Consider the following 228739-nt stretch of genomic DNA (forward strand, 5'->3'; position numbering starts at 1 on the left):
CGGTAGTTGAGCGAGTGGTGGAAGGCGGAGCGGGCCAGTACCAGCCCGTCGACATGCGTCACGGTCAGGCACACGGCGAGTCCGTCGGAACTCCCGCCCGCCGTCCGCAGCGGCCGGGAGCCGGTTGAGCCGTGTACGTAGAGCCGCTCGCCGATCCGGCCGAACAGCGTAGGCAGGACGACGGGTGCGCCGTCGCGCACGAAGCCGAGATGACAGACGTAGGCCTCGTCGAGTATCGAGTGGATCTGCTCGCGGTCGTACGCGGCCCGTTCACGTGAGCGCGTCGGGACCGTGCGGCCGGTCGGTTCGTAGGCGGCTGCGGCGTCCGGGCCCGTGGTCTGCGGCGGTTGGGTGTCCGGCATTGCGTACTCCATTGCACTAGTGCATACTGTTGTTTGTGCTAGGAGAGTATCGGATCACCGGACGGCGTGCATCAGAAATTGCCGCCAGCGTGGAGCGGGCGGTCGGCTCGGGGGAGCTGGCCCCCGGTCAAGTGCTGCCACCCATGCGGGAGTTGGCGACACTGCTGGAGGTGAATCCCAATACGGTTGCGGCCGCCTACCGCACCCTGCGCGAGCGCGGGGTGATCGAGACGGCTGGGCGCAGGGGGAGCCGGGTCCGGCCGCGCCCAGCGAGCACTGCGCGCGGATCGCTGCGGATCGAGGCGCCGCCCGGCGCGCGGGATCTGGGTACGGGGGATCCGGATCCGGCGCTGCTGCCCGCCCTCGGCGAGGCGTTCGCGGCGGTCACCGAGGCGTATGCGCAGGCGCCCGGGATGTACGCGCAGGCGCCCGTGGACCCGGAGTTCGCCGCGCTCGCCCGGAGCGCGTTCGACGCGGACGGGGTTCCGGCCGGGCCGGTGATCGCCACCTCGGGCTCGCTCGACGCGATCGAGCGGGTGCTGAGTGCCCACCTCAGACCGGGTGACGCGGTCGCCGTCGAGGATCCGGGCTGGGGCAGCCTGCTGGATCTCGTGCCCGCGCTGGGGATGCGCCCCGTCCCCGTGGCGCTCGACGATGACGGCCCGCTGCCGGACGCTCTCGACGCGGCGCTGCGAGCGGGCGCCCGTGCGGTCGTCGTGACGGGCCGGGCGCAGAATCCGACCGGGGCCGCGATCGGTGCCGGACGCGCGGCCGAACTGCGCGCGGTGCTCGCCGGCCACCGGGGCGTCCTGCTGATCGAGGACGACCACGGGCACGCCATCGTGGACCTGCCGCTGCACACCCTGGCGGGCGCCACGGACCGCTGGGCGGTCGTGCGTTCGGTGGCCAAGGCGTACGGGCCGGACCTGCGGGTCGCCGTGCTGACGGGTGACGCCGTCACGGCCGACCGGGTGTCGGGGCGGCAGCGGCTGGGGCCCGGCTGGGTCAGCAAGCTGCTGCAGCGGGCGATGGTGCACCTGTGGACCACGGGCGCCGTCGATCCGCGCGAGGTGGCCCGGTCGTACGCGGTTCGCCGGGATGCGCTCGTGCGGGCGCTCGCGGCCCGGGGGGTCGAGGCGCACGGCCGGAGCGGGATGAACGTCTGGGTTCCGGTGAGCGACGAGACCGGGGCCGTGGCGCGGTTGCTGCACGCGGGGTGGGCGGTGGCGCCAGGCGCCCGGTTCCGGCTGTCCGCGCCCCAGGGCATCCGGATCACCGTCTCCCCGCTCGTCGACGCGGACATCGGGCCGCTGGCGGACGCGGTGGCGGCAGCGGCGGGCCCCGCCAGGCCGCTGAGCTACGGCTGACCGGCCGTCGAGCTACGGCTGAGCCTGTCCGTTCCTCGGTCGTGCGACAGGCGGTGGCGAGCTGACGGAGGCGGGCTGACGGACGCGGCGCGGGAGCGGGCGGAGCCCCGGAGTGGCCGGCAGGGGCGGGCATGACCGCGTTCCGGGGTGCCCGTGCCGGCTGTGGGCGGCGGTCCGGGGTGCGGATCGTCCGGCGGAGTCGTTCCGCCGATGAGTTCACCGTCGTCGAACGGTCTACCCATCGACACGACCGTTCTCGACAGGAGTGCCCATGTCCACCATCCAGCCAGTGATCATCACTGCCGACCCGGAGGGCCTGGCCGGCTTCTACAGGAAACTGTTCGGCGCCGAGCAGATCTTCCGGGTACCGGAGGAAGGCCCGGCCTTCTACCTCGGCCTGCGCATCGGCGACACCGACCTCGGGCTGGTGGCCGGGACGGACCCGGAGACCGGGGCGGCGCCGCGGATGCTGCTCAGCATCGGTGTCGACGACGTCGACGAGACGCTCGGCCGGGTGGCGGCGCTGGGCGGCTCGGTCGCCGGCAGTCCGAACGACATGCCGTGGGGACAGCGCGTCGCCCACATCCAGGACCCCGACGGCAACCCGGTGAACCTCACCAGGCCGATCCCGGCTCAGTGACGCCGCTCCGGGACGCTTGCGCCGGTCGCGGCGGGTGCGGCTCTGCGGGCCCGGGGCCGGCTCTGGGTCAGTGCGGCCCCCGCCAGGACCACGAGGGCGCCGACCGGGGTGTTCCAGTTCAGCTGTTCGCCCAGCACGGTGACCCCGGCGGCGGTGGCGATCACCGGAATGAAATAGGTGACCATCTGGGCGGTCGTCGGGCCGACCTCGGTGACCAGCCCGTACTGGAGGAGCACCGCGAGCCCTGTGCCCAGGGCTCCCAGGGCGGCCACGGCCAGGGTCGGCAGCAGCGGAAATGCTTTCGGAGCGGCGGTGAACAGCGGAGTGATCAGGGCCAGTTGCACGGTGCCCAGGAAGAGCTGGCCGCCCGTGAGCGCGAGGGCCGATGAGTCGCTGCCCGCCAGCGTCCGGCGGACGTAGATCCAGCCGACCGGGTAGCTGAGGGAGGCCAGCAGCGCCATCGCCGTACCGGTGAGGTCCAGGCCGGAGAAGCCCTGCCAGGCGCCCAGCACGGTCAGCACCCCGAGGAACCCGAGCCCCAGGCCCGCCACCCGGCGGCGGGTCGGCCGGTCCTCCGAGAGCGCGACCAGCGACAGTGCCATGCCCCACAGCGGTGAGGTCGCGTTGCAGATCCCGGCCAGCGTCGAGGGAATGGTCAGCTCGGCGTAGGCGAAGAGCGAGAACGGCAGCGCGTTGAGGAAGAAGGCGGCGACGGCCAGATGACCCCAGGTGCGGGCGGTCCGCGGCAGCCGCTCCCGCTTCACCGCCATGGCCACGGCCAGTACCGCCGTGCCCGACAGCAGTCGGCCCAGGGTCACCTGGAACGGCGCGTACCCGTCGGTGCCGACCTTGATCAGGAGAAAGCTGAAACCCCAGATGAGCGAGAGCGCCGCGAACCGCAGCCGCCAGTCCAGGGCCGGGCGGGGGACGGGCGCCCCTGCTGCGGGAGCCGTCGTGGACGGCGTCGCGGGAGGCGATTCGGGGGATACCGGCGGCGGTGCGGGCGGTGCGCTCATGGGCCAACGATGACGAAAGCGATCTCGTAGCACAAGTGAGAGTTTGTGCGGTGGTCCGCGTAGTATCCCTTACATGTTGAATCTGGAGCGCCTCCGTACCCTGGATGCCCTGGCCAGGCTCGGCTCGGTCAGTGCCGCCGCCGAGGGGCTGCATGTCACGACCTCGGCCGTCTCGCAGCAGATGGCCAAGCTGGAACGCGAGGTCGGGCAGCAGTTGCTCGCCAAGAACGGCCGCGGGGTCCGGCTCACGGACGCGGGTCAGCTGCTCGCCGATCACGCGGCCCGGATCCTGTCCCAGGTCGAGCTCGCCCAGTCCGACATCGAGGCGCAGCGGGGTGAGGTGGTGGGCGAGATCCGGCTGGGCGCGTTCCCCACCGCCGCGCGCGGCCTCTTCCCGGCCACGCTGCTCGCCCTGCGCGCGGATCACCCCGAACTGCGGGTGCGGACCAGTGAGCTGGAGCCCGAGGCCGGGATCCGCGCGGTGTTCCGGGGCGACATCGACCTCGCGGTGGTGCTGGACTGGAGCAACAAGCGGCTGCCCGTGCCCGGCGGTCTGGCGACGGCCCAACTGCTGGACGACGTACCGGACATCGCGATGCCGTCCGGGCATCCGCTCGCGGGCCGGGCGGAGGTGGACCTGGAGGACTTCGCGGACGACGACTGGGTCTCCTGGCCCGAGGGCGAGTTCTGCTACGAGTGGCTCATGTTCACCCTGCGCTCCAAGGGCATCGAGCCGCGTATCGCCCATCTCGCGGGCGAGCACCACACCCAACTCGCTCTGATCGCGGCAGGGATGGGGGTATGTGTGGCGCCCAGGCTCGGTCGCGGCCCGGTGCCGGACGGGGTGCGGCTGGTGCCCGTACGGCAGCGGATGCGGCGGCACGTCCATGCCGTCTGGCGGGCCGACGCGGACCGACGGCCCTCGATCAGGGCGGCGGTCGCCGCGCTGCGGGTGGCGGGCCGGGCCCTGGACGAGCCGCTGGAAGGGGCGCGGGGCCGGGCCCAGGGTGCGGCGCCGGAGGGCGGGTAGGGGCGGGGGCGGAAACGACCCCCTTCGATGTCAGGCACCGGGAAGAGTGGCGAGTTTGCCGAAGTCCCAGGAGGTGACGGCCTGCGGTGTGAGCCGCAGCCACGCGTGCCGGCCGTCGTGCGGCATCACTTCCATGCCGAAGTACTTCGCCGCGAACAGCTGCTCGGGGACGGCCAGTTCAGGGCAGGGCTCGCCGGTCCGCGGCGCCTCCCCGACGAACACGGCCTCGCCGGACAGCTCGATGCCGCGCAATTCCCCGTACTCCACGCCGTCGTCGACGACGACCGCGATCCTCGGGTCCCGGCCGAGCTGCGACCAGCGCAGGCTCCGGGTGATGGAGTACAGCCACAGCGAGGTGCCGTCCCAGCAGAACCAGAGGGCCCCGACGTGGGGGCGGCCGTCAGGGCCGATGGTGGCGACCCGGCAGGTGCGCTGCTCGGCGAGGTAGGTGTCGCGTTCCTCGTCCGTCATCATGATCCGACGGCCCCGTCGCTGAATGACGGCCATGGGGAGCCCCCTCCTGGTAGCTGACTGTGTGTCAGGAATCATGGAGCCTCTTCCCTCATCACGCAATGGCGGTTAGCCTCGCGCGCCCGTTCCTTCATCGAGAGGGGCAGCCCGTGCCGTCCAGGGAACAGCTCGCCGAGCAGATCGATCCGGCCTCCACCGTCCTGCTGACGGTGGAGTGCCAGCAGGGTGTGGTGGGACTCGACAGCGCACTGCCCGAACTCGCCAAGGAGGCCAGGTCGTCGGGGGCGCTGCACAACGTCGCCCGGCTGGTCGCCGCCGCGCACGAGGCCGGTGTCCAGGTGCTGCACGCCGTGGCCGAACGCCGCCCCGACGGGCGCGGCGCCAACCACAACGCCCGGCTCTTCCGCGCCGCCGGACGGCTGCCCGTGCAACAGCACTCCGGCACCACGGCGGTACGGATAGCCGAGCCGATCGAGGTGGCGGACGAGGACCTCGTCGTGCGCAGACTCCACGGGCTCTCACCCATCGCCGGTACCGACGTGGACGCGCTGCTGCGCAACCTCGGCTGCCGCACGCTCGTCGTCACCGGGGTGTCGGCCAACGTGGCCATCCCCAACGCGGTGTTCGACGCCGTGAACCTCGGCTACACGGCGGTGGTGGCGTCCGACGCCATCGCGGGGGTGCCCGCCGACTACACCCCCGCGATGATCCGCAACACCCTCGCCCTGGTCGCCACCGTCGCCACCACGGACGACGTGCTCGGCTGCTGGCTGGCCGGGCGCCCTAGGAAGCGAGGCTGATCGAGTCGCCCTGGACACTGATCGGGGCGGCCGGCAGCGGCTCGGTGGCGGGGCCGGCCTTCACGTCACCCGTCGCCACGTCGAACTTGCTTCCGTGACAGGGGCAGTTGATGGTGCCGTCCGCGACGCTCGACACCGCGCAGCCCATGTGCGTGCACTTCGACGAGAACGCCTTGAACTCACCGGCGGCGGGCTGCGTCACCACCACCCCCTGCTCCGTGAAGATCTTGCCGCCGCCCTCCGGAATGTCGGCGGTCTTCGCGAGGACGGAGCCGCCGCCGGCCCCGCCCTCACCGCCCTGCTTGACGGTCTCGGATCCGGCGGACGCCTCCGTGGACCCGCCGCACGCGGTGAGTACGGCGGCCACGGATACGGCGCCGGCCGCTGTGACGACGGCGCGGCGGCCGGGGCGGCCCTCGTGGTCCTGCGATGCGCTCATACTGGCTTTCCCTTCCACGGTGTACTTGGCTCCGGCGCTTCGTACCCGGGCACGCGCAGCAGGCGCCCCGTGTTCAAAGCCCCAGGGACTTCCTCAGGAAATCCCGCTCCAGCAGCAACAGACCGCTCGCTGCGCGCTCCTGGCTGACCAGATGGCCGGCGCCCGACAGCGGCAGCACCGTATGCGGCCGGCCGGCGGCCAGCAGCGCTGCGGAGAACCGCAGCGTGTGGGCCACGGCCACATTGTCATCGGCAAGACCGTGCACCAGCATGAGCGGGCGGACCAGGGCCCCGGCCTCCGCCAGGAGGGAACTACGGGTGTACCGGAGCGGAAACACCTCCGGGTGGCCCAGGAACCGTTCCTCCCAATGGGTGTCGTAGAGCCGCCGGTCGATCGACGCCGCACCGGCGATCGCGGCATGGAAGACCTCCGGACGACGCAGCACTGCGGCCGCCGCCAGATAGCCGCTGAACGACCAGCCACGCATCGCCACCCGGGTCAGGTCCAGGTCGGGGTGGAGCTCGGCCGCCGCGTGCAGGGCGTCGGTCTGGTCATCGAGGACCGCGGTGAGACGGTCGCCGTGCACCGCCTTCTCCCAGGCCTCGCCGCGCCCCGGCGTACCCCGGCCGTCGGTCACCAGGACCGCGAAACCCTGCTCCGCGAACCACTGGGCGACCGCGGTCCACCAGGTGCGCACCTTCAGGACGACCTGCATGCCGTGGCCCGCGTAGGGGCTGAGCAGCACCGGCAGCGGACCGTCGCCCGGCCGGTGCCAGGACGGCAGATACAGCCGGCTGCGCAGCTCCCGTTTCCCGAGGCTCAGCTCCAGCGGCCGGGGCGTGACGAGCGGTTCCTCCGCCAGTACGGCGATCCGGCCCACCGGCACGCCCGCTCGCAGCACCGTCACGGTATGGCCGTCCGGAGTCCTGCTGTCGAGCACCACCGTCGGCCCGCCGGCCGACGCCGTGTGCACACCCGGTGTGCCGCTGACGCGTACGAAACCCTCCTCGGGCGCGTCGGTCGCGTACGACCAGACGTGGGTCTCGGTCGGTTCCTCGCACGCGGTGAAGTACACCCTGGCGCCCGCCGCGCCGAGCACCTCACGGACCTGCAGCCCCGGCGGCGTCTCGACGCCGCCGATGTCCAGGCCCTGGGTGTCCCCGCCCGGCCGGGCGGAAACGGCCGGCGCGCCCGAGGGGAGACGCAGCGGAGTGCCGGGCCGCAGTGACACCCAGGCGGTGTCGTGGGACACGTGCACCGGACGGGTGGCGCCCGTCCGCTCGTCCACCTCCAGGACCTGGACGGACCGCTGGTCACGCGTCTGCACCGAGACCAGGGGCCCGACGCTGTCCCAGCCCGCCGTCACGACGTACTCGAAGGCCCGGTCCGTCCAGGCACCCTCGGGGTGACCGGCACCGGCGGCCGGGGGCAGCCGGACATCGGTCCCTTCCCCGGACACCCGGACCAGCCGCAGTGTCACCTCGGCGTTCGGTGTGCCGGCCGCCGGATACGGCACTGCTCGCGGCGGCCGCTCCGGGGCCGCCGGGTCACTGATGTACCGGCGCCGGACCCCGGCGGTGTCCACCCGGGCCACCAGCAGCCCATCGCCGCGCGGCGACCACCAGTAGCCGCGCGAGCGCCCGATCGACTCCTGCGACACGTAGTCCGACAGCCCGTACGTCACGTGCTCGCCCTCCGGGACGGCGAGCACACGGCCGGCCGCCCCGTCGGTCCGTACGGTGTGCAACGCGCCGCCCGACACGTACGCGATCAGCGAACCGTCGGGCGAGGGGCGCGGGTCCACCACCGGTCCCGCCGTGCTGATCCGGCGCGGCGCCCCGCCGTCGGTGCGCACCACCCAGAGGGCGCCCCGAAGCGCGAAGGCCACCAGGCGTGCGGCCGCGTCCGTGGCGTAGGAGACCACGCCGGACGAGGTCTCCCCGGCCCGTTCCCGCCGCGCCAGCTCCGCCGGCGGCACTTCGCCCGGCGCCTCGTCCGCGAAGTCCGGCCCGACGGGATCGGCGAGCATCCGCTCCGCGCCGTTCTCGTACAGCCAGAGCCGGCTCACCGGGTCGGTGCCCGAGGTGCCGCGTACGAACAGCACCCGCTCGCCGTCCGGAGAGACGGTGAACTGCCGGGGCACCCCGAGCGAGAAGCGCCGGGTGCGGGCGAACTGCTGGGGAAACCGCTCGGCGGCGGTGGCGCGGTCATCGGCCGGGGAGCCGGCGGGGGGAGTCATGGCGACACCATGACAGGCCGGAATCGGCCGGAGCCACCGGCCTCTCCTCAGCCGTGCAGCCGTACTGGCAGCCGCCGCACGCTGTTGCCCACGAAGGAAGCGTGCCGGGGCAGTTCGGACTCGGGCACGGCGAGATCGAGGTGGGGGAAGCGTGCGAAGAGCTGCTCCAGTGCCGCGACGCCCTCCATGCGGGCCAGCTGGGCGCCCATGCAGTAGTGCGCGCCATGTCCCAGGGACAGATGGCGGACCCCGCGGTCGCGGGTGAGGTCGAAGCGCCCGGCGTCGGGGCCGTGGGCCGACGGGTCGCGGCCGGCGGCCGAGTACCCGGCGAGCACCGGGGTCCCCCTGGGGATCACGGTGCCGCCGATGTCGAGGTCGCGGGTCGGGTAGCGGAACGGGAAGTAGCTGACCGGGCTGTCCCAGCGCAGCGTCTCCTCGACCACGTCGGCCCAGCTCGCGCCGCCCGACCGCACCAGGTCGAGCTGGTCGCGGTGGGCGCACAGCGCCCGCACGGCGTTGGTGATCAGATTGAGCGTCGTCTCGTGGCCGGCGATGATCGTGAGCATCAGGGTGCCGATCAGCTCGTGCGGGCCGAGCCGGTCGCCGCCCTCCTCGCGGGCCGCGATCAGAGCGCTGGTGAGGTCGTCCCCCGGATTCTGCGTCCGGGCGGCGGCCACCGCGCCCAGCATCTCCACCATCTCCCGGTTGGCCGCCTTCGCCTCCTGCGGGCCGATGTCCGTGGCGACGATCCGGTTGGACAGCTCGTGCAGCCGGTCGTGGAGCGCGGCATCCACGCCGAGCAGCTCGCAGATGACGCCCATCGGCAACGGCAGCGCGAAGTGCGCCCGCAGATCGACGATACCGCCACCCCTCCCGGCCGCCGTTTCGAGGCCGTCCAGCAGGGAGGCCGTCAACGCCTCCGTGCGCGGACGCAGTTCCTCGACCCGGCGCGCGGTGAACGCCTTGCTCATCAGCGAGCGCAGCCGCCGGTGATCGGCCCCGTCGGCGGTGGTCATCCCCTGCACCGTGGCGAACGTCCGCAGCGGCCAGCCGTCGTCGATCGCACCGGCCTGGAGCGCCGCGAAGTGCCGGGCGTCCTTGGCGACATCGGGGTGCGAGAGGAACTCCCTGAGCGCCTCGTGGCCCAGCACCGCCATGCCCTCCACCTCACCGGGCAGGATCACCGACGCGACGGGCCCCCTGCCCAGCAGCCGGGCGTTGGCCGCGTGCGGACAGCCGCCCGCCGGGTCCATGCGGTGCGGGCGAGCGGCTGCGGGTTCCATCGGCTCCGTGCTCAACAGGGCTCTCCAGTCCACCGGTTCAACAGGGCGCTCCAGTTCCCCCGTGGCAGGGGGGCGCCGGGCCGGGGTCTTTCGTTTGTACCAGGCCGGACCGGGCAGCGTGCCGGATCCGGCGAGCCCGGCCCGACCCGAACGAGTGGACCTGGGCCGACAGGTCTGAACCGGGGCCCGGACGGGGAAGTGTCCCGGCGGGAACGGGGGGAATGGGAAACGGGGGAGGGGCCCGGCCGGCACGGCGCAGGGCGCAGCCGTATCCGCCGGTCGCGACCGGACGGAATAGGGGCCGTCAACTCCGTCGAGCGGGGTCCGACGTCCTGGAGTCGGGTATGAACCACAGCATTCGTACGGCTGCCGCTGCTGCGGCTCCCGTCGCCGGAAAGGGATGGTTGTGAGCAACTGGTTGCGGTGTTTCCGCCCGGACCCCGATGCCGGGGCCCGGCTGCTGTGCTTCCCCCACGCGGGTGGTTCGGCCAGCGGCTACTATCCGCTGTCGGCCGAGGTCGCGGGGACGGCGGAGACACTGATCGTGCAGTACCCCGGGCGGCAGGACCGTCTCGCCGAACCGTTCGCCGAACGGCTCGGGGACGTCGTGGACGCGGTGCTGGCCGCGCTGCCCGCGAGCGGCGGCCGGCCACTCGTGATCTTCGGTCACAGCATGGGCGCACTCCTCGCGTTCGAGACCGCGCGCCGGCTGACGGCCGAAGGACGGCCGCCCTCGGCGCTCCTCGTCTCGGGATGCGAGGCCCCGTCACTGCCCCGGCCGGTCCGGACGGCCGGTCCGCCGGACGACGAGGACCTGATCCGGGACATGCGGATGCTGTCCGGCACGGACGAACAGTTGCTGGCCGACCCCGAGATCCTCCGGCTTGCCCTGCCGCCGTTGCGGGCCGACTACGCGATGCTCGCCGCCCGCACCCACGTTCCCGGGCCGCCGCTGCGCTGCCCGGTCGTCGCGCTGAGCGGTGACCGCGACCCCCGGGTCTCCGTCGAGGGTGCGCGGGCCTGGGAGCGGGAGACCGTGGGCGCCTTCGAACTGCGGGTGCTGTCCGGCGGCCACTTCTTCCTGGGTGACCACCTGGACCGTGTCGCGGAACTCGTCGCCGGGTACGCGTCCGGCCGGGCGGCGCGGACCGGCGGCTGAGGCGGTGGGGACCGGCTGAGAACCTGGAGACCGGCTGAGGCGGTGAACACCGCCGGACGCGGCTGAACCGTGGACACCGGTTCAGCCGCGACGGCGTTCCGCCGGCACTCCCAGGGCGGTGAAGAGCTTCTCGGCCTCGGCCCCGTACCGGACGGCGTCCGGCGTGTCACCGAGGGCGTCGGCCGTGCCCGCGAGGGAGGGAGGCCACTCAGCCGATCTCGATGAGCAGATCGCCCGCCTCGACCTGCTGGACCCGGCCGATCGCGAGACGGCGTACGACCCCGGCGGACTGGGCGGTGATCGACGCCTCCATCTTCATGGCCTCGATGGTGGCGACGGTCTGGCCCGCCGACACCGACGCGCCCTCCTCCGCCTGGAGGGTGACGACCCCGGCGAACGGCGCCGCGACATGGCCCTCGTTGGAGCGGTCCGCCTTCTCGGCGGCCTTGACCTCCGTCGCGACGGACCTGTCCCGCACCGACACCGGCCGCAACTGGCCGTTGAGGGTGGCCAGTACGCTGCGGAAGCCGCGCTCGTCGGCCTCGGAGATGGCCTCCAGCTCGATCAGCAGGGTGACACCCGGGTCGAGCGTGACCGTGTGCTCGGTCTCCGTCTCCAGCCCGTACAGGAAGTCCTGCGTCGGCAGGACCGAGGTGTCGCCGTACGCCTCGCGGTGGGCCTCGAACTCCTTGGTCGGGCCGGGGAAGAGCAGCCGGTTCAGGGTCGCGCGGGGCGACTTCTCCAGGCCCTCGCGGTCCTCGTCCGAGAGGTGCGGGGTCTTTGCCCTCGTGGGGCGGCCCTTCAGCGCGCGGGTACGGAACGGCTCGGGCCAGCCGCCGGGCGGGTCACCCAGCTCACCGCGGAGGAACCCGATCACGGAGTCCGGTACGTCGAACTTGCCGGGGTCGGACTCGAAGTCGGCCGCCTCGACGCCCGCACCCACCAGGTGCAGGGCCAGATCGCCCACCACCTTGGACGACGGAGTCACCTTCACCAGCCGCCCGAGCATCCGGTCGGCCGCGGCGTAGCAGTCCTCGATCAGCTCGAAGCGGTCGCCCAGGCCGAGGGCGATCGCCTGCTGGCGCAGGTTGGAGAGCTGCCCGCCGGGGATCTCGTGGTGGTAGATCCGGCCGGTGGGCGAGGCGAGACCGGACTCGAAGGGGGCGTAGACCTTGCGGGTCGCCTCCCAGTACGGCTCCAGGTCACCGACCGCCTGCAGCGAAAGACCGGTCGCACGCTCGGTGTGGTCGGTGGCGGCCACCAGGGCGGACAGCGGCGGCTGGCTGGTCGTGCCGGCCATCGAGGCGACCGCCGCGTCCACCGCGTCCACGCCCGCGTCGATGGCGGCGATCAGTGTGCCGAGCTGCCCGCCCGCCGTGTCGTGGGTGTGCAGGTGCACCGGCAGGTCGAACCGCTCGCGCAACGCGGTGACCAGGGTGCGGGCGGCCGGCGGGCGCAGCAGCCCGGCCATGTCCTTGATGGCGAGGACGTGGGCGCCCGCGTCCACGATCTGCTCCGCGAGGCGCAGGTAGTAGTCCAGCGTGTACAGGGTCTCGCCGGGGTCGGAGAGGTCCGCCGTGTAGCAGAGGGCCACCTCCGCGACCGAAGTGCCGGTGGCGCGCACGGCGTCGATCGCGGGGCGCATCTGGGACACGTCGTTGAGGGCGTCGAAGATCCGGAAGATGTCCATCCCGGCGGTGGCGGCCTCGGCGACGAACGCCTCGGTGACCTCGGTGGGGTAGGGCGTGTAGCCGACCGTGTTGCGGCCCCGCAGCAGCATCTGCGTACAGATGTTGGGCACGGCCTCCCGGATCTTCACCAGCCGTTCCCACGGGTCCTCGGCCAGGAAGCGCAGCGCCACGTCGTAGGTGGCCCCGCCCCAGCATTCGAGGCTCAGCAGCTGCGGTGCGGTCCTGGCCACGTGCGGGGCGACGGCCAGCAGGTCGCGGGTGCGCACCCGGGTGGCGAGCAGCGACTGGTGGGCGTCGCGGAACGTGGTGTCGGTGACGGCCACGGCCGACTGGGCGCGCAGCTCGGCGGCGAAGGCCTCCGGTCCGAGGGCCGCGAGGCGCTGCCGGGAACCGGCGGGCGGCGTCCCGGCCGGCAGGGCCGGCAGCTTGTCGACCGGGTCGATGACGGACGGGCGGGGCCCGTAGGGCCGGTTGACGGTGGTCTCGGCGAGGTAGCCGAGCATGCGGCTGCCCCGGTCGGCCGAGGGACGGGCCCGGATCAGCTCCGGGTGCTCCTCGATGAAGCTCGTCGTGATGCGCCCCGCCCGGAAGTCCGGCTGGTCCAGTACGGCGCCCAGGAACGGCAGGTTGGTCGCCACCCCGCGGATGCGGAACTCGGCGATCGCCCGGCGCGCCCGGCGGGCCGCGTTGGTGAAGTCGTGCCCGTGGCAGGTGAGCTTGACGAGCATGGAGTCGAAGTGGGCCGACACCTCCGCGCCGGTGTGGACGGTGCCGCCGTCCAGGCGCACGCCGGGTCCGCCGGGGGAACGGTAGGCGGAGATGGTGCCGGTGTCCGGCCGGAAGCCGTTGGCCGGGTCCTCGGTGGTGATGCGGCACTGCATCGCGGTGCCGTTCAGCGTGATGTCGTCCTGGGAGAGGTGCAGCTCGGGCAGAGTCATGCCGGCGGCGATGCGCAGCTGGGCGATCACCAGATCGCGGCCGGTGACCTGCTCGGTGACGGTGTGTTCGACCTGGATGCGCGGGTTCATCTCGATGAAGACGTGGTTGCCGCGCTCGTCGACGAGGAACTCGACCGTGCCCGCGTTCACGTACCCGATGTGGTGGGCGAAGGCGACGGCGTCGGCGCAGATCCGGGCCCGCAGCTCCGGGTCGAGGTTCGGGGCGGGCGCGATCTCGATGACCTTCTGGTGGCGGCGCTGCAACGAGCAGTCCCGCTCGTACAGGTGGACGACGTTGCCCTCGGCGTCGGCGAGGATCTGCACCTCGATGTGGCGGGGGTTGATCACCGCCTGCTCCAGGAAGACCGTCGCGTCGCCGAACGCGGAGCGCGCCTCGCGCATGGCCGCGTCGATCGACTCGCGCAGTTCGCCCGCCGAGGCGACCCGGCGCATGCCGCGTCCGCCGCCGCCCGCGACGGCCTTGACGAAGACGGGGAAGCCGATGTCGTCGGCCGCGGCGACGAGCGCGTCGACATCCTCGGAGGGCTCGGACGACTTCAGCACCGGTACGCCGGCCTCCCGGGCGGCGGCGACCGCGCGGGACTTGTTCCCCGTCAGGTTCAGCACCGAGGCGGGCGGTCCGACGAACGTGATGCCGGCCTCGGAGCACGCGGCGGCGAGGTCCGGGTTCTCCGACAGGAAGCCGTAGCCGGGGTAGACCGCGTCGGCGCCCGCCTTCCGGGCCGCCTTGACGACCTCGTCGACCGAGAGGTAGGCGCGCACGGGGTGTCCGGGCTCCCCGATCCGGTACGCCTCGTCGGCCTTCGCCCGGTGGAGTGAGTTGCGGTCCTCGTGGGGATACACCGCCACCGTGGAGATCCCGAGCTCGAACGCGGCGCGGAACGCGCGGATCGCGATCTCACCGCGGTTGGCGACCAATACCTTGTCGAACATCAAACTCCCCAGTCGTGTCACGAGCGCGTGGCGTCAGGACGGGCGATGTCGCACGGGTGCACCGTTCGGTGTCCCGTGGTCACTCGGCTGCGGCGAACCTCTCCGTGCCCTTTCGGGCCCGAAGCGTTCGACACCGTACCGGAGACCTACCCACAGTTGGCGGACACACGAGATGGCCTGCGTCACGTGCCGAGTGTCCCGTGATCTCCCGGTTCCTGGAGGTTCGCCGGGACCGGCCTGCCGGCCTCGAAGTGCCCGTGGGCCGGCCGGTCCCTGGGCCTCCGCTCGTGCTCACCCGGGTTCGCCGGCCGCCTTCGCGGCGAGGTAGCGGGCGGGGAACTCGCCGCCGCCGTGCACCGCCAGGTCCGCCCCGTTGACGTAGCCCGACAGTTCGCTCGCCAGGAAGAGGCAGGCGCGGGCGACGTCCTCGGGCACGGCCATCCGGCCCATCGGGACAAGGCCCGCCACCGAGGCCCCGCCGTCCGCGCCGTAGACCGAGGCCGCGCTTGGGGTGCGGACCAGCCCCGTGGTGATGTGGTTGACCCGTACCGAGGGCGCCCACTCCAGGGCCAGCGCCTTGGTGAGCGCCAGGAGACCGGCCTTGGCGGCGGTGTACGCGGCGGTGCCGGGCTGCGGGTCGTGGGCGGAGACGCTGCCGATGTTGATGATCGAACCGCCGCCGTCCCGGGCCCGCATGACGCGGTTGGCGGCCTGCGCCACGTAGAACGGTGCGAGGAGGTTGAGCGCGACGACCTTCTCGACGAAGCGCGGTGAGACGGTGGCCGCGTCGGCGTCCGGGGAGCCGCCCGCGTTGTTGACGAGTACGTCGAGCCGGCCGAAGCGCTCCACCGCGGTGTCCACCAGCGAGGCCGCCGCCGCCGGGTCGCGCACATCGGTGGCGACGAAGACGGCCTCCCGGTCCCCGGCCGACGGCAGGGAGTCCGGGGCGGTGCGGCCGCAGACCACCACGTCGGCCCCGGCCCCGAGGAACGCCCCGGCGATGGCGGCCCCGATGCCCTTGGTGCCGCCGGTGACCAGCACGACGCGCCCGGTGAAGGCCGGCGGGGTGTCGATGTGCATGACGTCGGTGCCTCTCTCTGTGAGTGTGCCGGTGTGCCGTGTTCAGTGCCCGGCGTACGCCGTCGGGCCGGCGCGGCGCGGTCAGCCGGCCAGCACCCGGGCCCGGCACGCGGCCGGGGTGCCCCAGGCGTCGCGCAGGGGCCGGGCCTTGCGGATCCACAGGGACAGGTCGAGTTCGTCCGTGTAGCCCACCGCCCCGTGCAGCTGGAGGGCGGCCCGCGCCGCCCGGTACGCGGCCTCGCCGGCCGTGACCTTGGCCGCGGCGATCTCCCGCCCCGCCCCGTCGTCACCGGCGGCGAGCGCCAGCGCGGCGCCGTGCACCAGCGGTTCGGTGAACTCCAGGGCCAGCAGGGTGTCCGCCAGCCGGTGCTTGACCGCCTGGAAGGAGCCGATCGCCACGCCGAACTGGGTGCGCCGGGTGACGTGGGCGACGGTACGGGCGAGCAGGGTGCGGCCGACCCCGAGAGCCTGGGCCGCCGTGGCGAGCGCGGCGACGTCGGCCGCGTACGTCGCCGCGGCGGTGACCGCCGGCCCCCGGGCGACGACCGCGCCGCCGGACGGCCTTGAGAGCCGCCGCGCCGGATCGGCCGACGGCTGCACGGGGCCGGGCCCGGCGGCGACGCGCAGGGTGTCGCCGTCCACCACGAACACCGCGTCGGCCACGTCGCCGTCCAGGGCGTACGGGCCGAAGGAGGTCATACAGAGCGAGGCGAGGGACTTGCCCGAGGCGATGGCGGGCAGCCGGGCGGCGGCCGTTTCCGCGTCCCCGAGCCGGTCCAGCAGCGCGGCCGCGGCCACCGTCTCGACCAGCGGACCGGGAACCGCGTGGCGCCCCAGCACCTCGAAGGCGACGGCGAGTTCGACGGGCAGCGGGCCGAAGCCCTCGTGCTCCCGGGGGACCGCGAGCGCGAACACCCCGGCCTCGGCCAGCCGGGTCCAGAGGGCCCGCCCCGGGCCGTGGTCGCCCTCGGCCCAGGAGCGGACCGCGGCCGGGGTGCCGCCGGAGGTGAGCAGTGCGTCGAGGGAGCGGGCGAACTCCCGCTGCTCGGCGTCGGGGAAGAAGCGCATCACCGGCGTCCCTTCGGCAGTCCGAGCAGCCGCTCGGCGATGATGTCGCGCTGGATCTCGTTGGTGCCCGCGTACACGGGACCGGCCAGGGAGAAGGTGTACCCCTCGGCCCAGGCCCCGTCCTCGGGCGACTCGCCCGCGTGGTCGGCGAGTTCGCCGTACGGGCCGAGCAGGTCGAGCGCCGTCTCGTGCAGAGCGATGTCCAGTTCGGACCAGTAGATCTTGTTGAGGCTGGAGGCGGCCGCGGCCGGCCCGCCCTCGTCGTGCAGTACGTGGGAGGCGCCCCGGTAGGAGAACAGCCGGTAGGCGCGTGCGCCGATCACGGCATCGGCCACCCGGTCGCGCAGTGCCGTGTCGGCCGGGTCGCCGTGTTCGCGCCACAGGGCGGTGAGCCGGTCCGCAGCCGCGGTGAACCGGCCCGGACTGCGCAGGGTGAGTCCGCGTTCGTTCCCGGTGGTGCTCATCGCGACCCGCCAGCCCTGTCCGGGCTCACCGATGACGTCCTCGTCCGGGACGAACACCTCGTCCAGGAAGAGTTCGGCGAAGGCGGGCTTCCCGTCGAGCCGCCCGATGGGCCGCACGGTGACCCCGTCGGCCCCCAGCGGGAACATCAGATACGTCAGTCCCCGGTGCGGCCGGTCCGCGTCCGGGTCGCTGCGGAACAGGCCGAAGGCGCGGTCCGCGAAGGCGGCCCGGGACGACCAGGTCTTCTGGCCGCTGAGCAGCCAGCCGCCCTCGGTGCGTACGGCCTTCGAACGCAGCGAGGCCAGGTCCGATCCGGCCTCCGGCTCCGACCAGGCCTGCGCCCAGATGACCTCGCCGCGTGCCATCGCCGGCAGGATCCGGTCCCGCTGCCCGGCGGTGCCGTTCTCGAAGAGGGTGGGGGCCAGCAGGCTGATGCCGTTCTGGCTGACCCGGCCGGGCGCGCCGGCGGCGTAGTACTCCTCCTCGAAGACCAGCCAGCGCAGCAGCGAGCCGCCGCGCCCGCCGAACTCCTCGGGCCAGGACACCACCGACCAGCGGTCGGCGGCCAAGGTCGCCTCCCACTCCCGGTGGGCGGCGAATCCGGCGGCGGTCTCCAGGGACGGCAGGGGAGCGGCCGGTACGTGGGCGGCGAGCCAGTCGCGCACCTCGGTCCTGAACTCCTCGTCGCCCGCGTCGAGATCGAGGTCCATCAGGCACCCGCCTCCTTCATCGCCCGGATGTCCATGCCGCCGAGCGCGTCGGGCGCGGTCGCGGCGTTGTGGGCGTGTGCCAGGTGGTGCAGGCCGAAGACCGAGTCCATCCCGGCGTGCATGCCCTGCAGATCCTCGGCCTGGTTGACGGCGCGCTTGGTCAGGGCGAGGCCCAGACGCGGCATCTCGGAGATCCGCAGCGCCAGTTCGCGGGTGCGCTCGGGCAACTCGGCCCTGGGCACCACCCGGTTGACCATTCCGATCTCGTAGGCGCGCCGCGCGCTCATCCGGTCGCCTGTGTAGAGGAACTCCTTGGCGATCCGGGGCGGCATCACCCAGGGGTGCGCGAAGTACTCGACACCCGGAATGCCCATGCGGACCACCGGATCGGCGAAGAACGCGTCCTGCGCCGCCACGATCAGATCGCACACCCAGGCCAGCATCAGGCCGCCCGCCACACACGCGCCCTGGACGGACGCGATGACCGGCTTCGGCAGCTCCCGCCACCGCCGGCACATCCCCAGATACACCTCGGACTCGCGGGCGAAGCGGCTCTCCGCGCCCGCCTTGTCCGAGTGGTCCCACCAGAGTCCCGCCCGGCGTTCGAAGGGGAGATGGGCGTCCCGCTCCGGGGTACCGATGTCGTGCCCGGCGGAGAAGTGCTCGCCCGCTCCGGCCAGTACGACGGTCTTCACCTCGCTGTCGTCGGCCGCGCGGTAGAACGCCCGGTCCAGTGCGTAGGTCATCGCGGAGTTCTGCGCGTTGCGGTAGTCGGGCCGGTTCATGGTCACCGTGGCGACGGGGCCCTGCTTCTCGTAGCGCACCGGTTCGTCGTGGGCAGCGGGCATCGGCTCCTCCTTCCCTAACAAGTGTTTGGTAGATTAACGTACCCCCATGAGCAGCGTCGAGGAGTTCCGCGCCGGGATCCGTGGCCGGCCGCAGACCTCACCGCCGGAGCCGCGGAGATCCCACGACACCTGGTTCGACACCATCGCCGAGCGCGTCCTCGGCCTGCCCGAGGGGATCCGCCCGTGACCACCCAGCCGTCCTACGTAGCAGGGCACTCCCTCCTGACCGGACGCACCGCCGTGATCACCGCCGCCGCCGGCGCCGGGATCGGCGGGGCGACGGCCCGCAGGTTCCTGGAGGAGGGCGCCCGGATCGTCATCGGTGACGCCCACGCCCGCCGGCTGGGGGAGAGCGCCACCGCCCTGGCCGAGGAGTTCGGCGACAGAAACGTCGCCGCACTGCCCTGCGACGTCACCGACCAGGAACAGGTCGACGCCCTCTTCGCGTTCGCCGCCGAGCGCCACGGCGGCCTCGACATCGTCGTCAACAACGCGGGACTCGGCGGCACCGCCGACCTCGTCGACATGGGCGACGAGCAGTGGTCGAAGGTCCTCGACGTCACCCTGAACGGCACCTTCCGCTGCACCCGCGCCGCCCTGCGCCACTTCAAGGACCGGGCGGGCGGCGGCACCGTCGTCAACAACGCCTCCGTCGTCGGCTGGCGCGCCCAGCGCGGCCAGGCCCACTACGCCGCCGCGAAGGCCGGCGTGATGGCCCTGACCCGGTGCGCGGCCCTGGAGGCCGCCGACTACGGCGTACGCGTCAACGCCGTCGCCCCGAGCCTGGCCATGCACCCGCACCTGGTGAAGGTCACCACCCCCGGACTGCTGGCCGAACTCACCGAACGCGAGGCCTTCGGCCGGTACGCCGAACCCTGGGAGGTCGCCAACGTCATCGTCTTCCTGGCCAGCGGCTACTCCTCGTACATGACGGGGGAGACCGTCTCCGTCAGCAGCCAGAGGGCGTGAGCGCCATCGCCGGGAACGCGAACGCCGAACGGCGCGCCGAACTCCTGGCGACCGCCGCCGAGGTGTTCGCCGCCCTGGGGTACAGCGCCACCACCGTCCGCCGCATCGCGGACGAGGCGGGGCTGCTCGCGGGCAGCCTCTACTACCACTTCGACTCCAAGGAGTCGATGCTGGACGAGATCCTCTCCGCCTTCCTGGACGAGCTGTGGGCGGGTTACGGCAGCGTCCTCGACGCCGGACTCGGGCCCGGGGCGACCATCGAGGCGCTCGTCACCCAGTCCTTCCGGCAGATCGACCGGCACCGCCCGGCGGTCGCCATCTACCAGAAGGAGTCCGGACAGCTCTCCGCCCAGCCGCGCTTCGCCTACCTCACCGGCTCCCGGGCGAAGTTCGAGGACGCCTGGCTGCGGACCCTGGAACGCGGCGTGGCCGAGCACGCCTTCCGAAGCGACCTGGACGTCAGGCTCGTCTACCGCTTCGTCCGCGACACCGTCTGGGTCGCCGCCTCCTGGTACCGGCCCGGCGGCACCCACAGCCCGGAGGAGATCGCCCGCCAGTACCTGTCCATGGTCCTGGACGGCATCACACCCCGTACCTGACAACCCACCGCCCTCCCGAACGAAGGAGCAGTCATGGCCGAGGCCTACATCGTCGACGCGGTACGCACCCCGGTCGGCCGGCGCGGGGGCGGACTGTCCGCCGTCCACCCCGCCGACCTCGGGGCGCACGTCATCAAGGCACTGATCGAGCGCAGCGGAGTCGACCCGGCGGCCGTGGAGGACGTCGTCTTCGGCTGCCTGGACACCGTCGGCCCGCAGGCCGGGGACATCGCCCGGACCGCGTGGCTCGCCGCAGGTCTTCCCGAGGAGGTGCCCGGCACCACCGTCGACCGGCAGTGCGGCTCCTCGCAGCAGGCCGTCCACTTCGCCGCCCAGGGCGTGCTTTCCGGCACCCAGGACCTCGTCGTCGCGGGCGGCACCCAGAACATGTCGATGATCCCCATCGCCTACGCCGGCCGCCGGGCCGCCGAACCCCTGGGGCTCACCGACGGCCCGTACGCGGGCTCCGTGGGCTGGCGCGCCCGCTACGGCGACGCGCCCGTCAACCAGTTCCACGGCGCCGAACTCATCGCCGGGAAATGGGGGATCAGCCGCCTGGACATGGAGGAGTTCGCCCTGCGCTCGCACCGGCGGGCCCTGCACGCCATCGACGAGGGCCGTTTCGACCGCGAGACCGTCGCCTACGGGGACGTCCGGGTCGACGAGGGGCCGCGCCGTGACACCTCGCTGGAGAAGATGGCCGGTCTCAAGCCGGTCGTCGAGGGCGGCAGGCTGACCGCCGGGGTCTCCTCACAGGTCTCCGACGGCGCCTCGGCACTGCTCATCGCCTCGGAGCGGGCCGTCGCCGAGCACGGCCTGACCCCCCGCGCCCGCGTGCACCACCTCTCGGTACGCGGCGAGGACCCCATCCGGATGCTCTCGGCGCCGATCCCGGCGACGGCCTACGCCCTGAAGAAGGCCGGCATGTCCATCGGCGACATGGACCTGATCGAGATCAACGAGGCGTTCGCCCCGGTCGTCCTGGCCTGGCTGAAGGAGACCGGCGCCGACCCGGACAAGGTCAACGTCAACGGCGGCGCCATCGCGCTCGGCCACCCGCTCGGCGCCACCGGCACAAAACTGATGACGACCCTGCTGCACGAACTGGAGCGCACCGGCGGCCGATACGGTCTGCAGACCATGTGCGAGGGCGGCGGCCAGGCCAACGTGACCATCATCGAACGCCTCTGACGGACCTGACGAACCGGTGGCACGGGCTGCCGCTGTCGCTCCACCGGTGCGTCCCGGCCGGGCCCGGTGCCTCAGCGAGCCGTCCGGTCCGGGATCGTCGGCAGGACCTTCTCCGCGATGTCGAGGAGGGCGCCGTCGTCGGGGAAGGCCCCGGACTGGCTCCATACGGTGATGTCGTAGTAGCCGCCCTTGTCCTTCCGGTCGAGAGCCACGGACAGCGTCCTGGCGACGGGACCTTCCTCGGCGGGCGCGGTGGAACCCTTGCTGCCCAGGCTGAACTCGAACTGCATGGTGCGCTCGGAGGAGAAGACCGCGGGTCTGCCGAGAATCGTGTCCGTCCTGATGTTCTCGCCGCCCGTCCTCATCATCTTCACGTACTGGGCGATCGACAGGTGGTTGTACGTGGCCGAGAGGTTCACGGTGTACGTGTCGAACTGGACCCGGGCTTCGGGCTCGGCGACCTTCCCGGCGGTCAGGGCCGCGGTACCGCTGGAACCGGAGGCCGAGGTCGCCGTCTCGTCGGGCGTTCCGACGAGCTGCGCCAGGTCGGGACGGTTGAGTGCCTTGCACAGTTCGTCACCGGTCACGGCCTTCGGTGTCCTGGCGTACGCCTTCGGCAGCTTCTCGTCCTCGCCCGGACAGGAGACGGGCGCGGGGGTGTTGTCGCCGCCCTCTGTCATATGGGGGACCACCCACACCGCTGCCGCGAGTGCCCCGAGCAGACCCACGGCGGCGAAGGCCTGCCCCCAGGCGTTGGGCTCCTTCGCCGGCGTCGCGGGCACGGTTGCGGGCTGCGGCTGCGGCTGCGGCTGTTGTGCCTGCGTCTGAGCCGGCATCAGTACCTGCGCCTGCGACTGCGGCACAGTGCCGTCCGCACCCGCGGCCTCCCCGGCCGCGGGCAGCGGCTGGTTCAGGGTCCGGCGTGCGCGCAGTACGCGGACCACCTCGTGGATGCGGACCGCGGTGACCAGGAGAACGGCTACGCCCAGACCGGCCGGGATCCACTCCTGATCGCGGATGGCGGCATATATGAGGCCTACGCCGAAGACCGATCCGAACAGGATGAATATGGGCTCGCGGATCCAGAAGGGCAGGACGCGAAGGATTAGACCGAGCATTCGGTGATCTCACCAGAGCAGGTCGGCTACCGCTGTGATGGAAGCCACAATTCCGGGCAGGTGCAGGCCTTTGCTGTGAACTGTTATCCAAGGTCAGGCCCGCAACACGCCAGTTCGCCCCGCCAGGGGCCGTGAGTCCCGCACCGCCCCCTGCGCCCGTCCGTACATCAGGGGCCCGGGTCCGCCCCCGGCAGCGACTTCAGCGTCGTCCGCGCCTCATCCATGATCCGCTCGACCAGCTCCGCACAGGACGGCAGATCGTCGATCAGACCTGCCACCTGCCCCGAGGCCATCACCCCGATGTCGGTGCGGCCCTCGACCATCGAAGCCTTGAGCAGCATCGGTGTGTTGGCGGCCAGCAGCACCTGGCTCCAGGTCAGTTCCCTGCCGTGTCTCATCGCCAGCCCGTCGCGGACCAGTGCGCGCCGGCTCGCTCCGGTCTCCTTCCGGAACGCCGAGGCGTGCCGGACCGCCGCCAGCAGGGAGGCCGCCCGTCCGGACCGCTCCAGCGTGTCGACCATCTCGGTGCGCAGCATCCGGTGCGGCAGGCCGTCGACCCGGTCGGTGACCGTGACGTCCTTGACGGTGGCGGCCAGGTACTTGGCCTTCACCGCCGCCGGGACGGTGCTGTCGGAGGTCAGCAGGAAGCGCGTCCCCATCCCGATGCCGGCCGCCCCGTAGGCGAGCGCGGCGACCAGTCCCCGGCCGTCGTGGAAGCCGCCCGCCGCGACGACCGGGATGTCCACCGCGTCCACGACCTGGGGGAGCAGCACGGTGGTGGCCACATCGCCCGTGTGGCCGCCGCCCTCGCCGCCCTGCACCATCACCGCGTCGGCGCCCCACGCGGCGACCTTCTCCGCGTGCCGCCGGGCGCCCACGGACGGGATGACGACGACGCCCGCGTCCTTGAGCCGCGCGATCAGCTCCTTCGACGGGGCGAGCGCGAACGACGCAACCCGCACCCCCTCCTCGATCATGATCCGTACCCGCTCGGCCGCGTCGCCCGCGTCCGCCCGCAGATTGACGCCGAACGGCGCGTCCGTGCGGGACTTGACCTCGCGCACCGCCGCACGCAGCTGCCCGGCGGTCATCGTCGCGGAGGCCAGGATGCCCAGCGCGCCCGCGTTCGCGGAGGCGGACACCAGCCGGGGACCGGCCACCCACCCCATGCCGGTCTGCACGATCGGATACCGCACCCCGGTCAGTTCGGTGAGCGCGGTCGGCAGCGGCGCGGGCCCCGTCATGCCGGGACCTCGCGCTCGCGCAGCCCCTTGGGGTCGATGACCTCGCGGATCAGCCGGAGTTCCGCCTCCGAGGGGTCCCGGGTGAGCGGCACCTCGTCGGGGATCGTGAGGGCGAAGCCGGTGGCCCCGGTGACCTCCTCGACGCCCACCCCGGGGTGCAGGGAGCGCAGCCGCATGGTGCGGTCGGGGGTCTCGAAGTCGAAGACGCCCAGATTGCTGATGACTTCGGGGATGCGGTGGTAGCGGGTCGCGGAGGGCCCGGCCGCCGCCGCCCGCTCGTAACCGACCCCGCTGACCATGTCGACGTGCTCGACGAACACCCGGGAGGAGTGCTTGGGCACCCAGTAACTCGTCGGGTTGTTCAGGGTGTTGACCGGGGCGCCGCGCACTCCGAGCAGCTGCCGCGCCGGTTTGGACCAGGGGCCGATGCAGGAGATGTTCTGGTTGCCGTGCCGGTCGATCTGGCTGGCGCCCATCATCACGTGCCGGCGGCCGGTCGCGGTGAGCGTCAGGTGCTGACGGAACGGCAGCCAGCCCTCGATGCTCGCCGCCCGCGCCCCCAGCGCGGGGGTGTCGCCGGTCAGCAGCGCCTCCCCGTCGGTCAGCAGGAGATCGGGCGAGAAGGTGAGCCTGGCCAGCCGCGCCCCGATGGCCGGGACGGTGCCCATCGGGCTGGCGAGGATCTCGCCGGCGTCCCGCCACGCCTCGGCGCAGGCCACCACGCAGTACTCCGCGCGGCTCGCCGCCGCGTTCCCGGTGGCCTCGGTGCCGCTCATGCTTCCTCCTGGTGGAACGCGGTGACGGCGGCCTGGTAGGCGGCCTCGTCGCCGGACAGGAACCGTTCGGCGAAGGCGGGCCACGCCTCGGGGTCGCGGGCGGCTCGGACGTAGGCGCGCTGGAAGCTCTCGTCCCGGTCGTGGTCGGGCACGCAGGAGGTGAAGTGCGCGCCGTTCGGTGTCTCGACGACCCCGTCCACGAACAGCCGCTTGACCAGTAGCGTCTGCGGCCCGTGCTCCTTGAGCAGATCCGCCGTCTGGACGATCCGCTCGCAGGAGAGGTAGCTGTGGTCGGCGGCCTCGCAGAACAGGTCGTCGAAGTACGGGTCCGGGCCCAGGTACTGGCCGTTGCCCTGAACGTCCGCGCGGTTCAGATGGACCAGGGCGGCGTCCAGGCGCAGCGCCGGTGCCGCGACCAGCGTCTCCCCGTCGTCGTACGGCGAAGTGACCGTGCGCAGAGCGGGGTTGACCGTCATCAGGTCCGAGCCGAGGCCGGCCCGCACCGGCATGAACGGCAGTCGCTGTGCGCCCGCCGTCAGCCCCCACATCATCATCGCCTCGTCGAGCTCGGCCATCTCGAACGCGCCGCGCTGCCGGGCGGCGGTGAAGTGGGGCTCCAGCGGTATGGAGTCGAGCGTCCCGAACGCCGCGACCAGCTTGCGGATCCTTCCCGCGGCGGCGAGCAGTCCGACATCGGGCCCGCCGTACGACACCACGGTCAGATCGGTGACGTCCGAACGCAGCAGCGCCCGCACCAGGGCCATCGGCTTGCGGCGCGATCCCCAGCCGCCGATGCCGAGTGTCATCCCGCTCTCCAGCCGGCCGACGACGTCATCGGCCGTCATCGTCTTGTCGTGTGTCACGTCTGCTGCTCCTTGTCCGTGCCGAAGGTGTCGCGCACGCGGTCGGCGACGCCACTGAGGTTGGCCTCGAAGGTGAAGCCCTGCTCGAAGCGGTAGCTGCGGCGTACGTCGACCGGGTCGATGCCGTTGATGGCCGCCTTGGCCAGCCGGATCAGGTATCCGTCCTTGGCGGCGATCTCCCCGGCCAGCTCCAGGGCGGCTCGGGACAGCTCGTCACGCGGGACGACGCGCCACACCGAGCCGTGCCCGTGCAGCTCCTGGGCCGTGACGGTGCGCGAGGTGTAGTACAGGGCCCGCATCAGATGCTGCGGAACCAGCCGGGCCAGATGTGTGGCCGCGCCGAGCGCACCCCGGTCCAGCTCCGGCAGGCCGAACGAGGCGTCGTCACTGGCCACGATCGCGTCCGCGTTGCCCACCAGGCCGATGCCGCCGCCGAGGCAGAAGCCCTGTACGGCGGCGACCACCGGCACCTCGCACTCGTAGACCGCCGCGAACGCCTCGAAGCAGCCCCGGTTGGCGCCGATCAGTGCCTCCGGCCCTTCCGTGCGCTGCATCTCCTTGATGTCCACGCCCGCGTTGAAGCCTCGGCCCTCGGCGGTGAGCACCACGCAGCGGACCTCCGGGTCGGCCCCGGCGGCGCGCAGGGCGGCGGCGAGGTCGTACCAGCCCTGCACGGGCAGGGCGTTGACCGGGGGGAAGTCCACGGTGACGACGGCGACGCCCTCTTGCGGGGCGGAGGTGGAGACACCCATGAGCAGATCAGCTACCTTTCCACCAAACGTTTGTTAGATTCAACGTAGCAGCGATACGGGCGCCGTGGGAGAGCGCCGGTCCCACCCGCCGGCCCCCGCGCCCCGCCCTCCACCCCTCGCCCTCTCGCTCCGCGCTCCGCCTCTCTTCCTTGTCGTCCCTCGTCCCTCGAAAGGACACTCGTCATGACCTCATCGACAGCCCTGTGCGCCGGTCGCGTCGCCGTCGTCACCGGTGCGGGCCGCGGACTCGGCCGCGCCCACGCCCTGGCCTTCGCCGCCGAGGGCGCGAAAGTCGTCGTCAACGACCTCGGCGTGGGCCCCGACGGTTCCGGTACGACTGCCGGCCCCGCCCAGCAGGTCGTCGAGGAGATCCGCGCGGCCGGAGGCGAGGCCGTCGCGCACGGCGGGGACATAGCCACCGCCGACGGCGCGGCCTCCCTCGTCGCGACCGCCCTCGACTCCTTCGGCCGCCTCGACACCCTCGTCAACAACGCCGGATTCCTCCGGGACCGGATGCTGGTGAACCTGGACGAGGACGACTGGGACGCGGTGACCCGCGTCCACCTCAGGGGCCACTTCCTGCCGCTCAAGCACGCGGCGGCGCACTGGCGCGCCGAGGCGAAAGCGGGCCGGGCACCTGCGGCGAGGGTCGTCAACACCGGTTCCGGGGCAGGGCTGCTGGGCAGCGTCGGCCAGGGCAGCTACTCCGCCGCCAAGGCCGGGATCATCGCCCTGACCCTGGTGGCCGCCGCCGAGATGGGCCGCTACGGCGTCCAGGTCAACGCCATCGCCCCGGCCGCCCGGACCAGGATGACCGAGGACACGTTCGCCGAGACCATGGCGGCGCCCGCCGGGGGAGGGTTCGACGCGATGGCCCCGGAGAACGTCTCGCCGCTCGTCGTCTGGCTCGGGTCCGACGCGTGCGCCGGGGTCAGCGGCCGGGTCTTCGAGGCCGAGGCCGGCCGCATCACCGTGATGGAGGGCTGGCGGCCCGGCCCCACCGCGGACAAGGGCGCCCGCTGGAGTCCGGCCGAGGCGGGGGCGGCCGCGTCCGGACTGCTCGCGGCCGCCGAGGCACCGCAGCCGGTGTACGGGGCGCGCTAAAGGCGCCCCGGCGGTGGGCGTGCGATGACGCCTCGTCATGGGGCATGACGCACAGGGGTGTTCAAGCCTCGACGGACCTCCCTCGCACCCCTCGGACCGCCCGCGGGGGCGCCCCGTTCAGGCGGAGTGGACGAGCGCGCCCCCGACATAGGTCCGCAGGACCCGTGCCCCGGCGATCTCCTCCGGCGGCGCGGTGAGGATGTCGCGGTCCAGGACCACCAGATCGGCCAGGTTGCCGGGGAGCAGACTGCCCGCGTCGTCCACCCCGTTCACATGGGCGCTGCCCGCGGTGTACGCGGCGACGGCCGTCGTCGGGTCCAGGCGCTGCTCGGGCAGGAAGACCCGGCTGTCGGTGGCCCCGGGCTCCCTCCGGTTGACCGCGACATGGATGCCCTGGACCGGGTCCGGGCTGCTGACCGGCCAGTCGCTGCCCGCGGCGAGGGTGGCGCCCGCGCGCAGCAGATCCCCGAACGGGTACTGCCAGGCGGCGCGTTCGGGTCCGAGGAACGGGATGGTGAGCTCGTCCATCTGTGGTTCGTGGGCGGCCCACAGCGGCTGGATGTTGGCGATGGCGCCGAGCCGGGCGAAGCGCCCGATGTCGTCGGGGTGCACGACCTGGAGATGGGCCAGGTGGTGGCGGTTCCCCCGGTGCCCGTTGGCCTCGACTGCGGCCTCGACCGCGTCCAGCGCTTCCCGGACGGCCCGGTCGCCGAGCGCGTGGAAGTGCACCTGGAATCCGAGGGCGTCGAGCCGGGTGACATGGCCGCGCAGGGCTTCCGGGTCGACGAAGCTCAGACCGCTGTTGGCAGTGGCACAGCCGCAGCCGTCGAGGTACGGGGAGGTCATCGCGGCGGTGAAGTTCTCCGCGATGCCGTCCAGCATGATCTTCACCGAGCCGGCCCGGAACCGTCCGTGGCTCAGCTCCTCGCGCCGCGCGGCCAGTTCGTCGATCTGCTCGGCACCGCGCCCGCGGTCCCACCACATCGCGCCGGTGACCCGGGCGGTGAGCGAGCCGTCGCGGGCGGCGGTCACATAGGCGTCCGAGGGATCGGCGTTGCCGCTGAACACGCCGAGCAGGGCGTCCTGCCAGCCGGTGACACCGAGGGAGTGCAGCAGCTCCTGCGAGCGCAGCAGCCCCGCCAGCCGGTCCGCCGGGGTGGTCGATGGCACCAGCCGGGCGACCAGCGCCTGCGCACCCTCCTGGAGGACCCCGCCGGGCCCGCCCCCCGGCTCCCGCTCGATGCGGCCGTCGGCGGGGTCGGGGGTGGCGGCGGTGATGCCGGCCAGTTCGAGGGCCCGGGTGTTGGCCCAGGCGCCGTGGTGGTCGCGGTTCGACAGCAGAACCGGGCGGTCGGGGACCACGGAATCGAGCAACTGCCGGGTGGGCAGCCCGCCGTCGAAGCTCTCCAGCGACCACCCGCCGCCGGTGATCCACGCACGCTCCGGATGGGCGTCCGCGTAGGCCCTGATCAGGGTCAGGTACTCCGCCGCGCCGACCGTGCCGGTCAGATCGCACTCGGCCAGCTCGACGCCGGCCGACACCGGGTGGATGTGGGCGTCCTGGAAGCCGGGGAGCAGCAGCTTCCCGGCGAGGTCGACGACTTCGGTGCCGGGGCCGATGAGTTCACGGACCTCGTCGTGTCCGACGGCGGTGATGCGGTCACCGGTGACGGCGAGTGAGGTGGCCCGGGTGCGAGCCGGATCGGCGGTGAAGACGGGGCCGCGGGTGAAGACCAGATCGGCCGTGGTCATAAGTGCTCCAGACGTGAGGAGGAGAGAGCAGAGAGGGGAGAGGGGAGAGGGCTGGGCCGTCAGGTGTACGACCCGGGCCGGCGGTTCAGAGGGCGGGGACGCTGTTCCCGGGGAGGGCCGCCTCGATCGTCTCGAATGGCTTCGGCCGCGCGAGGACCGCGGTCATCAGCCCGAGCGGTGACAGGCTGCGGTCGCGGAAGCGGCGCAGGGCCTCGGTGGCCGGCAGGTGGGCGAGTTCGGTGAGGTCGCTCATGCGCCGGTCCTCCGTGAGGTCTCGGGGGCGTCCGGGAGGTCGGGGGTGCCGGGGGTGGCCTGGGTGCGGGCACGGGTGAAATAGGGCGACCGGCGGTGCCAGCGGGCCCACGCGGCGGCCAGCAGGCCGGAGCCGATCATCAGTACCGGGACGAGCAGCGCGAACCAGCCGTTGTCCGCGGAGACCTCGAAATGATCGGTGGAGGTGTAGAAGGTCCAGGTGAGGTAGGCGCCGGTGGCGAGCAGCACCAGGGCGCCCAGCGCCGGCCCGACGACCGCGCGCAGCGACTCCAGGGGCGAGGTGCGCAGCAGGTGGCGGAAGCGCACCGCGGCGGCCGTGGCGGTGAGGGCGTAGTAGAGGGCGACGACGATGCCGATCGCGTTGACGGCGGCGAAGATCAGGTCATTGACGGTGGGGATGACCAGTGACATCGCGGCGAGGAGCAGCGCGATCGCGGTGATCAGCAGGGTCCCGGCGGCGGGGGTCCCGTGCCTGGGGTGCAGGCGCGTCCAGACGGGGCCGAGGACGCCGTCGCGGCCCATCGCGTACATCCCGCGTGCGGTGGGGATGACCGAGGCCTGGAGCGAGGCCACCGCGGAGAACATGAGAGCGATGAGCGGCAGCGCGGCAAGTGGCTGCTCGGCGAGCTTCGTGCCGAAGTAGGCGAGCCCCTGCGCGCCGTTGTCGGCCAGTTCGCCCAGCGGCAGGACCCGCTGGAAGGCGGTGCCGGCCAGCAGGAAGAGCAGCAGCATGACGACCAGGGCGATGAACCCGCCGCGGGAGGCGTCGCGCGGGTCGCCGACCTCCTCGCCGACGCTGAAGACCGACTCGAAGCCCCAGTAGCAGAAGACCGCGAGCATCATGCCCTGGGCGAGGGCCTCGGCCGAGGGGAGGTCGAACGGGTTGTACCAGGAGAGCGAGAAGGGCTGGTCCCCGGCGAACAGACCGTAGACGCAGAAGGCGATCAGCACGCCGTACTCGAAGACCAGCAGGTACTTCTGGAGACGCGCGGCGACGTCGAGACCGCGCACCGCCACCAGCGAGGCGGCGAGCAGTACGACCATCCCGAGGAGCGTGGACTGCAGGGTCGAGTCCGGGTCGAGCGAGAGGCCCGCCACGCTGTGGACGGTGGCCTGGCGCAGGAGCTGGATGACCGCCGAACCGGTCACCGTCGTCGTGTACGCCATGAACACGACGGTGCCGACGACGTTGACCCATCCGGTCAGGAACCCCAGCCAGGGGCTGAAGATCCCGCCGACCCACTTGTAGCTGCTGCCGGCGTTGGGGTCGACGCGGTTGAGCCGCCCGTACCCGCCGGCTATGCCGAGTACGGGCAGGAAGGCCAGCAGCATGATCGCCGGCAGGTGCAGGCCGACGATGCCCGCCATCAGACCGAGTCCGATGCCGATACTGCTGGTCGCCGCCGTGCTCGAAGCGGCGAGGACGACGCCGTCCACGACGCCTATGGACTTCCGCATCGCGGTCCGGGGCGCATTGGCGCCACCGCCCGGCCCGGGGTTCGCTCTGTTCACTGCTGCTGCCAACGGATCGTCGCCTTGCCTGGGGAAGGGAGCTGGAGAGCCTGGATGGCGAGTCATGAAACCCGCCGTCTCCTTCACAGGTCAATGGTGTTGTCATAAGCTCGGGCCATGGTTGAACGGGTGGTTCCCGAGCCGCAGCGGCGGCGCAGACGGCCGACGAAGCAGGGCACCGTGCTGTCCGAACAGGTCATCGTGGAGACGGCGCTGCGTCTGGTCGGGCAGCACGGCGCGGACGCGCTGACGGTCCGCCGGCTGGGCGGGGCGCTGGGCGCCGACCCCAGCGCGCTCTACCGGTACTTCCGTGACACCGACGACCTGTTGCTGGCGGTCGCCGACGAGCTCATCGGCCGGTCGCAGCTCGGCTGGAGTCCCACCGGTGAGTGGCGCTTCGACCTGTGCGAACTCGGTCTGCGCATCCACGCCTCGTACCAGGCGCATCCGCAGGCAGCGCTGCTGGCCGCGCACCGGACGACCGGGCGGGACAACGAGCTGCGGGCCGTGGAGAGGATCCTCGGCGTGCTGCGCTCGGCGGGCTTCGGCGACCGGGAGGCGGTCCGGATCTACCACGCATTCGTGGACCAGGCGCTCGCCTTCGCGGCCCTGGACGCGGCCGCGCTCGCACTGCCGGCGCCCGCGCAGGCGGCCGACCTCCAGGTGTGGCAGGAGCGCTACGGCCGAGTCGACGCGGCCTCGTACCCGCACATCGCCGCCACCGTGCGCCTGCTGGCCCACGAGATGAGGTTCAGCGGCTATCCGTTCGCTCTGGAGCTGCTGCTCGACGCGGTCGAGGCCAGGCTGCCCGCGGCCGGCGGGAAGACCGGCTGAGCCCGGATCGGACGCCCCCGAGGACCCAACCGCCGCCCCGCCCGAGCGGGGCTGCCGTCACCGCCCGCGGTCCCTATCCCTTGTCCTGCCGCCCGACGGGGGAGTCCTCGCCGACGGCGTCACGGAGTCGCTCGATGGCGTGCCTGAGCTCGTCGAAGGCCCGCTGTTCCTCCCGGGGCGTGACCCGGGAGGCCGGCAGGATGCTGTCGCGCGTCCCGTGGGCGCGGGCATAGGCGTCGAAGCAGGCGAGCACCTGCTCGATCGCTGACTCCTGCGGTATGGAAGGGGGCGGCGCGGAGGGGCGTTGCGGGGACATCTCTGAACTCTCATCCGGTCGGAAGCCGCCGGGCGGACCGAAGAGGGCGCCCGGAGGGCGCCGAGAACCCGGCTCGAACGGCACGCGGGGCGTGGCTCTGTCGACGACGAGTCGCACGCCGGACCGGCGGACCCGACGGGCAAGAAGCACGGCAGGCCTTTCCGGGCGCACGACTGTTACGCCGCCGACCAGGCTTCCCGGCACACCACCCGCTCCTCAGCAATGAGAATGAGACGAGATGCGGCCATGCTATCCGCCTCGGTGCCCCGACCGACCACGCGAGTCCCGTGGTGCGCACACTCCTCGCCGGCCGTCCCCGGTCACGGTGCGCACTTCTCACACCGGGGGCCGGCATGGACAGCACGGCTGAGGACTCGGCCCGGGGCTTCGCGAACCCGGGCCACCGTCGGCGTATCCGGCCCGCACAGTGGCGACCGGAGTCAGTCGACCACTGCGGAATCGTCCTCGGTCCGTGCTCCCGGCAGCCGGTAGCGAGCGGCTATCAACGCCGCGTCCACGTCCTGTGTCCCCGTCGACAGGCAGAGCGAGTAGGCCAGGTCGTCCATGCGCTGACGTGCTGCCGCGCCGCCCTCCTCGCCCTGCAGCACCTTGAGTGCCTCGTACTCCTTGACCAGGCCCGACAACACAACAGGGTGAGCCAGCAGCACGACGGTTCTCCTCGCCTCGCACGACACGTTTCTACGTGCAACGGCTGCCCGCAGATCAGTCCGGCATGCACGAGCCGGCCGGCGAGGACCGCCCTCCCGCAATCCCGGCCCGTGGACACAACGCGTTTGCTCCTGCATCGAGGGGGAACGGGCCTCAGTGAGAGAGCGCATCGCGGCTTACGCCGGTGCCGCTGTGACACCGACAAGGGAGGAAACACATGCTGAAGGCGATCGCGGATGTCTTCCGGTCCATCGGCGGGGCTGTCGCCACCGTTGTGACCTTGCCCTTCCGTGCCGTCGCACGACTGTTCGGTGGAGCCTCCGACACTGCTCACGGTCACCACTGAACAGCCCCCCCACACCCAGCCCCGGCCGACTCGTCGAGAGCGGCCGGGGCTTCCTGTATGCAACAGCCCACTGCTGTGCCCCCTCGACGAGGCCGGTCCTCACGCATGGGGGAGTCACCGCCGGGCCGCGCCGCTCGCTGCGTGGCGCGCGCATCGGCCGGCACGTCATTGACGGTCTCTTGACCAGGCGGGGCGGCATGGAGGCGGGCTGCCGGGTTAGCAGCTGTGAGTGACACGTATCGGATCGGTTCTCCTCATCCTGGCCGCGGGGCTCGCCTCGGCCGCCGCCGCGGCGCTGGTTTCGCCGTGGTGGTGGTGCGCCGCTGTTCCGCTCGTCCTGCTGGGCCTGCTGGGCGCATGGGATCTGCTGCAGCGCCGGCACACGGTGCTGCGCAACTATCCCGTGGTCGGGCACGCGCGCTTCCTTCTGGAGAAGATCCGCCCCGAGCTCCAGCAGTACTTCGTCGAGCGGAACTTCGATGGCCGCCCCTTCGACCGGGACGTCCGCAGCATCGTGTACGAGCGGGCGAAGGGCACCGACGCCGAGCAGCCGTTCGGCACGGAACGGGATGTCTATCTGCCCGGATACGAGTTCCTGATCCCGTCCATGGCACCCGCCCGGGTGCCGCACGAGCCGCCTCGGGTGCGGATCGGCGGGCCGGACTGCGCCCGCCCGTACGACATGGCTCTGCTGAACGTGTCGGCCATGAGCTTCGGCGCCCTGTCCTCCAACGCGCTCCTCGCCCTCAACGGGGGCGCCGCCGCCGGGGGCTTCGCCCAGGACACCGGTGAGGGCGGCCTGTCGGAGTACCACCTGCGCCCCGGCGGCGACCTCGTCTGGGAGATCGGCACCGGGTACTTCGGCTGCCGTACGCAGGACGGCGGCTTCGACCCCCGGCAGTTCGCCGACAAGGCCGCGCACGAGAACGTGAAGTGCGTGTCGCTCAAGCTCTCCCAGGGCGCCAAGCCCGGCATCGGCGGTGTCCTGCCCGGCCCGAAGGTCAATGCGGAGATCGCGCGGGTACGCGGCGTGCCGGAAGGGCGGACGGTGATCTCACCCCCGTACCACCGGGTGTTCTCCACCCCTCGCGAGCTGGTCCGCTTCCTCGCCACGATGCGCGAGCTGTCCGGAGGGAAGCCGACCGGCTTCAAGATCTGCCCGGGTTCGCGCCGTCAGTTCCTCGCCGTGTGCAAGGCGATGCTGGAGGAGGGCACGACTCCGGACTTCATCGTCGTGGACGGTGCCGAGGGCGGTACGGGCGCCGCGCCGCTGGAGTTCGCCGACCACGTCGGCACCCCCCTCACCGAAGGACTGCTCACCGTGCACAACGCCCTCGTCGGCGCCGGGCTGCGTGAGCGGATCAGGATCGGGGCGAGCGGCAAGATCGCCACCGGTACCGATCTGGTCAAACGCCTGCTGCAGGGCGCCGACTACGGCAACGCGGCCCGGTCGATGATGTTCGCGGTGGGCTGTATCCAGGCGCAGCGATGTCACACCAACACCTGCCCCACCGGTGTCACCACCCAGGACCCCCGGCGTGCCCGCGCCCTCCACGTCGGCGACAAGACCCTGCGCGTACAGCGCTTCCAAAAGGCGACCGTGTCCAGCGCTCTGCAGATCATGGCGTCCATGGGCGTCACCGACCCCGCACAGCTGCGCCCCCACATGCTCCACCGGCGCATCGACCCGTACACCGAACGCTCCTACGAGGAGCTCTACGAATGGCTTGAGCCCGAGCAGCTGCTCGCCGGGCCGCCCGCGTCCTGGGCGGCCGACTGGAGGGCGGCCGATCCCGACCGCTTCACCGTGTGATCTGGAGGATTCCATGGCACGAACCGTTTCCCGCACCATCGTCGATGCCCTGAGCGAGCTGGGCGTACGCCAGGTCTTCGGCGTCGTCGGCGACGCACTCAACCCGCTGACCGACGCCATCCGCACCACCGAGGACATCGAGTGGGTGGGCTGCCGGCACGAGGAGGCCGCAGCGTTCGCGGCGAGCGCCCAGTCGCAGCTCGGCGACACCCTCGGGGTGTGCATGGGCACCGTCGGCCCAGGCTCCGTGCACCTGCTCAACGGGCTGTACGACGCCGCCAAGAGCCGCACCCCGGTTCTGGCGATCATGGGCCAGGTGCCGCTCGCCGATCTCGGCAGCGACACCTTCCAGGAAATCGACAACGACGCCCTCTTCAGCGACGTAGCGGTCTTCCACGCCACCATCACCTCCCCGGACCAGCTGCCGCAGCTGCTGGAGACGGCCGTGCGCAACGCGCTGGGCCGCAAGGGCGTCGCCGTCCTCAGCGTGCCGGGCGATCTCGGCGACCAGGAGCTCGGCACGGACCGGCCGGCCCGCTTCTCGCTGAGCACACCCGTGAGCCGTCCGGAGGAGTCGGCCGTGCGCCGCGCCGCGGAGCTGCTCGACGGCGCGGAACGGATCACGCTGCTCGTCGGACGGGGCGCCCGCGCCGCGCGCGAGGACGTGCTGGCCCTCGCCGAACGCCTGGCCGCGCCCATGGTGCTCACCCTCAAGGCCAAGGAGGGCTTCGAGGGCGAGGGCAACGCCTTCCAGGTGGGCCAGACCGGGCTGATCGGCAACCCCGCCGCGGCCTCGGCGCTGCACGACGCGGACACCCTCCTGATGCTGGGCACCGACTTTCCCTACCGGGACTGGTATCCCGAGGGCCGGACGGTGATCCAGGTGGACACCGAGGCCGCGCACATCGGACGCCGGGTCCCGGTCGAGGTCGGGCTCGTCGGCGATACCGGTGCCACGGTCCGCGACCTGCTCACCCATCTCGGCGCCGCACCGCCCGGTGCCGGGGGTGCCCGCGACCGCTCGCACCTGGAGGAAGCGCGCAAGAGCTTCGAGCAGTGGCGTACCGGGCAGGCCCGGCTCGCGGACCCGGCACACGACAAGGGCCTGGTCGGGCGGCTCCGCTCGGCGCTGGACAACCGCTCGCACGACATCCGCCCGGAGGCGCTGGCCGCGGTGGTGGACCGGCTCGCCGCCGACGACGCCGTGTTCACCTCCGACACGGGGATGGCGACGGTCTGGCTCTCGCGGTTCGTCGAGATGCGCGGTGACCGGCGGCTGATCGGCTCGTTCAACCTCGGCTCGATGGCCAACGCCATGCCCCACGCCCTCGGCGCGCAGTGCCTGGACCGGGACCGTCAGGTCGTGGCCTTCTGCGGCGACGGCGGGCTGAGCATGCTCCTCGGCGACCTCATGACGCTGAAGACCAGCCGGCTCCCCGTCAAGCTGGTCGTCTTCGACAACCGCCGCCTGGGCATGGTGAAACTGGAGCAGGAACAGGCCGGGCTGCCGGAGTTCGGCACGGTCCTCGACAATCCGGACTTCGCCGCCGTCGCCACGGCCCTCGGCCTCACCGGCATTCGCGTGACGGATCCGGCCGACCTGGAGGAGTCCGTACGGCGCGCGTTCAGCACCCCGGGCCCGGTCCTGCTCGACGTGCTCACCAACCCGGACGAGATCGCTGTCCCGGCCAAGCCGACCGTCGAGCAGGGCTGGGGCTTCGCGGTGGCCAAGATGAAGGAGGTCATCCGCAGCCAGGGCGACCGGGACGGACGGTGACCCCGCGTCCGCGCCGCGAGCTCCTCGGCCCGCTGCCGGCCGCCCGACGGCGCCTCCTGGCCGTTCCGGCGCCTGCGCACCGCGGCGGTCGCACCGGCAGCAGCGGAGCTACGCGTTCCCACAGGTCATCAGGCACAAGGCCGGCAGACACCCGCCAAATCCTGCCGACACAACACCCAACTGCCCAGCCCCCACACCGATCCCATGCTGAAACGATCAGTGGCGTTCCTGAAGGAGATGGGCGAGGAAGGGAGCCACGGTCCGGGAACTGGCGGCTGACTACTTCGCGCGCGGGGTGTGTGCGATGCCGTTGACGAGGGACTGAAGGATCCAGGTGCGCCGCGCGGCCGGTGGGCCTGAGATCAGCTCCGCACGGAGCGCGGCGACATGCGGGTGCCGGGTGGGTGAGGCTTGGCGCAGGGATTCGTGCACGGTGTTCCAGTCGTCCTCGGCCCCGGCGGACTGTGCGCGGGCGGAGTGCTCGGCTGCGGTGGCGGTGGCGGCCTGCAGCAGTGCGTCGACTCCCCAGGCAGCCTGGCCGTCCGGCACGCCGCCTTCGGCCAGCAGCGCGAGCAACGCCTCTACCAGGTCAAAGTAGTGGGGGCCGGCCGGGCGGGCGATCAGGGCCGACTGGGCCAGGCTGGGGTTCGCGTAGAGCACCTTGATGTACGAGGTGAGCACAGCATCGATGCGTTCACGCCAGTCACAGGTGGCCGCGACCGGGCTCAGATCGACCTCGCCGAGGAGCTCTTCGAGGATCGCCGCGTGCAGTTCGGCGGTGTTGGCCACGTACACATACAGCGATGCCGGTCCGGTGTCGAGCTCCTGGGCCAGACGGCGCATGGTGACCCGCTGCAGGCCCTCGGCCTCCATGAGTCGCACTGCGGTGGTGATGATGCCGTGGCGGGTGAGTGCCGGCTTGGCGGGGCGCTCCCGGCGGCTGCGCGGCTGTGGGTTGGTCGTCATGGCCCCAGCGTAGTGAACGTGTTCGTTGCGAACGAGTTCGCGCGTGCGCGGGTCAGGACGGCTGCGGCGCCTGGCTGATGCCTTCGATCAGCGCATCGACCTTCCAGCGGAAGCGGGCGGGGCCGTCGCCACTGAAGAGCTGCTCCTTGAGCCCATGGATGTGCGGGAAGTCGTGGGCAGGTGCTTGTGCGTAAGCCTCGGCGACCTCGTCCATTTCGTGACCGTGCTCGATGCGATAGCTCAGCTCGGAGGCGATCGCCGTGAACTGCAGGAGCAGCAGATCCACACCCCAGGCTGCGGACGCCGGCGCCACACCGGCGGCCATCAGGCCGTCGAGCAGGGCCTCGGTCAGACGCATCGCGCCCTGGCCGTGCGGCACGGTAGTGGCTGCGAGCTTCGCCAGCCCAGGACGGTCGAGCAGCGTGCGCACGTAGGAATGCAGGATCGACCGCAGCCGCTCGCGCGGGTCGCTCGCCGAGCCGCCGGACAGGTCGACCTCGCCGAGCGTGCGGTCGAGGAGCAGGGAGTGCAGCTCCTGCATGTTGCGGACGTAGGCATAGAGCGAGGCCGGCCCGGTATCCAACTGCACGGCGATTCTGCGCAGGCTCACGGCCGACAGCCCGTCCTGGTCCAGCAACCGCTGGGCGGCGGCCAGGATGGCGTCCCGGCTCAGCGGGGACTTTGCGGGGCGGGCGCGACGGCTGACCGGCACGGGTCGTGAGGGAGCGGACATAGCGGTCACGTTAGTCCGCACCGGCGGAAGCTGTATCCGCACCAAGCGCCCTCGTCCCGAATTGCCGCAAAAGTTCACATTACCTACGCTGACGATCGTCGATCGTCGCGATTGGCGATCGTTACGAACTTGTTCGCGACGAACATGTTCGTTACGGTGGAGGAGTCTTCCCATTCGAAAGGAGTGATCCGCCATGTCCGCGTCCATCGAACCCCCGGTCGACGACGTTCCCGTCGTCCCGAAGAACATCCGCTGGGTCATGCTCGGCATCCTGCTGGCAATGCTGCTGTCCATGCTCGACGGTCTGATCGTCGGCACCGCGATGCCCACCATCGTCAAGGACATCGGCGGCCTCGACCACATCTCCTGGGTCGTCACCTCCTACACCCTCACCACCGCCTGCTCGACCCCGGTCTGGGGCAAGCTCGGCGATCTCTTCAACCGCAAGCACATGTTCCTGGGCTCCATCGTGATCTTCATGATCGGCTCGGTACTCTCCGGGCAGGCGTCCTCGATGGGCGAGCTGATCGCCTTCCGCGCCCTGCAGGGCATCGGGGCCGGCGGTCTGATGGCGGGGGCATTCGCACTCATCGGCGTCCTGCTGCCGCCGCGCGAGCGCGGCAAGTACCAGGGCATGGTCGCCATCGTCCAGGCTGTCGGCAGCATCGGCGGGCCCCTGGTCGGCGGCTTCATCACCAGCAACCTGGGCTGGCGCTGGGCGTTCTACGTCAACATCCCGCTCGGCCTGATCTGTCTCGTCTGGTGTGGACTGCTGCTGAAGCTGCCCGCCGCCCGCCGCACCGGCAAGGTCGTCATCGACTGGCTGGGCATCACCCTCATGACCTCGATGATCAGCATCGTCGTACTGGCGGCTACGTGGGCAGGCAGCACGTACGCCTGGGGGTCCTGGCAGATCCTGACCCTCGCCGCGGCGGCCGTGATCCTGCTCGCCGCGTTCATCGCCTCTCAGCGGCGTGCCGCCGATCCGCTGCTGCCGCCGCGGATCTTCACCGGGCACCGCAACTTCCCGATCGCCGGTGTACTGCTCACCGTCTCAGGCATCGCCATGTTCGGCGGCACCCTGTATCTGCCGCTGTATCAGCAGACCGTGCAGGGTGCTTCAGCCTCCAACTCGGGCCTGCTGCTGGCGCCGATGATGGCGGGTACCGTCGTCGCGTCCATGATCGCGGGCAAGACGATGGCGAAGACCGGAAAGTACAAGATCTTCCCCGTGGCGGGGGCCGCCCTGCTCGCCATTGGCATGGGACTGCTGTCCACGATGGGCGTCGATACCTCCCGCTTCATCACCAGTGCGTACATGGTTCTGGTCGGCCTGGGCATTGGATTCACCATCCAGATGGCCAACACCATCGCCCAGAACAGCGTTGAGCTGCGGGACATGGGCGCGGCGTCGGCATCCACCAGCCTCTTCCGCACCCTCGGCGGCTCCGTCGGTGTAGCGGTGTTCGGCTCCCTGTTCACCCGCGCCGTCCAGGGGCACGGCGGCAGCACGCAGGCCGCCAAGGACACCTATCTGCACGCAGCCGCCCACGGCACCCAGCAGATCTTCCTCGTCGGCGCCGTCTGTGCGGCGGTCGCCTTCGTCGTGGCGCTCTTCATCCAGGAGGTCGCCCTGCGCTCCGGCCCCGGCAAGAAGCCCGCGCCAACGACTGAGAAGCCGGCCGGAGCCGCCACCTCATAACTCCACGCCCCGGTCCGGCAGGGGACAACCCCCGGAACCGCGTGCCATTCCAGCAAGGAGCAACGACCATGACCACCCCCACGCACCACTCCGTAGCCGTCATCGGCGCCGGCCTCGGCGGCCTCACCCTCGCCCGCGCACTGCACGTGCACGGCATCGAGGCGGCCGTCTTCGACCTGGAAGCCTCGCGTCACGCCCGTACCCAGGGCGGCATGCTCGACATCCACGAGGAGAGCGGCCAGATCGCTCTGCGGGCGGCCGGGCTGTACGACGGTTTCCGCGACCTCGTCCACGCCGGCGGCGAGGCCTGCCGCGTCCTGGACAAGCACGCCACCGTCCACTGGGAGAAGCTCGACAACGGCAACGGCGATCGTCCCGAGGTCGACCGCGGGCAGCTGCGCGATCTGCTGCTCGACTCCGTTCCCGAAGGCACCGTCCGCTGGGGCCGCCAGGCCGGCGGCGCCCGCCGGCTCGGCGACGGTCGGCACGAGGTCACCTTCACCGATGGCGAGAGCATCACCTGTGACCTGTTGGTGGGCGCTGACGGCGCGTGGTCCCGTATCCGCCCGCTGGTCTCCGATGCCTGGCCCACCTATACGGGTCTCTCGTTCGTCGAGGGTGACCTGCTGGACGCCGACGCCCGGCACCCGGGCAGCGCTGCCGTCGTCGGCGGCGGCCAGCTCTTCGCGCTCACCGACCGCAAGGGCATGATGGCCCACCGCCAGACCGACGGCAGCCTGCACATCTACACCTCGCTCCAGATCGCCGAGGACTGGCTCGACGGCATCGACTTCACCGACACCGAGGAGGCGAAGACGGCGGTGCTGCGGCAGTTCGAGGGCTGGGACGACAGCATCAAGGCGCTGGTCGCCGACGCGGACACCCCGCTGATCCCCCGCAAGATCAACGCCCTGCCCATCGGTCACAGGTGGGACCGCGTCCCGGGCGTGACACTCCTCGGCGACGCCGCACACGTCATGTCACCGTTCGCCGGCGAAGGCGCCAACCTCGCCATGCTCGACGGCGCCGAACTCGGACAGGCCATCGCCGCCCACCCCACCGATCCCGAAAAGGCCCTCATCACCTACGAGGAAGCCCTCTTTCCCCGCAGCGCTGAAAAGGCCCGGGAATCCGCCGACGCCATCGACCTCTGCTTCGGCCCGAACGCTGTCGACGACCTCGTGGCCATGTTCAGCGCCACCCCGGAGGAGGCATGAGCACCTGACGCCACACGGCACAGCACAAGATCGGTTCGGGAGGTGGCTCAGAGCACGGCGGGCGGCACACCGCGCGCCATTGACCTCACGGGCCGGTCACAGTCCCGATGCGCACAACCCAGCGGGTCACGAGTCATCGCCATGGCCTCAACCCCACAAGCGTACGAATGTACGGCGTGGAACGGGCTCTGTACGCCGATCCCGCACAGGACATCCGTCAGCGCACCCATGCCATCGATGAGAGGACAGAATCGTGGAGAGCATCACCAAGAACCGCCAGTCACCCGCTGTGCTGCGCGCCATGATCGAGCGTGCGTATGGTGCCGGCAGAGTCCCTTCGGGGGACGGGTGGGCCACGGAGCTGGGACACGGCTGGTTCAACGTCGCCTACCGGATTCGCCTGGGCGACGGCGCCGAGGTCGTGCTGAAGATCGCGCCGCCCCCACAGGTGGAGGTGATGACGTACGAGCGCGGTGCCATGGCGATCGAACTGTGGACGCTGGACATCCTGCGTACTCAGACGTCCGTACCCGTTCCGGTCGTGGACTTCGCCGACCGGAGCCACGAGCTGTGCGACGCCGACTACTTCTTCATGCAGTACATCGATGCCGACAACCTCGGCATCATCACCGGAGCGCTCCCCGATGCGGAGCGCGAGTCCTGCATGGAACAACTCGGCGCGGCGAACCGGGAAATCAACTCGGTGCGCGGCGATCGGTTCGGTCCACTGGCAGAGCCCGGCGACACGAGTTGGAGGAGGGTGTTCACCGGCATGATCGAGGACGTTCTGTCCGACGGCGAGCACCGGAGCGTCGAGATCGGCTGGGGCTACGATGCCGTCCGCGCGACAGTGGCCCAGCATGCCGGCAGTCTGGACGAGGTCACCGAGCCCCGCCTGGTCGAGTGGGACTTGTGGGACAGCAACGTGATGGTCCGCGACGGCAGGATCGTCTGCATCATCGACCACGAACGGGCTTTCTACGGTGATCCGTTGATCGAGGCCGGGTTCACTGGAACGCAGATATCCGCGTTCGGTGACGCGTCGGCCTTCATGCGCGGATACGGGCATGCCGAGCTCACCGAGACCCAGCGGACACGCCGCAGTCTGTACTGCCTGTACCTCTTGCTGATCATGGTCATTGAGTCGGTGTACCGCGGGCACACCGACACCAAGCAGTACGACTGGGCCCGCCCCCTCCTCGACGAGGCCATGGCGCTGCTCGGCCGCAGCGGCCGGTGACAGGCTCACCCGACACCGCGGCGACCGACCACACCGCCCGGCTCGGCACCGAGCCGGTCGGCCGGCTGCTGTGGCACGCATGCACCCAGACCACCGGAGCCGTCGGCGTCTACGGCATCTACGCCCTGACCAACGCCTGGTTCGTCGGCCACGGTGTCGGTGACACCGCGATGGCGGCGGTCAATCTGGTCGCCCCTTTGCTGCTGTTGCTCGGCGCGGTGTCAACCACCGTCGGCGCGGGCGGCGCTTCCCTGGTCTCCCGCGCCCTGGGTGCGGGAGACCGGCAGGCCGCCGCCCGCGCTGCCGGTAACTCCTTCACCCTCTTCTGGCTGTGCGCGGTCGTCACCACCACGGTGGGACTCGCTCTGCTCGATCCACTGCTCACACTCCTCGGAGCAGAGGGCGAACTGCGCGACAGTGCGCGCCCGTACGCGGTGATACTGCTGTGCGGCGCCCTCGTCTCGACGGGCTTCTCCAGTCTGGTGCGCGCCGAGGGGCGGATGGGGTTCTCCACGCTGTTGTGGCTCGTGCCCGTTGCAGTGCAGATCACCCTGGACCCCTTGCTGATCTTCGGATTCGGCATGGGCGTGGAGGGCGCCGCGCTCGGCACCGTCGGGGGCCAGGCCGTGTCCGCCGCACTGAGTCTTTGGTTCTTCTTCGCGCAGCGCGGCCGCCCCTACCGCATCGATCCGAGCAGCCTGGTGCCCCACGGTCCGACGCTGCGGGCGCTGCTGGGCATTGGACTGCCCTCGTTCCTGGCCGGATCGGGCTCACCCTGCTGGCCGTCCTCGTCAACTCCACCCTCGCTGCGACCGGGTCTGCCGCGGCTCTGGCCGCCTACGCCGTCTGCGTGCGCCTGCAGACCTTCGTGCTGATGCCGCACACCGGTATCAGCCAAGGTCTGCAGCCGATCGTGGGCTACAACGCCGGCCGCGGCCTGATGGGCCGGGCCCTGCGGGCTCGTAATCTCGCTCTGGGCAGCTCGCTGGTCTACGGTGCCGTCACCGCCGCGGCCCTGGCTGTACTGGCGCACCCTGTGAGCGGTCTCTTCCTGAATGATCCGGCCGCAGTCGACAACGCTGCCCGAGCCCTGCGTGTCCTTGCCCTGGGCATGACCGTCGCGGGACTCGCACCGCTTGTGGCCGCCTACTCCCAGTCGATGGGCCGCCCCGCTCCCGCCTACCTCCTCACCCTCGGCACCCTCCTCCTGATCAAGATCCCGCTGGTCGCGACGCTGGGCCGACTGGGGGCCGAGGGGCTCTGGGCGGCACTCGCCGCAGGCGAAGCAGCCGGCGCGATCGTGGCCCTCTGGCTGATGCGGCGGCTGCGGGACGCAACGCCGCAGGCATCGTGAGGAGGTCCTGCAAGGTGCTATGGCGTCGCCCAGGAATGTCAAAGTGCCTGTCGGGGCCGCGGAGTGACGACACCCCGACGGGCACACCAAGGACGACGGCGGCAGTGTCCCGGTCGCCCTGGAAGCCCGCCTCGGCTCAGACCGGCGTCATCCCGCCGCGTGCCGAGGGGGCGAAAGCCTGGCAGTGGGCAGCAGCCTCGGGCACTCCTCGCCCGCGATCACCCTCGGTTACTATGCTCACTTCTTGCCGGAGGCCGGCAGCAAGGGGCGGGGCACCATCGACGGACTGCCTGGGGAGCGGGGAGAGCGGCACGCCGGTCGAAACTCCCCAGATGCTCCCCAGCGTCGTTGACCGCCGGTTGTCGCCCTCGCGTCTCGGAGAGATCGTCCGTGGATTGCAAGGCTGAAGAGATGGGTGGCCTGGGAAAGTGTTGGAAGAGGTGGTAGCGACCCGCTATGTCACGCCTTTGCGTGAAGGTGGCTCGCTCCCCGGGATCGTCGAAGCCGATGACCTGGGTACGTACGTCATGAAGTTCACCGGTGCCGGTCAGGGGCGCAAGACGCTGGTCGCCGAAGTGATCTGCGGGCAGCTCGGCCGCCGGCTCGGGCTGCGCGTTCCCGAGCTCGTGCGGATGCAGCTCGACCCGGTCATCGGTCTCGCCGAGCCCGACCAGGAGGTGCAGGAACTCCTGAAGGCCAGTGGCGGCCTCAACCTCGGGATGGACTTCCTCCCCGGTTCGCTCGGCTTCGACGCGCTCGCCTACCAGGTGGATCCGCGCGAGGCCGGGCGTGTCGTCTGGTTCGACGCCCTGATCAACAACGTCGACCGGTCCTGGCGCAATCCGAACATGCTGATCTGGCACGGCGACCTCTGGCTCATCGACCACGGCGCCACCATGATCTGGCACCACAACTGGCCCGGCGCCCAGGCCTCCGCCGCCAAGCCCTACAACGCCTCGGACCACGCGCTGGCCCCCTTCGCCCCCGATGTCGCCGCGGCCGCCGCCGAACTCGCGCCGCTGGTGACCGAGGAACTGCTCACCGAGGTCGCCGCCGACGTGCCCGACGAGTGGCTGGTGGACGAGCCCGGCTTCGACTCGACCGATCAGCTCCGGCGTGCCTACGTGGAGGCGCTGCTGCCGCGGGCGGCCACCATCCACGAGCGGATCGTCCTGGACACGCCCACCGCCGACAAGCCGTCCCAGGCCCCGGGCTGGCTCACCGAACGCCTCGCCCCGAGGCGTGGCACCAAGAACAGCGACGAGAGCGGCCGGCCGTGAGCGAACGTGTTGTCTTCGAGTACGCCCTGCTGCGCGTGGTGCCGCGCGTGCAGCGCGGTGAGTTCTTCAACGCCGGTGTGGTCGTCTACTGCCGCGCGAAGGGGTTCGTCGCCGCCCGCACCGAACTCGACGAGGGGAAGCTCAGGGCGCTGGACCCCGGCGCCGACGTCACCGGCGTGCGGGCCGCCCTGTACGGCGTCGAGGGGATCTGCCGGGGCGGCGTGGACGCCGGCCAGGCGGCGGGCGACGACGCCGGGCGGCGCTTCCGCTGGCTGATCGCCCCGCGCTCGACCGTCATCCAGCCGAGCCCCGTGCACAGCGGTCTCACCACGGACCCGGCCGCCGAGGTGGAACGGCTGCTCGACCTTCTGGTGCGCTGATCCGCGCCCGGTTGCCGCTGCCTCGGGGTGTGACATGCGACGCTGCGTCCGCGGGCCGTTGACACCGGGTGCCAGGCCTTCTAGCGTCTCGACTGCTGAAGGTACTAAGCGGTTGCTCAGTTATCGGGAACCATCTCGCGGGGAAGAAGCATTCCGCGGCGAGTGGGCCTGACGTCCGCTGAGCCGCGATCCAAGGGCGAGGAGAACCAAGCATGTCCACCACCGAGCAGCGCGTAGCCATCGTGACGGGAGCGGCACGGGGCATCGGTGCCGCCACCGCGGTACGCCTGGCGGCCGAGGGCCGCGCCGTCGCCGTACTCGACCTGGACGAGGCGGCCTGCAAGGACACCGTCGAGAAGATCACCGCTGCCGGGGGCCGGGCCCTCGCCGTCGGCTGTGACGTCTCGGACAGCGCCCAGGTGGAAGCCGCCGTCGCGCGGGTCGCCGCCGAGCTCGGCGCCCCGACGATCCTCGTCAACAACGCGGGTGTGCTCCGTGACAACCTGCTCTTCAAGATGAGCGAGTCCGACTGGGACACCGTGATGAACGTGCACCTCAAGGGCGCGTTCCTGATGGCCAAGGCCGTTCAGAAGCACATGGTGGACCAGAAGTTCGGCAGGATCGTCTCGCTGTCCTCCTCCTCCGCCCTGGGCAACCGCGGCCAGGCCAACTACGCCGCGGTCAAGGCGGGGCTGCAGGGCTTCACCAAGACGCTCGCCAAGGAGCTCGGCAAGTTCGGCATCACCGCCAACGCCGTCGCGCCCGGCTTCATCGTCACCGAGATGACCGCGCAGACCGCGGAGCGCGTCGGCATGGGCTTCGAGGAGTTCCAGGCCGCGGCCGCCACCCAGATCCCGGTGCAGCGCGTCGGCTTCCCCGAGGACATCGCCAACGCCATCGCCTTCTTCGCGGGCGACGAGGCGGGCTTCGTCTCCGGCCAGGTCATGTACGTCGCCGGCGGACCGCTCAACTGACCCGAAGGGCTGCGGACATCATGACTGTGCAGGACAGTGGCAAGGTCGCGCTGATCACCGGCGCGAGCCGGGGTATCGGCTACGGCATCGCCGAGGCGCTCGTCGCCCGGGGCGACCGGGTGTGCATCACCGGACGCGGCGAGGACGCGCTGAAGGAGGCCGTCGAGACGCTCGGCTCCGACCGTGTCATCGGTGTGGCGGGCAAGGCGCACGACGAGGCCCACCAGGCGGTGGCCGTCGCGCGCACCATGGAGGCCTTCGGCAGGGTCGACTTCCTGGTCAACAACGCCGGTACGAACCCGGTCTTCGGCCCGATGGCCGAACTCGATCTCAACGTCGCCCGCAAGGTCTTCGAGACGAACGTGATCTCGGCGCTCGGCTTCGCGCAGCAGACCTGGAAGGCGTGGCAGAAGGACAACGGCGGGGCGATCGTCAACATCTCCTCCGTCGCGGGCGTCTCCGCCTCGCCCTTCATCGGCGCGTACGGCATGAGCAAGGCGGCGATGATCAACCTGACCCTTCAGCTGGCACACGAGTTCGCGCCGGTCGTGCGGGTCAACTCGATCGCCCCCGCGGTCGTGAAGACCAGGTTCGCCCAGTCGCTGTACGAGGGGCGCGAGGAGGAGGCTGCCGCGGCCTACCCGATGGGACGGCTCGGTGTCCCCGAGGACATCGGCGGCGCCGCGGCCTTCCTCACCTCGGACCAGTCCGACTGGATCACCGGACAGACCCTGGTGGTCGACGGCGGTATTTTCCTGAACTCGGGCGTGGGCTGAGAACAGCCTGAGCGGGTTTGGCCCTGATTGACTCAAGTGCCCCGTCGGGCCAGCGGATTGACCCGACGGGGCGCTGCGGTATGGTCTGCCGACCCATGGCTGATCGAGGAGCGTGCGCGTGTTCTACCGGGCCAGTCTGCAGGCCGCTGCAGCCCTTGCTTCCCTGTCTCTGCTGGCCGGCTGCGGTCTGTTGTCCGACAGCGGTTCGGACGTGGAGCAGAAGCTAGCCGTCGGGACGACCAGCCAACCCTCCACCCTCGACCCGGCGGCGGCGTGGGACGGTTCCTGGGAACTGATGCGCAACGTGTTCCAGACGCTGGTCAGCTTCCCCACCGGAAGTACGAGCCCCGAACCGGACGCGGCGGACCACTGCAAGTTCACCGACACCACCAGTACCGCCTACCGGTGCACGCTCCGCGAGGGGCTGAAGTTCTCCAACGGCGAGAAGCTCGACGCCGAGGCCGTGAAGTACTCCATCGACCGGATCAGGACGATCGCGGTCAAGGGCGGCCCCGTCGGCATGCTCGGCTCGCTGGACCAGGTGGAGACCAAGGGCGACTCCGAGGTCATCTTCCACCTGACCAAGCCGGACGCCACCTTCCCGTTCATCCTGGCCACGCCCGCCATGTCGCTGGTCGCGCCGAGCGAGTACTCGGCACACAAGATCCGTGACGACGGCAAGGTCACCGGGTCCGGGCCGTACCTGCTGGACGCGTACAAGCAGGGTGAGCGCTCCGAGCTGGTGAAGAACCCCGACTACAAGGGTTTCGCGGACCGCAAGAACGACGCCGTGACCATCCGGTACTTCAAGGGGTCCGGCGCCATGGTCGCGGCGCTCAAGAAGGGCGAGATCGACGCCACCTACCGAGGTCTCACCGCCGAGGAGGTGGTGAGCCTGGAGGACAACGAGGACAAGAAGAGCAACCTCCAGCTCGTCGAGTCGGTCGGCGCCGACATCCGCTTCCTGGTCTTCAACCCCAAGGACCCGGCCGCCGGCAAGCCGGCCGTGCGGCGCGCGATCGCCCAGCTGGTGGACCGGGACGCGCTGGTGGCCAAGGTCTACCAGGGCACCGCCGAACCGCTCTACTCGATGGTGCCCAAGGGCATCGCGGGGCACACGACCAGTTTCTTCGACACCTTCGGCGACCCGGACGCCAAGAAGGCCAAGAAGATCCTCAGGGACGCCGGTATCGACGAGCCGGTCGCGATGACCTTCTGGTACACCACCGACCGGTACGGATCCTCGACGGCTCCGGAGTTCGACGAGCTCAAGCGCCAGCTGGAGGCCTCCGGTCTCTTCAGGATCACGCTGAAGAGCCGGCCCTGGAACACGTTCCAGGCAGGTTTCACCAAGGGGGAGTACCCCGTCTTCGGCCGTGGCTGGTTCCCGGACTTCCCCGACCCGGACAACTTCATCGCCCCCTTCGTGGGCAAGGACAGCATCACGGGCATGCCGTACGCGAAGGACGAGATCACGAAGCAGGTGCTGCCCCAGACCCGCAAGGAGAGCGACCGGGGCGCGGTCAGCCAGCAGTTCGAGGTGGCCCAGAAGGCACTCGTCGACGACGTCCGGCTGCTGCCGCTGTGGCAGGGCAAGCTGTACGTGGCGGCCGGCGAGGACATCGGCGGCGGCGAGCGGGCCCTGGACCCGCAGACGGTCATGCAGATGTGGGAGCTGTACCGCAAGGCCAGCTGGTAGCCCGCCGGCCGGTTCGCGGCCCCGCCCCGGAGCGGGCGGGAGGCTCCCGGCTCCGTTGTCAGTGCTCGCCGGTAGGTTCTGAGATCAAGAACTGATTGCTTACCGGAGGTTGTTGACGTGACCGACACCGACCAGCTGCCCGAGTCCTGGCGCGGCGTCCTCGGCGAAGAGCTGCAGAAGCCGTACTTCAAGGAGCTCACCGAGTTCGTCGAGGAGGAGCGGGCCGCAGGACCGGTCTACCCGCCCCGGGGGCAGGTGTTCGCCGCGCTCGACGCGACCCCGTACGACAAGGTGAAGGTCCTGGTCCTGGGCCAGGACCCGTACCACGGCGAGGGGCAGGGGCACGGGCTGTGCTTCTCCGTGCGGCCGGGTGTGAAGACCCCGCCGTCCCTGCGCAACATCTACAAGGAGATGAAGGAGGAGCTCGGCCTGCCGGTCCCGGACAACGGATATCTGATGCCGTGGGCCGAACAGGGCGTGCTGCTCCTCAACGCGGTGCTGACCGTGCGCGCGGGCGAGGCCAACTCGCACAAGGGCAAGGGCTGGGAGAAGGTCACCGACGCGGTGATTCGCGCGGTCGCGTCCCGGCCCGACCCGGCGGTCTTCGTGCTCTGGGGCAACTACGCGCAGAAGAAGCTCCCGCTGATCGACGAGGAGCGCCATGTGGTGGTGAAGGGAGCGCACCCCTCGCCGCTCTCGGCCAAGAAGTTCTTCGGGTCCCGTCCCTTCACCCAGATCAACGAGGCCGTCGCGGCGCAGGGGCACCAGCCCATCGACTGGCGCATCCCCGACCTGGGCTGATGGCGCGCCGGAGCCTGGGTGCGGGCGCGCGCCACTGCGGTTAGCGTCGAACCGGCCGGAACCATCCGGAACCGTAAGGAACCGCATGGATCCGGTCGGACGCAGGCGGACGGGTACGAGGGAGACCGCAGTGACGGAGCAGCAGGAGGCGTCGCGAGACGTCGTCATGACCAGAATCGGCCAGGCGATCATGCTGCTGCACGGGGGTGACCGCGAGGAGGCCCGCAACCGCTTCGGCCTCCTCTGGGCGGAGATCGGTGCGGACGGTGACGCCCTGCACCGGTGCACCCTCGCGCACTACATGGCGGACACCCAGGACGATCCCGGTGACGAGCTGGTCTGGGACCTGCGGGCGCTGGCCGCCGCCCGGACGCTGACCGACGAGCGCGTCGCGGAACACCACGACGCCCTCGCGGTACGGGCCTTCTACCCGTCGCTCTACCTCAACCTGGCGGCGGACTACGTGAAACTCCGGCGCCCGGCGGCGGCCCGGATCCATCTGGACCGGGCCAGGGACGCCTCCGGAGCACTGGCACAGGACGGGGGCGACGACGGCTACGGGGACGGGGTGAGGGCCGCCATCGGGCGCCTGGAGCGGCGCCTGCGGGAACTCTGAGGGGCTGGGGCGGGCGGCGCCCGGCGTGCCGCCCGGCCGGGGCTGTGTCGTCGGTGTTCTCGGTGTGCGGTCAGCCGTCAGTGGCCGTAGGTGTGGTCGCAGATCCGCGACTGCGGACTGCCCGCCGGCCAGTGCCCGTATCCCCGTCCCAGTGCGCAGACATCCGCCCCGGTGACCGGCGGCGGCAGTGCCGGTACGGGCGCGGCGGGCGCGGCCCGGCGCGGCGGGCGGGGGAGCGCGGGGCCGGGGACGCGCCGTGGCCGCGGGGCGCGGGGTGCGGCGCGGGGCTCGCTGCGACGAGCGGCGGGCGGGGCGGCCGGCTCCCGGGCGGCGCGGGTGGCGGCGGACCGCTTCGGGCCGGGGATGGCTTCCAGGACGTCGCGGACCGGGGGGCGGCCGATCTGCGGGGCCAGGTCCTGGGCGGTGGGGCCGGGCGATGGTGGCGGCGGGGCACTCGGCCGGGGCTGGACGGAGACGCACCCGGACAGGGCCGTGACCGCCACGGCGACCAGGAGCTTCACGGTGGTACTGGTTCGATGCACCTGATCAACTCTGCTGTGCGGACCCGCCGTCGAGTGGGCCGGAATCCCCGGATTGATCCGCACGAGTGACCCCGGTCAGCGCCGCGCCCCGCGTGCCGTCCGCGCCTCAGGGTCCGAGCATCCCGCGCAACAGCTCGCCGAAGCCGGTGCGCAGCTCCGCCTCGGAGGGCACGGAGCTGCTGTAGGAGCCGGCCGCGCACGAGAACATCATCCCCTCGCACCAGGCCACCAGGGACAGGGCGTGGCGCTCGGGCTCGGGCGACCCGGCCGCCGTCATCAGCGCGACCAGCGGCTCGCGGAACTGCCGGCCCGCCGCGTCGAAGAAGGCCCGCAGCTCGGGGCGGCGGGTGGCCTCCAGGGCGAGTTCGTACCGGCAGACGAGCAGTTCGGGGTGGCGGGTCAGATAGCGGTGCAGGGCCGTCGCCAGACCCGCGATCAGTGCGTCCGGCCCGGGGGGTACGGCCCCGCCCGCCGCCGGTCCGGGTGGCGCGAGTTCGCCCGGCGCCAGGACCCGGGCCTCCCGCTCCGCCAGCCGGCGCACCGTCGCCTCCAGCAGGGACTGCCGGGTGCGGGCGTAGTTGGACGTCGAGCCCTGGGGGAGTCCGGCCCGTTCGTCCACCGCCCGGTGCGTCAGCCCCCGCATGCCGCGTTCGGCCAGCAGCCCGAGCGCGGCGTCGGTGATCAGATCGGCCCGTGCGGAGCCGGTGGTGCGTGTGGCCATGGGATCAACCTACCGCTGGAACTACAGGTGTAGTACGTTGGAGTTGTTACTACAGGTGTAGTTTCCCGGTTCCGGGATCGAGGAGGAGTCATGCACGCACCCCGCGCGGTTGTCATCGGCAGCGGAATCGGTGGGCTCACGACGGCGGTGGCCCTGCACCGCTCGGGCTGGCAGGTCACCGTGCTGGAACGGGCCGGGACGCTGGAGCCCGTCGGTGCCGGAATCAGCCTCGCCCCCAACGCCCAGCGCGCCCTGGACGTCATCGGGCTCGGCGACGGGATCAGGTCCCTGGCCGCCTGGCAGGGCGAGGGCGGCATGCGCTCACCGGGCGGCCGCTGGCTCGCCAGGACCGACAGCGCCGCGGCGGCCGAGCGGTTCGGCGGCCCACTCGTCCTGCTGCACCGGGCCACCCTGGTCGGCCACATAGCCGCCGCGCTCCCCGCCTCCGCCATCCGCACCGGGTGCCCGGCCCGCCTCGTGGACCCGGGCACCGCAGGCGGCCGGCCCGCCGTGGTCGGCACTCCGGACGGGACCGTCGAGGCCGAACTCGTGATCGGCGCCGACGGCATCCACTCGGCCGTACGGGAGGCGCTCTTCCCGGACCACCCCGGCCCCTCGTACGCGGGCTTCACCACCTGGCGCGTCCTCGTGCCCGCGCCCGCCGAGTCCTTCGCCCCGCACGAGACCTGGGGCCGAGGCGCGCTCTGGGGCACCCAGCCGCTCAAGGACGGCCGGATCTACGCGTACGCGGCGGCGGTCGCCCCGGCGGGTGCGCGGGCCGCCGACGACGAGCGGGCGGAACTGCTGCGCCGGTTCGGCGACTGGCACCGGCCGGTCCCCGCGATCATCGACGCCGCCGAACCCGGAGCCGTCCTGCGCAACGACGTCCACCAGATGACCGACCCGCTGCCCGCCTTCCACCGCGGCCGTACGGTGCTCGTCGGGGACGCCGCCCACGCCATGGCTCCCACCCTGGGCCAGGGCGGCAACCAGGCCATCGAGGACGCCGTCGTGCTCGCCCACCACATGGCACCGGGGGCCGACCCGGGCGCCGGCCTCGCCGCGTACACCGCCGACCGGCTGCCCCGGACGACCGCCGTCGTCCGCAAGGCGGCACAGGTCTCGCGGCTGATGCGCCTGTCCGGTCCCGTCTCCGTCGCGCTGCGCGACTTCGCGATGTCCACGGCCTCCCGCCTCGGGCCCGGTCTCGTCCTGCGCACCTTCGACGGCATCGCCGACTGGCGTCCGCCGCAGCACACGTATGCTGCCGGGACGAACGACGCGCCGGTAGTACGACCGAGGTGGACCACCACGGACGAGAACCGCGACGCACGGCGCTGAACAGCAAAGAGGGAGACCCAGTGAAGGTCGGCTGCATCGGGCTCGGAGACATCGCGCAGAAGGCATACCTGCCGGTGCTCAGCGCCCTGCCGGGGGTCGAACTGCATCTGCAGACCCGTACCCCCGCCACCCTGGCCGCCGTCGCGGAGACCCACCGGATCCCCGCCGCGCAGTGCCACACCGACCTCGGCTCGCTGCTCGCCCAGGGGCTGGACGCGGCGTTCGTGCACGCCCCGACCGCGGCCCACCCGGAGATCGCCGGCCGGCTGATCGAGGCGGGCGTGCCCACCTATGTCGACAAGCCGCTGGCGTACGGGTTCGCGGAGTCAGAGCGGCTGGTGGAGCTGGCGGAGGCCCGAGGCGTCGGCCTGACCGTCGGATTCAACCGCCGTCTGGCGCCCGGTTACGCCCAGTGCGCCGAGCACCCGCGCGAGCTGATCCTCATGCAGAAGAACCGGGTGGGACTGCCGGAGGACCCCCGGACCATGGTCTTCGACGACTTCATCCACGTGGTCGACACCCTGCGCTTCCTGGCACCCGGGCCCGTCGAGCACACCGTCGTACGGGCCAGGATCCGCGACGGCCTGATGCACCACGTCGTGCTCCAGCTGTCCGGCGACGGGTTCACCGCCATCGGGGCGATGAACCGGCTCAGCGGCTCGACCGAGGAACGGCTGGAGGTCTCCGGCCAGGACTCCAAGCGCGAGGTCGTCAACCTCGCCGAGGTGATCGACCACAAGGGCCAGCCGAGCGTGAGGCGGCGCGGCGACTGGGTGCCGGTGGCCCGCCAGCGCGGCATCGAGCAGAGCGTGCTGACGTTCCTGGACGCCGTGCGGGCCGGGCGGACGCTGAGCGCCCGCGACGCGCTGGAGACGCACGAGCTGTGCGAGCGCGTCCTGCGCGACCTCGACTGCGCCTGAGGGCCCTCCGCCCCCGGGCCTCGGCCGGGGCCGTCGTTCCTCCGGATGCGTGCGGACCGGGGGCGATGCAGGCTGAGGAGATGGACCGTCGGCCCGTGGAGGTGACCTCGTGAAACCCCGCCACGAGCCCCAGGGCTGGGGTGCTCTCCAGCCCCCGCCCGGCTACTACTCGGCCGACGGCCGTCCGCCCGACGCCATGCAGCGCGCCCTGATCCTCGACTGGGCGGTGAGCCAGCGGGTCGCGTGCGGCTGGCGCGTGGAGTCCCGCTCCGAGACCCAGGTCGTCATGGTCAGGGGCCGCCCCCTGAACCATGTGCTGCACGCTGTCCTGACGGTCTTCAGCTGTTTCCTCTGGGGCGCCGTGTGGCTGGTGCTCGGTGTGACCAGCAAGGTCGAACGGATCGCGCTCACCGTGGACGCCATGGGCGACATCATCACCGTGAACGGTCCGGGCCGGAACACGTTCTGAGCGCCCACCCCTCATGCCTCACGCACGGGGCTCCGCGGCAGGGTGTGCGGTCCGCACGGACGCCGCGCCGCCGTCCGTGACGCCTGCGGCGACCGCGCCCGCCGGTACGGACCGGCCGGGCCTGCCGCGCACGGACCGGACGCCTTCGAAGGCGCAGAACGCGGCCAGGACGACCAGCGCGCCGTACAACGGCCAGTCACCCAGCCGGACATACAGGGTGGTCCCGCCGGCCATGGGCACGCCGAACACCTCGGCGCCGCTCCTGTCGGTACCGAGCGGAGCCCCGATCCGCTCGCCCTGCGGCCCGTACACCGCACTGACGCCCGTCAGCGTGGCGTGCACCATCGGGCGGCCGTTCTCGGCGGCCCGCAGAGCGCCGAGCGAGGCGTGCTGGGCGGGCGCCCAGCCGTGCTGGAACGACGAGGTGGACGACTGGGCGACCAGCACCTGCGCACCGTCCCTTGTCAGCTGCCGGCTCATGTCGGGGAACGCGCTCTCGAAACAGACCAGCGGACCGATGCGCAGCCCGTCCGCACCGGGCAGCGTCATCGTCACCTGCCGGCTGCCGCGCAGCCGGTCCTCGCCCGCGGCCCTGCCCATCGAGGTCGCCCAGCCGAGTGCCGAGCGGGCCGGAACGTACTCGCCGAACGGAACCAGCCGCATCTTGTCGTAACGGTCCCCGGTCAGTCCCTGCGGACCCACCAGCACCGCACTCTTGAAGATGCCGGTCCGGTCCGACGCGTCGGTCTGCCTGGCGTCCACGTTCACCAGCACATCCGCACCCACCAGCCGCGACAGCGCCGCGATCCGGGCCGCGACCTCGGGCCGCCGGACCGGGTCGACCGCGATGCTGCTCTCGCCCCACACGACCAGGTCGACGTCCCGGCCCGCCAGCGAACGCGTCAGCTCCTCACTGCGGGCGAGCCGGCGCTGCACACTGCCTGGCCCCTCGATGACACCGGGCTGCACGACGGCGATCCGGGCCTCTCCCGAACGCTCCGGCCGGGGCGCCCACATCCACACCGAGCCCACCACCACGGCACCCGCCACGAGCGAGATCACGGCCACCGTGCGGGCTGCCGAGGCCACAAGCAGCACGGTCAGCGCGGTGTTCACCGCCACCACCAGCAGGCTCACCAGCCAGACCCCGCCCACCGAGGCCAGCCGGAGCGCCGGTGTCACCTGCCACTGGCTCGCGCCCAGCAGCCCCCACGGGCCGCCCAGCGCCTCCCAGGAGCGGGCCAGTTCGATCAGCAGCCAGCCGCAGGGCACCACGATCACGGCCGCCACCACCGCCGTGCCGGACAGTCGCCCGCCCAGCAGACGGGAGACGAGCAGGCCCCACGGGGCCCACAGCAGCCCGAGGAGGGCCGCCAGCACCACGATGAACACATGGAGGCTCGGCATCAGCCAGTGGTGCACGGCCAGCATGTATCCGGTGCCGCCGAGCCACCCGTCCACGGCCGCCCGCCGGCCCGTGGCGGCGGACCGGATCAGCAGCAGCAGGGGCACCAGGGCGACGTAGGCGAACCACCACAGCGCCGGAGCGGGGAACGCGAGTGCCGGCAGCGCACCGGCCAGGAGCGCGGCGACGCCACGCCACAGGGTGGATCCGAGTATCCGCTCGCCCCACTCGCGCCGCTGCCCGGCCCCGGTCCCCATGGAGCGCCTCCTCGTCCTGCCCGTATCGTCCTGCCCGTGTCACCGGGTCCCTCGGGAGCCCGCTCCCGTGTTCTCCCCCAGTGTGGGGCAGCGGAAGCGGACCGGCGCGGATCATTCGGCGGCGAGAGCGCCCGTCATGCTCCGCCACTTCTCGTGAACGGTCACACACCGGATCCGCCAGCCGCCCTCCGTACGGACCAGCTCGAAGGCGTAACGCCCGCCCGAGACGAAGTTCGGTGCCGTCGCGGCCGCTTCGTCCGGGGCGCCCCCGGCGCCCTCGGTGCCGTTCCCGAGCCGCATCGGGTTCATGTAGTCGGCCTGGACCCGGGCGCCGTCGCCCGGGTAGCCGCCGAGATCCTGGAGGTCGAGCCGGCGGTTGACGATCAGATGCTGCCGTACGGGGAAGAGCAGCATGGTCTGCGAGAGCCATTGCGCGACCTCGGGGGCGGGCCCCTCGATACCGCCCGCGGTGCGGTAGTCGGCGCGGCCGTCCGGGGTGAACAGCGCCCGGTAGTCCGCCCATTCGCCGTCGTCCACCGCCACCGCGTAGCCGGTGATCACTGCGTCGATGGAGATCCGGTCCATCACGGTCGAGAGATCCACACGCTGCGTCATCGGGTCAGTCTGGGCCCAAGGGCGTCAGGGGCCAAGAGCCGTGCACCGACGGCGTCAGCCGGGGACCACGGCCACCGGGCCCCGCGCGTGGGTGAGCGTGGTCTGCGCCACCGGGGAGAGACCGAGACCGAGGGACTCGCCGCCCCTGCGCCTCCCGATCACCGTCAGCGCCGCGGTCGCCGACGCCGCCACCAGCGTGCGCGACGCGGAGCCGTTGACGGGCTCCATCACGACCTCGGCCTGCGGGTACATCTCCCGCCGGCCCGCGGTGAGCTCGGCGAGCGTGCGCTCGGCCGAGCCGACCGCCGCGTCCCGGTCGAAGGCCGGCCCGCCGGACAGCATCGAGGAGAACATCGTCCAGCCGTGCACGATCCGCAGCCGCGCGCCGGGCCGCGACGCGACCGCCGTGAAGGCGAACTCCAGCACCGGCCCGCTGCTCTCGTCGGCGGCCACACCCGCCACGACGTCCCTGAAGTCCTCCGCTTCGGCCTCCCCCTCGTCCGCCGGGTCGCCCTCCCGCATCCCGCCGTGGACGACGACCACGGGGCACCGGGCCATGGACGCCGTCGCCAGGCTGTTGGACCCCAGCATCAGGGAACGGAAGCCGCCGAGTCCGCGTGAGCCGACCACCACCATCGACGCGGCGCGGCTGAGCGCGGTCAGCGCCGCCGCCGGGAAGTCCAGCGGTGCGAGGGTCGTGGGGTGCAGCCCGGGAGCGATTTCGTTCACCCGGGCCACCGACTCCGTGAGCAGCTCCTCCGCCTCACGCTGCTGCGCCTCCTGGCCGGCCCGCCGGGTGGGCGCCAGCGCGTGTACGACCACCAGCCCGAGGCCCCGGCCTTGCGCCTCGCGGGCCGCCCAGTCCAGTGCGTCGCGACCGGCCGGCGAACCGTCGACGCCGGCGATCACGGGAAGCTCGGTGCTGCTGGTCATGGCTTGCTCCGGAGTGCGCCGGCGGGAGTCCCGGTCCGGCACGCGCGCGCCGGGGACGTACTCCGTACGCTACGGCGCGCACCGGCAGGGGGCCTCCCGGCAGGGTCGGGCGGCGGCAGGTCAGGATGTGCCGCCGGGCGCCGGACCGCCCGCGGAGTTCACGAATGACATGGACGCTCTTGTCCTCGTCTGCCGTCGCGCCTGCACCTATGCTCACGGGATGGAGCAGAGCGAAGTCGTGAAGCGTGTGATCGGCATCCTCACCGAGGCGGGCGAGATGCGCAGGCTCTTGGAGGAGAGCCCGGACCGCGGTGACCCCAGCAACGACTCGACCGTGGTGACCGCCCTCCTCAACGAGACGATGCCACGGATCGCCATCCCCGAGGACGCCACCATCGAGGACGTGGTGGGCCTCGTCGGCCGGGAGGTCGGCGGCGCGGTGGAGCAGTTGGTCGGAGCGTTCACCCTGGCGTTCGCGATGCTGGCGCAGGTGCACGACTCCGGCCAGACGGATGTGACGTCGGCGGATGTGCTGCAGGATCTCGCCCTGCGGGCCGAACAGTTCGGCACCGAGGGACCGGGGGAGACGGACGCCTGAAGCCCCGGGAGCGGTCGGGGTACGCACCGGCACGCTCATCGACTTCGGCTCTCGGGCCACGGATCAGGGAACGCCGGTGGCTGTGGCCCGAGGGCCGGTCTGCGGGCACCGCGTCGCGGCGGCCGGTGCCGCGCGGATGACGTCCTCGCCGGCCTGCCCCGCTCGTCCGAGGCCGGCCCGTACGGGCTCCCGTCCCTCCGGAAGAACCGGGCCCTGGTCATGTACCGGCCGTCGCGATTCCGGTCCCCGCCGTCAAGCGGCTGAGAAATGATGGCCGTTGTCCAGACCGGCGAGCAGGCCGGGCTCCGAAGGTTCCCGGCCGAGGGTCCGGCGGGTGACGAGACCGGACGCCGGGAAGCGCGGCCGGAGTCCGTCGATCACACGGGATACTGCTACTCATGCGCGTCGACTTCGATCCTCAGACCATGCAGTCCGCGGAGTTCTACCGGCTGCTCACCGCCGTGGTCGTCCCCCGGCCCATCGCCTGGATCTCCACCGTCACCCCCGACGGCGAGACGGCCAACCTCGCACCGCACTCCTTCTTCACGATCGCCTGTGTCAGCCCGCCCGTCGTCCAGTTCACCTCGGTCGGGCGCAAGGACTCGCTGCGCAACATCGAGGAGACCGGCTCCTTCGTGGTCAACTTCGCCCCGGAGCACCTCTTCGAGCAGATCAACGCGACCGCGACCGACTTCCCCCGCGGCGTCAGCGAGTTCACGGCCGTGGGTGTCGAGCCCGAACCCAGTCTGAGGGTGAAGCCGCCGCGGGTGGCGGGATCGCCGGTCGCCCTCGAATGCGAGCTGCACAGCACGGTCCTGCTGGGCGACTCCACAGTCGTCTTCGGCCGGGTGGTGCACGCCGTGGTCGACGAGGACGTCATGACGGACGGCCACCCCGAAGCCGCCAGGCTGCGCCCGCTGACCCGGCTCGGCAAGGACGAGTGGGGCACGTTCGGAGGCGTACGGGAGATCTCCCGCGTCCCGTACGCCCAGTGGCAGGAGGACCGCGGCACCCGGTGAGGGGGAGGCGGTGCGCGGGCCGCGAGCGCGGGCTCGTCGGCCCGGCGCCCTCCGGCTCCGGGGGAGCGCCGCTACTCCACCGGGCGTACGGACACCGCCTTCCGGCGTACGACGACACCCCGGCGCGCGCCGGGGGATCCTGCGCCACATGGAGAACCGGACGACAGCGACAGCCCCGGCCGGACGGGCGGGCGGCGGCGCCCCCGGTCCGCGCACGCCCTTCCCGGGCCGGCGAGGGGCAAGGCAGGTCGAACGGCTCTGCTACGTGACGGCAGCCGTGCTGATCGTGTCGGGACTGGTCCACCTCGTGGTCCTGCTCGTCGACGGCGGCTCCTGGGAGGGCCCCGTCTCCTGGCGCAAGCCCGTCACCTTCGGGCTCTCCTTCGGCCTGACGCTCATCGCGATCGCCTGGGTCTCCTCGTACCTGCGGACGGGCGCCCGCGCCCGGACCGTGCTGCTGGGGCTGTTCGCCGCGGACTGCGTCCTGGAGGTCACCGGGATCACCGTGCAGGCGTGGCGGCACGTGCCGTCCCACTTCACCATGGAGACCGCCTTCGACACCGGCGTCTCCATGACACTGGCCGTCGGCGGGGCAGGGCTGGTCGCCCTTCTCGCCGCGCTCTCGGCAGCCGCGTTCCTCCGGCGGCCCGGCGGACCGCCCGGCATGGCGCTCGCGCTGCGGGCGGGCTGCGGGATTCTCGTCATCGGGCTGCTGTCGGGCGCGGCCATGATCGCGCGCGGTGTCTATCTCACCCGCACCGGGCATCAGTTGGCCGGATACGCCTCCACGGCCCCGCTCAAGCCCCTGCACGGGATCAGCCTGCACGCCGTACTCGTGCTCCCGGTACTGGCACGCCTCCTGGCCATGACATCGTGGAGCCCACACACCCGCGTGTCCGTCGTGCGGGCCGCCGCCGGCTGCTGGGCGGCAGCCGTCGCGGCAGCGCTGGTGTGGGCGGTCGCCGCCTGCTGATGCGGCCGTGAAGGCGAACACGGGGGCGCACCGGCGACGGTGCCGACGGCCGGACCAGCGGCAACGGATAGTCTCTGCAAGCCTCGTCGGATACCGGTGCCCTGGTGGGTGTGGGACCGGGACGATGCCACACCCCCGTCGTCGCCGCGGTCCACGGACCGGCCGGCCTCGGGGCTCTCACAGCAACTGCGATGTACAGGAGACCCGATGGCTGAAACCCCGCCCCGCCAGGTCCAGCGGCGCTCGGACGAGAGCGCCGCCGGCTCGGCGGCCGAGGCCCCGGGCCGTGTCGAGGCACTACCGACACCGCGCTACCAGGGGCTGTTCGTGGAACCCGATCTTCCGCCCTTCGTCGAGACCGAGTGACGTAGTGGGCCGAGCTCAGGGCTGCCCCCGTTCCCGCTCAGGCGGGCACGGGGGCAGCCCTGTCATGTGCGCCCGTCCGTGACATCGAGCCGTCCCGGGAGGCCCCCGGCTGTGCGCGCGCCGCCCGTCATGGAAGCTGTCGGCATGAACATCTCTGCCGACGAAGGCGCACCGGACCGGGCCGGCTACCGGCGCTCAGCGGGATCGCCGCGCGGTGAGGCCAGGCGCAGGGAACTGCTCGACCTGGTCACCGAGGACCTCGCGGCCAACGGGATCGTGGACTTCTCGCTGCGGCGCGCCGCCCGCGCGGCCGGCACCACGCACAAGGTGCTCCTCTACCACTTCGACGGCGCCGACGAGCTGCTGGTGCAGGCCACCGCCGAGCTGCGCCGTCGCCGCACCGGAAAGGCGCTGGCCGCCGCCACCGAAGGAGGGGCCCGCAGGTCGCTGGGGGACTGGGTGCGCGCGATCTGGCCGATTCTGCTGGACGACGACGAGGCCGCGGTGCTCGATCAGGCCATCGGCCTGGCCATGTACGACTCCGGACGGTACGCCGCACTCGGCCGCGAGGCGTCCCGGCAGTACCTGCCCACGCTCCTTGCGGTCTGCCCGGAGCACTGGTCCGCGCGCCGCCGGCTGGAGGTCGCCGAGATGGTCCTTGCGACGCTCCGCGGCTTCCTGGTGGACGCCCGGACCAGCGGCGACACCGAGGGGGTGGCCGCCGGTTTCGAGGCCCTGGTGCGCGCGCTGGAGCGTGAGGAGGCGGCCGGTGAATGAGTGTTGCCGCCGATGGCCGCAGGGCCGGACCGGGCGGGCGATGGACACGATGTGAACCACGTGGTTCACTTTTTGGGAGGGATGAATCCTGCCCACCCGGAGGTCGTCATGAGCACGTCCGCGGAACCCCAGAAGCTCCCATTCGCCGAAGGCACCCGCGGGGCGTCCAGCCGCCCCGGACGGGCCACCGGGGCGACGGTCACGAGGGAGATCGAGCTGTCGGCCGGGACGGTCGCCTACGAGGACACCGGAGGCGACGGCCCGGTGGTGGTCCTGCTGCACGGGCTGCTGATGGACGCGTCCCTGTGGGACGGGACGGTGGCTGGGCTGTCCGCCGGCCACCGGTGCCTGGCGCCGACGCTGCCCCTCGGCGCGCATCTTCACGCGATGCGCGCGGACGCCGACCTGTCCTTGCGCGGGACGGCCCGGCTGGTCGCGGAATTCCTCGACCGGCTGGACCTGCGCGACGTCACGCTCGTCGGCAGCGACACCGGCGGGGCCCTGGTCCAACTGCTCATCGGGGACGGCGGCCTCGCGGGGCGGGTGGGCCGGGTGGTGCTCGTCTCCTGCGAGGCGTTCGACAACTACCCGGCCCGGGTGACGGGCCGGACTCTCGCGCTCGCCGGCCGGCTGCCGCCCCGTCTCTTCGGGTTGTTCATGCAGCAGATGCGGCTGCGGGTGGTGCGCCGCCTCCCGGTCGCGTTCGGATGGCTGACCCTGCGGGGCGACGCGGCGACCCGCCGGTGGGTGCGGCCCGTCATGACCCGGCCGGATATCCGCCGCGATGCGGTCCGGACGCTGCGGGCGGCGGCCGCGGACGCCCGAGCGCTGGCCGGGGCCGCCGGCGCCCTGGAGTGCTTCGACCGCCCCGCGCTCGTCGTCTGGGCGGCCGGCGACCGCGTGATGCCGCCCGAACACGGCCGGCGCCTCGCGGAACTCCTGCCGCAGGGGCGCCCGGCCGAGATCCCCGACAGCCGCACACTCGTCCCGCTGGACCAGCCGGAGCAGCTGGCCCTGGCGATCGGGGAGTTCGTGGGCGCGCGCCACGAGTGACGTACCGCCGGGCCTTCGCCGGCCCCGCGTCGCCCGCCGACGGGGCGCCTATTCGCAGGCGGTTCCGTCGCCGTCGCGGTCCAGGTGCCGCCCGTAGCCGGGTTCGCCGGCGTGAATGGGCGCGGCGCCGGCCGCCCGGACGGCGGTGCAGTTGGCGTAGTACGCCGAGCCGGAGCCACCGCCCGTCCCGGAGCCGCCGGAGGTGCCTGACCCGCCGGAGCCGTCGGGGTCGGGTGCGACGGTGACCCTGACGGTCTTCGTCCTCGTCACCGTCGGAGCCGGTTCGGGGGAGGCCGTGACGGTCTTCGTGACGGCGGGCAGCGGCTCGGCCGACGCGGTCGCCGTGGCCGTAGCGGTCAGCGTTGCCGTGACGGTCGCGGCGGGCGCGGCCTTCGCGTCGGCGGCCTTCTGCGTCCCGGTGCCGTCGTCGGCGGCGCCGATGCCGACACCGACGAAGAGCAGGACGACCGCCGCCGGAATGATGATCCGCTTCCGCGACCAGCCGGGCCTGCCCCGGGAAGGCGCCGGGGGTACGTACGGGTTGGGCCCGGCGGGCTCGGGCGGCGCGCCCCAGGGCGGCGGTTGCGGCGGCGGGTTGTGCGACATGGGTCCCCCAGGTGATGCGTGGGGCACGACCGTAGCGAGGTCGTGCGAGCCGGTGTGAGCCATGCATTCCATTAGTGATGAACTTGTGACCAAATGGTGGGCGAAGGGTGGGTGCTCCACCTGACGCGTGGGAAGCCGGCCCGGGAAGCCCGATCGAACCCGGCACCGAACGACCGCCTGCGGCCTACGCTCAACAGGTGGGAGCGCCCCGGCGACACCTACCGAACAGGAGAGATGATTGATCACTCCGGCACCGCCCCGGCGCCCGTGCCGCCGCTACGGCGCAGACGGCACCCCGTGCTCCTCGACCACCACCCGCGCCGACGGATGGTGCGGCCGGTGCGACGGCTACACGACCGCCAGGCCCGCCGTGACCCCCGACGTCTCCGCGCCGCGCCGCTCCGAGTGGCGTTGGGGGACCGGCACCTGGACACCCGGCACTCTCGGTATGGACTCCGACGAGGCGTACGAGATCGACGTCACCCCGGGCGCCGTCGCGACGTACGGCAGGGTCCACGCCGTCGTGCCGAAGGTCGCTGAGACGCAGATCCGCTCCCTGCTCGAAGACCTGATCTCCGAGCAGGCCGACACCGAACGAAGCGGCACCGGCACGTGGCGGATCTACTTCCGCAGACACGGATACGGCCTGGTCATCAGCGCGGACCGCAGCCACGTCCTGCGCTACTGCACCCGTCACGCGGAACGCACCTGGGCGCAGTACCGCACAGGTGTCACCTCGCGCATCAGCGGCCCCGGAGGCCTCGCGGCCTGGAAACGTGAAGCCGTTGCCCGACACCTCCCCCTGCCCGTCGGCGGCAAGGTGCTCAACCTGTACGCCCGGCACACCCTCGGCCTGAAGGTCACCCGCGACACCATCGACGACATCGCGCGGAGACTCGCGGCCCACCTCGGCGACAACGTCCTGCCGCACTGGTCCCGCACCGAGGAGGCGGCCGTCGAGGACGGCCACGGGAACACCTGGGTCCTGCTGCGCACCGAGCGCTTCCCCGACGGGATCGTCGCCACGGTCTACGCCACCGGCAGCGAGCCGGTGAAGCCGCCGAGCCGGGAGAAGTAGCTGCGGCGGGCCCGTTCACGCACGATCATGGCTGCCATGGAACGACCGAGGCCTGTCATCGAGTGCGCAGACGTCGCCCTGCGGAGCTGGCGGGGAGAGCAGGACTTCCCGTCGGCACACAGGCTGATCGAGGAGTCGCTGGACCACCTGCGCCCCTGGGAACCGTGGGTCGCCCAGCACAGCGAGGAGAACACCCGGGGCTTCCTCGCGAGGTCCGGAGCGGGTTGGCTCGGCGGGCAGGTGTACAACTACGCGGTCACCGAGGACGGCACCCTCGTCGGCATGTGCCAGGCCTACCGCGGCGCCGAACCCACGGGCTGGTTCATGGGGTACTGGCTGCACCCCGCCGCCACCGGCCGGGGCATCGCGACGAGAGCGATGTCGGCCCTGACAAGCGAGATGTTCACCCTGCCCACGGTGGAGTACCTGGAGATCGCGCACGACTCGGCCAACACCGCGAGCGCGGCCGTACCGCGCCGGCTGGGCTTCACCGAGGTCCGCCGTGAACGCGCGGCACCGCCCACGGCCCCCTCGGGGACCGGGATCGAAGTGATCTGGCGCCTGTACCGGCCGAGGGCGCACACCATCGTGAGGCCCGTCTGAGGCGCTCACCGGTGGCCTTCGCGCGTCCGGCGGGAGTGGCGCGTCAGGCGTCACATCGGAAGGCGATCGCCCAGCAGGTCATCCGGCGGACTCACCGGCGTGCGGGCTCAGGGCGCCGGCGCCGACCAGAGCGAAGAGCACAATGCCCAGAACGATCCGGTAGATGACGAACGGCATGAAGCTCTTGGTCGTGATGAACTTCATGAACCAGGCGATGACGACGTACCCCACGCCGAACGCGATGAACGTGGCGAAGATCGTCGGCCCCCAGGCCACATGTCCCTCGCCCGCGTCCTTCAGCTCGAAGACGCCCGAGGCGAGCACGGCCGGGACCGCGAGCAGGAACGAGTAGCGGGCCGCGGCCTCGCGGGTGTAGCCCATCAGGAGACCGCCGCTGATCGTGGCGCCGGACCGGGAGACGCCCGGGATCAGGGCCATCGCCTGGCAGAAGCCGAAGATCAGGCCGTCCTTGATGCCCAGTTCCTTGAGGGACTTGCGCTCCTTGATCGCCCGGTGCTTGCCGCCGGTCTCGTCGCGGGCGGCCAGGCGGTCGGCGACACCGAGCACGATGCCCATCACGATGAGCGTGGTGGCGATCAGCCGCAGGTCGCGGAAGGGGCCCTCGATCTGGTCCTTGAACGTCACGCCCAGCACGCCGATCGGAATGGAGCCGACGATGACCAGCCAGCCCATCTGGGCGTCGTGGTCGCTGCGCATCGAGCGGTCCGTCAGCGATTTGAACCAGGCTCCGACGATCCGGACGATGTCCTTGCGGAAGTAGATGAGGACTGCGGCTTCCGTGCCGATCTGGGTGATGGCGGTGAACGCCGCTCCCGGATCGTGCCAGCCGGCGAACGCCGCGGTGAGCCGCAGATGGGCGCTGGAGGAGATCGGCAGGAACTCGGTCAGTCCCTGAACGAGGCCGAGGACGAAGGATTCGAACCAGCTCATGGGGCTTGGGCCATCCTGAAGGGATCATGCATCGTCCGCCGGGCATCGGAGCCGGTCGGCAGCGTGCGGATTGCGGTCGTGTGAGGGCGGGGCCGCCTGGGCCCGGGAGATCGTCTGTCGGTCGCGGGAAGCGTATCGCCCCCAGGTGAACAGGATTACGACAACCCCCGGCCGTACCGACGCGTCACTCGGCGCCCAGCCGGTCACGCCTGCGCCAGGCGACGACGGCCGCGCCGAGACCCGTCAGCACGATGAAGCCCATCGCCGCGAGGAAGGCGGGCGATGTCGGCGAGGAGGCCTCGCTGCCCGCCACGACGTACGCGGCCGTGTTCGGGATCGAGCCGAGCCCGGTCGCCACCAGGAACGGGGGATACCCCATGCGTGACACGGCGGCGCAGTAGTTGGCGGCGGCGAAGGGCACTCCGGGGAAGAGGCGCAGCGCCAGCATCGAGCGGAAGCCGTGTCTGCTGAGCTGTCCGTCCGCCGCCCGCATCCAGCGACCGCGCAGCAGCGTACGCAGCGCGTCCTGCCCGAGCACCCGGCCGAGCCCGAACGAGATGCCCGCGCCGAGCACCGTGCCCGCCAGCGCCGCCGCCAGTCCGGCCTGCGTGCCGAACAGCGCTCCGGCGGCGAGATTGAGCAGCGGACGCGGTACGAACGCCACCGTGCACACGCCGTACGCGAGTCCGAACAGCAGGACCGCTGCGGCGCCGCCGCTCAGCTGGGCCGGCCAGCCGGAGGCCAGCAGCCGCTGTGGCTTGAGGAGCAGCATCGTCGTCGCGGCGGCCAGCAGCACCGCCACGAGCAGCGAGAACCTGGACCAGGGAGAGAAGAGCACCCGTGTGCAGCGCGCGGACAGACCAACGGCGGGCCGGGTGGCGGGGGCGGGGTCGAGCATTCGGGGAGAGTATCCGACACCAGGTGTGATCGTCGTAATGTGACCGTTACAGGGACGGATTCGCGACAGTCGACATCACGGCCGAGGCCGCTCGGCACCGCTGGGGCAACCCCTCGGCGCGGCGTGCCGACCGGCCGTCAACTCGCCTGCCGCCCGCAGTAAATCGCTCGACGGGCCCGCCGCCGTCGGACATGATCGACGCATGTTCCGGTTCGCCTTCCTCGCAGCGCAGTCCGCAGTCGCGGACGCGCCGAAGGCTGCCGCGAGCCCCGCGCTCACCACCGCCGTTGTCGCATCGACGACCACGGCAGCAGTCGCGGCAGCACTCACCACTGCCTCGGCACCCATCGGCGGCGCCCGAAGCTGACCCTCCCCCGACAGTCCGGCGGACCCCGTGAGGGGAGGGTCGGCAGGGCCCTGGGGTCTTCTCTCTCAGCTTCGAGAACCAAGGAATGAGCCATGCCCAAGACGGCATACGTGCGCACCAAGCCGCACCTCAACATCGGCACCATGGGCCACGTCGACCACGGCAAGACCACCCTCACCGCAGCCATCACGAAGGTCCTCAGCGACCGGGGCACCGGCACGTTCGTCCCGTTCGACCGCATCGACCGGGCGCCGGAGGAGGCGCAGCGCGGCATCACCATCAACATCGCGCACGTCGAGTACGAGACCGGCACCCGGCACTACGCGCACGTGGACATGCCAGGACACGCCGACTACATCAAGAACATGGTGACCGGCGCGGCCCAGCTCGACGGGGCGATCCTCGTCGTGTCCGCGCTCGAAGGCATCATGCCGCAGACCGCCGAGCACGTGCTGCTCGCCCGCCAGGTGGGCGTCGACCACATCGTCGTCGCGCTCAACAAGGCGGACGCGGGAGACCCCGAGCTGACCGACCTGGTCGAGCTGGAGGTGCGCGAGCTGCTGTCCGCACATGGCTACGGCGGCGACACCGTGCCCGTCGTGCGGGTGTCGGGGCTGCGGGCCCTGGAGGGCGACCCGCGCTGGACGGGGGCGGTCGAGGCCTTGCTCGACGCCGTCGACACGTACGTACCGATGCCGGTGCGCTACATCGACGCGCCGTTCCTGCTGCCGGTGGAGAACGTCCTGACCATCACCGGCCGGGGCACGGTCGTCACCGGCGCGGTGGAGCGCGGCACCGTCCGCGTCGGGGACCGCGTCGAGGTGCTCGGTGCCGGTGTCGAGACCGTCGTCACCGGTCTGGAGACCTTCGGCAAGCCGATGGAGTCCGCCGAGGCCGGAGACAACGTCGCGCTGCTGCTGCGCGGGGTCGAGCGCGACCGGGTGCGCCGAGGCCACGTCGTGGCCGCGCCGGGCAGCGTGACACCGAGCCGGCGCTTCACCGCGCAGGTGTACGTCCTGTCCGGGCGGGAGGGCGGCCGCACCACGCCGGTCGCCACCGGCTACCGGCCGCAGTTCTACATCCGCACCGCGGACGTCGTCGGTGACGTCGACCTCGGCGCGGCCGCGGTGGCACGCCCCGGCACGACGGTCACCATGACCGTCGAACTGGGCCGGGACGTTCCGCTGGAGACCGGCCTCGGCTTCGCCATCCGCGAGGGCGGCCGCACGATCGGCGCGGGCACGGTCACCGGTCTGGTCTGAGCGGCCGTGCGCGGCCGGGTCCGCCTCCCGTACCGCACGGGAGGCGGACCCGGCGCTGGTTGCGGGGCCCGCCCTGCCGAGGTCACGAGCAGCCGGCCGGGCACCGCACAATGGGGGAGTGAACGAGTCAATACCGGTCATCCGCGACGTGGACCGGGGCACCGCCAGACTGCTCCCCGACGTGGACCGGGAGCGGGCCTGGCTGCTGACCGTCGACGGCGCACCCCAGTCGTACGTCGACCTGGACGCGCCGGAGCACCTCGAGTTCGAGTACGCGCGACGGCTCGGCCACGTCGTGGACTGCGCCGCCGAACCGGGCGGGCCGCTCGACGTGCTGCACCTCGGCGGCGGCGCCCTCACCCTGCCGCGCTACGTCGCCACGACCCGCCCCGGATCCCGGCAGGACGTCGCGGAGGCCGACCGGGGGCTGCTCGCCCTTGTGGCCGAGCACCTGCCGCTGCCCGACGGCAGCCGGATCGCCGTACACGGGACGGACGCCCGCGAACACCTGGAGGCGACCGCACCCGGCTCCGTGGACGTCCTGATCGCGGACGTCTTCGGCGGCTCGCGGGTACCCGCCCACCTGACGACCGTGCCCTACGCGCGGGCCGCGGCACGGGCGTTGCGGGCCGACGGGATCTACGCCGCCAACCTCGCGGACGGGGCGCCCTTCGACTTCCTGCGCCCGCAGCTCGCCACCTTCGCGGCCGTCTTCGAGGAGCTCGCGCTGATCGCGGAGCCGGCGGTACTGCGCGGCCGGCGCTTCGGCAACATCGTCCTCCTCGCCTCCCGCACCCCCTTCGATCGCACCCCCTTCGACACGGCCGCACTGACCCGCCGTTGTGCCGCCGACGCGTTTCCGGCCCGTGTCGAGTACGGCGCCGCCGTGGCCCGGCTCGTCAGGGGCGCCGGGCCGGTCGGGGACGACGAGGCGGTGGACTCACCCGAGCCGCCCGACGGCTCCTTCGGCATCGGCTGACGCCGGCGCACCCTTCGCCACCACCCCGGCGGGGGCGGTTCTGCGGGTCAGGTTGCGCACGTCCGGAACGCACAGCACGGCGCCGGTGACCAGGACGACCAGCGCGGCGCAGCCCCACAGCGCCCGACTGCGCCCGACCAGCGACTCGACCGGACCGGCGAGCGCGGTGGCGAGCGGCACCATGGCCACCGAGCCGAACCAGTCGTAGGCCGAGACCCGCGACAGCTTGTCCTCGGGGATCTCCTGATGCAGGGCCGTCATCCAGGACACGCCGAACACCTCGATGGCGGCGCCGCTGACGAACATCACCGCGCAGAGCCCGGCCACCGGCAGGGGCACGGCGAGCCCCGCCGAGGGCAGCGCCAGCGGGAACACGCAGAGGGACCCGGCCAGCAGCAGCCGCCTCGGCTTCCACCGCATCATCAGCACCGCCCCGCCCAGGGTGCCGACGCCGAACGCGGCGAGCGCGAGGCCCCAGGGGCGGGCGCCGCCGAGTTCGTCCCTGGCGACCAGCGGCCCGTAGACCGCCTCGGCGGCTCCGACCGCGGCGACCACCACGGAGAACTGCGCCACCACCGCCCAGAGCCAGGTGCGGCCGATGACCTCCTGCCAGCCGTCCCGGAGATCGGCGAGCAGCCCGCCGCCGGGGGCGCGCGCGGGGATGTGGCTGACGTCGAGGAAGGAGCGCAGCGCTCCGGCCACAGCGAAGGCGGCCGCGTCGACGGCCAGTACCCAGCCCGGGTCCATCGCGGCGATCATGGCGCCGCCGAGCGCCGCCCCGCCGATCGCGGCGCCCTGCATGGACATCCGGAAGAGGGCGAACGCCCGGCTCGCCTGCTCGCCGCTGACGGTGGACATCAGCATGCCCTCGGCGGCCGGGTTGAAGAAGGCCTGCCCCGTGCCGCAGAGGGCGGTGAGCACCATCATCTGCCACAGCCGGGCGTCACCGGCCAGGACCAGCCAGGCGAAGACGGCCTGCGACACACAGTTGAGGGTGTTGGCCGCCACCATCACGCGGTGGCGCGGCAGCCGGTCCGCGACCGCCCCGCCGATCAGCAGGAAGAGCACCAGCGGCGCGGTCCTGGCGGCGGCCACCAGCCCGACGTCGCCTGCGTCGCCGCCCGACTCCAGAACCGCGAACGCCGCCGCGATCAGCGCGCCGTTGGTGCCCAGGCCCGTGATGATCGCGGCGGCGGTCAGCAGCCGGTAATTGCGGCCCGCCCGGGAGGGGCGGTCCGATGGGGGTGCGAGGTCGGCGGCTGTCACCAGGGGACTATCGCTGGCTTGACCCCGTGGTGCCAAATGGGTTGCCGCCGGGCGTCAGGACTCGGTGATCTTCACCAGCCGCACCGTGCTCAGAATCTTCATGATCGTCGAGTCCGGCAGCTCGTCCGGGACGGAGGCGGCACCGTACAGAACCCAGGAGGAGAAGGCCCCGTTGCTGTTCTTGAAGGTGAAGGCGATGGACTTGCCGTCCGTGTCGCACTTCGTCTTCTTGGTGACATTGGGCGCCTTGGCGGTCACCAGGCTGCCGGTGAGACCCGACTTGGTGGTGTACTGCTTCGCCTTGCTGATCTTGATGGTGCTCTTCGGCATGTGCTGCGCGTAGGCGGCCCACGCCCAGGTGCCGGCCTCGTTCCTGGCGTTCACATCGGCGTCCGTGGCCCCTTCGGCGCCGCGGGTGCCGGTACCGGCCAGGCTGCTGTTCTCCTTGGTGCCGTCGTGGTCGGAGTCGTCGACGCACCACTTGCTCTTGAGGTCAGCGGGTGCCGTGAAGCCGATGAGCGGCGAACCGTCGCCCTTCTTCTCGTCCTCGAAGAACGAGGAGATCCCGGGACGGGAGACCTCCCAGTCGCCGGGCACGTCGAACTGCGTGCCCCACTTCGGGTTGGTCACCACCTTCCAGCCGGCGATGAGCGGCTTGGCGTCCCCGTCGCTGCCGCGCGGGTTGGCCTCCGGCGACGACGCGGACCCGGAGGGCTTGGCCGGCGCGGACGACTTCTTGTCGTCGGCGACGTTCTTGCCGTCCTTGCCGTCGTCCTTGTTCATCACGACGACGCCGGTGACCACCGCGGCCGCGACGACCGCGACCGCCGCGACGATCGCGATGACGGTCGTCTTCTTCTTGTCGTTGCCGGGCTGAGGCGGACCGGGCGGACCGGGAACCGCGTGCTGCGGAACGGTCGGCTGCTGGTACGGGTTGCCCTGCGGGTAGCCCGGCTGTCCTTGCTGCCCCGGCTGTCCCTGCTGCGGGTAGCCGTATCCGGGCTGCTGCCCGGACGCGCCGGGCTGCTGATATCCCGGCTGCTGGTAGGGATTCGGCTGCTGGTAACCCGGCTGCTGATACGGGTTCTGATTCTGGTCCTGCGGGTTTTGCTCGCCCCCGGGCGGCTGCTGTCCTGGCCACATGGCGAGTAACGATAGAGGTGCGCCGTCCGGTCGGCTACGGCCGCCCCCGTGAGCGGACGGTGAAGGAGGGGATCGGCGGCAGGGGAAGGGCAGGGGCAACGGGCGGTGAAGGGCGGGAGCGGCGGAAGCCGGAGTGCGGGGTCGCGTGCGGATCCGGCGGTGCCCGGTGATCCCCGAGGCATGGCCAAATCTGCCTACCGGTCGGTAACATGGAACTCATGAGCGCTGAACAGATGACCGCGGGCGAGATGGTCGCCGCGACGGTTCCGATGGTCCGGACCCTCAACCTCGAATTCCTGGAGTCCACCGCAGAACGCGCGGTGGTCCGTCTGCCGGACCAGGCGGACTTCCACAACCACGTCGGCGGACCGCACGCCGGCGCGATGTTCACGCTGGCGGAATCCGCGAGTGGTGCGATAGTCATCGCCGCGTTCGGCGATCAGCTGACGCGCGCCGTCCCCCTCGCCGTGAAGGCGGAGATCGGATACCAGAAACTGGCCATGGGAGATGTCACCGCGACCGCCACGCTCGGCAGGCCGGCCGCCGAGGTCGTCGCCGAACTGGACGCGGGCAAGCGCCCCGAGTTTCCCGTGGCCATCCGTATCCAGCGTGCGGACGGCGCTGTGACCGGCGAGATGACGGTGGTCTGGACGCTGCGCCCGAACGCCTGATTCCGCCGGGCCCGGCAGGGGCCGCCGCCCACCCGGAACGGGTGCGGGGGCGGCCCCTTGGTGCTGTCGGTCCCGGTGACACGGCCGGTAGGGTTACCTCTGTGCGCCGAGGAGTTGTCCGGCGGCCCAGAGGACATCACTACGGAGGAACCGGCGTTGCACATCCAGGAGTGGCTGGAGAACGTTCCCGCGATCAGCGTCTACCTCCTGGTGGGCATAGTCATCGGTGTGGAGAGCCTCGGCATCCCGCTGCCGGGCGAGGTCGTGCTGATCAGCGCGGCGCTGCTGGCCGCGGGACACGACGGCATCAACCCGTGGATCCTGGGTGCCTGCGCGACGGCCGGGGCGGTGATCGGTGACTCGATCGGCTATGCCATCGGCCGCAGGGGCGGACGTCCGATGCTCGCCTGGCTCGGCGCGAAGTTCCCCCGGCACTTCGGTGAGAGCCAGATCGCCACGGCGGAACGCTCGTTCCACAAGTGGGGGATGTGGGCGGTCTTCTTCGGCCGCTTCGTAGCCCTGCTGCGCATCTTCGCGGGACCGCTCGCCGGCGTCCTGCACATGCCGTACTGGAAGTTCCTGACCGCCAACCTGCTCGGCGGGATCGCCTGGGCGGGCGGCACCACGGCCGTCATCTACACGGTGGGTGTCGTCGCGGAGGACTGGCTCAAGCGGTTCTCGTACCTGGGACTGGCGATCGCTGTCCTGATCGGACTCGCCTCGATGCTGGTCGTCAGGAACCGGGCCAAGAAGGCGGCGGCCGCGCGGGACGCGGCGCAGCCGGCGCCCGAACCCGGGGCCGTACCGGCGGCCGACTGAACCGCGCGGACCCGGGCCGGCCGGACCTGCGCGGCTGCCTGCGAGGGTTGCCCGTGGGGACTGTCCGTGAAAACTGCCCGCGGGACGCGTCCCGTGCTCAGTCCTCGAAGGCCTCGCGGTGTGCCTTGGCCAGTTCCACGTAGCCGACCGCGTTGAACTTCACGCCGTCGAGCTCCTCCTCGGTCAGCTGTCGTTTGACCTTGGCGGGTACGCCCGCGACCAGCGAACCCGGCGGCACCCGCATCCCCTGCGGGACCAGCGCCTGGGCGGCGATCAGTGAGCCGGTGCCGATGTGCGCACCGTTCAGGACGGTGGCCCCCATGCCGATCAGGACGTCGTCCTCGACGGTGCAGCCATGGAGCACCGCGTTGTGCCCGACCGAGACGCCCTCGCCGACCGTGACGGGGAAACCGGGATCGACGTGGACGCTGCAGTTGTCCTGGATGTTGGACCCGGCGCCGATGACGATCGGGCCGCAGTCCGCGCGCAGCACCGCGTGGTACCAGACGCTGGAACCGGCCGCCATGGTGACCTCACCGATCACGACCGACGTCGGTGCCGTGAAGGCGGACGGGTCGATGTCCGGCTCCTGACCTCCCAGTGCGGTGATCAACGCCTGCTCTGCCATCGCGCGTTCCTCCGTGCTCCGGTGCTGTGGGTCGCGGTCGTCGGGCCGAGAGCCGTCCGGCCGCCGGGGAAACGGTATGCGACGGGCACGCGGGCCGGGGTCCCGGTGGGGTGAAGATCACAGGCCGGTGCGGATACCGGTCCCGGGCGCCCCGACTACCGTGTGCGAGTGCCGAAGAACAGAGACACGGTCTCCTCCCTGACCGCCTGGCGGCGGCGCGTCGTGTCCGGGGCCGTCCACCGCTGCTGGCGCTGGGTCCGGGAGACGGGCGCGGTCACGGCCGCGCATCCCGGCGGGCTGCGGTTCGGCCGGATCGGCGAGGGCACCCGGCTGGCGTTCCCGCAGGGCACGGTCTTCGGGGAGCCGTGGATCGAGCTCGGCAACCACTGCATCATCGGCGAACAGGTGACCCTCACGGCGGGGCTCATGCCCGATCTGGACCTCGGTGCCGATCCGATCCTGACCCTGGGCGACGGTGTGGTGCTCGGCCGGGGCAGCCATGTGGTCGCCGACACCACGGTGACGATCGGCTCGGACACGTACTGCGGGCCGTACGTCTACATCACCTCGACCAACCACAGTTACGACGATCCGCGGCAGCCGGTCGGCCGGCAGTGGCCGCGTATGGAACCGGTCGCCATCGGGCCCGGTTGCTGGATCGGCACCGGAGCGGTGGTCCTCCCGGGCGCCCGGCTCGGGCGCAACGTGGTCGTCGCGGCGGGCGCGGTGGTACGCGGAGAGGTGCCCGACCACGCGGTCGTGGCCGGCGCCCCCGCACGTGTCGTACGCAGCTGGGACCCGGAGAAGGGCTGGCAGCCACCCATGCGCACACCGGCCCCGGTGCCGATACCGGAGGGTGTGACCCCCGAGCAGCTGCTGGCCGTGGCGGAGCTCGACGAGAGCTGAGGCTCGTGCCGGGGCCGGCGGGTCCCGTCAGCCGGTCGCCAGCAGCACCGTGCCGACCAGGGCGAGCCCGGCCCCCGCCGCCTGTACGCCGCGCAGCCGTTCCCCCAGGAAGCCGCGTGCGGCCAGGGCCGTGACCACCGGGTAGAGCGAGGCCAGCACGGCGGCGACGGTGACCGGTCCGTGCTGGGCGGCGATCGAGTACGTACCGTTGGCCGCGACATCCGCGAGGCCCACGAACGCAAGCGCCGGCAACGCGGCCCGCACCGCGGCGGCCCCGCCCCCGTCGGGCAGCGCGCGGCCGCCGCGCCGCACCGAGACGTACAGTGCCGCGCCGCCCACCGTGATGTTGGTGAGCCGCTGCACGAACAGGGCCAGGAAGAGGCCGCTGAGCGTGGTGGACGCCTCCGCGATCAGGGACATCACGGCCCCGAAGCCGAACGCCGCCACCAGGGTCAGCAGCACCGCCCGGCGCTGGACCGGGGCGCCGCGCAACTGCGGGCCGCCCGCCAGCACGATGCCCGCCACCGCGACGGCGACCCCGGCGAACTGCAGCAGCCCCGGCCGCTCCCCGGCGATCAGCCCGACGCTCACCGGCACGGCGACGCCCAGGGAACCGAGCGGGGAGACGACCCCCATCGGGCCGAGCGCCAGGGCCTTGTAGAAGCTCAGCATCGCGACCGGCCCCACCACACCGGCCGCGACCGCGAACCAGAGCTGCCCGCCCGCCTCGCTCCAGGCACCCGTGACGGTCACGATCACCGCGAGCACGGTCGCGGCGGCGGTCTGCGAGACGACCACCACGGTCAGCGCGGGCATGCGCCGGGTCAGCAGCCCGCCGCCGAAGTCGGCCAGTCCCCACAGCAGGCTGGTGGCGAGGGCGAACAGTGCGGACATGCGCGGGCCTCGCAGTACAGTGCGGTGAACGGTGGGTACAGCACACCGTAGTGCAGTATTTTCGACTCTGTCATCCAGAATATTGGACGGAATGTGACTGATCTCGACCAGCTGACCCAGTCCCTCGCGCGCAATCTCAAGCGCTGGCGCGGGGAGCGGGGCTTCACCCTGGACGCCCTCGCCACCCGTGCCGGGGTCAGTCGCGGCATGATCATCCAGATCGAGCAGGCACGTACCAACCCGAGCGTCGGCACCACGGTCAAGCTCGCCGACGCGCTCGGTGTCAGCATCACCACCCTGCTCGACTACGACCAGGGCTCCCCGGTCCGCCTGGTGCCCGCCAGCCAGGCGGTACGGATGTGGTCGACGGAGGCGGGGAGCGCCACCACCCTGCTGGTCGGCACCGAGGCCCGGGGACCGCTGGAACTGTGGTCCTGGCGGCTGGTGCCCGGCGAGGGCAGCGCGTCCGATCCGCACCCCGAGGGCACCGTCGAGCTGCTCCACGTCACCACCGGTGAACTCACCCTGGTCGTCGACGGCACCTCGTACACCGTGCCCGCCGGAACCTCCGCCACCTTCGAGGCGCACCACCCCCACGCCTACCGCAACGAGGGCTCCGAGCCCCTCGAAGTCACCATGGCCGTGTCCATCCCGCCCGTCAGATGAGACGTCCGACCGGGCCGGTGCACGGGGCTGTTAGCGTGGCCGGCATGTACGCACCCATCGGCTCCTTCGAGGATGCCGGCCCCGCTGCCGAACGCCTCGAACTGCTCACCGCCCCGGTGGCCGCGGCGGTCCGCGAGGGCTGGGGCGGTATCCCCGCCGAGCAGGTCATCCACGTCGACACGGACCCCGCGATCGCCGACACCGCCGCGTTCGTCGAACACCATGGGGCCGAACTGCTGGAACGGTCGGCCAACTGCGTCGTCGTGGCCGGCAAGCGCGGGGGAGAGACCACCCTGGCCGCCTGCCTCGTGCTGTCCCACTCCCGCGTCGACGTGAACAACGCCGTCCGCAAGCACCTCGGCGCCCGGAAGGCGTCATTCGCTCCGATGGACACGGCAGTCGGTGAGACCGGCATGGAGTACGGCGGCATCACGCCCGTCGGACTGCCGGACGGCTGGCCCCTGTTGATCGATCCCGCCGTCGTGGAAGAGGAATGGGTCCTGGTCGGCAGCGGCAGCCGCCGGGGCAAACTGATCATGCCGGGCAAGGCGCTCGCGGCGCTGCCGGGCGCGGTCGTGGTCGAAGGTCTCGGCATCAGGAGCTGAACCGCCGCGGCGGTGCGCGGGCAGCCACTTCGCGGCGAAGCCCACCGCTTCGGGCAGGCGGAACAGGTGGCTCGGAGCCGATCCGACCCGGGCGGTGGTGACGGCGCCGGACCGGGCCGAGCGCGCGAAGTCCGCGCCCAGGGCCGCGAAGTCGCCGTCCTCCAGAGCCACGTCCTCGTACTCCCACCACCGCCGCCCGCCGCCTTCGCCCACCACGCAGCGGTAGGTACGCCGGGGCGGTGAGGGCACGCGGTACTCGGCGAGGTGGAACGCGGTGCAGGAGCCGAAGCCGGTTCCCAGGAGCAGGACCTGCGCCCCCAGGTCGTACAGCCTGGCCAGCGGCGAGTCCTCCCCGAGATGGCAGTCCGGGCGGTGCCCGGCCACCACCTCGTCCGCCCGCGGACCCACGGCCGCGAACGAGGTCTGCGGATGGGCGCTGCGCACGGCGCCGGGGGAGCGGCGCACCGCTTCGGCCAGGCGCCCCATCGACGGGGCAGCGGTGGTGGCCGGGTCGAACGCGGGCATGGCCGCCCGCACGGCGTCCAGCTCCCGCGCGCCGAGGCCACGTACCCGGGCGCGGTACTGCGGTGAGGTGTCGGAGTTCTCCGGGGTGAAGGCCGGGACGACCAGCGTGCCCCGAGGCCCCAGCGCATCCCGCAGGGCGGCGGTCACGGCGGGCACCCCGCCGCGGACCGTCCCCACCGCACGCAGTGAGGCGTGCACCATGAGGACCCCGCCACGCTCCACACCGAGCCGGGACAGCTGTCCGGCCAGCCGGGCGCGGCTCTGGGAGAGGCTCAGCACACCGGGTGCGGGGGCGGTAATCACAGCGGATCATTCTTGCAGCCCGTGGCGGAGCGCGACACCACGCACATTCGGCCGAACGGTGACGGTCCCAGGTGCCTCCCCGGTCCCGTGAGAGGCCGGGGCCCCCAGCCGGAGCGACAGCCGAGGCCCACAGCAGCCGGCCCCTGCGGCCTGAGCCCCTATCGTTCCAGGGCGGGGATCTCGATGGCCGGGCAGCGGTCCATGACCATGTCGAGCCCGGCCGCCCGGGTGCGCTCGTACGCCTGCTCGTCGATCACGCCGAGCTGGAACCACACCGCGGACGCGCCGGCCGAGACCGCCTCGTCCGCCACCGCGCCGGCCAGCTCGCTGTTGACGAAGACGTCCACCACATCGACCGGGAACGGGATGTCGGCCAGCGAGGCGTAACCGTCCTCGCCGTGCACCCGCTCCGCCTTCGGATGCACCGGGACCACGCGCTTGCCGAAGCGCTGAAGGACCTCGGCCACCCCGTAGGCCGCGCGGGAGCGGTTGTTCGACAGCCCCACCACCGCCCAGGTGTCGCCCGTCCCGGTCAGAATCCTGCGGATCGTCTCCGTGTCTGCGTACATGATCCACTCAACGGACGGCCGCCCCGGACCATTCCCGGGGCTGCGCATAGGCTGGCCGGATGCAGGAGCAGTACCGGACAGTCGCCCGAGCGGGCGTGCACGAGGCCGAGATCAACCGGTCGCGTTTCATCTGCGCGCTCGCCCCCGCCGCCACCGAGCGGGAAGCGCAGGAATTCGTCGCCCGCATCCGTAAGGAGCACCCGGCGGCCAACCACAACTGCTTCGCGTACGTGATCGGCGCCGACGCCTCCGTACAGAAGGCAAGTGACGACGGCGAGCCGGGAGGCACCGCCGGGGTGCCGATGCTCCAGATGCTGACCCGCCGCGAGATGAGGTACGTCGTCGCGGTCGTCACCCGCTACTTCGGCGGGGTGAAACTCGGCGCGGGCGGGCTGATCCGCGCTTACGGGGGAGTGGTCGGTGAGGCCCTCGACGCGATCGGCACACTCACCCGGCAGCGGTTCCGGCTCGCCACCGTCACCGTGGACCACCAGCGGGCGGGCCGGCTCGAGAACGAACTGCGGGCCACCGGGCGGACCGTGCGAGAGGTCCGATACGCGGAGGCGGTGACCATCGAGATCGGGCTGCCGGACGCGGACGTGGCCGAGTTCCGGCGCTGGCTGGCCGACGCGACGGCCGGCGAGGCGGAGCTGGAGCTGGGCGGCGAGGCCTACGGGGACGCCTGAGTACTGTGGTGCGGGGGCGCGGGTGCGGGGCCGCGCGGGCACGACGATCACAGCGCACCGGGTCCGGGCCGCTCCGGAGCACAAGGGGCGGCGGCCGCACGGGTGGAGGAAGCGAAACATGCAGGTCGGAGCCGGGTCTTGAGGATTTTGCACACATCGGACTGGCATCTGGGCCGGTCCTTCCACCGCGTCTCGCTGCTCGACGCCCAGGCCGCCTACCTCGATCACCTGGTCGCGACGGTCCGTGACCACGACGTCGATGCCGTGGTCGTGGCGGGTGATGTGTACGACAGGGCGGTGCCGCCGCTCTCCGCCGTCCAGCTCTTCGACGACGCGCTGCACCGGCTCGCCGAGGCCGGCGTGCCCACCGTGATGATCTCCGGGAACCACGACTCGGCCCGCCGGCTCGGCGTCGGCGCCGGACTCATCGGGCGGGCAGGCATCCATCTGCGGACCGACCCCGCGCACTGCGCCACCCCGGTCGTACTCCCCGACGCCCACGGCGACGTGGCGTTCTACGGGCTCCCCTATCTGGAACCAGCCCTCGTCAAGGACGAGTTCAATGCCGAACGGGCCGGGCACGAGGCCGTCCTGAGCGCTGCCATGGACCGGGTCCGCGCGGACCTCGCGACTCGGCCCGGCGCCACCCGGTCCGTCGTCCTCGCGCACGCCTTCGTCGCGGGCGGCGAGGCGAGCGACAGCGAACGCGACATCACCGTCGGCGGGGTGGCCGTGGTCCCCGCCGGAGTCTTCGACGGAGTCGACTACGTGGCGCTGGGACACCTGCACGGCTGCCAGAGCGTCACCGAACGCGTCCGCTACTCCGGCTCCCCGCTCGCGTACTCCTTCTCCGAGGCCGGCCACCGCAAGACGATGTGGCTGATCGACCTGGACGACACCGGCGCCGTCGCCGCCGAACGGATCGACTGCCCGGTGCCGCGCCCGCTCGCCCGGCTCCGCGGCCGGTTCGACACCCTGCTCGACGACCCCGCCCTGGACCGGCACGAGCTGTCCTGGGTGGAGGCCACCCTCACCGACCCGGTCCGCCCGGCCGAACCGATGGCCCGCCTCGTCGAGCGGTTCCCGCACACGCTCGCCCTCGCCTTCGAACCGGAACGCGACCCCGAGGACCCGCAGACCTCCTACGCCGAGCGGCTGCGGGGGCGCGACGACCAGAGCATCGCGGAGGACTTCGTGGCCCATGTCCGCGGCGGATACGGCATCGACGAGTCGGAGCGGACGGTGCTGCGCGGCGCCTTCGACCACGTACGCGTCGACGACAGCGTGCGCGAGGTGAACCGGTGAGGCTCCACCGACTCGGCATCACCGCCTTCGGACCCTTCGGCGCCACTCAGGAGATCGACTTCGACGCACTCTCCTCGGCCGGGATCTTCCTGCTGCACGGACCGACCGGCGCCGGCAAGACCTCGATCCTGGACGCCGTCTGCTACGGCCTCTACGGCGCCGTGCCCGGCGCCCGGCAGAGCCCCGGCACCTCGCTGCGCAGCGACCACGCCCCGGCGGACCTGCCGACCGAGGTCCGGCTCGAACTCACCGTGGGCGGGCGCCGGCTGGAGATCACCCGGAGCCCCGCCCAGCCCCGCCCGAAGAAGAAGGGCGACGGCTACACCACGGAGAAGGCCCAGAGCCGGCTGCGCGAGTACCTCCCCGACGAGGGATGGCGGGCGCTGAGCCGCTCGAACCAGGAGATCGGCGAGGAGATCACCCAGCTCATCGGGATGAGCCGGGACCAGTTCTGCCAGGTGGTCCTCCTGCCGCAGGGCGACTTCGCCCGCTTCCTGCGAGCCGACGCCGAAGCACGCGGGAAGCTGCTCGGCCGGCTCTTCGACACCCGCCGCTTCGCCGCCGTCGAGGAGCACCTCGCGGAGCTGCGCCGGGCCGCCGGGACGCAGGTCAGAGCCGGGGACGAACGGATCCTCGCCATTGCCCAGCGGATCGCCCAGGCGGCCGGGCCCGCCGCGGAGGAGCAGCCGCTGCCCGCCGTCCAGCCCGGCGAACCCGGGCTCGCCGACGCCGTACTGGAATGGGCCGCGACGGCGCGCGCCGGCGCCCGGGAACGGCTCGACATCGCCGCGTCGGCCCTGACCGCGGCCGAGCAGAGGCGGGCGGCCGCCCGGCAGGCCCTGGACGCTGAGCGCGAACTGGCCGGCCTCCAGCAGCGGTACGCGGAGACCCGGCGGCGCGCGGCCGCGGTGGAGGCCGGCCGGGACGAACACGATCAGGCACAGGAGCGGCTCAGGCGCGCCCGCAAGGCGGAGCTCGTCGCCCCCGCGCTGGAGCTCCGCGAGGAGGCGGAGCGGGCGCACCGTCGGATGGGCGCGGCCCGCGAGCGCTCCCGGGCCGGGCTGCCCGGCGGCCTGGCCGACGCGGGCGCCGAGCAGCTCACCGCGCTCGAACGCCGGCTCCGCGAGGAGCTCGGCGCGCTGGACGCGGCCCGTCGCGCAGAGCGCCGCAGTGCCGAGATCGACAGTGAACGGGCGGCGCTGGAGCGGCAGGCGAGGGCGGACGACGAACTGATCCGGGACGCCGAGAGCTGGCTGGCCGGCTGGGAGACCAGCCGGCACCGTCTGCACACCCGCATCGAGGCGGCCCAGGAAGCGGCGACCCGCGCCGAACTGCTGGCCGGCCGCCTGGACCCGGCCCGCAGGCGGCTGGCCGCGGCCCGCCGCCGGGACGCCCTGGCAGGGCAGACCTCGGACGCCGAGGAGCGCCTCGCCACCGCCCGGGAGCACGCCCTCACCACCGGGGAGACCTGGCTCCGCCTGCGCGAACGACGGCTGCGCGACATCGCGGCCGAGCTCGCCCGCGAACTGGTCGAGGGCGAGGCCTGCGCGGTCTGCGGTTCGGCCGACCATCCGGAGCCCGCCAGGACCGGCGACGGACACGTCGACCAGGCCACGGAGGACGCGGCGGAGGCCGCCCACCGGCGCGCCGAGCAGGCGCGTACCGAGGCGGAACGCGCGCTCGGAGCCGTACGCGAGGGGTATGCGGCGGCGCGCGCGGAGGCCGCGGACACCGCGGACGGGCAGGCCGCGGACGCGTCCGGCGGGGCCACCGGCGGCCCGGCCGGAACGTCCGAGCCCACGGTCGCAGCGCTCGCCGGCCTCGTGGACACCCTGACCCGGGAGCACGCCGAGGCCTACCGGACCGCGACCGGGACGCACGCGGCGCGCGAGGCACTCGCGGCCGCCGAACGCGAGCAGGAGCAGCGGGCCGGGAACCGTCAGCACGCCGAACGCCGGGCCGCGGCCCGCACCTCCCGGCGCGAGGGCCTCGACGCCGAACAGGCTTCCCTGGAAGAGGTGCTGGCCCAGGCGCGCGGCGGGTCGGGCAGCGTCACCGAGCACGCCGCCCTCCTGCAGCGCCGGGTCGGCCTGCTCGTCGACGCGGCCGCGGCGCTGCGTGCGGAGGAGGACGCGGCGGACCGGCTGAAAAATGCCGACGACCGGCTCGCGGACGCGGCGTTCCGGGCCGGTTTCGACACCCCGCAGGACGCTGCCGCGACCATGCTCCCCGACTCCGGGCAGCGGGCGCTGCAGCACCGGATCGACGGCTGGCAGGCCGAGGCCTCGGCGGTCACCGACCGGCTGGCCGAGGCGGACGCCCGCGCTGCGGCCGGCCGCCCCCCGGCCGACCCCGGCGGCGCGCAGTCGGTGTACGACACGGCCGAGCGGCTGCTGCGGGACGGGGCGGGCGCCCACACCGCGGCCCGGGAGCGCTGGAGCGAACTCGCCCGGCTGTCCCGGCGCGCGGCGGACGAGGCAAGGGCCCTGGGACCGGTGCGCGAGGAGTACGAGCGGATCGCACGGCTCGCCGGCCTCACCGCCGGCACCTCGGCAGACAACGAACGCAAGATGCGGCTGGAGTCCTACGTCCTGGCGGCCCGCCTCGAACAGGTCGCGGCGGCCGCCACCGCCCGGCTGCGGCGGATGTCGTCCGGCCGCTACACCCTGGTCCACTCCGACGCCCGCACCGGCGGCCGCCGGGCCGGGCTCGGGCTGCACGTCATCGACGCCTGGACCGGACGCGAGCGTGACACGGCCACGCTCTCCGGCGGCGAGACGTTCTTCGCCTCGCTCGCCCTGGCACTCGGCCTCGCCGACGTGGTCACCGACGAGGCCGGCGGCGTACGGCTGGACACCCTCTTCATCGACGAGGGCTTCGGCAGCCTGGACGACCAGACCCTCGACGAGGTGCTCGACGTGCTGGACTCGCTGCGGGAGCGGGACCGCAGCGTCGGAATCGTCAGCCATGTCGCGGATCTGCGCCGACGCATTCCGGCCCAGCTCGAGGTGGTGAAGGAACGCCACGGATCCGCCGTACGTCACCGGACGGCGGACGGAGTCAGCGGCTGACCGCCCGGCGCGGCAGCGGCGAGGAGTAGACGACGCTCGTGGTGACGGACCCCAGGGAACCGATCTTCCCCGACACCGTCTCCAGATGGCTCATGGAGCGCGCCGTCACCTTGAGCACGAAGCAGTCGTCGCCGGTCACGTGGTGGGCTTCCATGATCTCCGGTGTGGTGCCGAGCAGATCGTGGAACGGCTTGTAGTTGCCGTTCGGGTAGCGCAGCCGGACGAATGCGAGGATCGGCAGCCCGAGCCGCTCCGGATCGACCACCGCCGCGTACCCGCTGATGATTCCGGCCTCCTCCAGCCTGCGGACCCGCTCCGTCACGGCGCTCGACGACATCGCGACCGCCCGCGCGATGTCGGCGTAGGTGGCGCGGCCCTCACGCTGCAGGACATCGAGGATGCGCCAGTCGGTGTCGTCCGGGGAATAGTCGGTCATACGCAGAGGGAACAGGGAAATGCCCGGCGGATCAAGTGCACTGCCGGGGATCTCATCTTCCGGCACGGCTCCGCCGGCCATAGATTTTCGACCATGACCTCACAGCCCGTCACCACCGCCGACCACCCCGTGCTCCGGGTGCCGCCCGCCGATCCGGCCGTCGCCGCCGCCCACTTCGCGGCCGCGCTCGCCTTCCACGCCGACGCCTCCGACGTCGCCGCCGCACTGACGGCGGGCGCAGACCCCGGCTTCGTACTCCTCGACTCCCGTTCCGCCGAATCCTGGGACCAGGGGCACATCCCCGGCGCGGTGCACCTGCCGACGTCGCTCATCGCCGGGCAGGCGCACGGACTGCTCGACCCTGACGTGCCCGTGGTCACCTACTGCTGGGGGCCCGCCTGCAACGGCGCCGCCCGCGCGGCGCTCGTCCTCGCCGGACTCGGCTACCGGGTCAAGGAGATGCTCGGCGGCTTCGAGTACTGGGTGCGCGAGGGCTTCGCGTACGAGACCGTGCGGGGGCCGGAGCGGCGCGGCGCCGACCCGCTCACCGCACCCGTCGGCGCCGAGGCCTGCGGCTGCTGACCGGTGGCCGCCGACCGGCCTTCTGACGGCGGCGGGCCGGGCCCGGGGACGCGCCCCCACCCGGCCCGCCGCTCCGCTCAGAGCTTGGACAGCTCGTCGACCAGGTCGTCCAGGCCCAGCGGCCCCTGCGAAAGGGCCGCCATGTGCCAGGACTTGAGGTCGAAGGCGTCCCCGTGCGCCGCGCGGGCGTTCTCCCGGCCCAGCAGCCAGGCGCGCTCACCCAGCTTGTAGCCGATGGCCTGCCCCGGCATCGAGAGGTAGCGGGTCAGCTCGCTCTCCACGAAGTCGGCGGGCCGGCCGCTGTGGTTGCCGAAGAACTCCTGGGCCAGCTCGGGCGTCCACCGCTCGCCGGGGTGGAACGGGGAGTCGGCCGGGATCTCCAGCTCCACGTGCATGCCGATGTCCACGATCACCCGGCAGGCGCGCATCATCTGCGCGTCCAGGTAGCCGAGGCGCCGTTCGGCGTCCGGCAGGAAGCCCAGTTCGTCCATCAGCCGCTCCGCGTACAGCGCCCAGCCCTCGGCGTTGGCGCTGACGATGCCGATGGACGCCTGGTAGCGCGAGAGGCTCTCCGCGACGTGCGCCCACTGGGCGAGCTGGAGGTGGTGACCGGGCACGCCCTCGTGGTACCAGGTGGAGACGAGGTCGTACACCGGGAACCGGGTCTCGCCCATGGTCGGCAGCCAGGTACGGCCGGGACGCGAGAAGTCCTCGGACGGACCCGTGTAGTACGGCGCCGCTGCGCCGCCGGGCGGGGCGATCCGGGACTCCACCTTGCGGACCCGCTCGGCGAGTTCGAAGTGCGTGCCGTCCAGGGCTTCGATCGCCTCGTCCATCAGCCCCTGCAGCCAGGCCTGGACCTCGTCGACGCCCTCGATGTGCTTGCCGTGCACGTCGAGATGGGCCAGCGCCTCCCAGGGGCCCGCGCCGGGCAGCACCTTCTCGGCCTCGGTGCGCATCTCCGCGAGCAGCCGGTGGTACTCGGACCAGCCGTACGCGTACGCCTCGTCGAGATCGAGGTCGGTGCCGTTGAAGTAGCGCGACCAGCGGGCGTACCGCTCACGGCCCACCACCTCGGGCGCCCCCTCGACGGCGGGCGCGTACACCTCGCGCATCCACTGCCGCAGCTCCTCCAGGGCCTGGGTGGCCTGCCGGGCGCCGTCGTCCAGACCCTCGCGCAGCGCGTCGGGACCGGCTGCGGCGAAGTCCTGGAAGAAGCCCGTCGTGCCGTCGCCGATCCACTCGTCGAGCTGGCCGATGAAGGTGGTGGTGGCGCGCGGGCTGCCGTAGAGCTTGCGCTCCAGACCGAGCGCGAGGGACTCGCGGTAGCCGGCCAGCGCGGCCGGAACGGCGCGGAGCCGGTCGACGACCGCCGCCCAGTCCTCGTCCGTCTCGGTGGGCGTCACGGTGAACACCTCGCGCACCGAGTGCGCGGGGGAGTGCAGGTTGGAGACGGCGCGCAGCGCCTCATCGGCCTCGTGCACGGCGAGTTCGGCGGTCAGCCGCTCGCGCAGGAGACGGCCGCAACGCCGTTCGGCGTCATCGGCCGCGCCGGGAAGCTGCTCGGCACGGTCGAGCCCGGCCAGCGTGGCGCGGGCCAGCCGGGCCAGTTCCTCCTGGCCGGCGGGGGAGAAGTCGGGAAGGCGGCGCGAGCTTTCCGCGACACCCAGGAAGGTGCCGGAAATCGGGTCGAGCCGGATGAACGCGTCGACGTAGGCGTCGGCGACCTGGCGGGGCAGCGCGCTGCTAGGAGTGTCTGACATGTGGACATCCTCGTACGGAGAGGGGCTCCCCGTCACCATCAACCGGGCTCGGAGACCTGACACGCAGCCGGCCGGGCGGAGGTTGCGGCGGGCGGCAGCAGCGGTCCGCACTCCCACTGCTGGAAGATCAGCCTGGTCTCGACCCGGGCCACTTCGCGGCGCGAGGTGAACTCGTCCAGCACCAGCCGTTGCAGATCGGCGGTATCGGTGACAGCCACGTGTACCAGATAGTCGTCCGGACCGGTCAGATGGAACAGAGCCCGGGACTCGGGCAGTGTCCTGATCCGTTCGACGAACGGGCCGATGAGCTCCCTGCGGTGCGGCCGGACCTGCACCGACAGCAGCGCCTCCAGGCCGCGTCCCATCCTGGCCGGGTCCAGCCGCAGCTGGTGGCCGAGGATGACGCCCGTGCGCCGCAGCCGCGTGACCCGGTCCAGACACGTCGACGGAGCGACCCCGACCTCGGCCGCGAGATCGCGGTAGGTGGTTCGGGCATCGTTCTGCAGCAGGCGCAGAATGTGCAGATCCACCGTGTCCAGAGCGACAGAATCGGTCATCTGCCGAACGTAGCACGGCTCCTGGCGCCGATCACCCGGCAGCTGTTCAGAGTGGTGACATGGACACCGAAGCCTCGATGGCGCCCTCGACGACAACCCGGTCCAGGGCGCTGGCCACCGAAGCAGTGCACGCAGGACGCGACGACCTCGCGGCCCTCGGCCTGCACGCCCCGCCGATCGACCTGTCCACCACCTACCCCTCGTACGACTCCAGGGCGGAGGCCGGGCGGATCGACTCCTTCGCCGCCACCGGTGCCCGGCCCGACGGGCCGCCGGTCTACGCCCGGCTCGACAACCCGACCACCGCCCGGTTCGAGACGGCGCTGGCCCGGCTCGAAGGGACCGCGAGTGCCGTGGCGTTCGCCAGCGGCATGGCGGCGCTCACCGCTGTCCTGCTGGCCCGCGCGAGCATGGGACTGCGCCATGTGGTGGCCGTCCGCCCGCTGTACGGCTGCAGCGACCATCTGCTCGGCGCCGGACTGCTCGGTACCGAGGTGACCTGGACCGACCCGGCGGGCATCGCCGACGCGATCCGCCCCGACACGGGCCTGGTGATGGTGGAGACGCCCGCCAATCCGACGCTCAAAGAGGTGGATGTCCGGGCGGTCGCGCACTCCTGCGGCTCCGTACCGCTGCTCGTCGACAACACCTTCGCGACACCGGTTCTCCAGCGGCCCGTCGAGCACGGCGCGCGGATCGTGCTGCACAGCGCGACGAAGTACCTCGGCGGCCACGGGGATGTGATGGGCGGAGTCGTCGCCTGCGACGAGGAGTTCGCCGCCCGGCTGCGCCAAGTGCGCTTCGCCACCGGCGGCGTGCTGCATCCGATGGCCGGATACCTGCTGCTGCGCGGTCTGTCCACGCTGCCGGTACGGGTACGGGCGGCGTCCGCGAGCGCCGCGGAACTCTCCCGCAGGCTGGCCGCCGACCCGCGGATCGCCCGCGTCCACTACCCGGAACTGGGCGGCGCGATGGTGTCGTTCGAGGTCTTCGGGGACCCGCACCGGGTCATTGGCGCGGTACGGCTCATCACGCCCGCCGTCAGTCTCGGCAGCGTGGACAGCCTGATCCAGCATCCCGCCTCGATCAGCCACCGCATTGTGGATGAAGGAGACCGGCAGGCGGCGGGGGTCGGTGACCGGCTGCTGCGCATGTCGGTCGGCCTGGAGGACGTCGAGGACCTCTGGGCCGATCTCTGCCAGGCGCTGAGCGGCGGGGAGCCCGCCGTGCGTCAGGGCTTCAGTGACGTGCCTGCTCGTGCGGGGGCAGGGCGAGCGGGAGGGACCGTTCCGGAGTCGCGCTCAGCCGGGCGGTGATCACCAGCGTGCCTTCCTCGATCTGGTAGTCGAGCGGCAGCGAGAGCGCGCGCATGGCGGCGACCATGCCGGTGTTGGACGCCTGGGTGACGGCGTAGACGCTCTCGCAGCCGGCCTCGACGGCCAGCGCCACCAGACGGGCCAGCAGCTCGGAGCCGATGCCCCGGCGCTGCCAGTCGTCCTCCACGAGCAGGGCGACCTCGGTCTCGTCGCCGTCCCAGAGCAGATGGCCGAGCGCGACCAGCCGGCCGGAGGCCGTCTGCACGGCGAGGGTGCGGCCGAAGCGCGGGCTCAGCAGGTGGTCGAGATAGCGGTCGGCGTCCCGGACCGGGCCGTGGTAGCGCAGCCGCAGAGTCTGCTCCGAGCAGCGGTCATGCATGGCGCGGGCCGCTTCGAGGTCGGCGTGGTCCGCCCGGCGCACGGTGATCGCGTTGCCCTCGGGCAGGGTGAGTACGTGCTCGCTGCGCGGGACGCGGGGGCCGAGCCGGGCGTCGAGCTCGACCAGGGCGCGGGCCCTGGCGAACTCCGTTGGCGTGAACGGGAGATAGGGCCGCTCGACCGTGATGACGCCGCCCGAGGGGTCACGCAGCCGCATCACCGTCTCCTCCAGTACCCCTTCGACGGGCGCGGTCTCACCGGTGGCGCGTCCGGTGACCGAGACGGCGGGCAGCGAGTGGATGGTGCACCGGCCGAGCAGCTGTCGCAGGGCGAGCGGGAGTTCGGCGGCGTCCAGCGCGGTGCGGGTGGCGAGGCCGAGCACCCGGGTCGGGGCATCCACCAGGTCATGGGCGTCGGCGCGCTCGATCCAGGTGGAGCTGCCGCCGGCGGCGGAGATCGCCCGGGTCAGCCGGGACGCCGGAAGTGCGGCGGGGGCGCGCAGCAGGAACTCGTCGACGGTGCCCTGCGCCAAGGGGTGCGTCTGCAGGGTGAGGATGTCGATCCGGTGCTGGGCCAGCACGTTGCAGAGCGCTGCCAGGCTGCCGGGGGCGTCCCGGACCGTGGTGCGCATCCGCCACAGGGCCGTCTCCCCTGAATCGGTGCCGGGTGCCGGGTGCGGCACGTGGCCGTGGGCCGGGGCCTGGCCCGGGTCCGGCGCGTGGGCCGGGCCGGGCGAGGCGACGGCTGTCCTCGGCTGCGGGGCGGCGGAGGCGTCGAGAGCCGGCGTCCCGTCGGACTCCGGCGGTGGCGCGTGGCTGTGCCGCCGTGCCCACCAGGTGTGGAACGCGGCAGTCGCGGTCAGCGCCAGGGCCGATGCGATGAGCAGATACGGTCCGTCCGGCTGGTGTCCGATCAGGTTGGCGATCGCGTCGGCGACGGCGACCGCGGTGAACAGGGCGGCGAGTTCGATGAGATCCCGACGCCAGTGGTGGGGGCGGCGGGCGCTCTTGGCGGATGTCACATCAGTCATGGCTTCACTGTGACGGAGCGGTGTTGCCTGATCACGAACGCCTTGTGACCGATGGGTTAAGTGTGGATCTAGTCACCTATCGTCGCTTTTTGGCCGCTTGGCCGCTTGGCCGGGGCGCGGCCGAGCCACGCCCCGGCCGGGGCTCACGCAGCCTCCTCCTTGCCCCAGGCGGCCTGCAGCCGTGCCGCCTGCCGGACCAGTTGCGTCGACCCGCCGCGCGCGGCCGTCTCGGCGAGACCGGCTATCGGCCCGGCTCCCTGCGGGCCGCAGCGCTCCGCGCACTGCGCGGCCACGGCCAGCAGATCGCTCAGTCCCCGGGGAGCCCGCTCACGGGACAGCAGTACGGGCAGCACCGGGAGCAGCACCGAGAGAACGGTCCGGTACGCGCCGGTCTCGGCGGCGGCAGCCACCGAGCTCGCCAGCCGTGCGGGTTTCACCAGCTCCCGGCCGATGAGCGTGGTCAGCTCGCCGCCCAGGAGCGCCGCATCGAGCTGTCCCCGGGCGGCGAGGGTGAGCAGGGTGTCCACGGCCGACAGCCGGTCCTCCGGATAGCGGGCGCCGAGCGCGTACCCCAGGGCGAGGTGGATGGCGCCGCCGGCGGGTGCCGCGGTCTCGACGAGGGCGGGCAGGGGTGCCGCGCTGCCGCGCTGGTCCTCGGCGCATGTGGCGACGAAGGGCAGCAGCCACGCCGCCAGCGTCTCACTGTCCTCGGGCAGTACGGCTGTCCACTGCGGAGAACCGCCGCCCCAGTGGTAACAGGTCTGCGGTCCCGGGGTGTGCGGGCGTCCGAGCCAGTGGAACGCGCGGGGAAACTCCTGCTGGATGACCAGGCGTTCCCTGGTGGCCAGCAGGACGCGCCGCGCTCCGGCCGCGGACTGCTGCAACCAGCCCCGGGCCGGGGGCGCTTCGGCCTCCACATGGTGGCGGAGCACGGGTGCAAGCGGTTCGTCGGCCCGGATCCAGGCGGCCAGCCGGTCGCCCTGCGCGGTGCCGAGCGCGGCGGCCCGGTCGGCGGCTTCCTCGCCGCCCGTGCGCCGGACACGGAGCAGGGCCTGCGCGAAGTCGACGGGGCCGGGCTCGGCCCGCAGCTCACGGTAGCGGTGGAGCCGGTCGACGAGCTCCATCGGGTCCAGCGCTCCGGTGTGCCAGGTCGGGGTGGCCAGCAGGAAGGGCAGCTCCCCGGTCCGTATCGCGGCAGCGGCCTCCCACAGCCGTGCGTGCGTCACCCCGTCGAGCGCGGCATGGAAGCAGGCGCCCGCAGCCGCCGACCGGGCCCGGTTCTCGGCGAAGGCATGCTCCGGGGCCTGTTCGAGCAGTGACGCCACGACGACGTGCAGGCCGTCATGGCGCCTGATGAACCGCCAGTCGATCTCGCTCTGCTGACCGGCCTCGGCCCACCACACCCCGGCGAGCGCCAAGCGCAGCGCTTCGACCAGGGCAGTGCGGTTCGTACGGGCGCACCGGATGAGCCCGTCCAGAGTCCGTTCGAACTCGGGGACCTGCCGCGAGCCGGTCCGCACCAGGGCCACCACCTCCTCGACGAGCTCGGCGGTGTTCTCCGTGGCGGGGGAGAGGCGCCTCGGGACGGGGGCCGGTGGCAGGATCTCCTCGTGGACGTCACCGGCCTGCCCGTCGTCGAGCAGATCACCGAACAGGGCGACGGCTGCCGGGCGGTGCACCGGTCCCAACTGCGCTGCCCTATCGGCCAGTTCGCTGCGAACGTCGGCCGGGGTCGAGGGGAGGTGGCGGGCGGTGAGCTTGAGTGCCCGCTCCTGGATTCCGATATCCGGGTGCCCGAACGCCTCGCCCACCACGGGCAGCAGCTGTCCGGCAGCCGACGGATTCCGGCGCAGCACCTTTCCCAGCAGCACCAGTTGAGCACGGACGAGCTTCTTCTCCGTGCGGAAGAGCACCGGACCCGAGGCGTCGGCCAGCTGGGCGACGGACAGCCTGCCGTGACCGTCCAGCCGGGCGAGCACCTCCTGCGCGTGTCCGGCGACCGGCGAGGGGCCGTCCGCGGCCATGGCGATCCAGTCGGAGGTCCGCTCGGCCTCCTCCTGGGCGGTGGGTTCGAGACCGCGCAGCAGCAGCGTGCAGAAGCGCAGGTCGGAGGTCTTCCCGCCGCGCAGCATGCGGGTGACGCAGCGTTCCAGCAGGACGGTCCGCTCAAGCAGTCCCTCCGCCGCGAGGGTGGTCAGCGCGGACGGCCAATTGTCGTCCGGGTCCGGGTATCCGGCCCAGGCCACGGTGGCGGGCAGCTCCGGCATGTCCAGAAGATGTGGCGCCAGGACGCCGAGGTACGGTTCGGCGCGCAGGAGAACGGTCAGCGGCGGGGCCGGCCGCTGCCGCCACCGTGCGGCGTTGATGCGTTCGGCCCAGCCGCGGACCATGCCGTCGGAGGCGGGCAGCGGACAGTCCGCCATCCGCACCAGTTCGACGACGAGCCGGTACTCCGCCTCGGAGTCGACGGAGCGGGCGGCCAGCCGGTGGGCGAGATCGGCGAGCCAGGCCGGATCGCGGTCGGCCAGCGCCTTCAGCACCCACGGATAGGGCGAATGCTCCCACTCGCGCAGTTCCCGGGCGCCGATCCAGGCCGCACAGCCAGCGGCCCCGGCATGGCAGCCGGCACCGGCCACCAGGACGGCCTTCAGGGTCCTGGTGCGCTCGCGCCACTCCCGGTCCCGCGCCTCCTTGCGCAGCGTCTTCAACTCGGCCAGGGCCAGCCTGCGCTCGGCCCGGTCCAGCGGTGCCACCAGGCCGGGCACGTCCCGATGGCGGCCCTCGCGCACGGCGGCGAGCAGCTCCTTCATCGCGCACCCGCAGTGACCGCCGCGCCCCGGCGGGTCATCCGGACCGCCAGCGCGTGTTTGCACGGACCGCGCCGGCCCCGGTAGTCGGCCCACCACTGGCAGGTGCAGCTCAGCGCACCGCCGCTCTCGCGGACCTGGTAGCGGCGGTCGCCGGAGGCCACGGACGCCAGGTCGCCGTCCAGGGTGACCGCGCCCGCCCCGGCCAGCTGCCGTGCGGCCACCAGGCGCGGGTTGTGCCGCTCGGCCCGGTCCGCGTCGTACGGCAGCTCGCGGTGGAAGTAGGCCGCGTCCGCGAGGTCGTAGCCCACGCGGCCCGCCGTCCCCAGCCGGACGAGCGCCGCCCGCACCCTTTCCACCGGCAGGCCCGACTGCTCGGCCAGATCGGCGGGGTCGATCCTCGGCTCCCAGGCGAGCAGCACGGAGATCAGCTCGGCGTCGGCTGCGGCGTCGTCGGTGGCGAGGGACTCCAGCACACCGCCCTCACCGGAGAAGCCTCGGGAGGCGTCGGGCGACAGCGTCAGAGTGAGCCGCATGCCCGGCAGCACCACCTCCCAGGCGCTCGCGGTGGCGGTGCCTTCCGCCACCGGGCCGTACACCCGCAGCGCCGTCGCGTGCCGGAGGACGCGCTGCAGGGTGACCAGCCGCTGCGGCCCCGGCAGACAGACGGCCCCCGGCGTCGGCCGCGTCGTAGGCCGAAGGGTCTTTCCGGCGGGAACCACCCACTGGGCGCCCAGCGATGCCGTGCCCGAGGAACGGGGCAACGACCGCAGGAAGCGGACGGCCTCGGCCGCCGGCAGCTCCGCCCGCAGATCGAAGGAGGCGGAGGCGACCTGTGCCTCGGCGAAGCCCCGCAGCCACCGGTCCGGAAGCGGGACCTTCTTCTCCACGACGCGACCGCCCAACGTGGTGACAGCCATCTCCTGCGGGCCCACCCGCAGATGCAGCGGGTCGTCGCCCGCTATCCGCGAAAGCGCCTCGCGCAGCGGATTGTTCACATCGACATTGGTCGTGCCGTGCCCCGTCTCCGCCCCGTCCAGGCCGTCCCGCAGCACGTCCAGACGGGCGTACACCCCGCAACAGCCGGAGAACGACTCGAAGCGCAGCCGGTCGCCGTTCCCCGTCACCACCGGGTCCAGCGAGGAGAACAGTGTGCGCCGGTAATATCGCGCTGCCGCCACGTCCGCCACCGCGAGCAGGCCGCGGGCCGCGATGCCGGGGGAGCTGAGGAAGCCCTCGAAGAACCGGGGGTGGGGCTCGGCGCCGCGCGGCGTGAGACCGCCCGCTGTCTCCAGGCCGAGCAACTGCCCCGCCTGGGAAGACTGCAGAGCGGACGGACGTGAGTAGGCCAGCGCCTGTACGGATCGGGTCATGAGGAAAACGGTAGGACCCACCACTGACAACGGGCTCGCAGCGGCGTCGGCGCACCCGTGTACGCAACGCCGGCCGGACAGCCGTGCGGCCGCGCGACGAGTGGAAGGGCGGATGGGGGTGAGGCGAACGGACTCCGCTCAGCCCAGGCCCTGTTGGGCCTCGGCCAGCAGGTGAACGCCCCGTTCGATGTCCACCGGTGCCAGTTGCGCGTATCCCAGTACCAGGCTCACGGAACGGTCCGGGGGACGCACGGTCCCGCATTCGCTCATCAGCCGCAGCGCGATTCCGGCGTCGGCGGCGCGGGCGGCGAAACCGGCCTCGGGCCCGTACCGTTCGGGCAGCCGGGCGATGATGTGGAGTCCTGCGGCGATGCCGCTGACCTCGGTACCGGGGAAGTGCTCGGCCAGCGCGGCGGTCAGGGTGTCGCGGCGTGCGCGGTAGGCGCGCTGGCAGCGCCGCAGCTGACGGTCATAGCCTCCCCGGGCGATGAAGTCGGCGAGCACGGCCTGGTCGACGGCGGGGTTGCCGAGATCCATCGTGCGTTTGCGGTCGACGATCTCTTCCGTCATCGACGCCGGTGCCAGCAGCCACCCCAGCCGCAGACCGGGTGCCAGCGATTTGCTCACCGACCCGGTGTACACGACATGCTCCGGATCCAGCCCCTGCAGCGCTCCGACGGGGGCCCTGTCGTAGCGGAAGTCGCCGTCGTAGTCGTCCTCCATGATCACCCCGTCCACGTCCCTCGCCCAGTCCAGGAGCTGACTGCGGCGGGCGGCGGAGTAGGCGATTCCGGTGGGGAACTGGTGGGCCGGGGTGGTCATCACGGCACGCACCCGGGAGCGCACGAGCGGCTCCGTGGCCAGGCCCTCGTCATCGAGCGGCAGCCCGGTCGTGGCCAGGCCCGTCGAGGCGAACAACGTGGCGTGTTCGGGGCTTCCGGGATCCTCGACACCGACGGTCCGCATCCCGCGTTCGCGCAGCACGAACCCGAGCAGCGTCGTCGCCTGCGCCACTCCCGAGCAGACCAGCAGTCGCTCGGGATCGGCCACCACCCCGCGCCGCCTCGCCAGCAGGGCGGCCAGCGCGACCCGCAGCTCGGGCAGCCCACGTGGATCCGGATAGCCCAGCGCGCTGTGCGGCAGCCTGCCGAGCACCGAACGGTGCGCGGCGGCCCAGGCGCTGCGCGGAAAGAGTGAGAGGTCCGGCGTACCCGGCCGGAAGTCGACGAGAGTGCCGGGACCGCGCGGCGCGAGGTCGCGGGCCCGGTTCGCCGCGGCACGGGCCGATCCGCTCACCCAGGTCCCCGCCCCGCGTCCGCTGTGCAGATAGCTCTCGGCGGTCAGCTGTTCGTACGCCTCGGTGACCAGGCCCCGCGAGACGCCGAGATCGGCAGCGAGCTCACGACTGGACGGGAGCCGTGTCCCCGGTGTCAGGCGGCCGGAGCGGACGGCGTCGCGCAGCGCCGACTGGAGAGCGCGACCGCGCCCGCGCGCCGGAGCGGACGCTGCCGGAAGCAGCAGCTCCCAGGCGGCGGAGAACGCTTCCCGGTCGCTGCCCCCGCCACTGTCCGGTACTGAATTGGTCCCCGAAGACGTCATGGAAGTGGACCTTAAACCGGACCGCCCGGCTCCATAGCGTTGGCACCATGAATACGACCTCTCTGCGCGGCGCTGTGCTCGCCGCCTTCGCCTGCACCCTGGTGGGCGCCTCCTTCACCGCCAACAGTCTCCTCGGCGACTACCCGTACGCCGGTGGCCAGGCGCTGCGCTACGGCCTGGCAGCCCTGCTGCTCCTGCCTCTGCTGCGGCGGGGCGGGGCGCCCCCGCCCACTGCCACGCTGCGCACGCTCACCGGCCGCCAGTGGGCACGGCTGGCCCTGCTCGCGGCCGTCGGAATGGTCGGCTTCAACCTGGCCGTACTGACCGCCGAGCAGAGTGCGGAACCCGCAGTTCCGGGAGTTTTCGTCGGCTGCGCGCCGATCGTCGTGGCAGTGCTGGTGCCGTTGCTGGACGGGCGCCGGCCGACGCGCGCCGTGCTCTACGCAGCGGGACTGGTCGCCGCGGGCGCCTTCACGGTCCAGGGCTGGGGCCGAACCGACCTGGCGGGCATCATCTGCTCCGTCGGCGCACTGGCAGGCGAGGTCGGCTTCGCGGTCATCGCCGTACCCGTCCTGCGTCCGCTCGGCCCGCGGCTGCTGTCCGCCACGGTCTGTGTGATCGCCGCCGTGGAGTCGGTCGTACTGGGCCTGCTCCTGGACGGCGGAGGCTTCCTGCCGATGCCCTCGGGCGGTGAGGCGGTGGCGCTCCTCTGGCAGGCCGCCGTCGTCACGGTCATCGGATTCGTCTGCTGGTACATGGGCCTGCAGCGCATCGGCGCCGAACGCGCCACGCTCTTCTGCGGCCTGGTCCCGGTCTCCGCAGCGCTCACCGCACCTCTCGTCGGCACCGGTTCCTACGGTGTCGCGCAGGCCGCCGGCAGCTGCCTGGTCGGGCTGGGCGTGGCCCTCGGGTCGGGCTTCCTGCGGCGGAGCGGGTCCGTGCCCGCGACGGATTCAGCGGCTGGTGTCGAGAATCACCCGGGCCACGAGAGCGGGGTCGTCGTTCATCGGGACATGGCCGCAGCCGGGCAGCCGGACCAGCCGGGCGCCGGGGACAGTGTGCTTGGCCCGGATTCCCTGACGGCGAAGGAGCAGCCGGTCGCCGCTGCCCCAGGCGATGGATATCGGCAGGCCCGGCACATCGTCGGTGAACATGACATCACGTCCGGCGGCCAGCGTCTGGTCGAAGCCGGTCGCCTCGCGCAGGGCGAGCGTCTCGAGCACCGCAGCCTCCGGTGAACGGCGTCCGGGCCGGGCGTAGATGGTGCTGGTCAGTACCGTCCGCCCGGCCGGGGTGCGGGAGAGCCGCTCTATGAGCGGCAGCGGCATCGAACCGGCGGCCAGCCGCATCGCGCGCAGCGTGCCGAACGCGTAGCGCCGCTCGCCCTCCGTCCAGAAGCCGGCGGGCGAGAGCGCCGTCACCGAGCGCACGAGCTTCATCCGACCCAACTCCAGGGCCAGCAGCCCGCCGAGCGAGTTGCCCGCCACATGGGGTCGGTCCAGGCCCAGCGCCTCGCAGAAGGCCCCCAGCAGCGGTGCCACGGTCGTCAGGTCGTACGGGACGCCGTCGGGCTGCGCGGGAGAGGCGCCGAAGCCCGGCAGGTCGACCGCGATGACGTCCCGTTCCACGGCGAGGACGGGGATCACCGGGTCCCAGGCCTGGCGGTGGTGGCCGATGCCGTGGAGGAGCAGCAGCGGCTCCCCGGCCCCCGTCCGCTCGTACGCGACGGACACGGTGCGCGGCCCGCGCGGTGAATCGACGGTGAACGAGGCCGTGGTTGCCATCGGGACGCTCCTGGGTGTTCCGGCACGGTGCGGCCGTGCCCGCAGGCGACTTAGACAAGTCGTCAACAAGAATTACCGTCAGGTAGCTTGGAGTTCAAGAGGCCGGGGCGATTCGAACTGGACAGGGTGCGTCACGTCGGCTGGGATGGGGCGGTGGCAACCGACATCCTGACCGACGTGTTTGAAGAGCACAGACCCGTACTCACCGGGGTCGCCTACCGCATGCTCGGCCGGATCGCCGATGCGGAGGACGTGGTCCAGGAGGCATGGCTCCGCTGGTCGTCCGTGGTGCGCGAGGACGTGCGCGAACCACGCGCCTTCCTCGTGCGGACCGTCACCCGCCTAGCCATCGACCGGCTGCGGCACCTCCGGTCGCGGCGCGAGTCGTACGTCGGGCCCTGGCTGCCCGAACCCCTCGTCACCGACTTCGGTCCCGCCGTGCCCGACACCGCGGAGCAGGCCGTGCTCGCCGACTCCGTCTCGGTCGCGGTGCTCGTCGTCCTCGAATCGCTGTCCCCGCTGGAGCGCGCCGTCTTCGTCCTCCGCGAGGCCTTCGGCTTTCCGTACAGCGAGATCGCCACGACGCTCGACCGGACGGAGGCCGCCGTCCGTCAGCTCGCCGGGCGTGCCCGGCGCCATGTGGAGGAGCGTAAACCGCGTTACGACGTCGACCCCGTCCAGCGTCGTGACCTGACGGAGCGGTTTCTCGCGGCGGCCGCGGGGGGCGACATCGAGGCGCTTCTCGCGCTCCTCGCACCGGACGTGCGGCTCGTCGGGGACAGTGGTGGGAAGTCGAAGGCGCCGCTGCGGATCCTGGAGAGCGCGGACAAGGTCAGCCGCTTCCTCCACGCCGTCGCACGCGAGCCGGTCTCGGACCTGGAGGTCCGGAGCCTGGAGTTGAACGGCGGGCCGGCACTGCTGGTCCTCATCGGCGGAAAGCCCGATTCCGTCATGCAGGTGGAGGTGAGGGACGGCCGCATCCAATGCGTGTATATCGTCCGAAACCCCGACAAGCTCATCACCTTCGATGGAGCCTGACCGACTGGAACCTCTGCCCCTCGCACTCCACAGGCCTTCCGTACTTCTCCACTTCTCCTCCGGCCTCCCGTGTCATTTCCTTCCCTTCGCTCCCTCCCGGTCGCCGCCGGCCGGTAGGACCCAGAGCGCCCTCGAAGCCCCACGGACCCGCCCGGACGTGGGGCTTTGTGCTGCGCATGGCGCACCGGTGCACGAACGCCCTGTGAACGCTCTGCGACAGCACCCCGTTTCACAGGGTTACCGGCTAAGGATTGGTCTTGACCAAGGGGGTGCGCCGTCCTATGGTCGCAACGTTAAGACAGGAACCTTTAATAAATAACGTCGCGGAAAAGCCGCTGGGCGATTGCGGAGGACAAGGGTGGGGACCACGCAGCTGGAATCGGTACCGGAGCCGAAGTACTGGCACCTCAAGACCGTGCTCAGTGAGGCACTCGACTCGGACTTTGCGGTGGGGGAGGTCCTTCCCAACGAGCGGGAGCTCGCCGCCCGGTTCGGCGTCGCACGGGCCACGCTGCGGCAGGCATTGGAGCAGCTCGAACTCGAAGGCAGGCTGCAGCGCCGCCGGGGTGTGGGAACCACGGTCGCGCCGCCGCGTCTGGGCGTGGCCGTCTCCACCGCTCAGCACGACTGGAGCGGAGGCGGCGCGGGCGAGGCGTGGCAGCCGGTGGACTGCCGGAGCGCGGCCGCACCTGCGGCGGTCGCCGACGCGCTCGACGTGGGGGGCGAGGAGCTGGTCCACATCGTGCGCCGGATCCGGGTCTCCCACGGGCAGGCCGTCGCGGCGGAACTGCTGTACGTGCCGTCGTCCTCGGTCCCCGAGCTTTCGGCGATAGACACTCCGTCCGGCTCCGCCAGGGCCCGCAACATCGTGCGCGAGCTGCACCGCCTCGGGCTCGACGGCCAGGACCGCTCGGTGGAGCTCGGTTCGGCACGCGCCGACGACGCCAAGGAGCTCGACCGGCTTCCGGGGGCTCCCGTCCTCGTCGTCACCACCCGGTACCTCGCCGCAGGCGGGACGGCGGCCGTTTCCATCGCCACCTACCGGGCCGACACCTGCCGGCTCACCTTCGGTGACTCGGGCGACGTGGAGATCAGCCACCACGACCAGCAGCGCCAGGCATCCTGACCGGACGTCCCTCCCGGCCGGCAGCCGGGACCCGCACCATACGGCCCGTCGCGCTCAGCGGCGGGCCGTCACCGTTCCCTCCACCGCGAACAGCTGCTCCTCGACGTGGTCGAGCGCCAGCCGCAGGGCCCCCGTCGCGACAGCCGCCTCGCCGAGCAGTGACAGCGCCACGCGTGGGGGCCGGAGGCAGTAGCGGGCCAGCTCACCGCGGAGCGGGTTCAGTACCCCGTCCAACCCGGCGGCCCATCCGCCGACGACCACGAGCTCGGGATCGAGCGCCAGGACCAGTGCCGCCACATCGTGGACGAGTCGCTGGATGAAGCGCTCGACCGCAGCCTGTGCCTGCTCGTCGCCGTGCCGCGCCTTCGCGAACACGGCGGCCACCGCATGCTCGTCGAGCGGGTCCAATGGGGTGTCCGTCGTGGAGAGCAGCTTCTCCGGTGTGACGTCGCGGCCGAGCAGATGCAGGGCGCCGATCTCGCCCGCCGCACCGCCGAAGCCGCGGTGCAGCCGCCCGCCGATCAGGGACCCCGCTCCGGGACTCAGCCCGGCCAGCACGAACACGATGTCGTCGGACTCCGTGGCCGCGCCCTTCCAGTGCTCCGCGACGGCTGCGGCGTTCGCATCGTTCTCCACGAGAACCGGACAGCGGAAGGAGCGCCGCAGCCGTTCACCCAGCGCCAGGCCGGTCCAGCCGGGAAGCGCGGTGCCCAGCCTGACGGTGCCGTCGGCCTCCACGATGCCGGGACTGCCGACCCCGACCGCGCGCAGGCTGCTGCGGGCCACGCCGGTCCGCCGCAGCACCTCGGCGACCACGGTCCGCACCTTCTCGAGGCGGTCGTCGGCGCAGGCGGTCTCCGACACGGCCCGTGAGCCGGCGCCGATGATCCGGCCGTCCAGGCCCGACAGCAGCGCCGAGACCCGGTGCGGGCCGATTTCGATGCCCAGCAGATGTCCGGCCTCGGCACGGAACCGGAAACGCCGGGCCGGACGGCCCTGTCGTCGTGCCTCGGCGCCGTCGGGCGCCGACTCGACGACCAGGCCGGCCTCGAACAGTCCTTCCATGACGCCCTCGACCGTCGGCCGCGAAAGGCCGGTGATCCGCGTCAGGTCCGTGAGGGTCGGGGAACCGGCGCCCCTGAGGGCGTGCAGCACCACCGCGGAATTGATCCGACGCAGCAACGACGGATCTCCACCGGTCAGCCGGCCCACGGTGTGTCCTCCCAGCTCGTGCGCATGTCAGGCGGATCGTACTCGTTGCACAGGGGCAGGGCGACTGCGGGACACAACGCCGTCCGGGAAGGACGGGAAGCACCCGGTGCCCGGCCTCGCTCGGGCCCTGCTCCGGCCCTACTCCGACCTTCGTTCGGCCCTGCATTTGTCCTCTCTGACCCTGCTGCCGTCCTCCTGCATCCTCGCCTCGGTCTGGCTTTGGTGGGGGCGTTCGGCTGGGACCGGTGCTGTGTGCCGCGTCAGCGCCGGCTTCTTGGTGGCGCATGCCGGGTGGCCCAGGCACTGTCGGGTTCGGTAAGGCACCCTGTCGGGTTCGGCTCGGCTCCGTGTGGGGCTCTGCCCGGGGCCGAGTCGGGTTCGGGCGACTTCGTGTGGGGTTCGGCCCGGGGACCGAGTCGGGTTAGGCCCGCTCCGTATGGGGTTCGGCTCGATGTCAGCTGGGAGCGACGAATCCGGACTCGTAGGCGGCGATGACGGCCTGGGTACGGTCGCGGGCGCCCAACTTCGCCAGCACCGCGCTGACATGGGTCTTCACCGTCTGCACGCCCACCACGAGCCTTTCCGCGATCTCCGCGTTGGACAGCCCCCTGGCCATCAGCCGCAGCACAGCGGCCTCCCGCTCAGTGAGCGAGGCCCGGTCCATGACCTCACGTGCCCTGCTCGTGCCGTACTCGGCGGCGAGCTGCCGGACTGCCGCCGGGAACAACAGGGACTCGCCCTCCGCCACCAGCCGAACCGCGTTGACGATCTCGGCCGGCCGGGCCCGCTTGAGGAGGAAACCGTCCGCCCCCGCGCGCAGCGCCTCGTAGACGTATTCGTCATTCTCGAACGTCGTCACCACCAGGATCTTCGGCGGATCGGGCACCGTGCGCAGCACCACCCTGGTCGCCTCGATACCGTCCATCAGCGGCATCCGTACGTCCATCGCCACGACATCGGGCCGCAGCTGACGTACCAGGGGAATCACCGCGGCTCCGTCACCCGCCTCGCCGACGACCTCGATATCTGGCTGGGCCTCCAGGACCGCGCGCAGACCCGCGCGGACCAAGGGCTCGTCGTCGACGAGAAGAACGGTAACCGGCATCCGGTCAGCGTATGCGGTTCAGCGGAAGGCTCGCGTGCACCATCCATTCCCCTTCGTGCAGGCCCGTCTTGGCGCTCCCACCCAGCAGAGCGGCTCTCTCCCGGATACCCCGCAGCCCGCTTCCACCCCCGGGCGTACCAGCCGAACCCGTGAACGGATTGGTGACCTCCAACTCCAGCCGGCCCTCCGCGACGCTGATACGGACCCGGACCGGGGCGGCCCGCGAATGCCGCAGGGCATTGGTGAGGGACTCCTGAAGGATGCGGTACCCCTCACGGGACACCGAGCCAGGAACCTGCTCCAGCGGCCCGGAGACCTCGGCATCGACCTCCGTCCCGGCCCCCCGCGCGGAGTCCAGCAACCGGTCCGCCTCAACCAGGGAAGGTCGTTGCCCCGCAGGCGTACCCGACTCACGCAGTACCCTCAGCACCCGTTCCAGATCATCGAGCGCGTCGCGGCCCGTCTCCTCGATCGCCACCAGCGCACGTTCGGTGAACTCCGGGTCACGTGCCGCCCTCGCGGCACCCGCCTGCACCACGGCCACCGTCAGGGCGTGCCCGATCGAATCGTGCAGCTCGCGCGCGATCCGATTGCGCTCCAGCAGTTGTTCGGTGCGTTCCTCCAGCATCGTCAGCCGCTGGACCGGCGTCGGGCCCAGCAGCCAGCGGGCCGCCGCGGTGATCAGCTCACCACAGCCCACGATCACCGCAAGCAAGATCAGCAGTGGAACGGGCGTGAGGAGAGCAGCCCACCAGTTCGGTCCGAGTCCGCCGGCGAACCATTCGTCGCTCGGTGTCGAACCGAACGTGGAGCGGACGAGGTCGACTGTCGTGGCCGAGAGCCATGCCGTTGCGAGCCCGGCCAGGCCCGCGCACAGCAGCCGCACCTCCAGCCAGAGTGCGGTCCGCCAGCGCTCGGACCAAGAGACGGACGGTGCAACGGAGATGGTCGCGTCCGGAGTGCCGCGCTCCGCAGGCGTGAGCAGCAGTTGCGCCTGCATCCCCTCTGCGAGCCGCATACCGGGTATCAGGCCGACCAGCGCCGCGAGGACGAGAGGCACCCACGGCGTGTCCATCGAGATGAACAGCCACACGCTCACGGCGGCGGACGGCATGAGCAGATGCAGCCAGCGGGTATAGGTGACCAGCGCGGTCAGCGGGTGGAGGAAGCGGAGCATGCCGCCCATCGTGCCAGCGTGATCGGGGGCAGCGGCTCCCCCGCAGGAGGGAGATGATCCACTCGCGCGGGGGAGGACCGTGGCCGGCGGGGCGGCCAGGCTGAGGACATGAACAGCATCGATGTCCACGAGCTCACCAAGGACTACGGCGCGACCCGTGCTGTGGACCACCTCACCTTCAGCGTGCGGCCGGGCCGGGTCACCGGATTCCTCGGGCCCAACGGCGCGGGCAAGTCCACGACCATGCGGCTGGTCCTCGGGCTGGACCGGCCCACGGGCGGCACCGCCACTATTGGCGGTCAGGCATACGCGGCCCTGAACGAGCCGCTGCGCCGAGTTGGTGTACTCCTCGATCCGCAGGCCGCTCACGGTTCGCGGACTGCCCGCGACCATCTGTTGGCGCTCGCATCGAGCAACGGCATGGGCCGTGTAAGAGTGGAGGAGGTGCTGGAGGAGGCCGGCCTCGCCCAGGTGAGCCTTCGCCGGATCAAGACCTTCTCTCTCGGCATGCGCCAACGGCTCGGTATAGCGGCCGCGCTACTCGGAGACCCGGGCGTGGTCATGCTGGACGAGCCGTCGAACGGGCTGGACCCGGAAGGCATCGTCTGGATCCGGGAACTGATGAAGCGGCTCGCCCGTGAGGGCCGGACGGTCCTCGTTTCCAGTCACCTGATGAACGAGACATCCTCTTTTGCCGACCACCTGATCGTGCTCGGACGGGGGCGGCTCCTCATCGACCTGCCGATGCAGGAGTTCCTCGACTCCCGTCGCCGCCCCAGGGTACGGATGCGGACCACGGAATCCGCCCGGCTCGGCGAGGTTCTGGCACGCAATGGACACCGGGCCGCGCAGGGGGACGACGGTCGTTGGACCGTCGAGGGCGTAAAGGCGGAGGAGATCGGAGCGATGGCAGCCAGAGAGGGGATTGCGCTCTTTGAGCTCATCGATGAGCAGGTCACGCTGGAACAGGCCTACCTGGACCTCACCGCCGGCGCCACGGAATTTGCTTCCGCGGCAGCGCACACCACGCGTCAGGAGGCCTGACCATGTCGACAGCCGCAGTCCTGCGCTCCGAGTGGATCAAGATCAGATCGGTGCGCTCCATCTCAGGATCCCTGATCGCCGTCTTCCTGGTCACTATGGTCGTCACAGTGCTCACCTCCGCCACTGTCGGCCGGGACGAGGCGGCCGAGGCGGACGCCGAACTCGTCTTCGGCGCCTTCTACGCAATGAACTTCGGCCAGATCGCGGCCATCAGCTTCGGCGCGACGGCGATTTCGTCCGAGTACCTCAATGGCGCGCTGCGCATGTCGCTCGCGGCGGTTCCGCGCCGCACTCACTTCTACGCGGTCAAGATGTCGCTCATCGGAGGATTGGCGCTGGCGGTTGGCCTCATCACAGCCTTTGGTTCGTTCCTGTTGGGGCAGCTCTTCATGGGGGAATACGCCATCGGTCTCGGTGAACCAGGTGCCTTGAGGGCCGCGTTCGGAGGCGGGATATACCTGGCCCTGATGGCGCTCTTCGCGGCGGGGCTGACAGTCCTGCTGCGCAGCGCGGTGGCGGTGCTCAGCCTGCTCATCCCCTTCATCCTGATCGTCTCGTTCGTAGTCGGTGACATAGCCGGCAGCGCGGCCGGCTATCTGCCGGACCGGGCCGGACAGTTGGTGCTGCACCAGCACCCGGAAGGCAGCCTGGGCCCATGGACGGGACTGGCCGTCACCGCCGGGTGGGCCGCGGTGGCGTTGTTGGCCGGATGGTGGGCGCTCCGACGCCGCGACGCCTGAGCGGAGGCACTACGCCACGGCACCCGGACACCAGGACGCGTGGGCACCCGGAGGGCAGAACGAGGGGTGAGAGGACGCGAGACGAGGTGCGAGAGGATGAGGGGCATGGATGAAACGGCTTAAATCTCTCCAAAGCGTGGGGTGGGGACTCGATTGTCAGTGGCGGACGGTTTACTGACGGCATGACCACCGCACATCAGCTCCGCCTCATCGATGGGATGCGCAACCGCGAGTTTCCCGCGGAGCGTGTCCGGTCGGGCACGGGAGTCAGCGGGCCCGGCTATCACACCGCCTTCCTGCACGCGGACGACGATGGCTGGGACGAGGACGAGGCGGCGCGGTTGGAACACCGGGCGCAGTGCCTCGCGGAGCACGACGCGCTGATCACATTGCTCGGTGCGCGCTGGGGGGAGCCGCAGCTGGTCAGTCTGTGGAGCGCGCAGGAGCGCATGATGGCCGGCGAGGTGATAGCCGATCCCTGGGCCGAGACGGTTGCGGGTTGTGAATTCTTCCGGCTCTGGCACATCGAGGAACGGTGGATAGCCCTGGGGCTCTGCCTGGAGGAGCACGGCCCCGGGTGCGAGCTCACCGTCGTGGTGACGGAGATAGACCCGCCGTGAGGCGTGCGGATCGAGTGCGGATCGCGCGAAGCGTCTGACGTCCGGACCGCGTCGCCCCTGCGCCGGCTGCGCCCCGACCCATCCAGAGACCGGGCCGGGCCGGGTCGACCGGGCCGAGCGGGTCGACCGGGCACGCAGGGGAGCAGCGGGAGCGGCGGGCGGCACCGGCAGCCTCGCCCTGGCAGTCAGGTCTTGGTGCCGCTCCCGGTGCCGGTCCCGGTTCCTGTGCCGGGGTGGGGATCCGCGGTGACGGCCCTGCGGAGCCGTCCGTACTCTGCGGCCATCGACTGAGCGGTCCAGTGGGCGTTGAGGCCGCTGGGGTTGGGCAGGGCCCAGACGTGCGCTCCGCCGACCGTCCGTTCCTGCCGTCCGATGTGGGCCCGCCGTTCACCGAATGCCGTCCGGTAGGCCGTGATGCCGACCACCGCCAGCCACTGCGGCCGAAGCTTCTCCACCTTCGCGGTGAGGATGTCTCCCCCCGCACGGAACTCCTCGGCGGAGAGTTCATCGGCCCGCGCCGTGGCTCTGGCGACCACGTTCGTGATGCCGAGCCCGTACTGGAGCAGCTCGGACTGTTCGGCAGGCCTCAGTTGCCGCGGTGTGAAACCCGACAGATGGAGTACCGGCCAGAAGCGATTGCCGGGGAAAGCGAAATGGTGGCCCGTGGCACCAGTCATCAGGCTCGGATTGATTCCGCAGAACAGCACGCGCAGACCGCCCGCGACCACATCGGGAACAGTGCGGTCACGGGCGGCCTGGAGCTCATCGGGTGTCATGGCGCGATGGCAGACAGCATCAGAGGATGGAACCGGGTGTGTACCCGGCAGCCTCCGGGTGCTGCTTGGTGATCTCCTCGATCCGGGAGACGAGTGCCGTGACCTGGTCGCCCGCAGCGCCCGTGAACGAGAGCTTGTCGGCCATCAGCTCGTCCAGCTGGGCACGGTCCAGCGGAATGCGCTCATCGGCAGCCAGTTTGTCCAGGAGCTCGTTGCGTTCCGTGCCCTGCTCGCGCATGGCCAGGGCGGAGGCGACCGCGTTCTCCTTGATGGCCTCATGGGCCACCTCGCGTCCGACGCCCGCGCGCACCGCACCCATCAGAACCTTGGTGGTGGCGAGGAACGGCAGGTAGCGGTCCAGCTCACGGGCGACGACGGCGGGGAAGGCGCCGAACTCGTCGAGCACCGTCAGGAAGGTTTCCACCAGGCCGTCGAACGCGAAGAACGCGTCCGGCAGCGCCACCCGGCGCACCACGGAGCAGGACACATCGCCCTCGTTCCACTGGTCGCCCGCCAGCTCGCCGGTCATCGACGCGTAGCCGCGCAGGATCACCATCAGGCCGTTGACGCGCTCGCAGGAGCGGGTGTTCATCTTGTGCGGCATCGCGGACGAGCCGACCTGGCCGGGCTTGAAGCCCTCGGTCACCAGTTCGTGGCCGGCCATCAGCCGGATGGTCTTCGCGACGGAGGAAGGGGCGGCGGCCAGTTGCACCAGCGCGGTCACCACGTCGTAGTCGAGCGAGCGCGGGTAGACCTGGCCGACGGAGGTGAAGGCCTGCGCGAAGCCGAGGTGGCCGGCGATGCGCTGCTCCAGGTCGGCCAGCTTGCCGGCGTCGCCGCCCAGCAGGTCGAGCATGTCCTGCGCGGTGCCGACGGGTCCCTTGATGCCGCGGAGCGGGTAGCGGCCGAGCAGGTCCTCCAGGCGGCTGTAGGCCACCAGCAGCTCGTCGGCCGCTGTCGCAAAGCGCTTGCCGAGCGTCGTGGCCTGTGCGGCGACATTGTGGGAGCGACCGGCGATGACCAGCTCGCGGTACTCGCCGGCCAGTCTTCCGAGCCGAGCCAGTACGGCAACGGTCCGGTCGCGCATCAGTTCGAGAGAGAGTCGGATCTGGAGCTGTTCGACGTTCTCGGTGAGGTCCCGGGACGTCATGCCCTTGTGGACCTGCTCATGGCCGGCGAGGGCGTTGAACTCCTCGATGCGGGCCTTGACGTCGTGCCGGGTGACCTTCTCGCGCTCAGCGATCGAAGCCAGGTCTACCTGGTCGAGGACACGCTCGTAGTCAGCGAGAGCGGCGTCGGGCACCTCGATCCCGAGGTCCTTCTGGGCGCGCAGCACCGCCAGCCACAGCTGACGTTCCAGCTTCACCTTCTGCTCGGGGGACCAAAGGACGGCCAGCTCCGTGGAGGCGTAGCGGCCGGCCAGGACATTGGGGATGCGAGGCTTCGCAGACACAGCAGTCACGTGTCGTGAGCTTACCTGGCTTCTTCAGCGGCTCGTGAGCGTGTGCCGACCGCAGAAGGTCCAGGTCGGAGGCTTCCGGGCCTGGGGGAAGGAGCCGGACCGCTCCGGGCTCGCGGCCTGGGCCCCGAATGAGGGCGCAAGGGCCCCGGCTCTCGTCCTGCCGCCGGCCCGGCCCGGCCCGGCCCGGCTCGCTCCTGCCCGAGGCGGCTATGCCCCCGCGTGGACGTACGTCGCCCAGATGTGGGGCCTGTCCGGGATTCGGCGCCGTAGCCGGCGGACCGTGTCGTGCAGGGCCTGTGCGGCGCCGGGGCTGTCCGGGGCGGTCGTGCGGCGATAGAAGTCGCGCGTCATGTGGTCGGCGTGCATGCTGTCGATCGTCCACAGGGTGCCGACCGCTGTAGGGAAGCCCGCAAGCAGGAATGAACTCGTGATGTGGATGGCCTCGTCCACCAGGCGTTCGGCGGTGCGGGCGGTGCCGCAGGCGGCGAGGAAGACGAGCCGTGCCGAGCGCGGGCGGACCCGGCAGATCTCCAGGACCGAGACCGGCTCGCCGCTGGGCAGATGCAGCAGGGCGCCCGAGGGCTCCGCCGGGTCCGACGCCGCATGGCAGCCGAAATGGGCCCATGAGGCCTCGTGCAGCGCGGCGAGCACCGCCGCACGGGTGGCGGCCGGGCCGATCAGAGGTGGCCGCGCACCGAGAAGTTCGGCCGCGTGGGTCGCTGCCGCCGCCACGCCGGGGAGGTCGTCCTCGGGTGCTGCGACGAGGAGTGCGCTGCCGTGGTCGGCGGTGTCCCGCCGGCGGGCGCGGGCCCGCGCGTAGGCGAGGGTCTGCAGGCCGGGTGCGTAGGACGAGACCACGGTGTCGAGCGCGGCGCCGCAGCCGTCCTCGGCGCATTCGGACGCCGTGCACTCGGCCGCGTGCAGCGGCAGGGCGCTGAACGGTCCGGTCGCCACCCACCAGACACGCGGCCACTCACCACCGCGCGGGACGGTCGCCACCGGCCCCACGGACTCCAGGACCGGGCGCACGATGCTGTGCCAGGTCCACGCCAGCGTCTCGCGGACCACTCTGCCTGCGGCGACGAGCTGAAGAGGTGAGGGGCGGGACGCCCCCTGGGCGTTGATGGCATCGACCGCATCGCGCAGTCGACGGGCCCCTTCGGCGATCTCGTCGGCACCGGGTGCGAGGCGCAGTGAGGTGACCGAGTGCCGGGTGATGACGAGTGCGTGGCAGTAGCGCTTGCCGTGGTTGAGGACGACGACGGGGCCATCGACGGCGAGCGCCCTGCACCCCGCTGCCGTCAGTGGCCGCAGGAAGTCCTCGAACCCGGGCCGCGTGCGGATGTGCGCTACGAGATCGTCCAGTTCGTTGGACGTGCGCAGGGCCGCGAGCCGGGCCCACTCGGCGGCCCCTGCCGTAGAGACGTCCCCTTCGGGCCGGGAGTCGGGCCGGCTGCCGCGCCACATATCGAGTCCGGTGTCGAGTCGCGTGTCCGACTGAGTGTCGAGTCGGGTGTCGAGCCGGTCGGTCAGTTGCTGGAACCGTTCGGCCAGTTCCGGAAACGCGGCCTGCAGGTCACTGATGTCCGCGCGGGCCTCGATGCGGCGCGCCAACAGCAGGCCACGGCCGCGTTCGAGCAGTTCGGCGGCACGGGCGACGTCGGCGCCCCGGACCGTCCGGCCCGGGGCGGGGAGGCTGTCGGGGCCGGGCCGCTGCCCCGCGGCCAGGGCGCGCACGTCCCGTTCCATCAGCCGCACCCGCTCCTCGATCCGCACGGCGGACTCGCGCAGATCGAGGGCGCACAGGATCAGCTCGACGACCCCTCGGATGTCGCCCTCGAAGGTGGACAGGCCGTGCTCGGCGGATGCCTGGTCGCTGCCTCGGTCGGTGATCCCCGCCATCGCCTCGACGGCCGCTTCGAGATGCGTCAGTGCCGGTCCGATCCCCTGCTCCCCGCCGCTGATCGCGCGGGCCGCTGCCCCGATCTCGTTGTTGGCGCGCATCCAAGCGGAACCGACGAGGTCGTCCCAGCCCTTGGCGGGCTCGCGGCCGGCGAGGCGGGAGCGGAGCCCGTCGGCGAAGGCGGCGAGCGGACCGAGCAGGAGGCCGGCGCCCCGCGCCGGCTCGGAGGCGGTGTCGCCGGCCACGGATGTATCCGGGCGGCGCACGGGGTCAGGGGCGTCCGTGACGGATATATCCGGGAGGCGGTCGCGGCCGATGAGGTCGAACATCGGGCCCATCACGTCGGCCAGGTCGATCGGTGACCCGTCCGGCGTCAGATCCTTCAGAACGCCCTCCAGGCTCCGCGCCTCGGTGAGCAGCGCCCGTGCCCTCTCCGGTTCGACGGCGCGAAGGGCGGCGGAACGCTGCATCAGGACCCTGACGAGCGTCATCGTCGCCATGATCCGCATCGGATGTCCGACGGGGCATGCCGCGAACGTCCTGCGGCACTGTGCGACGACCCCGTCGTCGAGGTCGGGCCGGGGGCCTCCCGGCCCCACGGATTCGACCAGGTCGACATAAGCGTCGCCCATCAGGTCGAACCAGGGCGGTTCCTCCCCGTCGGCCGCCCCGGCCCGGGTGGTCTCCCGCAGCCCGTGGGCGATGCGCCGGGCACGCTCCAACTGCGCGGGCTCATGGCCGAACACGTAGTTCTGCAGGGCGTTGTGGAACTCCGTGCGTGCTGCCAGCACCTCCTGGTCGGTCCGGCTCAGGCCGGCGCCCTCCTGAAGGGCGGCCTCCTCGGGAGTCGGCGCGGGAGCCGAGGCGAGCAGGGCCGCCGCCTCACGCGCGCCTTCCGCGTCGTGGGAGCCGAGCGACAGTATGCTGAGGGCGTGGGCGAGTATCCGGTCGTACTCGCTGGGCGAGCCACCGGAGTTGGCTCCGGCCTCACGGAGCAGCCGTACGACCTCTTCGAGGACGGCGGGATCGGGCCGTTCCGCGATACCGGCGGACAGGATGCTGCCGAGCGCCCCGGACAGGTGACGGCGCAGCTCGGGGTCGTCATCGTCTGTGACGTCGAGGATCTCGCGGAGCGTCGTTGCGGCGGAGTCGAGGTCCTCGGGACTGTCGAGGCGGATCTCGGACATCCGGGACAACGCCTCGACTGCCCGGCGGATCTCGTCGGGCATGTCCTCGTCCCGCGCGATGTCCGCCGTGATCGTGAGGGCGGCAACGGGCAGCGCGACAACGAGGATTCCCCGGCGCAGCAGATCCGTCGCGGGGAATCCGGGCGGGGCGAGGGCGAGCGCCTCCTCGGCCAGCCCGCGGGACTCGGCCTCGAGCAGCCCCGCGCGGGCGGGCGCACGGTGGCGCAGGGCCTCGGCGCGCAGCCCGGTGAGGGCGGCCAGGACCGCGAGATGAGCATGCCGCTTGGGGTGGTCGGAGGGGAGCACGGCGAGGGCGGAGCGGTAGCGGCCGATACGCTCATCGGCGCCCTCTCCAGGAGGTCCTCCCACACCTACCTCAGCGCCGACTGCACCGTCCTCGCAGCCGTCCCCGCGGCTGTCCCCGCAGCCGCCCTCCCAGCCGTCCCCGCCTCCAGCGCCGCCACCTCGGCCTCCAGCACCACCGTCGCTGCCTTCAGCGCGCTCGCCCTCGCCTCCAGCGCCCCCGCCTCCGTCGTTGGCGTCGTCGTCGGGGGCGAATCCGAATATCAGCGACAGGGCTTCGACTTCGAGGTCGACCTGTCGGCCCTCGCGGGCGGCGTCCTTCCTCTCCTGCGCGGCGAGGCGGTCGAGCAGCGGCGCGGCCCGTCTCATGGCGTCCGGGTCGTCGCTCTCGGCCAACGACGCGAACTCCTGGTACGTCGCGAGCATGTCGCTGCGTTCCTCGCTCAGGGCGCCGCCCGAGGCGAGGAGCCGATCCGCTTCCAGGGCCGCGTCCTCGTCCTCGCACGCCTGGGCGAGCGCGGCGAGCGCCCTGCCGAGGGCCAAGGCGACCGCGCCGCGTTCGGGGTGCCCGGCCGGAGTGTCGGTGTATGCCGCCCGCAGCCGGCGTACACCGCACGCGACACGTCCCGCGTCCTGCTCGGCCACACCCGCTTCAACGATCAACGAGCCCATGCGCAGGTCGAACTCACCTGGCCGGCCGACGGGCTGGGCAGCCAGCATCCGCAGCAATCGCAGCCCTTCCGCAGCCTCCGGGGTGAGGGTGTCGTCCGGGACCTCCGTGACCAGCCGTTCGACCCGTGCGAGCCCGGGAGAGCCGAGCAGCCGGGCGGAGTCGATCACCGTACGCAGACAGGCCGAGGCCGCGGCGCGCGCTGTCTCCGGGTCGAACAGGCCGGGCGCGACGGCCAGCCGCCTGCACACCTCGCGGCCGTAGCGGGCGGCATTGGCCAGCCCGTCCGGATCGGCCTGCGTCTGGAACCGGAGAATCCACAAGTCGTGTGCGTAGACGGCGAGCTCGACGAAGCCGAGCTGGTCGTCGGCATGCACCGACTCAAGAGAGGCATCGGACCAGGCGAGTGCGCGGTCCAACGCCGCCGCCCGCTCCTGAGGCGCTCCGCTCACCGCGACGCCGGCATGCACCGAACAGACCAGGTGCGCGAACCGTGCTTCGTGGGACGGGTCGGCGGCGTCGAAGCCCTCCTTCAGGGAATCAGGGAGTCCGGCCTCCGCGGGAAGGCGCGGGCACAGGAAGCCGAAGACGGAGACCACGACCGTCGTGTTCTGCACGGCGTCCGGATCATCGGCGCCCTGGTGGCGGCCCCAGAACGTCCAGAACACCGCGGCCACCGCGTCGAGATCGATCGGGTCCTCCGGTGAAGGCGTCGCCTCGGCGAGCAGGGCCAGCGCCTCGACCACCGCCTCCTGGTCGCGCAACGGCGTGACGTCACCGGTGCCGAACGCCGCGGTGAGACGCTCGACCACTCGTACCCGTAACTCGGACATCGCACCTACATTAGTCTGATCAACAGTCAGGGAGCCTGGTGAATACCGGATTTCGAGGAGGACCGGGTGAGTGACGGGGCGAAGGCCCGCAGGGTGTACGAGGACGCCGTGGAATACCTGTGCCGCAACGTCGAGGAGCTGCGTCCGCTCATCCCGCCCACCGTGTGGGAAGCGGCCTTCCCTGTCGTACGGGACGCGGCCCCGGCCGGTGCCGAGTGGCGGGACGCCGTACGCGCGCTGCACGACGCGGTCGAGTCGGCCGGCATCCCGAACGGTCTCGGACTGCCCGCCACCATGGGGGTCGGTGACTGGCCAGGAGCTCCCACCCCGCAGTCGGTGGGCTGGGTCTGCCCAACGAGCCGCTGCGCCCGGGTCGAACTGCGCGGCGGGGCGGTGACCGCCGCCCCGGCCTGTGAGCTCGCCGGTGGCCCGATGCGCCTGGTGGACGGCTGACCGGTGATGGGTCTGCTCATCGAGCTGCAGAAGCGCATACCCGACGGCTGGTTCCTGCGGCGGCTGCTGCCCGCCGTGCTGTTCGTCGTTGTCGCGGTGGTCGGCGGCAGGGACCTCGGCCACGCCCACTGGAACGACATCGCCCTCGCGCGCCAACGGATGGCCGACGCACTGCGTACGGGTGGCGGCCCGACAGCGGACACGTTCGCCTCGCTCGTACTCGTCGCGGTTCCGGTGCTGGGAGCCGCGTTCACCGTGCCCTACGCGGCGACCGCGGTCGGCTCTCTTGCTGCTGGGGCCTGGCCGTGGTGGCTGATGCCGGTGGGGCGGCGGGTGACCAAGTGGCGGGTGCGGCGCTGGGCCGAACCGGACGTGCTGGCCCGGCGCTCCGTGCGCGCCCGCGCCGACGGCCACGTACTGCGCGCCGACCGGCTCGATGCCCGGATCGCCAGGGCCGGAACGGGCGGGCGGCCGAAGTCCCCGACCTGGTGCGGCGACTGCCTCCGCCGCACCGAGGAGAACGTCGCACGACAGACCGGCGGGGATCTCGCCGACGGCTGGACCGCCCTCCTGTTCGGTGCGGCCGAGCAGCCCCGCGCGGCACTGACCCGGACCCGCGACGCCTACGACGCGGCTTGCGAAGGCCTCGCCTGGAGCGTGGCCTTCACGGTGCTCGGCGCCTGGTGGTGGCCTGCGGCCCCTTTCGGCGTCCTGCTGGGGCTGGCCTCCTGGCGCTCACTGCGCCACGCGGTGCAGGCGCTGTGCCGCACAACGGAGGCGGCATTCGCACTGCGCGGGACGGGGCAGCCGGGCGAGGGCGCGCAGCCGTGAGCCGGGGGGCGGGGGCGCGACAGCGAAGCCGCCGCCCTGCCCACCAGTGCCGGAGCGCGCCCAACGTCCGGGGACGTCCGGTCGGCGATGGGCTGCCGAGCAGCGGGGACGGCGCGAACCACCCGCAGGGGGCCGCCGGTGCCGCACTCATGACAGTTGTTCGTCCTCGGCCTTCATATCGGCCTCGGCTGTCATGTCGTCCTCGGTCATCATGGCGATCCAGCTGTGGGGCGCGTTCTCGCCGAGCATGATGCCGTAGACGTCCTCGCCCGCCGCTTCGGCGGCGCGCGCGAACATGGCCTGCTCGTACTCGGCCAGCGCCTTCTCCGTGTCCCCGGGGTGCCGGGCGATGGACCGGCCGAGCTCGGCGCCGTCCAGCATGGCCAGATTCGCGCCCTCACCGTTCGGCGGGGTGAGATGGGCGGCGTCACCCAGCAGTGTGACCCCGGGGCGCGGACTCCAGCGGTGCCCCACCGGGAGCGTGTAGAGGCGGCGCAGAAAAGGTGCCGTGTCGCTCTCCGTGAGGAGAGCGGTGAGGTGCGGGGCCCATCCGTCGAACTCCGCGAGGACCCGCGCCGTCACGGTCGAGGCGTCGGTGAGATCGGTGCCGGCGAGCCAGTCGAGCGGCTTCACGAGCTGTGCGTAGGAGTGCAGGTTCCCATCGGCCTCCCGCATGGCCAGGAATCCCTTTCCCGGCGCGAGCGCGAACAGTGAGCCGGCGCCCACTGCGGCCGCGGTGGCGGGATGGCGGGTGGCCGTATCGGACAGGAAGGTCTCGACGGAGACGACGCCTGCATACGCCGGGGTGGCGTCCGACAGAACGGGCCGGACTCTTGACCAGGCCCCGTCGGCCCCGATCAGCAGGCTCGCGGTGACCGTGCCGCCGTCAGCGAAGCGCACTTCGTGGCCACCGCCGTCAACGGCTCGCACGCCGGTGGCCTTGTGCCCCCACCGGACGGTGCCGTCCGGCAGCGAGTCGAGCAGCAGCCGGCGCAGTTGCCCGCGCTGCACCTCTGGACGCGAGCCCGTCCCGTCGTCGGGCAGGTCGAGCAGTACGGACCCCGTCCGGTCCAGGACCCGGTAGGACTCGCGCCCCTCCAGGACGAGGCCTCGGAACTCCTCGATCAGGCCGGCGGCAGCCAGGGCGCGCCGGCCGTTCCAGGGATGTATGTCGAGCATGCCGCCCTGGGCGCGTGCGCTCGCGGAGGCTTCCGCTTCGTAGACGGTGGCCGGGATGCCGTGGATGTGCAGGACGCGGGCCAGTGCGAGACCGCCGAGGCCGGCTCCGATGACGGTGACTTCGGGTGACGTCATCTCTATCTCCAGAGTTGAACGGGTGGTCGGAATCGATTGGATCGACACTCCAATAAAACGTACACCGTTTGGATTGACGATCCAACGTGGCAGAATGAGGCCATGACAACCAAGGGCCACAGGGTGGCGCGACGCACCGACGCGCTGTCCAAAGAGGTGATCGTCCAGGCCGCGACCGAGATTCTGGACGCCGAGGGCGAGGCGGCACTGACGTTCCGCGCGCTCACCCGCCACCTGCACACCGGCTATGGGGCGATCTATCACCGCGTGGCGAACAAGAGCGATCTGCTCGCGGCGGCCGCCGACGGTGTGATCGCTCGGGTCATGACCGGGCCGGCCGTCGACGGGAAGCCCCAGGAAGTGCTGCGCGCGCTCGCGCTCGGCCTGTTCGACGCGATTGACGCGCACCCCTGGGCCGGTGCTCAGCTCACCCGGGAGCCCTGGCGGCCCACGCTGCTGGAGGTCTACAAGAGTGTCGGTGAGCAGTTGCAGGCACTCGACGTACCCGAGGACGCAGTGTTCGACTCGGCGGGCGCGCTCGTGAACTACATCCTCGGAGTCGCCGGGCAGAACGCCGCGAACGCCCGCGTGCTCGCCGGCAGTGAGACCGAACGGGACCGCCTTCTCGCGGAGGTCGCAGAGCAGTGGGCCCAGCTCGACCCCGTGCAGCACCCATGGGCGCGCAATGCGGCGAAGCGCCTGCCGGAACACGACGACCGTGCCCAGTTCCTGGCCGGCGTCGATCTCATCCTGGCCGGTATCGAAGCCGTCAACCGTGGGCGCAGCGAGAGCTGACCCCGGCTCTTGCCGCCTGTGCTGCTGCGGGTTTCAGGTCTCTGCCGTCTGCGTGACTCGACGGTGTGCGCAGGGGGGTTACCAGGCCGTGCGGCCGGTGAGTTCGGTGACGGGCTGAGGGGCGGCGCGGGGCAGGCCGAGCTGCCGGCGGGCCCGGTGGACGGCGGCGAGCTGGCCGGCGGCCGCGTCACCCCAGTCGAAGAGCGACAGAGCCTGCTCCGGGGTGGCCAGGACACGGGTGCGGGTTCGGCCACCGGCCGGACCGGGCCGTTCCGGGCCCGCCTCGGTGAGGGCGGCGGCATAACGCAGGTACCCGTGTGGTGCCGAGGGGTCGTTGACGTACCCGAGGAGCACCGGAGCCGCGAACGTGGCCGCACCTTCCTCCTCGGCCTCCCGGCGCAGAGTGGAGACGGCACCGCCCCGGTCCTGTTCCTCGGGTGAGCCGCCGGGAAGCGTGGCGACTCCGGTGCCGGGTTCGAGGAGCACGAGAACGCGCCCGTCCGTTATCGCGGCAGTATGAGGTGTCTCAAAGATCACCGGGTTATCTGACTGCCCGGTGTGTCTCATGCTGCCAGGTGGCAAGGGGTGAGTTCGGTGCGTACAGAAGAGGGCGGCGTTGCGGAAGCGGTGGTCGCGAGCCATCGCACGGTGGTCGAGCTGGGTGAGATAGCGGGTGTGCAGGACGCGGACGATGTGCTGCGACGGGCAGGTGTTGCGGAGGGGCAGCGATTCATTCTGGGGCCTGACGGCTCGTATGACCTGGCACTGAATCGGATGCTGCGTGATCTGCCGAGCTGGGGCGTCCCCTCCCGCAACGGCCAGGAAGCGTACTGCTCGGAGCTGATGTTGACCTGCCGCTTTCTGCACGAGGCCAGGGGCGGGAAGACGATCTGGGAGATGGACGGCGCGGACCTGCGCGCCTTGAAACAGTCCCGGCTCTTCGCGGAGGACCCGGGCGAGCGGATCGAATTCGGCTCATGGCAGCGGTACATCGCGGCCCTGGACAAGTGGGTGGCGTGGTCTCTGGATGCCGAGATCCTGGCCGCCGAGCCGTTCCGGTACGTCGACAAGGTGGTGATGACGCCGCACGGACCCAAGCAGGTGCGGATGAACTCGGAATCGGAACCCGGCAAGGGCGGCCAGCCGGTCCGATTCCTGCCCTACGAGGACTACTTGCTCTGGCGGGACGTGGGACTGCGCGGCTTCCTTCCTGACGGCGGGCGGGACCCGAAGTGGCGAGGCCGTAACGGAGAGCGGAACGCGCTGTTCGCGGACCTCCTGGTTTGCACCGGGATGCGACTGACCGAGGCGTCGTGCTTGCTGCTGCCGGAGGTTCCGCCCCTGGCGCACGGCCAAGGCGGCTTTCGCCTTTCCAAGGCGACAACGAAGCGGACCAGGACGAGGACGGTGTATGCGCGTCGGCGCGTACTGCGGGACCTCCACCACTACATCGCGATCGAACGCGACGAGTTGGTGCAGCGCAAGCGCACGGCCGGCGTCTACGGGCGGGAGGACGGCCACCGAGTCGTACGCTCGAGCCGGCAGGCGCTGGCCGTCGAAGGTCGTTCCCGCGCCTGGACCTACGCGAGCCTCACGTACGAGGACAGGCTCCGTCTCCTGTCAGTGGATGCCCGCGGGGCTGAGCTGGGGCCGCTGTGGCTGTGGCTGGGGGAGAGCGGACTTCCGCTGAGGAGTTCGACGTGGCAGTCGGCCTTTTGCCGCGCGAACGAACGATGCGCAGCCCTCGGCCTCGACTTCGACGTTCATCCGCACACGCTAAGGCACACGTTTGCTGTCCACATGCTGGGGCTGTTGCTCCGCCAGACCGTTCGTGCGCTGGGGATGAGGGAGGACCGCCGCTTCACTCTCGCCCAGATCAAGCGGCTGCTGATCGGCAATCCGATGCGCAAGCTGCAGCTTCTTCTCGGGCATGCGCACGAGCACACGGTTCACCAGTACCTCGACGTGCTGGATGAGGCTCAGGAGATCGTGCTGGCAGCGTTGGCGGAGTGGGACGAACATTCCGCCGTGCTGGAGGGCCTGCAGGTTGACGAGGTGAGCCGGTGAGCGCACGCCGTGTCAGGTTCAGCCCTGCGGACTCCGCACAGGCACCTGCGGCCGTGCCGGATCTGGGGCTTATCGCGTTCACTATGCCGATGCCGTCTGGACCAGGCGAGGAGGTGGACCTCTCCGATATCGGGGTGCCCCGGCTCGTGCGGCCTTTCGCGAAGGCCGTCGTGGAAGAGGTGGAGCGGATCGAGACACACCGGAGGCGGGAAGTCCTGCGCCGGTACGTCAAGATGCTGCGGGACTTCGTGTTGTTCACCCGCGTGATGTGTCCGGAGTTCGGCGAGGAGATCGACCTGGGCGACCTGGAGCCCGACCTCCTGGACGCCTACGAGGCGAGGCTTCCGGTGAGGCGCGAGGCCAACAGCGCCTCGCGGAGGAGGCGGATGCGGGAGGTGTGCCGCCTGTTGCAGCACACCGAGCAGTACAGCCCGGCCTCGTTCACCCTCACCTTCCGACAGCGCCTCGACCTGCCGGTCAGTGTGGAGGAGGGCTCGGAGCGGCCGCTGGACGCATATCCCTTCACTGTGTTCGACGTCCTGGAGGCCGCAGCACTGGGCGAAGTGGGAAGGATCCGAGACCGCATCCTGGAGGGTGAGCGACTGGCCGCTGCCGGCCGAGACCCCGACCTGCACGGCTGGGACGCGTTGGAGAACATCTGCTGGTACATCGCCCATCGCGGGCCGCTGGTGCCAGGGCAGCAGGACATCCCCGGGGTTCTGGAGCACGGGAGGCTGCGCCGGCTCAACGCGAGGCTGTACCTGAGCTTGAACGATGTGATCAGGTTCCAGATCCTGCTGGGCTGCCAGACGGGCATGGAACCCGAATGCATCGGCACCCTGAAGGCCGGCTGCCTGATCAGCCCGACGAAGGGGTACGTAAGCGTCCAGTACCTCAAACGGCGGGCGCACGGTGCCTGGGACAAGTCGATGCGCGTGCGCGACGGCGGCAACCTCCGCACGCCCGGAGGCGTGATCCGGCTCGCGATGCGGCTCGGACAGCGGGCCCGGGACATGGCGGGCGTCGATGACCTGTTCGTCCCCGTGAATCAGATGACCGGCGAGATAGCCCCCGTCTACGGACACAGGCCCACGTCGACGACGGGTCACCGGAGGCGGTTCCTGTCCGAGTGCGGGCTGGAGTCGCTGACCGACCGGGACGGGGCGCCGATCCGGTCGGTGGACCTGCGACGGCTGCGCAAAACCTACAAGTCGAAGCTGTACCTGAGTACTGGGGGAGTGCTGCCGGACTTCACCAGCGGACATACACCGCAGATCGCGGGCCGCCACTACGCGGACATCCCCGCCCACGACGAGATCCACGATACGGCCGTCGAGGCCGGGCTCACCCAGGCCCTCGCCGTCACTCTGCCCGCCCCCGTCGTCCTCGACGACGAGGGCAATCGCCTGGATGAGGGCGAAGGGGAACTCGCGCCCGAAGCGGTCGCCGATGCGTTGTCCGGAGCGACGGACGTGTGGGTGTCGTCCTGCACCGACTTCTTCGCCTCCCCCTGGTCGAACAAGCCGGGTGCCCCGTGCCCGGTGCCGCCGTGGGTGTGCCTGGAATGCACGAACGCGGTGTTCACCAGCCGCCACCTGCCCGCCGTTCTCTCCATCCTGGACACGATCGAGCAGCAACGCGAGGAGTTCCCCACCGCCGAGTGGACCATCCGCTTCGGCCTGGCCCACGAGCGCATCACCACCGGCGTGCTCAACCGGTTCACCGCCCGCCAGATCGCCACCGCCAAGGCGATCGCCGAGGCAGACGGCGCACGTCTGGCTCTGCCGACGGCCTTTCTGGAGACGATTCGATGACCGCCGCCCCAGCGCGGAAGAAGAAGCCCGCCGCCCACCGCTACCCCCGCGACACCGACTTCGTCCTGCCCGCGGCCCTGACCCTAGGACACCGCAGTCGCGGACCCAGGCTCGGAGAAAACACCTGGGACCTAAGGGACTTCATCCCCCGAACCAGCCGGCAAAGGTTCGTCAACCTCGCTGGCGCCACCAGCGACCTCGATCGCCGCACCATGAAGGAATACCTGTACGCACGTCTGCGTGTTCCGGTCGGACGGCTGGCCAAGCCAATCAAGGTGACCTGGCTCGCGGAGGACGGACGCAACTTCCTGCGGACCATGCAGACACTCTCCGCGATCGGCGTACCCCGACTGCAGGACCTCCGCAAGGAACACCTCGACTCCTTCCTCACCCACGTGCGTCCCTTCGGGCCGGGCACCGTCGAAAGCCAGATCGCCACGCTCAAGACCATCGCCGTGCTCGGCGACCACCTCAGCGCCGACCGGCTCACCATGGTGCCCTGGCCCTACCGCTCGGCCAGACAGATCTCCGGGCTGCAGCCGGGGACGGAGAACACCACCGCACGTATTCCCGAGGAGATCATGCGTCCCTTCCTGACCGGCGTGGTCTTCTACGTGGAGACCGCCGCTCAGGATGTGATCACAGCCCGCCGGGAACTGGCCCGCATCGACGCGACCGAAGTTCCCAGGAGCAGCCCGGGCGGGGCCCGCCAGAAATTCGAGCAGTTCATCGCCGAGCGCAGAGCCCAGGGCCGGGGGATCCCCGCCCTGCCGCTGGAACGCCTGGCTCGAAGGCCGGCCGCTTCCGTCATCGACGGTGTCGTGCAGGCGCCCAACCTGGCTATGGCCGAACTGCTCACCCAGGTCCGCTGCGCTTACCACCTGCTTCCTCTGCTCGAGGAGGCGGGAAGCGAGCTGGGCTACGAAGAGGGGGGCCTGCCCTTCTCCCGCGCCGACTGGCCGTCGACGGGTCGCCCGTGGCGGCCCGAGTTCAGCCGGAGCACGCTGGAGGCGGAGACCTCGTACGTGCGCACGGCCTGCTGGGCGGCGATTGCCTACCTTTCCGGCATGCGGGACGCCGAGGTACGGGATCTGCGGCGCGACTGCGCGCGAGTGGAGACAGCTGCGGACGGCCGCCCGCGGTACAAGATCCACGGGCGGGTCTACAAGGACCGCAAGGTCACCGGTGAGGAAGCGGACTGGGTGGTGCTCGATCTCGTGCACCGGGCCGTGAAGGTCCTGCTGGCAGTCAACGACGACCCAACGCACCTCTTCGGCTATACCGCTTCCCACGGCTCCCTGGGGCTGATCAGACAGATACCTCAGCGGCTGAACGACTTCCGGGACCACCTCAATGAGCTTTTCAGCGACGATGCGGGGCTGTTCGTTCCGGCGCCTGCCGTCACCGGCACGGATAACCCTGATCCGCAGGACGACGCGAGGGCGGTCAGCGACACTGGGACGGTGCCGGCCGAGCCGATGGCCTGGAGGTTCGACACGCTGCAGTTCCGCCGCACGCTCGCCTGGCACATCGCGAACCAGCCCTTCGGGATGGTGGCGGGAACTCGGCAGTACAAACACGCCAGCTTCGCGATTTTCGAGGGATACGCGGGGACCTCGGCGTCAGGCTTCGCCGACGAGGTCGAAGCCGACAAGGCCACAGCAAAGCTCGACTATGTCGAAGACCTGTACCACGACTGGAACGAAGGAGGACAGTCCGCAGGCGGCGCCACCCCCCGCATCGAGGCCGAGTTCGACCGTATCCGGGCAGAGCTCGGCGATCTGCCCGGAACGGCCGCGAGCCCCGAGCGTCTGCGCACGATGTTGCGGCACCTGACCCGCACCCTGCACCCCGGCGTTCTCAACGACTGCTTCCACCAACCGGCCACAGCCGTCTGCGAGAAGCGATCCAAAGGGCTGGGTCGTCCGCTGCCCATGCTGAACATGTGCTTGACCTGCCCGAACTCGCGTCGCTCGTCGGTCCACCTACCTAGGCTCCACCAGACGCGCGCCAGCGCGGTCAACGAACTCGGCGACGCGAAAGACCTGCCGGCCCACCAGCAAAGCGCCCTGGGCCACTTCATCGCCACGCTCGACTCGCTGATCGACGAACTTCGACAGACCAAGAGACCGGAAACCCCTTGATGGCAAGCTCTCAGCACACCCGCACCGTCTTCGCTCGGCTCAGCCGTGAGAACAGCCTGACCGACACCGACCGGGTCATCATGCGAGCGTTCGAGCAGCTGATGGACGGCCGCCCGGAAATCTCCGACGGCTCAGTCACCGTGGTGAACATTGCCGCCGAGGCCGGCATCTCCCGGGCCTCGTACTACCGATCGCCTGCCGCGGCAGCCATCAAGGAGATCCTGGCCGCCCCTGCAACTCAACGACCAGAGGTCGACGAACTCCGGAGCGAAGCGGCCCGCTTGCGCAAGGAACTACGCAGGCAACGCCGCCAAAAGGCCGAGGAGATCAGCGAACTCAGACAAACGGTCGCCGCCTACGCGAATCACATCCAGGTTCTGACCCTGCGGAACACGGAGCTGGAAGGCGAGATCGCCATTCTGCGCGGTCAGATCAAGAAAGCGACCGGGGGCACGGTCCAACCCATCCGCGCCATGGCCCCTGACGCCGGTCCACCCGCACGTACACAGCAGACACCAGCCGTGTAGCCCACACCGCACTGGCCCGGAAGAAACTGCTCGACCGGGATGCGCCGTGAAGGGAATCATGAGCGAGTGACGACGTCCGAAGCAGCAGCCACCAGTTGCCAGGAGGCGCCTTGACCACCGAGAAGCAGACGGGCAGATGCCGAGGCTGTTACCAGGAGCGTGTACTTACGGAAGACGGCACGGTCGTACACCATGAGGTCGCCCCTTTCGGAGCTTGCGACGGCTCCGAGCGCTACCCTCTCGGTCCCAACCTACTCGGCTGCACCTGGGCCGCGAGGTACCGCGTAGATGGACGTGACCACTCACGTATCCCCTACTACGCCGATGAGGGCACCTATGCTCTGCACGGAACCCTTTCCGAGGCACACGCCGAGGCCGAGCCCCACATCCGCGCTCGCCTCGCCGAGCTGAACAACACCACGCCCGACAGAATTCATGGCCTGAGCTTCAGCATCCGCCCAGTCACCCATAAAAGGGGCCCGGAAGACCCCTATGGCGTGTACACCAAGCCCGTACCCGAGTACACGATCCGCAAGGGTCCCCGCGGCGACAATGGCACGGCAGCCCACGCCTTTTGAACCGCGCTGGACCGTCGCGGCTCACGTCTACGGCGCGGGTGCGGGCTGCCCGTGCTCACGCCGTAGACGGCGACGTCGAACGGGCGATGAGGTCTGGGGACATTCTGGCGGCGTCCTCGGCGAGGACCGGCGAGTTGCTGACGACCGCCCGGATTCTTCTGAATCGTGACCCGGTCGAGAGTGCGGCCGAAGTCCACCGCCTCGTGGCCCAACCCACAGTTCCCGCCGAACCCACAGATAAGCCGAGTTGATGCAGACGGACCGACCCACGAGTTCCCACTGAATAGGCTTCGATTTCCCTGAACCCACCGGCCTCTGCGGCCTCGGTAGTGGTGGGCTCTCGTATTCAACTGTCGTCAATTCCCAGCCGCCCCCAGCCCGCTGATGACTGAGCGTTTTCGGAGTGGCCACTGATCGGGTGACGGGGCGGTGTGGGTTCGGGGTGCGCAACGGACAGGGCTCCCGTGCCGTTGAGGGAGGTGTTCGACGTCTCAACTCAGCAGCACAGGAGCCCTGTTGGGTCCATATCCTGCCGTACTCGACCTGCCTCACGCCCTGGTCGAGTGGGTCACGATGCTCATCGTCACTCGTGAAGGTGACCGCCGGTGCAAGCTTCCACCGCACCGGCGGGCGTTGATCGCACTGGTGTACCTGCGCCGCCATGAAACGCTGGCTCGTATCACCGCGGCCTTCGGGATATCCGTCGGCACCGCCCATGCCTACGTCACCGCGGTCACCGGCCTGCTCGCCGAGCAGGCGCCCGGCCTGCTGAAGACGCTGCGCGCACACGATCCGGACTTCGTTCTCCTGGACGGCACGCTCGCCGAGTGCGACCGCGTCGGGGACGGCAGGGCCGACTACTCGTCGAAACACAAGCGGCACGGGGTGAACGTGCAGGTCGTCACAGATCCCGGCGGGGAGATCCTGTGGTTGTCGCCAGCGCTGCCGGGCCGGACCCACGATCTGACGGCAGCCCGCACGCACAAGATCCTTCGGATCTGCGAACGCCAGGGCGTCCCGATCCTGGCCGACATGGCCTACATCGGTGCCGGCGACTGGGTCACCACCGCCAAGCGCCGCCCGCCAGGCGGCGAACTCACACCCACCGAGCAGACCGCGAACCGGGCCCTGTCCGCAGCCCGTGCACCCGTCGAACGAGGCATGGCACGACTGAAGTCCTGGCAGATCTTCCGCAGATCCCGCATCAGCCCCAACCGAATGAGCGTCATCGCCAGAGCCGTCCTCACCCTCGATAGGCAACGCTGAAAACGCTCACTGTGTGTGATCTCCCGCAGGTCTGCGGGCTGGGTGAGCAAGTATCTGATGATCGAGTCATCGTTCGCTTGACTTGGTGCGGAGCCCCGTCACTATGAAGACTCGGTGCCGGAGACAAGGGGAACCATGACGCACAGCCAAGAAACCCTGGCCCAGCGGGGAGATGTCCTGTCGATCTACGTGGAGTTTCTTACGGGCTCGGCTGCCTGCGGGGATATCTGGGAGTGGCTGGATCGAGCAGAGGCCGCCGGCGAACCCCGCTCAACCGAGAACTCGCTCCTCCTCCAAGAGTTTCGGGGTCACCTCACGGCGCCCGGTACGGACCCGGCTTGGCGTGAAGTCAGCACGCACACGGTCTTCCGAACCATGCTCTATGGAGGGAAGAACAACACTGGGGTCATCACCGTGGCAGCAACTGTTGCGGGGATGACTGTGACCGCTGCGGTTCTGCCCTTCATTCAGTCACTCGCCACACAGGCCGGGCAACGGGCATTTGAAGCAGCAAGGGCGACTACCCGCCGTGTGATCAGCCAATATGCGGACGACGCCCCAGCCATTCATCGGCGTGCGCAGGTAGTCGTCGAAGAGACGGCCGCTGGTCTGCGCTTCATTGTGCCGCCGCGTCTCCCCGACGCGGCGCTGGCCGCCCTGGCCTCAACTGACCTCGAAGCCCTGGCAGCCCCTGATGAGGCTAATGGGACCGTGACTATCTACTGGGACGAGGGAACGAAGGAATGGAGGCGTCACGTCAGCAATGGCTGAGCAGGTGCGCTAACTAACGACCGGCGGCGGTCGTCCCATCGGTACAGCGGTTGGCGCTGAGAACGATCATGGCCGGGACGTGAGAGTGCTGACGCGGTTCTCGTACTCGCGGCGGGCCTTGCGCTGAGCCGGGATCGCCGGCGTGCCCGGGCCACCGTCGAGCGGCTGGCAGCGGGCGAGGAGTCGGTGGCGGCCGAGGTCGACGAAGTGTTGTGGTGGCACCGGCGCATGGCCGAGTTGCGCACGGACTGCCGTCGGTGAATAGGTGACCGCTCGCAGGATTCGCAGGCGTTGGACACAGGGGTCGCCGCCGCCTCCGTTTCAGACGAGACACTTCAGGGTTGGACACACGTAGCGCTTGCATAACGTCCGGTGCGAAGAGCCATCCCCACACCTGCTTCACGGTGAGATCCTGCGGCGTCGCGCCGTCGTGCCACGGGTAGCGGCAGACGGGGCGGGCGGTCCGCAGGACGCCGAGGCGGTCCAGGACGGTCGGCGCGATCGGGAGACCGTTCGCCAGGAGTACGGTGCCGGCGGCGTTGATCCGGGCGCGCAGCGCGGACAGGGCGCGGCGGGCATCGGACGGCGCGAGCAGTTCGGGCAGCCGTGCGGGCTCGATGAACTCGACGCCGGTGATTTCGCTCGGGGGCAGACGGATCTCGGAGATCCGGGCGTCGTCCCAGGTGCCGCCGTCGAAGACGTGCAGGATCTCGCCGGGAAACCGCACAGCCGGGGCGGCGCCGGTGCTGTCGGCGCTGATCCAGTCGACGGCCAGGCCCTGATCGATGACAGCGGTGACACCGAGCTCCTCCATCAGCTCGCGGGCGGCACCGTGTGCGGGGGACTCGCCCGCGTCAACACCGCCTCCCGGCAGGAGACAGGTGGCGAGATAGTCCACGTGCTGCACCAGAACGTGTCCGAACGTGTTCGTGATCAGCACAGAGGTCCCGGCCCACAGGGCGGCAGAGGCACGCAGCGCCCCGTACTCCTCGTCGGTCATGGAGGAGCCGGGCAGATCGTCGGGGGTTGGCTGCTGCGCCATGACGGTCCGATCAGTAGTCGGTACAGGCGAACGAGCGGAAGAAGAGCAGCCGCGTCGAGACGATCCGAGGCGACGGCGCTCAGCCGATGGAGATCGTCGAGTACAAGTACAAGTACGAGCACAGGTACGGACGCGGTACGAGTTACGAGTACGGACGCGGTACGAGTACGGGGCACGGACCGGGTGGAGAGCGACCGGTGCCCTCTACTCCACAGTCCGCGCCAGGATGCCGAGCGTCGCGCGCAGTCCGGCCTCGGGGATGACCGGAAAGATACCCGCCTCCCGGTAGCGCTCGTCGATCTCGCTCCAGTCGTAGTACGACGTCACCAGCGTGCCGCCCGGGACGGGTTCCAGCTGGTAGCCGTAGATATGACGCATCGGAGGCTGCACCTGGCCGGAGATGGTCCACTCGATGAGGGCGTCCTGCTCGAACCGCGTGATGATCACGGTGACGTCGTACTTGCCGAGCGGGTAGTCGTTGAGCGACTCCCGGTCCATGTGCACGATGAACTCCTCGCCGGCCGCGCGCACGGGATCGCCCTCGGCGGACTGCAGCATCCCCGAACTGTCGATCGCGACGTGTCCCGAGGGGGCGCTCAGCACAGCGAAGATCTTGTCCGGGGCCGCGGCGATCCGACGCCGCACATCGAATCGGTCTGTCGTCATGCCGGTCAGCCTCGCACAGACCGCCCCCGCGCAAGCCGCCCCGCACTGGCCGGACAGCGGCCGACGGCGGCACGATGCTCAGCCGTTCCCCCAGCCCCAGGAGTCGAAGTAGGCGGTCGTGCCGGTCAGCCGGGCCGTCATCACCGCCTCCAGGCGGGCGTAGTCCTGCGAGGGCATGAGCGGTTCCCATTCCTTCAACGTGAGGACACGCAGCGCGTCGTGCTCGTCCGGGTCCAGGACGATGGACCGGATCTGCGCGTCGGAGAGCCGGCCGCCGTCGAAGACACACCCGGTCGTACTGAACGGCCAGCCGCCCCCGGGCGGTCCGAAGACCGAGGCGAGCAGTCGGGGCGGCCCTGCCACGTCGAGCCCGGTCTCCTCGCGGCATTCGCGCTGGGCCGTTTCCCACGGCCGCTCGCCGTGGTCCATCGTGCCGCCGGGAAACTGCCAGGGGTGCGCCTGGGAGTAGGTGGCCCGCAACTGCACCGGACGGTTGTCCCGGTCGGTGAAGAAGATGAAGGCCGATCCGGTCGACTTGGGTACGGACGACGCGTACTCCTCCGGCGGCAGCAGTACGCGGGCGGTGCGCGGCTCAGCGATCCGGCCGGCTGCCTGCCCGGCCATCGCGCGGACCCGGACTTCCGGCCCGCCCGACTGGAGCGGGATGGCGCGGGCGGTCGGGACCGGGTCGCTGCGATCGGCGTCCGGGGCGTACGGGATCAGGTCGTCCGGGTCCTGGAAGTGCAGGGCCAGGTGCCGGCCGCTGCGGTATGCGTCGAGCCCGGCCCGGCAGTAGGCGACCATGGGCGAGACCAGGTGCTCCAGCCGGAACCAGGCCATGCCGTCGCACACCGCAGGTTCCAGAATGCGGGGCGAGCCCTGCCAGTTGAGAACCTCGAAGAAGAACCCGACCCGGGCCGCGGTGCCGGCCGGAGCACGGTGGTGCACCGCGACCGCGAAGCTGACGTGGGCCGGGTCGATCAGCACCCCCGTCTCCTCGCGCGCTTCGCGGATCAGCGCTTCGCGGATGTCCTCGCCGTCCTCCGTATGCCCGGACGGAAGATGCCAGAGGCCCGCCGCGTAGACGTCTCCGGCGCGGCGCGACAGCAGGATCTCCGGTCCTGCGGGTGTTTCGCGGCGCAGGATCAGGTGGACGTCGACGGGCTGCTTGTAGCGCTGCTCGCGGGTCACGACACACCTCCCGGCCACCGGGCGAGCACGGCCGCGTTCACGTCGGCCGGATCGACGTGCGCCGGGGCCGGTACGACGGGGTCGGCGGCAATTCCGCCGGGAGGTGTGATCACTGTGTGTCTCCGTGGGAGGGGTGGCTCGTCCGGGAGCCGGGTCGGTTTGCGGCGGGGCTGACGGCTCGCTGCCCCACGGCCGGTCTCACGTCACGCGTGGGTTCCGTATGTGTCGTCGTTCGCCTCGGAGGTGACCTGGTAGGAGAGCAACTGCCTGAACAGGCCCTCCTGTGCGGCGAGATCCTTGTACGTGCCCTCCTGCACGACCCTGCCCCCGTCCAGGACCACGATGCGGTCGGCGACGGCCACGTTCGTGATCCGGTGGGTGACCAGCAACACCACGCGGTCCCGTGCCAGGTCCCGGAGCCGTTGGAAGATCCTGTACTCGGCGCGGGGGTCGAGGTTCGCGGTCGGCTCGTCCAGGACCAGGAGGCCTGCCTCGCGGAAGAATGCCCGCGCGAGGGCGATGCGCTGCCACTGGCCGCCGCTCAGCTCCTCGCCGTTCAGCCACTCACGGGCCAGGAGGGTGTCCAGGCCGGCGCCGAGCTGGTCGACGACCTCGTCCGCGTCAGCGGCCTCACAGGCCTCGTGGACCGCGGCGTCGCCCCGGGCGGTGGGCTGGCCCTGGGTCACGTTCTCGCGCACCGTCAGCGGCCAGTGGGCGTAGTCCTGTGGCACCAGGGCCACTTGCTGCCACAGTGCCTGCGGGTCGGCGTCGCCGGTGGGGACGCCGTCCCACAGCACCTGTCCGCCGGTGGGCAGGTAGAGACCGCTGACCAGCTTCGACAAGGTCGACTTCCCCGAGCCGTTGAAGCCCACCAGTGCGGTCACCTCGCCGCGGCGCAGGGTGAGCGAGACGCCGGACAGCGCGTCCTGGTCCTTTCCGGCGTAGCGGTGCGAGACCGACCTGATCTCGATCTCGTCCGGTGGCTCCGGCCGGTGCTCGCCGCGGCGCATGGCGTACCCGCCGGCCAGGTCGAGGAATCTGCTCCAGTCGTCCATGTACAGCCCCGTGCGCACCGCTCTGGCCCCGACGGCGACGAGCCCCCGTACCGACTGGCCCACCGTCTGCAGGGCGAAGACGGCCGTTCCGGCATGCCCGACGCTGATGCGGCCGGTGGCGAGCAGCCACACCACCGCCGCCCACACGACGGTCGAGCCGAGGCCGCCGCACAGTGCGCCGATCAGCGACATGCGGGCGCCCTTGTCGGCTGCGACGCGGTCCTCGTGGTTGATCCGGGCGACTGTCTGCCGGTAGCGGCCGGACAGGAAGCCGGCCATCGTGCCGGCCCGGATCTGGTCGGCGGCATCCCGGGTGAAGATGTGCCAGCGCAGTACCGAGAGCATGCGGTTGTCGCCGTTGCTGCGGAGGTTGGCCAGGTAGCGGACCCGGGCGGCGCTGACCTGAGCGAGGGCCTGCGGCAGGCTGGCCGCGACCAGGAGGGGGAGGAGCATCCAGTTCACCCCGGCGAGCACCGCGGCACCCGCGAGGAAGGACGCGGTCGAGGCGATCAGGTCCTGGCCCTCGTTGATCAGGTCGCCGGTGACCTGCGCCCCTCGGTCGGCGGCTTCCCGGTCGCGGTTGAAGTCGGGGTCGTCGTAGGCGGACAGCTCCACCGAGGCGCAGCCGGTGAGCAGCATCTGCTCGGCCTCGCGCGACATCAGTGGGCTCAGCCGGGAGGAGAGCCAGCTGACGGTGATCCCCAGCAGGGCCCGTACCCCGGACGCGGTCGCCAGCAGGGCCACGGACGGCCAGGCCTGAAGAAGCCGGTGGTAGACGTCACCGCCGGTCAGCAGGGCCGTGAGGGTGCCGCTGATCGCGATCAGGCCCAGGGCCTGCATCACGCCCGCCACCGACTGGCACAGCAGCAGGCCGAGAGTGGCCCGCCGGTCGACGCGCCAGGCGAGGGCGAGGGAGCGCCGGACCAGCTGGGGCAGGCGGCGGGCCATGTCACGCATCCGGATGGACCGTCCGGCTGCTTCACGGCTGCCGGTCAGGTCCACGTACCGCATCTCCGGCGCGGGGGAGGCCTGCTCCGCAGCGGCGGCCGTCGCGTGCTCCGCCGACCCGGGCGGCGGGGCGGGCGGAAGAGGAGCGGGCGGAAGGGGGGCGGGGCGCGGTCCGGGGACGTTCCCGGTCGTTTCATCGGTCGGCTCGCTCATGCCACCCACCCCGTATCCGGACAGGTTGAGCGGCGGGTGCGGTCGGTGCGGCCCACCGGCACGGCGGCAGGTCGCTGTTCGATTCCAGAGGGCTGATGCACGGGAGTGGGGGCGGGGATCACGGCGTTGCTCCATCCGAGCGGCGAAGTGGCACTAGTGCTCTAAAAACGCGTCGGATCGGGCTCCGTCACGGCTCATTTTGTGAACGCATGTTCTGATCGGGCCGATTGGGCGGGCAGGGCGCGGCGGCGGGCGCTGAAATCAGTTCGACGCGGCCGCTCACTCCTCCGGGGGATTGCCGTGCCGGCCCCGGACTCGGTGCGGCGGTGTGCGACGGCATGGCTGAGCGCGCCGTGGCGGGGAGAGAGGCGCGGCCCTGTAGTGATCTTCGTCCGGCAGTGCTGCGGCAGCGCTGCGTTGGTGCTCGCTATGGCGGCGCGGGCCTTCGTCGGCCGGCGGCATCCCGGTACCGGTACGGGCGACGGTCTGCCGCCGCGCCGAGTCGCCGGACGGCTATTCGCCCGCGTCCACCCGGCGCCACGTGGCGACCGGCCCAGGGGCCGCGGCGTCGTCAGGGGTGACCCAGAAGGCCCGTCCCAGCTCGGCGCTGAACTGGGCTCCCGAGCGCCCGTCCCCCGAGGAGCGGCCGGTCAGGCGCCGTCCTATCCAGGGGAACAGGTGCTCGCGCGCGAAGCGGGCGTCGTCGACGCGCCGGGTGGCCCACCGCGGCGGGACGGCGGCGGGCAGCACTGTCTGCCAGTCGTTCTCGGCGGGCAGGCCCAGCGTCTGCCACACCGCCTCGGCCACCCTGCGATGGCCCTCGGCGGTCAGGTGCAGCCGGTCGACGTCCCACATCCGGGGGTCGCCCAGGACCTGTGACCCGTACAGATCGACGACCTCCGCGCCATGCCGGGCGGCCAGATCGTCGACCAGGGCGAACAGCTCCTCCATCCGGGGGCGGAACCGTTCCATCACGGGTCCGTTGCGCCCCGGGCTGCGCATCAGCACCAGCTTCTTGCACGACGGCGCGAGGCGTTCGACGGCCTCTTCCAGCCGCCCCCGGACCATGCCCATGTCGCACTTGGGGCGAAGGGTGTCGTTGAGCCCGCCCACCAGCGTCACCACGTCCGGTCGCAGCGCTGCGGCGACGTCCACCTGCTCGTCGACGATCTGGCCGATGAGCTTGCCGCGTACGGCGAGGTTGGCGTACCGGAATCCGGGAGTCCGGGCTGCGAGCCGGGTAGCGAGGACGTCCGCCCAGCCCCGGTACGAACCGTCCGGCAGCCGGTCCGACATGCCCTCGGTGAACGAGTCGCCGATCGCGACGAGACTGGTGTAGGTGGCATTCAATTCCATGGCGATGTGATGATATCGCGCAGCCGGCCCGCCCTGCCCGAATGCCGGGCGGGGCAGGCCCGACCCGGGCCTGCCGGGGCCGGTCCCGGCTCGGGGGTCCGAGCCGGGACCGGGGCGGGGCTGGTCAGCGGGGCTGGTCAGCGGGCCTGCGGCCGTCCCACGAGCTCCCGGAGCACATCCTCCATCGTCACCATCCCGGCCAGCCGGTCGTCCTCGTCGACGACCGCCGCGAGGTGCGTACGGCTGCGCCGCAGCGCGGTCAGCACGTCGTCGAGGGGCGTGGAGGCCCGTACCCGGGCGATCGGCCGCATCGCCGTCACCGGGAAGGGCTCGTCGCGCGGCGTGACATCGAGGGCGTCCTTCACGTGGAGGTAGCCCAGGATCCGCTGCTCGCTGTCCATCACCGGGAAACGTGAGAACCCGGTCTCGGACGAGAGCCGCTCCAGCTCCTCCGGGCTCGTACCGACCCTCGTGTACATCACCCGGTCCACAGGCAGCACCACGTCGCGCACGGGCCTGCGGCCCAGCTCCAGCGCGTGGTGCAGCCGCTCCGCCGCCCGGTCGTCGACCAGGCCCGCATCCCCGGCGTCCTTCACCAGACGGGCCAGCTCGTCGTCCGAGAAGGTGGCGGACACCTCGTCCTTGGTCTCCACCCGCAACAGCTTCAGCAGGGCGTTGGCGAAGGCGTTGATCGCGAAGATCACCGGGCGCAGTGCCCGTGCCAGCGCCACCAGCGGCGGACCCAGTACCAGCGCGGTCCGCACGGGCTCGGCGAGCGCGATGTTCTTCGGCACCATCTCGCCCAGCAGCATGTGCAGGTACGTCGCCACGGACAGCGCGATCACGAACGAGATCGGGTGGACCAGTCCGTGCGGCATGCCCACGGCGTTGAAGACCGGCTCCAGCAGATGCGCGATGGCCGGTTCGGCGACGATACCGAGGACCAGGGTGCAGAGCGTGATGCCCAGCTGGGCCGCGGCGAGCAGCGCGGAGACGTGTTCGAGCCCCCAGATGACGCTGCGCGCACGCCGGTTCCCGTCCTCCGCCTGCGGCTCGATCTGACTGCGCCGTACGGAGATGAGGGCGAACTCCGCACCGACGAAGAAGGCGTTCACGACCAGGGTCATCAGGCCGATGAAAAGCTGTACGGCGGTCATCGGTCGTCCTCCGACGGCTCGTCGGAGCCGGGCAGCGGCGCGTGCAGCAGCGCCCTCGCGGCGCGGCGCCCCGAGGCGTCCACCACATCGAGCCGCCAGCCGGCGAACTCGACCGAGTCACCGACGGCGGGGATCCGGCCCACCTCCGAGGCGATCAGCCCGGCGAGGGTCTCGTACGGTCCGTCCGGCACGCGCAGTCCGATCCTCTCCAGCTGGTCGGTCCTGGCCGCGCCGTCGGCCGACCACAGGGTGCGGCCGTCTGCGTCCTCACCGGCGGGCGCGAGGTCCGGCGTCTCGTGCGGGTCGTGTTCGTCCCGCACCTCGCCGACGACCTCCTCGACGATGTCCTCCAGCGTCACCACACCGGCGGTGCCGCCGTACTCGTCGATGACGACCGCCATCGCGAGCTTGCCGGAGAGGCGGTCGAGCAACCGGTCCACGGTGAGCGTCTCCGGCACGAGCAGCGGCTCGCGCAGCATGTCGCCGATCCGCTTACGGGGCCGCTGCTCGGCGGGGATCGCCAGCACGTCCTTGATGTGGGCGACTCCGACGACGGTGTCGAGGCTGCCCCGGTACACGGGGAACCGGGACAGGCCGGTCGCCCGGGTGGCGTTCGCGACGTCCTCGGCCGTGGCCCGCACCTCCAGGGCGGTGACCTGGACCCGCGGGGTCATCACGTTCTCCGCGGTGAGCTCCGCGAGGTTGAGGGTGCGGACGAAGAGTTCGGCGGTGTCCGCCTCCAGGGCGCCGGCCTTGGCGGAGTGCCGGGCCAGGGCCACCAGCTCCTGGGGGCTGCGGGCCGTCGCCAGTTCCTCGGCGGGTTCGAGCCCGACCCGGCGCACGATCCGGTTGGCGGTGTTGTTGAGGTGGCTGATGAAGGGCCGGAAGAGGGCGGTGAAGACCCGCTGCGGGGTGGCCACGGCCTTCGCGACCGCCAGCGGCGAGGAGATCGCCCAGTTCTTCGGGACGAGCTCGCCGACGACCATCAGGAACACGGTGGACAGGGCCGTACCGATGACGAGCGCCACGGACGACGACACGCCGGGGGACAGCCCGACGGCCTCGATGGGCCCCCGGATGAGTTTCGCGATCGAGGGTTCGGAGAGCATGCCGACCACCAGGTTGGTGACGGTGATGCCCAGCTGGGCCCCGGAGAGCTGGAAGGTGAGGCTGCGTACGGCCTTCATGGCGCTCGACGCGCCACGTTCACCCTGCTCGACGGCCCGTTCGAGCTGGCCGCGTTCGACTGTGGTCAGGGAGAACTCCGCCGCGACGAAGGCGCCGCAGGCAAGGGAGAGCAGTACCGCCACGAGCAGCAGAAGCACTTCGGTCATCGGTTCACCTCCGTCCCATGATCGGGCAGGGACGGGGGGATCGCTCGGTATCGGCGATGTCGGCTACTGGGAGGCTCGCCCATGGACGGACGCTCACACCTTTCGTATGGATCGGCAGGGGAACACCCATGGTAAAGGATCAGCAAAGTCGCTCGTGAGTGCGTGGCCGTTTACCGTCCGAAGCTCCCGAAGCGGCCTCATTCCCCCAGCGGCTTCACCCAGCGCCGCCAGTGGTCCTCGCGCTGATAGCCGGCCGCGTCCCAGGTGTGGTGCGCGCGCTCGTTGGCCTCCAGCACCATGGCGTCGACGCGCCGCCCGCCGAGGCCGGCGAACCGCTGCTCGGCCGAGGCCATCAGGGCGGTGGCTATGCCTTGCCTGCGGCAGTCCGGGGCGACGGCCAGCCGGTAGGCGGAGCACCGCCACCCGTCGAAACCGGCGATGACGGTCCCCACCAGAACCCCGTCACGCTCCGCGAGGAGCAGGGCCTCGGGGTCGCGTGCGACGAGCCGCGCCACCCCGTCGTGGTCGTCGCTGATGCTCGTACCTTCTGCCGCCGTACGCCAGAACCTCAGCACGGCGTCGATGTCCGAGGGGGTGGCACACCGGATGTGGAGATCACTCATCCGGTGAGCCAAGCAGAGTGCCGTGCCGTGCCGCCAGCGAATACCCGCCCCTGCCGCGCGGTGCGGGCGGGTTTCCGTACCGGTCTCAGCGCAGGTGCACCGGCAGGGACTCGATGCCGTAGACGATCGACAGCTTGCGGAAGGCGAGGTCCTGCGGCGGCACGGCGAGCCGCATACCGGGAAACCGCCGGGCCAGCGCCGGGTAGGCCGACCGCAGCTCCATCCGGGCCAGTTCGGCGCCTATGCACCGGTGGATGCCGTGGCCGAAGGCGAGGTGCCCTGAGGGGGTGGCGCGGTCCAGGTCGAAGCGGCCGTCGTCCATCACGTACGACGCGTCCCGGTTGGCGCCGCTCAGCGAACAGAGGACCATGTCCCCGCGCGGAATGACGACCCCGGCTATCTCGATGTCCCGGCGGGCGAACCGGGGGAAGGCCATCTGTACGGCGGAGAGGTAGCGCAGCACCTCTTCGACGAACGGCGCGGTCGTCGTGTCGTCCTCGCGCAGCCGGGTGAGCACGTCCTCGTTCCGCAGCAGGACGAGCGAGCCGAGCGCGATCGTGCTGGCTGTCGTCTCGAACCCGCCGGTGAGCACGCCGTCGGCGAGGCCCGCGAGTTCCTCGTCGTCGACGCTGTCGCCGTGCTCGCGCACGATCATGCCGAGCAGGCCGTCGCCCGGCTTGGCGCGCTGCGCCCTGACGACCTCCCTGAAGTAGTCCAGGGACGCGGACATGGCGCCGAAGGGCGCTGTCGTCCCCCCGAAGAGGTCGAAGCGGTCCATCGCCAGCTGCTGGAAGTCGTTGCGGTCCTCGTAGGGCACGCCGAGCAGTTCGCAGATCGTGAGGGAGGGGATGGGCAGCGCGAACTCGTGCACCAGATCGACCGGGCCCCGCACGGACTCCATCGCGGCCAGCCGTTCCCCGACGATGGCGTCGATCCGCGGGGCCAGCCGGCGCAGCCGGCGCATGGTGAACTCGGGTGTGAGGATGCGGCGCAGCCGGGTGTGCACGGGCGGATCGCTGAACCCCAGTCCGCCGGGACTCTGCTCGGCGGCTATCCCGGCGTTCGTGGCGAGGTGGGCGAAGTCCGTGCTGAACCCCTCGGCGGAGCCGAGCACGGCCTTCGACTCCTCGTATCCGGTGACCACCCAGGCGTCCATGCCGAACGGCAGCGAGACCCTGGACACCGGCGCGGTGGCCCGCGCCCCGGCCAGTTCCCGGACCGGATCCAGGCCGTCCCTGCGCAGCAGCATCAGGAGATCCTCGGGCAGCAGCCTGATCGTGGAGGACCCGATTCCGTGCTTCTGAATCCTGGCCAGGTAGCTGCGGCCGAACCTGGCGGTGATACGAGAACGGAACGTCGTACTCAATGTGCACTCCATGAGTAGTCGCGGGATCTGGACGGCCGGGCACATGATTCGACGCCGGGATGTGGTCGAGCGAATCGGCATCGCCTGCCTGACCTGGAATTATGACTACTTGTTCGAGCGATCGGGCGATCGGGTGGGGTTTCCGTCGGTTATCTACCGACGGTAGGTGCGCCGGGGCGCCGACGCCTGTGCCCGGCCCGGCCGCCGGGACGGGCCCGACGGCCTGCGCGGATGCGCCGGGGCGGCCGGTGCGCGGGCCTGCCGCCCGAGCCCCGCCCACCGTCGGACGGTCCCGGCGGCGCGGTCCGGACAGAGCGCGGCCCGTAACCGTACGCGCCGGTTCCTCTTGCCGACGCTAGCGATCCCGCGCTAGCGTGATGGGGTGCCCAAGACTCAGCTGAACGTACGAGTGGACGAGGCCACCGCCGAGGCCGCGCGGCAGCGCGCGCTCCAGAGGGGGATGAGCGTGAACCGCTACATAGAGGAGCTCGTCAAACAGGATGCCGGCGAGGTGGGACACACCTTCGTCGAAGCAGCCGCCGACTTCATGAAGCAGTACGAATCGGTGTTCGCCGAGGAGTTCGGCCCGGAGCGCAAAGGCACCCGTTGAATCTCCGGATCCATCTTTCCTGGCTGCTCATGGTCGCGGAGCACAAGACGCCCGGCGACCCGCAGGTCACCGACTGGGGCGCACTCGTCGCCGCTGTCGCCCGGCACGAGGCGGAGATCTTCGGCAGCCCCGTCTACAGCGACCCGCACTCGAGAGCCGCATCACTGCTGCAGTTGCTGTTGCACGTGCCCGCGCTGGAACGGTCCAACGCGATGTTCGCCTCCGCCGTGGCCTACGGCTATCTCGTCGCATCGGGGCTGAAGGTCATCACCTCGCCCGAGCAGGTGCGCGATCTGGCGCTACTGGTCAAGGAGGGCAAGTCGGACGTACGGGCGATCGCCGACGAGCTGCGCCAGTGGAGCCTGTGATCGGCTGACCGCCCCGCCGACGACACGGCGCCGGTTCGCGCAGCCACGGGCCCGCGATCCGGAACGGACGACCCGCGCGGTCAGTGGTCCGCTGACCGCACCGGTTCCTCTTCCTCCGCTTCCGCCGCCCAGGGCCGTCGCGCCACCCCGGCCACGCAGGCCGAGGTGGGCAGCCGGACACCGGTCTCGGGAATGCGGATGTCCCGGTGCGACTCCACCACGAACCCGGCCGCCTCGATCGCTGCCAGCGCGTCACGCGACGTGTGACAGCCACCGGCGAGCAGCGGCCACACGGTCCGGTCCAGCACCCGCTGCGCGGCGGCCATGCCCCTGGTCCCGGCCCGCACGTGTTCGAAGAAGCGCAGCTCGCCGCCGGGCCGCAGGACCCGCCGGATCTCCGCGAGCGACCCCCGCACGTCCCGCACGGTGCACAGCACCAACGAGAGGACGGCGGCGTCGAACTGCCCGTCGCCCACCGGCAGCGCCTCCGCCGTGCCCGGCATGACATCGACCGGGACACCGGCCCCGAGCGCGGACCGCACCGCCAGCTGCCGCAGCGTGCGCTCCGGTTCGACCGCCACCACCTCGCGGACCGTGGACGGGTAGTGGGCGAAGTTGAGACCGTTGCCCGCCCCGACCTCGATGACCCGGCCCGAGAGACCGGACAGCAGCTCCGCCCGGACCGGCGCGATGCCCGCGGTGGTCTCCGCGGCCACGCTCATCCGGGCGTAGTAGCGGGCGAAGACGGGATGGTGCACCGCGTCCTGGGGGCCCTGGGGCGTCTTCGTACTCCGCAACCGCATGACGTACCTCCTCGGCGTGCCGGTCGTCCCCCGCTACCCCGATTCTGCCCCGGATGCCGGTGGTTCGTCCCGCTCCGCCCGGCCGCTCAGCCCGGCGGACGGACCCCGCCCAGCTCGGCGGCCAGCCAGCCACCGGCCCGCGCACGGAACTCCGCAGGCCGCAGCGCGCCCGCACCCGCCGGGATCACGCCCAGCAGCGGTGCACCCGCGGCCACCGGGAGATCCGTCAGGTTGCAGCGCTCCGCCAGATCCGGCTCGGCGGGCATGCTGCCGACCACCACCCCGAGGCAGTCGAGACCACGGGCACGCAGCGCCTCCGAGGTCAGCGCCGTGGAGTTGAGGGTGCCGAGTCCGGCGGGTGTCACCACCAGGACCGGCGCGGAAAGCAGCCGTGCCGCGTCCGCCAGGGTGGCCCCCTCGTCGTCGAACCGTACGAGCAGCCCGCCCGCGCCCTCGACCAGGACGAGATCGTGCTCGGCCGCCAGCTTCTCGGCCGCCTCCGCCACCTCGTAGGGGCGCACAGGCGGGAGGCCGGCCCGTCTGGCTGCCGTGGCGGGCGCCAACGGCTCGGGGAAACGGGCCAGTTCCACGGCGGTCACATGGCCGCCCGCCAGTCGTACGACCTCGGCGGCATCGCCCGGCTCACCGGGAGCCAGGCCTGTCTGGGCCGGTTTGAGCACGGCCACCCGGCGCCCGGCCGAGGCCGCCGCCACGGCTGCGGTCACGATCGTCTTGCCGATCTCCGTGCCCGTGCCCGTCACTACCAGGACGCTCATCTCAACCCTCCCGCGCAGCCGCGCACACCGCGCGGCAGATCCGTGCCACATCGTCGTCGCCGGTCACGTACGGCGGCATGGTGTAGACGAGATCGCGGAACGGCCGCAGCCACACGCCCTCGCGCACCGCCGCCCGCGTCGCCGCCGCCATGTCCACCTCGTGGTCGAGCTGGACGACGCCGATGGCACCGAGCACCCGCACGTCGCGGACTCCGGGCAGTTCTGCGGCGGCGGCCAGGCCGTCGCGCAGCCCCGCCTCGATCCGCTTGACCTCCTGCTCCCAGTCCTGGCCGAGCAGCAGCTCGATGGAGGCACAGGCGACCGCCGAGGCGAGCGGGTTGCCCATGAACGTGGGGCCGTGGGCGAGCACCGGCACCTCGCCGCGCGAGATGCCCTCGGCCACCTCGCTCGTGCAGAGCGTCGCGGCCATCGTCAGATAACCGCCGGTCAGGGCCTTGCCCACGCACATCACATCGGGCGAGACCCCGGCGTGTCCAGCGGCGAAGAGCTTGCCCGTGCGGCCGAATCCGGTGGCGATCTCGTCGAACACCAGGAGTACACCGTTGGCGTCGCACGCCTCACGCAGCACGCGCAGATAGCCCGGCGAGTGGAACCGCATCCCGCCGGCCCCCTGAACCACCGGTTCCACGATCACCGCGGCCAGCTCATCGGCGTGGTGCGCGATCAGTTCGCGCAGATGCGTCACGTACGCGGCGTCCGGTTCCGCGTCGAAGCCGGCCGGGGGTTCGTCCGCGAAGACCTGTCGCGGCAGCGCCCCCGACCACAGTTCGTGCATGCCGCCCTCGGGGTCGCACACCGACATGGGCTGCCAGGTGTCACCGTGGTACCCCCCGCGCCAGGTCAGCAGCCGCTGCTTCGCGGGCCGGCCGGCCGAACGCCAGTACTGGAGGCACATCTTCACGGCGACCTCGACCGAGACCGAGCCGGAGTCGGCGAGGAACACGTGCCGCAGCGGCTCAGGGGTGATCTCGACCAGCCGGGCCGCCAGCCGCACGGCGGGCTCATGGGTGAGCCCGCCGAACATCACATGGCTCATCCGGTCCAGCTGGCCCCGGGCCGCCTCGTTGAGCACCGGATGGTTGTAGCCGTGCACCGCCGACCACCAGGACGACATGCCGTCGACCAGCTCGCGCTGTCCGTGGGCCGGTTCGGCGAGCCGGAGCCGTACCCCGGACGCGGACTCCACGACCAGCGGCTCCTGGCGGCCCGGCATCGGGCCGTAGGGGTGCCAGACGTGGGCCCGGTCCAGGTCGCGCAGAGCGGCGGGGGAGAGCGGCTCAGGCATTGGGTGCGAGATCCGTTCCCGCGCCGCGACGGCGGACCGACACCAGATCCGTCCGTGCCGCCGGGACCTCGGCGGGCGCGGCGGCATCGGCGGCATCCGCCTCCGCCCCGGACGCTTCGCCGCAGGGCGCACACCCGCCGGAGTGCGAACCGCACGCGTCCGACTGCGAACCGCACCCGTCGGAGTGCGAACCACAGCCGCCTCCCGCGTCTGCCCGGTGCCGGGGGAGCGTGGTCGTGCCCGCCCCCTCGACCTCGAAACCGGCGTCCGCGATCATGTCGAGGTCGGTCTGTCCGGCCTGGCCCTCGCTCGTCAGATAGTCGCCCAGGAAGATCGAGTTGACGAGGTGCAGGGCGAGCGGCTGCATCGAACGCAGATGCACCTCGCGGCCGCCCGCGAGCCGTACCTCGACATCCGGGCAGACGAACCGCACCATCGCCAGGATCCGCAGGCAGCGCTGCGGAGTCAGGTTCCACTCCTTGGCGAGCGGGGTCCCCTCGAACGGGATCAGGAAGTTGACCGGCACCGAGTCGGGGTCGAGGTCGCGCAGCGCGAAGACGACGTCCACGAGATCGGAGTCGCTCTCACCCATGCCGGCGATCAGCCCCGAACAGGCGGAGAGCCCGGCCGCCTGCGCCTGGTGCACCGTGTCCACCCGGTCCGCGTAGGTGTGGGTGGTCGTGATCTCCCCGTACGTCCCCTCGGACGTGTTCAGGTTGTGGTTGTACGCATCGGCCCCCGCCGATCGCAGCCGGCCGGCCTGACCCTCGGAGAGCAGGCCGAGACAGGCGCAGACCTCGACGCCCTCGTGTCGCTCCTTGATCGCCTCGATGGTCTGCGAGACCCGGTCGACGTCCCGGTCGGTCGGACCACGGCCACTGGCCACCAGACAGACGCGCTTGGCGCCGCCCGCCACGCCCGCGGCGGCCGCCTTCGAGGCCTCGTCGGGCTTCAGCCAGGTGTACTTGAGGATCTCGGCCTTGGAGCCCAGCCGCTGCGAACAGTACGAGCAGTCCTCCGGGCAGAGCCCCGACTTCAGATTGACCAGATAGTTGAGCTTCACGCGCCGCCCGAACCACTGGCGGCGCACCTTTCCGGCCGCGGCCACCACGTCGAGCAGATCGTCGTCCGGCGTGGCCAGTACGGCGAGCGCTTCTTCACGGGTCGGCAGCTCGCGCCGCAGCCCCTTCTCCGCCAGCGTGTTCAGGAGGTCCATGGCGATGATCCTGACGCACGGCACGCCTCCGAGCCAAGGAAGAACCGGACAACAGAGCACCATCAGGGTGTGTGCATGGCCACACCCTGTCCGGCTTCGCCCCCGGTTAAGGTCTGTGAGTTGCCTACAAAGGGACTGCACATGCCCTTCGCCCCGTTCGACTGGATGGACGACGAGGCCCGCCGCCGCGCGGACACCGGACTCGTCCGGACGCTCCGGCCCCGGACCGCGGAATCGGAACTGCTGGATCTCGCCAGCAACGACTACCTCGGCCTGACCAGACACCCGGAAGTGACCGGTGCGGCGGCCGATGCCGCCCGTCGCTGGGGTGCCGGGGCCACCGGCTCCCGGCTCGTGACCGGTTCCACCGCGCTGCACGCCGAGCTCGAACAGGAACTGGCCGATTTCTGCGGTTTCGAGGCGGCCCTCGTGCTGTCCTCCGGCTACGCGGCCAACCTGGCCGCCCTCACCGCGCTCACCGGCCGGGGCGCCCTGATCGTGTCGGACGCGGGCAACCACGCCTCGATCGTCGACGGCTGCCGGCTCTCCCGGGCCGAGACCGCCGTCGTGCCGCACGCCGACCCCGAGGCCGTGCGCAAGACCCTGCACGCGCACGACGGACGGGCGCTGGCGGTCACCGACTCGGTCTTCTCCGTCGACGGCGACGCCGCGCCGCTGGCCGCACTCGCCGAGGTCTGCCGTGACGGGGGCGCTGGGCTGCTCGTCGACGACGCGCACGGCCTTGGCGTCCTCGGCGAAGGCGGACGCGGCGCGCTCGCGGCAACCGGCCTCGCGGGCGCGGAGGGCGTGGTCGGCACGCTCACCCTCTCCAAGTCCCTGGGCAGCCAGGGCGGCGCGGTCCTCGGCTCGGCCCGGGTCATCGACCACCTGGTCAACACCGCCCGCACGTTCATCTTCGACACCGGGCTCGCCCCGGCCGCCGCCGGTGCCGCACTCGGCAGCCTGCGGCTGCTGCGCCGCGAACCGGAACGAGCGGGCCGGGCCCGTACGGTCGCCACCGCACTGTACGAACAGCTGACCGAGGCCGGTCTGACCGCCGTACGGCCGGACGCCGCCGTGGTCTCGGTACGCGCGCCCTCGGCCGACGCCGCGGTCCGCTGGGCGGCCGACTGCCGTGCGGCGGGTATGGCGGTCGGGTGCTTCCGGCCGCCCTCGGTACCGGACGGCATTTCCCGGCTGCGGCTGACGGCCCGCGCCGATCTGACGGACGAGCAGATCGCGACCGCGGTCGCGACCGTACGGCGGACCGCCCCCGAAGCCTGAGCGGTCCGCCGTCGGGTCAGCGGGCCGGGTCGGGGCTCAGACCGGTGACGAAGGAGGTCCACGCCGCAGTCGTGAACTGCAGCGGTGGCCTGGACACATCCTTGGAGTCGCGAACGGCGAGCCGCCCGCCGCCGAACGCTGCGGTTTCCACGCAGTTGTTCATTCCGGTGCTGCGGCTGCTGCGCCGCCAACGTAACGCGTGCTGTGCGAGGCAATCCGACATGACGCCCCCCTCGGGCAGTCCGTAGTTACTGACCGCCGCGGTCGATCGTGGCGATCAGGTCCAACGAGTGCTCCGGCGACAGCGCGTGCGCCTGCAGAGTGCGGAAGGCCGAGCTGTACGCCTCGAGGTCTTCTTTCCGCTCCAGATAGAGGCTACTCGTCAAGTGGTCAAGAACGACCACATCTAGATCAGAAGTGCTCGGAAAAGAGAAGATTACGAAAGGTCCGGTGAGGCCGACATATCCACCGACCGAGAAGGGCAGCAACTGAAGGTCCACATGCGGAAGCTGGGCCAGCCGGACGAGATGGCGAAGTTGCTCCCGCATGACCCGCCGGCCGCCGATCGCGCGCCTCAACACCGCCTCGTCGAGCACCGCGCTGAGCCTCAGCGGCGGCTCGCTCCGCAGCACGCCCTGCCGGGCGAGCCGCACCTCCACCAGCGAGTCCAACTGGCCGGAAGGCAGCCCGTCGAGCGCCGCGCGGGTCACCGCGCGGGCATAGTCGGCGGTCTGCAACAGGCCCGGCACCACCGATGTCTCCAGGGTGCGGGCGGTGCGCGCCTGTGACTCCAGGCTGATGAAGTCTCGGTACTGGGGCGGGATGAGGCCGCGATAGGCGTGCCACCAGCCCGCGCCACCGCCGCCCGCCGAGCCGGCGAGCGTCTCCAGGACCTCGCGCAACTGCGGGTCCTCGACGGTGTACGCGTCCAGCAGCCGGGTGACGTCCGCCGGCCGCACCCCACTGACACCCGTCTCGATCCGGCTCACCTTCGACTGGTGCCAGCCGAGCAGTTGCGCGGCGTCCCGGCTGGTCAGTCCGGACGCGTGGCGCAGACTCCGCAGCTCCTCCCCGAGCTTGCGGCGTCGCACCGCAGGGCCGTGCTGCATGTGGTGTCTCCCTCCCGCTGCGCGCCGGCCACTTCCCGTTGCCGGCCACTGCGTACCGAGCGGACAGTGTGCCGCTCCCGCACGGTATCCAGCGAAGAGTTCACCGCTTTGAGCGACAGATATATGCATATCTTGGTGGATCGCCGTCGCAGAGGGCAGCATCAGTGGCAATCTGGCGCGAAGCACAGCACGGACCGATCGCGGGTCGGATCCGGGCGGGAAAGGGGCGGCCGGCCATGGCGGACCATCAAGAGGCGAGCGTCACGCTGCCGAGCGAGCCGGTTTCGGTCTCCGCGGCCCGCAGGTACGTGGCCCGGGTATTGGCCGAATGGGGACTGTCGGACGGGAGCGAGGCCGCCGACACCGTCCGGCTGATCGTCTCGGAGCTCACGACCAACGCCGTCCAGCACACGTTCGGCCAGTCGCCGACCTTCACCGTCGATCTCCGCCTGGAGCGCGAGGAGCAACTGCACCTCGGAGTGACGGACAGTCACCCCCGCTGGCCCCAGCGACTGCCTGCCGCCGTTCAGCAGGACAACGGGCGCGGCATGGTGATCATCCGCTCGCTGGCCAAGGAGTACGGTGGCCGGCTGACCGTCACACCCACCGCCGACGGCGGCAAGACCGTCTGGATCGCGCTCCCCTGGAGCGTCCCCGTCCAGACCTGACCGGCCCGCAGCAGGTCGCCCCGGGTCACTGGGATGCGGCGGCCCGGTTCCCCGGGGGTGCGGCGGCGGCCCGGCCGAACCCGCTCCGCAGCAGGGCCCGAAGGGTCGCCGCCGCCGCGCTCGACCGGTCACCGCGGTGCACCACCGAAATGGTCCGCCGGAACGCCGCCGGCTCCAGCCTCCGCACCGACAACGGCGTCGGGGACATGGCCGCGACCATCTCCGGCACCACCGCGATCCCGATGCCCGCGCTGACCAGTGCGCACACCAGGGCGTAGCCGGGCGACTCGCAGACCACCGCGGGCAGTGCGCCCGCCTCGGCCAGCGCGTTCTCCACCCCGCGCCGAGGCGGATGGGTGGGGGCGCTGCTGATCAGCGGCCGGCCCGCCAGGTCCGTCACCGGGAGCCGCCCGCTGCCATCGGCCAGCACCTGACCGACCGCGGTGATCAGCACCAGCTCCTCGACCAGCAGCGGCTCGGCGCTGAGCCCCGAGGGGAGCGGCGCCGTGGCGGCCGGTTCGTACGCGTGCGTCAGCGCGAGGTCGACCTCGCCCCCGGCCACGGCCGCCACCCCGCCCGGCGGCTCGTACTCCGTGACGATCAGCTCCACGTCCGGGTGCGCCCGGCGGAAGGCGCTCAGCACGGGAGGCAGCAGATGGATGCCGGCCGTGGTGAAGGTGCCGACCCGCAGGCGCCCGCCGGAGAGCCCGGCCAGTCGCGCGAGCTCGTGGCGCGCCTGGTCCATCTCGTCCAGGACCCGCCGGGCCCGGCCGGCGAGCAGCTCGCCCGCAGCGGTCAGCCGGGCGCCCCGGTGGTGCCGCACCAGCAGCGCGGCACCGGCCTCCCGCTCCAGCTTGGCGAGCTGCTGGGAGAGCGCGGGGGCGGTGTAGCCGAGGCGGGCGGCGGCCCGGGTGATCGAACCGGCCTCGGCGACCGCCACCAGCGCCGCCAGCCGTGTCGGGTCGTACATTAAGCATTCCTTTTGGCAGACCCACAAGATTGCAAGTACATGCTAAAGGCTGTTCGGGTCCAGGGTGGAGCCATGGATGCCCAGCTGACCGCCTTCCTCGGAGTCGCCGCCGCCATGGTCGCGCTGCCCGGAGCGGATTTCACCGTCGTCGTACGCAACGCTCTGGCCTCACGGTCGGCGGGGGTGGCGACCGCGCTCGGCGTGGCCGGGGGGCTGCTCGTCCACACCGCGCTCGCCGTGGCCGGGCTGGCCGCCGTGCTGGTGGCGGTGCCGGTGCTGTTCCGCACGGTGCAACTCCTGGGCGGGGCGTACGTCCTCTACCTGGGCATCAGCGCGCTGCGCTCGGCCCGGCACCGAAAGGGGCCGACGAACGGCACCGGGACCACGACGGACCACCCCGACGGCATGGCGAGCGCGGAGGCCGCCGTCGGGACCCGGCGCGCACTGCGCCAGGGCTTCCTGACCAACGCGCTGAACCCCAAGGCGCCGGTGCTCTTCCTCAGCCTGCTTCCGCAGTTCGTCCCGGCCGGGGCCGCCCCGCTGCCCAGGACGGTGCTGCTCGCCGCGATCGTCGTGCTGCTGGCCCTGATCTGGTTCCCGGCCGTGGCGCTCCTGGTGGACCGGCTGGGCCGGTGGCTGCGCCGGCCGCGAACCGCCCGCGCGATCGAGGGCGGCAGCGGCGCGGCACTCACCGTGCTGGGGGCGGTGCTGGTGACCGGCACCCTGCTGCACTGACGGGAGACGTCCGTCCGGTGGGGGAGCGGTGGAGTCAGCCGACCCGGCCGTAGTAGACGCTCCTGGTCCAGATCTTCTCCAGCCGCACCACGGCGCCGGTCTTCGGCGAGTGCCAGATCTTGCCGCTGCCCGCGTAGATGCCCACGTGGAAGATGCTGCGGCCCGAATGGAAGAAGACCAGATCGCCGCGTTGCCGCTTCGACGCCGAGATGTGGCGGGTCTTGTTGTACTGCTGCTGGGCCGTGCGCGGGAGCTTCTTGCCCGCCTTCTTGAACGAGTAGAGCGTCAGCCCGGAGCAGTCGAAACGGCTGGGTCCGGTGGCGCCCCACCGGTAGGGCGATCCCTTCTTCGACGCGGCGATGTTGAGCGCCTTCATCGAATGAGTCGCGGCCTGGGCGTCGGTCACGGCGCCGGGGACGAACAGCGTGCCGCCGACGGCGGCGAGCGTCATGATCGAGGCCGTCGTGGCCCGAGCGAGGAGAGACGGGACATGAACCTGCGCAGTCATGCGCAACCCTTCGTCAGCCGCCTGTGAAGGATGACCTGTCGGGTTCGGGCCGGCGAAGTCGCCCGGCCGCACAAGGCGGCTTCACCCCGAGGGACGACCGGAAGTCCGGTCGGCCCGTTGTGCTTGGGTCCTCCACTCCTGCCGATCCACTCCTGTCGACCAGGCATCCGGACAGCGGCAGGACTCGGCGTCCGCCCGGACCGCCCCGCCGCGGTGGCGGGGGCTTGTCGTCCCAGGGATCTTGACTCACCGAACGCCGGATTTCCGAGGTGAAACGGTGATATGTGAGGCTCGTCACGGCTGACCCGTTCGGGTGGACAGGGGGTCTTCTGGGGAGTCGCCGCACTTCTCCAGCCGTTGCGGTACCAGGGGTGGAACGGGAGATTTCACCCATGGTCCACCTCGAAAGCGCAAGTTGACCTGTCCCTCGTGCGAGGTAACACCTACGCCGAACGAGCGAGAGAAATTGATCCACCCGTCGGGCGTGTCGGCGCAGGGGAGTTGATCAACTCGGCGGGTCGGGTGGCACGGTGAGCCGCCCGGCGCGGCGCTCGCCGTCCAGCACCCGTAACGCCCGCGTCAACGTGGCGGAGTGGATCTGCCTCTCGCCCCGCTCGTGCATCAGCGCGAGCGCGTCCCGAAGCGCCACCGCGTGCGAGGCGAGCGCCTGTGCGGCGCGCAAGGCGCCGTAGGTACTGTCCGCGCGGGCCGGGTTGATCCGGCCCAGCTGGTCGACGACCTCCAGATAGCGGTCGATGAACTCGCCCTCCGCGCGGGTCAGGGCGGGCAGCGGCGGGAAATCCGGTGGCTGCATCAGCGGTTCACCTCGTGACGGACGGCAGCGCCGCGGGCCCGCGGTTCTGCACGATGTGGTCGACCAGTCCGTACGCCTTGGCGCCCTCGGCGTCGAGGATGAGATCGCGATCGGTGTCGGCGGTGATCTCCTCGGCGGGGCGGCCGGTGTGACGGGCCAGCATGCCCGTCAGCATCTCGCGCATCCGCAGCAGTTCCCGCGCCTCGATCTCCAGGTCGGACGGCTGTCCCTGCACGGGCTCGGCGAGTTCGGGCTGCTGCACCACGACCCGCGCCCCGGGCAGCGCGTGCCGGCGGCCGGGAGCTCCCGCGGCCAGCAGCACGGCAGCGCCGGCACCCGCCTGGCCGAGGCAGAAGGTCTCCACCTCGCAGGTCAGGTACTCCATCGTGTCGTACACCGCCGTCATCGCCGCGAACGAGCCGCCGGGCGAGTTGATGTAGAGCTGGATGGGCCGGTCGGGTGCGTCGTACTCCAGGTACATGAACTGTGCGACCAGGTCACTGGCCGCGATGTCGTCGACCGGAGTGCCCAGGAAGATGACCCGTTCGGCCAGCAGCTTGGAGTACGGGTCCAGCGTGCGGGTCCCCTGGGACGTGCGCTCGGTGAACTCGGGCAGTACGTGGCGTGCGGCGGGGCGGTACATGGCGAAGACCTCTCCTCCGGGGCGCGCGGGGGCCTGGGAAGGGCGCCGCGCGCGTCCGTAAAAAACGTACAGGACGTACAGAACGTTCTGATGGGAGCATGGCCCAGTGATCCACTGAAGTCCAGTGCCGGAGCCCGTTGTTGCTGTTCGCCCAGCGTGGACATCCCGCGGATCCGCCACGCGGTTCTGATGAAAGGCTGCTCAGCCCCGCTGAAGCCGGGGGAGGGGTGGGGCGGTGAGGGACGACGCTCTCGAATCCCGGCCGCACCCGGGCGAATCAGGCCAGGGCCTGCATCACGGCTTCGTCAGCCGGGTCGACCACGCACACAGGTCCGCCCGGTCGGCCGCGTCCGTCTTGTTCATCAGGCTGGCGATGTGCTTCTCGACCGTGCGGGGGGAGATGAACAGCCGGTCGGCGATGTCCTTGTTGCTCAGCCGGTCGGCGAGGAGCACGAACGCCTCGTACTCGCGCACGGTGACGCCGAGGGCCCGCAGTTGCTCGGGGATGCCGTCCGTGCCGCTGCGGTGCTGGTGCACGGGGGCGCCCAGTCTTCGCAGGGCGGCGCGGCAGGCGTTCGTGACGGCGGGCACCCCCTGCTCGTGGAAGTGGTGCTCGGCCCGCCTGAGCCAGGCCACCGGCTCGCCCCAGCCGTCCTCGTGCGCCGCGTCCGCGACCAGCCGCAGGCCCAGGTGCAGGGCGGCCGGGTACACGGCGGCATCGCGCAGCGCGGCACCGATGCGCTCGGCCGCCCGTTCGCCCTGCCCCCGGCGGCCGAGCAGGACGGCGTCCGCGAGCGCGACGAACTGGCGGTTCCAGCGCATCTGCCCGACCGCCGTGGCGGCGACGCGCTCCTGCCGGGCGCGGTCCGCGTCACCGGCCAGCACGTCCAGCAGCAGCCCCACCCCGTGCGTGCCGCTGAGGTGGTAGGTCGTCGGGTTGTGCCGCTCCAGCGCCGACACCGCCCCGAGCTCCGCCCGTGCCAGGTCCCGGTCCTCCTCCATCAGGGCGCAGAAGGCGCGGGCCATGCCCAGCGTGAGGGGCTCCTCCTGTGAACCGGCCCCCTCCCATTCGGCGAAGGAGTCGAGAGCGGCCTGCATCGCCCGCCGGTCGCCCTGGTGTGCCTCCAGTGACGCCAGTGACATCAGGAGGTACCGGACGGCGGGGGCGAGCCCGAGCCTGCGCACGACCGCCAGGCCCTCGGTTGCGGCTTCCCGCGTCGCGTCGCGGGCGCCCCGCATCACCCCGTCCAGGACCAGGATGCCGTCCACGGTGTGGACGATGCTGATCGAGCCCAGTCGCAGGGCCTCCTCCCGGGCGGACAGCAGCCCGGTGGTGTCGCCCTCCGCCAGCCAGTCGTTGCCGCCGATGCGGGTCGCCGCGTACATCCGCCGCAGCGGGAGCTGGTGCCGTTCCGCCGTCGACAGGGCCTTTTCGAGCATGGCCCTGGATTCGGACGGGTCCCGTTCGCGGGCCACGGTCGCCAGTAGCTCCCACGCCTGGCAGGCGACCGAGGGGAGCGCGAAACGGTCGGCGGCGGCGGCCGCCGACCGGGCGAGCTGCTCCGCGTGCTGTATGCGGTCGGTGCCCGGGGTGTCCAGGGCGAGGTAGGCGGCGGTGACGTCGACGGCCGCTGTCGCGGCACCGTCCGGGCTCGGCCCCAGTACCTCGCGGGCCCGGTCGATCTGCCGGTTCCCGTCGCTCCAGCGTCCCGCTGTGTGCGCCACCTTGGCCAGCCGGGTGTGCAGGACCGCCAGACGTGACGCGCCCAGCCCCGCGCTGTCCAGGGCGTGCAGATGCTCGACCAGGCCCAGGGCCCGGTCGAAGTCGCCGGATTCGGCCAGCGCGGGCAGCAGGTGCTCCAGCGCACCCGCCCGCTCCTGCGGGTCGCCGGCCCGCGCCAGCAGGGTTTCGGCCTGGCTGAGCAAGGTCACCGCCGAACCGAGCGCGCCCGCCGCCAGGGCCCGCCGCCCCGCCTCGGTGAACAGCTTGCCGGCCGCCGCGTCCTCGCCGGCCTCGGACCGCAGCCCCGCCGCGAGCGCGCACCACTCGCCGGGTAACTGCGGGTGCAGCTTCTCCACCGCCTCCGCTCCCTGCCGTGCCAGTTCGCAGCGCTGACTGGGAGTCAGCTGTGTGAACAGGGCTTCCACGGTGGGTGAGTGGCGAAAGGAGTACCAGTCGGGTGCGGGTTCGTCCGGGACCACCAGGCGAGCGGCGACGCCGGCGTGCAGATGGCTGAGGAGTTCCCGGTCGTCGACTCCCGTCATCCGCTGGAGCACGGTCAGCGGGAAGCGTCTGCCCAGTACGGCCGCCGCCGACAGCAGGGTCAGGCCCTCCGCACCCAGCCGCTCGATGCGGCGCAGGATTCCCCGGGCCAGGGCGGAGGAGACGTCGCCGCGCGGGTCACCGACCGTTCGCCAGCCTTCCGGGCCCTGCACCAGGGTCCCCGCGCTGATCATGGACTGGAGTAACTCCTCCACCAGGTACGGGCTGCCCGCGCTGCCCTCCCACAGCCGCTCCAGCACCGGCGTGGGCACTTCCTCCGGGGAGGTGCCCAACTGGCCCGCCACCAGTTCGCGTACCTGGGGGCGGGTCAGCGGCGGCAGTTCCACGACCGAGGCCGCGCCGCGCCGGCGGGCCGACTGGGCGAGATCCAGGGCGTCGCTGAAGTCCGTGCGGACGGTGGCGAGCAGCAGGACCGGGCTGTACTCCAGGTTGTCCACGAGATACTCCAGGACGCCCAGTGTCTCGGGATCGGCGTCGTGCAGGTCCTCCAGCACCAGGAGCCGGCCCCGGCCGTGATCGGTGGCCATGAGCAGGCGCAGCACGGCCTCGCCCAGGATCACCATGGAACTGCTGTCGCCGGCCCCGGTGTTCCAGTCGGGTATCAGCCTTCCCAGCACGGGTCTGTACGGTCCGAGCGGCAGTTCGTCCAGTGGTTCACCGGTGCGGAACAGCGACATCAGCGCCTCGGTCAGCGGCCGGAAGGGCACCACTGGGCCGGTGGTGCTGCTGCGTCCCCGCAGGACGCCCATCCCGGCCCCGAGCGCACTGCCCACGGCCTCTGCCGCCAGCCGGGACTTGCCGGCCCCGGCCTCGCCCACCAGGAAGACCACTCCACCGCGCCCCTGCTGGGCATCCGACAACGCGCGCCCGAGCAGACCCAGTTGGGCATCTCGGCCGATGAGGGAAGGTGCTTGGGAACGCATGATCTCGAAGCATAAATCAGAAATTCCGGAACCGCGGTGTGCCGTTCGGATTTCGATTCCGGTTGTCCGGCGGAGACCGCCGGGGATCGGCCACGGGGTGGCTACTGGGGCGCGGAGACGGAGGTGTCGATCGAGCTCAGCGTGATGACGATGCCGCTGGTGAGCACCATCCCGGCCAGGATGCGGGCACGGGCGCAGGCGCGGTTGCGGCCCGAGAGGGTGATGCCGCCGGCCACGTCCTGCTCCTCGACGGCGGACGGGAGTGCCTCGGTGTCCGCGGCGTTGGTGGCGGTGACGGACGCGGCGTGGCTGGAGTGCTGGTTCATGGGGAGACTTCCTTCGTGTGGGAGTGCGTGGGTGAGGGGTTGAGCGGAGACCACGGGAGAGCGAGGAGGAGCGGAAGGAAAGCGGAGGGAGCTGAGGGGAGCCGGGGACCGGCTGACCGCAGTGCTCGTTGTCAGCAGAGGGGCAGGGGGCTCGGACAGCGGTGCTCCAGCAGGAGCGCGGACGGGACGCGTGCGGGGGAACAGAGGCGGAGCAGTCCGTAGCCGATGCCGGCGAGGCCCGTCAGCATCCCGGGAGAGGACACCTGGTCCGGAGTGGCGCAGCGGTGCTGCTGCGCCTCGACGGTCGCGAGTACCCGGCCGGCGGTGCGGGTCAGAGCGGCGGACGCCGTTGCGTCGCCCCGGCCGGCCAGGACCGTCAGGGCCTCCAGCGCTCCCAAGGCACCGTGGCCCGCGCTGAGGTCGGGGCCGTGGCCGAGGGCGGCCAGCCGGGCGGCGAGGTCGCCTCGGACCGGCAGGTGCGCGGTGGCGGCGGCGATCCCGGGCAGGCCGGTGGTCCACGAGGGGCCGTGCGCGGCGGCGCCATCGGTGCCGGCCGAGCGCAGCAGCCCGGCCGCCACCTCCGGGTGCCCCGTTCCGTCCGCCCGGTGATCCGCGTGGCGCCACAGCGCCCAGCCGATGCCGGCGGCGCCCTCGGCGAACTCCGCGGTGCCACCGCCCCGCGCGGCGGCGGGGGCCAGGGCGTCGGCCACCGCGTCGGCCAGCTCCAGGGACCGGTGGAGACCCGTCGCGTCGTGTGCGGCGACCGCTGCCGCCAGGGCGCCGGCCGCGCCGTCCGCGAACCCGGGGTCCGCGCAGCCCGTCACGGCGTGTCCGAGTGCGGTGAGCGCGTCGGGCAGCGAGTGGGCGAGGTCGGCGTCCAGGAGGGCCGACAGCCGTACCAGGCCGTAGAGGATGCCGCCGATCCCGTCGTACGCTCCCGGCCCCACCGCGGCGCACAGTTCGGGGTCGGCGGCCAGCATCTTCAGCAGGGCCGGCAGCGGCCGTACCGCCTCGTGGGCGAGTGCCGTGTAGCGGTCGGCGCCGGCGAGCAGCCCGGCCTGGGCCAGGAAGAGCGCGACACCGGTGTATCCCTGGGCGAGTCCGGCACCCATCGGCAGGACCGACCAGTGCCCGCCCGGCATGCGTTCCAGGCCGATCCAGTTGGTGCGGCCGCCGGACCGCACCGCGCGGGCGGCGATCTCGTCGGCGATCCCGCAGGCCGCGGCGAGCAGCCGGGACGGTTCCGGCACCACGGCCGGCATGGGGGCCGGCACCAGCTCGGAGCGCGGCCGGACCGACGGGGAGCCCGCCTCGCGTGCGGCCAGTGCGGCCGACACGATCCATTCCTGGTCCCGGCAGTCGACCTCGTCCATCCGGGCGATCTTGGCGCGGACCGCGTTCAGACTCGGCACCGGCAGCACGTCCGCGACCCAGGTCCCACCGGCCGTCCGCACCGCCGAGCCGGACGGCCGGTGGACGAAGAGGGGGATGTCCCCGCGCCACAGGTCCTCGGTCTCGTGCTCCACCAGCCGGCCGCGTGCCGGGTCGTGCGCCGACTCGGTCCACAGCACCGCGAACGCGGCGTCCCGGACGAGCGCGTCGCCGAGCAGCGCCGGGTGGGTGGACTCCTCCAGCAGGGTCGAGTACAGCCGGGTGGAGCGGACGATCAGGCGTGCGGGGCTGCCGGCGTGCCGGTCCAACAGGCCGCCGGGCCGGGTGAGTTCCCCGCCGTGCGCGCGGATCGCGGCGTATGTGGTGCGGAAGCCGTCCAGCAGCGCGGCACGGTGATCGGCGCCCTGGAGGCGCTGCCCGCCGGGCAGCGGCTGGTTCTGTGCGGCCGGACTGACCACCGGGCCCCGTACGGCGCGCATGGTGTCCAGCCCGCTGTCCTCCCAGCGCAGTCCCTCGCTCGGGTACGTGCCTTCCTCGGTGCGGCCCAGCGCGGAGATGTCCAGCGCGCCGTGCTCACCGATCAGCAGGTAGGGCAGCAGGCACGTCCGGTACACGGAGGCCTGGAGGGCGTCGGCCGCCGGGTCGGCCTCGGCCGTGGTGGCCTGCGGCAGCCCGGTGTGCAGCAGGGTTTCGGCGTCCACCAGGACCGGCTGGCCGCCGGCGGCGATGAGGTTCTCGTAGTGCATGTCCGCGCCGTCCACCGCGTACAGCAGAGCCAGCAGTGCGCCCTGGCGCCGGTAGAAGGCGTCCGCCTCGGTCACCGAGGCGCACAGGCGGTGCTCGATGAACTCCAGCCAGCCGTGCTTCTGCCGCCGCACCGTGCGCGGGGTGCGCAGTTCGAGTCCGTCGACCCGGCCGGTGAGCCAGTGCGTCAGATCGTCCAGCAGTGCGTGCTGCCCCAGCGGACGCGGCTTGTAGACCACCCGCGATCCGTCCGCGAACTCCAGCACCGCCACCGAGCGCCCGCCGCAGTGGGCGTCGCCCCGGCCCAGTTCGACGCGGGTGAGCGGGCCGGGGTCGCGCCCGTCGAGCAGGACGCTCACCAGTTCCCCGCGGTCGGTGAGCAGCCGCAGACCCAGTTCGGCGACCGCGTCGGCAGCGTCCAGCGCCGTCCGCGCCAGCATCCGGGCCAGCACGGGATAAGCGGTGAACAGCGTCCGCAGGCCGTCCGCACCGCTGTTGGCGGCGAGGAAGGAGACGAAGCGGTCGCGGGGCGTGGCCCCTGCGAGCCGGCCGGCGCGCCGGGCGCCGTCCAGCTCGCGGACGAGTGTGCGGGCCGCCTGCCTGGTCATCCGGCTCAGCAGCGATCGCTCGAACGAGGCGCGCAGGACCGCCCGTTCCGCCAGGGGAAGCGGCGCCAGCCGCTCGTCGAGTGCGTCCGAGGCCGGCGCCATCAGCGGTGCCACGACCTGTGCGAACACCTCGGGCCCGGTGGCGTCCCCGCCCGGCGCCGGCCGGCCGGCGACGTGGGCACGGCCCAGGGCCTCTTCGACGTAACCGGCCCAGCGCGGCGTACCGGCACGGTCCGCGAGTCGCTCAGGAGCCTCCCCGGCGAGGGCCCACACGGCGAGTTCGTCGAGGCCCAGGTGAGCCAGCCGCGCCGCGAAGCCCGCCGCGTCCCCGACGGCCCACGGGGCGCGGCCGGAGGTGACGGTGGTGGATGACGCCGCCGGACGGCCGGGGGCGCCGACGCGCTCGGCGAGGGAGAGCGCTGGGGCCCACCAGGCGAGCGGCAGGTCCGCGCTTCGGGGCATCGGGGGTGCGGCTGATTCGGTCACAGGAGGAACGTCCCAGATACCGCACGGCCTCCACATGGGGGAGTGTCCCCCATGTTCTGCGACCGCCCCCCGCCGGTAGTGGGGGGGCGGGGCGCGGCGAACCCGTGCGCACACGGCCCGTGTTCCCCGCGGCAGAGGCGGAACTCGCAGGTCACCGCCCGTACCCGTGGCGTCCGTGGATCGCACGGCCCGTCGGCACACCCGGCCGGGGGTACCGCCCCCACCCGCTGCGCAGTCGCCCGCGCGGAAGGGGTCAGTACCGGACCGGCGGCAGCAGGCGCGGCTCCAGACGCTCCTCCCGCACCCCGTCGCCCTCGCACGTCACCACGTAGGCCCCCTTGCCCGCCGACTCCGTGACCGCCTCCACGAGCCGGGTGCCGTGATAGACGAGCCCCACCCCGTCGTCGGTGCAGTGCGCCGTCGGCAGGGTGCCGTCCGCGACCAGCCGGTGGATCAGCGGACGGCGGCCCGGGTCGGAGTCGTAATGGACACCGTTGCCGTACGGCAGAAAGCCGAGCGCGTCCGCCACCGGCCGCAGTTCCGGTCCGTACGAGTCGGTCGCGCCGCCCTCGAACCAGCAGATCGACCCGGCGCTCACCCCGCTCAGCACCACCCCCGCCCGCCAGGCCCGCCGCAGCGCCCGGTCCAGGCCGTGCACCCGCCACACCGCCAGGAGGTTCGCCACCGAACCGCCCATGACCCACACGACGTCGTGGTCGAGGAGGGTGCCCTCCACGTCGTCCACGTTCGGCATGGGGAACAGGTGCAGCGGCGTCAGGTCGAAGCCCGCCACCCTGGCCGCCTCGTGCATGCGCGCGGTGACGTGCTCCGCGTCCCCCACCGCCGTGCCCAGGTACAGGATGCGCGGACGGCGGCCGTGCACCCCCGAGAGGTCGACCGCGTGGTGGACCAGGGAGTCGAACAGCACCCGCGCGCGGGCACCGGCGCGATGCCCTCCGGAGGTGGCCAGGACGGTCGGCTGGGAGGCAGGCATGCGCGCGATCGTAACCCTGCCCGCCCCCGCGCGGCGCCCCGCCCGCCCCGAACGCAGGTCATGGGGAGCGTCCGCCACAACGTGGGTGGTCCGCCCGCATCCGCCGCCGCCCTGCCCCCGCTCTACTGAGACCAGGCCGACGGACTCCCGCAGCGGCACGGGACCGTTCCGCCCCGGCTCGTCGAGCGTCGTCCGATTCGACTCGTGACCAACAGGTGCCGTACGGCCGAGACAACAGGAGTGAAGGACATGCGGACCTCTCTGGGTATCGACCCCCTCGCACGGAGTGTCTATCTCGCCATGGTCGACCTGCCCGGGGCCGGAGTCACCGAGCTGGCGCAGCAGTTGGAGGAGGCCGAGGACACGGTCAGGGAACGGCTGGAACGGCTGTCCGCCCTGCTGCTCCTGGTCCCCGGCGACACCGCCACCGGCTGGCGGCCGGTCGACCCGGGGGTGGGGCTGGCCGCGATGCTCGCCAGACAGCAGGACGAACTCGCCCGCCACCGGCTCCAGGTGGAGGACAGCCGGCTCGAAGTGACCCGGTTGCTGTCCGAGCACGCCCTCGGCGGCCGGGACAGCAAGCCCGGCGTCGAGTGGCTGGCCGGTGCGGACGTCGTATGGCGGCGCGTCGCGGAACTCGCCGAGGGGTGCGAGCAGGAGTGGCTGACCGTTGGCCCCACCGAGCGGCTCGCCGCGCCCCTGGCCGAGTCCGCCCGGCCCGTCGACGAGATCCTGCGCCGGCGCGGCACCCCGGCCCGCACCATCGTCCTGGAGAGCGTCCGTAACGACCCCGAGGTGATGGGCCGGGTGCGGGGCAACGACGAGCGGATCGGCTCGATCCGCACGCTCCCGTCGCTGCCCGCGTGGATGATCCTCTGCGACCGTACCCACGCCGTGGTCCCGGTCGTCAGCGCCCGGTCCGTCGTCGGCGCCATGGTGTGCGGCGTCGGGTCGGTCACCGAGGCGTTCGCCGCCCTGTTCACCCGCCTCTGGCAGGAGGCGCTGCCGCTCGCCGAGGCGCGCCCCCGGACCCGGGGCGGTCTCTCCCTCCAGGAACAGCACGTCCTGCGGCTCTGGGCCCAGGGCCTCACCGACGCCGCCGCCGCCCGGCGGATGGACGTCTCGCTGCGCACGGTCCGCCGGCTCTCCGAGAAGCTGACCGACCGCTTCGGTGCGCAGAGCCGCTTCCAGCTCGGCGCCCTGGCCATCGCCCAGGGCGGCATCCAGGTCGAGGACATGGTCTGACGCCTGCGCCACGTGACCGTACGCCCCCGCCGCTGCCGTCGCGGTGGGGGCGTACTCCGTCATCCCGCCGGGGCGAACTGTGCGTTGATCGCAGCCATCATCAGGTCCGCGATGTGCTGCGCCAGTTCGGCGGGGGTCGGGTGGTCGAAGACCGCCCTTACCGGTACGTCTACCCGCAAGGCCCTGCGCAGCCTCGACGCGACCTGGGTGGCGAGCAGCGAATGCCCGCCCAACTGGAAGAAGTTGTCGTGGACGCCGACGCGTTCGATGCCCAGGAGCTCCGTCCAGACCGCCGTGATGTGCCGCTCGACGGTGTTGCGCGGCGCCGTGTACGACGTTCCGAGGTCCGGCCGGCTGCCGTCGGGGACCGGCAGCGCCGCCCGGTCCACCTTGCCGTTCGCGGTCAGCGGCAGCCGCTCCAGCACCATGAACGCCGCCGGGATCATGTAGTCGGGCAGCTGGCGCCCCAGGTGCGCGTGCAGATCCGCGACGCTCGGCGCGCCCCCTCCCGCGGCCACCAGATAGGCCACCAGCCGCTTGTCGCCCGCTGTGTCCTCGCGGACGGTCACGGCGACCTCGCCGACACCGGGATGGCTGAGCAGATTGGCCTCGATCTCGCCCAGTTCGATGCGGTTGCCGCGGATCTTGACCTGGTGGTCGATCCTGCGCAGGAACTCCAGCTGACCGTCCGCCCGCCACCGGACCAGGTCGCCGGTTCGGTACACCCGCCCGCCCGTCTCCTCGGCCCCGAAGGTGACGAACCGCTCCTGGGTGAGGTCCGGGCGCCCCAGGTATCCGCGCGCCACCTGCACCCCGCCGACGAGGAGTTCACCGGGAACGCCGACCGGCTGCGGTGTGCCGTGCTGGTTCACCACGAAGCACCGGGTGTTGGCGACCGGCCTGCCGATCGGCGGAACGGCGTCCCCGGGGACGCACACGGTGGAGGTGGCGACGACCGTGGTCTCCGTGGGGCCGTAGTTGTTGACCACGCGGAACGGCAGCCGGGCGCGCGGCGGCATGCGCAGCCGGTCGCCGCCGGTCAGCACGTAGTCCAGGGTGCTGTCCGGCCCCCAGTCGAGCGCCGACAGCGACTCCAGCATGGGGGTGGACAGGAACGTGGCGTGGATGCCGCGCTCGCCCAGCCAGTCCCGCAGCAGCTGCGGGGCGAGCCGGACCTTCTCGGTGGGGACGCAGCAGGTCGCGCCCCTGGTGAGGCCGAGCCACAACTCCCACGTCGCCGCGTCGAACGCGATCCCCGCGAGGAGCGCGATCCGCTGCCCCGGTTCCAGGCCGTACTCGGCCGCCGTCCAGTGGACCAGGTTGACCAGACTGCGGTGCTCGACCTGGACACCCTTGGGACGGCCGGTGGAGCCGCTGGTGTAGATGAGATAGGCCAGGTTGTCCGAGGCCGCGGCCGGCTCCGGGTCGGTGACCGCTTCGCCGTCCAGCGGGCCCCCTTCGGCATCGCACTCGTCGAGCAGCAGCAGCGGTACGCCGGGCGGGAGCCGGTCCGCGTAGGCGGCGTGGGTGAGCACGACCGGGGTCCGCGTGTCCCGCACCATGTACGCCAGCCGCTCGACCGGGTACTCCGGGTCCAGCGGCACGTACGCCGCCCCGGACTTCAGCACCGCCAGCTCCGCCGTCACCAGGTCGGCCCCCCGGCCCAGGCATACCGCCACCGGCATGTCCGGCCGTGCCCCGTACCGGGCCCGCAGGTGGTGGGCGATCCGGTTGGCGCGCGTGTTCAGCTCGCCGTAGGTCAGTTCGGCCCCCGGCCACTCGACGGCCACGGTGTACGGCTGCCGGGCCGCCCGCTCCTCGAAGAGGCCGTGCAGGGTGGCGGTGCCGGGAGAGGCGGCGGCGGTGTCGTTCCACTCGACGAGTGACTTCCGCCGCTCGACGGGGGTGAGCAGGCACAGCTGGGACAGCCGGGCCCCGGGGGCGCCGGCGACCGCGTCGAGCAGTGTGCCCAGGTGACCGGCCAGCCGGTCGACGGTGTCCCGTTCGAAGAGGTCGGTGCGGTACTCCAGCGTCCCGCGCAGGCTGCCGTCCGGCGCTTCGGACATCATCAGGCTCAGGTCGAACTTGGCGTCCGGCAGCGTCACCGTGAACGGCTCCACCTCAAGACCCGGCAGGCCCCAGGTGTGACCGTCCGGCGTGTTCTGCAGCGCGAACAGGACCTGGAACAACGGGTTTCGCGACGGGTCGCGGTCCGGCGCCAGCTCCTCCACCAGGCGTTCGAAGGGGAGGTCCTGATGGTCGTACGCGCCGAGCGCGGCCTCCTTGACCCGGTCGAGGAGCTCACCGAAGGCGGGGTCGCCGGACAGGTCGGTGCGCATCACGAGGGTGTTGACGAAGAAGCCGATCAGCTCCTCGGTCTCCGCCCGGTTGCGGCCGGCGATCGGGCTGCCGACGGCGATGTCGTCCTGCATGGTGTATTTGGCCAGAAGCACTTGGAACGCCGCCAGGAGCACCATGTACAGGCTCGCGTCGTTCGCCGTCGCCGCCGCCCGCAACCGCGTGGCGACCCCCGCCGGCACCTCGAACGCCACGGTCGAGCCGCCTTCGGGCGGCCCCGCCGGGCGGTGGTGGTCGCTCGGCAGCTCCAGGGACTCCAGCCCGGTGAGCCGGTCCCGCCAGTAAGCGAGTTGCTCCGCCAGCAGGCCACCGGTCAGGCGCTCCCGTTGCCACACGGCGAAGTCCGCGTACTGGAGCGGAAGTTCGGCCGGCCCGGCCGGCGCCACCCCGGACGCTGCCGCCCGGTACCCCTCGCGCAGCTCCCTTGCCATGACACCCTCCGACCACCCGTCGGCCGCGATGTGGTGGACCGTCAGCAGGAGGAAGGCCTCGTCGTCGGCGAGCCGTACGAGACGGGCGCGCAGCAGCGGGCCCGCCGCGAGATCGAACGGCTCGCCCGCCTCGGCCTCCGCGAACCGCCTTGCCTCGGCGCCGCGTTCCGCCGGATCGAGGATGTGGCGCAGATCGTGGACGGTCGCCCCGACCGGCGCCGGGGGGTCGATGACCTGCCCCGGCTCACCGTCCCGGGGGACGAACCGGGTCCGCAGGACCTCGTGCCGCGCCACCATTGCGGTGAGCGCCGCGTCCAGCGCCGTCACATCCAGTACGCCGCGCACATGCAGCGCGAACGGTACGACGTACTCGGCGCGTCCCGGCTCCAGCTGGTCCAGGAACCACAGCCGCTGCTGGGCGTAGCTCAGCGGCAGCGGACCTCCGGTCCGGGGGGCGGGCATGATGCGCCCCGCCTCGTCCGGGTCCAGGTCCGCCACGACGGCCGCCAGCGCGGCGAGCGTCGGGGCGGCGAACACGGACCGCACCGGTACCTCCACGCCGAGCGCCGCCCGCAGCCGCGAGGTGACCTGGGTGGCGAGCAGCGAATGGCCCCCCAGCTCGAAGAAGTTGTCCTCGACGCCGGTGATCTCCGTGTTCAGCACCTGTGACCAGGCCGCCGCCACGGCGCGTTCGGCCGGTGTGCGCGGCGCGGTCCGCTCCCCGGAGGGGCGGGCCAGGGGGGCGGGCAGCGCCCGCCGGTCCACCTTGCCGTTCGCGGTGAGCGGCAGCCGGTCCAGCACCACGAAGGCGGACGGCACCATGGAGGCGGGCAGTTCGCGGCGCAACCTGGCGCGCAGTCCCTCGGCGGCCGGCGCCGGCCCCTCCGGTACGACGTACGCCACCAGGCGCTTGTCGCCCGGGGCGTCCTCGCGCAGGACGACGGTGGCGGCCGCGATCTCGGCACCGGCCAGCAGCACCGATTCGATCTCGCCCGGTTCGATGCGGTGGCCGCGCAGTTTCACCTGGTCGTCGAGGCGTCCCAGGAACTCCAGCTGCCCGTCGGGCAGCCACCGCACCCGGTCCCCGGTGCGGTAGACCCGCCGGGGCGTGCCGTCGATGTCGAGGGCGGCGAACCGCTCGGCCGTCTGCTGAGGCAACCCCTGGTACCCACGCGCCAGTCCGGCTCCGCCGACGAGGAGTTCGCCCGGGACCCCGATCGGCACGGGCCGGTCGTGCCGGTCGACGACATGGACGACGGTGTTGCGCACCGGGCGGCCGATCGGCGGCACCGCGACCCCCGGCACCACCTCGGCGGAGGTCGTGACCACCGTCGCCTCGGTCGGCCCGTAGTTGTTGACGACGCGGAACGGCAGCCGCAGCCCCGGCGGCAGACGCAGCGCGTCACCCCCGGTGAGGACGTACGCCAGTGAGGTCGCCTCCGGCCAGTCGAGTGCGGCCAGCGCCTCCAGCATGGGCGTGGACAGGAACGTGCCGTGCACCCGCCGCCCGGCCAGCCAGCGCTGGAGCAGCTCAGGGGTGCGCCGCACCGCTTCGTCGGGCACGCACACGGTGGCGCCGGCCGACAGCGCCGGCCACAGCTCCCACGCCGCGGCGTCGAAGCCGAGCCCCGCGAGGTGCGCGACCCGGCGGCCCGGCGCCGCGCCGAAGCTCTCCACCGTCCAGTGGACCAGGTTGACCAGGCTCCGGTGCTCGATCTGCACGCCCTTGGGCCGTCCGGTGGAGCCGCTGGTGTAGATCAGGTACGCCAGGTCGTCCGGGGCGGCGGCGGGCTCCGGGTCGTGGGGTGCCAGATCCTGGACGAGCGGCCAGTCCCGGTCGGTGAGGAATCGGTGGGGCATGCGGGGCAGCCGGTCCGTGTGCGCGGCGTCGGTCACCACATGCGCGGCTCCGGAGTCCTCGATCATGAACGCGAGCCGGTCGGCCGGCAGCTCCGGGTCCAGGGGCACATACGCGGCCCCCGACTTCAGCGCCGCGAGCAGCGCGGTGATCTGGTCGGGCCCGCGCTCCAGGCAGACGGCGACCACCCGGTCGGGCCCGGCGCCGAGCGACCGCAGGTGCCGGGCCAGCCGGTTGGCGCGCTCGTTCAGTTCCCGGTACGTCAGCTCCCCGGCCTCCGACAGAACCGCTGCCGTTCCGGGCAGCAGCGCGGCACGCTCCTCGACGAGCCGGTGCGCCGTCATGGCGGCGCCGGGGGAGAGGGACGAGATCCCGGACCACTCGTCCAGCACACGCCGTCGCTCGGCGCCGGCCAGTACCTCCAGTTCCGACAGCCGCTGGTCCCGGCCCGTGACCGCCGCTTCGAGCAGCGTGGTGAAGTGACCGGCCAGCCGCTTCGCCGTCGCGCGTTCGAACAGGTCCACGGCGAACACGAGATTCCCGTCGAGCGAACCGTCGGGCCGTTCGGTCAGGAACAGCGTCAGATCGAACTTGGCCTCCTCCGCCCGCACCGCGAACGGCTCGACCTCGAGACCCGGCAGCCCCCAGGAGTTCCCGTCCGGCGTGTTCTGAAGCACGAACATGGTCTGGAACAGCGGGGTGCGCGACAGGTCCCGCTCCGGTGCCAGTTCCTCCACCAGCCGCTCGAACGGCAGCTCCTGGTGGTCGAACGCGCCGAGTGCGGTGTCCCTGACCCGGTCGAGGAGCTCACCGAAGGCGGGGTCGCCGGACAGGTCGGTGCGCATCACGAGGGTGTTGACGAAGAAGCCGATCAGCTCCTCCGTCTCGGCCCGGCCGCGACCGGCGACCGGGCTGCCGACCGCGATGTCCTCCTGCCCGCTGTACTTGGCCATGAGCAGCTGGAACACCGCCAGCAGGGACATGAAGAGGCTGGCGCCGTGCCCCGCCGCCGTGCGCCGGGCCGCTTCGACCACGCCGGCGGGCACGGTGAAGGCGACCGCGTCACCGCGGCCCGAGCGTTCGGCCGGGCGGCGGTGGTCGGCCGGCAGCTCCAGCGGCTGGAGACCGGCGAGGCGCTCGCGCCAGTACGCCGCCTGCCCGTCCAGCGCCGGCCCGTCCAGGGCCGCCCGCTGCCAGGCGGCGAAGTCCGCGTACTGGAGCTCCAGCGGTACGAGCGCGGCCTCACGGCCTGCGGCCGCCGCCCCGTACAGCTCCCGCAGTTCCCGGGCCAGGACGCCCTCCGACCAGCCGTCGGAGACGATGTGGTGCAGCGCGATCAGCAGCAGCCACTCCGCGTCGGCGACACGTACCGCCACCGCTCGCAGCAGCGGACCCGCCGCCAGGTCGAACGGCGTTCCCGCCGCCTCGCGCAGGATGCCGAGCGCCGCGTCGCCGCCGGGGCCCCGGGCGTCGTGCACCTCCACGGCCACCTCTCGCGGCGCCTCGACGAGCTGGACCGGGCGGCCCGTGCCGTCCGCCACGAACCGGGTCCGCAGGATCTCGTGCCGGGCCACCAGCGCGGTCAGCGCGGCCCCGAACACCTCGGGTGCGAAGGGGCCCGTGACACGCAGCCCGGCGGGGACGACGTACTCGGCCCGTCCCGGGTCCAACTGGTCCAGGAACCAGAGCCGCTGCTGGGCGAACGACAGCGGCAGCGGCCCGGCCGAGCGGTCCGCGCGCGGTATCGCGGTCACCGTCCCCGGGGTGAGCGCGTCGACGGCGGTCGCCAGCAGCGCGGGGGTCGGCGCCTCGAACAGGGTGCGGTGCGGCACGTCCACGCCCAGGTCGCGGCGCAGCCGGGAAGCGACCCGGGCTGCCAGCAGGGAGTGCCCGCCCAGCTCGAAGAAGTCGTCGTCGGCGCCCACCGGGTCCACGCCCAGCACCTCGGCCCAGATACCGGCGACCGCCAGCTGCGTCGGTGTGCCGGGCACCCGGTACGCGGCGGAGAGCTCCGGACGGTCGCCCTGCGGCGCCGGCAGCGCCTTGCGGTTCACCTTGCCGTTCGGCGTCAGCGGAAGCCGCTCCAGCGTCACGTACCGGCCGGGCACCATGTGCTCCGGCAGCACCCGAGCCAGGGCCCGGCGCAGACCGGAGGCCGCAGGCCCGGCACCGTCCGCCGCCACCAGATACGCCACCAGGCGCTTGTCGCCCGGGACGTCCTCGCGGACCACGACCGTTGCCGCCGCCACGTCCGGCCGGGCGAGCAGGGCGTTCTCGATCTCGCCCAGTTCCACCCGGTGGCCGCGCAGCTTGACCTGGTCGTCGATCCGGCCGAGGTAGACGAGGCGCCCGTCCGGCAGCCACTTCACCAGGTCCCCGGTGCGGTACACCCGGGCGTCCGGGTCCGCCGGGAACGGGTGCGGCACGAACCGCTCCGCCGTCAGATCGGGCCGCCCCAGATAGCCGAGGGCCACGTTCACCCCGCCGATCAGCAACTCGCCGGGCACGCCCACCGGCTGGACCTCGCCGTGCGCGCCGACCACGAAGACCTCGGTGTTGTCGATCGCGCGGCCCATCGGCACGTGGTCCGCTGCGGGGTCCACCGACACCGTCCGGCTGACCACGTTGCCCACGGTCGCCTCGGTCGGCCCGTACTCGTTGACGACGGCCGTGTCGTCCGCGCCGCTCACCAGAATCCGGTGCGTCAGCGCCGGAGTCAGATCCTCGCCGCCCGCCACCACCGTCGCGATGCCGTGCCGCAGCCCGTCCCGCTCCAGCCGGGCCGTCAGCAGCTCCAGATGGGAGGGCGTTGCCTTGAGGAAGCTGATCCGCGCGCCGCCCGCCACGAGGTCCACGGCGGCGTCGAACACGGTCTGCCCGGGACCGGGGCTCGGAACCGTCAGCCGCAGCCCCTGCACCAGCGGGAGGAAGAGCGCGGTGACCGTCAGGTCGAAGGCCGCCGACGAGCAGAGCAGCGAGCCGGTCTCGGCCCCGGGCGCGGGCGGGTAGTTGCGGTCGCACCAGTGCAGGTAGTTGACGACGCCCCGGTGTGCCACCCGGACGCCCTTGGGGCGGCCCGTCGAGCCCGAGGTGTAGATGACGTAGGCCAGGTCGTCGGGGCCCGCCTCGACCAGCGGGGCCGGTCCGTCGCCGTCCGGCCAGCCGCTGTCGGTGAGCAGCAGTTCGGGGCCCGCCGCGAACAGGGGGGCGTGTGCGGACTGGGTGATCACCACGGGCGCCGCACTGTCACCGACCATGTACCGCAGCCGCTCGGCCGGATAGGACGGGTCCAACGGCACATACGCCGCACCGGACTTGAGGACACCCAGCAGGGCGCACACCAGATCGGCGCCGTGGTCCAGGCACACCGCGACCAGCGCGCCGGGCCCGACGCCCCGCTCGCCGAGGTGGCGTGCGAGCCGGTTCGCCCGTTCGTCCAGCGCACGGTAGGTCAGCAGGTGCCCGTCGTGCTCCAGGGCGACCGCGTCCGGGTGCCGAGTGGCGCTCTCCTCGATCAGCCGGTGGACGGTGGACGTGTCCGGGAACGCGGAGCGGGGGCCGTTCCACTCGGTGAGGATCCGCGTCCGCTCGGCCGCCGTGAGCATCTCCAGCGCGGACTGCCGCGTGTCCGGTGCCCCGGCGGCGGACCGGGCGAGGACACCGAAGTGGTCCGTCAGACGCTCCGCCGTGGCCCGGTCGAACAGGTCCGTGCGGTAGCCCAGGACACCGTGCAGCGCGTCGCCGTCGGCGGTGAGCTCCAGAGTCACCTGCGCGGTGGGTGCGAACACGGCCGGAGCCCCGCCCGCCGGGTGCCACGCGAAGCCCGGGGCGCCGTCCAGCGCACCGCCGGCCGCCTCCGCGAGCTGCGCGAACGGCAGCCCGCGCCGCGCGCTCAGGGCTGCCGCGACGTGTGCCAGCGCGTCCTCGAACAGCGGGTCGCCGTCCGGGCCCCGTACGGCCCGTGTCCGTCCGTCGTCACCCGGCACGACCACCGGGACGTCGCCCCGGCCGCTGTGCCGTGCGATCAGGGCCTGGAACACCGCCAGCAGGGCAGCCGGGAGATCCGTCCCCCGCTCGTGCGCCGTGGCGCACAGCGCCTGTGCCGTCGTGGCCGGTACGTCGAAGAGGACCCGGTCCCGGGGACCGGGCGCGCCGTCCGACGGCCGCCGGTCCGCCGGCAGCTCCAGCGGCTCCAGGCCCTCCAGCGCGTGTCGCCACTCCTCAACCTGGTGATCAGCCACCGTTCACTCCCCATCATCGTCAGCACGTTGTCAGCGGTACAAGCGGCGGTCGCAGCAGAAGCGGCACAAGCGGTGTGAGCGGTTCGGTGCCGAGGACGTCCGCGCTCAGCACGTTAGGACGCGTGCGCGGGCGCCCCCAGTGGGCACAAGTGACGCTCCGGCGGCTGGCCACAAGTGCCCAGTGCCGCCGGGGATCACCGCTGGCCACGATGGACGACGTCACCCGCCGACAGCCCGGACGTCCGGAGCCGACTCCCAGAAGTTCCGCCGAACACCCGTAACAAGAAAGGGGCTTCGGGGACCCGGCCAGGACCGGGCACGCCCGGATGACCGGCCCGATCGCAGCGATCGCGGCCCCTACGGCGTCGAGAGGAAAGCCGGTCTTGTACCAGCGTCATCAGCCCCCGGAGAGCCCGCCCCGCGCGGTCCTGAGCACCATCCCCTCGGACGCGCACACCTGGAACCTGCTGTTCCTCCACCTCCTGCTGGAGGAACAGGGATGGGAGGTCACCAACCTCGGAGCCTGCGTCCCGGTCGACACCCTGGTCACCGAGTCCGCCGCACAGCCCCCCGGCCTCGTCGTCGTGAGCACCGTCAACGGCCACGGCGCCGAGGAGGCCCCGGCCCTGGCACGCGCACTGCGTGCCGTGCCCGCCCTGGCCCGGGTACCGCTCGTCATCGGCGGCAAACTCGACACCGAAGGGTCCATCGCCCCCGACGCCCACCCCGCGCTCACCGAGGCCGGCTTCGACGCCGTCCTGACCGGGCCGAACGCCGTACCGCGCCTGCTCGCCCTGCTCGACTCCCTCTCCCAGCGCGGGCACGGAAGGGCCTACGCCGATGCCGTCCGCTGACCCCGCCACCGGCAGCGCGACACCGCGCCCCGGCCCCGCCCATGGCGGCGACTTCCACCGCTTCATGGCGGATGCCGCACGCTCCGGCACGCTCGTCGTCCAGCCCCGCATGGGGTTCGCCGACCCCGCCAGGATGCGCGCCGGACTCCTCGCCACCCGGGGCGCCGCCGCCACCACCGTCGGCACCCTCACCCTCGACAGCTTCACCCGCGTCGGCGACTACGCCGCCGCCGCCCGCGCCGCCGCCCGGGGACACCCGCTCAACGGATACCCGCTCGTGAGCATGCCCCTCACCACCACCACCGGGCTGCTCGACGGCGTCCGGGGCGAGAACTTCCCCGTCCAGGTACGGCACGGCTCCGCACAGCCCGGCCGCATCGTCGAGGCACTGATCGACGCCGGACTCGACGCCACCGAGGGCGGCCCCGTCTCCTACTGCCTGCCCTACGGCCGCACCCCGCTGGCCACCTCCGTGCGGGCGTGGCGCGAGGCCTGCCGCACGCTCGCCGCACTCCGTACCTCCGGCATCGAACCGCACCTGGAGAGCTTCGGCGGCTGCATGCTGGGCCAGCTCTGCCCGCCCTCGCTGCTCATCGCCCTCTCCGTACTGGAAGGAATGTTCTTCCGGCAGCACGGCCTGCGCAGCGTCTCCCTGAGCTACGCCCAGCAGACCAGCGCCGAGCAGGACGAGGAAGCCGTCCACGCGCTGCGCGCCCTGGCCGCCGATCACCTCCCGGACACCTCGTGGCACGTGGTCGTCTACGCCTACATGGGCGTCTACCCGGAGACCAGGTCCGGCGCGCTCGCCCTCGTCGCGGACGCCGCCCGCCTCGCGGCAAGGACCGGAGCCGCACGCCTCATCGTCAAGACGGCCGCCGAGGCCGCCCGCATTCCGTCGGTCGCCGAGAACGTCACTGCGCTGGAGACGGCCACCGAAGCCGCACGGTCCGTCCGGCGAACCCCACCACCGCCGTCCACCGGCATCGAGGAGGAGGCCCGCGCCCTGGTGGAGGCCGTTCTCGGCCTGCACGACGACATCGGCCAGGCCCTGATCCGGGCCTTCGCCCGTGGCTACCTCGACGTCCCCTTCTGCCTGCACCCCGACAACGCGGGCCGCACCCGCAGCGTCATCTCCGAACAGGGCCGGCTGGAGTGGTCCCGCACCGGCTCCCTGCCGCTCGGCCCCACCACCGCCGTGCACAGCTCCCGCCGCCTGACCTCGTCGGGACTGATGTACGCGCTCCAGCACGTCAAGACCCGCTACGACGCGCCCGCCGGCCCGCTCGCCCGAGCGAGCTGACCACCCGTCACTCCACCCCCTCCGGTGCCCCTCCCGGGCCGGTGAACCGTACGTCGACCGGACAAGGACCGACATGACACTCCAGATCGATCACTCCCTCACGTTCCCCGCCGCCCCCGCCCTGCCCTCGCCGCTGGAACACCTGCGTGATCCGCGCACCAGGGCGGCCCTGCGCGTCCAGCAGGCCCTGGTCGCGGGCGCCCGCGCCTACCTGCGCGCCGACGACGCGGTGGAAATGGCCCACCCGATCATCGGACCCGTCACCGACCCCGGCTCACGCGGCGCCAAGCAGGTCGATGTCGACTTCTACGGTCACCGCTACAAGCTGATGACCAGTGCCATCCTCTACAAGCAGGCGTCCCTGCTGGCGTATGACCGCATCTTCCTCATCGCGCCCAACGTCCGCCTGGAACCCGTGGAGACCAGCACGACCAACCGTCACCTTGCCGAGTTCCGGCAGATCGACGTCGAGTACGCGGGCGCCACCCGCGACGACGCCATGGACATCGCCGAGGGCCTCGTCCGCCACGCGGTCAACACCGCAGCCGACGAGTGCGGCGCCGAACTCGCCGTACTGGGCCGCGATCCCGACACCCTGCGCCGGTTCGTCGCCAGCCCGTTCGCCCGAGTGCCGCACGGCGAGGTCGTCGAACGGCTGCGCCGCGACGGCTACCCGCAGGCCGAGGGCACGGAGATCGAGTGGGAGGCGGAGGAGCGCGTCTCCCGCCAGGCCGATGCCCCGTTCTTCGTCGTCGGATACCCCAAGGGCTCGCGCGGCTTCTACGACAAGGAGAGCCCGGCCGAGCCCGGCACCCTGCTCAACTTCGACCTGATCGCACCCGAGTCCTGCGGTGAACTGTGCAGCGGCAGCGAGCGCGAGAGCGAGTACGCCGCCCTCGTCACCCGGATGCGGGAGACCGGCGAGAACCCCGCCAAGTACGCCTGGTACCTCGACGTCGCCCGGCACGGCATCCCCCGGAGCGCGGGCTTCGGCATCGGCCTGGAACGGCTCACCCGCTGGGTCGCCGGCCTCGACTCCGTCTGGCAGGCCACCGCCTTCCCGAAGCTCGCGGGGGTGGTGTCCCCGTGACGTACCTGACCGCACCCGGCCTGCCCGAGGACAGCATCCGCGCCCGTGCCCGCGACGGGGCCGCCGCCGTGTTCCCGCCCCTCGACAGCTACGGCACCGCCGTCTTCGGCGGGACGCGCGAGCAGGGCGACGAGATCGACGCCCTGCGCCTCGCGCCGCCCGTCTTCATGCCCGGCCGCCTCGCCAAGCTCATCGACCTCGGGCGCGAGCCCCTCTACTCCGACGTGAACCTCGCCACCGGGCTCGGCGGCTTCGACGCCCCGCTGCCGGTGTACGTGTCCGCCCTCGGCTCCACCCGTGTCGCCGGCACCAGCCTCGCCCTCAGCCGCCAGGCCGGGCGCCTCGGCATCCCCATGGTCATCGGCGAGAACGTCGCCCCGATGAACGGCTTCCGCAGCAGCGGCGACGACCACCGCAAGGGCCTGCTGGAACGCATCCTCGCCTACTGCGAGGAACTGCCCGACGGCGTCGGCGGCCTCTGCGTCCAGCAGAGCACCGAGGACGCCGATTCCGAGGTCTGGAACCACGTCTACAGCGACTCCGCCGTCTCCGGACTCCTCGCCTCGGGCCGCCTCGGCTTCGAGATGAAGGTCGGGCAGGGCGCCAAGCCGGGACTCGGCGGCCTCACCATGGTCAGCGAGGCGGTCGCCGCCGACCTCGAAGGACAGTACGCGGTCGAACGCCTCACCGACGGCGGCGCGGTCCTGCGCTGCTCGAGCCCCGGCACCTTCACCGACGAGATCTTCCGCCGGCAGATCCAGCTCATGCGCAACAACTACCCGCGCGCCCGCTGCTGGGTGAAGCTCTTCCCCGGCCGGGACGTCGGCCGCGCCGCGGGCATCGCCTGGGACGCGGGCGCCCATGCCGTCACCGTTGACGGGGCCGAGGGCGGCACCGGGTGGGCCCCCACCGGCTTCCTGGGGCACGTGGGACTGCCGCTGGCCGAATGCCTGCGCCGCGTCGAACCCGCCGGCCGCACCCTGCTCGCCAGCGGCCGCGTCTGGGACGGAATCCGCGCCGTGAAACTGCTCGCCCTCGGCGCCCGCGCGGTCGGTCTCGGCCGCGCCGCGCTGGTGGCCGCCGACGAGGACCCCGTACACGGACTCGAACGCCTCCTGGACGCCATGGCCCTGGAGATGCGCATGGCCGTCAGCTCCCTCGGCAGGTACGCGGCGGACGAGACCGGCCCCGAGGACCTGTGGAGGCCCGAGTCATGATCTACGAGCACACATACGAGATGGTCACCGACGACCTCTTCGTCCGCCTGCCACGGATGGCACCGGGTTGCGAGGTCTTCCTCAAGATCGAGGGGCTCAACCCGGCCGGCTCCGTCAAGCTCAAGACGGCACTGAGCCTGGTCGAGGACGCCGAGCACCGTGGCGTACTCACCCCCGGCGCCCGCGTCATCGAATCGTCCTCCGGAAACCTCGGAATCGCCCTCAGCTCCATCTGCGCCACCAAGGGATACGCCTTCACCTGCGTGGTCGACCCCAACACCAACGCGACCAGCATGGACCACATGCGCGCACTCGGCGCCGAGGTCGTCGTCGTGGACACCGTGGACGCCAACGGCGGCTTCCTCCAGTCCCGCATCGCCCACATCCGGCGCCGCGTCGAGGCGGACCCCGCCATGGTGTGGCTCAACCAGTACGCCAACCCGGCCAACCCGCACGCGCACTACGCGCAGACCGCGAGCACCCTGCTCAAGGAGCTCCAGCACATCGACTACCTCTTCGTCGGAGCGGGCTCCACCGGCACGTTCGTCGGCTGCTCCCGTTACCTGCGTGAGTTCTCCCCGGAGACCCGGATCGTCGCCGTGGACGCCGTCGGCTCGGTCATCTTCGGCGCACCGCCCGGACCCCGGCTCATTCCCGGGATCGGCGCCAGCCGCATCCCCGAACTCTTCGAGCCGGGCCTCGCTGACGACGTCGTGCTCGTCGCCGAGGAGGACGCGGTCCGCGAGTGCCGGCTGCTGGCCCGCACCCACGGCCTCCTGGTCGGCGGCTCCACCGGCTCCGTCCTGGCCGCGATCCGCCGGTACGCGGACGGGTTCCCCGCCGGCTCCCGTATCGCCGCCATCTCACCCGACCTGGGCGAGCGCTACCTCGGCACGGTCTACAACGACGCCTGGGTGAAGGAACACCTCGGCGCCCTCGCGTGAGCACAGCCGCAGCCGCAACCGCATCCGTAGCCACAGCCACAGCCACAGCCACAGCCACAGCCTCAACCGCAGCCACCGCCCCGCGGGGCCCCGCGCCCGCCCGCGAAAGGGAACGCCCATGCCCGCATTTCATGTGATTGACGGCGCCGTCGCCCGAGACGTCATCACTTCCGCACCGTCCGAGATCCTGGAGATCGTGCGGGACACCTACCTCCAGCACAGCCGAGGCGACACGGTGAACCCCGACAGCTACTTCCTCCGCTTCCCCGAGAACCCCGGCGCCCGCATCATCGCCCTCCCCGCCCACCTGGGCGGCGAGGCACCGGTCTCCGGCCTGAAGTGGATCGCCAGCTACCCGGAGAACGTGCGGCACAACCTGCCCCGCGCCTCGGCGGTCCTGCTCCTCAACGACGCCGAGACCGGCTACCCGTTCGCCTGCCTGGAGGCGTCCCGCATCAGCGCCGCCCGTACCGCGGCCTCCGCCGCACTCGCCGTGGAGACCCTGGCCCCCGACGACGCGCCCCGCACCGTGCTCTTCGTCGGCGCCGGCGTCATCGGCCGTACGGTCTCCGACTTCCTCGCGGCCCGCGGACTCAACGTCCGCGAATGTCTCGTCCACGACCACGTGGACTCGTACGCCGAGAAGTTCGCCACCTACGCGGCCGAAGCCCATGGGTGGCGGGCCAGAGCGGTCTCCGAGATCGACGCGGCCCTGGCCACCGCCGACCTGGTGGTCCTCGCGACCACGGCCCCGGCGCCGTGGCTTTCGGACGGCCAGCCCCTGCTGCCGGACCAGCTCATCCTCAACCTGTCCCTGCGTGACATTCACCCGACGGTCATGATCAAGTGCCACAACGTTCTCGACGACATCGACCACTGCCTCACCGCCCAGACCTCGCCCCACCTCACCGAGACGGAGTACGGCACCCGCGACTTCATCGACGGCACCCTCGCCGACGTCCTGCGAGGCAAGGTCATCCTCGACCGGGACCGCCCCACCGTCTTCTCCCCGTTCGGCCTCGGCGTCCTGGACCTGGCGGTCGGCTGCCACATCTACCGGACGGCCCTGGAGAGCGGCCGCGCCACCGAGGTGCCCAACTTCATCCCGGAGCTGACACGGTGGTGAGCTGACCGCTCCGCCACGGTCAACGACTCGCCCCGGCCCCGGCCTCCTCCCGCACGACGCGGAGGGAGCCCGGGGCCGGGGCGTTCGGCGCGACGCAGACGCGCGGGCCCGGCACCCTTGCCAGGGACGGCACGTTCAACTCGCCTGCATGGGGGGCTATGTTCGACGTGTAGCTGCCCAACAGTGAGCCGAAGCTGCGGGCGGTCGTCGGGAGGCCGGCCACGAAGCCCGTTGTCGCCCCTGACCAGTTGAGCGCATGGAGTCGGACAGCCTCACAGGCAGCCGCAGCCCGTGGCATAGAGCAGCAGGAAGACGGCCGTCATGGCGATCAGGGTGAAGCCGGCAGTGGTCAGGACGGCGAGACCCCGGCGGCGGCCCTTCGCGGGAGTGCGGAAGGTCTGCCAGGCGCCGTGGGCGAGGAAGAGACTGAGCAGCCCGACCCCCGCAATGGTCAGGCGGGGGCTGGAATGCCAGTTCAGGTAGCCGATCAGAGCCAGGCCGGCGAGCAGGCCGCAGGCAAGCAGACTGAGGATCACTTCGGCGACGGCATCTCCCACTGTCCCGCTCAGGAAGTCGCCGACGCCCTTCGCTGTCCTGCGGACCCCCACGACGTTCCTCCACCCTCGCGTCCGATGGCCCCGAACGGGCCCGGTACGGAGGACCCCTGCCGAGCCGGATTGGTTGCCGTAGCCCTCAGGAGTGGCCAACTGGGGCCCATCGTCACACCTTGACGAAGGACCTGAAAGCCCCCGACGAAGGGAGGCCGCCCTCCGCATGGGCGGAGGGCGGCTCGGGGCGGCGTGGTACCCGTCAGGCCGGCAGGAGCACCCCCGTCTCCCGGCCGAGGCCGTCCGTCACGGCCCCGCGTACCGTGGCGACCAGCAAGGACAGCTGCTCCGCACCCTTGACCATCTCCATGTGGCGACCCGGCATCGGACGGATGTCCAGGCCCACCGGGTAGAGCTCGCGCCAGTGCGCGACGTACCGCGCGTACGGAACCTCGTCGCCGCTGCCCTCGCGCACGGTGTCGCTGACGAACAGCGTGGCAGGGGCCGCCGACCCCACAGGCCGGTAGGCGGCGAGCGAGTCCACCTCGGCCTCCAGCACCGCGTAAGGCAGCCACTCGTCGAGCGTGACCGCGGCCTCCTCGATGTTCATCTCCGGGGCCAGGCGCTTCATCTCGCCTTCGGTGCGGGCGCGTTGCGCACCGGACTCGTCCTGTCCTCGCCGCCACAAGTCGTTCACCCGGCGGTACACCTCCGCGTGCCGCTCGAACCGCCCCTGCTGGTCGTCGCCGGTCACCGCCGGCTCCAGCAGAAGCAGCGCGGCCACCGCCTGCGGGTCCCGCGCCCCCATCGCGTGAGCGATGACGGCACCGGTCGACCAGCCCAGGATCGTGCACGGCCCCTCCGGCTGGACCTGGCGGATCTCCCGCCAGTAGCGGTCCGCGACGGCCTCGAAGCCGTGAAGCGGCGACTCGCCCGCCTCCAGCCCCGGCGCCTGAATGCCGTACACGGTGAACGCGCCGGCCAGGCGCTGCGCGAGCGCCTTGTACGGATGGGTGCTCCCGCCTCCCGGGTGTACGCAGAACAGCAGGGGAAGGGCGGGGTCGGCCGCGGCCGAGAGCAGTACGACCAGTCCGCCGTCGGGTCCGTCCTCCGGGCCGTCCACCACGGCGGCCAGCCCGGCCACCGTGGGATGCCGCATGATCTGCTGAAGGGTGATCGGCAGACCCGCCTCCCGGACCCGGGAGGCCACGCGCACCGCGCTGATGGACTGCCCGCCGAGATCGAAGAAGTTGTCGTGCACGCCGACCGTCTTGATGCCGAGGATCTCGGACCAGATGGTGGTGATGATGCGTTCGGTGTCGGTGCGGGGGGCGGTGTAGGCGTTGGCGAGGCTGGGGCGGTGGTGGTCGGGTGCGGGGAGGGCTTTGGTGTCGACCTTGCCGTTGGGGGTGAGGGGGAGTTCGTCGAGGGTGATGTAGGTGGCGGGGATCATGTAGTCGGGGAGTTGGTTGTGGAGGTGGGTGCGTAGTTGGTGTGTGGTGGGGGTGGTGGTTCCGGGGGTGGTGGTGGTGTAGGCGGTGAGTCGTTTGTCGCCGGGGGTGTCTTCGCGGAGGGTGATGGCTGTGGTGTGGATGTGGGGGTGGGTGGTGAGGGCGTTTTCGATTTCGCCGAGTTCGATGCGGTAGCCGCGGAGTTTGATTTGGTTGTCGATGCGGCCGATGAATTCGAGGGTGCCGTCGGGGCGCCAGGTGAGGAGGTCGCCGGTGTGGTAGGTGCGGGGGTCGTTGGGGGTGTGGAGGGGGTTGGGGGTGAAGCGTTGGGTGGTGAGGTTGGTGCGGTGGTGGTAGTTGCGGGCGAGGCAGATGCCGCCGAGGAGGGCGTGTCCGGGTATGCCGATGGGTGCGGGTTGGTTGTGGTGGTCGAGGACGTAGGTGGTGGTGTTGGTGATGGGGCGGCCGAGGGTGGTGGTGTGGCCGTTGGGGTCGGGTGTGGTGGTGAGGCTCATGACGTTGGCGACGGAGCCTTCGGTGGCGCCGTATTCGTTGCTGATGGTGGTTGTGGTGGTGCTGTTGTTGAGGAGTTGGGTGACGAGGGCGGGTGTGAGGTTTTCGCCGCCGGCGACGATGGTGGTGATGTGGTGGGTGGCGTTTTGGGTGGTGAGGTGGGCGGCGAGGATTTCCAGGTGGGAGGGGGTCGCCTTGAGGAAGCTGATCGGAACGTCCGTAATGATCAGATCGATCGCCGCGTCGAACGCGCTCTGACCGGGCTCTGTCTGGGGGATGGCGAGCTGGGTGCCCTGGATGAGGGGCAGGAACAGTGCCGTGATGGTGAGGTCGAAGGTGATCGAGGAGTAGAGGATGGTGCCGATGCTGCCGGGTTCGGTGACGGGGTAGTTCTGGTCGCACCAGTGCAGGTAGTTGACGACGCCTCGGTGTTCGAGGGCCACGCCCTTGGGCCTGCCGGTCGATCCCGAGGTGTAGATGATGTAGGCGAGATCGTCCGGCGTCGCGAGCGGTGCCGGATTCTCGTTGGGCCCGTCGGGCCATTCGGTGTCGACCAGGAGCTGCGGGGTGTCGGCAGGCAGCCGCGCACTGTGCTGCGTGCTGGTGATGATGAGCGGTGCTTGGGCGTCTTCGACCATGTAGGTGATGCGGTCGGTGGGGTATTCGGGGTCCAGTGGTACGAAGGCTGCCCCGGCTTTAAGGATGCCGAGCAGTGTGGCGATGAGGTCCGGTGAGCGGTCGAGGCAGACGGCGATGAGGGTGTCGGGGGTGATGCCGGTGGTGCGTAGGTGGTGGGCGAGCTGGTTGGCGCGGGTGTTGAGCTGGGCGTAGGTCCACTGGTCGGTGCCGTGGGTGAGGGCGACGGAGTGTGGGTCGGTGGCGGTCCGGTCCTCGATGAGTGAATGGATGGTCGCCGTGTCCGGATACGGGCCGGTCGCCCCGTTCCAGTCGACCAGGATCTGCTGCCGCTCCCGGGCGGTCAGCATGTTCAACTCGCCGATGCGCGCTTCGGGAGCCGCGACGACCGACTCCAGCAGGGTCCGCAGATGGCCGGCCATCCGCTCGATCGTCTCCGCGTCGAACCGGCTCCGGTCGTACACGAACCGGAACTCCAGTGCCCGGCCCGCCGACGCCACCAGGGTGAGTGGATAGCCCGTGTGCTCCACGCAGTTGACCAGGCGCCGGGTCAGTCCCTCGGGGAAGTCCGACGGCTTCTGGACCACCGGGTAGTTCTCGAAGACCAGGATGGAACGGAACAGCGGCTCCCCTCGCGGAATGCTGCTGTGCTTCTGTACGTCGACCAAGTGGCAGTACTCCCACTGCCGCATCTCCAACTGCTCGTCCTGGAGATCCCGCAGCCAGTTCGCGACCGCCAGCTCACCTGTGAGCCGGCCGCGTACCGGAAGCGTGTTGATGAACAGGCCCATCATCGAGTCCACACCCGGCAGCGCGATCGAGCGGCCGGAGATGGTCGAGCCGAACAGCACCTCGTTGCGACGGCTGTACCGGGAGAGCAGGATCGACCACAGCCCCTGCACCAGCGTGTTCATCGTGATCCGCTGGGACCGGGCGTAGTCGCGAGCCTGCGCGAACAGGTCGGGGGAGGCGTGCACCTCGAACTCACCGACGCCCGCGTCCCCGGTGTCCCGGTCCACGTGCAGGTCGGTCGGTTCGGTGATGCCCGCCAGATAGTCCGCCCAGAAGTCCGCCGAGACATCGCCCCGTTGGGCATTCAGCCATTCGATGTAGCGGCGGTACGGCACGGTGGGCGCAAGTGCGGCCGGCGTACCGTCGAGCAGCCTGCGGTAGAGGGCGAACAGCTCCTTCTGGAGGATCTGCACGCTCCATCCGTCCAGCAGGATGTGGTGGAACGACCAGACGACGAAACGCCGTTCCTCCGCCGTCCGCAGTACGGTCACCCGCACAAGCGGCGCCCGGGACAGATCGAACCCGCGGGTCCAGTCTTCCGCCAGGAAAGCGTCCAGCTGTCCTTCCTGGTCGGGCAGGCCGCGCAGGTCCCGTACCGCGAACGGCAACGGAGCCTTGCGCTGCACAACCTGTACAGGCTCGGACACCCCCTCCCACACGAACGCGCTGCGCAGGATCGAGTGGCGGTCGATGAGTTGCTGCCAGGCCTGCGCGAACAGTGCGTCGTCGAAGGCGCCTTCGACCTCCTCCGTCATCTGCACCATGTACGGCCGGGTGTCGGACGTGTCCTCCAGGGAGTGGAAGAGCATCCCGAACTGCAGGGGCGAGAGCCCGTAGACGTCTTCCACGTTGTGCGTGCTCATATCGAGAACCTCTTCAGGATCGCGGCCATGTCGGTGTCACCGACGTCGGTGAGGGGGACGCCCGGTGTGGTCCGGGAGTCGGCGGGGCCTTCGGCGCTGCCGGCGATCAGCCCGCGGAGGTGGTCGATCATTGCGTCGGCCAGCCGTTCGACGGTCTGCCGGTCGTGCAGCGCGGCCGAATAGCCGATGTACACCCCGAACGTGTCGCCCTCGACGGCCGCCGTCACGTCGAGGACGTTCCAGCGGATGCCATCGGGGCTGATCGAATGCCCCTTGGGCTCGTTCGCGGCGGCGTAACGGCCGATGCCCGGAAGGTCTCGGGCGAACTGCCCCAGGTAGTTGAAGTTGACCTCGGGGACGGGCTGTTCACCCAGAACGGATGCCACTTCGGGCGCCCCGAGATAGCGCAGGATGCCGTAACCGACGCCGTTGTTCGGGACGCGGCCCAGCTGCTCCTTGACGGAGTCGAGCGAAGCCAGCGGCCCGGCGCCGGGCGTCAGCCGCAGCGCGACAGGGAACACGGACGTGAACCACCCGACCGTTCTCGACAGGTCCACGTCGGGGAAGAGGTCCTCGCGGCCGTGTCCCTCCAGACCGATCAGGGTCTCGTCGTCACCGGTCCAGTCCCGTAGCGCGTGGGCGAGAGCGGTCAGGAGCGCGTCGTTGATCCGCGTGTTGAAGACGCGCGGCACGTCGCGCAGCAGGGCGCGAGTCTCAAGGGCGGTGAGGGACGCGGCGACGGTGGACGCCGAGCCCAGATCGTTGCGTCCGTCCCGGTCGCGCGGCACCCGTTTGCCGGGCTTCGCCTCCGCCCAGTACGCGAACTCGGCGCGTGCCGCGTCCGACGTCGCGAACCCGCGAAGTCGCTCGGCCCAGGCCCGGAACGACGTCGTCTTCGCGGGAAGCTGCGGTGTCCCGCCCGCGGCGCGCTGTTCGTAGCAACTCCCCAGGTCCTCCAGGAGAATCCGCCAGGAGACCCCGTCGACCGCCAGATGGTGCACGGCGATGAGCAGCCGCTGCCCCCGCGTCGCTCCGAGCTCCAGCAGGGCGCACCGCATCAGCGGCCCCTTTGCCAGGTCGAGACCCTGCTGCGTCTCCTCCGCGATGCCGAGCGACACCGCGCCGAGGTCGCTGTCGGAGACATCGGACAGGTCGTGTACTTCGAGGATGCCCGTGTCCACCGACTCGTCCAGCTGCTGCCGCCAGCCGTCCTCACCGCTCTCGCACCGCAGGCGCAAGGCGTCGTGGTGCTCGATCAGGTCGGCCAGCGCCGGCCGGAGGACATCGGGGTCCAGGGCGTCGGTGGCCAGCAGCTCGGCCTGGTTGAAGTGGTCGAAGGCCGGCAGTTCCTTCTCGAAGAACCAGTGCTGGATCGGCGTCAGGGGTACGTCACCCATCACCCGCCCCTGTTCCGCGTCGACCAGCGTCGTCGCACCGGCGTGGACAGCGATCTCGGCGATCGTCTGATGCTTGAAGATCATGCGGGGGGTGAGGTGCAGGCCGAACTTCTTCGCCCTGGCGATCATTTGGATACTGATGATCGAATCGCCGCCGAGCTCGAAGAAGTTGTCGTGGATTCCGACGGTCTCGATCCCGAGGATGTCGCCCCATACCGAGGCGAGGGTGCGTTCGGTGTCGGTGCGGGGGGCGGTGTAGGCGTTGGCGAGGTCGGGGCGGTGGTGGTCGGGTGCGGGGAGGGCTTTGGTGTCGACCTTGCCGTTGGGGGTGAGGGGGAGTTCGTCGAGGGTGATGTAGGTGGCGGGGATCATGTAGTCGGGGAGTTGGTTGTGGAGGTGGGTGCGTAGTTGGTGTGTGGTGGGGGTGGTGGTTCCGGGGGTGGTGGTGGTGTAGGCGGTGAGTCGTTTGTCGCCGGGGGTGTCTTCGCGGAGGGTGATGGCTGTGGTGTGGATGTGGGGGTGGGTGGTGAGGGCGTTTTCGATTTCGCCGAGTTCGATGCGGTAGCCGCGGAGTTTGATTTGGTTGTCGATGCGGCCGATGAATTCGAGGGTGCCGTCGGGGCGCCAGGTGAGGAGGTCGCCGGTGTGGTAGGTGCGGGGGTCGTTGGGGGTGTGGAGGGGGTTGGGGGTGAAGCGTTGGGTGGTGAGGTTGGTGCGGTGGTGGTAGTTGCGGGCGAGGCAGATGCCGCCGAGGAGGGCGTGTCCGGGTATGCCGATGGGTGCGGGTTGGTTGTGGTGGTCGAGGACGTAGGTGGTGGTGTTGGTGATGGGGCGGCCGAGGGTGGTGGTGTGGCCGTTGGGGTCGGGTGTGGTGGTGAGGCTCATGACGTTGGCGACGGAGCCTTCGGTGGCGCCGTATTCGTTGCTGATGGTGGTTGTGGTGGTGCTGTTGTTGAGGAGTTGGGTGACGAGGGCGGGTGTGAGGTTTTCGCCGCCGGCGACGATGGTGGTGATGTGGTGGGTGGCGTTTTGGGTAGTGAGGTGGGCGGCGAGGATTTCCAGGTGGGAAGGGGTCGCCTTGAGGAAGCTGATCGGAACGTCCGTAATGATCAGATCGATCGCCGCGTCGAACGCGCTCTGACCGGGCTCTGTCTGGGGGATGGCGAGCTGGGTGCCCTGGATGAGGGGCAGGAACAGTGCCGTGATGGTGAGGTCGAAGGTGATCGAGGAGTAGAGGATCGTGCCGATGCTGCCGGGTTCGGTGACGGGGTAGTTCTGGTCGCACCAGTGCAGGTAGTTGACGACGCCTCGGTGTTCAAGGGCCACGCCCTTGGGCCTGCCGGTGGAGCCTGAGGTGTAGATGATGTAGGCGAGGTCGTCCGGCGAGGCGAGCGGTGCCGGATTCTCGTTGGGCCCGTCGGGCCATTCGGTGTCGACCAGGAGGACCGGGGTGTTGGCAGGCAGCCGGTCGGTGTGGTTCGTGCTGGTGATGATCAGTGGTGCCTGGGCGTCTTCGACCATGTAGGTGATGCGGTCGGTCGGGTACTCCGGATCCAGCGGCACGAACGCCGCCCCTGCCTTCATGATGCCGAGGAGGGTCGCGATGAGCTGGGGGGACCGGTCGAGGCAGACCGCGATCAGGGTGTCCGGGATGACGCCCGTATCGCGTAGGTGGTGGGCGAGCTGGTTGGCGCGGGTGTTGAGCTGGGCGTAGGTCCATTGTTCGGTGCCGTGGGTGAGGGCGATGGAGTGCGGGTCGGTGGCGGTCCGGTCCTCGATGAGTGAGTGGATGGTCGCCGTGTCCGGGTAGGGGCCGGTCGCCCCGTTCCAGTCGACCAGGATCTCCTGCCGCTCCCGGGCGGTCAGCATGTTCAACTCGGAAAGTCGGGCGTCAGGGGTGGCGGCGACGGAGGCGGCGAGGGTGGCCAGGTGGCCGGCCATGCGCTCGATCCTCGCCCGGTCGAACAGATCCGTCCGGTACTCCAGCGCCCCCAGCACCTCACCGCCCGACTCCGCCGCCGTCAGCTGAAGGTCGAACTTCGCGTCCTGGCCGCCCACGCCGACCTGCTCGACATCGAGACCGGGCAGGCTCCACGTGTCCCCGTCCGGAGTGTTCTGGAACACGAACAAGGTCTGGAACAGCGGGTTGCGGGACAGGTCACGGTTCGGGGCCAGCTCGTCGACGAGCCGCTCGAAGGGCAGGTCCTGGTGGTCGTACGCGCCCAGAGCCGTGTCCTTGACGCGGTCGATCAGCTCGCCGAACGTCGGGTCCCCGGACAGGTCGGTCCGCATCACCAGTGTGTTGACGAAGAAGCCGATCAGATCTTCGGTCTCGGCCCGGTTGCGGCCCGCGATCGGCGTTCCCACCGCGATGTCGTCCTGGCGGCCGTAGCGGGCCAGCACGACCTGGAACAACGACAGCAGCGCCATGAACAGGCTCGCCCCCTGCCGCCCCGCCGCCTCCCGCAACCGCTCCGCCACCTCGGCCGGCACCGTGAAGTGCACGGTGTCCCCTGCGGCGCCTTCGCGCTCGGCAGGGCGTGGGTGATCCGTGGGCAGCTCCAGCACCGGCACACCCGTCAGGCGCTCACGCCAGTACGCCAGCTGCTCGTCCAGGAAGTCGCCGGTGAGCCGGTCGCGCTGCCAGACGGCGAAGTCCGCGTACTGCACGGGAAGGCCCGGGAGCGTCACGTCTCGACCGGTCAGGGCCGCCGCGTACAGGGCACGCAGTTCGCGGGCCAGGATGCCGGAGGACCAGCCGTCCGACACGATGTGGTGCAGCGTGATCAAGACGTACTGGTCGTCCTCCGCGACGCGCACCAGGTCCACACGCAGCAGCCGACCTCCGTCCAGATCGAACGGTCGACGCGCCTCGGCTCCCATGATCTCCTGTGCGGCGCGGTCCCTGTCATCGAGGGCGGCGACGGTCCGGACGTCGTGCACCACCGGAGTGACCGACCACGGCGCGTCGACGATCTGCGAAGGGCGCCCGGAATCGTCGGTGACGAACCGGGTCCGCAGGATTTCGTGCCGGGCCACCAGCGCCGTGAACGCCGCACCCAGGGCGTCCGCGTTCAGCTCGCCCCGGACACGCAGGCCGAAGGGCACCAGGTACTCGGCACTTCCAGGTGTCAACTGGTCTAGGAACCAAAGACGTTGCTGGGCAAAGGACAGCGGGAGAGAGCCGTCGGCGCGGTCGACGGGTACGAGCGGTGCCTCGTCGGCCGCTGCCAGCTCACGTATGGCCGCGGCCAAGGTCGCCGGGGTGGGCGAGGTGAAGAGGGTGCGCACCGGAACGTCGATACCGAGCTGCTGCCGCAGCCGGGACGTCACTCGCGTCGCGAGCAGCGAATGCCCGCCGAGCGCGAAGAAGTTGTCGTGGATTCCGACGGTCTCGATAGCGAGGATCTCGGACCAGATGCTGGTGACTACGTGTTCGGTGCCGGTGCGCGGGGCGGTGTAGGCCGCATCGAGCTCGGGGCGGTGGTGGTCGGGCGCGGGCAGGGCTTTGGTGTCGACCTTGCCGTTGGGGGTGAGCGGTAGCTGATCCAGCGTCACGTAAGTGGCGGGGATCATGTAGTCGGGGAGCTGGTTCCGGAGGTGGGCACGTAGGTCGTTGGCGTCTGGGCCGGCCTCGCGGGTGGTGGTGATGTAGGCGGTGAGCCGTTTGTCGCCGGGGGTGTCTTCGCGGAGGGCTATCGCTGTGGTGTGGACGTGAGGATGAGAGATGAGGGCGTTTTCGATTTCGCCGAGTTCGATGCGGTAGCCGCGGAGTTTGATTTGGTTGTCGATGCGGCCGATGAATTCGAGGGTGCCGTCGGGGCGCCAGGTGAGGAGGTCGCCGGTGTGGTAGGTGCGGGGGTCGTTGGGGGTGTGGAGGGGGTTGGGGGTGAAGCGTTGGGTGGTGAGGTTGGTGCGGTGGTGGTAGTTGCGGGCGAGGCAGATGCCGCCGAGGAGGGCGTGTCCGGGTATGCCGATGGGTGCGGGTTGGTTGTGGTGGTCGAGGACGTAGGTGGTGGTGTTGGTGATGGGGCGGCCGAGGGTGGTGGTGTGGCCGTTGGGGTCGGGTGTGGTGGTGAGGCTCATGACGTTGGCGACGGAGCCTTCGGTGGCGCCGTATTCGTTGCTGATGGTGGTTGTGGTGGTGCTGTTGTTGAGGAGTTGGGTGACGAGGGCGGGTGTGAGGTTTTCGCCGCCGGCGACGATGGTGGTGATGTGGTGGGTGGCGTTTTGGGTAGTGAGGTGGGCGGCGAGGATTTCCAGGTGGGAAGGGGTCGCCTTGAGGAAGCTGATCGGAACGTCCGTAATGATCAGATCGATCGCCGCGTCGAACGCGCTCTGACCGGGCTCTGTCTGAGGGATGGCGAGCTGGGTGCCCTGGATGAGGGGCAGGAACAGTGCCGTGATGGTGAGGTCGAAGGTGATCGAGGAGTAGAGGATCGTGCCGATGCTGCCGGGTTCGGTGACGGGGTAGTTCTGGTCGCACCAGTGCAGGTAGTTGACGACGCCTCGGTGTTCGAGGGCCACGCCCTTGGGCCTGCCGGTCGATCCCGAGGTGTAGATGATGTAGGCGAGATCGTCCGGCGAGGCGAGCGGCGGGGGGTTCTCGGTCGGTCCGTCGGGCCAATGGGTGTCGGCGAGGAGGACCGGGGTGTTGGCAGGCAGCCGGTCGGTGTGGTTCGTGCTGGTGATGATCAGTGGTGCCTGGGCGTCTTCGACCATGTAGGTGATGCGGTCGGTCGGGTACTCCGGATCCAGCGGCACGAAGGCTGCCCCTGCCTTCATGATGCCGAGGAGGGTCGCGATGAGCTGGGGGGACCGGTCGAGGCAGACCGCGATCAGGGTGTCCGGGATGACGCCCGTATCGCGTAGGTGGTGGGCGAGCTGGTTGGCGCGGGTGTTGAGCTGGGCGTAGGTCCATTGTTCGGTGCCGTGGGTGAGGGCGATGGAGTGCGGGTCGGTGGCGGTCCGGTCCTCGATGAGTGAGTGGATGGTCGCCGTGTCCGGGTAGGGGCCGGTCGCCCCGTTCCAGTCGACCAGGATCTCCTGCCGCTCCCGGGCGGTCAGCATGTTCAACTCGGAAAGTCGGGCGTCGGGGGTGGCGGCGACGGAGGCGGCCAGGGTGGCCAGGTGGCCGGCCATGCGCTCGATCCTCGCCCGGTCGAACAGATCCGTCCGGTACTCCAGCACAGCCCGGAGGCCGTCCGACGACTCGACCGCGGTCAGCGTCAGGTCGAACTTGGCCACACCCCGTTCGATCTCGACCGGCTCGACGTCCGCGCCCGCCAGATCCCACGCCTCGCCGTCCGCGCTGCCCGGCGCCTGAAGGACGAACATGGTCTGGAACAACGGGTTGCGCGACAGATCCCGTTCCGGCGCCAACTCCTCCACCAGCCGCTCGAAGGGCAGGTCCTGGTGGTCGTACGCGCCCAGAGCCGTGTCCTTGACCCGGTCGATCAGCTCACCGAACGTCGGATCGCCGGACAGATCGGTCCGCATCACCAGTGTGTTGACGAAGAAGCCGACGACATCCTCGATCTCGGCCCGGTTGCGGCCCGCGATCGGCGTTCCCACCGCGATGTCGTCCTGCCGGCAGTAGCGGGCCAGCACGACCTGGAACAACGACAGCAGCGCCATGAACAGGCTCGCCCCCTGCCGCCCCGCCGCCTCCCGCAACCGCTCCGCCACCTCGGCCGGTATCTCGAAGGTGACCACGTCGCCGGCGCCGCTCGCGTGCGCCGGACGCTGACGGTCCGTCGGGAGCTCCAGCGGGGTGGCACGGGCCAGGCGCTCGCGCCAGTACCCGAGCTGCCGCTCCAGCACCGGCCCCGTGAGCCGGTCACGCTGCCAGACGGCGAAGTCCGCGTACCGCACCGGCTGTTCGGGGAGCGACGCCTCGCACCCGGACAGGGCCGCCGCGTACAGCTCGCGGAGCTCGCGTGCCAGGATGCCGGAGGACCAGCCGTCCGACACGATGTGATGTGCCGTCAGCAGCAGGTAGTGGTCGTCATCGGCGAGGCGTACGACGTCGGCCCGCAGCGGCCGGCCCGCCGTGAGGTCGAAGGGGCGCTTCGCCTCGGTGCGCAGCACCTCGCGGCCCTGCGCCTCGGCGTCCGCCCCGTCCCCGCCCCGCAGGTCGTGCACCGGCACGGTCACCGGCCAGGGCGCGTTGATCTCCTGCTGCGGCGTGCCGTCGTCGCCCGCCGCGAATGTCGTCCGCAGTACCTCGTGCCGGGCCACCAGGCCGGACAGCGCCTTTTCCAGCGCTGTGACGTCGAGGGAACCCCGTACCCGCAGTGCCGTGGGCACCAGGTAGTCGGCGCTGTCCGGAGCCAGGCGGTCCAGGAACCAGAGCCGCTGCTGTGCGAACGACAGCGGCAGCGGTCCGGTGGCGCCTTCGTCGGCACGTACGATCCGGTCCGCGTCCGCACGGCGGCGCATCCGGGACAGTAGCCGTGCCTCGATCGAGTTCTCGCCCATGATGATGTCTGTCCTCTGCTTTTCGGGTGGGCAACGGGTCTCTGCGCGGGGACAACGGGGCCCTGCGTGAGGGGCAGGGGGCCGCTGGGTTCAGGACGCCTGTTCCTGTGCGTCGAACAATTCGATGAGCTGCTCCTTGACGCCGGTGACCGTCGGCGCCTGGAAGAGGCGGCGCAGACCGATCCGGACCCCGGTCACCGCCTCGATGCGGTTGACGAGCTGGATGGCGAGGAGGGAATGCCCGCCGATGTCGAAGAAGCGGTCGTGGATTCCGACCTTCTCGCGGCCGAGCACTCCGGCCATGATGTCGGCGAGTTCCGCCTCGATGTCGTCGCGGGGCGCCACGAACTCCGCCGCGGTGTCGGCCTCCTCGGGGGCGGGCAGAGCGGCGTGGTCGACCTTGCCGTTCCGGTTGAGGGGGAGTTCCGGCAGTTCCACGAACGAGGACGGCATCATGGCCCGGGGCAGTCGCTCGGCCGCCCACGCGCGCAGCGACCCGGCGTCCATGTCCGCCGTGCCGGAGCCCGGCGCGGGTACGTGATAGGCGACGAGCCGTTTGTCGCCCGGGGTGTCCTCGCGGACGGTCACCGCGCACACCCCGACTGCCTCATGGGCGAGCAGGGCCGCCTCGATCTCGCCGAGCTCGACCCGGACGCCGCGCAGTTTCACCTGCCGGTCGAGCCGTCCGAGCAGGTCGAGTTCGCCGTCGGGGGTGAAGCGGCCGACGTCACCGGTGCGGTACAGGCGGCCGCCCGTGAACGGGTCCGGTACGAAGCGTTCCTCCGTCAGTTCGGGTCGCTGGTGGTAGCCGCGGCCCACGCTGTCGCCGCCGAGGTACACCTCGCCCAGCACCCCGGCCGGTACGGGCCGGCGGTCCGCGTCGAGCACGTACACGCTCTGGTTCACCATGGGCCGCCCCGCGAGCACCGGGCCCCGGGGGTCGGTGCGCGAGGCCCGCCAGTACGTGGTGTCGACGGAGACCTCCGTCGCCCCGTACAGGTTGATCAGGTCGCCGGGGAAGCGGTCGAGGAATCGGGCCACCAAGGTCGGCTGGAGGGGTTCGCCGCTCGCGAAGGCGTAACGCAGGTGTGCGCAATCCTCCGGCGCCGCCTGTCCGACGAACATGTCCAGGAGACTCGGCACGAAGTGCAGGCCGACCACACCGTGGGTGCGCATCAGGCGGGACACCTCGGCCATGTCCAGCCGGTCGGAGCCGGGGACCAGGACGACCTTCGCCCCCTGCCACAGCGGCCAGAAGATCTCGTACGCCGACACGTCGAAGGACAGGGGCGTCGCCTGGAGGAAGCCCTCGCCCGGCTCGATCGGGAACGCGTCCTGCATCCCGGCCAGGTAGTTGACGACCCCCCGGTGCTCGATGCGGACCCCCTTCGGCCGCCCCGTCGAGCCGCTGGTGTAGATCAGGTAGGACAGGTCGCCCGGTCCCGCGACGGGTTCGGGTGCGGTGACCGGGAGGGAGTCCGGCAGGTCCGGGGCGCGGTCGACGGCCAGCAAGGCCGGGCCCCCGGACAGCAGACCGGCATGTGCGGTGTCGGTCACGACCAGGGGCGCGCCGGAGTCCTCCACCAGGTAGGCCAGCCGCTCCGCCGGATGCTCCGGGTCGAGCGGAACGTAGGCGGCGCCGGCCTTCAGGATGCCGAGCAGCGTCCACACCAGGGCGGGCGAGCGCTCCAGGCAGACGCCCACCGGGACGTCCGGTCCTATCCCCGGCTCGGCGCGCAGCCGGTGCGCCAACTGGTTGGCCCGTTCGTCGAGTTCGCGGTACGTCAGCTCATCGGCGCCGCATACGACGGCGACGGCGTCCGGGGTGAGCGCCGCGCGGGTCTCGAACAGTCCGTGCAGGGTGGCCCCGGCCGGGACGGGCGCCGAGGTGGCGTTCCACTCGGACACGATCCGGTGGCGCTCGTCCGCACCGAGCATCTCCAGTTCCGAGAGCGCGCTGCACGGAGTCGCCGTCGCCGCTGCCAGCAGGTGGGTGAAGTGGTCCACGAGACCTCGCGCCGTGGCCTCGGTGAAGAGGTCGCCGGCGTAGACGACGGCGCCGTCCAGGGTCCCGTCGGCCGCCTCGGCGAGGTACATCGACAGGTCGAACTTCGCGTCGCGGACCGGCGATTCCATGGGCTCCGCCGTCAGGCCGGGCAGGCTCCACGCGTCCGCTCCGGGAGTGTTCTGGAGCGCGAACAGCGTCTGGAACAGCGGATTGCGGGACAGGTCACGGTCGGGGGCCAGCTCCTCGACGAGGCGCTCGAAGGGCAGGTCCTGGTGGTCGTACGCGCCCAGCGCCGTGTCCTTGACGCGGGCCAGCAGTTCGGTGAACGCCGGATCGCCGGAGAGGTCGGTCCGCAGGACGAGCGTGTTGACGAAGAAGCCGATCAGGTCCTCGGTCTCGGCCCTGTTGCGGCCGGCGATGGGGGTACCCACCGCGATGTCCCGCTGTCCGCTGTAGCGGGCCAGCAGCAGTTGGAACACCGACAGCAGGGTCATGAACAGGCTCGCGCCGCCGTCGGCGGCCACCGCCCTGGCACGTGCGGCGACATCGGCGGGCACCGAGAACCGGACGACCTCGCCCTTGCCCGTCCGCTGCGCGGGGCGTGCGTAGTCCGTCGGCAGCTCCAGCGGCTCCAGGCCCGCCAGGCTGTCCCGCCAGTATCCGAGCTGGCGTTCCAGCGGTTCGCCGGTCAGCCAGCCGCGCTGCCACAACGCGTAGTCGGCGTACTGCACCGGCTGCGGCGGCGGGACCGGGCCCGTGCCCAGGGCCGCGGCGTACAGCGCCGACAGATCACGCACCAGCACGCCCACCGACCAGCCGTCGAAGGCGATGTGGTGCACGGTGATCGCCAGGACCGACTCCTCGTCGGCCAGCCGGACCAGCACCGCGCGCAGCATCGGGCCGGCGGTGAGGTCCACCGGGCGCAGCGCGTCCTCGGCCAGGACCGCCGCGCAGGCGTCCTCCCGCGCCCGGTCGTCGGCGACGGCGCGCAGATCCCGTAGCAGCACGGTCACCGGCCCCTCGGTGGCAACGGACTGGACCGGGGAGCCCGCATCGTCCGTGCCGAACCGGGTGCGCAGGATTTCGTGGCGGGCGACCAGCGCGGTCAAGGCGGTGTCGAGGGCGGCCACATCGACCGCTCCGTGGACGCGGAAGGCGAACGGCAGCAGGTACTCGGCCCGGTCCGGCTCCAACTGGTCCAGGAACCATAGGCGTTGCTGAGCGAAGCTCAGGGGCAGCGGGGCGCCGTCGCGCGGCACGGCGGGGATGCGGGAGATCCCGACGTCATCGAGGTCCGCCACCGCGGCGGCCAGCAGCGCCGGGGTCGGCGCGCTGAACAGGGCCCGTACGGGGACGTCCACGCCCAGCCGCCGGCGCAGCCGTGACACGACCCGCGTCGCCAGCAGCGAGTGGCCGCCCAGCGCGAAGAAGTCGTCGTCCATGCCGACGGTGTCGATGCCGAGCACCTCCGCCCACACCTCGGCCACCGTCCGCTCGGTCCCCGTGCGCGGGGCGGTGTACGCGGCGCCCAGTTCGGGCCGGTCGGAGGCGGGCGCGGGCAGGGCGCGGCGGTCCGTCTTGCCGTTCGGGGTGAGCGGGATGCGGTCCAGGGGTACGAACGCGGCGGGGATCATGTAGTCCGGCAGGTCGCGACGGAGGTGGGCACGCAGGGCGTCCGTCCCGACGGGCGGGTCCGCGACGAGGTACGCCACCAGCCGCGGGTCGCCCGGCAGGTCCTCGCGCAGTACGACGGTGGCGAGCGCGACCGACGGGTGGGTGAGCAGCGCCGCCTCGATCTCGCCGGGTTCGATGCGGTAGCCGCGCAGCTTGACCTGGTTGTCGCCCCGGCCGACGAACTCCAGATGCCCGTCCGGGTGCCACTTCGCCAGGTCACCGGTGCGGTACACGCGCCGTGGTGTGCCGTCCAGCGTGACGACCGTGAACTTCTCGGCGGTCAGGTCGGGCCTGCCCAGATACCCCCGGGCCAGGCCGGGGCAGCTGATCCACATCTCGCCCGGGACGCCCACCGGGACGGGCCGGCCGTGGCGGTCCACCACGAAGACCTTCGTGTTGGCGACCGGGCGCCCGATCGGCACATGGTCGCCGGGGCCGGTGATCCGGGCCGTCGCCGCCTCCTGCGCCGCCTCCGTCGGCCCGTATCCGTTGACCAGCGGCACCGAAGTGTGGCGGAACCACTGGCGTACCTGCTCGCGCGGAGCGCCTCGCCGCCGAGCCGCACCAGCCGCAGCTCCGGGCCGAGGGAGTCCGGCCCGTCGAGCTGGGCGGCGAGCGCACCGAACGCCGACGGGGTCAGCCAGGCCACTGTCACCTCGTTGGTGCGCAGCGCCTGCCCCAGCATCCCCGGGTCCCACGCGTCGTCGCGCAGCACCAGGGAGGCACCGGCGGTGAGCGGCGCGAACAGCTGCCCGACCGAGGAGTCGAAGGAGATCGACGCGAACTGCAGCACCCGGTCCTCGCAGGTGAGGTCGAGCCGGCGCCGGGTCTCCCGCATCCGTGCGCGCAGGGCGCCGTGGGTGATCTGGACGCCCTTCGGACGGCCCGTCGAACCGCTGGTGTAGATGACGTACGCGAGATCGTCCGGCCCTGCCCCGGGCGCGGCGGCGTCACCGGGGCGGGCGGGCGGTTCCGGCGGCCAGGAGTCCCCCAGCAGCAGGAGCGGTGTGGCGGCGGGCAGCCGCTCGGCGTGCGAGGACCGGGTGACGATCAGCGGGGCCCCGCTGTCCTCGACCATGTAGGCGAGCCGATCGCTCGGATACGCCGGGTCCAACGGCACATACGCGGCACCCGATTTGAGGATGCCGAGCAGCGTGCTCACCATGTCGGTGCCCCGGTCGAGGCAGACGGCGACCAGCGTGCCGGGACCGGCACCGCGCTCGCGCAGCAGGGCGGCGATCCACTCGGCCCGCTCGTCCAGCTCGCGGTAGGTCAGGTGCTCCGAACCGCAGCTGACCGCAGGGGAGTCCGGGCGTTCGGCGGCCCGGTCCTCGAAGAGCCGGTGCACGGTGACGGCGTCGGGGGCGTCGGTGTCCGCCCCGTTCCACGCGGTGAGGATCTGCCGCCGCTCCGAGGCCGTGAGCATCTCCAGGGCGGACAGCCGGGCCGTGGGGTCGTGGACGGCCGCGCCGAGCAGGGTCTCGAAGTGCCCGGCGAGCCGCACCATCGTGGCCTCGTCGAAGAGGTCGGTGGAGTAGACGATGGTGCCGTCGAGGCAGCCGTCCTCGGCCTCCGTCGCGTAGAACGTGAAGTCGAACTTCGACTCCTGCGCGGACACGTCCAGCTGGCGGATGCTGAGGCCGGGCAGCTCCCAGGATCGGCCGGCGGGGGTGTTCTGGAGGACGAACATGGTCTGGAACAGCGGGTTCCTGGAGAGGTCCCGCTGCGGCGCCAGTTCCTCCACCAGCCGCTCGAAGGGCAGGTCCTGGTGGTCGTAGGCGCCGAGTGCGGTGTCCTTGACGCGGTCGACGAGTTCGGTGAACGTCGGGTCGCCCGACAGGTCGGTGCGCATGACGAGCGTGTTGACGAAGAAGCCGACCATGTCCTCGATCTCGGCCCGGTTGCGGCCCGCGATCGGCGTTCCCACCGCGATGTCCTCCTGGCCGCTGTAGCGGGACAGGACGGCCTGGAACACCGCGAGCAGCGTCATGAACAGGCTTGCGCCCGTGTCGTGCGCCAGTCTGCGGGCCCCGTCGGCGGTCGCGGCGGGGATGCTGAAGGTGAGCATTGCCCCGTTGCCGCTGCGCCGCGCCGGGCGCCTGCGGTCGGTGGGCAGCTCCAGCGGTGCGGTGCCCGCCAAGGCGTCACGCCAGTAGCCGAGTTGGGAGGACAGCTCGTCGCCGGTGAGCCACTGGCGCTGCCAGACAGCGAAATCGGCGTACTGCAGCGGAGGTTCGGGAAGGCCGGCGGCGATGCCCGTGACCCGCGCCGTGTACAGGGTCGTGAGCTCGCGCGAGACCACCCCCACCGACCAGCCGTCGAATGCTATGTGATGAATGGTCAGGTTGAGTAGGTGTTCCTCCTCGCCCAGCCGGATCAGCAGCGCGCGGACCATCGGACCGGTGGCGAGATCCACCGGACGGAAGCCCTCGGTGGCCACGAGCGCGACGGCGGCCTCTTCCCGGGCCCCGTCATCCGCGACGGAGCGCAGGTCGTGTACGTCCAGCGGCAGCGCCCGGGGCGTGTCGATGATCTGGCCGGGGGTGCCGTCCCCGTCGGTGACGAAGCGGGTCCGCAACACCTCGTGCCGCGCCACCAGTTCCGACAGCGACGCCTCCAGAGCGGTCACGTCCAGCGGGCCGCTGATGCGCAGCCCCATCGGGATGAGGTATTCGGCCCGGCCCGGCTCCAGCTGATCCAGGAACCAGAGGCGGCGTTGCGCGAACGACAGCGGCAGCGGCCGCCCGCCACGGACGGCGGCGGGGATCGCGGTGGCGTCCTCGGGGTCCGGCGGTGCGGCCAGGGTGCCCTCGTCCGCGCCCTCGTCGATGGATTCGAACAGCCGAAGGGCCCGCTGCATGGCCTCATCGGCGAGGAACGACGCCACGCTCCCTACGGTCAGGGGACCCGGAGCCGAAGGGGCCCGGAACTCCGAGCCGAACTCCACCGCCACCCGGCGGGCCATCTCCGCCGCCTGCTCCCCGGTGCCGCCCAGCAGGAAGAAATCGGACTCCGCCGTCTCCACCCCGGTGCCGAGAACGGACCGCCAAACGGCGGCGACCCGGGCCTCGGCGGGCGAGAACTCACGCCCCGCGTCCCGACCGGGGGCCGACACCGGCGGCACCATCGGATTCGTAGTCATGCGTCCACCAGTTCCTCGTCGTCGACCCGTAACGGAAGGCCCTCGGATGCTCAGCCGATTTCGATGCTGGCAGAGCGATCTTGACGAGATAACTGGTTACTTCTGCCCGCAGGGCGTGGCCACTTCTGCCCGTACGCGCTGTGGCCGCCGGGGCGCAGTGCCCCGGCGGCCGCGCTCGTGCCTGCCGTTTCCCTGCCGGTTCAGGCCCTGGCCGGGACCGGGGTCTCCTCCTGCGGCACCGTCTGCGCCGACGCGCTCGCGGGGCCCGCCCCGATGACGTCCTCCGGGGCGTCGGCGGCGGCGTGTTCGGCTGCCGTCCGCTTGCGCATTCCGTTCCATTCCCGGCTCATGCCGGGCACAGCGATGGCGACCAGGTACAGCCCGCCCACGATCCACAGCGCCGTCGACGTGCCGGTCAGGGTCACGAGACCCGCCCCCAGCAGTCCGCCGAAGGGGATGCCCGCCCAGGTGACCGCCTGCGCCAGCGTCTTGACCCGGCCCAGCAGCGGGGTCGGGATCAGCTCGTACGTCACCGCGCCGACGATCGGGTTGACGAACCCCGAACCCAGACCGCCCACCGCGAGCACCGTCAGCACCAGCCACAGCGGCGCCCCCGTCGCCATCGCGGCGAACCGGGGCAGGCCGCCCAGCGAGAAGCCGATCAGGTAGACGGTGCGGCGCGGCAGCCGTTCGGCCACTCCGGCGGCCACCAGTGCGGCGATGATCGAGGTCGCGGCGAAGACGCTCACCACCAGGCCGATGGCCTCCGCACCGTTCCCCGACTCCTTCGCCCACACCGGCAGCAGCACCGACATGAACGCCTGGTCCAGGAGGTTCGTCACCGCCAGCATGCCCACGATGGACCGCAGCAGCTTCGCGTCCCGCAGGAAGGTGGCGCCCTGACGCAGTTGCGAGAGGTAGCCGCCGTCCTCCTCGACCGGGCTCTCGTGCGGCTCGGGCACCGGGTCGGTGAGGGTCGTCGAGACGATCAGCGCCGACACCGCGAACAGCGCGGCGGTGATCCACAGTGCGTACAGGCTTCCGAACGCGGTGACGACCACGCCCGCGAGGGCCGGTCCGACGGTGGTCGCGGTCCGTTCGACGGCGGCCGAGAGGCCGGTGCCCCGCTCGATGGGTACGCGGGCGGCGCGGGTGGCCGACGGCACGAAGAGCCCCTTGGCGCCGTTGGCCGGCCCGTCGGCCGCGCCGACGACCGCGAGCAGGCCGAGCAGCAGGCCGAAGGGCAGACTGCCCGTCAGGTAGAGCAACGGGGCGGTGGCCATCGCGACCGTGGAGAGGAGGTCGCCCGCCACACTGATCCGCTTCGGGCCGATGCGGTCGATGAGCGGGCCCGCCAGCGCCTGCGAGATCACGTACGGGACGATCTGGCAGAAGGCCACCAGACCGGTCTTGCCCACGCTGCCCGTGGTCGTCAGGACGAACCAGGGCAGGGCGATCGACAGCACGCGGTTCGCCGACAGCGCCGCCGCGTTGGCCGACAGCATGCCGACCAGGCCGCGCAGGACCCTGGGGCCCGGGTCCGGCGCCGGTATGCATAAGCCGTTGTCCGCCGCCGTCCCGGCGGCTGTGTGCTGAGTGGACATCGCTCTACTCCATGTCTGTGCGCTGGGTGACGTGCCGGTCCTCGCTGGTCGGGAACAACTGGAACTGGAAGGTGACCCGCGCCGCGTCCTGCGGCGCGTCCGCTGCGGCTGCCGTGCGCCGGCGGAGCAGGGCGTGGATCTCCGCCGTCAGCTCCTTGGCGTCGGCGGGGGTGAGGGCAAGCGCGTAGTCACCGAAGTCCTGCGCGTCGTGCCACTCGGGCGTGAGGGAGGGGGTCGCCTCGATCGCGGCCGTCAGGGCGTCCGACCAGACCCGGCCGAGCGCCTGGAGGTAGGCGATGCCGAGTCCCTCGCTGCCGTCCAGCGCCTCGCTGTCGGGCGCGACGGTGTTCGCGTGCGCCGCCTGCCACCAGCGCTCACGCCGCCCGCCCTGTGACGGTGCCTCAGTGATGAAGCCGTACTCCGCGAGCTGACGCAGGTGGTAGCTGGTCGCCCCGGTGTTCAGATCGAGCCGGCGGGCCACCGTGGTGGCCGTGGCCGGCCCCTCTGTCCGCAGGCTGGTGAGGATCTGGACCCGTAGAGGGTGGGCGATGCCACGCAGGTTACGGGCCGTCAGATGTACCTGGGAGGGCTGCTGCGGAAGTTCCATGCACTCAAGGTAGACCACACAGGAGTCTGTGCATAGGAAGTTGTGCACAGGAGTCTGTGCAATCAGGGCCGGGTCTGAGAGTCGCAGGCCCGAGCAATCACTGTCGCGACGGACCGCCACGGTCCGGATGGACCTTGCATAGGCTGGGGGACATGGCCTACGAGATTCCGGTGACGCAAGCCCGAGCTGAGCTCGCCGAACTGATCAACCGCGTCGTCTACGGCGGTGAGCGAGTGGTCGTGACGCGGCACGGCAAGCCGCTCGTGGCGTTCGTGTCGGCCGCTGATCTGGAGAGACTCGAGGGTGAGGAGGCGGCGGAGCGGGAGCAGGTGATCAGCTCGGTCTCCTCGATCGGCTCCTCCCCGTCCGCTCCCGCCGAACGGCACCGCTTCGGGATCGCGGCGGAACACCGGGGACAGCAGGGCCCCGGCAACTGATACGGGCATGCCGTGCACCCCCTGCCCGCGCAGGGCATGGGGTGCACGGCATCGCGCGGGGCGGGTCAGCCGACCGGTGCGGGCCGGCGCCCGGGTGCGGCGGCGGACTCGGCGGTCCGGGTCCTGCGGCGGCGGCCGCCGGCCAGTACCGCGATCAGTCCCAGTACGGTCCACAGGCTGAGGGCCAGGAGCGGCCCGGCCGCCGCGTTGCCGTCGAAGAACGCGACGGACCGCAGCAGCGATCCGCCCGCGCCCGGCGCCAGCCACTGGCCGATCGCGCCGACCGGCCGGGGCAGCAGTTCGGGTGCGCTGGTGACACCCGAGAAGGGGTTGCCCACCAGCACCATCACCAGGGACCCGAGGCCGATGCCCGCCGTGCCGATCAGCGCGGCGAGTCCGGCCACCGTCGCGCCGATCGCGAGCACGGTGAGCCCGAACGCGCCCGCCTCGCTCCACCAATCGCCGGTCAGGACCCCGAGCCAGCTGTCCGTGAGCGCGGCGGCCACCATCCCCACCAGGGCGGCGACCCCGAGCAGCGCCCCCGCCGCCCGGCGGCCGCGCAGCCCCAGCAGGGTCACCACGGCGCCCGTGGCCACGCCCGCGATGGCCAGGGGCAGGATGCTCGACCCGAGGACACTGCCGCGCGGATCCGCGGCCGGGGCCGCCACCACGTCCGTGACCCGGGCCGCGGCGCCGTCCGGGGCCTGGGCGGCGACCGCGTCGTGCAGCAGCTGGGCCACCACCGGGCCCGCCGCGGTCGCGGTCAGCAGCTCGGGGCCCTGCGCGGTGACCGTGATCGCCCCGTATACGGCCCGGTGCTCGATGGCGGTACGGGCGGCGGCCTCGGAGTCGTAGCGGTGGATCTCGAAGGCGCCGTCGCGCGCCTCCAGCTGTTCCTGGAGCCGGTCGGCGGCGGGCCCCGTGCCGACGACGCCGACGGGCAGGTCGCGCGGGGCCATCCGGGCGGCCGGCCAGGCGAAGGCCCACAGGACGAGGGCCACCACGATGGGGATCAGGAGGACGACCGCCACCAGGCGACGGTTGGGGGCAGCGGACATGCCGCGCACCTCGATTCACATCAAAGAGAATGATCGTTCGTTTTATCTGGTGGGGCCACTGTCCCGCCGTCGCCGGACCTTGTCAAGAAGGAACGTTCGTTTTAAGGTGAGGTATGGCTCGTGTATCCCAGGAACACCTCGATGCCCGCCGCCGGCAGATCCTCGACGGCGCCGCGCGCTGCTTCGCCCGCGACGGCTTCCACGGAACCTCGATGCAGGACGTGCTCAAGGAGGTCGGACTGTCGGCGGGAGCCGTCTACCGCTACTTCACCGGCAAGGACGATCTGATCGCGGCCATCGCGGGGGAGGCGGTCGCCGGCGTCAGGCAGGCGTTCGAGCGGGCATCCCAGGTCGAGCCCCCGCCCACGCCCGACGTCCTGATCGGCCGCGTGGTGCGCACCCTGTTCGCGGAAGGGGTGGATGGGGGGCGGGGGCTGGACCGGCGGGCGTACGCCGGGCTGATCGTGCAGGTGTGGTCCGAGGCCCTGCGCAGCGACAGGCTGGCGGCCACGCTCATCGAGGCCTACGAGGGGTTGCGGACGTCCTGGTCCGAGCTGGTCAGGGTGTACCGGGAGCGGGGTGTGCTCACGGCCGACGTGCCGGACGAGCGGGTCGCCCGCACGCTCATCGCCGCCGCCCAGGGATTCATCATCCAGATGGCCATGTTCGGCGACCCCGGACCGGAGACCATGGAGGACGGTCTGCGGGGGCTGATGTCCATGAACATGCAAAAGATCAGTTAACGCGCCGGAAAAACTTGGGCTCTAACGTGCAATACCTCGCCGCGCGGCACCGGTTCGGCATTCAACAGTCTGTTGAGCAGGGCTAGTGTCACGCTGCGCCCAGGGCCGGTACTGGGCGGACGACTGTGAGGTGGACACGTGCAACTGACCCCGCACGAGCAGGAACGTCTGCTCATTCACGTAGCCGCGGATGTGGCGGACAAGCGCCTCGCCCGCGGACTGCGGCTCAACCACCCCGAGGCGATTGCCCTCATCAGCTCCCACCTGATGGAGGGCGCCCGCGACGGCCGTACGGTCACCGAACTGATGGCGTCCGGGCGCAAGGTGCTCAGCCGCGACGACGTCATGGACGGCATCGCCGAGATGATCCACGACGTGCAGGTCGAGGCGACCTTCCCGGACGGCACCAAGCTCGTCACCGTCCACGATCCGATCGTCTGACGGGCCGCCGATGACTCCGGGCGAGATCCTCCACGCCGACGGACCGGTGCCGCTCAACGCGGGCCGGACCGTCACCCGTCTCACAGTCCTCAACGCCGCCGACCGGCCGGTCCAGGTCGGCTCGCACTACCACTTCTCCGAGGCCAACCCAGGTCTGGAGTTCGACCGGGCGGCAGCCCGCGGCCTGCGGCTGAACATCGCCGCCGGAACCGCGGTCCGCTTCGAGCCCGGCATACCCGTCGACATCGAACTCGTCCCCCTGGCCGGACGGCGGATCGTCCCCGGCCTGCGCGGCGAGACCGGAGGTGCTCTCGATGGCTGAACTCCATCGCGCCGTGTACGCCGACCTGTTCGGTCCCACCACCGGCGACCGGATCCGCCTCGCGGACACCGATCTGCTCGTCGAGATCGAGGAGGACCGCTGCGGCGGACCCGGACTCGCCGGCGACGAGGCGGTGTTCGGGGGCGGCAAGGTGATCCGCGAGTCCATGGGGCAGGCGCGCACCACCCGCGCCGAGGGCGCCCCCGACACGGTCGTCACCGGTGCCGTCATCATCGACCACTGGGGCATCGTCAAGGCGGACATCGGTATCCGCGACGGCCGGATCACCGGGATCGGCAAGGCCGGCAACCCGGACACCATGGACGGCGTCCATCCCGAGCTGGTCATCGGCCCGGAGACCGAGATCATCGCGGGCAACGGGAAGTTCATCACCGCCGGTGCCATCGACGCGCACGTGCACTTCATCTCGCCCACCCTCATGGACCAGGCGCTCTCCAGCGGCATCACCACGCTCGTGGGCGGCGGCACCGGGCCTGCCGAGGGCAGCAAGGCCACCACCATCACCCCCGGCCCCTGGCACCTCGCCCGGATGTTCGCGGCGCTGGAGGCCTACCCCGTCAACATCGGGCTGCTCGGCAAGGGCAACACGATGTCCCGCGACGCCATGCACTCCCAGCTGCGGGCCGGAGCACTCGGGTTCAAGATCCACGAGGACTGGGGGGCGACCCCGGCCGTCATCGACGCCTGCCTGGGCGTCTGCGAGGAGACCGGCGCCCAGCTGGCCATCCACACGGACACCCTCAACGAGGCCGGGTTCGTCGCCGACACCCTGGCCGCCATCGCCGGACGCTCCATCCACGCCTACCACACCGAGGGGGCGGGCGGCGGGCACGCACCCGACATCATCAGCGTCGTCTCGGAGCCGTACGTCCTGCCCAGCTCCACCAACCCGACCCGGCCGCACACCGTCAACACCATCGAGGAACACCTCGACATGCTGATGGTCTGCCACCACCTCAACCCCGCGGTACCGGAGGATCTGGCCTTCGCGGAATCACGGATCCGGCCCTCCACCATCGCGGCGGAGGACATCCTCCACGACCTCGGTGCCATCTCGATCATCTCCTCCGACTCCCAGGCCATGGGACGCATCGGTGAGGTCGTCCTGCGCACCTGGCAGACCGCGCACGTGATGAAGAGGCGACGCGGCGCACTGCCGGGCGACGGGCGCGCCGACAACCGCCGGGTCCGTCGCTATGTCGCCAAATACACCATCAACCCGGCGGTCGCGCAGGGCCTCGACCAGGAGATCGGCTCCGTCGAGAGCGGCAAACTCGCCGATCTGGTGCTCTGGGAACCGGCGTTCTTCGGAGTGAAACCGCAGACCGTCATCAAGGGCGGCCAGATCGCCTACGCGCAGATGGGCGACGCCAACGCCTCCATCCCCACCCCGCAGCCCGTACTGCCCCGGCCCATGTTCGGCGCCGTCGGCCGGGCCCCGGCCGCCAACTCCTTCAACTTCGTGGCCCAGGCCGCGATCGAGGACGGGCTTCCCGAGCGGCTCGCACTCGGGAAGCGGTTCGTCCCGATCACCAGCACCCGGGGGGTCGGCAAGGCCGACATGCGGGAGAACGACGCGCTGCCACGGGTCGACGTCGACCCCGACAGCTTCGCCGTCACCATCGACGGCGAACCGGTCGAACCGGCACCCGCCGCCGAACTCCCCATGGCCCAGCGCTACTTCCTCTTCTGAGAGCGGTCCATCGATGAGCCGTGCAGCCCTGCTCGTCCTGGCCGACGGCCGGTTCCCCGCCGGCGGCCACGCCCACTCGGGCGGCGCCGAGCCTGCCGTCGAGGCCGGACGCGTCCGCGACGCGGCGGACCTCGCGGCGTTCTGCCGGGGCCGCCTCCACACCACCGGGCTGACCGCCGCGGCACTCGCCGCGGCGGCCGCCCACGGGCACGACCCGCTCGCCCTCGACGAGGCCGCCGACGCGCGCACCCCCTCACCCGCCCTGCGCGCGGTCGCCCGCAGGCTCGGCCGCCAGCTGATGCGGGCGGCGCGCGCGACCTGGCCCAGCGGCGAACTCGAAGCGCTCGCACGGGCCAGGCCGCGCGGCGCCCATCAGCCCGTCGTGCTGGGACTCACCGCCCGCGCGGCAGGGCTCGGCCCCGAGGACGCCGCGTACTGCGTCGCCTACGAAGCGGTGAGCGGACCGGCCACGGCAGTGGTCCGGCTGCTCTCCCTCGACCCCTTCGACGCCACCGCCGTCCTCGCCCGGCTCGCCCCCGAACTCGACCATGTCGCCGGGCTGGCGGCCGCCGCCGCTCGCGGGAGCATCGACGAGCTGCCCGCCGCGTCGGCCCCGCTGCTCGACATCGCCGCCGAGGCCCACGCCGCCCGACCGGTCCGGCTGTTCGCCTCGTAACCCCGCCCGCACTCCCGCTCGCCGCACCGACACAGCACAGGAGCCGCACCATGCACCTCGACCACTCCCACCCCGGACCGGCCGCCGTCGGCGCCGACGCCGCACGCCCCGACGGCACCCGGCGGGCCCTGCGCATCGGTCTCGGCGGACCCGTCGGCTCCGGCAAGACCGCGACCGTGGCCGCGCTCTGCCGCACCCTGCGCGACCAGCTGTCCCTCGCGGTCGTCACCAACGACATCTACACCCGCGAGGACGCCGCGTTCCTGCTGCGCAACGCGGTACTGCCGCCCGAGCGGATCCAGGCCGTCGAGACCGGCGCCTGTCCGCACACCGCGATCCGCGACGACATATCCGCCAACCTCGAAGCCGTCGAGGACCTGGAGGACGCCGTGGGGCCGCTCGACCTGATCCTCGTCGAATCCGGCGGCGACAACCTCACCGCCACCTTCTCCAAGGGGCTCGTCGACGCCCAGATCTTCATCATCGACGTGGCGGGCGGCGACGACATCCCGCGCAAGGGCGGACCCGGGGTCACCACCTCCGACCTGCTCGTGATCAACAAGACCGACCTGGCGCCCTACGTCGGCTCCGACCTCGGCCGGATGGCCCGCGACGCCGCCGAGCAGCGCGGCGAACTCCCCGTCCTGCTCACCTCGCTCACCTCCGGCGAAGGCGTCGGCCCGGTGGCCGACTGGGTGCGGGGGCTGCTCGCCTCCTGGAACGCATGAGCGTCCGGGCCACCGCCCGCGTCACCGCCGTACGCGACGCCCGGGGCGGCACCTCGCTGCCCGTCCTGGAGAGCGAGGGGCCCCTCGCCCCGCGGCGGACCAGGTCCCTGCACCCGGGCTCGGCCCGCGTCACCGTCGTCGGCGCGATGAGCGGGCCCCTCGGCGGTGACCGGCTCGCCATCGAGGTCAGGGCCGAGCCGGGGGCCCGGCTCACCGTCGACTCGGCAGCGGCCACCGTCGCCCTGCCCGGCCCGGGACCGGGCGACGGACCCGCCCACTACGAGGTACGGCTCACGGCGGGGGAGGAGGCCGCTCTCGACTGGCTGCCGGAACAGCTCATCTGCGCGCACGGAAGCGAACTGGTCATGCGGACCACCGCCGAACTCGACCCCACCGCACGCCTGGTGCTGCGTGAGGAACAGATACTCGGCCGGCACGGCGAGACCACCGGCACCCTGTTCAGCAGACTCACCGTCCGCCGCGCCGGGCGCCCGCTCCTCGACCAGCAGACGGCCCACGGACCCGGTGCCCCCGGCGGCTGGAACGGTCCGGCCGTGCTCGGCGGCCACCGCGCCGTCGGACAACTGCTCGTCGTGGATCCGTCGTTCGGGGACCGCGGACCGGAGAGCAGACTGCTGGGGCCGACCGCCGTGCTCACCCGGCTCGCCGGCCCGGCCGTGCTGGTGACCGCGGTGGCCGCCGACGCGAGGGCGCTGCGTGCCGTGCTGGACCAGGCGCGGGAGGAGCTGAAGACCGGCGAACCCGCTTGATTCCACGGGCCGTTCACCCCGTATGGTCGTGCTGCTCCAGCCAGGCGTCCTCCGCCGCGTAGTCGAAGAGTCCCGTCCCGTAGGCCCGGACCATGGCGGGGTAGGCCTCCGTCCAGTCACGCCCGGCCAGTTGCGCGGTGATCCATTCGACGGTCTCCGGGAGCGACTCGGCATAGCCCGTCACCGGCCGGTAGCCGAGCTCCCGTTCGGCGGCCGTCATGTCGTACACGATGGGATGCGGGGCGCCCCAGGGCGAGAGCCCGACACCCTCGGGCGAGGCGGCGCCCGCGATCAGCACCGTCTCGGTCTCCCGCCCCATCACCGCGTCGACCGCCTCCCCGATCTCCGCGACCGTCGGCGCCTGCGGGTCGGCGGCGTTGAGCACCCGGGAGCCGGGCCGCAGGGCGGCCAGCCGGATCAGCTCGGCGGCGTTGGAGGCGTGCAGCGGGTGGAAGCGCGAGGTTCCGCCGTACGCCAGCACGCGCCGGGTGCGGCCGTCCAGAGCGCGTTTGACGAAGTAGAGCTCGCGCGGCGAGCGGCAGTAGGGACCGTGCACCGCGCCCGCCCGCAGGAGTGTGACGGGCAGCGCGTCCCCCGCCGCGAGGAGATCGTGCTCCAGCAGGATCTTGCGCGTCCCGTACGTGGCCTCGCCCGGCGGGACCGTGGGCTGCGACTCGGGGATCGGCACCGGGTAGCACGGCGAACCGTCGGGTTCGCCCTGGGTGTCGAAACTGCGGCCGCGCTCGTCCTCGTACACCGCGCCGCTGGAGACGACGACGGCCGAACCGATCCGGCCCGCGAGATCCGTCAGCTGCCGGGCGTGCTGTCCGCCGTAGGCGACCATGTCGACCAGTACGTCGCAGCCGTCACCGAGCGCCGCCGCGAGCGCGCCCTCCTCCTCGCGGTCGAGCGCGACCGTGCGCGCCCCCGCGTCCCAGCGGTCGTCACGGCCGCCGCCGCGCGAGGCGGCCGTCACCGTCCAGCCGTCCTCGACGAGCGAGCGCACCGCCGCCCGCCCGATCTGGCCGGTCGCTCCCAGCACCCATGCGTGTCCCTTGGTCATGCACCGCACGCTATGGGGGATGCGCGGCCCCGACCAGCGGGGTTCACCGACCGCGAATCCGCCGTCAGCGTCGGAGTTTCGGGAACTTTCCCGGGCGTTCGCCCTGTTCGGCGGCCTTCACCTTGGCCGCGTACTCGTCGACGTACTCCTGTCCGGAGAGGCCGAGGATCGCGTACATGATCTCGTCGGTGACCGCCCGGATCGCCGCCTTCTCGTCCTCGAGGCCGGCGTAGCGGGAGAAGTCCAGCGGCGCTCCGAAGCGGATGGTGACCTGCTTGAGGCGCGGCACTACCTTGCCGGGAGGCTGGATCTCGAACGTGCCGACCATGGCGCAGGGCACCACCGGCACCTGCCCCCTGATGGCCATCACCGCGACCCCGACCTTGCCCTTGTAGAGCCGGCCGTCGTGCGAACGGGTGCCTTCCGGATAGATGCCCAGCAGCTCACCCCTGCTCAGCACCCCGAGCCCCTCACGGATCGCGGCCTGCCCCGCCTCCTTCCCCGACCGGTCCACCGGGATCTGACCGGCGCTCCGGAAGAACGCGGCGGTCAGCCGGCCCTTCACACCGGGGCCGGTGAAGTACTCTGCCTTCGCCAGGAAGGTGATGCGGCGCTTGATGATCGCGGGCATCAGGAAGTGGTCGGAGAACGACAGGTGATTGCCGGCGATGATCGCGGCCCCGTCCGCCGGGATGTGCTCCGTGCCCTCGATGACGGGGCGGAAGAACAGCCGCAGCAGCGGCCCCAGGACGACGTACTTGAGCAGGTAATAGAACACGGGGCGGCTCCCAGTTCGACTCCGCAGCTGCGTTTCGGCAGGTCAGTGGAGTTCTCGGCAGAGGACACCATATGTGCAGCTGTCGTCGCGTCTACCCGCCCCCGGGCGAGTCGATGCCGGCGCCTCGGCAACGGCTCCGGCGGGCCGAGCACGGCACCGCCCCCCGCCGGACATCCGACGGGAGGCGGTGGAGCGGACAGGGAGGGTCAGGGCGCGGTACCCCAGGAGAGCGCGCCGGTCACGTACACGCCGATCTTCGGTGCGTCGGCGTAGCTCGTGGCCGTCGAACGGCTGTAGTCGTCCGCCTCGTTGAAGCTGGACCAGTCGCTCTTGTTCAGCCGGAGCTGCATCTCACCCGTGGAGGCGCCCGCGGCGAGCGTTCCGCTGCCGAAGCCGACCTCCAGGTAGTGGCTGGCACCGGCCGCCGTGCTGCCCGAGGACTGCACACCGTGGGTCAGGTTGCCGCAGCCGATCACCGCGTAGTCGCAGGCGGTGCCGAAGGTGGAGGCCCCGGCCTCGGGAGTGAACCAGTACCGCACCTTCACCGTGGAGAGGTTCACCGCGGTGCTGCCGGTGTTGACCAGTTGCAGGCCCATCCGGATCTGGTTGTCGGTGGCGGAGGAGTCGGTGTTCTTGTACTGGACCTTGAGCGTGCCCGTCCCGGTGCCGCCGCCGGCGGACGTCGTGGCGGAGATCGCGCCGGAGGCCGCCGACACGTTGCCGGCCGCGTCCTTGGCCTTGACGGTGTAGCTGTAGGCGGTCGAGGCCGTCAGGCCGGTGTCCGTGTACGAGGTGGTCGTGGTGGAGCCCACCTTCGTTCCGCCGCGGAACACGTCGTACCCGGTCACCCCGGTGTCATCGGTCGACGCGGTCCAGGACAGCGAGACGCTGCCGCTGGTCTTCGCCGTGACGGTCACCGAGGTGGGCGCGGTCGGCGCCTGGGTGTCGTCGCCGCCACCGCCGGGCGTGCCGTCGAGCGGGGGGTAGGCGTTGCGGACGAGCTCCTGGAACTGCGCGGAGAACCAGTGACCGGCCAGCGGGGAGTTCGGCAGGGCACCGGTCAGGTTGTTGCCGTTGCGGCCGTTACCGGTGTACGTGGGGTCGCACATCCGGTCGAAGCCCTTGCCCTCGTCGTTGTCGATGGGGGCGCTGTTGCCGTCCGACTCGCCCGGCGGCTTGGCCCAGACGTACGCGTCGATGCCGGGCTCCGGGGCGCTGGTGGGGCGCTCCCCGACGCCGGCGCCGTTCTGGTTGCACCAGTTGCCCGCGTGGATGCGCCGGTCGACCCGGCCGCCGTCGACATAGGCGTCCACACTCGTCTGCGGCCCGGGGCCGGCAGGCCGGTGGCTGCCGCCCCAGCCGTTGCGGGCCGTGTCGATCAGCATGCCGATGTTCGAGGCGAAGCCCTGGCTCACCAGCTCGGTACGCAGTGCCTGGGCGAACGACAGCTCATCGGTGTAGTAGTTCCAGTCGATCCACTTGGACTGACGGACCTGAGCGCCGTTGACCGTGTCGGTGATCTTGAAGTTGGGCTCCTTGAGAGCCGAGTAGTTGGCCGTGTTCACGATGAAGCCCGTGACGTCGGAGACCGTGGCCCCCTCCGAGGTGGCGGCCTTCTTGAACTCCTGAGCGGCCGGGACGAAGTTGGAGTCCCAGCCCAGCCAGCCGTGGTGCGCGGCGTCGATGTAGTTGTACACGTTGGGAATGGCGCCGAGGGTGTGCAGGGCGTAGCCGACACCCTTCTCGTAGTTGCCGTTCGCCTTCATCGTCGCGCAGGCCTCGGTGGAACCGGCCGAACCGCCCGCGTTGGTGACGATGTTGGGCAGCGAGTCGGGCTCGATGATCGTGACGATGCGCAGGTTCGCGTACGCCGGGTCGGCGAGGATCTCGGAGATCGGGTCGATGTACTCGTCCTTGTACCGGTCCAGTTCGGTCGGTCCGAGCTCGCCGTTGGACGCCAGTGCGGCACAGTCCCGTCCCGGCAGGTCGTAGATGACGACCTGGAACAGGTTGGCCCCCTGGTCCAGAGCCGTGTCGAGGTGCTCGCGCAGGCTCATCGCCTGGGCCGAACCCTCGATGGCCGCGATGCGGTCCATCCAGACGAAGCCCGGTTCGTCGGCGATGGCAGTGCCACCCGGCTCGGCCGCCGCCTTGGCGGACCAGTCGGGGTTCACGTATGCCGTGGCGCCGGCATAGGGGTTGTCGACCCGGGCCGCCGCCGAGGCGGGGGCGGGGACGGCGACCGCCAGTGCCGCGCCCATGGCCAGGGCGGAGAGCGCGGCCAGTCTTCGGCGTAGCCCGTGCGTGATGGTGCCTCTGGTTCTCATTGCGGCTCCGTGCTCCTCTCGTGCGTCCGGGGAGGTTCCCCGCAGACGGTTCGTGGGGGTGTTGCAGGGGCCGGCCCGGTGGTCGGGGCGCGGCTTCCCGTCGGTGGTGAGCGGTGGTGCCCCGATGGCGGGTACGGCGGGGCGGATGGGCGACCCGCCATCGGGAGTCGGGGAGTGGCGGGGCTCGGTCGGCTGCGCATTCCGCTGCCGGGCGGCGCGGAACGGGCCGGGGGCGCGGCTGCGCCCCGAAGGGCCCGTCCCGTCACCCGGTATCGGGGGGAGAAGGGAGGGGGTGGAGTGTGCAAGTCTTGATTGTGGGAGCGCTCCCAAAGTGGCGTGGTGATACGCACCTGTCAAGACTTAAATCGCAACTGCCTTACGGGTGCGTCAACTCGGCCACACGTTGAACGGGCCCTGTACGAAGCCGTGTTGGCGATCTCCGGACAGGGCCGCCGGGCCCGGCGGCCGGTGTTCGCACACGCGTCGGGACGGCTTCGCGGAGCCTCCGGTGGGGCGGGTGCGGTGACGTGCAGGGCGGATGCGTTCCGTGACGGGGCGGGCACCTGGCGTTGGATGCGCGCCCGTGCTTAGGCGCCCCGGATCGCGCCGCCGGACGGCGGTCTGCCGGGCGCGGGGCGGCGCCGCACGGTCATCGGGCGGCGGGGGAGTAGTGCCAGCCCGGAGGCCTGAGGGAGGCGGGGTGACGGTGGGGGATCGCGGGGCGGGCGGGCCCCGCATCTCGCGGTACGGAAGGGCTCGGGTCCCGCCGGCTGAGGCCCGCGTGCGCGTCGGCCGAGTGCGCACGGAGCGCGACGCAGAGTGACGGGATTCCGCCCGGTGCCCGAGGGGCGAGCGCCGGCGAAGTGTCCTCGCACGGGCCGGTCCGCGTACGCGATGGCGTACACGGCGCGGCTGCTTGTCATGGCGGCGGCGCCGGGATGGGCTGGCCCCGCAGCCACGGGTCACTGGTCCGCCCCGCAGTCGCGGGCGACTGATCCGCCCCCCCGCAGCCACGAGTCACTCATCCCCGGAGCCCGACATGCGCGTGCGCGCCGCCCTTGCCACCGCCGTCCCCGTCGCCGCCCTTGCTGCGGCCCTGCTGTCCCCCGGTGCGACCGTGCCCGCCGCGGCCGCACATTCCACGGCGCAGGACCCGGGGATCCTCCTGACCGTCTCCGGCAGCGAGAACACCTGGATCCGGGGGGTCGTCCTGCACTGTCCGCCCGGCCCCGAGGACCGGCACCCCGACGCGGCCGGCGCCTGCGCGGCCCTCGACGAGGCCGCAGGGGACTTCGACGCGCTCGCCGGCGAGCCGCGTCCGTGCCCCTACGCGTACGACCCCGTGACCGTCACCGCCGAGGGCACCGGGCCGGACGGGGCCGTCGACTGGCGGCACACGTACCCCAGCGCATGCGACATGGACGCGGCCACCGGCCCGGTGTTCCGCTTCTGAGCCTCTCGGCAGGGGCGGCGTCGCTCCGCCCGCCTCAGGTCTCGCGGGTGGCGACCATTCCGATCGTGGTCAGCCCCAGCACCACCCAGCCGAACCAGAGCCAGCCGTTGCTTCCCATCGCCGCCGTGTACCCGGTCACCGCCACCAGGGCCCCCACGGTGAGCACTCCCATGGTCTTCGTCGATCCGGACATGCGCGCACGCTCCTCGTCGGCCGCGCGGCCGTTGCCCCCATCGTCCCCCGGAAGGCGTGTCCGCCGCTACTGTCCGCGCGCCTGCAACGAGGCGAGATACGCGTTGTAGGCGTGGAGCTCCTGGTCGCCGTCGCGGTCCGCCGCCCGGTCCGAGCGCTTCGCCGTCCGCTGATCGGAGCGGTACCACTGGAAGACCAGGGCGAGCAGCACCAGCACCGACGGGATCTCGCTGAACGCCCAGGCGATGCCGCCCGCCGCGTTCTGGTCGGACAGGGCGTCGATGCCCAGGGAGGCCGACGGGTTCTTGTACACCTCGACCATGGGCTGGGAGGCCATCATCAGCGCGATGCCGAAGAACGCGTGGAACGGCATCCCGGCGAACAGCTCCAGCATCCGCAGCAGATAACCGGGGCGGTGCGGGCCCGGGTCGATGCCCATGATCGGCCAGAAGAAGACCAGGCCGACACCGAGGAAGTGGACCATCATCGCGAGGTGCCCGGCCGTCGAACCCATCAGGAAGTCGAACAGCGGCGTGAAGTACAGGCCGTACAGGCTGGCGATGAAGAGCGGGATGGTGAACACCGGATGCGTGATGACCTTCATGTACCGGCTGTGCAGCAGCATCAGGAGCAGCTCGCGCGGCCCCTTCCTGCCACGCGCCGCGACCGGCAGTGCACGCAGCGCGAGCGTCACGGGCGCGCCCAGCAGCAGCAGGATCGGCGACAGCATGCTGATCACCATGTGCTGCACCATGTGCACGCTGAACATGACCATGCCGTAGTCGTTGAGCTTGGTGCACATCACCAGGGCGATGCTCAGCACCCCGATGACGAAGAAGACGATCCGGTTGACCGGCCACCCGTCCCCGCGCCTGCGCAGCCGCGCCACCGCGCATCCGTACAGGAGCACGGCGAGCACGCAGCCGATCAGGAAGATCGGGTCCGCGGAGAACTGGAGCCCGCGTCCCAGCGTGAACGGCGGCAGATCCATGTTCATGCCGTGCCCGCTGTGATCCATCTGTTCACTCCTGATGGGGGCGCCGGGACGTCCCCGTTTCGTGCCGGTTGTCCCGACCAGAGTAGAACTGCCCCCGGCCGCGGTTGCGGCCGGGGGCAGTCCTCAGACGGTGGTGTCGCTCAGAGCACGCACTCGGCCTCGGCGTACCGCTCGGCCGGGACCGTCTTCAGGGTCTCCACGGCCTCAGCGAGCGGGACCATCGTGATGTCCGTGCCGCGCAGCGCCGTCATCATGCCGAACTCGCCGCGGTGCGCCGCCTCCACCGCGTGCCAGCCGAAGCGGGTCGCCAGGACCCGGTCGTACGCGGTCGGCGTCCCGCCGCGCTGGACGTGGCCGAGGATGACCGGGCGGGCCTCCTTGCCCAGACGCTGCTCCAGCTCGATGGAGAGCTGGGTCGCCACGCCCGCGAAGCGCTCGTGCCCGTAGATGTCCTTGACGCCGGACTGGAACTCCATGGAGCCCTCGCGCGGCTTCGCGCCCTCGGCGACCACGACGATCGCGAACTTCTTGCCGGCCGAGAAGCGCCGGCCGACCAGCTCGGTCAGCTCGTCGATGTCGAAGGGGCGCTCGGGGACGACGACGGCGTGCGCACCGGCGGCCATGCCCGAGTGCAGGGCGATCCAGCCGGTGTGACGGCCCATGACCTCGACGATCATGACCCGCTGGTGGGACTCGGCGGTGGTCTTCAGCCGGTCGAGGGCCTCGGTGGCCACGCCGACGGCGGTGTCGAAACCGAAGGTCACGTCGGTGGAGGCGATGTCGTTGTCGATCGTCTTCGGTACGCCGACGATCGGCAGCCCCGCCTCGGACAGCAGGTTCGCCGCCTTGAGGGTGCCCTCGCCGCCGATCGGGATGATCGCGTCGAGACCGAGGTCCCTGACGTGGCCCCTGGCCTGCTCCACGCCACCGCGCAGGTGCGCAGGCTGCACCCGGGAGGAGCCGAGGATCGTGCCGCCGCGGGCGAGGATGCCGCCGACGGCGTCGAGGTCGAGCTTGCGGTAGTCGCACTCCAGGAGGCCCCGCCACCCGTCGTGGAAGCCGATGACCTCGTCACCGTGGTCGACCACCGCGCGGTGGACGACGGAACGGATGACCGCATTGAGGCCGGGGCAGTCGCCGCCGGAGGTGAGCACACCAATTCGCATTGCCCGGGAAACCTTTGCAACGTGGACCGACGACCGGACCACGTCGTCCGGCTGGAATCCCGCCACCCTACCGGCGCAGGGTGGCGGGACCGAACCGGGCGTCCGCCTGCTGGACTCCGCTCAGCTGAGCGAATTTCGCCTCATCAGACGGGCTGTGTCGCGGACGCGATCCGTTCGGCGCGCAGCGCCTCGTACCAGCGGTCGTCGGTCGGCGGCAGCGCGTTCACATCGAGCGCCAGCTTCAGCAGCAGGTCCGCGATCAGCGGGTTGCGCGCCATCACGGGCCCGTGCATGTACGTGCCGAACACGGTGTCGTTGTACGCGCCCTCGGTGCCGTCCCCGGTGCCGTTGCCCCGGCCGAACTGCACCCGGGCGAACGGGCGTGCCGTCGGGCCGAGATGGGTGACGCCCTGGTGGTTCTCGAAGCCGGTCAGCGGCGGCAGCCCGAGGTGCGGGTCGATGTCCGCGAGCACATCGCCCACGCACCGGTCGCCCTCGCCGCGGGTGGAGACCACGTCGAGGAGCCCGAGGCCCTGCTCGCGCTCACCGAGGTCGTTGACGAACTCGTGGCCGAGGATCTGGTAGCCGGCGCAGACCGAGAAGATGATCGCGCCGTTGGACGCGGCCCGGCTGAGACCCCCGTCACGGCGCAGCCGCTCCGCGGCGAGCCGCTGCGGCCGGTCCTCACCGCCGCCGATCAGGTAGATGTCGCCGGACGTGGGAACGGGCTGGTCGCTGCGCACGTCGACGCGCGACACGTCCAGGCCGCGCTGGCGGGCCCGGCGCTCCACCACCAGGGCGTTGCCCTGGTCGCCGTAGGTGCTCAGCAGGTCCGGGTAGACCCACACCAGCCGCAGGCTGTTGTTGCTCATGCTTCGTCCTCTCCGGAGGGGGCCGGGGCCGGGGTCAGTTGCCGACACGACGGCGCAGATCCTGGAAGGCGGTGTAGTTGGCGATGACCTCGATGCGGCCGGGCGGTGCCTGCTGCACGGCCTCGTCGAGGTTCTCGCAGACCCGGAAGTCGAGACCGGCCACTTCGAGCCGGACCGCGAGGTCGAGCTTGCGGTCGCCGAGCACGAAGATCGGGTGACCAGCGAGCTGGGTGTAGTCCACGTCCCACAGCCAGGAGGTGTCCGTGCCGTCGGCGCCGCGCGCGTTGACGGAGAGGATCACGGGGGTGGGCGGCGGGTCGATCAGCGAGAACGTCTCCAGCCAGCCGGCCGGGTTCTTCGCCAGCAGGAGCCGCAGCTCGCGGTTGAGGAAGGTGACGACGTCGTAGCGGCCCGCGACGGCCTGTACGTGGTACATCCGCTCCAGCGCGACCTGCGGCGGCACGCCGAAGACGGCGGCCACGGCGGCCGAGCTGGTGGCGTTGGCCTTGTTGGCGCGGCCGGGCAGCTGGAGGTGGATCGGCCAGGCCGAACCGTGCGGGTCCAGGACGTAGTCGCCGTGCAGCACCCAGCTGGGGGGCGGACGGCGGAAACCGCACTCGCCGCAGAACCAGTCGTCGCCGGGGCGCTGCATCACACCGCCGCAGGACGGGCAGGACCAGGCGTCGTCCTTCCACGCCTGTCCGGCCGCGACCCACACCACGTTGGGGGAGGAGGAGGCCGCCCAGACGATCAGCGGGTCGTCGGCGTTGGCGATGATCACGGCCTTCGAGCCGGACAGTCCCTCGCGCCACTTCTCGGCGAGCATCCGGGTCTCCGCGGCCCGGTCCAGCTGGTCGCGGGAGAGGTTCAGCAGCGCGATCACCTTGGGTGTGGTGTCGCGTGCGACGCCTGCGAGGTACTTCTCGTCCACCTCGATCACGCCGTACTGCGCGTCCGAGCCGCCGGCCAGGGCCGAGGTGATGCCCGCGGGCATGTTGGCGCCGAGCGCGTTCGACACGACCGGGCCCGCGGCCCGCAGTGCCTCGGCGATCAGCCGGGTCGTGGTCGTCTTGCCGTTGGTCGCCGACACCAGGATCACGTCCAGGTGCTGTGCCAGCCGCCCGAGCAGGTCGGGGTCGAGCCTGAGCGCCACCCGGCCGCCGATCACCGATCCGCTGCCCCGCCCGGCTGCCCGCGACACCGCCGCAGCGGCCTTGCCCGCCGTCACGGCCAGCTTGGCCCGCGGCGACAACGGCTCCGTGTTGCCTGCCATCGTCCTAGATCCTCCTTGCATCGGTCCGCGCCCAGCCTATCGATGTCCGGCGCGGCGGAGGCACGGCGGCACCGCTCGGGGCGTGGAGTTCCGGTGGAATGTGGGGCGCGTGGCGTACCACCGGCGCGAAATTCCCGTGGGCGGGCGGCCCGGGAGGGGGCGGGCGCCCCGCGGCCGGGGCCTTCGTCCGGTCCGGTGGCGGCGTGCTGCCGCACGGAGCGGGGCGAGACAGGCCGGTGCCGGACCGTGCGATCCGGACAGTGCCGCACCGGACGGGGCCCACCTGACGTGGCGTCATGCCGCACGGCCCGTGCCCTCCCCCCGCGGCACGGGAGGGCGACGCCGCGCGTGACCGAGGTCACGCCGTTTCAGGCAGTGGGCGCCCCGGGGGACGCCGGGACGGGCCCGACGGCGTCGAGCGGGCCCCGGCCGTACAGGTCCCGCACCCAGGTGTCCTGGTACACGGTGTCGAGATAGCGCTCGCCCAGGTCGGGTGCCACGGCGACCGCGGTGAGCTCCCGCGCCCCCTGCCCGTTCAGCCAGCCGACCGCGCCGCTCACCACCGTGCCCGTCGAGCCGCCGAAGAGGAATCCCCGCCCTGCCAGCCGGCGGCAGGCACGGATCGTGTCCGCCTCCTCGACCCGGACCACCTCGTCCACGTACGACTCGTCCAGCAGCGGCGGGCGCATGCTCATGCCCAGCCCCGGGATCATCCTGCGGCCGGGTGCGCCGCCGAACGCCATCGAGCCGACGGTGTCCACCGCGACGATCCGCACCGGCAGGCGCAGGTCCCGGAAATAGCGTGCGCAGCCCATCAGGGTTCCGGTCGTCCCCGCGCCGACGAACAGGACGTCCAGGTCCGGGAACGAGCGGGCGATCTCCGGCGCCGTCGTCAGGTAGTGCGCCCGCCAGTTGGCCGGGTTGGAGTACTGGCTCAGCCACACGCACCGTTCGTCGGCGGCGCAGAGACTGCGGACGTAGTCGAGGCGGGCTCCGAGGAAGCCGCCGTTGGCCTCCTCACCGGCCACGCTGCGCACCTCGCTGCCCAGCGCCTCCATCAGCAGCCGCGTCGTGAGGTTGCAGCGCGAGTCCGTCACGCAGATGAACCGGTATCCCTTGCTCGCCGCGATCATGCTCAGCGCGACGCCGAGGTTCCCGGACGAGGACTCGACCAGTACGGAACCGGCTTTCAGTGAGCCGCCGCGCTCGGCGGCCGCCACCATCTCGGCGGCCGCCTTGAGCTTGATCGAGCCGGCGAAGTTGAAACCCTCGCACTTGAGGAGCAGCGAGTGTCCGAAGACCGGCTCCACATCGACGTAGAGATCCTCCTCGTTGAAGTCCTGGGGAACGGATATGACCGACACGACTAACTCCTCCTCCGGGCGGTGTGCTGTCCGTGCTGCGGGGGCGCCTCCGTCACCCGTACCGGCGGCGTTCGTGGAAAAAGTCGTCCACGGTCCGAAGCTCGCCCGAGCGGTCCACCTCGTCGTAGACATGGGCGCCGACCGCGAGGTCGAGCACGCCGAGACCGAAGGGCGAGAACACCGCGGGCCGGTCCGCCGGGACGTCTACCCGCCCGGCCATGACGTCGTCGAGCGTGCCGTCGACGAAGTTCCGGTTGCCCGTGAGCTGTTCGGTCAGATGGGGCGAGGTGCCGGCCCTGAGGCAGTGCTCGATGTCGTCCACGACGTTGGTCGAGGCCAGCAGGACGGACGGGGCGAGGTCCCGCAGCGACACGTGGAGCACCACCGGGTTGTGGTCGAACCACGCCGGGTCGCTGACGTGCGGGGATCCCGCCACGGTCGCGAAGACGACGAGATCGCTCGTACGGATGAGTTCTTGCGGGTCCTGGTGCACGGTGACGGCCGCGGCGCTGCCGGACTGCTCCACGTACACGCGGAATCCGGCCGCGCTCTCCGCGGACACGTCGTACACCCCGATGTCGTCGAACGACCAGCCGGAGCCTTCGAGGTAGGTGTGGATGTACCGGGCGATCAGGCCGGTTCCGAAGAACCCGACGCGGGTCGGCCGGGGGCGGCCCCGGCTGAGCCGGTCGGCGGCCGACGCCGCAGATGCCGCCGTCCTCGTCGCGCTGATGATCGAGCTCTCCAGGCAGGCGAACGGGTATCCGGTGTCAGGGTCGTTGAGGATCAGGACGGCCGAGGCCCGGGGCACGCCCGCGGCCACGTTGCCGGGGAAGCTGGCGATCCACTTCAGCCCGTCCACCCTCGCCTCGCCGCCCAGCGAGGCGGGCAGCGCGATCATCCTGGCGGTCGGGCGGTCCGGGAAGCGCAGGAACGAGGAGGGCGGGTTCACCGTCCGGCCCGATCCGTGCAGCCGGTAGGCCGCCTCGACCACGTCCACGATGTCCTTCTCGCGCCCCTCCAGGGCGCGCCGGACCTGGCCGCCGGGGATCACCGCGAACGAGGGCACGGGGATCTCGCCGGTCGGGGTGTGACCGCTCGTGCGGTCTCGGTCGGTGTTCATCGCTGCCCCGCCCCGGCCGTCGGCGGGCAGGTGTCCAGCCGGGTGGGCGAGGCCATCGCGACGACCACGTCGCGCGGTCCCTCGTAGGCCTCCCGGCTGTGCGCGGTGCGGATGTTGTCGACGAGCAGCAGATCACCCGCCTGCCACGGCAGACGCACGGTGTGGTCCGCGTAGACGGAGCCGATGAGCCGGACGGCCTCCTCGTCGAGCGGCTCGCCGTCGCCGTACCGGGTGTTGAACGGCAGTCCGGCGGGCCCGTACTCGTCGATCAGGTACTCCCGCACCTCGGGCGCGAGCGTCCATTCGTTGAGGAAGGCGATCTGGTTGAACCAGCAGCGCTGTCCGCCGGCCGGGTGGCGCACCACCGCGCTGCGGCGCTGCGTGGTGCGCAGTGCGCCGTCGGGCTGCCAGTCCCAGTCGATGGCGTGGGCGCGGCAGTAGCTCTCCACGGCATCGCGGTCGGCGGTGCCGAACGCCTCGGACACGGTGGCCCCGATCTCGTCGTTGTAGCTGCGGTCCAGCAGCCAGCCCTCCCGCTCGAACCGCTCGGCGAGGTGGCGGGGCAGGGCGTCGAGTACGGTCGCCGCGTCGGCCAGGCAGATGGCTCCGCCGCTGGTGGGCCCGGTGAGACAGGCGAAGAGCAGCAGTCCGGGGAAGCCGAGCGTGTAGCTCAGCTCATGGTGCATGCACATCGGCTGGTTCGGGGGCCAGGGAGACGCGGAGTGCACTCCGGGGGCGTAGGTCTCCCTGGGCGCGAAGGCCTCCCGCTCCGTCACCGGTTCGAGGGCCAGGTGGGCCAGGACCGCCGCGACGTCCGCCGTGTCGCGGAGCCCCAGTCCGCGGATCAGGACCGCGCCGTGCGCGAGGAGTTCGGCGCGCAGCCGTTCGCGGGCACCGTCGGCCCAGCGGGCCGGGTCCTGGGCGTCCGGGACCCGCAGCACCGGGGGGCGGCCGGGGTGGCCGGACTCCGTTCGCGGGCCGAGCGGTGAGGTTGTCGTTTCGGGTGCGGTGGTTGTTTCGATGGAGGTCATGTCACTCTCCTCGAGGTGGTGATCGGTTCACCGGGCAGCGCGTTCGTCCACGAGCGCGGCCAGATCGGTCAGTACGGGGTGGCGGACGAGGTCCTTGAGCGAGACCTCCCGGTCCAGGGAGATCACGACGCCGACCGCCGACAGCGAGGTGCCGCCCCGGTCGAAGAAGTTGTCCCGCCGTCCCAGCCGGTCCTGCGGTACCCCGAGCGCCCGGGACCAGGCCGCTGCCAGCCGCCGCTCGGTGCGCGTGCGGGGGAGGGCCTCGCTCCCGGGGTCGCCGGGTGCTCCGGACTCCGCCGCGAGGCGGGTCAGTTCGGCCCGGTCGATCTTTCCGTTCGCGGTCAGTGGCAGGGCCTCCCGCCAGTGGACGGCGGCCGGAACCATGTACGCGGGCAGCGTCTCGGCGAGGCGTTCGGCGACGGAGCCGTCCGGCGGCGGCTGTGTGCCGCTGCAGAAGGCGATCAGCCGCCTCGCCCGGCCTGCCGCCTCTCCGGTCACCACGACGGCGCCGTCGCGCACGCCCGGGACCGCCAGCAGCGCGTTCTCTATCTCGCCGGTCTCGACGCGGAAGCCGCGGATTTTCACCTGGTTGTCGCGGCGGCCGAGGAATTCCAGCTGTCCGTCGGGGAGCCAGCGGCCGTAGTCCCCGCTCAGGTGCATCCGCTCCCCGGGGCGGTGCGGATCGGGCAGGAAGGCGGCCCGGGTCCGCTCGGGGTCGTTGATGTATCCGCGGCCCACGCAGATCCCGGAGAAGGCGATCGCGCCGGTGGCGCCCAGCGGCACCGGGTTCCGGTGCTGGTCCAGGAGGTACATGCGTGCGTTGCCGACCGGGCGCCCGATCGGCACCCCGTCGGTATCCGGCAGCCGGTGCATGAGCGCGTGGGTGGTGTCGTCGGACGTCTCGGTCAGCCCGTAGGCGTTGACGAGCACTGTTCCGGGGCGGGCCCTGAACCAGCGCCGGACCAGGTCCTTCTTCAGCGCCTCGCCGGTGACTGAGAGACAGCGCAGGTCGGGTAGTTCGCGTGGGTGCCGTTCCAGGAGGGCCAGGACGGCATCGAGGTAGGACGGCACCACCTGGACCACGCCCGCCCGGCCATCGGCCAGCGTGTCGAGGAAGCGCCGGACGTCCAGGACGTCCTCCTGGCCGACCAGCAGGGTGGTTCCGCCGGTGAGCAGGGGGCAGAGCAGCTGCCACAGCGAGATGTCGAAGCACTGCGGGGCGGTCTGGGCGACCACGTCCGACCCGCCGATCCCCAGGTCGTCGATCTTGGCGAGGAGGTGGTTGAGCAGGCCGCCGTGCTCCACCATCGCGCCCTTCGGCTCGCCGGTGGAACCGGAGGTGAAGAAGACGTAGGCCAGATCGCCGGCGCCGACCGGGACTCCGGGATCGGCGTCGGTGCCGGATCCGGTGCCTCCGGGGCGGGGCGCGCAGAGCGGGCCGATGAGCAACGTCCGTACGTCCGGCAGGGAGTTCAGGGCGCGGTCGAGGGTCGCGGTGCTGCCGGACTCGGTGAGCACGAGACCGCAGCCGGCGCGGGTGAGCACGGCGGCGATGCGTCCGGCGGGGAAGTGGGGATCGACGGGGAGGTAGACGCCGCCGGACTTGAGGATCGCGAGGACGCCGGCCATCCATTCCAGGCTCCGTCCGGCCACCAGGGCGACGACCCCCTCCCTGGTCAGCCCCGCGTCCAGCAGGGCGTGTGCCAGCCGGTTGGCACGGGTGTTGAGCTCGCGGTACGTCCACCGCCGGTCGCCGTGGACGGCCGCGACGCTGTCCGGATGAGCGCGGACCCGCTGTTCGAACAGCTCGTGGAAGCGGAGACCGGGCAGCTCGCGGTACGGCCCCGCGAGCCCGTCGAGCTGCAGGCGGAGTTCGCCGGGCGACAGCAGACTCTGCCGGCCGTGCTCCGCCTCGGGGCCGGCGGCGATCAGCCGCAGCGCGGCGAGGTGGTAGCCGGCGATGCGGGTGGCGGCCTCCTCGTCGAGCGCCTCGGTCCGGTAGCGCAGCCGCAGTACGGTCCGGCCGTCGCGGCGCGGGAACCCGACGCTGAAGACGGTGTCCGGCGCCGGTTCGCCGCCGCCGGCCGGATCGAAGACCGCCTCCGGTACCGCCGTGGGGAGCCGCAGTCGCCGGCCGAGCGCCTCCACCGGGAACCGCCGGTGGGCCAGCAGCTCCGCCTCGGTGCGATCCGCGTGGCGCAGGAGCGCCCGCCAGGACACGCAAGCGGTCGTCAGCCGGCAGGGCAACGGCCCGACGCCCGAGGCGGGGACGTACCCCGTCGTGACACCGGGTTCGCCGGACAGCGCGGCGAGGACCTTGGCGTGGGCGGCCAGGAGCGGCGCGGTGGGTGAGAGGCCCATCGACCGGGCCAGCGCGTCCAACTCCGTGACCAGGGCGTCCGGGACGGCTTCCTCGACCGCCGCGGTGCCCGCCGCCGGGCTGCGCGTCCACCTCGGGACGGCGGTGGACCCGCCGGCGGTCAGCACCTCGCGCCAGTACTCGGCACCGGTGCGTGCGGTCGTGTTCATCGTGCCGCCTCCTCGCTCCGGGCGCTGCCCGGCCGGATCTGGCGTGCGGGGTTTCCGCCCCACAGCGCGTTGCGGGGGACCGACTCGCCCTTCATCAGGAAGGAGTCCGGAGCGAGGGCGGCCCCGTCGTCGATCGTCACGCCGTAGTGCACGAAGGCGCCGACGCCGAGGGTGCAGTGCGAGCCGATCGTGGTGGTGGCGGACTTGAAGGTGCCGTCCTCCTGCGAGTGGCACTGGACGACGCTGCCGGCGTTGAGCGTGGCGTGGTCCCCGATGGTGACCATCGTGCGTTCCGTCAGGTAGCAGCCGTCGTCGAAGACCTCGCGCCCGATCCGGACGCCGAGCGACCGCCAGACGAGACTCTTGAACGGTGTCCCGTTGAAGATCTGGAGGTACGTCTCGGACGGCACCTTCCAGAAGCGTTCGCGCCGCCAGAAGCGCGGGTCGTAGATCGAGCAGAACAGCGGGCCCGGCGCGTGGAACACCGTGACGAGGCGTTCGACGAGAACGAAGTACCCGGCGCTGACGACGACGAGGAGCACATTGCCCAGCGCGACGGCCGAGGCGCCCACCGAGGTGTAGAGCTCCGCGGCACCCGACATCACCAGGGTGACCACGAAGGCGTAGAACCACCGAACCAGCAGGTACAGCCCCATGGAGGCGGCGTTGTGCCTGTTCTTGGCCGCCAGGCCGCTGCGCAGGGTCTCGCCGCTCTTCATACGGTCGAAGCTGCTGTCGCGCCGGACCGACCGGGGGATCTCGAAGCTGGGTGAGCCGAGGAGACCGACGCCCTCCCGCGTCCGCCCGTCGACCGGGACCATGACCTTGGTCGCCAGCAGACAGTTGTCCCCGACCCTGCTCCGCGCGGGGAAGGCGATCCTGTTGCCGAGGAAGCTGTGCGCCCCGATGGCGGCCCGGGACACCCGGAACGAGGTGCTGGAGAACTCGGCGTTGTTGATCGACAGCCCGTCGGCCACCATCGTGCCCGTTCCGACCAAGCTCAGGTACGGCGTCTCGTGCTTGACCTCGGTACCGAAGTTCGAACCGGTCTGCTCGACCCGGGAGAGGTCGTAGCCGAGCAGGCGCAGGTAGGGGACGATGCCGGAGCTGTCACCGAACAGGCGGGTGAGGAAGCGCCGGTTGGTCAGCAGGGTGATCGCGCGGTGCACCCCGTAGTGGAAGCCGTAGAGCGGATAGACCTTGTCCGGTCGGATGGTGCGGCTGAGCAGCCGGGGCACGGTGGCGAGCAGCAGGAAGGCGAGCGGCACGATCACGAAGAGCAGTACGAACGAGGCCGCCAGGGTGTCGCGGTAGAAGGCCCAGGTGGTGAGGACGCTGGGCCCCGGGTCCAGCACCGCCGAGAGCTGCGGCGCCCCGGCGAGCAGCATGCCGAGGCCGCCGACGGCCAGCGGCAGGTACACCAGGAGCGCGCTCAGCAGCTGGGTGCCGCTGTGGACCGCACGGCGCAGGGTGCCGCAGACCACAGCTCCCACCACCTGGTACTCCGCCCCGGCGGGCTCCGCCGGCGAACCGTGCCAGTGCTCGCCCGCGGGCACGGACTGGCCCCGGTGCAGGGCGGAGGCGTGGGCCAGGCGGGCGCCGTCGCCCATGGATGTCCCGATGTCGAGCACCGAGGCCTCGGCGACGACCACGTCCCTGCCGAGGGTCACGGTGCCGGTCTGGATCAGCCCGTCATGGGCGCGGTAGCAGGAGAGGAACGAGTCCTTGCGGACGACGGAGGAGTCCCCGACGGTCAGCAGGTCGGTGCAGAGGGGGACGTTGCGGGAGAAGATCACCACGCCCTTCCCGATCCTCGCGCCCAGCGCCCTGAGGTAGAGCGTGTACAGCGGCGACCCGGCGAACAGGACGAGCGGGTCGGCGCGGACGAGTGTCCGGACGATCCAGAACCGGACGTACGCCAGGCTCCAGATCCGGATCTCCTGGGGCCTCCAGCGCCCGACGAGTACCCACTTCGTGGCGATCGGCAGCACCGAGAGCCCCAGCAGGGCCCCGGCGCCGAACACGACCGAGCGGAGGTAGCCCGAGAGCACGCCGGACCCGGCGGATATCCACTCGTAGCCCCGGACGGTGATGGACGCGATGAGGCACGAGTAGGCGACGAAGGACAGGAGCTGCAGCGCCCCGCACACCCGGTACCGGGCCCGGCCCGTGGGGGCCGGCGGCGCGGGAGCGGAGTCCCTGCCCGCCGAAGGCGCGGCGACGGGCAGGGACTTTGCCGGCGAAGGGTCCGCGGTGGGGGAGGAGGGCGCGGGGGGAGCCAGCGCGGACGCCAGTGCGCCGGCCGTGGGGTGTGCGTAGACGTCCCGCATCGAGACCGCCGGCAGGTCCGCGCGCTTGCGCACCCGTGCGCAGAAGTGGGCCATCATCAAGGAGTCGGCGCCCAGGTCGTCGAAGAAGTGACTGTCCGCCGCCACCCGGTCGAGGTGCAGTACATCCGCGAGAACGTCCGCGAACTCCGCTTCGGCACTCCGGGGGACGACAGCGGCGCCGTCGTGGGGCGCGGCCTCCCGGAGGTCCGGTGGCAGTGTGGCGACTCGCTTTCCTGACATGGGGGCTCCCTGCGCGGCGATGGCTCACCGGTGACGCACGGTGACGCGACCCGTGGCGGGCTGCTCTCGGTGCCGAATGGGCCCGATGCGAGCGGCGCTCGGTGGCTCTATGAGGAATTCGAGGCCAACGAGGGGGAGGATTGCCCTATTTAGAAGAAATCTCATATTTCGCCCATGGCTGCGCAAGCGTGGTCGCTTCCGTACCGGGTGTCGGCTGTGTGTTCGACGCTTCTCCGGACCGTACGATGGCCGCCATGCGAAACCGCCCGATCCCCGGCAGTTCCGGACTCGTCCGGCCCATGGGCCTGCTCGGTGACCCCGTGCTGCACGGGGCCTGTGAGCCCGTCACGGACTTCGGGCCCTCACTTGCCCGGCTGGTCGAGGACATGTACGCCACGATGTACGCGGCGAACGGTGTCGGGCTCGCGGCCAACCAGATCGGCGTCGCACTGAGGGTGTTCGTCTATGACTGTCCCGACGACGAGGACGTCCGGAACCTGGGGCACCTCGTCAACCCCGTGCTCGTCGAGGCCGACGGGATCACCGTGCGGGGCCCGGAGGGCTGCCTCTCGCTGCCGGGCATCGAGGCCGGCACGCCCCGGTTCGACCACGCGGTCGTCGAGGGGGTCACGATCGGGGGCGAGCCGGTGCGGGTCAGCGGCACCGGCTTCTTCGCCCGCTGCCTCCAGCACGAGTGCGACCACCTCGACGGCACCGTCTACACCGACCGGCTGACCGGCCTGCGACGGACCCGGGCGCTGCGCGCGGCCCGCCGGGCGCCCTGGGGGCGGACCGGCTGACCGGGCGGCGCCGTTCGCGGCCTCAGAACCCGGGGCCGCCGGGGCGGTCGCCCGCCGCGGCGAGCCGGCCCCACAGGAGATCGGCCAGGCTGCTCACCAACTGGGCGCGCGAGCAGGGGCGTTCACCCAGCCACCAGTCACCCGCCGCGTGCATCATGCCGACGATGCCGTGACCCCAGATCCGGGCCATGACCTGGCTGTCCGGACCGAGGTCCACCCGCTCGGCGATGACCGCGGCGAGCTCTTCGCCCAGCCGGCGCAGCAGCGGGGCCGAGTGGCGTCCCACGTCGAAGCCCTGCTCGGACGAGGGCGCCGCGTCGTCGGACGGATGCATCAGGAAGCGGTAGACCTGCGGGCGGGCCTCGATCGCGGCCAGATAGGTGTCGAGCGTCGCCTCGACCCGGGCGCGCCGGTCGGCGGGGGCGTCGAGTGCGGCGCGCAGGGCGCTGAGCAGTGCGTCGGTGTGCCGTTTCGCGAGGGCGCGGTAGAGGCCGCCCTTGTCGCCGAAGTGCCGGTAGAGGATGGGCTTGGTGATGCCTGCCTCGGCCGCGATGGCGTTCATCGAGGCCCCGGGGCCGTCCCTGAGCACCACGCGGTCGGCGGCCTCGAGCAACTCGCGGCGGCGGCGCTCGGCCGCGGTCCGCTGTCGCTCGGCCTGTCGTGTGGTCTCCATGCTGTTTCTCCCACCCCTGGCCGTGCTTTTCCGTCCTGCCTGCGCAACGTAACACCCTGCCCAGCGGTGCGCGGATCTGCGGCTGACCGGTTGACAGAGGCTACTTGCCGGTAACAGACTGTTGTTACCGCAAGTAACGAATGGTTTTTGACAGCAGTACGTGGAGGGGAAAATGGCCGAGTTCACGCTCGAGCTCAACGACGACCAGAAGCAGGTCCGTGACTGGCTTCACGGCTTCGCCGCGGATGTTATCCGTCCGGCCGCTTCGGAGTGGGACGAGCGTGAGGAAACGCCCTGGCCCGTCATTCAGGAGGCGGCCAAGGTCGGCATCTACTCCCTGGACTTCTACGCCCAGCAGTTCTTCGACCCGACCGGCCTCGGCATCCCGATGGCGATGGAGGAGCTGTTCTGGGGGGACGCGGGCATCGCCCTGTCCATCGTCGGTACGGGCCTGGCGGCCGTCGGCGTCCTCGCCAACGGCACCGAGGAGCAGATAGGCACCTGGATCCCGCAGATGTACGGCGACGCGAACGATGTGAAGGTCGCCGCCTTCTGCTCCTCCGAGCCCGACGCCGGCTCCGACGTCGCCTCGATGCGCACCCGTGCGGTGTACGACGGGGCGAAGGACGAGTGGGTGCTCAACGGCACCAAGACCTGGGCGACCAACGGCGGCATCGCCAACGTCCATGTCGTGGTCGCGGTCGTGGACGCGGAGCTGGGTTCCAAGGGGCACGCATCCTTCATCGTGCCGCCGGGTACCCCCGGGCTCTCCCAGGGCCAGAAGTTCAAGAAGCACGGCATCAGGGCCTCGCACACCGCCGAGGTCGTCCTGGAGGACGTCCGTGTGCCGGGCCACTGCCTGCTCGGCGGCAAGGAGAAGCTCGACCAGCGCATCGCGCGGGCCCGCGAGCGCGCCGCCTCCGGTGGCGGCGAGCGGGTGAAGAACGCGGCGATGGCCACGTTCGAGGCCTCCCGCCCGGCCGTCGGCGCGATGGCGGTCGGCACCGCCCGTGCCGCGTACGAGGTCGCGCTCGACTACGCGAAGACCCGGACCCAGTTCGGCCGCCCGATCATCGACAACCAGGGCATCGCCTTCCAGCTTGCCGACATGCGCACGCGCATCGACGCGGCCCGGCTGCTGGTCTGGCGCGCGTCCTGGATGGCGGCCGCCGGCAAGCCGTTCGAGTCGGCCGAGGGCTCCATGTCCAAGCTGTACGCGAGCGAGACCGCCAAGGAGGTCACCGCCCAGGCCGTCCAGATCCTCGGCGGCAACGGCTTCACCCGTGAGTACCCGGTGGAGCGGATGCACCGGGACGCCGCGATCTACACGATCTTCGAGGGCACCAGCGAGATCCAGCGCCTCGTGATCGCCCGCACGCTGTCGGGGATGCCCATCCGCTGACACCCGGACCGGCCGGCGCGACCGGCCCCCGTCCCCCGGCGCACCGGTGGGGGACGGGGGCCGGTCGTCTGTGCTGTGCTCCTCCGTGCTGGGCGGATGGTGTGCACCTGCCATGCCCCTGTAGATTCCCGGTGAAGATCGTGCCTGGCCGATGGAGGGGAACGCACCATGCTGAAATCCACCGGAGGGCGGGTCCTGGCCGCCGCCGTCGCGGCGTTCGGCCTCGTCGTGGCCGCGCAGGGCACGGCCGCGGCCGCGCCGAAGTCGGTCGGGGCGAGCTTCGGCGGGTACGGCGAGTGGAACCCCGACCCCTCCGGCGGCATCCCCGGCGACTCGATCCGTGCCTGCGACACGAGCGCGGACGGCTGGGGCATCGAGGTGAAGCTCGACATCGGCCGCAACGGGACCTGGGACCGGGTCGCGAGCACCCGCGGTCACAACTCCCCCTACTGCAGCCCGTGGAAGAGCGGCGACATCAAGGAGGGCACGCCCGTGAGCGTCCAGGTGACGAACGTGGACGGCGGCGTCACCTACCCCAAGGGCTCGCTCCTGCTCAGCCACGCCTGAGCCGTCCTCGCGCTGCTTCGGAACCCCGTCGGAACAACCGGCGGACCCCGTCGGAGCCACGCCCGCGCCGCCGGGCGGCCGGTGGCGATCCGGCCGCAGGCCACCCGGCGGCTTCGCCTCAGGCGGGCAGCTGGGCCTCGATGGCCGCGACGAGCTCCGGGGCCTCCGGCTCGGTGGCGGGACGGAGCCGGGCGACCGGCTCGCCCGCAGGGGAGAGCAGGAACTTCTCGAAGTTCCACTTCACGTCACCGGCTTCGCCGTCGGCGTCCGCGAGCTTCGTCAGCTCCGTGTAGAGAGGGTGCCGGCCCGCGCCGTTGACGTCCGTCTTGGCGAGCAGCGGGAAGCTCACCCCGTACGTCGCGGAGCAGAACGCCTGGATCTCCTCGGAGCTGCCGGGCTCCTGGCCGGCGAACTGGTTGCACGGCACGCCGAGCACGGTGAAGCCCCGGTCCCCGTAAGTCTTCTGCAGCCGCTCCAGGCCGGCGTACTGAGGGGTCAGCCCGCACTTGGAGGCGACGTTCACCAGCAGGACGGCCTGGCCACGGTAGGCGCCGAGGGTGGTCGGCTCGCCGGTCAGGGTGTGGAGGGGAATGTCGTACAGCGTCATGAGGGTCTCCTAGTAAATGGCTTTCACAGCCATTCTTACGCCGACAGGTCCCCACTTATACCCACAGGGCCATCGGGCTTGTGCCCACAGGTTCATCGGGACGAAGCCGCTCGCACGGCCGTCCGGATCGAGCAGCCTGCCCAGGTTCTCGCCGATCGCCGTGACAGGCCCTAGGACAGGTGCTGGGAGCCGCCCAGCGCGGAGCGCCGGGACGCCGACGGCGCCTCCTGCCGCGAGCGGTTCAGGCTCGTCAGCCGCCAGACGCTGCCCTCCGTGTGACTGCGGGTGACCAGATGGGCCCGGGTCGCCGTGATGCCGGGGATCGTGCCGAGCCGGTCCACGATGCAGCGCGAGAGCGCCCCGAAGCCGGTGGCCATGGCCGAGATCCGCAGGTCCCGGCCGCCTGCGGTGTGCTTCACGGCATCCTGGTGGTGATGAAGGACGGCGTCGTCTACAGGGACGTCGACGGGTTCGCCGCCTGAGCCTGGGCCTGAGCGGCGCCGGCCGGGCCGACCGCCTTGTAGTAGTACGTGGTGGCCCTGAGGACGCCCGCCGGGTCGGCGGCGTAGCCGGGGACGGAGCCGCACGCGGTCCAGCCCGCCGAGCGGTAGAGCCGCTCGGCGGCGCTGCCGCTCTCGGTGTCCAGGACGAGCAGGGTGACGCCGTCCCCGGCCGAGGTCCGTTCGACCGCGTCCAGCAGCCACCGGCCCAGGCCCCGGCCCTGCGCGGACGGACGGACCATCAGCTTGGTGACCTCCGCGCGATGGCGGGCGTTGGGCAGCGGTGCCCGCACCAGGCCGATGGTCCCGGCGATCCGCTCACCGTCCCGGGCGATCCAGACCTGAAGGCGCCCCGCCGACACGGACGCGGCCTGCTCCCGCCACCAGTCGGCCGACGCGCCCCGGTCCAGTGGCGCGAGGAATCCCACGGAGGACCCGCCGTCCACGATCTCCACCAGGAGGGCGGCCAGCTCATCGGCGTACGTGACCAGTTCGGGTCCGGACACCTGGACGATCTCGGTCATGCGACAGGTCCTTTCAGGGCAGAACGATCATCAGTGCGTAACGGACCCCCGCCGGGCCCGGACAGTGGAAACGTGAAGGGCCGCGGAGCCGGAAGCGCAGACAGTCGCCGGTGCGCACGGTGTGCACGGTCTCGTCCACGGTGATCTCGACCGTCCCTTCCAGGACCCAGATGTGCTGCTCCAGGCCGGCAACGGGCGGGTTCTCGTACGCGATCGACGCACCCGCACCGAGCACTCCCTCGACGAGCTCCGCACGCAGCCCGGGGTGCGGAGGCGAAACGGACCGGCGTACGAAACCGGACTCCTCGTCGCGCCAGACCGTCTGGCGCCCGGCGGGCACCAGGTGCACGGGCTCCGCCTCCACCTCCAGCAGCAGCCGGGACATGGTCCGCCCGTGGACCGTGCACAGCCGCCCGAGCAGGGCCGCGGTCGGGCTCAGCTCGCCGCGCTCCAGCCGCGAGAGCGTCGAGCGGCTCACCCCCGTACGGTGCGCCAGCTCCTCCAGGGACCAGCCGCGCCCGGCACGGAGTTCGGCCAGCCGTGCCGCGAGCCGGGCGTCCACGGTGTCCGGCCCGACGCTCTCCATCTCTCTCACAGGAGAGACCATATCTCTGATCCGGGATGCGCTGTTTAGGTCCGCGACGGCGGGCTCAGCAGGACGAGGGTGTCGCCCCGGACCGGCTCGGCCGTGCCTGGGCCGGTCACCGGTGTGAGCCGGCCGGCCGCACTCACCACGAAGAGCAGCTCGTGCCCGGCCGGCACCCCGCCGTCGAAGGGCCGGTTCACCACCCGCGCCCCGGCCTCGTACCTGCGGGTCAGTTCGGGGCCGGTGAGCCCCGGTCCGAACAGCGCCTCACCACCCGTGTACGGGGCCACCACGCCGTGGCTCGCCGACGGGGGACGGAGCCGGTGGACCGGGCCCTCCACGGTCTCGCGGAGCGTCATCGAGGCGAGCGCGTTGAAATCGTCCTCACCGGTCAGCAGCAGTACACCGCTGATCCCCTCGAGCTCCGCTCCGGCGCCGGTGGCCGACGCCAGCAGCTCACCGGGAGCCAGTTTCAGTCCCGCCTCCTCGATCCGCGCCCGCTCGGGAGCGGCGCCCGCCCACATCAGGACGTCCGGCCCCGCCGAGCGCAGCGCACACGCCAGGTCGACCGTCCACGGAGCGCCGCCCACCAGCAGCGGCCTCGACCTCGCGGGGCGCAGCACCCCCAGCCTCCGGGCCACCGGGAACGCCGTCAGGCCGTAGAGCGTGACCGTGGCGACGATCACCACGAAGGTGGCCGGGAGGATGCGCTCGGCGCCGCCGACGCCCCTGTCGACCAGGGTGGCGGAGAACGTGGAGGCGGTGGCCGCGGCGACGATGCCCCGGGGGGCCATCCAGCCGGTGAACCACCTTTCCCCGCGCGGCACATCGGTCCCGAGCGTCGCGAGGTGCGCCACCGCGGGCCTGGTCACCAGGACGAGCAGCGCGACCAGCGCCAGCGAGGGCAGCACCACGTGCCGCAGCGAGGCGGGAGTGACCGTGGCCGAGATGGAGATGAAGAGCAGACCGATGGTGAGCGAGACCAGCGTGTCGAAGAAGGGCCGCCGCGCCGGGACGTCCGGGCCGGGCAGATTGGCGACGGCCATCCCCATCACGACGGCGGAGATCAGCCCGGTGTCGTCGCGCAGCGCGTCGCACGCCGCCGCAACGCCGATCACGGCGGCGAACTGCACCGACGTACCCAGCTCCTCGCTCAGCCGCACCCGGCTCAGCAGCAGCCACAGCAGACACGCCCCGACCGCACCGCCGGCCACGCCCACTGCGGCGCTGGCGGCGAACCCCGCCACCTGATGCCCGAACCCCGGCCGGCCGCCCGCGAGTACACCGTGGAAGACCAGCGCCCCCAGGATCCCGCCGACCGGGTCGATCAGGGAGCCCTCCCAGATCAGAATGCGCCGCAACCGCTCGCTGGGGCGGACGAAATTGAGCAGCGGCCCGACGACCGTCGGACCGGAGACAACCAGGATCGACGCGAGCATCACGGCCGCGGGCCTCGACATGTCCAGTACCGGCATGGCGAACAGGGCGGCGGACACCACCGTCAGCAGCGTCCCGATCCAGAGCAGCCTGATCACGACACGGCGGTTGTGCCCCTTGAGCCTGCTGATGTCCAGCCCCAGCCCGGCGTCGTAGAGGATCACCGCCACCGCCAGCGACACCAGCGGGGAGAACGCGGAGCCCAGCAGCCGCGCCGGATCGACGTCGTCTGTCAGCGCGCCGGCGGCGAACCCCACCGGCAGCAGGACGAGCAGCGCCGGCACCCGCAGCCGGCCGGCCAGCAGCTGTGAACCGACCGCCAGCACCACAATCAGTCCCAGGCCGAGGAACACCTGATCGTCCGTCATGACCGCGCCTCCTGCGGTGGGAGCGCCGGGCCGGCGCTTCCGCCCCGTGGATCACCCCGCGCGACCACCCTCCGTGGCGGCGAACGGCAGAGGGGGAAGGGCTCGCACCGGGGAGCGGCCGAGTCCGCCGCTGTCCGCCGGACGGGCTAACGGGGTGCTGCCTCCGGACGGCGCCGGCGCCCGCGCTCCTCCCGCGACGGTCACGAGCGGCTGTCGTCCCAGGGCGTGCCCATCCAGCTGTCGAAGGAGCGGATCAACGCCGCCAGGGCGGCCGCCAGCCGCCAGTCGACCCACGGCGCGTGCACATGGATCTCGTCGTCGTCCGACCGGAACTCCAGCGGGACCTCCTCGCCCGCCCGCCAGATGACGCGCCGGGGCCCACGGGCCACATCGCCGCCGCCGGACAGGACGCTGCCCACTGCGATGGCCACCTGGACGGGGAACAGCAGCCACCACACGTACCACCAGAAGATCCGGCCCTTGTATCCGACAGCTTCGGGGCAGCCGGTCTGGGTGACCGTCCAGCGGGTCCGCAGCCCCCGGCCGTACATCGCCCTCTCACGGAGGATCGTTCCGATGGGCCCGCCCTGCCCGTCCAGCACCTGGTACATGGACACGCCCTCGGCCGAGGAGGCGGTGACGAGTGCGGCGAGCCGGGAGCGGCGCTCGGGATCGGCCCACAGAACGAAGGAGCGGACACCCTCCTTCCGGGCCGCGAGGTACGCCGGTATCCCGCCCGGCGGCAGTTCGCGCTCCACGTGCGCGACCGGCCGTCCGACGCCTTCCGGCGTGTCGGCGAAGGAGACGAAATGCCCGACGGGGCGGACCGTTCCCGGCGCGGCCGCCTTCTTGTCCCGGGGGACGGACTGCAATGTCAGGACGCTGGTCACCTGCGGACTCCTCCGGATACGGGGCGGGAAGTCGCAGAGTAGTCCGGGGGCTTGAGAAGATCGACGGGTGGAGTCTCCCGAACCCTTCCCCGGATCCGGTCCCGAACCGCTGCCCGAGGCCGAGCGGGCGGCGGCCCGTCGCACCGTGCGCTGCCGGCTGTGCGGACGCCCCCTCACCGGCACGGCCTCACGCCGCACCGGCCTCGGCCCCGCCTGCGACGCCAAACTCCACCCGGCTCCGCCCGACATCCGTACCCGCCGCCACGAGGTCGAACAGGACCCGCTGCCCGGCACCTGACCCCGGCCCGTCAGGAGGGCTGCTCGTCCAGCCGCCGGAACAGCCCCTCCTGCACCACCGACACCAGCAGATTCCCGCCTCGGTCGTAGATCCGGCCGCGTGCCAGACCGCGCCCGCCCGTCGCCACCGGTGACTCCTGGTCGTACAGGAACCACTCGTCCGCCCGGAACGGACGGTGGAACCACATGGCGTGGTCCAGGCTCGCCATGTCGAAGCCCCGCGGCCCCCACAGCGGTTCGACCGGGATGCGCACCGCGTCCAGCAGCGTCATGTCACTCGCGTACGTCAGCGCGCAGGTGTGCACGAGCGGGTCGTCGCCGAGCGGGCCGACCGCACGCATCCAGACCGCGCTGCGCGGCTCCGCATCCGTGATCTCCTCCCGCGTCCAGCGCAGCCGGTCGACATAGCGGATGTCGAAGGGCTGGCGCCGCGCCATCCGCTCCAGCGCCTCGGGCAGCGAGCCCAGATGGTCGCGCACCTCCTCGGCGACGGTCGGCAGCTCCTCCGGATCCGGCACCACCCGCGCCGGGGGCAGCTGGTGCTCGATGCCCGCCTCCTCGGGGCGGTGGAAGGACGCCGTCAGGTTGAAGATGGTCCGCCCCTGCTGGACGGCCGTCACCCGGCGGGTGGTGAAGGACCGGCCGTCCCTGACCCGCTCGACGTCGTAGACGATCGGGACTCCCGGCCGGCCGGGGCGCAGGAAGTAGGCGTGCAGCGAATGGACCGGCCGGTCGCCGTCGGTGGTGCGGCCGGCCGCCACCAGGGCCTGCCCGGCCACCTGCCCGCCGAAGACCCGTTGCAGGGACTCGTGCGGGCTGCGGCCTCGGAAGATGTTGACCTCGATCCGCTCCAGATCGAGCAGGTCCACCAGGCGTTCGGCGGGGTTCGTCATGCTGTTCGTCTCCACTCTCGCTGCTGCGCCGCCACTGCGGACGTGCTCACAACTGGCCCACGGAGGTGACCCGGAGCACCGCCCGGCCCTCCTCGTCGGACGCGGCCAGGTCGACCTCGGCGCTGATGCCCCAGTCGTGGTCGCCGCTCGGGTCGGCGAACGTCTGACGGACCCGCCACAGGCCGTGCTCGGCGTCCTCGTCGATCTTCAGCAGCTTCGGGCCCCGGGCGTCCGGACCGGTGCCCAGCTCCTCGTGCTCGTCCCAGTACGCGTCCATCGCCTCGCCCCACGCGT

195 protein-coding genes, 3 pseudogenes and 1 riboswitch (2 of these 199 running past the window's edge) are annotated in these 228739 nt (G+C 71.7%); of the genes and pseudogenes, 91 read left to right on the top strand and 107 right to left on the bottom strand.

All coding sequences use genetic code 11. The features are described from left to right. On the bottom strand, window positions 1-362 hold the 5' portion of the coding sequence (locus EDD93_RS28900) for a pyridoxamine 5'-phosphate oxidase family protein (RefSeq protein WP_123528429.1). Its footprint begins 334 nt before the window's first position; only the first 362 of its 696 coding nucleotides appear in the window; the start codon lies at window positions 360-362; its stop codon lies off the left edge, out of view. Window positions 363-397: 35 nt separating this feature from the next. Here EDD93_RS28900 and EDD93_RS28905 point away from each other — a divergent pair, with 35 nt between their 5' ends. Together EDD93_RS28905 and EDD93_RS28910 are read left to right on the top strand one after the other, a co-directional pair. Then, complete coding sequence (locus tag EDD93_RS28905; RefSeq protein WP_123528430.1) at window positions 398-1729, top strand: aminotransferase class I/II-fold pyridoxal phosphate-dependent enzyme; 1332 nt, start codon at window positions 398-400, stop codon at window positions 1727-1729. A gap of 271 nt (window positions 1730-2000) precedes the next feature. After that, window positions 2001-2369 (top strand): VOC family protein, encoded by a 369-nt coding sequence (locus EDD93_RS28910; RefSeq protein WP_123528431.1) that lies wholly within the window; start codon window positions 2001-2003, stop codon window positions 2367-2369. Here the strand turns inward: EDD93_RS28910 and EDD93_RS28915 are convergent. After that, window positions 2363-3385: a DMT family transporter gene (locus EDD93_RS28915; RefSeq protein WP_123528432.1), complete on the bottom strand. Its 1023-nt coding sequence runs from the start codon at window positions 3383-3385 to the stop codon at window positions 2363-2365. The genes EDD93_RS28910 and EDD93_RS28915 overlap by 7 nt on opposite strands. A 73-nt stretch (window positions 3386-3458) precedes the next feature. Here EDD93_RS28915 and EDD93_RS28920 point away from each other — a divergent pair, with 73 nt between their 5' ends. After that, a complete protein-coding gene (locus EDD93_RS28920) occupies window positions 3459-4415 on the top strand; it encodes a LysR family transcriptional regulator (RefSeq protein WP_123528433.1) in 957 nt (318 codons plus the stop codon). A 30-nt stretch (window positions 4416-4445) separates the two neighbouring features. Here EDD93_RS28920 and EDD93_RS28925 read toward each other — a convergent pair whose 3' ends face one another. After that, the gene (locus EDD93_RS28925; protein ID WP_123528434.1) at window positions 4446-4922 is read right to left on the bottom strand and encodes a pyridoxamine 5'-phosphate oxidase family protein; all 477 of its coding nucleotides are present in this window, start codon (window positions 4920-4922) and stop codon (window positions 4446-4448) included. A 113-nt stretch (window positions 4923-5035) separates the two neighbouring features. On the opposite strand from EDD93_RS28925, the gene EDD93_RS28930 reads away from it, so the two are divergent. After that, window positions 5036-5686 carry a cysteine hydrolase gene (locus EDD93_RS28930; protein WP_123528435.1) on the top strand — a complete coding sequence of 217 codons (651 nt, stop codon included), beginning with the start codon at window positions 5036-5038 and terminating at the stop codon, window positions 5684-5686. Here the strand turns inward: EDD93_RS28930 and EDD93_RS28935 are convergent. From EDD93_RS28935 to EDD93_RS28945, 3 genes are all read right to left on the bottom strand, one after another. Then, window positions 5670-6125: a Rieske (2Fe-2S) protein gene (locus EDD93_RS28935; protein WP_123528436.1), complete on the bottom strand. Its 456-nt coding sequence runs from the start codon at window positions 6123-6125 to the stop codon at window positions 5670-5672. The two genes, EDD93_RS28930 and EDD93_RS28935, sit on opposite strands and share 17 nt — an antisense overlap. Window positions 6126-6198: 73 nt before the next feature. Continuing rightward, on the bottom strand, window positions 6199-8364 hold the full coding sequence (locus EDD93_RS28940) for a prolyl oligopeptidase family serine peptidase (protein WP_123528437.1): 2166 nt from the start codon (window positions 8362-8364) through the stop codon (window positions 6199-6201). A 47-nt stretch (window positions 8365-8411) separates the two neighbouring features. Beyond that, complete coding sequence (locus tag EDD93_RS28945; RefSeq protein ID WP_260255973.1) at window positions 8412-9647, bottom strand: cytochrome P450; 1236 nt, start codon at window positions 9645-9647, stop codon at window positions 8412-8414. Between the two features lie 406 nt (window positions 9648-10053). Between EDD93_RS28945 and EDD93_RS28950 the strand changes: the two genes are divergently transcribed. Beyond that, the gene (locus EDD93_RS28950; RefSeq protein WP_260255974.1) at window positions 10054-10806 is read left to right on the top strand and encodes a thioesterase II family protein; all 753 of its coding nucleotides are present in this window, start codon (window positions 10054-10056) and stop codon (window positions 10804-10806) included. A gap of 208 nt (window positions 10807-11014) precedes the next feature. Here EDD93_RS28950 and EDD93_RS28955 read toward each other — a convergent pair whose 3' ends face one another. The 5 genes from EDD93_RS28955 to EDD93_RS28975 form a co-directional block, all read right to left on the bottom strand. After that, window positions 11015-14389: a pyruvate carboxylase gene (locus tag EDD93_RS28955; RefSeq protein ID WP_123528440.1), complete on the bottom strand. Its 3375-nt coding sequence runs from the start codon at window positions 14387-14389 to the stop codon at window positions 11015-11017. A gap of 291 nt (window positions 14390-14680) precedes the next feature. Continuing rightward, window positions 14681-15469: an SDR family oxidoreductase gene (locus tag EDD93_RS28960; RefSeq protein ID WP_123528441.1), complete on the bottom strand. Its 789-nt coding sequence runs from the start codon at window positions 15467-15469 to the stop codon at window positions 14681-14683. Between the two features lie 81 nt (window positions 15470-15550). Next, window positions 15551-16537, bottom strand: coding sequence for an acyl-CoA dehydrogenase family protein (locus EDD93_RS28965; protein ID WP_123528442.1), 987 nt, complete (start codon window positions 16535-16537; stop codon window positions 15551-15553). Continuing rightward, on the bottom strand, window positions 16537-17712 hold the full coding sequence (locus EDD93_RS28970; protein ID WP_123528443.1) for an acyl-CoA dehydrogenase family protein: 1176 nt from the start codon (window positions 17710-17712) through the stop codon (window positions 16537-16539). Before EDD93_RS28970 ends, EDD93_RS28965 begins: the two co-directional genes overlap by 1 nt. Beyond that, a complete protein-coding gene (locus EDD93_RS28975) occupies window positions 17712-18560 on the bottom strand; it encodes an enoyl-CoA hydratase (protein WP_123528444.1) in 849 nt (282 codons plus the stop codon). Before EDD93_RS28975 ends, EDD93_RS28970 begins: the two co-directional genes overlap by 1 nt. Window positions 18561-18606: 46 nt before the next feature. Between EDD93_RS28975 and EDD93_RS39715 the strand changes: the two genes are divergently transcribed. Genes EDD93_RS39715 through EDD93_RS28990 form a run of 4 tightly spaced genes read left to right on the top strand, consistent with a single transcriptional unit; the run spans window position 18607 to window position 21319 of the window. Next, window positions 18607-18747, top strand: coding sequence for a hypothetical protein (locus tag EDD93_RS39715; protein ID WP_185092555.1), 141 nt, complete (start codon window positions 18607-18609; stop codon window positions 18745-18747). Beyond that, window positions 18744-19529 (top strand): SDR family oxidoreductase, encoded by a 786-nt coding sequence (locus tag EDD93_RS28980; RefSeq protein ID WP_123528445.1) that lies wholly within the window; start codon window positions 18744-18746, stop codon window positions 19527-19529. The genes EDD93_RS39715 and EDD93_RS28980 overlap by 4 nt, the downstream gene beginning before the upstream one ends. Continuing rightward, window positions 19526-20128, top strand: coding sequence for a TetR/AcrR family transcriptional regulator (locus EDD93_RS28985; protein WP_123528446.1), 603 nt, complete (start codon window positions 19526-19528; stop codon window positions 20126-20128). Before EDD93_RS28980 ends, EDD93_RS28985 begins: the two co-directional genes overlap by 4 nt. 33 nt (window positions 20129-20161) lie before the next feature. Continuing rightward, window positions 20162-21319, top strand: a complete 1158-nt coding sequence (locus EDD93_RS28990) for an acetyl-CoA C-acetyltransferase (protein ID WP_123528447.1) — start codon at window positions 20162-20164, stop codon at window positions 21317-21319. Between the two features lie 71 nt (window positions 21320-21390). Here EDD93_RS28990 and EDD93_RS28995 read toward each other — a convergent pair whose 3' ends face one another. The 5 genes from EDD93_RS28995 to EDD93_RS29015 all read right to left on the bottom strand — a co-directional run bounded on the left by EDD93_RS28995 (window position 21391) and on the right by EDD93_RS29015 (window position 26072). Beyond that, on the bottom strand, window positions 21391-22437 hold the full coding sequence (locus EDD93_RS28995; protein ID WP_123528448.1) for a DUF6215 domain-containing protein: 1047 nt from the start codon (window positions 22435-22437) through the stop codon (window positions 21391-21393). Between the two features lie 167 nt (window positions 22438-22604). Next, entirely contained in the window at window positions 22605-23663 is a 1059-nt protein-coding gene (locus EDD93_RS29000) for a nitronate monooxygenase (protein WP_123529405.1), read from the bottom strand. 14 nt (window positions 23664-23677) lie between these two features. Then, the gene (locus EDD93_RS29005; protein WP_123528449.1) at window positions 23678-24457 is read right to left on the bottom strand and encodes a CoA-transferase subunit beta; all 780 of its coding nucleotides are present in this window, start codon (window positions 24455-24457) and stop codon (window positions 23678-23680) included. Further along, the gene (locus tag EDD93_RS29010; RefSeq protein ID WP_123529407.1) at window positions 24454-25302 is read right to left on the bottom strand and encodes a CoA transferase subunit A; all 849 of its coding nucleotides are present in this window, start codon (window positions 25300-25302) and stop codon (window positions 24454-24456) included. Before EDD93_RS29010 ends, EDD93_RS29005 begins: the two co-directional genes overlap by 4 nt. 14 nt (window positions 25303-25316) lie before the next feature. Beyond that, complete coding sequence (locus EDD93_RS29015; protein WP_123528450.1) at window positions 25317-26072, bottom strand: enoyl-CoA hydratase family protein; 756 nt, start codon at window positions 26070-26072, stop codon at window positions 25317-25319. Between the two features lie 183 nt (window positions 26073-26255). Between EDD93_RS29015 and EDD93_RS29020 the strand changes: the two genes are divergently transcribed. Next, on the top strand, window positions 26256-27176 hold the full coding sequence (locus EDD93_RS29020) for an SDR family oxidoreductase (protein WP_123528451.1): 921 nt from the start codon (window positions 26256-26258) through the stop codon (window positions 27174-27176). Window positions 27177-27293: 117 nt separating this feature from the next. Here the strand turns inward: EDD93_RS29020 and EDD93_RS29025 are convergent, their stop codons facing one another. The 3 genes from EDD93_RS29025 to EDD93_RS29030 form a co-directional block, all read right to left on the bottom strand. Further along, window positions 27294-28928: an amidohydrolase gene (locus EDD93_RS29025; protein WP_123528452.1), complete on the bottom strand. Its 1635-nt coding sequence runs from the start codon at window positions 28926-28928 to the stop codon at window positions 27294-27296. 85 nt (window positions 28929-29013) lie between these two features. Further along, window positions 29014-29181: a hypothetical protein gene (locus EDD93_RS39720; protein ID WP_185092556.1), complete on the bottom strand. Its 168-nt coding sequence runs from the start codon at window positions 29179-29181 to the stop codon at window positions 29014-29016. Continuing rightward, the gene (locus EDD93_RS29030) at window positions 29178-30659 is read right to left on the bottom strand and encodes an APC family permease (RefSeq protein WP_221217362.1); all 1482 of its coding nucleotides are present in this window, start codon (window positions 30657-30659) and stop codon (window positions 29178-29180) included. The genes EDD93_RS39720 and EDD93_RS29030 overlap by 4 nt, the downstream gene beginning before the upstream one ends. A gap of 171 nt (window positions 30660-30830) precedes the next feature. Between EDD93_RS29030 and EDD93_RS29035 the strand changes: the two genes are divergently transcribed. After that, complete coding sequence (locus EDD93_RS29035; protein WP_123528454.1) at window positions 30831-31547, top strand: TetR/AcrR family transcriptional regulator; 717 nt, start codon at window positions 30831-30833, stop codon at window positions 31545-31547. Window positions 31548-31620: 73 nt separating this feature from the next. Here the strand turns inward: EDD93_RS29035 and EDD93_RS29040 are convergent, their stop codons facing one another. After that, window positions 31621-31863: a hypothetical protein gene (locus EDD93_RS29040; RefSeq protein ID WP_260255976.1), complete on the bottom strand. Its 243-nt coding sequence runs from the start codon at window positions 31861-31863 to the stop codon at window positions 31621-31623. Window positions 31864-32303: 440 nt separating this feature from the next. Then, window positions 32304-32531: a DUF5133 domain-containing protein gene (locus tag EDD93_RS29045; RefSeq protein ID WP_123528455.1), complete on the bottom strand. Its 228-nt coding sequence runs from the start codon at window positions 32529-32531 to the stop codon at window positions 32304-32306. Between the two features lie 218 nt (window positions 32532-32749). Between EDD93_RS29045 and EDD93_RS40415 the strand changes: the two genes are divergently transcribed. The 3 genes from EDD93_RS40415 (at window position 32750) to EDD93_RS29055 (ending at window position 36468) form a co-directional block, all read left to right on the top strand. Further along, window positions 32750-32878 (top strand): LPFR motif small protein, encoded by a 129-nt coding sequence (locus EDD93_RS40415; RefSeq protein ID WP_260255977.1) that lies wholly within the window; start codon window positions 32750-32752, stop codon window positions 32876-32878. Between the two features lie 229 nt (window positions 32879-33107). Beyond that, complete coding sequence (locus EDD93_RS29050; RefSeq protein ID WP_123528456.1) at window positions 33108-34691, top strand: FMN-binding glutamate synthase family protein; 1584 nt, start codon at window positions 33108-33110, stop codon at window positions 34689-34691. Between the two features lie 13 nt (window positions 34692-34704). Further along, on the top strand, window positions 34705-36468 hold the full coding sequence (locus EDD93_RS29055; RefSeq protein ID WP_123528457.1) for a thiamine pyrophosphate-dependent enzyme: 1764 nt from the start codon (window positions 34705-34707) through the stop codon (window positions 36466-36468). Window positions 36469-36747: 279 nt separating this feature from the next. Here EDD93_RS29055 and EDD93_RS29060 read toward each other — a convergent pair whose 3' ends face one another. Further along, the gene (locus EDD93_RS29060) at window positions 36748-37434 is read right to left on the bottom strand and encodes a TetR/AcrR family transcriptional regulator (RefSeq protein WP_123528458.1); all 687 of its coding nucleotides are present in this window, start codon (window positions 37432-37434) and stop codon (window positions 36748-36750) included. A 52-nt stretch (window positions 37435-37486) separates the two neighbouring features. After that, complete coding sequence (locus EDD93_RS29065; RefSeq protein WP_185092557.1) at window positions 37487-38167, bottom strand: TetR/AcrR family transcriptional regulator; 681 nt, start codon at window positions 38165-38167, stop codon at window positions 37487-37489. Window positions 38168-38360: 193 nt separating this feature from the next. Here EDD93_RS29065 and EDD93_RS29070 point away from each other — a divergent pair, with 193 nt between their 5' ends. From EDD93_RS29070 to EDD93_RS29125, 12 genes are all read left to right on the top strand, one after another. Further along, window positions 38361-39869 carry an MDR family MFS transporter gene (locus tag EDD93_RS29070; protein ID WP_123528460.1) on the top strand — a complete coding sequence of 503 codons (1509 nt, stop codon included), beginning with the start codon at window positions 38361-38363 and terminating at the stop codon, window positions 39867-39869. A gap of 68 nt (window positions 39870-39937) precedes the next feature. After that, the gene (locus EDD93_RS29075; protein WP_123528461.1) at window positions 39938-41086 is read left to right on the top strand and encodes an NAD(P)/FAD-dependent oxidoreductase; all 1149 of its coding nucleotides are present in this window, start codon (window positions 39938-39940) and stop codon (window positions 41084-41086) included. A gap of 253 nt (window positions 41087-41339) precedes the next feature. After that, complete coding sequence (locus tag EDD93_RS29080) at window positions 41340-42326, top strand: phosphotransferase family protein (protein ID WP_123528462.1); 987 nt, start codon at window positions 41340-41342, stop codon at window positions 42324-42326. Continuing rightward, window positions 42323-43201: an MATE family efflux transporter gene (locus EDD93_RS40420; RefSeq protein ID WP_260255978.1), complete on the top strand. Its 879-nt coding sequence runs from the start codon at window positions 42323-42325 to the stop codon at window positions 43199-43201. Before EDD93_RS29080 ends, EDD93_RS40420 begins: the two co-directional genes overlap by 4 nt. Next, window positions 43156-43680: an MATE family efflux transporter gene (locus EDD93_RS40425; RefSeq protein WP_260256034.1), complete on the top strand. Its 525-nt coding sequence runs from the start codon at window positions 43156-43158 to the stop codon at window positions 43678-43680. The genes EDD93_RS40420 and EDD93_RS40425 overlap by 46 nt, the downstream gene beginning before the upstream one ends. Window positions 43681-44108: 428 nt before the next feature. Next, complete coding sequence (locus tag EDD93_RS29095; protein ID WP_185092558.1) at window positions 44109-44960, top strand: HipA family kinase; 852 nt, start codon at window positions 44109-44111, stop codon at window positions 44958-44960. Then, window positions 44957-45340 (top strand): DUF3037 domain-containing protein, encoded by a 384-nt coding sequence (locus EDD93_RS29100; RefSeq protein WP_123528464.1) that lies wholly within the window; start codon window positions 44957-44959, stop codon window positions 45338-45340. The genes EDD93_RS29095 and EDD93_RS29100 overlap by 4 nt, the downstream gene beginning before the upstream one ends. A gap of 212 nt (window positions 45341-45552) precedes the next feature. Further along, window positions 45553-46314, top strand: coding sequence for a 3-oxoacyl-ACP reductase FabG (gene fabG / locus EDD93_RS29105; protein WP_123528465.1), 762 nt, complete (start codon window positions 45553-45555; stop codon window positions 46312-46314). Window positions 46315-46334: 20 nt separating this feature from the next. Then, a complete protein-coding gene (locus EDD93_RS29110; RefSeq protein WP_123528466.1) occupies window positions 46335-47090 on the top strand; it encodes an SDR family oxidoreductase in 756 nt (251 codons plus the stop codon). A 118-nt stretch (window positions 47091-47208) separates the two neighbouring features. After that, on the top strand, window positions 47209-48789 hold the full coding sequence (locus tag EDD93_RS29115; RefSeq protein WP_123528467.1) for an ABC transporter substrate-binding protein: 1581 nt from the start codon (window positions 47209-47211) through the stop codon (window positions 48787-48789). Window positions 48790-48906: 117 nt separating this feature from the next. Then, the gene (locus tag EDD93_RS29120; RefSeq protein WP_024492348.1) at window positions 48907-49590 is read left to right on the top strand and encodes a uracil-DNA glycosylase; all 684 of its coding nucleotides are present in this window, start codon (window positions 48907-48909) and stop codon (window positions 49588-49590) included. Window positions 49591-49720: 130 nt separating this feature from the next. Further along, a complete protein-coding gene (locus EDD93_RS29125) occupies window positions 49721-50206 on the top strand; it encodes a hypothetical protein (protein WP_123529411.1) in 486 nt (161 codons plus the stop codon). Between the two features lie 77 nt (window positions 50207-50283). Here the strand turns inward: EDD93_RS29125 and EDD93_RS29130 are convergent, their stop codons facing one another. Then, window positions 50284-50748 (bottom strand): hypothetical protein, encoded by a 465-nt coding sequence (locus EDD93_RS29130; RefSeq protein ID WP_260255979.1) that lies wholly within the window; start codon window positions 50746-50748, stop codon window positions 50284-50286. A gap of 106 nt (window positions 50749-50854) precedes the next feature. Continuing rightward, on the bottom strand, window positions 50855-51469 hold the full coding sequence (locus tag EDD93_RS29135; RefSeq protein WP_123528469.1) for a TetR/AcrR family transcriptional regulator: 615 nt from the start codon (window positions 51467-51469) through the stop codon (window positions 50855-50857). Window positions 51470-51559: 90 nt separating this feature from the next. Between EDD93_RS29135 and EDD93_RS29140 the strand changes: the two genes are divergently transcribed. The 3 genes from EDD93_RS29140 (at window position 51560) to EDD93_RS29150 (ending at window position 54199) form a co-directional block, all read left to right on the top strand. Then, entirely contained in the window at window positions 51560-52810 is a 1251-nt protein-coding gene (locus tag EDD93_RS29140; protein ID WP_123528470.1) for an FAD-dependent monooxygenase, read from the top strand. A 20-nt stretch (window positions 52811-52830) separates the two neighbouring features. Then, a complete protein-coding gene (locus EDD93_RS29145; protein WP_123528471.1) occupies window positions 52831-53730 on the top strand; it encodes a Gfo/Idh/MocA family protein in 900 nt (299 codons plus the stop codon). A gap of 109 nt (window positions 53731-53839) precedes the next feature. Continuing rightward, on the top strand, window positions 53840-54199 hold the full coding sequence (locus EDD93_RS29150; protein ID WP_123528472.1) for a hypothetical protein: 360 nt from the start codon (window positions 53840-53842) through the stop codon (window positions 54197-54199). An 18-nt stretch (window positions 54200-54217) separates the two neighbouring features. Here EDD93_RS29150 and lnt read toward each other — a convergent pair whose 3' ends face one another. The 3 genes from lnt to EDD93_RS29165 all read right to left on the bottom strand — a co-directional run bounded on the left by lnt (window position 54218) and on the right by EDD93_RS29165 (window position 57409). Further along, a complete protein-coding gene (lnt, locus tag EDD93_RS29155; RefSeq protein WP_123528473.1) occupies window positions 54218-55861 on the bottom strand; it encodes an apolipoprotein N-acyltransferase in 1644 nt (547 codons plus the stop codon). 111 nt (window positions 55862-55972) lie between these two features. Next, complete coding sequence (locus tag EDD93_RS29160) at window positions 55973-56476, bottom strand: nuclear transport factor 2 family protein (RefSeq protein WP_123528474.1); 504 nt, start codon at window positions 56474-56476, stop codon at window positions 55973-55975. 54 nt (window positions 56477-56530) lie between these two features. After that, window positions 56531-57409 (bottom strand): universal stress protein, encoded by an 879-nt coding sequence (locus tag EDD93_RS29165; RefSeq protein WP_123528475.1) that lies wholly within the window; start codon window positions 57407-57409, stop codon window positions 56531-56533. A gap of 220 nt (window positions 57410-57629) precedes the next feature. On the opposite strand from EDD93_RS29165, the gene EDD93_RS29170 reads away from it, so the two are divergent. The 6 genes from EDD93_RS29170 (at window position 57630) to EDD93_RS29195 (ending at window position 62195) form a co-directional block, all read left to right on the top strand. Beyond that, window positions 57630-58007 carry a hypothetical protein gene (locus tag EDD93_RS29170; RefSeq protein WP_123529413.1) on the top strand — a complete coding sequence of 126 codons (378 nt, stop codon included), beginning with the start codon at window positions 57630-57632 and terminating at the stop codon, window positions 58005-58007. A gap of 398 nt (window positions 58008-58405) precedes the next feature. Further along, entirely contained in the window at window positions 58406-59026 is a 621-nt protein-coding gene (locus tag EDD93_RS29180; RefSeq protein ID WP_123528476.1) for a flavin reductase family protein, read from the top strand. A 148-nt stretch (window positions 59027-59174) separates the two neighbouring features. Next, window positions 59175-59999: a hypothetical protein gene (locus EDD93_RS29185; protein ID WP_260255980.1), complete on the top strand. Its 825-nt coding sequence runs from the start codon at window positions 59175-59177 to the stop codon at window positions 59997-59999. Between the two features lie 207 nt (window positions 60000-60206). Continuing rightward, on the top strand, window positions 60207-60365 hold the full coding sequence (locus EDD93_RS39725; RefSeq protein WP_185092559.1) for a hypothetical protein: 159 nt from the start codon (window positions 60207-60209) through the stop codon (window positions 60363-60365). Window positions 60366-60509: 144 nt separating this feature from the next. Beyond that, window positions 60510-61142, top strand: a complete 633-nt coding sequence (locus EDD93_RS29190; RefSeq protein WP_123528477.1) for a TetR/AcrR family transcriptional regulator — start codon at window positions 60510-60512, stop codon at window positions 61140-61142. A 108-nt stretch (window positions 61143-61250) separates the two neighbouring features. Next, the gene (locus tag EDD93_RS29195; protein WP_123528478.1) at window positions 61251-62195 is read left to right on the top strand and encodes an alpha/beta fold hydrolase; all 945 of its coding nucleotides are present in this window, start codon (window positions 61251-61253) and stop codon (window positions 62193-62195) included. Between the two features lie 48 nt (window positions 62196-62243). On the opposite strand, the gene EDD93_RS29200 is transcribed toward EDD93_RS29195, so the two are convergent. Then, window positions 62244-62801 (bottom strand): excalibur calcium-binding domain-containing protein, encoded by a 558-nt coding sequence (locus EDD93_RS29200; RefSeq protein ID WP_123528479.1) that lies wholly within the window; start codon window positions 62799-62801, stop codon window positions 62244-62246. Between the two features lie 238 nt (window positions 62802-63039). On the opposite strand from EDD93_RS29200, the gene EDD93_RS29205 reads away from it, so the two are divergent. Next, complete coding sequence (locus tag EDD93_RS29205; protein ID WP_123528480.1) at window positions 63040-63879, top strand: hypothetical protein; 840 nt, start codon at window positions 63040-63042, stop codon at window positions 63877-63879. Between the two features lie 36 nt (window positions 63880-63915). Then, a complete protein-coding gene (locus tag EDD93_RS29210) occupies window positions 63916-64482 on the top strand; it encodes a GNAT family N-acetyltransferase (protein ID WP_260255981.1) in 567 nt (188 codons plus the stop codon). A gap of 78 nt (window positions 64483-64560) precedes the next feature. Here the strand turns inward: EDD93_RS29210 and EDD93_RS29215 are convergent, their stop codons facing one another. After that, entirely contained in the window at window positions 64561-65433 is an 873-nt protein-coding gene (locus EDD93_RS29215; protein ID WP_123528482.1) for an undecaprenyl-diphosphate phosphatase, read from the bottom strand. Between the two features lie 184 nt (window positions 65434-65617). Continuing rightward, window positions 65618-66331: a TVP38/TMEM64 family protein gene (locus EDD93_RS29220; protein WP_123528483.1), complete on the bottom strand. Its 714-nt coding sequence runs from the start codon at window positions 66329-66331 to the stop codon at window positions 65618-65620. 202 nt (window positions 66332-66533) lie between these two features. On the opposite strand from EDD93_RS29220, the gene EDD93_RS39730 reads away from it, so the two are divergent. The 3 genes from EDD93_RS39730 to EDD93_RS29230 all read left to right on the top strand — a co-directional run bounded on the left by EDD93_RS39730 (window position 66534) and on the right by EDD93_RS29230 (window position 68939). Next, complete coding sequence (locus EDD93_RS39730) at window positions 66534-66698, top strand: hypothetical protein (RefSeq protein ID WP_185092560.1); 165 nt, start codon at window positions 66534-66536, stop codon at window positions 66696-66698. A gap of 92 nt (window positions 66699-66790) precedes the next feature. Beyond that, window positions 66791-67960: an elongation factor Tu gene (gene tuf / locus EDD93_RS29225; protein WP_123528484.1), complete on the top strand. Its 1170-nt coding sequence runs from the start codon at window positions 66791-66793 to the stop codon at window positions 67958-67960. A 118-nt stretch (window positions 67961-68078) separates the two neighbouring features. Continuing rightward, window positions 68079-68939 carry a spermidine synthase gene (locus EDD93_RS29230; protein ID WP_123528485.1) on the top strand — a complete coding sequence of 287 codons (861 nt, stop codon included), beginning with the start codon at window positions 68079-68081 and terminating at the stop codon, window positions 68937-68939. Here EDD93_RS29230 and EDD93_RS29235 read toward each other — a convergent pair. Then, window positions 68901-70205 (bottom strand): MFS transporter, encoded by a 1305-nt coding sequence (locus EDD93_RS29235; RefSeq protein WP_123528486.1) that lies wholly within the window; start codon window positions 70203-70205, stop codon window positions 68901-68903. The two genes, EDD93_RS29230 and EDD93_RS29235, sit on opposite strands and share 39 nt — an antisense overlap. 54 nt (window positions 70206-70259) lie before the next feature. Next, entirely contained in the window at window positions 70260-71348 is a 1089-nt protein-coding gene (locus EDD93_RS29240; protein ID WP_123528487.1) for a hypothetical protein, read from the bottom strand. 233 nt (window positions 71349-71581) lie between these two features. Here EDD93_RS29240 and EDD93_RS29245 point away from each other — a divergent pair, with 233 nt between their 5' ends. Together EDD93_RS29245 and EDD93_RS29250 are read left to right on the top strand one after the other, a co-directional pair. Next, on the top strand, window positions 71582-72019 hold the full coding sequence (locus EDD93_RS29245; RefSeq protein WP_123528488.1) for a DUF4442 domain-containing protein: 438 nt from the start codon (window positions 71582-71584) through the stop codon (window positions 72017-72019). A 156-nt stretch (window positions 72020-72175) separates the two neighbouring features. Continuing rightward, on the top strand, window positions 72176-72838 hold the full coding sequence (locus EDD93_RS29250) for a DedA family protein (protein ID WP_123528489.1): 663 nt from the start codon (window positions 72176-72178) through the stop codon (window positions 72836-72838). A 97-nt stretch (window positions 72839-72935) separates the two neighbouring features. Here EDD93_RS29250 and EDD93_RS29255 read toward each other — a convergent pair whose 3' ends face one another. Further along, the gene (locus tag EDD93_RS29255) at window positions 72936-73466 is read right to left on the bottom strand and encodes a gamma carbonic anhydrase family protein (protein WP_123528490.1); all 531 of its coding nucleotides are present in this window, start codon (window positions 73464-73466) and stop codon (window positions 72936-72938) included. Window positions 73467-73634: 168 nt separating this feature from the next. On the opposite strand from EDD93_RS29255, the gene EDD93_RS29260 reads away from it, so the two are divergent. After that, window positions 73635-74372, top strand: a complete 738-nt coding sequence (locus EDD93_RS29260; RefSeq protein ID WP_123528491.1) for a DapH/DapD/GlmU-related protein — start codon at window positions 73635-73637, stop codon at window positions 74370-74372. A gap of 27 nt (window positions 74373-74399) precedes the next feature. Here the strand turns inward: EDD93_RS29260 and EDD93_RS29265 are convergent, their stop codons facing one another. Continuing rightward, window positions 74400-75266, bottom strand: coding sequence for a DMT family transporter (locus tag EDD93_RS29265; protein WP_123528492.1), 867 nt, complete (start codon window positions 75264-75266; stop codon window positions 74400-74402). A 93-nt stretch (window positions 75267-75359) separates the two neighbouring features. On the opposite strand from EDD93_RS29265, the gene EDD93_RS29270 reads away from it, so the two are divergent. Beyond that, window positions 75360-75932 (top strand): helix-turn-helix domain-containing protein, encoded by a 573-nt coding sequence (locus EDD93_RS29270; RefSeq protein ID WP_123528493.1) that lies wholly within the window; start codon window positions 75360-75362, stop codon window positions 75930-75932. Window positions 75933-75976: 44 nt separating this feature from the next. Continuing rightward, window positions 75977-76537 (top strand): YbaK/EbsC family protein, encoded by a 561-nt coding sequence (locus EDD93_RS29275; protein ID WP_123529417.1) that lies wholly within the window; start codon window positions 75977-75979, stop codon window positions 76535-76537. On the opposite strand, the pseudogene EDD93_RS29280 reads toward EDD93_RS29275, so the two are convergent. Both EDD93_RS29280 and EDD93_RS29285 read right to left on the bottom strand, forming a co-directional pair. After that, window positions 76538-77341: pseudogene (locus EDD93_RS29280) on the bottom strand (aminoglycoside N(3)-acetyltransferase); the annotation flags it as partial. A gap of 182 nt (window positions 77342-77523) precedes the next feature. Continuing rightward, entirely contained in the window at window positions 77524-77934 is a 411-nt protein-coding gene (locus EDD93_RS29285) for a CoA-binding protein (RefSeq protein ID WP_123528494.1), read from the bottom strand. A gap of 59 nt (window positions 77935-77993) precedes the next feature. Here EDD93_RS29285 and EDD93_RS29290 point away from each other — a divergent pair, with 59 nt between their 5' ends. From EDD93_RS29290 to EDD93_RS29300, 3 genes are all read left to right on the top strand, one after another. Next, window positions 77994-78620 (top strand): YigZ family protein, encoded by a 627-nt coding sequence (locus EDD93_RS29290; RefSeq protein ID WP_123528495.1) that lies wholly within the window; start codon window positions 77994-77996, stop codon window positions 78618-78620. Window positions 78621-78758: 138 nt separating this feature from the next. Next, on the top strand, window positions 78759-79925 hold the full coding sequence (locus tag EDD93_RS29295; protein ID WP_123528496.1) for an exonuclease SbcCD subunit D: 1167 nt from the start codon (window positions 78759-78761) through the stop codon (window positions 79923-79925). Next, a complete protein-coding gene (locus EDD93_RS29300; RefSeq protein ID WP_123528497.1) occupies window positions 79922-82996 on the top strand; it encodes an AAA family ATPase in 3075 nt (1024 codons plus the stop codon). Before EDD93_RS29295 ends, EDD93_RS29300 begins: the two co-directional genes overlap by 4 nt. Here the strand turns inward: EDD93_RS29300 and EDD93_RS29305 are convergent. Then, a complete protein-coding gene (locus EDD93_RS29305) occupies window positions 82986-83432 on the bottom strand; it encodes an Lrp/AsnC family transcriptional regulator (protein WP_123528498.1) in 447 nt (148 codons plus the stop codon). The two genes, EDD93_RS29300 and EDD93_RS29305, sit on opposite strands and share 11 nt — an antisense overlap. Window positions 83433-83525: 93 nt before the next feature. Here EDD93_RS29305 and EDD93_RS29310 point away from each other — a divergent pair, with 93 nt between their 5' ends. Then, on the top strand, window positions 83526-84014 hold the full coding sequence (locus tag EDD93_RS29310) for a rhodanese-like domain-containing protein (protein WP_123528499.1): 489 nt from the start codon (window positions 83526-83528) through the stop codon (window positions 84012-84014). Between the two features lie 77 nt (window positions 84015-84091). Here the strand turns inward: EDD93_RS29310 and EDD93_RS29315 are convergent, their stop codons facing one another. Beyond that, window positions 84092-85777, bottom strand: a complete 1686-nt coding sequence (locus tag EDD93_RS29315) for a DUF885 domain-containing protein (protein ID WP_123528500.1) — start codon at window positions 85775-85777, stop codon at window positions 84092-84094. Between the two features lie 38 nt (window positions 85778-85815). Beyond that, a complete protein-coding gene (locus EDD93_RS29320) occupies window positions 85816-86334 on the bottom strand; it encodes an Lrp/AsnC family transcriptional regulator (protein WP_123528501.1) in 519 nt (172 codons plus the stop codon). Between the two features lie 59 nt (window positions 86335-86393). On the opposite strand from EDD93_RS29320, the gene EDD93_RS29325 reads away from it, so the two are divergent. Further along, the gene (locus EDD93_RS29325) at window positions 86394-87650 is read left to right on the top strand and encodes a PLP-dependent aspartate aminotransferase family protein (RefSeq protein WP_123528502.1); all 1257 of its coding nucleotides are present in this window, start codon (window positions 86394-86396) and stop codon (window positions 87648-87650) included. Here the strand turns inward: EDD93_RS29325 and EDD93_RS29330 are convergent. The 4 genes from EDD93_RS29330 to EDD93_RS29345 form a co-directional block, all read right to left on the bottom strand. Then, a complete protein-coding gene (locus tag EDD93_RS29330; protein ID WP_123528503.1) occupies window positions 87574-89058 on the bottom strand; it encodes a GNAT family N-acetyltransferase in 1485 nt (494 codons plus the stop codon). The two genes, EDD93_RS29325 and EDD93_RS29330, sit on opposite strands and share 77 nt — an antisense overlap. A gap of 143 nt (window positions 89059-89201) precedes the next feature. Continuing rightward, window positions 89202-91868: a DUF6493 family protein gene (locus EDD93_RS29335; RefSeq protein WP_123528504.1), complete on the bottom strand. Its 2667-nt coding sequence runs from the start codon at window positions 91866-91868 to the stop codon at window positions 89202-89204. Continuing rightward, entirely contained in the window at window positions 91865-93238 is a 1374-nt protein-coding gene (locus tag EDD93_RS29340; RefSeq protein ID WP_123528505.1) for an SWIM zinc finger family protein, read from the bottom strand. Before EDD93_RS29340 ends, EDD93_RS29335 begins: the two co-directional genes overlap by 4 nt. Before the next feature lie 138 nt (window positions 93239-93376). Beyond that, on the bottom strand, window positions 93377-94837 hold the full coding sequence (locus EDD93_RS29345; RefSeq protein ID WP_123528506.1) for a PLP-dependent aminotransferase family protein: 1461 nt from the start codon (window positions 94835-94837) through the stop codon (window positions 93377-93379). 47 nt (window positions 94838-94884) lie between these two features. On the opposite strand from EDD93_RS29345, the pseudogene EDD93_RS29350 reads away from it, so the two are divergent. Beyond that, window positions 94885-95733 (top strand): annotated as a pseudogene (locus tag EDD93_RS29350) (DMT family transporter); the annotation flags it as partial. A gap of 57 nt (window positions 95734-95790) precedes the next feature. Here the strand turns inward: EDD93_RS29350 and EDD93_RS29355 are convergent. Then, window positions 95791-96621, bottom strand: a complete 831-nt coding sequence (locus tag EDD93_RS29355; protein WP_123528507.1) for an alpha/beta fold hydrolase — start codon at window positions 96619-96621, stop codon at window positions 95791-95793. A 153-nt stretch (window positions 96622-96774) separates the two neighbouring features. Here EDD93_RS29355 and EDD93_RS29360 point away from each other — a divergent pair, with 153 nt between their 5' ends. Together EDD93_RS29360 and EDD93_RS29365 are read left to right on the top strand one after the other, a co-directional pair. Next, a complete protein-coding gene (locus EDD93_RS29360) occupies window positions 96775-97659 on the top strand; it encodes an RNA polymerase sigma-70 factor (RefSeq protein ID WP_123528508.1) in 885 nt (294 codons plus the stop codon). A gap of 358 nt (window positions 97660-98017) precedes the next feature. Then, complete coding sequence (locus EDD93_RS29365; protein WP_123528509.1) at window positions 98018-98785, top strand: GntR family transcriptional regulator; 768 nt, start codon at window positions 98018-98020, stop codon at window positions 98783-98785. 54 nt (window positions 98786-98839) lie between these two features. On the opposite strand, the gene EDD93_RS29370 is transcribed toward EDD93_RS29365, so the two are convergent. From EDD93_RS29370 to EDD93_RS29380, 3 genes are all read right to left on the bottom strand, one after another. Next, window positions 98840-99997 (bottom strand): ROK family protein, encoded by a 1158-nt coding sequence (locus tag EDD93_RS29370; RefSeq protein WP_123528510.1) that lies wholly within the window; start codon window positions 99995-99997, stop codon window positions 98840-98842. A 454-nt stretch (window positions 99998-100451) separates the two neighbouring features. Then, on the bottom strand, window positions 100452-101102 hold the full coding sequence (locus tag EDD93_RS29375; protein ID WP_123528511.1) for a response regulator transcription factor: 651 nt from the start codon (window positions 101100-101102) through the stop codon (window positions 100452-100454). 4 nt (window positions 101103-101106) lie between these two features. Continuing rightward, the gene (locus tag EDD93_RS29380) at window positions 101107-102279 is read right to left on the bottom strand and encodes a sensor histidine kinase (RefSeq protein WP_123529420.1); all 1173 of its coding nucleotides are present in this window, start codon (window positions 102277-102279) and stop codon (window positions 101107-101109) included. Between the two features lie 108 nt (window positions 102280-102387). Here EDD93_RS29380 and EDD93_RS29385 point away from each other — a divergent pair, with 108 nt between their 5' ends. From EDD93_RS29385 to EDD93_RS29395, 3 genes are all read left to right on the top strand, one after another. Beyond that, complete coding sequence (locus EDD93_RS29385; protein ID WP_123528512.1) at window positions 102388-103323, top strand: ABC transporter ATP-binding protein; 936 nt, start codon at window positions 102388-102390, stop codon at window positions 103321-103323. A 2-nt stretch (window positions 103324-103325) separates the two neighbouring features. Further along, window positions 103326-104063: an ABC transporter permease gene (locus tag EDD93_RS29390; protein WP_123528513.1), complete on the top strand. Its 738-nt coding sequence runs from the start codon at window positions 103326-103328 to the stop codon at window positions 104061-104063. Window positions 104064-104245: 182 nt separating this feature from the next. Next, window positions 104246-104683 carry a hypothetical protein gene (locus EDD93_RS29395; protein ID WP_123528514.1) on the top strand — a complete coding sequence of 146 codons (438 nt, stop codon included), beginning with the start codon at window positions 104246-104248 and terminating at the stop codon, window positions 104681-104683. Window positions 104684-104868: 185 nt separating this feature from the next. Here EDD93_RS29395 and mug read toward each other — a convergent pair whose 3' ends face one another. The 3 genes from mug to EDD93_RS29410 form a co-directional block, all read right to left on the bottom strand. Beyond that, on the bottom strand, window positions 104869-105459 hold the full coding sequence (gene mug / locus EDD93_RS29400) for a G/U mismatch-specific DNA glycosylase (RefSeq protein ID WP_123528515.1): 591 nt from the start codon (window positions 105457-105459) through the stop codon (window positions 104869-104871). Between the two features lie 19 nt (window positions 105460-105478). Then, window positions 105479-106921, bottom strand: a complete 1443-nt coding sequence (gene purB, locus EDD93_RS29405; RefSeq protein WP_123528516.1) for an adenylosuccinate lyase — start codon at window positions 106919-106921, stop codon at window positions 105479-105481. A gap of 207 nt (window positions 106922-107128) precedes the next feature. Beyond that, window positions 107129-111817 carry a CHAT domain-containing protein gene (locus EDD93_RS29410; RefSeq protein ID WP_148083912.1) on the bottom strand — a complete coding sequence of 1563 codons (4689 nt, stop codon included), beginning with the start codon at window positions 111815-111817 and terminating at the stop codon, window positions 107129-107131. A gap of 66 nt (window positions 111818-111883) precedes the next feature. On the opposite strand from EDD93_RS29410, the gene EDD93_RS29415 reads away from it, so the two are divergent. Together EDD93_RS29415 and EDD93_RS29420 are read left to right on the top strand one after the other, a co-directional pair. Next, window positions 111884-112270, top strand: a complete 387-nt coding sequence (locus tag EDD93_RS29415; protein WP_123528518.1) for a hypothetical protein — start codon at window positions 111884-111886, stop codon at window positions 112268-112270. 6 nt (window positions 112271-112276) lie between these two features. Next, window positions 112277-113101, top strand: a complete 825-nt coding sequence (locus EDD93_RS29420; protein ID WP_123528519.1) for a hypothetical protein — start codon at window positions 112277-112279, stop codon at window positions 113099-113101. Window positions 113102-113248: 147 nt separating this feature from the next. Here EDD93_RS29420 and EDD93_RS29425 read toward each other — a convergent pair whose 3' ends face one another. Then, complete coding sequence (locus tag EDD93_RS29425; RefSeq protein WP_123528520.1) at window positions 113249-114415, bottom strand: NAD(P)/FAD-dependent oxidoreductase; 1167 nt, start codon at window positions 114413-114415, stop codon at window positions 113249-113251. A 102-nt stretch (window positions 114416-114517) separates the two neighbouring features. Between EDD93_RS29425 and EDD93_RS29430 the strand changes: the two genes are divergently transcribed. Then, window positions 114518-115210, top strand: coding sequence for a TetR/AcrR family transcriptional regulator (locus EDD93_RS29430; RefSeq protein WP_123528521.1), 693 nt, complete (start codon window positions 114518-114520; stop codon window positions 115208-115210). 78 nt (window positions 115211-115288) lie between these two features. Here the strand turns inward: EDD93_RS29430 and EDD93_RS29435 are convergent, their stop codons facing one another. Beyond that, complete coding sequence (locus tag EDD93_RS29435; protein ID WP_123528522.1) at window positions 115289-115696, bottom strand: NUDIX hydrolase; 408 nt, start codon at window positions 115694-115696, stop codon at window positions 115289-115291. Between the two features lie 108 nt (window positions 115697-115804). On the opposite strand from EDD93_RS29435, the gene EDD93_RS29440 reads away from it, so the two are divergent. From EDD93_RS29440 to EDD93_RS29475, 7 genes are all read left to right on the top strand, one after another. Next, window positions 115805-117277, top strand: coding sequence for a site-specific integrase (locus EDD93_RS29440; protein ID WP_260255982.1), 1473 nt, complete (start codon window positions 115805-115807; stop codon window positions 117275-117277). 89 nt (window positions 117278-117366) lie between these two features. Beyond that, the gene (locus tag EDD93_RS29445; protein WP_148083913.1) at window positions 117367-119091 is read left to right on the top strand and encodes a hypothetical protein; all 1725 of its coding nucleotides are present in this window, start codon (window positions 117367-117369) and stop codon (window positions 119089-119091) included. After that, window positions 119088-121235, top strand: coding sequence for a hypothetical protein (locus tag EDD93_RS29450; protein ID WP_123528524.1), 2148 nt, complete (start codon window positions 119088-119090; stop codon window positions 121233-121235). The genes EDD93_RS29445 and EDD93_RS29450 overlap by 4 nt, the downstream gene beginning before the upstream one ends. Further along, window positions 121235-121762 (top strand): hypothetical protein, encoded by a 528-nt coding sequence (locus EDD93_RS29455; RefSeq protein ID WP_123528525.1) that lies wholly within the window; start codon window positions 121235-121237, stop codon window positions 121760-121762. The genes EDD93_RS29450 and EDD93_RS29455 overlap by 1 nt, the downstream gene beginning before the upstream one ends. Window positions 121763-121872: 110 nt before the next feature. Next, window positions 121873-122340: a hypothetical protein gene (locus tag EDD93_RS29460; RefSeq protein WP_123528526.1), complete on the top strand. Its 468-nt coding sequence runs from the start codon at window positions 121873-121875 to the stop codon at window positions 122338-122340. A gap of 516 nt (window positions 122341-122856) precedes the next feature. Further along, entirely contained in the window at window positions 122857-123606 is a 750-nt protein-coding gene (locus tag EDD93_RS29470; protein ID WP_123528527.1) for a transposase family protein, read from the top strand. A gap of 135 nt (window positions 123607-123741) precedes the next feature. After that, on the top strand, window positions 123742-124377 hold the full coding sequence (locus EDD93_RS29475) for a hypothetical protein (RefSeq protein WP_123528528.1): 636 nt from the start codon (window positions 123742-123744) through the stop codon (window positions 124375-124377). 13 nt (window positions 124378-124390) lie between these two features. Here the strand turns inward: EDD93_RS29475 and EDD93_RS40430 are convergent, their stop codons facing one another. The 9 genes from EDD93_RS40430 to EDD93_RS29525 all read right to left on the bottom strand — a co-directional run bounded on the left by EDD93_RS40430 (window position 124391) and on the right by EDD93_RS29525 (window position 135328). Then, window positions 124391-125419, bottom strand: coding sequence for an NUDIX hydrolase (locus EDD93_RS40430; protein WP_260255984.1), 1029 nt, complete (start codon window positions 125417-125419; stop codon window positions 124391-124393). 204 nt (window positions 125420-125623) lie between these two features. Then, window positions 125624-126085, bottom strand: a complete 462-nt coding sequence (locus EDD93_RS29490) for an SRPBCC family protein (RefSeq protein ID WP_123528529.1) — start codon at window positions 126083-126085, stop codon at window positions 125624-125626. Window positions 126086-126163: 78 nt separating this feature from the next. Then, on the bottom strand, window positions 126164-127276 hold the full coding sequence (locus EDD93_RS40435; RefSeq protein WP_260255985.1) for an NUDIX hydrolase: 1113 nt from the start codon (window positions 127274-127276) through the stop codon (window positions 126164-126166). A 203-nt stretch (window positions 127277-127479) separates the two neighbouring features. Then, the gene (locus EDD93_RS29500; protein ID WP_123528530.1) at window positions 127480-129342 is read right to left on the bottom strand and encodes an ABC transporter ATP-binding protein; all 1863 of its coding nucleotides are present in this window, start codon (window positions 129340-129342) and stop codon (window positions 127480-127482) included. 663 nt (window positions 129343-130005) lie between these two features. Beyond that, window positions 130006-130848, bottom strand: a complete 843-nt coding sequence (locus EDD93_RS29505) for an SGNH/GDSL hydrolase family protein (RefSeq protein ID WP_123528531.1) — start codon at window positions 130846-130848, stop codon at window positions 130006-130008. A gap of 137 nt (window positions 130849-130985) precedes the next feature. Beyond that, window positions 130986-132005, bottom strand: a complete 1020-nt coding sequence (locus tag EDD93_RS29510; protein WP_123528532.1) for a hemolysin family protein — start codon at window positions 132003-132005, stop codon at window positions 130986-130988. Beyond that, window positions 132002-133339, bottom strand: a complete 1338-nt coding sequence (locus EDD93_RS29515; RefSeq protein ID WP_123528533.1) for a hemolysin family protein — start codon at window positions 133337-133339, stop codon at window positions 132002-132004. The genes EDD93_RS29510 and EDD93_RS29515 overlap by 4 nt, the downstream gene beginning before the upstream one ends. 197 nt (window positions 133340-133536) lie before the next feature. After that, on the bottom strand, window positions 133537-133962 hold the full coding sequence (locus tag EDD93_RS29520) for a GNAT family N-acetyltransferase (protein ID WP_123528534.1): 426 nt from the start codon (window positions 133960-133962) through the stop codon (window positions 133537-133539). Window positions 133963-134047: 85 nt separating this feature from the next. Continuing rightward, a complete protein-coding gene (locus tag EDD93_RS29525; RefSeq protein ID WP_260255986.1) occupies window positions 134048-135328 on the bottom strand; it encodes a cytochrome P450 in 1281 nt (426 codons plus the stop codon). Between the two features lie 382 nt (window positions 135329-135710). On the opposite strand from EDD93_RS29525, the gene EDD93_RS29530 reads away from it, so the two are divergent. Together EDD93_RS29530 and EDD93_RS29535 are read left to right on the top strand one after the other, a co-directional pair. After that, complete coding sequence (locus EDD93_RS29530) at window positions 135711-135938, top strand: hypothetical protein (protein WP_030921856.1); 228 nt, start codon at window positions 135711-135713, stop codon at window positions 135936-135938. Continuing rightward, complete coding sequence (locus EDD93_RS29535) at window positions 135935-136306, top strand: fic family toxin-antitoxin system, toxin component (protein WP_123528536.1); 372 nt, start codon at window positions 135935-135937, stop codon at window positions 136304-136306. The genes EDD93_RS29530 and EDD93_RS29535 overlap by 4 nt, the downstream gene beginning before the upstream one ends. Before the next feature lie 80 nt (window positions 136307-136386). Here EDD93_RS29535 and EDD93_RS29540 read toward each other — a convergent pair whose 3' ends face one another. From EDD93_RS29540 to bioB, 4 genes are all read right to left on the bottom strand, one after another. Beyond that, window positions 136387-137109 carry a class I SAM-dependent methyltransferase gene (locus tag EDD93_RS29540; protein WP_123528537.1) on the bottom strand — a complete coding sequence of 241 codons (723 nt, stop codon included), beginning with the start codon at window positions 137107-137109 and terminating at the stop codon, window positions 136387-136389. A gap of 86 nt (window positions 137110-137195) precedes the next feature. Beyond that, window positions 137196-137885, bottom strand: coding sequence for a dethiobiotin synthase (bioD, locus tag EDD93_RS29545; RefSeq protein ID WP_123528538.1), 690 nt, complete (start codon window positions 137883-137885; stop codon window positions 137196-137198). Between the two features lies 1 nt (window position 137886). Next, entirely contained in the window at window positions 137887-139191 is a 1305-nt protein-coding gene (locus EDD93_RS29550) for an adenosylmethionine--8-amino-7-oxononanoate transaminase (RefSeq protein ID WP_123528539.1), read from the bottom strand. After that, a complete protein-coding gene (gene bioB, locus EDD93_RS29555) occupies window positions 139184-140407 on the bottom strand; it encodes a biotin synthase BioB (protein WP_123528540.1) in 1224 nt (407 codons plus the stop codon). Before bioB ends, EDD93_RS29550 begins: the two co-directional genes overlap by 8 nt. Before the next feature lie 141 nt (window positions 140408-140548). Between bioB and EDD93_RS29560 the strand changes: the two genes are divergently transcribed. Continuing rightward, complete coding sequence (locus EDD93_RS29560; RefSeq protein WP_123528541.1) at window positions 140549-141691, top strand: 8-amino-7-oxononanoate synthase; 1143 nt, start codon at window positions 140549-140551, stop codon at window positions 141689-141691. 16 nt (window positions 141692-141707) lie between these two features. On the opposite strand, the gene EDD93_RS29565 is transcribed toward EDD93_RS29560, so the two are convergent. After that, on the bottom strand, window positions 141708-141914 hold the full coding sequence (locus tag EDD93_RS29565; RefSeq protein WP_123528542.1) for a DUF397 domain-containing protein: 207 nt from the start codon (window positions 141912-141914) through the stop codon (window positions 141708-141710). Window positions 141915-141939: 25 nt separating this feature from the next. Further along, on the bottom strand, window positions 141940-142800 hold the full coding sequence (locus EDD93_RS29570; RefSeq protein ID WP_123528543.1) for a helix-turn-helix transcriptional regulator: 861 nt from the start codon (window positions 142798-142800) through the stop codon (window positions 141940-141942). Between the two features lie 236 nt (window positions 142801-143036). On the opposite strand from EDD93_RS29570, the gene EDD93_RS29575 reads away from it, so the two are divergent. After that, window positions 143037-143468 carry an ATP-binding protein gene (locus EDD93_RS29575; protein ID WP_123528544.1) on the top strand — a complete coding sequence of 144 codons (432 nt, stop codon included), beginning with the start codon at window positions 143037-143039 and terminating at the stop codon, window positions 143466-143468. A 25-nt stretch (window positions 143469-143493) separates the two neighbouring features. Here EDD93_RS29575 and EDD93_RS29580 read toward each other — a convergent pair whose 3' ends face one another. Further along, window positions 143494-144438: a LysR family transcriptional regulator gene (locus EDD93_RS29580; protein WP_123528545.1), complete on the bottom strand. Its 945-nt coding sequence runs from the start codon at window positions 144436-144438 to the stop codon at window positions 143494-143496. Window positions 144439-144510: 72 nt separating this feature from the next. Here EDD93_RS29580 and EDD93_RS29585 point away from each other — a divergent pair, with 72 nt between their 5' ends. Further along, a complete protein-coding gene (locus EDD93_RS29585) occupies window positions 144511-145173 on the top strand; it encodes a LysE family translocator (protein WP_123528546.1) in 663 nt (220 codons plus the stop codon). A 34-nt stretch (window positions 145174-145207) separates the two neighbouring features. On the opposite strand, the gene EDD93_RS29590 is transcribed toward EDD93_RS29585, so the two are convergent. The 7 genes from EDD93_RS29590 to EDD93_RS29620 form a co-directional block, all read right to left on the bottom strand. Next, window positions 145208-145681, bottom strand: coding sequence for a C40 family peptidase (locus tag EDD93_RS29590; protein WP_123528547.1), 474 nt, complete (start codon window positions 145679-145681; stop codon window positions 145208-145210). Between the two features lie 3 nt (window positions 145682-145684). After that, a riboswitch (cyclic di-AMP (ydaO/yuaA leader) is annotated at window positions 145685-145881 on the bottom strand. Window positions 145882-146186: 305 nt separating this feature from the next. Continuing rightward, window positions 146187-146495: a hypothetical protein gene (locus tag EDD93_RS29595; protein ID WP_123528548.1), complete on the bottom strand. Its 309-nt coding sequence runs from the start codon at window positions 146493-146495 to the stop codon at window positions 146187-146189. 7 nt (window positions 146496-146502) lie between these two features. After that, entirely contained in the window at window positions 146503-147138 is a 636-nt protein-coding gene (locus EDD93_RS29600; protein ID WP_123528549.1) for an ATP-dependent Clp protease proteolytic subunit, read from the bottom strand. A gap of 294 nt (window positions 147139-147432) precedes the next feature. Beyond that, window positions 147433-150345 (bottom strand): LuxR family transcriptional regulator, encoded by a 2913-nt coding sequence (locus EDD93_RS29605; protein ID WP_123528550.1) that lies wholly within the window; start codon window positions 150343-150345, stop codon window positions 147433-147435. A gap of 101 nt (window positions 150346-150446) precedes the next feature. Beyond that, a complete protein-coding gene (locus EDD93_RS29610) occupies window positions 150447-150671 on the bottom strand; it encodes a hypothetical protein (protein WP_123528551.1) in 225 nt (74 codons plus the stop codon). A gap of 131 nt (window positions 150672-150802) precedes the next feature. Then, window positions 150803-153901 (bottom strand): type 2 lanthipeptide synthetase LanM family protein, encoded by a 3099-nt coding sequence (locus tag EDD93_RS29615; protein ID WP_123528552.1) that lies wholly within the window; start codon window positions 153899-153901, stop codon window positions 150803-150805. Window positions 153902-154154: 253 nt separating this feature from the next. Continuing rightward, window positions 154155-154895, bottom strand: a complete 741-nt coding sequence (locus EDD93_RS29620; RefSeq protein WP_123528553.1) for a peptidase E — start codon at window positions 154893-154895, stop codon at window positions 154155-154157. A gap of 249 nt (window positions 154896-155144) precedes the next feature. On the opposite strand from EDD93_RS29620, the gene EDD93_RS29625 reads away from it, so the two are divergent. Next, the gene (locus EDD93_RS29625; RefSeq protein ID WP_123528554.1) at window positions 155145-156140 is read left to right on the top strand and encodes a helix-turn-helix domain-containing protein; all 996 of its coding nucleotides are present in this window, start codon (window positions 155145-155147) and stop codon (window positions 156138-156140) included. A 59-nt stretch (window positions 156141-156199) separates the two neighbouring features. On the opposite strand, the gene EDD93_RS29630 is transcribed toward EDD93_RS29625, so the two are convergent. After that, entirely contained in the window at window positions 156200-165028 is an 8829-nt protein-coding gene (locus EDD93_RS29630; RefSeq protein ID WP_123528555.1) for a non-ribosomal peptide synthetase, read from the bottom strand. Between the two features lie 383 nt (window positions 165029-165411). On the opposite strand from EDD93_RS29630, the gene EDD93_RS29635 reads away from it, so the two are divergent. The 6 genes from EDD93_RS29635 to sbnB (EDD93_RS29660) all read left to right on the top strand — a co-directional run bounded on the left by EDD93_RS29635 (window position 165412) and on the right by sbnB (EDD93_RS29660) (window position 171559). After that, window positions 165412-165882 carry a cobalamin B12-binding domain-containing protein gene (locus EDD93_RS29635; RefSeq protein ID WP_123528556.1) on the top strand — a complete coding sequence of 157 codons (471 nt, stop codon included), beginning with the start codon at window positions 165412-165414 and terminating at the stop codon, window positions 165880-165882. Then, window positions 165869-167182 (top strand): methylaspartate mutase, encoded by a 1314-nt coding sequence (locus tag EDD93_RS29640; protein WP_123528557.1) that lies wholly within the window; start codon window positions 165869-165871, stop codon window positions 167180-167182. The genes EDD93_RS29635 and EDD93_RS29640 overlap by 14 nt, the downstream gene beginning before the upstream one ends. A gap of 73 nt (window positions 167183-167255) precedes the next feature. After that, window positions 167256-168272 carry an asparagine synthetase A gene (locus EDD93_RS29645; RefSeq protein WP_123528558.1) on the top strand — a complete coding sequence of 339 codons (1017 nt, stop codon included), beginning with the start codon at window positions 167256-167258 and terminating at the stop codon, window positions 168270-168272. Beyond that, on the top strand, window positions 168269-169489 hold the full coding sequence (locus tag EDD93_RS29650; protein WP_123528559.1) for a glutamate synthase-related protein: 1221 nt from the start codon (window positions 168269-168271) through the stop codon (window positions 169487-169489). Before EDD93_RS29645 ends, EDD93_RS29650 begins: the two co-directional genes overlap by 4 nt. After that, window positions 169486-170433, top strand: a complete 948-nt coding sequence (gene sbnA / locus EDD93_RS29655; RefSeq protein WP_123528560.1) for a 2,3-diaminopropionate biosynthesis protein SbnA — start codon at window positions 169486-169488, stop codon at window positions 170431-170433. Before EDD93_RS29650 ends, sbnA (EDD93_RS29655) begins: the two co-directional genes overlap by 4 nt. Window positions 170434-170551: 118 nt before the next feature. After that, entirely contained in the window at window positions 170552-171559 is a 1008-nt protein-coding gene (gene sbnB / locus EDD93_RS29660) for a 2,3-diaminopropionate biosynthesis protein SbnB (RefSeq protein ID WP_123528561.1), read from the top strand. Window positions 171560-171831: 272 nt separating this feature from the next. On the opposite strand, the gene EDD93_RS29665 is transcribed toward sbnB (EDD93_RS29660), so the two are convergent. The 7 genes and pseudogenes from EDD93_RS29665 to EDD93_RS29690 form a co-directional block, all read right to left on the bottom strand. Beyond that, complete coding sequence (locus EDD93_RS29665; protein WP_123528562.1) at window positions 171832-172167, bottom strand: lysine transporter LysE; 336 nt, start codon at window positions 172165-172167, stop codon at window positions 171832-171834. A 202-nt stretch (window positions 172168-172369) separates the two neighbouring features. Continuing rightward, entirely contained in the window at window positions 172370-176362 is a 3993-nt protein-coding gene (locus EDD93_RS29670) for a non-ribosomal peptide synthetase (RefSeq protein ID WP_123528563.1), read from the bottom strand. Next, window positions 176359-184239: a non-ribosomal peptide synthetase gene (locus tag EDD93_RS29675; RefSeq protein WP_123528564.1), complete on the bottom strand. Its 7881-nt coding sequence runs from the start codon at window positions 184237-184239 to the stop codon at window positions 176359-176361. The genes EDD93_RS29670 and EDD93_RS29675 overlap by 4 nt, the downstream gene beginning before the upstream one ends. A 90-nt stretch (window positions 184240-184329) precedes the next feature. Further along, the gene (locus EDD93_RS40440) at window positions 184330-187689 is read right to left on the bottom strand and encodes an amino acid adenylation domain-containing protein (protein WP_398905868.1); all 3360 of its coding nucleotides are present in this window, start codon (window positions 187687-187689) and stop codon (window positions 184330-184332) included. Window positions 187690-187880: 191 nt separating this feature from the next. Further along, window positions 187881-191063: pseudogene (locus EDD93_RS40445) on the bottom strand (AMP-binding protein); the annotation flags it as partial. 200 nt (window positions 191064-191263) lie between these two features. After that, on the bottom strand, window positions 191264-192568 hold the full coding sequence (locus EDD93_RS29685; RefSeq protein WP_260255988.1) for an MFS transporter: 1305 nt from the start codon (window positions 192566-192568) through the stop codon (window positions 191264-191266). A gap of 103 nt (window positions 192569-192671) precedes the next feature. Continuing rightward, window positions 192672-193274, bottom strand: a complete 603-nt coding sequence (locus tag EDD93_RS29690) for a winged helix-turn-helix domain-containing protein (protein WP_123528566.1) — start codon at window positions 193272-193274, stop codon at window positions 192672-192674. Between the two features lie 152 nt (window positions 193275-193426). Here EDD93_RS29690 and EDD93_RS29695 point away from each other — a divergent pair, with 152 nt between their 5' ends. Next, window positions 193427-193711, top strand: a complete 285-nt coding sequence (locus EDD93_RS29695) for a type II toxin-antitoxin system Phd/YefM family antitoxin (RefSeq protein WP_123528567.1) — start codon at window positions 193427-193429, stop codon at window positions 193709-193711. Window positions 193712-193776: 65 nt separating this feature from the next. On the opposite strand, the gene EDD93_RS29700 is transcribed toward EDD93_RS29695, so the two are convergent. Further along, entirely contained in the window at window positions 193777-194769 is a 993-nt protein-coding gene (locus EDD93_RS29700) for an ABC transporter permease (RefSeq protein ID WP_123528568.1), read from the bottom strand. 113 nt (window positions 194770-194882) lie between these two features. Between EDD93_RS29700 and EDD93_RS29705 the strand changes: the two genes are divergently transcribed. The 7 genes from EDD93_RS29705 (at window position 194883) to EDD93_RS29735 (ending at window position 200163) form a co-directional block, all read left to right on the top strand. Beyond that, a complete protein-coding gene (locus EDD93_RS29705; protein ID WP_123528569.1) occupies window positions 194883-195512 on the top strand; it encodes a TetR/AcrR family transcriptional regulator in 630 nt (209 codons plus the stop codon). A 138-nt stretch (window positions 195513-195650) separates the two neighbouring features. Further along, entirely contained in the window at window positions 195651-195953 is a 303-nt protein-coding gene (locus EDD93_RS29710) for an urease subunit gamma (protein ID WP_123528570.1), read from the top strand. A 10-nt stretch (window positions 195954-195963) separates the two neighbouring features. Next, on the top strand, window positions 195964-196275 hold the full coding sequence (locus EDD93_RS29715; protein WP_123528571.1) for an urease subunit beta: 312 nt from the start codon (window positions 195964-195966) through the stop codon (window positions 196273-196275). Further along, complete coding sequence (locus tag EDD93_RS29720; protein ID WP_123528572.1) at window positions 196268-197989, top strand: urease subunit alpha; 1722 nt, start codon at window positions 196268-196270, stop codon at window positions 197987-197989. Before EDD93_RS29715 ends, EDD93_RS29720 begins: the two co-directional genes overlap by 8 nt. Window positions 197990-198002: 13 nt before the next feature. After that, entirely contained in the window at window positions 198003-198665 is a 663-nt protein-coding gene (locus EDD93_RS29725) for an urease accessory protein UreF (RefSeq protein WP_123528573.1), read from the top strand. A 50-nt stretch (window positions 198666-198715) separates the two neighbouring features. Then, entirely contained in the window at window positions 198716-199393 is a 678-nt protein-coding gene (ureG, locus tag EDD93_RS29730) for an urease accessory protein UreG (protein WP_123528574.1), read from the top strand. Next, the gene (locus EDD93_RS29735; protein ID WP_123528575.1) at window positions 199390-200163 is read left to right on the top strand and encodes an urease accessory protein UreD; all 774 of its coding nucleotides are present in this window, start codon (window positions 199390-199392) and stop codon (window positions 200161-200163) included. The genes ureG and EDD93_RS29735 overlap by 4 nt, the downstream gene beginning before the upstream one ends. 13 nt (window positions 200164-200176) lie before the next feature. Here EDD93_RS29735 and EDD93_RS29740 read toward each other — a convergent pair whose 3' ends face one another. The 3 genes from EDD93_RS29740 to EDD93_RS29750 all read right to left on the bottom strand — a co-directional run bounded on the left by EDD93_RS29740 (window position 200177) and on the right by EDD93_RS29750 (window position 204331). Then, window positions 200177-201226, bottom strand: a complete 1050-nt coding sequence (locus EDD93_RS29740; RefSeq protein ID WP_123528576.1) for an NAD(P)-dependent oxidoreductase — start codon at window positions 201224-201226, stop codon at window positions 200177-200179. Window positions 201227-201290: 64 nt separating this feature from the next. After that, a complete protein-coding gene (locus EDD93_RS29745; RefSeq protein ID WP_123528577.1) occupies window positions 201291-202004 on the bottom strand; it encodes a 1-acyl-sn-glycerol-3-phosphate acyltransferase in 714 nt (237 codons plus the stop codon). A gap of 206 nt (window positions 202005-202210) precedes the next feature. Continuing rightward, window positions 202211-204331 (bottom strand): glycoside hydrolase family 6 protein, encoded by a 2121-nt coding sequence (locus EDD93_RS29750; RefSeq protein WP_123528578.1) that lies wholly within the window; start codon window positions 204329-204331, stop codon window positions 202211-202213. Window positions 204332-205370: 1039 nt separating this feature from the next. On the opposite strand from EDD93_RS29750, the gene EDD93_RS29755 reads away from it, so the two are divergent. Next, window positions 205371-205784 carry an SSI family serine proteinase inhibitor gene (locus EDD93_RS29755; protein ID WP_123528579.1) on the top strand — a complete coding sequence of 138 codons (414 nt, stop codon included), beginning with the start codon at window positions 205371-205373 and terminating at the stop codon, window positions 205782-205784. A 34-nt stretch (window positions 205785-205818) separates the two neighbouring features. Here EDD93_RS29755 and EDD93_RS39735 read toward each other — a convergent pair whose 3' ends face one another. From EDD93_RS39735 to EDD93_RS29800, 10 genes are all read right to left on the bottom strand, one after another. Beyond that, window positions 205819-205977, bottom strand: coding sequence for a hypothetical protein (locus EDD93_RS39735; RefSeq protein WP_185092562.1), 159 nt, complete (start codon window positions 205975-205977; stop codon window positions 205819-205821). 66 nt (window positions 205978-206043) lie between these two features. Further along, a complete protein-coding gene (locus EDD93_RS29760; RefSeq protein ID WP_123528580.1) occupies window positions 206044-206994 on the bottom strand; it encodes a cytochrome c oxidase assembly protein in 951 nt (316 codons plus the stop codon). A gap of 119 nt (window positions 206995-207113) precedes the next feature. Beyond that, window positions 207114-208139, bottom strand: a complete 1026-nt coding sequence (locus EDD93_RS29765; protein ID WP_123528581.1) for a 6-phosphofructokinase — start codon at window positions 208137-208139, stop codon at window positions 207114-207116. Window positions 208140-208282: 143 nt separating this feature from the next. Beyond that, window positions 208283-209011, bottom strand: coding sequence for a type 1 glutamine amidotransferase (locus EDD93_RS29770; RefSeq protein WP_073736191.1), 729 nt, complete (start codon window positions 209009-209011; stop codon window positions 208283-208285). A gap of 34 nt (window positions 209012-209045) precedes the next feature. Further along, window positions 209046-210284 (bottom strand): MurT ligase domain-containing protein, encoded by a 1239-nt coding sequence (locus EDD93_RS29775; protein ID WP_123528582.1) that lies wholly within the window; start codon window positions 210282-210284, stop codon window positions 209046-209048. 368 nt (window positions 210285-210652) lie between these two features. Next, window positions 210653-211648, bottom strand: coding sequence for a 2,3-diaminopropionate biosynthesis protein SbnA (gene sbnA / locus EDD93_RS29780; RefSeq protein WP_123528583.1), 996 nt, complete (start codon window positions 211646-211648; stop codon window positions 210653-210655). Window positions 211649-211700: 52 nt separating this feature from the next. Continuing rightward, window positions 211701-212771 (bottom strand): 2,3-diaminopropionate biosynthesis protein SbnB, encoded by a 1071-nt coding sequence (gene sbnB, locus EDD93_RS29785; protein ID WP_123528584.1) that lies wholly within the window; start codon window positions 212769-212771, stop codon window positions 211701-211703. Then, complete coding sequence (locus EDD93_RS29790) at window positions 212768-213802, bottom strand: TauD/TfdA family dioxygenase (RefSeq protein ID WP_123528585.1); 1035 nt, start codon at window positions 213800-213802, stop codon at window positions 212768-212770. Before EDD93_RS29790 ends, sbnB (EDD93_RS29785) begins: the two co-directional genes overlap by 4 nt. Window positions 213803-213829: 27 nt before the next feature. Continuing rightward, the gene (locus EDD93_RS29795) at window positions 213830-216331 is read right to left on the bottom strand and encodes an amino acid adenylation domain-containing protein (protein WP_123528586.1); all 2502 of its coding nucleotides are present in this window, start codon (window positions 216329-216331) and stop codon (window positions 213830-213832) included. Continuing rightward, window positions 216328-218901: a Pls/PosA family non-ribosomal peptide synthetase gene (locus EDD93_RS29800; RefSeq protein ID WP_123528587.1), complete on the bottom strand. Its 2574-nt coding sequence runs from the start codon at window positions 218899-218901 to the stop codon at window positions 216328-216330. The genes EDD93_RS29795 and EDD93_RS29800 overlap by 4 nt, the downstream gene beginning before the upstream one ends. Window positions 218902-219146: 245 nt before the next feature. On the opposite strand from EDD93_RS29800, the gene def reads away from it, so the two are divergent. Continuing rightward, window positions 219147-219701: a peptide deformylase gene (gene def / locus EDD93_RS29805; RefSeq protein WP_123528588.1), complete on the top strand. Its 555-nt coding sequence runs from the start codon at window positions 219147-219149 to the stop codon at window positions 219699-219701. Between the two features lie 22 nt (window positions 219702-219723). On the opposite strand, the gene EDD93_RS29810 is transcribed toward def, so the two are convergent. After that, window positions 219724-220374, bottom strand: a complete 651-nt coding sequence (locus EDD93_RS29810; RefSeq protein WP_123528589.1) for a TetR family transcriptional regulator — start codon at window positions 220372-220374, stop codon at window positions 219724-219726. Window positions 220375-220546: 172 nt separating this feature from the next. On the opposite strand from EDD93_RS29810, the gene EDD93_RS29815 reads away from it, so the two are divergent. Both EDD93_RS29815 and EDD93_RS29820 read left to right on the top strand, forming a co-directional pair. Further along, a complete protein-coding gene (locus tag EDD93_RS29815; protein ID WP_123528590.1) occupies window positions 220547-221776 on the top strand; it encodes an acyl-CoA dehydrogenase family protein in 1230 nt (409 codons plus the stop codon). 168 nt (window positions 221777-221944) lie between these two features. After that, a complete protein-coding gene (locus EDD93_RS29820; RefSeq protein ID WP_123528591.1) occupies window positions 221945-222343 on the top strand; it encodes a hypothetical protein in 399 nt (132 codons plus the stop codon). A 118-nt stretch (window positions 222344-222461) separates the two neighbouring features. Here EDD93_RS29820 and EDD93_RS29825 read toward each other — a convergent pair whose 3' ends face one another. The 6 genes from EDD93_RS29825 to EDD93_RS29850 all read right to left on the bottom strand — a co-directional run bounded on the left by EDD93_RS29825 (window position 222462) and on the right by EDD93_RS29850 (window position 227255). Continuing rightward, window positions 222462-222950 (bottom strand): glutathione peroxidase, encoded by a 489-nt coding sequence (locus EDD93_RS29825; protein WP_123528592.1) that lies wholly within the window; start codon window positions 222948-222950, stop codon window positions 222462-222464. Between the two features lie 170 nt (window positions 222951-223120). Continuing rightward, window positions 223121-223369 (bottom strand): hypothetical protein, encoded by a 249-nt coding sequence (locus tag EDD93_RS29830; protein WP_123528593.1) that lies wholly within the window; start codon window positions 223367-223369, stop codon window positions 223121-223123. 32 nt (window positions 223370-223401) lie between these two features. Beyond that, the gene (locus EDD93_RS29835) at window positions 223402-223974 is read right to left on the bottom strand and encodes a GNAT family N-acetyltransferase (protein WP_123528594.1); all 573 of its coding nucleotides are present in this window, start codon (window positions 223972-223974) and stop codon (window positions 223402-223404) included. A gap of 13 nt (window positions 223975-223987) precedes the next feature. After that, window positions 223988-224560 carry a helix-turn-helix domain-containing protein gene (locus tag EDD93_RS29840; protein WP_260256037.1) on the bottom strand — a complete coding sequence of 191 codons (573 nt, stop codon included), beginning with the start codon at window positions 224558-224560 and terminating at the stop codon, window positions 223988-223990. A gap of 44 nt (window positions 224561-224604) precedes the next feature. After that, a complete protein-coding gene (locus EDD93_RS29845) occupies window positions 224605-226365 on the bottom strand; it encodes a sodium:proton antiporter (protein WP_123528596.1) in 1761 nt (586 codons plus the stop codon). Window positions 226366-226565: 200 nt separating this feature from the next. Next, window positions 226566-227255, bottom strand: a complete 690-nt coding sequence (locus EDD93_RS29850; protein WP_123528597.1) for a hypothetical protein — start codon at window positions 227253-227255, stop codon at window positions 226566-226568. A gap of 67 nt (window positions 227256-227322) precedes the next feature. Here EDD93_RS29850 and EDD93_RS29855 point away from each other — a divergent pair, with 67 nt between their 5' ends. Continuing rightward, complete coding sequence (locus EDD93_RS29855; RefSeq protein ID WP_123528598.1) at window positions 227323-227553, top strand: DUF6011 domain-containing protein; 231 nt, start codon at window positions 227323-227325, stop codon at window positions 227551-227553. A gap of 10 nt (window positions 227554-227563) precedes the next feature. Here the strand turns inward: EDD93_RS29855 and EDD93_RS29860 are convergent, their stop codons facing one another. After that, entirely contained in the window at window positions 227564-228445 is an 882-nt protein-coding gene (locus EDD93_RS29860; protein ID WP_123528599.1) for an acyl-CoA thioesterase II, read from the bottom strand. Between the two features lie 46 nt (window positions 228446-228491). Further along, window positions 228492-228739: the end of an RNA helicase gene (locus tag EDD93_RS29865; protein WP_123529424.1), read on the bottom strand. It continues 2266 nt past the right edge of the window; 248 of the gene's 2514 nt are visible here — the last part of the coding sequence; the start codon falls outside the window, past its right edge; its stop codon occupies window positions 228492-228494.

Source organism: Streptomyces sp. 840.1, assembly GCF_003751445.1.
Lineage (GTDB): Bacteria > Actinomycetota > Actinomycetes > Streptomycetales > Streptomycetaceae > Streptomyces.

Excerpts from the sequence above, each read along its gene's own strand:
- EDD93_RS28925 (WP_123528434.1), bottom strand. The coding sequence starts at position 4,922 with ATGGCCGTCATTCAGCGACGGGGCCGTCGGATCATGATGACGGACGAG.
- EDD93_RS29585 (WP_123528546.1), top strand. The coding sequence starts at position 144,511 with ATGGATGCCCAGCTGACCGCCTTCCTCGGAGTCGCCGCCGCCATGGTC.
- EDD93_RS29720 (WP_123528572.1), top strand. The coding sequence starts at position 196,268 with ATGGCTGAACTCCATCGCGCCGTGTACGCCGACCTGTTCGGTCCCACC.
- EDD93_RS28955 (WP_123528440.1), bottom strand. The coding sequence starts at position 14,389 with ATGTTCGACAAGGTATTGGTCGCCAACCGCGGTGAGATCGCGATCCGC.
- EDD93_RS29765 (WP_123528581.1), bottom strand. The coding sequence starts at position 208,139 with ATGCGAATTGGTGTGCTCACCTCCGGCGGCGACTGCCCCGGCCTCAAT.
- EDD93_RS28910 (WP_123528431.1), top strand. The coding sequence starts at position 2,001 with ATGTCCACCATCCAGCCAGTGATCATCACTGCCGACCCGGAGGGCCTG.
- EDD93_RS29040 (WP_260255976.1), bottom strand. The coding sequence starts at position 31,863 with ATGTCCCCGCAACGCCCCTCCGCGCCGCCCCCTTCCATACCGCAGGAG.
- EDD93_RS29065 (WP_185092557.1), bottom strand. The coding sequence starts at position 38,167 with ATGTCCGCTCCCTCACGACCCGTGCCGGTCAGCCGTCGCGCCCGCCCC.
- EDD93_RS29810 (WP_123528589.1), bottom strand. The coding sequence starts at position 220,374 with ATGGAGACCACACGACAGGCCGAGCGACAGCGGACCGCGGCCGAGCGC.
- EDD93_RS28970 (WP_123528443.1), bottom strand. The coding sequence starts at position 17,712 with ATGGACCTCGATCTCGACGCGGGCGACGAGGAGTTCAGGACCGAGGTG.
- EDD93_RS29825 (WP_123528592.1), bottom strand. The coding sequence starts at position 222,950 with ATGACGCTGTACGACATTCCCCTCCACACCCTGACCGGCGAGCCGACC.
- EDD93_RS29285 (WP_123528494.1), bottom strand. The coding sequence starts at position 77,934 with ATGTACGCAGACACGGAGACGATCCGCAGGATTCTGACCGGGACGGGC.
- EDD93_RS29345 (WP_123528506.1), bottom strand. The coding sequence starts at position 94,837 with ATGACGTCTTCGGGGACCAATTCAGTACCGGACAGTGGCGGGGGCAGC.
- EDD93_RS29600 (WP_123528549.1), bottom strand. The coding sequence starts at position 147,138 with ATGTACCGCCCCGCCGCACGCCACGTACTGCCCGAGTTCACCGAGCGC.
- EDD93_RS29020 (WP_123528451.1), top strand. The coding sequence starts at position 26,256 with ATGACCTCATCGACAGCCCTGTGCGCCGGTCGCGTCGCCGTCGTCACC.
- EDD93_RS29355 (WP_123528507.1), bottom strand. The coding sequence starts at position 96,621 with ATGGCAACCACGGCCTCGTTCACCGTCGATTCACCGCGCGGGCCGCGC.
- EDD93_RS29255 (WP_123528490.1), bottom strand. The coding sequence starts at position 73,466 with ATGGCAGAGCAGGCGTTGATCACCGCACTGGGAGGTCAGGAGCCGGAC.
- EDD93_RS29035 (WP_123528454.1), top strand. The coding sequence starts at position 30,831 with ATGGTTGAACGGGTGGTTCCCGAGCCGCAGCGGCGGCGCAGACGGCCG.
- EDD93_RS29425 (WP_123528520.1), bottom strand. The coding sequence starts at position 114,415 with ATGACGTCACCCGAAGTCACCGTCATCGGAGCCGGCCTCGGCGGTCTC.
- EDD93_RS29245 (WP_123528488.1), top strand. The coding sequence starts at position 71,582 with ATGACCGCGGGCGAGATGGTCGCCGCGACGGTTCCGATGGTCCGGACC.
- EDD93_RS29760 (WP_123528580.1), bottom strand. The coding sequence starts at position 206,994 with ATGGATCACAGCGGGCACGGCATGAACATGGATCTGCCGCCGTTCACG.
- EDD93_RS29815 (WP_123528590.1), top strand. The coding sequence starts at position 220,547 with ATGGCCGAGTTCACGCTCGAGCTCAACGACGACCAGAAGCAGGTCCGT.
- EDD93_RS40415 (WP_260255977.1), top strand. The coding sequence starts at position 32,750 with ATGCTGAAGGCGATCGCGGATGTCTTCCGGTCCATCGGCGGGGCTGTC.
- EDD93_RS29715 (WP_123528571.1), top strand. The coding sequence starts at position 195,964 with ATGACTCCGGGCGAGATCCTCCACGCCGACGGACCGGTGCCGCTCAAC.
- EDD93_RS29520 (WP_123528534.1), bottom strand. The coding sequence starts at position 133,962 with ATGAGTGATCTCCACATCCGGTGTGCCACCCCCTCGGACATCGACGCC.
- EDD93_RS29180 (WP_123528476.1), top strand. The coding sequence starts at position 58,406 with ATGCGCGTCGACTTCGATCCTCAGACCATGCAGTCCGCGGAGTTCTAC.
- EDD93_RS29755 (WP_123528579.1), top strand. The coding sequence starts at position 205,371 with ATGCGCGTGCGCGCCGCCCTTGCCACCGCCGTCCCCGTCGCCGCCCTT.
- EDD93_RS28945 (WP_260255973.1), bottom strand. The coding sequence starts at position 9,647 with ATGGAACCCGCAGCCGCTCGCCCGCACCGCATGGACCCGGCGGGCGGC.
- EDD93_RS29590 (WP_123528547.1), bottom strand. The coding sequence starts at position 145,681 with ATGACTGCGCAGGTTCATGTCCCGTCTCTCCTCGCTCGGGCCACGACG.
- EDD93_RS28940 (WP_123528437.1), bottom strand. The coding sequence starts at position 8,364 with ATGACTCCCCCCGCCGGCTCCCCGGCCGATGACCGCGCCACCGCCGCC.
- EDD93_RS29025 (WP_123528452.1), bottom strand. The coding sequence starts at position 28,928 with ATGACCACGGCCGATCTGGTCTTCACCCGCGGCCCCGTCTTCACCGCC.
- EDD93_RS29605 (WP_123528550.1), bottom strand. The coding sequence starts at position 150,345 with ATGCGTTCCCAAGCACCTTCCCTCATCGGCCGAGATGCCCAACTGGGT.
- EDD93_RS29645 (WP_123528558.1), top strand. The coding sequence starts at position 167,256 with ATGACACTCCAGATCGATCACTCCCTCACGTTCCCCGCCGCCCCCGCC.
- bioB (WP_123528540.1), bottom strand. The coding sequence starts at position 140,407 with ATGGACCTCCTGAACACGCTGGCGGAGAAGGGGCTGCGGCGCGAGCTG.
- EDD93_RS28920 (WP_123528433.1), top strand. The coding sequence starts at position 3,459 with ATGTTGAATCTGGAGCGCCTCCGTACCCTGGATGCCCTGGCCAGGCTC.
- EDD93_RS29725 (WP_123528573.1), top strand. The coding sequence starts at position 198,003 with ATGAGCCGTGCAGCCCTGCTCGTCCTGGCCGACGGCCGGTTCCCCGCC.
- EDD93_RS29220 (WP_123528483.1), bottom strand. The coding sequence starts at position 66,331 with ATGCTCGACCCCGCCCCCGCCACCCGGCCCGCCGTTGGTCTGTCCGCG.
- EDD93_RS28965 (WP_123528442.1), bottom strand. The coding sequence starts at position 16,537 with ATGCGCTTCTTCCCCGACGCCGAGCAGCGGGAGTTCGCCCGCTCCCTC.
- EDD93_RS29325 (WP_123528502.1), top strand. The coding sequence starts at position 86,394 with ATGGACACCGAAGCCTCGATGGCGCCCTCGACGACAACCCGGTCCAGG.
- EDD93_RS29565 (WP_123528542.1), bottom strand. The coding sequence starts at position 141,914 with ATGTCGGATTGCCTCGCACAGCACGCGTTACGTTGGCGGCGCAGCAGC.
- EDD93_RS29695 (WP_123528567.1), top strand. The coding sequence starts at position 193,427 with ATGGCCTACGAGATTCCGGTGACGCAAGCCCGAGCTGAGCTCGCCGAA.
- EDD93_RS29240 (WP_123528487.1), bottom strand. The coding sequence starts at position 71,348 with ATGTGGCCAGGACAGCAGCCGCCCGGGGGCGAGCAAAACCCGCAGGAC.
- mug (WP_123528515.1), bottom strand. The coding sequence starts at position 105,459 with ATGACACCCGATGAGCTCCAGGCCGCCCGTGACCGCACTGTTCCCGAT.
- EDD93_RS29450 (WP_123528524.1), top strand. The coding sequence starts at position 119,088 with ATGACCGCCGCCCCAGCGCGGAAGAAGAAGCCCGCCGCCCACCGCTAC.
- EDD93_RS29570 (WP_123528543.1), bottom strand. The coding sequence starts at position 142,800 with ATGCAGCACGGCCCTGCGGTGCGACGCCGCAAGCTCGGGGAGGAGCTG.
- EDD93_RS29005 (WP_123528449.1), bottom strand. The coding sequence starts at position 24,457 with ATGAGCGGCACCGAGGCCACCGGGAACGCGGCGGCGAGCCGCGCGGAG.
- EDD93_RS29675 (WP_123528564.1), bottom strand. The coding sequence starts at position 184,239 with ATGGGCGAGAACTCGATCGAGGCACGGCTACTGTCCCGGATGCGCCGC.
- EDD93_RS29820 (WP_123528591.1), top strand. The coding sequence starts at position 221,945 with ATGCTGAAATCCACCGGAGGGCGGGTCCTGGCCGCCGCCGTCGCGGCG.
- EDD93_RS29560 (WP_123528541.1), top strand. The coding sequence starts at position 140,549 with ATGCCCTTCGCCCCGTTCGACTGGATGGACGACGAGGCCCGCCGCCGC.
- EDD93_RS29430 (WP_123528521.1), top strand. The coding sequence starts at position 114,518 with ATGACAACCAAGGGCCACAGGGTGGCGCGACGCACCGACGCGCTGTCC.
- EDD93_RS29380 (WP_123529420.1), bottom strand. The coding sequence starts at position 102,279 with ATGCTCCGCTTCCTCCACCCGCTGACCGCGCTGGTCACCTATACCCGC.
- EDD93_RS29315 (WP_123528500.1), bottom strand. The coding sequence starts at position 85,777 with ATGTCAGACACTCCTAGCAGCGCGCTGCCCCGCCAGGTCGCCGACGCC.
- EDD93_RS28935 (WP_123528436.1), bottom strand. The coding sequence starts at position 6,125 with ATGAGCGCATCGCAGGACCACGAGGGCCGCCCCGGCCGCCGCGCCGTC.
- EDD93_RS29775 (WP_123528582.1), bottom strand. The coding sequence starts at position 210,284 with ATGGCAGGCAACACGGAGCCGTTGTCGCCGCGGGCCAAGCTGGCCGTG.
- EDD93_RS29735 (WP_123528575.1), top strand. The coding sequence starts at position 199,390 with ATGAGCGTCCGGGCCACCGCCCGCGTCACCGCCGTACGCGACGCCCGG.
- EDD93_RS29690 (WP_123528566.1), bottom strand. The coding sequence starts at position 193,274 with ATGGAACTTCCGCAGCAGCCCTCCCAGGTACATCTGACGGCCCGTAAC.
- EDD93_RS29840 (WP_260256037.1), bottom strand. The coding sequence starts at position 224,560 with ATGGAGAGCGTCGGGCCGGACACCGTGGACGCCCGGCTCGCGGCACGG.
- EDD93_RS29305 (WP_123528498.1), bottom strand. The coding sequence starts at position 83,432 with ATGACCGACTATTCCCCGGACGACACCGACTGGCGCATCCTCGATGTC.
- sbnB (WP_123528584.1), bottom strand. The coding sequence starts at position 212,771 with ATGAACACCGACCGAGACCGCACGAGCGGTCACACCCCGACCGGCGAG.
- EDD93_RS29595 (WP_123528548.1), bottom strand. The coding sequence starts at position 146,495 with ATGCAGCCACCGGATTTCCCGCCGCTGCCCGCCCTGACCCGCGCGGAG.
- EDD93_RS29215 (WP_123528482.1), bottom strand. The coding sequence starts at position 65,433 with ATGAGCTGGTTCGAATCCTTCGTCCTCGGCCTCGTTCAGGGACTGACC.
- EDD93_RS29140 (WP_123528470.1), top strand. The coding sequence starts at position 51,560 with ATGCACGCACCCCGCGCGGTTGTCATCGGCAGCGGAATCGGTGGGCTC.
- EDD93_RS29110 (WP_123528466.1), top strand. The coding sequence starts at position 46,335 with ATGACTGTGCAGGACAGTGGCAAGGTCGCGCTGATCACCGGCGCGAGC.
- EDD93_RS29335 (WP_123528504.1), bottom strand. The coding sequence starts at position 91,868 with ATGAAGGAGCTGCTCGCCGCCGTGCGCGAGGGCCGCCATCGGGACGTG.
- EDD93_RS29625 (WP_123528554.1), top strand. The coding sequence starts at position 155,145 with ATGCGGACCTCTCTGGGTATCGACCCCCTCGCACGGAGTGTCTATCTC.
- EDD93_RS29290 (WP_123528495.1), top strand. The coding sequence starts at position 77,994 with ATGCAGGAGCAGTACCGGACAGTCGCCCGAGCGGGCGTGCACGAGGCC.
- EDD93_RS29275 (WP_123529417.1), top strand. The coding sequence starts at position 75,977 with ATGTACGCACCCATCGGCTCCTTCGAGGATGCCGGCCCCGCTGCCGAA.
- EDD93_RS29185 (WP_260255980.1), top strand. The coding sequence starts at position 59,175 with ATGGAGAACCGGACGACAGCGACAGCCCCGGCCGGACGGGCGGGCGGC.
- EDD93_RS29550 (WP_123528539.1), bottom strand. The coding sequence starts at position 139,191 with ATGCCTGAGCCGCTCTCCCCCGCCGCTCTGCGCGACCTGGACCGGGCC.
- EDD93_RS29770 (WP_073736191.1), bottom strand. The coding sequence starts at position 209,011 with ATGAGCAACAACAGCCTGCGGCTGGTGTGGGTCTACCCGGACCTGCTG.
- EDD93_RS29510 (WP_123528532.1), bottom strand. The coding sequence starts at position 132,005 with ATGACCGCCGTACAGCTTTTCATCGGCCTGATGACCCTGGTCGTGAAC.
- EDD93_RS40430 (WP_260255984.1), bottom strand. The coding sequence starts at position 125,419 with ATGGCGCAGCAGCCAACCCCCGACGATCTGCCCGGCTCCTCCATGACC.
- EDD93_RS29055 (WP_123528457.1), top strand. The coding sequence starts at position 34,705 with ATGGCACGAACCGTTTCCCGCACCATCGTCGATGCCCTGAGCGAGCTG.
- EDD93_RS29835 (WP_123528594.1), bottom strand. The coding sequence starts at position 223,974 with ATGACCGAGATCGTCCAGGTGTCCGGACCCGAACTGGTCACGTACGCC.
- EDD93_RS29160 (WP_123528474.1), bottom strand. The coding sequence starts at position 56,476 with ATGACGCAGCGTGTGGATCTCTCGACCGTGATGGACCGGATCTCCATC.
- EDD93_RS29210 (WP_260255981.1), top strand. The coding sequence starts at position 63,916 with ATGGAACGACCGAGGCCTGTCATCGAGTGCGCAGACGTCGCCCTGCGG.
- EDD93_RS28990 (WP_123528447.1), top strand. The coding sequence starts at position 20,162 with ATGGCCGAGGCCTACATCGTCGACGCGGTACGCACCCCGGTCGGCCGG.
- EDD93_RS29015 (WP_123528450.1), bottom strand. The coding sequence starts at position 26,072 with ATGGGTGTCTCCACCTCCGCCCCGCAAGAGGGCGTCGCCGTCGTCACC.
- lnt (WP_123528473.1), bottom strand. The coding sequence starts at position 55,861 with ATGGGGACCGGGGCCGGGCAGCGGCGCGAGTGGGGCGAGCGGATACTC.
- EDD93_RS29200 (WP_123528479.1), bottom strand. The coding sequence starts at position 62,801 with ATGTCGCACAACCCGCCGCCGCAACCGCCGCCCTGGGGCGCGCCGCCC.
- EDD93_RS29860 (WP_123528599.1), bottom strand. The coding sequence starts at position 228,445 with ATGACGAACCCCGCCGAACGCCTGGTGGACCTGCTCGATCTGGAGCGG.
- EDD93_RS29395 (WP_123528514.1), top strand. The coding sequence starts at position 104,246 with ATGACCACCGCACATCAGCTCCGCCTCATCGATGGGATGCGCAACCGC.
- EDD93_RS29340 (WP_123528505.1), bottom strand. The coding sequence starts at position 93,238 with ATGACCCGATCCGTACAGGCGCTGGCCTACTCACGTCCGTCCGCTCTG.
- EDD93_RS29195 (WP_123528478.1), top strand. The coding sequence starts at position 61,251 with ATGAGCACGTCCGCGGAACCCCAGAAGCTCCCATTCGCCGAAGGCACC.
- EDD93_RS29790 (WP_123528585.1), bottom strand. The coding sequence starts at position 213,802 with ATGACCTCCATCGAAACAACCACCGCACCCGAAACGACAACCTCACCG.
- EDD93_RS29575 (WP_123528544.1), top strand. The coding sequence starts at position 143,037 with ATGGCGGACCATCAAGAGGCGAGCGTCACGCTGCCGAGCGAGCCGGTT.
- EDD93_RS29490 (WP_123528529.1), bottom strand. The coding sequence starts at position 126,085 with ATGACGACAGACCGATTCGATGTGCGGCGTCGGATCGCCGCGGCCCCG.
- EDD93_RS29390 (WP_123528513.1), top strand. The coding sequence starts at position 103,326 with ATGTCGACAGCCGCAGTCCTGCGCTCCGAGTGGATCAAGATCAGATCG.
- bioD (WP_123528538.1), bottom strand. The coding sequence starts at position 137,885 with ATGAGCGTCCTGGTAGTGACGGGCACGGGCACGGAGATCGGCAAGACG.
- EDD93_RS29265 (WP_123528492.1), bottom strand. The coding sequence starts at position 75,266 with ATGTCCGCACTGTTCGCCCTCGCCACCAGCCTGCTGTGGGGACTGGCC.
- EDD93_RS29705 (WP_123528569.1), top strand. The coding sequence starts at position 194,883 with ATGGCTCGTGTATCCCAGGAACACCTCGATGCCCGCCGCCGGCAGATC.
- EDD93_RS29455 (WP_123528525.1), top strand. The coding sequence starts at position 121,235 with ATGGCAAGCTCTCAGCACACCCGCACCGTCTTCGCTCGGCTCAGCCGT.
- EDD93_RS29685 (WP_260255988.1), bottom strand. The coding sequence starts at position 192,568 with ATGCTGTCGGCCAACGCGGCGGCGCTGTCGGCGAACCGCGTGCTGTCG.
- EDD93_RS29375 (WP_123528511.1), bottom strand. The coding sequence starts at position 101,102 with ATGCCGGTTACCGTTCTTCTCGTCGACGACGAGCCCTTGGTCCGCGCG.
- fabG (WP_123528465.1), top strand. The coding sequence starts at position 45,553 with ATGTCCACCACCGAGCAGCGCGTAGCCATCGTGACGGGAGCGGCACGG.
- EDD93_RS29410 (WP_148083912.1), bottom strand. The coding sequence starts at position 111,817 with ATGTCCGAGTTACGGGTACGAGTGGTCGAGCGTCTCACCGCGGCGTTC.
- EDD93_RS28995 (WP_123528448.1), bottom strand. The coding sequence starts at position 22,437 with ATGCTCGGTCTAATCCTTCGCGTCCTGCCCTTCTGGATCCGCGAGCCC.
- EDD93_RS28960 (WP_123528441.1), bottom strand. The coding sequence starts at position 15,469 with ATGCACATCGACACCCCGCCGGCCTTCACCGGGCGCGTCGTGCTGGTC.
- EDD93_RS29445 (WP_148083913.1), top strand. The coding sequence starts at position 117,367 with ATGCCGTCTGGACCAGGCGAGGAGGTGGACCTCTCCGATATCGGGGTG.
- EDD93_RS29515 (WP_123528533.1), bottom strand. The coding sequence starts at position 133,339 with ATGACCGAAGTGCTTCTGCTGCTCGTGGCGGTACTGCTCTCCCTTGCC.
- EDD93_RS29800 (WP_123528587.1), bottom strand. The coding sequence starts at position 218,901 with ATGTCAGGAAAGCGAGTCGCCACACTGCCACCGGACCTCCGGGAGGCC.
- sbnA (WP_123528560.1), top strand. The coding sequence starts at position 169,486 with ATGATCTACGAGCACACATACGAGATGGTCACCGACGACCTCTTCGTC.
- EDD93_RS29500 (WP_123528530.1), bottom strand. The coding sequence starts at position 129,342 with ATGCGGTACGTGGACCTGACCGGCAGCCGTGAAGCAGCCGGACGGTCC.
- EDD93_RS29620 (WP_123528553.1), bottom strand. The coding sequence starts at position 154,895 with ATGCCTGCCTCCCAGCCGACCGTCCTGGCCACCTCCGGAGGGCATCGC.
- EDD93_RS29030 (WP_221217362.1), bottom strand. The coding sequence starts at position 30,659 with ATGCGGAAGTCCATAGGCGTCGTGGACGGCGTCGTCCTCGCCGCTTCG.
- EDD93_RS39735 (WP_185092562.1), bottom strand. The coding sequence starts at position 205,977 with ATGTCCGGATCGACGAAGACCATGGGAGTGCTCACCGTGGGGGCCCTG.
- EDD93_RS39715 (WP_185092555.1), top strand. The coding sequence starts at position 18,607 with ATGAGCAGCGTCGAGGAGTTCCGCGCCGGGATCCGTGGCCGGCCGCAG.
- tuf (WP_123528484.1), top strand. The coding sequence starts at position 66,791 with ATGCCCAAGACGGCATACGTGCGCACCAAGCCGCACCTCAACATCGGC.
- EDD93_RS28975 (WP_123528444.1), bottom strand. The coding sequence starts at position 18,560 with ATGCCCGCTGCCCACGACGAACCGGTGCGCTACGAGAAGCAGGGCCCC.
- EDD93_RS29740 (WP_123528576.1), bottom strand. The coding sequence starts at position 201,226 with ATGACCAAGGGACACGCATGGGTGCTGGGAGCGACCGGCCAGATCGGG.
- EDD93_RS29505 (WP_123528531.1), bottom strand. The coding sequence starts at position 130,848 with ATGGAATTGAATGCCACCTACACCAGTCTCGTCGCGATCGGCGACTCG.
- EDD93_RS39730 (WP_185092560.1), top strand. The coding sequence starts at position 66,534 with ATGTTCCGGTTCGCCTTCCTCGCAGCGCAGTCCGCAGTCGCGGACGCG.
- EDD93_RS29420 (WP_123528519.1), top strand. The coding sequence starts at position 112,277 with ATGGGTCTGCTCATCGAGCTGCAGAAGCGCATACCCGACGGCTGGTTC.
- EDD93_RS29475 (WP_123528528.1), top strand. The coding sequence starts at position 123,742 with ATGACGCACAGCCAAGAAACCCTGGCCCAGCGGGGAGATGTCCTGTCG.
- EDD93_RS29385 (WP_123528512.1), top strand. The coding sequence starts at position 102,388 with ATGAACAGCATCGATGTCCACGAGCTCACCAAGGACTACGGCGCGACC.
- EDD93_RS29750 (WP_123528578.1), bottom strand. The coding sequence starts at position 204,331 with ATGAGAACCAGAGGCACCATCACGCACGGGCTACGCCGAAGACTGGCC.
- def (WP_123528588.1), top strand. The coding sequence starts at position 219,147 with ATGGCCGCCATGCGAAACCGCCCGATCCCCGGCAGTTCCGGACTCGTC.
- EDD93_RS29060 (WP_123528458.1), bottom strand. The coding sequence starts at position 37,434 with ATGACGACCAACCCACAGCCGCGCAGCCGCCGGGAGCGCCCCGCCAAG.
- EDD93_RS29330 (WP_123528503.1), bottom strand. The coding sequence starts at position 89,058 with ATGACTGATGTGACATCCGCCAAGAGCGCCCGCCGCCCCCACCACTGG.
- EDD93_RS29165 (WP_123528475.1), bottom strand. The coding sequence starts at position 57,409 with ATGACCAGCAGCACCGAGCTTCCCGTGATCGCCGGCGTCGACGGTTCG.
- EDD93_RS29070 (WP_123528460.1), top strand. The coding sequence starts at position 38,361 with ATGTCCGCGTCCATCGAACCCCCGGTCGACGACGTTCCCGTCGTCCCG.
- EDD93_RS29700 (WP_123528568.1), bottom strand. The coding sequence starts at position 194,769 with ATGTCCGCTGCCCCCAACCGTCGCCTGGTGGCGGTCGTCCTCCTGATC.
- EDD93_RS29610 (WP_123528551.1), bottom strand. The coding sequence starts at position 150,671 with ATGAACCAGCACTCCAGCCACGCCGCGTCCGTCACCGCCACCAACGCC.
- EDD93_RS29540 (WP_123528537.1), bottom strand. The coding sequence starts at position 137,109 with ATGCGGTTGCGGAGTACGAAGACGCCCCAGGGCCCCCAGGACGCGGTG.
- ureG (WP_123528574.1), top strand. The coding sequence starts at position 198,716 with ATGCACCTCGACCACTCCCACCCCGGACCGGCCGCCGTCGGCGCCGAC.
- EDD93_RS29580 (WP_123528545.1), bottom strand. The coding sequence starts at position 144,438 with ATGTACGACCCGACACGGCTGGCGGCGCTGGTGGCGGTCGCCGAGGCC.
- EDD93_RS39725 (WP_185092559.1), top strand. The coding sequence starts at position 60,207 with ATGGCTGAAACCCCGCCCCGCCAGGTCCAGCGGCGCTCGGACGAGAGC.
- EDD93_RS29795 (WP_123528586.1), bottom strand. The coding sequence starts at position 216,331 with ATGAACACGACCGCACGCACCGGTGCCGAGTACTGGCGCGAGGTGCTG.
- EDD93_RS29135 (WP_123528469.1), bottom strand. The coding sequence starts at position 51,469 with ATGGCCACACGCACCACCGGCTCCGCACGGGCCGATCTGATCACCGAC.
- EDD93_RS29075 (WP_123528461.1), top strand. The coding sequence starts at position 39,938 with ATGACCACCCCCACGCACCACTCCGTAGCCGTCATCGGCGCCGGCCTC.
- EDD93_RS29010 (WP_123529407.1), bottom strand. The coding sequence starts at position 25,302 with ATGACGGCCGATGACGTCGTCGGCCGGCTGGAGAGCGGGATGACACTC.
- EDD93_RS29310 (WP_123528499.1), top strand. The coding sequence starts at position 83,526 with ATGACCTCACAGCCCGTCACCACCGCCGACCACCCCGTGCTCCGGGTG.
- EDD93_RS29170 (WP_123529413.1), top strand. The coding sequence starts at position 57,630 with ATGGAGCAGAGCGAAGTCGTGAAGCGTGTGATCGGCATCCTCACCGAG.
- EDD93_RS28915 (WP_123528432.1), bottom strand. The coding sequence starts at position 3,385 with ATGAGCGCACCGCCCGCACCGCCGCCGGTATCCCCCGAATCGCCTCCC.
- EDD93_RS29320 (WP_123528501.1), bottom strand. The coding sequence starts at position 86,334 with ATGACCGATTCTGTCGCTCTGGACACGGTGGATCTGCACATTCTGCGC.
- EDD93_RS40440 (WP_398905868.1), bottom strand. The coding sequence starts at position 187,689 with ATGGACGACGACTTCTTCGCGCTGGGCGGCCACTCGCTGCTGGCGACG.
- EDD93_RS39720 (WP_185092556.1), bottom strand. The coding sequence starts at position 29,181 with ATGAGCGACCTCACCGAACTCGCCCACCTGCCGGCCACCGAGGCCCTG.
- EDD93_RS29640 (WP_123528557.1), top strand. The coding sequence starts at position 165,869 with ATGCCGTCCGCTGACCCCGCCACCGGCAGCGCGACACCGCGCCCCGGC.
- EDD93_RS29190 (WP_123528477.1), top strand. The coding sequence starts at position 60,510 with ATGAACATCTCTGCCGACGAAGGCGCACCGGACCGGGCCGGCTACCGG.
- EDD93_RS29845 (WP_123528596.1), bottom strand. The coding sequence starts at position 226,365 with ATGACGGACGATCAGGTGTTCCTCGGCCTGGGACTGATTGTGGTGCTG.
- EDD93_RS29670 (WP_123528563.1), bottom strand. The coding sequence starts at position 176,362 with ATGAGCACGCACAACGTGGAAGACGTCTACGGGCTCTCGCCCCTGCAG.
- sbnB (WP_123528561.1), top strand. The coding sequence starts at position 170,552 with ATGCCCGCATTTCATGTGATTGACGGCGCCGTCGCCCGAGACGTCATC.